The sequence below is a fragment of the Ruegeria sp. AL7 genome, from assembly GCF_056536105.1.
This window is the reverse complement of the sequence record NZ_JBQFJF010000001.1, coordinates 1,872,646-2,092,183: the sequence shown is the minus strand read 5'-3', so window position 1 is coordinate 2,092,183 and position 219,538 is coordinate 1,872,646. Positions and strand designations below refer to the sequence as shown.

General features: G+C 57.9%; 238 protein-coding genes, 2 tRNA genes and 6 pseudogenes (2 of these 246 running past the window's edge). 127 read left to right on the top strand and 119 right to left on the bottom strand.

Features of this window, described 5'->3' with window-relative positions; genetic code table 11:
• The 7 genes from ACR3E2_RS10520 to ACR3E2_RS10490 all read left to right on the top strand — a co-directional run.
• On the top strand, positions 1-436 hold the final stretch of the coding sequence (locus ACR3E2_RS10520; RefSeq protein WP_209505873.1) for an RluA family pseudouridine synthase. The gene continues 608 nt to the left of window position 1, outside the view; the window shows 436 of its 1,044 coding nt (coding positions 609-1,044); its start codon lies off the left edge, out of view; its stop codon occupies positions 434-436.
• A complete protein-coding gene (locus tag ACR3E2_RS10515) occupies positions 433-1,104 on the top strand; it encodes an HAD-IA family hydrolase (RefSeq protein WP_480484765.1) in 672 nt (223 codons plus the stop codon). Before ACR3E2_RS10520 ends, ACR3E2_RS10515 begins: the two co-directional genes overlap by 4 nt.
• A gap of 3 nt (positions 1,105-1,107) precedes the next feature.
• Positions 1,108-1,815, top strand: a complete 708-nt coding sequence (locus tag ACR3E2_RS10510; protein ID WP_480484764.1) for an ATP12 family chaperone protein — start codon at positions 1,108-1,110, stop codon at positions 1,813-1,815.
• A 205-nt stretch (positions 1,816-2,020) separates the two neighbouring features.
• Positions 2,021-3,037: an amino acid ABC transporter substrate-binding protein gene (locus ACR3E2_RS10505; RefSeq protein WP_480474036.1), complete on the top strand. Its 1,017-nt coding sequence runs from the start codon at positions 2,021-2,023 to the stop codon at positions 3,035-3,037.
• 128 nt (positions 3,038-3,165) lie between these two features.
• On the top strand, positions 3,166-4,434 hold the full coding sequence (locus tag ACR3E2_RS10500; RefSeq protein WP_480474035.1) for an amino acid ABC transporter permease: 1,269 nt from the start codon (positions 3,166-3,168) through the stop codon (positions 4,432-4,434).
• A gap of 1 nt (position 4,435) precedes the next feature.
• Positions 4,436-5,740 (top strand): amino acid ABC transporter permease, encoded by a 1,305-nt coding sequence (locus tag ACR3E2_RS10495; RefSeq protein WP_480484763.1) that lies wholly within the window; start codon positions 4,436-4,438, stop codon positions 5,738-5,740.
• 12 nt (positions 5,741-5,752) lie between these two features.
• Positions 5,753-6,544 (top strand): amino acid ABC transporter ATP-binding protein, encoded by a 792-nt coding sequence (locus ACR3E2_RS10490; RefSeq protein ID WP_480484762.1) that lies wholly within the window; start codon positions 5,753-5,755, stop codon positions 6,542-6,544.
• Positions 6,545-6,588: 44 nt separating this feature from the next.
• Here ACR3E2_RS10490 and ACR3E2_RS10485 read toward each other — a convergent pair whose 3' ends face one another.
• The 8 genes from ACR3E2_RS10485 to ttcA all read right to left on the bottom strand — a co-directional run bounded on the left by ACR3E2_RS10485 (position 6,589) and on the right by ttcA (position 14,553).
• Positions 6,589-7,089, bottom strand: a complete 501-nt coding sequence (locus ACR3E2_RS10485) for a SixA phosphatase family protein (RefSeq protein ID WP_480484761.1) — start codon at positions 7,087-7,089, stop codon at positions 6,589-6,591.
• Positions 7,086-7,772: a ferredoxin gene (locus ACR3E2_RS10480; RefSeq protein ID WP_480484760.1), complete on the bottom strand. Its 687-nt coding sequence runs from the start codon at positions 7,770-7,772 to the stop codon at positions 7,086-7,088. Before ACR3E2_RS10480 ends, ACR3E2_RS10485 begins: the two co-directional genes overlap by 4 nt.
• A 22-nt stretch (positions 7,773-7,794) precedes the next feature.
• Entirely contained in the window at positions 7,795-8,658 is an 864-nt protein-coding gene (gene argB / locus ACR3E2_RS10475; RefSeq protein ID WP_209505885.1) for an acetylglutamate kinase, read from the bottom strand.
• A 60-nt stretch (positions 8,659-8,718) separates the two neighbouring features.
• Positions 8,719-9,372, bottom strand: coding sequence for a ribosome biogenesis GTP-binding protein YihA/YsxC (gene yihA, locus ACR3E2_RS10470; protein WP_480484759.1), 654 nt, complete (start codon positions 9,370-9,372; stop codon positions 8,719-8,721).
• Positions 9,369-10,106 (bottom strand): MOSC domain-containing protein, encoded by a 738-nt coding sequence (locus ACR3E2_RS10465; protein ID WP_480484758.1) that lies wholly within the window; start codon positions 10,104-10,106, stop codon positions 9,369-9,371. Before ACR3E2_RS10465 ends, yihA begins: the two co-directional genes overlap by 4 nt.
• Positions 10,103-11,932: a membrane protein insertase YidC gene (gene yidC / locus ACR3E2_RS10460; RefSeq protein WP_480484757.1), complete on the bottom strand. Its 1,830-nt coding sequence runs from the start codon at positions 11,930-11,932 to the stop codon at positions 10,103-10,105. Before yidC ends, ACR3E2_RS10465 begins: the two co-directional genes overlap by 4 nt.
• Before the next feature lie 126 nt (positions 11,933-12,058).
• Positions 12,059-13,615, bottom strand: a complete 1,557-nt coding sequence (locus tag ACR3E2_RS10455) for a putative bifunctional diguanylate cyclase/phosphodiesterase (RefSeq protein WP_480484756.1) — start codon at positions 13,613-13,615, stop codon at positions 12,059-12,061.
• A 44-nt stretch (positions 13,616-13,659) separates the two neighbouring features.
• Positions 13,660-14,553: a tRNA 2-thiocytidine(32) synthetase TtcA gene (gene ttcA, locus ACR3E2_RS10450; protein WP_480484755.1), complete on the bottom strand. Its 894-nt coding sequence runs from the start codon at positions 14,551-14,553 to the stop codon at positions 13,660-13,662.
• A 114-nt stretch (positions 14,554-14,667) separates the two neighbouring features.
• Here ttcA and ACR3E2_RS10445 point away from each other — a divergent pair, with 114 nt between their 5' ends.
• Positions 14,668-15,603: an alpha/beta fold hydrolase gene (locus ACR3E2_RS10445; RefSeq protein WP_480484754.1), complete on the top strand. Its 936-nt coding sequence runs from the start codon at positions 14,668-14,670 to the stop codon at positions 15,601-15,603.
• On the opposite strand, the gene yidD is transcribed toward ACR3E2_RS10445, so the two are convergent.
• The 3 genes from yidD to rpmH are packed head-to-tail and all read right to left on the bottom strand — an operon-like array spanning position 15,600 to position 16,416.
• Positions 15,600-15,833, bottom strand: a complete 234-nt coding sequence (gene yidD, locus ACR3E2_RS10440) for a membrane protein insertion efficiency factor YidD (protein WP_480484753.1) — start codon at positions 15,831-15,833, stop codon at positions 15,600-15,602. The genes ACR3E2_RS10445 and yidD overlap by 4 nt on opposite strands.
• A complete protein-coding gene (gene rnpA / locus ACR3E2_RS10435; protein ID WP_267366122.1) occupies positions 15,830-16,255 on the bottom strand; it encodes a ribonuclease P protein component in 426 nt (141 codons plus the stop codon). Before rnpA ends, yidD begins: the two co-directional genes overlap by 4 nt.
• A gap of 26 nt (positions 16,256-16,281) precedes the next feature.
• Positions 16,282-16,416 carry a 50S ribosomal protein L34 gene (gene rpmH, locus ACR3E2_RS10430; protein WP_005980833.1) on the bottom strand — a complete coding sequence of 45 codons (135 nt, stop codon included), beginning with the start codon at positions 16,414-16,416 and terminating at the stop codon, positions 16,282-16,284.
• Between the two features lie 269 nt (positions 16,417-16,685).
• On the opposite strand from rpmH, the gene ACR3E2_RS10425 reads away from it, so the two are divergent.
• From ACR3E2_RS10425 to ACR3E2_RS10405, 5 genes are all read left to right on the top strand, one after another.
• Positions 16,686-17,444: a TVP38/TMEM64 family protein gene (locus ACR3E2_RS10425; protein ID WP_267366121.1), complete on the top strand. Its 759-nt coding sequence runs from the start codon at positions 16,686-16,688 to the stop codon at positions 17,442-17,444.
• Between the two features lie 3 nt (positions 17,445-17,447).
• Complete coding sequence (locus tag ACR3E2_RS10420; RefSeq protein ID WP_480484752.1) at positions 17,448-18,866, top strand: dihydrolipoyl dehydrogenase family protein; 1,419 nt, start codon at positions 17,448-17,450, stop codon at positions 18,864-18,866.
• 18 nt (positions 18,867-18,884) lie between these two features.
• Positions 18,885-20,267 (top strand): ATP-binding protein, encoded by a 1,383-nt coding sequence (locus ACR3E2_RS10415; protein WP_480484751.1) that lies wholly within the window; start codon positions 18,885-18,887, stop codon positions 20,265-20,267.
• Positions 20,268-20,331: 64 nt separating this feature from the next.
• Positions 20,332-20,408, top strand: a tRNA-Arg gene (locus ACR3E2_RS10410).
• Between the two features lie 710 nt (positions 20,409-21,118).
• Positions 21,119-21,700 (top strand): DUF4062 domain-containing protein, encoded by a 582-nt coding sequence (locus ACR3E2_RS10405; protein ID WP_480492727.1) that lies wholly within the window; start codon positions 21,119-21,121, stop codon positions 21,698-21,700.
• Here ACR3E2_RS10405 and ACR3E2_RS10400 read toward each other — a convergent pair.
• Positions 21,645-22,989: pseudogene (locus tag ACR3E2_RS10400) on the bottom strand (IS3 family transposase). The gene ACR3E2_RS10405 and the pseudogene ACR3E2_RS10400 overlap by 56 nt on opposite strands.
• A 65-nt stretch (positions 22,990-23,054) precedes the next feature.
• Here ACR3E2_RS10400 and ACR3E2_RS10395 point away from each other — a divergent pair.
• Positions 23,055-24,074 (top strand): hypothetical protein, encoded by a 1,020-nt coding sequence (locus ACR3E2_RS10395; RefSeq protein ID WP_480492725.1) that lies wholly within the window; start codon positions 23,055-23,057, stop codon positions 24,072-24,074.
• Positions 24,075-24,514: 440 nt separating this feature from the next.
• On the opposite strand, the pseudogene ACR3E2_RS10390 reads toward ACR3E2_RS10395, so the two are convergent.
• Both ACR3E2_RS10390 and ACR3E2_RS10385 read right to left on the bottom strand, forming a co-directional pair.
• Positions 24,515-24,658, bottom strand: a pseudogene (locus ACR3E2_RS10390) (IS5/IS1182 family transposase); the annotation flags it as partial.
• Positions 24,659-24,791: 133 nt separating this feature from the next.
• Positions 24,792-24,902, bottom strand: a pseudogene (locus ACR3E2_RS10385) (tripartite tricarboxylate transporter permease); the annotation flags it as partial.
• On the opposite strand from ACR3E2_RS10385, the pseudogene ACR3E2_RS10380 reads away from it, so the two are divergent.
• Positions 24,896-24,979: pseudogene (locus ACR3E2_RS10380) on the top strand (transposase); the annotation flags it as partial. The pseudogenes ACR3E2_RS10385 and ACR3E2_RS10380 sit on opposite strands and share 7 nt — an antisense overlap.
• Positions 24,980-25,018: 39 nt before the next feature.
• Here ACR3E2_RS10380 and ACR3E2_RS10375 read toward each other — a convergent pair.
• Together ACR3E2_RS10375 and ACR3E2_RS10370 are read right to left on the bottom strand one after the other, a co-directional pair.
• Entirely contained in the window at positions 25,019-26,257 is a 1,239-nt protein-coding gene (locus ACR3E2_RS10375; protein ID WP_480484924.1) for an NAD(P)/FAD-dependent oxidoreductase, read from the bottom strand.
• A gap of 76 nt (positions 26,258-26,333) precedes the next feature.
• The gene (locus tag ACR3E2_RS10370) at positions 26,334-27,095 is read right to left on the bottom strand and encodes a DeoR/GlpR family DNA-binding transcription regulator (protein WP_480484923.1); all 762 of its coding nucleotides are present in this window, start codon (positions 27,093-27,095) and stop codon (positions 26,334-26,336) included.
• Between the two features lie 147 nt (positions 27,096-27,242).
• Between ACR3E2_RS10370 and ACR3E2_RS10365 the strand changes: the two genes are divergently transcribed.
• From ACR3E2_RS10365 to ACR3E2_RS10355, 3 genes are read left to right on the top strand one after another with little or no spacing between them, the layout of a single operon-like run.
• The gene (locus ACR3E2_RS10365; protein ID WP_480484922.1) at positions 27,243-28,670 is read left to right on the top strand and encodes an FAD-dependent oxidoreductase; all 1,428 of its coding nucleotides are present in this window, start codon (positions 27,243-27,245) and stop codon (positions 28,668-28,670) included.
• A complete protein-coding gene (locus ACR3E2_RS10360) occupies positions 28,660-29,910 on the top strand; it encodes an NAD(P)/FAD-dependent oxidoreductase (RefSeq protein ID WP_480484921.1) in 1,251 nt (416 codons plus the stop codon). The genes ACR3E2_RS10365 and ACR3E2_RS10360 overlap by 11 nt, the downstream gene beginning before the upstream one ends.
• Positions 29,907-31,328 carry an FGGY family carbohydrate kinase gene (locus tag ACR3E2_RS10355; protein WP_480484920.1) on the top strand — a complete coding sequence of 474 codons (1,422 nt, stop codon included), beginning with the start codon at positions 29,907-29,909 and terminating at the stop codon, positions 31,326-31,328. Before ACR3E2_RS10360 ends, ACR3E2_RS10355 begins: the two co-directional genes overlap by 4 nt.
• 29 nt (positions 31,329-31,357) lie before the next feature.
• Here the strand turns inward: ACR3E2_RS10355 and ACR3E2_RS10350 are convergent, their stop codons facing one another.
• Complete coding sequence (locus ACR3E2_RS10350) at positions 31,358-32,317, bottom strand: IS481 family transposase (protein WP_480484919.1); 960 nt, start codon at positions 32,315-32,317, stop codon at positions 31,358-31,360.
• Positions 32,318-32,684: 367 nt separating this feature from the next.
• Between ACR3E2_RS10350 and ACR3E2_RS10345 the strand changes: the two are divergent.
• The 4 genes and pseudogenes from ACR3E2_RS10345 (at position 32,685) to ACR3E2_RS10330 (ending at position 36,816) form a co-directional block, all read left to right on the top strand.
• Positions 32,685-34,026: pseudogene (locus ACR3E2_RS10345) on the top strand (IS3 family transposase).
• Positions 34,027-34,833: 807 nt separating this feature from the next.
• A complete protein-coding gene (locus ACR3E2_RS10340; protein ID WP_480484942.1) occupies positions 34,834-35,538 on the top strand; it encodes a hypothetical protein in 705 nt (234 codons plus the stop codon).
• 266 nt (positions 35,539-35,804) lie between these two features.
• The gene (locus tag ACR3E2_RS10335; protein WP_480484943.1) at positions 35,805-36,494 is read left to right on the top strand and encodes a hypothetical protein; all 690 of its coding nucleotides are present in this window, start codon (positions 35,805-35,807) and stop codon (positions 36,492-36,494) included.
• Positions 36,495-36,567: 73 nt separating this feature from the next.
• Entirely contained in the window at positions 36,568-36,816 is a 249-nt protein-coding gene (locus ACR3E2_RS10330) for a ParB N-terminal domain-containing protein (RefSeq protein ID WP_480484944.1), read from the top strand.
• Here the strand turns inward: ACR3E2_RS10330 and ACR3E2_RS10325 are convergent.
• The 3 genes from ACR3E2_RS10325 to ACR3E2_RS10315 form a co-directional block, all read right to left on the bottom strand.
• Complete coding sequence (locus tag ACR3E2_RS10325) at positions 36,808-37,821, bottom strand: fatty acid desaturase (protein WP_480484945.1); 1,014 nt, start codon at positions 37,819-37,821, stop codon at positions 36,808-36,810. The genes ACR3E2_RS10330 and ACR3E2_RS10325 overlap by 9 nt on opposite strands.
• A 72-nt stretch (positions 37,822-37,893) precedes the next feature.
• Positions 37,894-38,100, bottom strand: a complete 207-nt coding sequence (locus tag ACR3E2_RS10320) for a cold-shock protein (RefSeq protein ID WP_170430361.1) — start codon at positions 38,098-38,100, stop codon at positions 37,894-37,896.
• Between the two features lie 503 nt (positions 38,101-38,603).
• Entirely contained in the window at positions 38,604-38,993 is a 390-nt protein-coding gene (locus ACR3E2_RS10315; RefSeq protein WP_480484946.1) for a MerR family transcriptional regulator, read from the bottom strand.
• A gap of 98 nt (positions 38,994-39,091) precedes the next feature.
• On the opposite strand from ACR3E2_RS10315, the gene ACR3E2_RS10310 reads away from it, so the two are divergent.
• The 3 genes and pseudogenes from ACR3E2_RS10310 to ACR3E2_RS10300 all read left to right on the top strand — a co-directional run bounded on the left by ACR3E2_RS10310 (position 39,092) and on the right by ACR3E2_RS10300 (position 41,382).
• Positions 39,092-39,415, top strand: a complete 324-nt coding sequence (locus ACR3E2_RS10310) for a hypothetical protein (protein WP_170499188.1) — start codon at positions 39,092-39,094, stop codon at positions 39,413-39,415.
• Between the two features lie 4 nt (positions 39,416-39,419).
• Entirely contained in the window at positions 39,420-39,638 is a 219-nt protein-coding gene (locus ACR3E2_RS10305) for a GDCCVxC domain-containing (seleno)protein (protein ID WP_237217120.1), read from the top strand.
• A gap of 356 nt (positions 39,639-39,994) precedes the next feature.
• Positions 39,995-41,382: pseudogene (locus tag ACR3E2_RS10300) on the top strand (IS3 family transposase).
• Positions 41,383-41,639: 257 nt separating this feature from the next.
• On the opposite strand, the gene ACR3E2_RS10295 reads toward ACR3E2_RS10300, so the two are convergent.
• The gene (locus ACR3E2_RS10295) at positions 41,640-42,860 is read right to left on the bottom strand and encodes a flavin-containing monooxygenase (RefSeq protein ID WP_480483854.1); all 1,221 of its coding nucleotides are present in this window, start codon (positions 42,858-42,860) and stop codon (positions 41,640-41,642) included.
• A gap of 24 nt (positions 42,861-42,884) precedes the next feature.
• Positions 42,885-43,964: a class I SAM-dependent methyltransferase gene (locus tag ACR3E2_RS10290; RefSeq protein WP_480483853.1), complete on the bottom strand. Its 1,080-nt coding sequence runs from the start codon at positions 43,962-43,964 to the stop codon at positions 42,885-42,887.
• Between the two features lie 117 nt (positions 43,965-44,081).
• On the opposite strand from ACR3E2_RS10290, the gene ACR3E2_RS10285 reads away from it, so the two are divergent.
• Positions 44,082-45,098 (top strand): GlxA family transcriptional regulator, encoded by a 1,017-nt coding sequence (locus ACR3E2_RS10285; RefSeq protein ID WP_480474842.1) that lies wholly within the window; start codon positions 44,082-44,084, stop codon positions 45,096-45,098.
• Positions 45,099-45,369: 271 nt separating this feature from the next.
• Here the strand turns inward: ACR3E2_RS10285 and trpS are convergent, their stop codons facing one another.
• The 6 genes from trpS to ACR3E2_RS10255 all read right to left on the bottom strand — a co-directional run bounded on the left by trpS (position 45,370) and on the right by ACR3E2_RS10255 (position 51,745).
• Positions 45,370-46,371 (bottom strand): tryptophan--tRNA ligase, encoded by a 1,002-nt coding sequence (gene trpS / locus ACR3E2_RS10280; protein ID WP_480483852.1) that lies wholly within the window; start codon positions 46,369-46,371, stop codon positions 45,370-45,372.
• A gap of 288 nt (positions 46,372-46,659) precedes the next feature.
• On the bottom strand, positions 46,660-47,292 hold the full coding sequence (locus tag ACR3E2_RS10275) for a tyrosine-type recombinase/integrase (RefSeq protein WP_480483851.1): 633 nt from the start codon (positions 47,290-47,292) through the stop codon (positions 46,660-46,662).
• 333 nt (positions 47,293-47,625) lie between these two features.
• Positions 47,626-48,405, bottom strand: a complete 780-nt coding sequence (locus ACR3E2_RS10270; RefSeq protein WP_480483850.1) for an IclR family transcriptional regulator — start codon at positions 48,403-48,405, stop codon at positions 47,626-47,628.
• A gap of 11 nt (positions 48,406-48,416) precedes the next feature.
• On the bottom strand, positions 48,417-49,775 hold the full coding sequence (locus tag ACR3E2_RS10265; RefSeq protein ID WP_480483849.1) for a TRAP transporter large permease: 1,359 nt from the start codon (positions 49,773-49,775) through the stop codon (positions 48,417-48,419).
• Entirely contained in the window at positions 49,775-50,440 is a 666-nt protein-coding gene (locus tag ACR3E2_RS10260; protein ID WP_480483848.1) for a TRAP transporter small permease, read from the bottom strand. Before ACR3E2_RS10260 ends, ACR3E2_RS10265 begins: the two co-directional genes overlap by 1 nt.
• Positions 50,441-50,506: 66 nt before the next feature.
• Positions 50,507-51,745: a TRAP transporter substrate-binding protein gene (locus ACR3E2_RS10255; RefSeq protein ID WP_480483847.1), complete on the bottom strand. Its 1,239-nt coding sequence runs from the start codon at positions 51,743-51,745 to the stop codon at positions 50,507-50,509.
• Between the two features lie 109 nt (positions 51,746-51,854).
• Here ACR3E2_RS10255 and ACR3E2_RS10250 point away from each other — a divergent pair, with 109 nt between their 5' ends.
• Together ACR3E2_RS10250 and ACR3E2_RS10245 are read left to right on the top strand one after the other, a co-directional pair.
• On the top strand, positions 51,855-53,450 hold the full coding sequence (locus ACR3E2_RS10250; protein ID WP_480483846.1) for a GMC family oxidoreductase: 1,596 nt from the start codon (positions 51,855-51,857) through the stop codon (positions 53,448-53,450).
• A gap of 1,295 nt (positions 53,451-54,745) precedes the next feature.
• A complete protein-coding gene (locus ACR3E2_RS10245; protein WP_480483845.1) occupies positions 54,746-55,078 on the top strand; it encodes a GlcG/HbpS family heme-binding protein in 333 nt (110 codons plus the stop codon).
• Positions 55,079-55,412: 334 nt separating this feature from the next.
• Here ACR3E2_RS10245 and ACR3E2_RS10240 read toward each other — a convergent pair whose 3' ends face one another.
• Positions 55,413-55,988, bottom strand: a complete 576-nt coding sequence (locus tag ACR3E2_RS10240; RefSeq protein ID WP_480483844.1) for a hypothetical protein — start codon at positions 55,986-55,988, stop codon at positions 55,413-55,415.
• Between the two features lie 90 nt (positions 55,989-56,078).
• On the opposite strand from ACR3E2_RS10240, the gene ACR3E2_RS10235 reads away from it, so the two are divergent.
• Positions 56,079-56,555, top strand: coding sequence for a cupin domain-containing protein (locus ACR3E2_RS10235; protein ID WP_480483843.1), 477 nt, complete (start codon positions 56,079-56,081; stop codon positions 56,553-56,555).
• A 105-nt stretch (positions 56,556-56,660) separates the two neighbouring features.
• Positions 56,661-57,062: a VOC family protein gene (locus ACR3E2_RS10230; RefSeq protein WP_480492723.1), complete on the top strand. Its 402-nt coding sequence runs from the start codon at positions 56,661-56,663 to the stop codon at positions 57,060-57,062.
• Between the two features lie 83 nt (positions 57,063-57,145).
• Here ACR3E2_RS10230 and ACR3E2_RS10225 read toward each other — a convergent pair whose 3' ends face one another.
• A complete protein-coding gene (locus tag ACR3E2_RS10225) occupies positions 57,146-58,504 on the bottom strand; it encodes an aminotransferase-like domain-containing protein (protein WP_480492812.1) in 1,359 nt (452 codons plus the stop codon).
• A gap of 146 nt (positions 58,505-58,650) precedes the next feature.
• Between ACR3E2_RS10225 and ACR3E2_RS10220 the strand changes: the two genes are divergently transcribed.
• Both ACR3E2_RS10220 and ACR3E2_RS10215 read left to right on the top strand, forming a co-directional pair.
• The gene (locus ACR3E2_RS10220; RefSeq protein ID WP_480483840.1) at positions 58,651-59,511 is read left to right on the top strand and encodes a DMT family transporter; all 861 of its coding nucleotides are present in this window, start codon (positions 58,651-58,653) and stop codon (positions 59,509-59,511) included.
• Positions 59,508-60,065, top strand: coding sequence for a DUF3604 domain-containing protein (locus ACR3E2_RS10215; protein WP_480483839.1), 558 nt, complete (start codon positions 59,508-59,510; stop codon positions 60,063-60,065). The genes ACR3E2_RS10220 and ACR3E2_RS10215 overlap by 4 nt, the downstream gene beginning before the upstream one ends.
• 366 nt (positions 60,066-60,431) lie before the next feature.
• Here ACR3E2_RS10215 and ACR3E2_RS10210 read toward each other — a convergent pair whose 3' ends face one another.
• The 3 genes from ACR3E2_RS10210 to ACR3E2_RS10200 are packed head-to-tail and all read right to left on the bottom strand — an operon-like array spanning position 60,432 to position 64,181.
• Entirely contained in the window at positions 60,432-61,964 is a 1,533-nt protein-coding gene (locus ACR3E2_RS10210; protein WP_480483838.1) for a sensor histidine kinase, read from the bottom strand.
• Positions 61,949-62,641, bottom strand: a complete 693-nt coding sequence (locus ACR3E2_RS10205) for a response regulator transcription factor (RefSeq protein ID WP_209505965.1) — start codon at positions 62,639-62,641, stop codon at positions 61,949-61,951. Before ACR3E2_RS10205 ends, ACR3E2_RS10210 begins: the two co-directional genes overlap by 16 nt.
• A 13-nt stretch (positions 62,642-62,654) precedes the next feature.
• Positions 62,655-64,181 carry a DUF4153 domain-containing protein gene (locus ACR3E2_RS10200; protein WP_480483837.1) on the bottom strand — a complete coding sequence of 509 codons (1,527 nt, stop codon included), beginning with the start codon at positions 64,179-64,181 and terminating at the stop codon, positions 62,655-62,657.
• 280 nt (positions 64,182-64,461) lie between these two features.
• On the opposite strand from ACR3E2_RS10200, the gene ACR3E2_RS10195 reads away from it, so the two are divergent.
• Complete coding sequence (locus ACR3E2_RS10195; RefSeq protein ID WP_480483836.1) at positions 64,462-65,988, top strand: malonate--CoA ligase; 1,527 nt, start codon at positions 64,462-64,464, stop codon at positions 65,986-65,988.
• Positions 65,989-66,053: 65 nt separating this feature from the next.
• Positions 66,054-67,739, top strand: coding sequence for a tryptophan halogenase family protein (locus ACR3E2_RS10190; protein WP_267365576.1), 1,686 nt, complete (start codon positions 66,054-66,056; stop codon positions 67,737-67,739).
• Positions 67,740-67,812: 73 nt separating this feature from the next.
• On the opposite strand, the gene ACR3E2_RS10185 is transcribed toward ACR3E2_RS10190, so the two are convergent.
• From ACR3E2_RS10185 to ugpB, 5 genes are all read right to left on the bottom strand, one after another.
• On the bottom strand, positions 67,813-68,748 hold the full coding sequence (locus ACR3E2_RS10185; RefSeq protein WP_480483835.1) for a glycerophosphodiester phosphodiesterase family protein: 936 nt from the start codon (positions 68,746-68,748) through the stop codon (positions 67,813-67,815).
• Complete coding sequence (gene ugpC / locus ACR3E2_RS10180) at positions 68,748-69,803, bottom strand: sn-glycerol-3-phosphate ABC transporter ATP-binding protein UgpC (RefSeq protein WP_480483834.1); 1,056 nt, start codon at positions 69,801-69,803, stop codon at positions 68,748-68,750. The genes ACR3E2_RS10185 and ugpC overlap by 1 nt, the downstream gene beginning before the upstream one ends.
• Before the next feature lie 3 nt (positions 69,804-69,806).
• Positions 69,807-70,643, bottom strand: coding sequence for a sn-glycerol-3-phosphate ABC transporter permease UgpE (gene ugpE, locus ACR3E2_RS10175; protein ID WP_267365578.1), 837 nt, complete (start codon positions 70,641-70,643; stop codon positions 69,807-69,809).
• Positions 70,644-70,663: 20 nt separating this feature from the next.
• Positions 70,664-71,545 carry a sn-glycerol-3-phosphate ABC transporter permease UgpA gene (ugpA, locus tag ACR3E2_RS10170; RefSeq protein WP_209505975.1) on the bottom strand — a complete coding sequence of 294 codons (882 nt, stop codon included), beginning with the start codon at positions 71,543-71,545 and terminating at the stop codon, positions 70,664-70,666.
• Positions 71,546-71,608: 63 nt separating this feature from the next.
• The gene (gene ugpB, locus ACR3E2_RS10165) at positions 71,609-72,919 is read right to left on the bottom strand and encodes a sn-glycerol-3-phosphate ABC transporter substrate-binding protein UgpB (protein WP_480483833.1); all 1,311 of its coding nucleotides are present in this window, start codon (positions 72,917-72,919) and stop codon (positions 71,609-71,611) included.
• Positions 72,920-73,097: 178 nt separating this feature from the next.
• Between ugpB and ACR3E2_RS10160 the strand changes: the two genes are divergently transcribed.
• Positions 73,098-74,003 carry a LysR substrate-binding domain-containing protein gene (locus ACR3E2_RS10160; RefSeq protein WP_209598847.1) on the top strand — a complete coding sequence of 302 codons (906 nt, stop codon included), beginning with the start codon at positions 73,098-73,100 and terminating at the stop codon, positions 74,001-74,003.
• A 99-nt stretch (positions 74,004-74,102) separates the two neighbouring features.
• Here ACR3E2_RS10160 and ACR3E2_RS10155 read toward each other — a convergent pair whose 3' ends face one another.
• A complete protein-coding gene (locus tag ACR3E2_RS10155) occupies positions 74,103-76,325 on the bottom strand; it encodes a HEAT repeat domain-containing protein (protein WP_480483832.1) in 2,223 nt (740 codons plus the stop codon).
• Between the two features lie 227 nt (positions 76,326-76,552).
• Here ACR3E2_RS10155 and ACR3E2_RS10150 point away from each other — a divergent pair, with 227 nt between their 5' ends.
• The 6 genes from ACR3E2_RS10150 to ACR3E2_RS10125 all read left to right on the top strand — a co-directional run bounded on the left by ACR3E2_RS10150 (position 76,553) and on the right by ACR3E2_RS10125 (position 79,880).
• Complete coding sequence (locus ACR3E2_RS10150) at positions 76,553-76,924, top strand: YciI family protein (RefSeq protein ID WP_480483831.1); 372 nt, start codon at positions 76,553-76,555, stop codon at positions 76,922-76,924.
• Positions 76,925-76,927: 3 nt separating this feature from the next.
• Positions 76,928-78,163: an RNA polymerase sigma factor gene (locus ACR3E2_RS10145; protein ID WP_480483830.1), complete on the top strand. Its 1,236-nt coding sequence runs from the start codon at positions 76,928-76,930 to the stop codon at positions 78,161-78,163.
• A gap of 68 nt (positions 78,164-78,231) precedes the next feature.
• Positions 78,232-78,618 carry a VOC family protein gene (locus ACR3E2_RS10140; RefSeq protein WP_480483829.1) on the top strand — a complete coding sequence of 129 codons (387 nt, stop codon included), beginning with the start codon at positions 78,232-78,234 and terminating at the stop codon, positions 78,616-78,618.
• A 24-nt stretch (positions 78,619-78,642) separates the two neighbouring features.
• Positions 78,643-78,864, top strand: coding sequence for an MAPEG family protein (locus tag ACR3E2_RS10135; protein ID WP_480483828.1), 222 nt, complete (start codon positions 78,643-78,645; stop codon positions 78,862-78,864).
• Entirely contained in the window at positions 78,864-79,208 is a 345-nt protein-coding gene (locus ACR3E2_RS10130; RefSeq protein WP_480483827.1) for a TfoX/Sxy family protein, read from the top strand. The genes ACR3E2_RS10135 and ACR3E2_RS10130 overlap by 1 nt, the downstream gene beginning before the upstream one ends.
• Before the next feature lie 12 nt (positions 79,209-79,220).
• The gene (locus tag ACR3E2_RS10125; protein WP_480483826.1) at positions 79,221-79,880 is read left to right on the top strand and encodes a DUF2461 domain-containing protein; all 660 of its coding nucleotides are present in this window, start codon (positions 79,221-79,223) and stop codon (positions 79,878-79,880) included.
• A gap of 338 nt (positions 79,881-80,218) precedes the next feature.
• On the opposite strand, the gene ACR3E2_RS10120 is transcribed toward ACR3E2_RS10125, so the two are convergent.
• The 7 genes from ACR3E2_RS10120 to ACR3E2_RS10090 form a co-directional block, all read right to left on the bottom strand.
• Positions 80,219-80,653 carry a c-type cytochrome gene (locus ACR3E2_RS10120; RefSeq protein WP_480483825.1) on the bottom strand — a complete coding sequence of 145 codons (435 nt, stop codon included), beginning with the start codon at positions 80,651-80,653 and terminating at the stop codon, positions 80,219-80,221.
• 11 nt (positions 80,654-80,664) lie between these two features.
• Entirely contained in the window at positions 80,665-81,531 is an 867-nt protein-coding gene (locus tag ACR3E2_RS10115) for a copper resistance D family protein (protein ID WP_480483824.1), read from the bottom strand.
• A 2-nt stretch (positions 81,532-81,533) separates the two neighbouring features.
• Entirely contained in the window at positions 81,534-81,875 is a 342-nt protein-coding gene (locus ACR3E2_RS10110; protein ID WP_480483823.1) for a copper resistance CopC family protein, read from the bottom strand.
• Positions 81,876-81,885: 10 nt separating this feature from the next.
• On the bottom strand, positions 81,886-82,317 hold the full coding sequence (locus ACR3E2_RS10105) for a c-type cytochrome (protein ID WP_480483822.1): 432 nt from the start codon (positions 82,315-82,317) through the stop codon (positions 81,886-81,888).
• A 95-nt stretch (positions 82,318-82,412) separates the two neighbouring features.
• Positions 82,413-82,754, bottom strand: coding sequence for a hypothetical protein (locus tag ACR3E2_RS10100; RefSeq protein ID WP_480487238.1), 342 nt, complete (start codon positions 82,752-82,754; stop codon positions 82,413-82,415).
• A gap of 784 nt (positions 82,755-83,538) precedes the next feature.
• Positions 83,539-83,614: transfer RNA gene (locus ACR3E2_RS10095), tRNA-Ala, on the bottom strand.
• A gap of 143 nt (positions 83,615-83,757) precedes the next feature.
• Positions 83,758-84,084, bottom strand: coding sequence for a TIGR02300 family protein (locus tag ACR3E2_RS10090; RefSeq protein ID WP_267366159.1), 327 nt, complete (start codon positions 84,082-84,084; stop codon positions 83,758-83,760).
• 100 nt (positions 84,085-84,184) lie between these two features.
• Here ACR3E2_RS10090 and ACR3E2_RS10085 point away from each other — a divergent pair, with 100 nt between their 5' ends.
• From ACR3E2_RS10085 to ACR3E2_RS10075, 3 genes are all read left to right on the top strand, one after another.
• Positions 84,185-84,880, top strand: a complete 696-nt coding sequence (locus ACR3E2_RS10085) for a M48 family metallopeptidase (RefSeq protein WP_480483820.1) — start codon at positions 84,185-84,187, stop codon at positions 84,878-84,880.
• A gap of 30 nt (positions 84,881-84,910) precedes the next feature.
• Positions 84,911-85,558 (top strand): GntR family transcriptional regulator, encoded by a 648-nt coding sequence (locus ACR3E2_RS10080; protein WP_480483819.1) that lies wholly within the window; start codon positions 84,911-84,913, stop codon positions 85,556-85,558.
• Between the two features lie 113 nt (positions 85,559-85,671).
• Complete coding sequence (locus ACR3E2_RS10075; protein ID WP_480483818.1) at positions 85,672-86,802, top strand: lytic murein transglycosylase; 1,131 nt, start codon at positions 85,672-85,674, stop codon at positions 86,800-86,802.
• 3 nt (positions 86,803-86,805) lie between these two features.
• Here ACR3E2_RS10075 and ACR3E2_RS10070 read toward each other — a convergent pair whose 3' ends face one another.
• Both ACR3E2_RS10070 and ACR3E2_RS10065 read right to left on the bottom strand, forming a co-directional pair.
• Positions 86,806-87,768 (bottom strand): acetyl-CoA carboxylase carboxyltransferase subunit alpha, encoded by a 963-nt coding sequence (locus ACR3E2_RS10070; protein ID WP_480483817.1) that lies wholly within the window; start codon positions 87,766-87,768, stop codon positions 86,806-86,808.
• 194 nt (positions 87,769-87,962) lie between these two features.
• Positions 87,963-88,550, bottom strand: coding sequence for a LysE family translocator (locus ACR3E2_RS10065; protein WP_480483816.1), 588 nt, complete (start codon positions 88,548-88,550; stop codon positions 87,963-87,965).
• Positions 88,551-88,623: 73 nt separating this feature from the next.
• Between ACR3E2_RS10065 and ACR3E2_RS10060 the strand changes: the two genes are divergently transcribed.
• Both ACR3E2_RS10060 and ACR3E2_RS10055 read left to right on the top strand, forming a co-directional pair.
• A complete protein-coding gene (locus ACR3E2_RS10060) occupies positions 88,624-89,076 on the top strand; it encodes an Lrp/AsnC family transcriptional regulator (RefSeq protein ID WP_480483815.1) in 453 nt (150 codons plus the stop codon).
• A gap of 119 nt (positions 89,077-89,195) precedes the next feature.
• Positions 89,196-89,774, top strand: a complete 579-nt coding sequence (locus ACR3E2_RS10055; protein WP_480483814.1) for a PA14 domain-containing protein — start codon at positions 89,196-89,198, stop codon at positions 89,772-89,774.
• Positions 89,775-89,825: 51 nt separating this feature from the next.
• On the opposite strand, the gene ACR3E2_RS10050 is transcribed toward ACR3E2_RS10055, so the two are convergent.
• Positions 89,826-90,788, bottom strand: coding sequence for an L-malyl-CoA/beta-methylmalyl-CoA lyase (locus ACR3E2_RS10050; protein ID WP_480483813.1), 963 nt, complete (start codon positions 90,786-90,788; stop codon positions 89,826-89,828).
• Between the two features lie 295 nt (positions 90,789-91,083).
• Between ACR3E2_RS10050 and dgcN the strand changes: the two genes are divergently transcribed.
• The 3 genes from dgcN to ACR3E2_RS10035 all read left to right on the top strand — a co-directional run bounded on the left by dgcN (position 91,084) and on the right by ACR3E2_RS10035 (position 93,997).
• A complete protein-coding gene (dgcN, locus tag ACR3E2_RS10045) occupies positions 91,084-92,085 on the top strand; it encodes an N-acetyltransferase DgcN (protein ID WP_267365121.1) in 1,002 nt (333 codons plus the stop codon).
• Between the two features lie 75 nt (positions 92,086-92,160).
• Positions 92,161-93,126, top strand: a complete 966-nt coding sequence (gene dgcA, locus ACR3E2_RS10040) for an N-acetyl-D-Glu racemase DgcA (protein ID WP_480483812.1) — start codon at positions 92,161-92,163, stop codon at positions 93,124-93,126.
• A gap of 10 nt (positions 93,127-93,136) precedes the next feature.
• Positions 93,137-93,997: a D-amino-acid transaminase gene (locus ACR3E2_RS10035; RefSeq protein ID WP_480483811.1), complete on the top strand. Its 861-nt coding sequence runs from the start codon at positions 93,137-93,139 to the stop codon at positions 93,995-93,997.
• Positions 93,998-94,037: 40 nt separating this feature from the next.
• Here ACR3E2_RS10035 and ACR3E2_RS10030 read toward each other — a convergent pair whose 3' ends face one another.
• From ACR3E2_RS10030 to ACR3E2_RS10020, 3 genes are all read right to left on the bottom strand, one after another.
• Positions 94,038-94,352 carry a DUF1244 domain-containing protein gene (locus tag ACR3E2_RS10030; RefSeq protein WP_480483810.1) on the bottom strand — a complete coding sequence of 105 codons (315 nt, stop codon included), beginning with the start codon at positions 94,350-94,352 and terminating at the stop codon, positions 94,038-94,040.
• Between the two features lie 88 nt (positions 94,353-94,440).
• Positions 94,441-94,680, bottom strand: coding sequence for a DUF6868 family protein (locus ACR3E2_RS10025; protein WP_480483809.1), 240 nt, complete (start codon positions 94,678-94,680; stop codon positions 94,441-94,443).
• Between the two features lie 86 nt (positions 94,681-94,766).
• Positions 94,767-95,504, bottom strand: coding sequence for an N-formylglutamate amidohydrolase (locus tag ACR3E2_RS10020; RefSeq protein WP_480483808.1), 738 nt, complete (start codon positions 95,502-95,504; stop codon positions 94,767-94,769).
• A 143-nt stretch (positions 95,505-95,647) separates the two neighbouring features.
• Here ACR3E2_RS10020 and pyk point away from each other — a divergent pair, with 143 nt between their 5' ends.
• Positions 95,648-97,093, top strand: coding sequence for a pyruvate kinase (pyk, locus tag ACR3E2_RS10015; protein ID WP_480483807.1), 1,446 nt, complete (start codon positions 95,648-95,650; stop codon positions 97,091-97,093).
• A gap of 32 nt (positions 97,094-97,125) precedes the next feature.
• On the opposite strand, the gene ACR3E2_RS10010 is transcribed toward pyk, so the two are convergent.
• Entirely contained in the window at positions 97,126-97,560 is a 435-nt protein-coding gene (locus ACR3E2_RS10010; RefSeq protein WP_480483856.1) for an Lrp/AsnC ligand binding domain-containing protein, read from the bottom strand.
• A gap of 208 nt (positions 97,561-97,768) precedes the next feature.
• On the opposite strand from ACR3E2_RS10010, the gene ACR3E2_RS10005 reads away from it, so the two are divergent.
• From ACR3E2_RS10005 to ACR3E2_RS09980, 6 genes are all read left to right on the top strand, one after another.
• Positions 97,769-98,206, top strand: a complete 438-nt coding sequence (locus ACR3E2_RS10005) for a universal stress protein (protein WP_209506060.1) — start codon at positions 97,769-97,771, stop codon at positions 98,204-98,206.
• Positions 98,207-98,219: 13 nt separating this feature from the next.
• A complete protein-coding gene (locus tag ACR3E2_RS10000) occupies positions 98,220-99,770 on the top strand; it encodes an alanine/glycine:cation symporter family protein (RefSeq protein WP_480483806.1) in 1,551 nt (516 codons plus the stop codon).
• A 183-nt stretch (positions 99,771-99,953) separates the two neighbouring features.
• Entirely contained in the window at positions 99,954-100,154 is a 201-nt protein-coding gene (gene rpmI, locus ACR3E2_RS09995; RefSeq protein WP_010443552.1) for a 50S ribosomal protein L35, read from the top strand.
• Between the two features lie 15 nt (positions 100,155-100,169).
• Positions 100,170-100,535: a 50S ribosomal protein L20 gene (gene rplT / locus ACR3E2_RS09990; protein WP_039523695.1), complete on the top strand. Its 366-nt coding sequence runs from the start codon at positions 100,170-100,172 to the stop codon at positions 100,533-100,535.
• Positions 100,536-100,759: 224 nt separating this feature from the next.
• Positions 100,760-101,308 carry a YeeE/YedE thiosulfate transporter family protein gene (locus ACR3E2_RS09985; protein WP_209506064.1) on the top strand — a complete coding sequence of 183 codons (549 nt, stop codon included), beginning with the start codon at positions 100,760-100,762 and terminating at the stop codon, positions 101,306-101,308.
• 4 nt (positions 101,309-101,312) lie between these two features.
• Positions 101,313-101,903, top strand: a complete 591-nt coding sequence (locus ACR3E2_RS09980) for a YeeE/YedE thiosulfate transporter family protein (protein ID WP_480483805.1) — start codon at positions 101,313-101,315, stop codon at positions 101,901-101,903.
• 92 nt (positions 101,904-101,995) lie between these two features.
• Here ACR3E2_RS09980 and ACR3E2_RS09975 read toward each other — a convergent pair whose 3' ends face one another.
• Positions 101,996-103,387, bottom strand: a complete 1,392-nt coding sequence (locus ACR3E2_RS09975; RefSeq protein ID WP_209506068.1) for an aminotransferase family protein — start codon at positions 103,385-103,387, stop codon at positions 101,996-101,998.
• Between the two features lie 221 nt (positions 103,388-103,608).
• On the opposite strand from ACR3E2_RS09975, the gene ACR3E2_RS09970 reads away from it, so the two are divergent.
• The gene (locus tag ACR3E2_RS09970; protein ID WP_480483804.1) at positions 103,609-105,237 is read left to right on the top strand and encodes an acyl-CoA synthetase; all 1,629 of its coding nucleotides are present in this window, start codon (positions 103,609-103,611) and stop codon (positions 105,235-105,237) included.
• Here ACR3E2_RS09970 and ACR3E2_RS09965 read toward each other — a convergent pair.
• The 8 genes from ACR3E2_RS09965 to hmgA all read right to left on the bottom strand — a co-directional run bounded on the left by ACR3E2_RS09965 (position 105,234) and on the right by hmgA (position 112,119).
• Positions 105,234-105,569, bottom strand: a complete 336-nt coding sequence (locus tag ACR3E2_RS09965; RefSeq protein WP_480483803.1) for a DOPA 4,5-dioxygenase family protein — start codon at positions 105,567-105,569, stop codon at positions 105,234-105,236. The two genes, ACR3E2_RS09970 and ACR3E2_RS09965, sit on opposite strands and share 4 nt — an antisense overlap.
• An 86-nt stretch (positions 105,570-105,655) precedes the next feature.
• Complete coding sequence (maiA, locus tag ACR3E2_RS09960; RefSeq protein ID WP_480483802.1) at positions 105,656-106,294, bottom strand: maleylacetoacetate isomerase; 639 nt, start codon at positions 106,292-106,294, stop codon at positions 105,656-105,658.
• 11 nt (positions 106,295-106,305) lie between these two features.
• Positions 106,306-106,503: a DUF2783 domain-containing protein gene (locus ACR3E2_RS09955; RefSeq protein WP_209506076.1), complete on the bottom strand. Its 198-nt coding sequence runs from the start codon at positions 106,501-106,503 to the stop codon at positions 106,306-106,308.
• 5 nt (positions 106,504-106,508) lie between these two features.
• Complete coding sequence (locus ACR3E2_RS09950; protein ID WP_480483801.1) at positions 106,509-108,119, bottom strand: FAD-dependent oxidoreductase; 1,611 nt, start codon at positions 108,117-108,119, stop codon at positions 106,509-106,511.
• A gap of 134 nt (positions 108,120-108,253) precedes the next feature.
• Positions 108,254-109,204, bottom strand: a complete 951-nt coding sequence (locus ACR3E2_RS09945; protein WP_480483800.1) for an MBL fold metallo-hydrolase — start codon at positions 109,202-109,204, stop codon at positions 108,254-108,256.
• A gap of 87 nt (positions 109,205-109,291) precedes the next feature.
• The gene (gene fahA / locus ACR3E2_RS09940) at positions 109,292-110,548 is read right to left on the bottom strand and encodes a fumarylacetoacetase (RefSeq protein WP_480483799.1); all 1,257 of its coding nucleotides are present in this window, start codon (positions 110,546-110,548) and stop codon (positions 109,292-109,294) included.
• 44 nt (positions 110,549-110,592) lie between these two features.
• Positions 110,593-110,721, bottom strand: coding sequence for a hypothetical protein (locus ACR3E2_RS09935; protein ID WP_480492720.1), 129 nt, complete (start codon positions 110,719-110,721; stop codon positions 110,593-110,595).
• Between the two features lie 42 nt (positions 110,722-110,763).
• The gene (gene hmgA / locus ACR3E2_RS09930) at positions 110,764-112,119 is read right to left on the bottom strand and encodes a homogentisate 1,2-dioxygenase (protein ID WP_267365046.1); all 1,356 of its coding nucleotides are present in this window, start codon (positions 112,117-112,119) and stop codon (positions 110,764-110,766) included.
• Between the two features lie 57 nt (positions 112,120-112,176).
• Between hmgA and ACR3E2_RS09925 the strand changes: the two genes are divergently transcribed.
• The 3 genes from ACR3E2_RS09925 (at position 112,177) to ACR3E2_RS09915 (ending at position 114,783) form a co-directional block, all read left to right on the top strand.
• Positions 112,177-112,629 (top strand): MarR family winged helix-turn-helix transcriptional regulator, encoded by a 453-nt coding sequence (locus ACR3E2_RS09925; protein WP_480483798.1) that lies wholly within the window; start codon positions 112,177-112,179, stop codon positions 112,627-112,629.
• Positions 112,630-112,668: 39 nt separating this feature from the next.
• Positions 112,669-113,940, top strand: coding sequence for an adenylate/guanylate cyclase domain-containing protein (locus ACR3E2_RS09920; RefSeq protein ID WP_480483797.1), 1,272 nt, complete (start codon positions 112,669-112,671; stop codon positions 113,938-113,940).
• Positions 113,941-114,177: 237 nt separating this feature from the next.
• Positions 114,178-114,783, top strand: a complete 606-nt coding sequence (locus ACR3E2_RS09915; RefSeq protein WP_480483796.1) for a PIN domain-containing protein — start codon at positions 114,178-114,180, stop codon at positions 114,781-114,783.
• A gap of 73 nt (positions 114,784-114,856) precedes the next feature.
• On the opposite strand, the gene ACR3E2_RS09910 is transcribed toward ACR3E2_RS09915, so the two are convergent.
• Entirely contained in the window at positions 114,857-115,666 is an 810-nt protein-coding gene (locus ACR3E2_RS09910; protein ID WP_480483795.1) for a division plane positioning ATPase MipZ, read from the bottom strand.
• A gap of 486 nt (positions 115,667-116,152) precedes the next feature.
• Between ACR3E2_RS09910 and ACR3E2_RS09905 the strand changes: the two genes are divergently transcribed.
• The gene (locus ACR3E2_RS09905; RefSeq protein ID WP_480483794.1) at positions 116,153-117,763 is read left to right on the top strand and encodes an MFS transporter; all 1,611 of its coding nucleotides are present in this window, start codon (positions 116,153-116,155) and stop codon (positions 117,761-117,763) included.
• A gap of 54 nt (positions 117,764-117,817) precedes the next feature.
• On the opposite strand, the gene rpmE is transcribed toward ACR3E2_RS09905, so the two are convergent.
• Both rpmE and rplS read right to left on the bottom strand, forming a co-directional pair.
• Positions 117,818-118,039, bottom strand: coding sequence for a 50S ribosomal protein L31 (rpmE, locus tag ACR3E2_RS09900; protein ID WP_267366773.1), 222 nt, complete (start codon positions 118,037-118,039; stop codon positions 117,818-117,820).
• Between the two features lie 11 nt (positions 118,040-118,050).
• Positions 118,051-118,434, bottom strand: coding sequence for a 50S ribosomal protein L19 (gene rplS, locus ACR3E2_RS09895; RefSeq protein ID WP_267366771.1), 384 nt, complete (start codon positions 118,432-118,434; stop codon positions 118,051-118,053).
• A gap of 379 nt (positions 118,435-118,813) precedes the next feature.
• Between rplS and ACR3E2_RS09890 the strand changes: the two genes are divergently transcribed.
• Positions 118,814-119,614, top strand: coding sequence for a glycoside hydrolase family 25 protein (locus tag ACR3E2_RS09890; protein WP_480483855.1), 801 nt, complete (start codon positions 118,814-118,816; stop codon positions 119,612-119,614).
• Positions 119,615-119,739: 125 nt separating this feature from the next.
• Here ACR3E2_RS09890 and trmD read toward each other — a convergent pair whose 3' ends face one another.
• From trmD to ffh, 10 genes are all read right to left on the bottom strand, one after another.
• A complete protein-coding gene (gene trmD / locus ACR3E2_RS09885; protein WP_480483793.1) occupies positions 119,740-120,549 on the bottom strand; it encodes a tRNA (guanosine(37)-N1)-methyltransferase TrmD in 810 nt (269 codons plus the stop codon).
• Positions 120,546-121,361, bottom strand: coding sequence for a hypothetical protein (locus ACR3E2_RS09880; RefSeq protein ID WP_480483792.1), 816 nt, complete (start codon positions 121,359-121,361; stop codon positions 120,546-120,548). The genes trmD and ACR3E2_RS09880 overlap by 4 nt, the downstream gene beginning before the upstream one ends.
• Entirely contained in the window at positions 121,361-121,864 is a 504-nt protein-coding gene (gene rimM / locus ACR3E2_RS09875) for a ribosome maturation factor RimM (RefSeq protein WP_480483791.1), read from the bottom strand. Before rimM ends, ACR3E2_RS09880 begins: the two co-directional genes overlap by 1 nt.
• The gene (locus tag ACR3E2_RS09870) at positions 121,857-122,006 is read right to left on the bottom strand and encodes a hypothetical protein (RefSeq protein WP_209506115.1); all 150 of its coding nucleotides are present in this window, start codon (positions 122,004-122,006) and stop codon (positions 121,857-121,859) included. Before ACR3E2_RS09870 ends, rimM begins: the two co-directional genes overlap by 8 nt.
• 6 nt (positions 122,007-122,012) lie before the next feature.
• Positions 122,013-122,648 (bottom strand): 5,6-dimethylbenzimidazole synthase, encoded by a 636-nt coding sequence (bluB, locus tag ACR3E2_RS09865; protein WP_480483790.1) that lies wholly within the window; start codon positions 122,646-122,648, stop codon positions 122,013-122,015.
• 12 nt (positions 122,649-122,660) lie between these two features.
• Positions 122,661-123,050: a 30S ribosomal protein S16 gene (rpsP, locus tag ACR3E2_RS09860; RefSeq protein ID WP_209506119.1), complete on the bottom strand. Its 390-nt coding sequence runs from the start codon at positions 123,048-123,050 to the stop codon at positions 122,661-122,663.
• 122 nt (positions 123,051-123,172) lie between these two features.
• Positions 123,173-123,469, bottom strand: coding sequence for a chorismate mutase (locus ACR3E2_RS09855; RefSeq protein ID WP_209506121.1), 297 nt, complete (start codon positions 123,467-123,469; stop codon positions 123,173-123,175).
• On the bottom strand, positions 123,466-124,008 hold the full coding sequence (locus tag ACR3E2_RS09850) for a GNAT family N-acetyltransferase (RefSeq protein ID WP_480473928.1): 543 nt from the start codon (positions 124,006-124,008) through the stop codon (positions 123,466-123,468). Before ACR3E2_RS09850 ends, ACR3E2_RS09855 begins: the two co-directional genes overlap by 4 nt.
• A complete protein-coding gene (locus ACR3E2_RS09845; protein ID WP_267365320.1) occupies positions 124,005-124,559 on the bottom strand; it encodes a GNAT family N-acetyltransferase in 555 nt (184 codons plus the stop codon). Before ACR3E2_RS09845 ends, ACR3E2_RS09850 begins: the two co-directional genes overlap by 4 nt.
• Positions 124,559-126,067 carry a signal recognition particle protein gene (gene ffh, locus ACR3E2_RS09840; RefSeq protein ID WP_209506127.1) on the bottom strand — a complete coding sequence of 503 codons (1,509 nt, stop codon included), beginning with the start codon at positions 126,065-126,067 and terminating at the stop codon, positions 124,559-124,561. Before ffh ends, ACR3E2_RS09845 begins: the two co-directional genes overlap by 1 nt.
• Positions 126,068-126,325: 258 nt before the next feature.
• On the opposite strand from ffh, the gene ACR3E2_RS09835 reads away from it, so the two are divergent.
• Complete coding sequence (locus ACR3E2_RS09835; RefSeq protein ID WP_480483789.1) at positions 126,326-127,213, top strand: sulfotransferase domain-containing protein; 888 nt, start codon at positions 126,326-126,328, stop codon at positions 127,211-127,213.
• A 3-nt stretch (positions 127,214-127,216) separates the two neighbouring features.
• On the opposite strand, the gene ACR3E2_RS09830 is transcribed toward ACR3E2_RS09835, so the two are convergent.
• Positions 127,217-127,732, bottom strand: a complete 516-nt coding sequence (locus tag ACR3E2_RS09830; RefSeq protein ID WP_480483788.1) for a hypothetical protein — start codon at positions 127,730-127,732, stop codon at positions 127,217-127,219.
• Between the two features lie 87 nt (positions 127,733-127,819).
• On the opposite strand from ACR3E2_RS09830, the gene ACR3E2_RS09825 reads away from it, so the two are divergent.
• Complete coding sequence (locus ACR3E2_RS09825) at positions 127,820-128,350, top strand: prolyl-tRNA synthetase associated domain-containing protein (protein WP_480483787.1); 531 nt, start codon at positions 127,820-127,822, stop codon at positions 128,348-128,350.
• Here the strand turns inward: ACR3E2_RS09825 and ACR3E2_RS09820 are convergent, their stop codons facing one another.
• Together ACR3E2_RS09820 and ACR3E2_RS09815 are read right to left on the bottom strand one after the other, a co-directional pair.
• Positions 128,351-129,088, bottom strand: a complete 738-nt coding sequence (locus ACR3E2_RS09820; RefSeq protein ID WP_480483786.1) for an aspartate/glutamate racemase family protein — start codon at positions 129,086-129,088, stop codon at positions 128,351-128,353.
• Positions 129,089-129,160: 72 nt separating this feature from the next.
• Positions 129,161-129,742, bottom strand: coding sequence for an FMN-dependent NADH-azoreductase (locus ACR3E2_RS09815; protein WP_480483785.1), 582 nt, complete (start codon positions 129,740-129,742; stop codon positions 129,161-129,163).
• A 119-nt stretch (positions 129,743-129,861) separates the two neighbouring features.
• Here ACR3E2_RS09815 and ACR3E2_RS09810 point away from each other — a divergent pair, with 119 nt between their 5' ends.
• The 3 genes from ACR3E2_RS09810 to ACR3E2_RS09800 all read left to right on the top strand — a co-directional run bounded on the left by ACR3E2_RS09810 (position 129,862) and on the right by ACR3E2_RS09800 (position 132,190).
• On the top strand, positions 129,862-130,740 hold the full coding sequence (locus ACR3E2_RS09810) for a LysR family transcriptional regulator (protein ID WP_209506137.1): 879 nt from the start codon (positions 129,862-129,864) through the stop codon (positions 130,738-130,740).
• Positions 130,737-131,651: a DMT family transporter gene (locus ACR3E2_RS09805; RefSeq protein ID WP_480483784.1), complete on the top strand. Its 915-nt coding sequence runs from the start codon at positions 130,737-130,739 to the stop codon at positions 131,649-131,651. The genes ACR3E2_RS09810 and ACR3E2_RS09805 overlap by 4 nt, the downstream gene beginning before the upstream one ends.
• A gap of 125 nt (positions 131,652-131,776) precedes the next feature.
• Positions 131,777-132,190 carry a universal stress protein gene (locus tag ACR3E2_RS09800; RefSeq protein WP_480483783.1) on the top strand — a complete coding sequence of 138 codons (414 nt, stop codon included), beginning with the start codon at positions 131,777-131,779 and terminating at the stop codon, positions 132,188-132,190.
• On the opposite strand, the gene ACR3E2_RS09795 is transcribed toward ACR3E2_RS09800, so the two are convergent.
• Complete coding sequence (locus tag ACR3E2_RS09795) at positions 132,187-132,522, bottom strand: ArsR/SmtB family transcription factor (RefSeq protein WP_480483782.1); 336 nt, start codon at positions 132,520-132,522, stop codon at positions 132,187-132,189. The two genes, ACR3E2_RS09800 and ACR3E2_RS09795, sit on opposite strands and share 4 nt — an antisense overlap.
• A gap of 84 nt (positions 132,523-132,606) precedes the next feature.
• On the opposite strand from ACR3E2_RS09795, the gene ACR3E2_RS09790 reads away from it, so the two are divergent.
• The 7 genes from ACR3E2_RS09790 (at position 132,607) to ACR3E2_RS09760 (ending at position 137,335) form a co-directional block, all read left to right on the top strand.
• Entirely contained in the window at positions 132,607-133,518 is a 912-nt protein-coding gene (locus tag ACR3E2_RS09790) for a DMT family transporter (RefSeq protein WP_480483781.1), read from the top strand.
• A gap of 184 nt (positions 133,519-133,702) precedes the next feature.
• Positions 133,703-134,035, top strand: a complete 333-nt coding sequence (locus ACR3E2_RS09785) for an AtpZ/AtpI family protein (RefSeq protein WP_480483780.1) — start codon at positions 133,703-133,705, stop codon at positions 134,033-134,035.
• A gap of 2 nt (positions 134,036-134,037) precedes the next feature.
• Entirely contained in the window at positions 134,038-134,823 is a 786-nt protein-coding gene (locus tag ACR3E2_RS09780) for a F0F1 ATP synthase subunit A (protein WP_267366759.1), read from the top strand.
• Positions 134,824-134,871: 48 nt separating this feature from the next.
• On the top strand, positions 134,872-135,096 hold the full coding sequence (locus ACR3E2_RS09775) for a F0F1 ATP synthase subunit C (RefSeq protein ID WP_005981269.1): 225 nt from the start codon (positions 134,872-134,874) through the stop codon (positions 135,094-135,096).
• 86 nt (positions 135,097-135,182) lie between these two features.
• Positions 135,183-135,734, top strand: a complete 552-nt coding sequence (locus ACR3E2_RS09770) for a F0F1 ATP synthase subunit B' (RefSeq protein ID WP_209506152.1) — start codon at positions 135,183-135,185, stop codon at positions 135,732-135,734.
• Positions 135,735-135,739: 5 nt separating this feature from the next.
• On the top strand, positions 135,740-136,300 hold the full coding sequence (locus ACR3E2_RS09765; RefSeq protein WP_480483779.1) for a F0F1 ATP synthase subunit B: 561 nt from the start codon (positions 135,740-135,742) through the stop codon (positions 136,298-136,300).
• A 180-nt stretch (positions 136,301-136,480) separates the two neighbouring features.
• Entirely contained in the window at positions 136,481-137,335 is an 855-nt protein-coding gene (locus ACR3E2_RS09760) for a hypothetical protein (RefSeq protein ID WP_480483778.1), read from the top strand.
• Positions 137,336-137,358: 23 nt separating this feature from the next.
• On the opposite strand, the gene ACR3E2_RS09755 is transcribed toward ACR3E2_RS09760, so the two are convergent.
• Positions 137,359-138,129, bottom strand: coding sequence for an FCD domain-containing protein (locus tag ACR3E2_RS09755; RefSeq protein ID WP_267365974.1), 771 nt, complete (start codon positions 138,127-138,129; stop codon positions 137,359-137,361).
• A 150-nt stretch (positions 138,130-138,279) separates the two neighbouring features.
• On the opposite strand from ACR3E2_RS09755, the gene ACR3E2_RS09750 reads away from it, so the two are divergent.
• The 5 genes from ACR3E2_RS09750 to ACR3E2_RS09730 all read left to right on the top strand — a co-directional run bounded on the left by ACR3E2_RS09750 (position 138,280) and on the right by ACR3E2_RS09730 (position 144,994).
• A complete protein-coding gene (locus tag ACR3E2_RS09750; RefSeq protein ID WP_480483777.1) occupies positions 138,280-139,473 on the top strand; it encodes an aminotransferase-like domain-containing protein in 1,194 nt (397 codons plus the stop codon).
• Positions 139,474-139,517: 44 nt separating this feature from the next.
• The gene (locus ACR3E2_RS09745; protein ID WP_480483776.1) at positions 139,518-139,925 is read left to right on the top strand and encodes a hypothetical protein; all 408 of its coding nucleotides are present in this window, start codon (positions 139,518-139,520) and stop codon (positions 139,923-139,925) included.
• A gap of 140 nt (positions 139,926-140,065) precedes the next feature.
• Positions 140,066-143,521 carry a chromosome segregation SMC family protein gene (locus ACR3E2_RS09740; RefSeq protein WP_480483775.1) on the top strand — a complete coding sequence of 1,152 codons (3,456 nt, stop codon included), beginning with the start codon at positions 140,066-140,068 and terminating at the stop codon, positions 143,519-143,521.
• Between the two features lie 53 nt (positions 143,522-143,574).
• Positions 143,575-143,925 carry a hypothetical protein gene (locus ACR3E2_RS09735; protein ID WP_480483774.1) on the top strand — a complete coding sequence of 117 codons (351 nt, stop codon included), beginning with the start codon at positions 143,575-143,577 and terminating at the stop codon, positions 143,923-143,925.
• Between the two features lie 373 nt (positions 143,926-144,298).
• The gene (locus tag ACR3E2_RS09730) at positions 144,299-144,994 is read left to right on the top strand and encodes a hypothetical protein (protein ID WP_480492719.1); all 696 of its coding nucleotides are present in this window, start codon (positions 144,299-144,301) and stop codon (positions 144,992-144,994) included.
• A gap of 75 nt (positions 144,995-145,069) precedes the next feature.
• On the opposite strand, the gene ACR3E2_RS09725 is transcribed toward ACR3E2_RS09730, so the two are convergent.
• The 3 genes from ACR3E2_RS09725 to cobD are packed head-to-tail and all read right to left on the bottom strand — an operon-like array spanning position 145,070 to position 148,127.
• Positions 145,070-146,233: a lytic murein transglycosylase gene (locus ACR3E2_RS09725; protein WP_480483772.1), complete on the bottom strand. Its 1,164-nt coding sequence runs from the start codon at positions 146,231-146,233 to the stop codon at positions 145,070-145,072.
• An 11-nt stretch (positions 146,234-146,244) separates the two neighbouring features.
• Positions 146,245-147,165 (bottom strand): adenosylcobinamide-phosphate synthase CbiB, encoded by a 921-nt coding sequence (gene cbiB, locus ACR3E2_RS09720; RefSeq protein ID WP_480483771.1) that lies wholly within the window; start codon positions 147,163-147,165, stop codon positions 146,245-146,247.
• Positions 147,162-148,127, bottom strand: coding sequence for a threonine-phosphate decarboxylase CobD (gene cobD / locus ACR3E2_RS09715; RefSeq protein ID WP_480483770.1), 966 nt, complete (start codon positions 148,125-148,127; stop codon positions 147,162-147,164). The genes cbiB and cobD overlap by 4 nt, the downstream gene beginning before the upstream one ends.
• 185 nt (positions 148,128-148,312) lie before the next feature.
• Here cobD and ACR3E2_RS09710 point away from each other — a divergent pair, with 185 nt between their 5' ends.
• Positions 148,313-148,675 carry a response regulator transcription factor gene (locus ACR3E2_RS09710; RefSeq protein ID WP_209506176.1) on the top strand — a complete coding sequence of 121 codons (363 nt, stop codon included), beginning with the start codon at positions 148,313-148,315 and terminating at the stop codon, positions 148,673-148,675.
• On the opposite strand, the gene ACR3E2_RS09705 is transcribed toward ACR3E2_RS09710, so the two are convergent.
• Positions 148,657-149,646 (bottom strand): glutathione S-transferase family protein, encoded by a 990-nt coding sequence (locus ACR3E2_RS09705; RefSeq protein ID WP_480483769.1) that lies wholly within the window; start codon positions 149,644-149,646, stop codon positions 148,657-148,659. The genes ACR3E2_RS09710 and ACR3E2_RS09705 overlap by 19 nt on opposite strands.
• Positions 149,647-149,858: 212 nt before the next feature.
• On the opposite strand from ACR3E2_RS09705, the gene ACR3E2_RS09700 reads away from it, so the two are divergent.
• Entirely contained in the window at positions 149,859-150,212 is a 354-nt protein-coding gene (locus ACR3E2_RS09700; protein ID WP_209506181.1) for a hypothetical protein, read from the top strand.
• Positions 150,213-150,363: 151 nt separating this feature from the next.
• Here the strand turns inward: ACR3E2_RS09700 and ACR3E2_RS09695 are convergent, their stop codons facing one another.
• On the bottom strand, positions 150,364-151,536 hold the full coding sequence (locus ACR3E2_RS09695) for a MalY/PatB family protein (RefSeq protein ID WP_480483768.1): 1,173 nt from the start codon (positions 151,534-151,536) through the stop codon (positions 150,364-150,366).
• Positions 151,537-151,630: 94 nt separating this feature from the next.
• Here ACR3E2_RS09695 and def (ACR3E2_RS09690) point away from each other — a divergent pair, with 94 nt between their 5' ends.
• Genes def (ACR3E2_RS09690) through ACR3E2_RS09670 form a run of 5 tightly spaced genes read left to right on the top strand, consistent with a single transcriptional unit; the run spans position 151,631 to position 154,069 of the window.
• The gene (def, locus tag ACR3E2_RS09690) at positions 151,631-152,149 is read left to right on the top strand and encodes a peptide deformylase (RefSeq protein ID WP_209506185.1); all 519 of its coding nucleotides are present in this window, start codon (positions 151,631-151,633) and stop codon (positions 152,147-152,149) included.
• On the top strand, positions 152,146-152,640 hold the full coding sequence (gene def, locus ACR3E2_RS09685; protein WP_209506187.1) for a peptide deformylase: 495 nt from the start codon (positions 152,146-152,148) through the stop codon (positions 152,638-152,640). The genes def (ACR3E2_RS09690) and def (ACR3E2_RS09685) overlap by 4 nt, the downstream gene beginning before the upstream one ends.
• 53 nt (positions 152,641-152,693) lie before the next feature.
• Positions 152,694-153,602, top strand: a complete 909-nt coding sequence (gene fmt, locus ACR3E2_RS09680; protein ID WP_480483767.1) for a methionyl-tRNA formyltransferase — start codon at positions 152,694-152,696, stop codon at positions 153,600-153,602.
• Between the two features lie 10 nt (positions 153,603-153,612).
• Positions 153,613-153,849 carry a hypothetical protein gene (locus ACR3E2_RS09675; protein WP_209506192.1) on the top strand — a complete coding sequence of 79 codons (237 nt, stop codon included), beginning with the start codon at positions 153,613-153,615 and terminating at the stop codon, positions 153,847-153,849.
• A 1-nt stretch (position 153,850) separates the two neighbouring features.
• Entirely contained in the window at positions 153,851-154,069 is a 219-nt protein-coding gene (locus ACR3E2_RS09670) for a GlsB/YeaQ/YmgE family stress response membrane protein (RefSeq protein WP_480483766.1), read from the top strand.
• A 60-nt stretch (positions 154,070-154,129) separates the two neighbouring features.
• Here the strand turns inward: ACR3E2_RS09670 and ACR3E2_RS09665 are convergent, their stop codons facing one another.
• The 7 genes from ACR3E2_RS09665 to ACR3E2_RS09635 all read right to left on the bottom strand — a co-directional run bounded on the left by ACR3E2_RS09665 (position 154,130) and on the right by ACR3E2_RS09635 (position 158,625).
• Entirely contained in the window at positions 154,130-154,732 is a 603-nt protein-coding gene (locus ACR3E2_RS09665) for a COG3904 family protein (protein ID WP_209598782.1), read from the bottom strand.
• A 64-nt stretch (positions 154,733-154,796) separates the two neighbouring features.
• Positions 154,797-155,420: a trimeric intracellular cation channel family protein gene (locus ACR3E2_RS09660; RefSeq protein WP_209506199.1), complete on the bottom strand. Its 624-nt coding sequence runs from the start codon at positions 155,418-155,420 to the stop codon at positions 154,797-154,799.
• Positions 155,417-155,884, bottom strand: coding sequence for a ribonuclease HI (gene rnhA / locus ACR3E2_RS09655; protein ID WP_209506201.1), 468 nt, complete (start codon positions 155,882-155,884; stop codon positions 155,417-155,419). Before rnhA ends, ACR3E2_RS09660 begins: the two co-directional genes overlap by 4 nt.
• Positions 155,877-156,464 carry a class I SAM-dependent methyltransferase gene (locus tag ACR3E2_RS09650; RefSeq protein ID WP_209506203.1) on the bottom strand — a complete coding sequence of 196 codons (588 nt, stop codon included), beginning with the start codon at positions 156,462-156,464 and terminating at the stop codon, positions 155,877-155,879. The genes rnhA and ACR3E2_RS09650 overlap by 8 nt, the downstream gene beginning before the upstream one ends.
• Positions 156,461-156,913, bottom strand: a complete 453-nt coding sequence (locus ACR3E2_RS09645) for a DUF3429 domain-containing protein (RefSeq protein WP_480483765.1) — start codon at positions 156,911-156,913, stop codon at positions 156,461-156,463. The genes ACR3E2_RS09650 and ACR3E2_RS09645 overlap by 4 nt, the downstream gene beginning before the upstream one ends.
• Complete coding sequence (ispH, locus tag ACR3E2_RS09640) at positions 156,910-157,860, bottom strand: 4-hydroxy-3-methylbut-2-enyl diphosphate reductase (protein WP_480483764.1); 951 nt, start codon at positions 157,858-157,860, stop codon at positions 156,910-156,912. Before ispH ends, ACR3E2_RS09645 begins: the two co-directional genes overlap by 4 nt.
• A 189-nt stretch (positions 157,861-158,049) precedes the next feature.
• Positions 158,050-158,625, bottom strand: a complete 576-nt coding sequence (locus ACR3E2_RS09635) for a LabA-like NYN domain-containing protein (RefSeq protein ID WP_209506211.1) — start codon at positions 158,623-158,625, stop codon at positions 158,050-158,052.
• 145 nt (positions 158,626-158,770) lie between these two features.
• Here ACR3E2_RS09635 and folK point away from each other — a divergent pair, with 145 nt between their 5' ends.
• From folK to ACR3E2_RS09600, 7 genes are all read left to right on the top strand, one after another.
• Positions 158,771-159,340, top strand: coding sequence for a 2-amino-4-hydroxy-6-hydroxymethyldihydropteridine diphosphokinase (gene folK, locus ACR3E2_RS09630; protein WP_480483763.1), 570 nt, complete (start codon positions 158,771-158,773; stop codon positions 159,338-159,340).
• Positions 159,341-159,434: 94 nt separating this feature from the next.
• A complete protein-coding gene (rpoZ, locus tag ACR3E2_RS09625; protein WP_209506215.1) occupies positions 159,435-159,788 on the top strand; it encodes a DNA-directed RNA polymerase subunit omega in 354 nt (117 codons plus the stop codon).
• Positions 159,789-159,814: 26 nt separating this feature from the next.
• Positions 159,815-161,947 carry a RelA/SpoT family protein gene (locus ACR3E2_RS09620; RefSeq protein WP_480473878.1) on the top strand — a complete coding sequence of 711 codons (2,133 nt, stop codon included), beginning with the start codon at positions 159,815-159,817 and terminating at the stop codon, positions 161,945-161,947.
• Positions 161,948-161,963: 16 nt separating this feature from the next.
• A complete protein-coding gene (locus tag ACR3E2_RS09615) occupies positions 161,964-162,656 on the top strand; it encodes a DUF2062 domain-containing protein (protein WP_480483762.1) in 693 nt (230 codons plus the stop codon).
• Complete coding sequence (locus ACR3E2_RS09610; protein ID WP_480483761.1) at positions 162,656-163,402, top strand: pyridoxine 5'-phosphate synthase; 747 nt, start codon at positions 162,656-162,658, stop codon at positions 163,400-163,402. The genes ACR3E2_RS09615 and ACR3E2_RS09610 overlap by 1 nt, the downstream gene beginning before the upstream one ends.
• The gene (locus ACR3E2_RS09605; protein WP_209598778.1) at positions 163,399-164,025 is read left to right on the top strand and encodes a LysE family translocator; all 627 of its coding nucleotides are present in this window, start codon (positions 163,399-163,401) and stop codon (positions 164,023-164,025) included. The genes ACR3E2_RS09610 and ACR3E2_RS09605 overlap by 4 nt, the downstream gene beginning before the upstream one ends.
• Complete coding sequence (locus ACR3E2_RS09600) at positions 164,022-164,495, top strand: hypothetical protein (protein WP_480483760.1); 474 nt, start codon at positions 164,022-164,024, stop codon at positions 164,493-164,495. Before ACR3E2_RS09605 ends, ACR3E2_RS09600 begins: the two co-directional genes overlap by 4 nt.
• A 75-nt stretch (positions 164,496-164,570) precedes the next feature.
• Here the strand turns inward: ACR3E2_RS09600 and ACR3E2_RS09595 are convergent, their stop codons facing one another.
• Positions 164,571-165,419, bottom strand: a complete 849-nt coding sequence (locus tag ACR3E2_RS09595) for a CE1 family esterase (RefSeq protein ID WP_480483759.1) — start codon at positions 165,417-165,419, stop codon at positions 164,571-164,573.
• Positions 165,420-165,545: 126 nt separating this feature from the next.
• On the opposite strand from ACR3E2_RS09595, the gene acpS reads away from it, so the two are divergent.
• The 4 genes from acpS to ACR3E2_RS09575 all read left to right on the top strand — a co-directional run bounded on the left by acpS (position 165,546) and on the right by ACR3E2_RS09575 (position 168,172).
• On the top strand, positions 165,546-165,965 hold the full coding sequence (gene acpS / locus ACR3E2_RS09590; RefSeq protein WP_209506227.1) for a holo-ACP synthase: 420 nt from the start codon (positions 165,546-165,548) through the stop codon (positions 165,963-165,965).
• Between the two features lie 62 nt (positions 165,966-166,027).
• Positions 166,028-166,867: a signal peptidase I gene (gene lepB, locus ACR3E2_RS09585; protein ID WP_480473873.1), complete on the top strand. Its 840-nt coding sequence runs from the start codon at positions 166,028-166,030 to the stop codon at positions 166,865-166,867.
• On the top strand, positions 166,864-167,541 hold the full coding sequence (gene rnc, locus ACR3E2_RS09580; protein ID WP_480483758.1) for a ribonuclease III: 678 nt from the start codon (positions 166,864-166,866) through the stop codon (positions 167,539-167,541). Before lepB ends, rnc begins: the two co-directional genes overlap by 4 nt.
• Positions 167,542-167,695: 154 nt before the next feature.
• A complete protein-coding gene (locus ACR3E2_RS09575; RefSeq protein ID WP_480483757.1) occupies positions 167,696-168,172 on the top strand; it encodes a hypothetical protein in 477 nt (158 codons plus the stop codon).
• Positions 168,173-168,223: 51 nt separating this feature from the next.
• Here the strand turns inward: ACR3E2_RS09575 and ACR3E2_RS09570 are convergent, their stop codons facing one another.
• Positions 168,224-169,606, bottom strand: a complete 1,383-nt coding sequence (locus tag ACR3E2_RS09570) for a multicopper oxidase family protein (protein WP_480483756.1) — start codon at positions 169,604-169,606, stop codon at positions 168,224-168,226.
• Between ACR3E2_RS09570 and ACR3E2_RS09565 the strand changes: the two genes are divergently transcribed.
• The 3 genes from ACR3E2_RS09565 to ACR3E2_RS09555 are packed head-to-tail and all read left to right on the top strand — an operon-like array spanning position 169,605 to position 171,001.
• The gene (locus tag ACR3E2_RS09565) at positions 169,605-169,733 is read left to right on the top strand and encodes a hypothetical protein (protein ID WP_280922678.1); all 129 of its coding nucleotides are present in this window, start codon (positions 169,605-169,607) and stop codon (positions 169,731-169,733) included. The two genes, ACR3E2_RS09570 and ACR3E2_RS09565, sit on opposite strands and share 2 nt — an antisense overlap.
• Before the next feature lie 33 nt (positions 169,734-169,766).
• Positions 169,767-170,675, top strand: a complete 909-nt coding sequence (era, locus tag ACR3E2_RS09560) for a GTPase Era (protein ID WP_209506233.1) — start codon at positions 169,767-169,769, stop codon at positions 170,673-170,675.
• Positions 170,672-171,001 carry a DUF1491 family protein gene (locus ACR3E2_RS09555; RefSeq protein WP_209598772.1) on the top strand — a complete coding sequence of 110 codons (330 nt, stop codon included), beginning with the start codon at positions 170,672-170,674 and terminating at the stop codon, positions 170,999-171,001. Before era ends, ACR3E2_RS09555 begins: the two co-directional genes overlap by 4 nt.
• 48 nt (positions 171,002-171,049) lie before the next feature.
• On the opposite strand, the gene ACR3E2_RS09550 is transcribed toward ACR3E2_RS09555, so the two are convergent.
• Complete coding sequence (locus ACR3E2_RS09550) at positions 171,050-171,565, bottom strand: GNAT family N-acetyltransferase (protein ID WP_480473656.1); 516 nt, start codon at positions 171,563-171,565, stop codon at positions 171,050-171,052.
• Between the two features lie 341 nt (positions 171,566-171,906).
• Here ACR3E2_RS09550 and recO point away from each other — a divergent pair, with 341 nt between their 5' ends.
• Positions 171,907-172,632 carry a DNA repair protein RecO gene (recO, locus tag ACR3E2_RS09545; protein WP_480483755.1) on the top strand — a complete coding sequence of 242 codons (726 nt, stop codon included), beginning with the start codon at positions 171,907-171,909 and terminating at the stop codon, positions 172,630-172,632.
• Here recO and ACR3E2_RS09540 read toward each other — a convergent pair.
• The 3 genes from ACR3E2_RS09540 to ACR3E2_RS09530 all read right to left on the bottom strand — a co-directional run bounded on the left by ACR3E2_RS09540 (position 172,616) and on the right by ACR3E2_RS09530 (position 175,547).
• Positions 172,616-173,008 carry an META domain-containing protein gene (locus ACR3E2_RS09540; protein WP_480483754.1) on the bottom strand — a complete coding sequence of 131 codons (393 nt, stop codon included), beginning with the start codon at positions 173,006-173,008 and terminating at the stop codon, positions 172,616-172,618. The genes recO and ACR3E2_RS09540 overlap by 17 nt on opposite strands.
• Before the next feature lie 40 nt (positions 173,009-173,048).
• Positions 173,049-173,603, bottom strand: a complete 555-nt coding sequence (locus ACR3E2_RS09535; protein WP_480483753.1) for a hypothetical protein — start codon at positions 173,601-173,603, stop codon at positions 173,049-173,051.
• A 252-nt stretch (positions 173,604-173,855) separates the two neighbouring features.
• Positions 173,856-175,547, bottom strand: a complete 1,692-nt coding sequence (locus tag ACR3E2_RS09530) for an acyl-CoA dehydrogenase family protein (RefSeq protein WP_480483752.1) — start codon at positions 175,545-175,547, stop codon at positions 173,856-173,858.
• Between the two features lie 144 nt (positions 175,548-175,691).
• On the opposite strand from ACR3E2_RS09530, the gene ACR3E2_RS09525 reads away from it, so the two are divergent.
• Positions 175,692-176,456, top strand: coding sequence for a sulfite exporter TauE/SafE family protein (locus ACR3E2_RS09525; protein WP_480483751.1), 765 nt, complete (start codon positions 175,692-175,694; stop codon positions 176,454-176,456).
• A gap of 4 nt (positions 176,457-176,460) precedes the next feature.
• Here ACR3E2_RS09525 and ACR3E2_RS09520 read toward each other — a convergent pair whose 3' ends face one another.
• The 3 genes from ACR3E2_RS09520 to ACR3E2_RS09510 all read right to left on the bottom strand — a co-directional run bounded on the left by ACR3E2_RS09520 (position 176,461) and on the right by ACR3E2_RS09510 (position 179,305).
• Complete coding sequence (locus ACR3E2_RS09520; protein ID WP_267364195.1) at positions 176,461-177,006, bottom strand: hypothetical protein; 546 nt, start codon at positions 177,004-177,006, stop codon at positions 176,461-176,463.
• Positions 177,007-177,039: 33 nt separating this feature from the next.
• Complete coding sequence (locus tag ACR3E2_RS09515; protein ID WP_480483750.1) at positions 177,040-177,426, bottom strand: hypothetical protein; 387 nt, start codon at positions 177,424-177,426, stop codon at positions 177,040-177,042.
• 280 nt (positions 177,427-177,706) lie between these two features.
• The gene (locus ACR3E2_RS09510; protein WP_480483749.1) at positions 177,707-179,305 is read right to left on the bottom strand and encodes a phosphoenolpyruvate carboxykinase; all 1,599 of its coding nucleotides are present in this window, start codon (positions 179,303-179,305) and stop codon (positions 177,707-177,709) included.
• A gap of 345 nt (positions 179,306-179,650) precedes the next feature.
• Between ACR3E2_RS09510 and ACR3E2_RS09505 the strand changes: the two genes are divergently transcribed.
• The 7 genes from ACR3E2_RS09505 to ACR3E2_RS09475 are packed head-to-tail and all read left to right on the top strand — an operon-like array spanning position 179,651 to position 185,072.
• Entirely contained in the window at positions 179,651-180,355 is a 705-nt protein-coding gene (locus tag ACR3E2_RS09505) for a response regulator transcription factor (protein WP_267364197.1), read from the top strand.
• Between the two features lie 31 nt (positions 180,356-180,386).
• A complete protein-coding gene (locus ACR3E2_RS09500) occupies positions 180,387-182,105 on the top strand; it encodes an ATP-binding protein (protein ID WP_480483748.1) in 1,719 nt (572 codons plus the stop codon).
• 3 nt (positions 182,106-182,108) lie between these two features.
• Complete coding sequence (locus tag ACR3E2_RS09495; RefSeq protein ID WP_480483747.1) at positions 182,109-182,579, top strand: HPr kinase/phosphorylase; 471 nt, start codon at positions 182,109-182,111, stop codon at positions 182,577-182,579.
• Positions 182,564-183,457: an RNase adapter RapZ gene (gene rapZ, locus ACR3E2_RS09490; protein ID WP_480492718.1), complete on the top strand. Its 894-nt coding sequence runs from the start codon at positions 182,564-182,566 to the stop codon at positions 183,455-183,457. Before ACR3E2_RS09495 ends, rapZ begins: the two co-directional genes overlap by 16 nt.
• A complete protein-coding gene (locus tag ACR3E2_RS09485) occupies positions 183,454-183,846 on the top strand; it encodes a PTS sugar transporter subunit IIA (protein ID WP_267364203.1) in 393 nt (130 codons plus the stop codon). Before rapZ ends, ACR3E2_RS09485 begins: the two co-directional genes overlap by 4 nt.
• A gap of 16 nt (positions 183,847-183,862) precedes the next feature.
• Entirely contained in the window at positions 183,863-184,132 is a 270-nt protein-coding gene (locus tag ACR3E2_RS09480) for an HPr family phosphocarrier protein (protein ID WP_209506323.1), read from the top strand.
• Between the two features lie 40 nt (positions 184,133-184,172).
• Positions 184,173-185,072, top strand: a complete 900-nt coding sequence (locus ACR3E2_RS09475) for a lysophospholipid acyltransferase family protein (protein ID WP_480483745.1) — start codon at positions 184,173-184,175, stop codon at positions 185,070-185,072.
• Between the two features lie 47 nt (positions 185,073-185,119).
• Here ACR3E2_RS09475 and ACR3E2_RS09470 read toward each other — a convergent pair whose 3' ends face one another.
• Positions 185,120-185,995: a 3-hydroxybutyryl-CoA dehydrogenase gene (locus ACR3E2_RS09470; RefSeq protein WP_209506328.1), complete on the bottom strand. Its 876-nt coding sequence runs from the start codon at positions 185,993-185,995 to the stop codon at positions 185,120-185,122.
• Between the two features lie 165 nt (positions 185,996-186,160).
• On the opposite strand from ACR3E2_RS09470, the gene ACR3E2_RS09465 reads away from it, so the two are divergent.
• Positions 186,161-186,964, top strand: coding sequence for a DUF6473 family protein (locus tag ACR3E2_RS09465; protein ID WP_480483744.1), 804 nt, complete (start codon positions 186,161-186,163; stop codon positions 186,962-186,964).
• A gap of 59 nt (positions 186,965-187,023) precedes the next feature.
• Here the strand turns inward: ACR3E2_RS09465 and ACR3E2_RS09460 are convergent, their stop codons facing one another.
• The 6 genes from ACR3E2_RS09460 to ACR3E2_RS09435 form a co-directional block, all read right to left on the bottom strand.
• On the bottom strand, positions 187,024-187,953 hold the full coding sequence (locus tag ACR3E2_RS09460) for an electron transfer flavoprotein subunit alpha/FixB family protein (RefSeq protein ID WP_480483743.1): 930 nt from the start codon (positions 187,951-187,953) through the stop codon (positions 187,024-187,026).
• Entirely contained in the window at positions 187,953-188,711 is a 759-nt protein-coding gene (locus ACR3E2_RS09455; protein ID WP_209506332.1) for an electron transfer flavoprotein subunit beta/FixA family protein, read from the bottom strand. The genes ACR3E2_RS09460 and ACR3E2_RS09455 overlap by 1 nt, the downstream gene beginning before the upstream one ends.
• Positions 188,712-188,910: 199 nt before the next feature.
• Positions 188,911-189,483 carry a cob(I)yrinic acid a,c-diamide adenosyltransferase gene (locus ACR3E2_RS09450; protein ID WP_480483742.1) on the bottom strand — a complete coding sequence of 191 codons (573 nt, stop codon included), beginning with the start codon at positions 189,481-189,483 and terminating at the stop codon, positions 188,911-188,913.
• Positions 189,483-189,686: a twin transmembrane helix small protein gene (locus tag ACR3E2_RS09445; RefSeq protein ID WP_480473850.1), complete on the bottom strand. Its 204-nt coding sequence runs from the start codon at positions 189,684-189,686 to the stop codon at positions 189,483-189,485. Before ACR3E2_RS09445 ends, ACR3E2_RS09450 begins: the two co-directional genes overlap by 1 nt.
• A gap of 76 nt (positions 189,687-189,762) precedes the next feature.
• Positions 189,763-190,590 carry an SDR family NAD(P)-dependent oxidoreductase gene (locus ACR3E2_RS09440; protein ID WP_480483741.1) on the bottom strand — a complete coding sequence of 276 codons (828 nt, stop codon included), beginning with the start codon at positions 190,588-190,590 and terminating at the stop codon, positions 189,763-189,765.
• A 69-nt stretch (positions 190,591-190,659) separates the two neighbouring features.
• Positions 190,660-191,289, bottom strand: coding sequence for an SH3 domain-containing protein (locus ACR3E2_RS09435; RefSeq protein WP_480483740.1), 630 nt, complete (start codon positions 191,287-191,289; stop codon positions 190,660-190,662).
• Between the two features lie 201 nt (positions 191,290-191,490).
• On the opposite strand from ACR3E2_RS09435, the gene ACR3E2_RS09430 reads away from it, so the two are divergent.
• The 3 genes from ACR3E2_RS09430 to tuf all read left to right on the top strand — a co-directional run bounded on the left by ACR3E2_RS09430 (position 191,491) and on the right by tuf (position 195,813).
• Positions 191,491-193,839: a DNA topoisomerase IV subunit A gene (locus ACR3E2_RS09430; RefSeq protein ID WP_480483739.1), complete on the top strand. Its 2,349-nt coding sequence runs from the start codon at positions 191,491-191,493 to the stop codon at positions 193,837-193,839.
• A 96-nt stretch (positions 193,840-193,935) separates the two neighbouring features.
• On the top strand, positions 193,936-194,505 hold the full coding sequence (locus ACR3E2_RS09425) for a hypothetical protein (RefSeq protein WP_480483738.1): 570 nt from the start codon (positions 193,936-193,938) through the stop codon (positions 194,503-194,505).
• A 132-nt stretch (positions 194,506-194,637) separates the two neighbouring features.
• Positions 194,638-195,813 (top strand): elongation factor Tu, encoded by a 1,176-nt coding sequence (tuf, locus tag ACR3E2_RS09420; RefSeq protein ID WP_480492715.1) that lies wholly within the window; start codon positions 194,638-194,640, stop codon positions 195,811-195,813.
• A 250-nt stretch (positions 195,814-196,063) separates the two neighbouring features.
• Here the strand turns inward: tuf and rpe are convergent, their stop codons facing one another.
• Complete coding sequence (rpe, locus tag ACR3E2_RS09415) at positions 196,064-196,753, bottom strand: ribulose-phosphate 3-epimerase (RefSeq protein ID WP_209598264.1); 690 nt, start codon at positions 196,751-196,753, stop codon at positions 196,064-196,066.
• 163 nt (positions 196,754-196,916) lie between these two features.
• Between rpe and phnC the strand changes: the two genes are divergently transcribed.
• The 4 genes from phnC to phnE (ACR3E2_RS09395) all read left to right on the top strand — a co-directional run bounded on the left by phnC (position 196,917) and on the right by phnE (ACR3E2_RS09395) (position 201,020).
• Positions 196,917-197,738 carry a phosphonate ABC transporter ATP-binding protein gene (gene phnC, locus ACR3E2_RS09410; protein ID WP_267365713.1) on the top strand — a complete coding sequence of 274 codons (822 nt, stop codon included), beginning with the start codon at positions 196,917-196,919 and terminating at the stop codon, positions 197,736-197,738.
• Positions 197,739-197,805: 67 nt separating this feature from the next.
• Positions 197,806-198,708 carry a phosphonate ABC transporter substrate-binding protein gene (gene phnD, locus ACR3E2_RS09405; protein WP_480484070.1) on the top strand — a complete coding sequence of 301 codons (903 nt, stop codon included), beginning with the start codon at positions 197,806-197,808 and terminating at the stop codon, positions 198,706-198,708.
• Between the two features lie 66 nt (positions 198,709-198,774).
• A complete protein-coding gene (phnE, locus tag ACR3E2_RS09400; RefSeq protein ID WP_480484069.1) occupies positions 198,775-199,656 on the top strand; it encodes a phosphonate ABC transporter, permease protein PhnE in 882 nt (293 codons plus the stop codon).
• Complete coding sequence (phnE, locus tag ACR3E2_RS09395; RefSeq protein WP_480484068.1) at positions 199,653-201,020, top strand: phosphonate ABC transporter, permease protein PhnE; 1,368 nt, start codon at positions 199,653-199,655, stop codon at positions 201,018-201,020. Before phnE (ACR3E2_RS09400) ends, phnE (ACR3E2_RS09395) begins: the two co-directional genes overlap by 4 nt.
• 199 nt (positions 201,021-201,219) lie before the next feature.
• On the opposite strand, the gene phnF is transcribed toward phnE (ACR3E2_RS09395), so the two are convergent.
• Positions 201,220-201,930 (bottom strand): phosphonate metabolism transcriptional regulator PhnF, encoded by a 711-nt coding sequence (gene phnF, locus ACR3E2_RS09390; RefSeq protein WP_480484067.1) that lies wholly within the window; start codon positions 201,928-201,930, stop codon positions 201,220-201,222.
• Between the two features lie 103 nt (positions 201,931-202,033).
• On the opposite strand from phnF, the gene phnG reads away from it, so the two are divergent.
• Genes phnG through phnN form a run of 8 tightly spaced genes read left to right on the top strand, consistent with a single transcriptional unit; the run spans position 202,034 to position 207,630 of the window.
• Positions 202,034-202,492 (top strand): phosphonate C-P lyase system protein PhnG, encoded by a 459-nt coding sequence (gene phnG / locus ACR3E2_RS09385; RefSeq protein ID WP_480484066.1) that lies wholly within the window; start codon positions 202,034-202,036, stop codon positions 202,490-202,492.
• Complete coding sequence (gene phnH, locus ACR3E2_RS09380; protein ID WP_480484065.1) at positions 202,492-203,067, top strand: phosphonate C-P lyase system protein PhnH; 576 nt, start codon at positions 202,492-202,494, stop codon at positions 203,065-203,067. The genes phnG and phnH overlap by 1 nt, the downstream gene beginning before the upstream one ends.
• Before the next feature lie 3 nt (positions 203,068-203,070).
• Positions 203,071-204,162 (top strand): carbon-phosphorus lyase complex subunit, encoded by a 1,092-nt coding sequence (locus ACR3E2_RS09375; RefSeq protein ID WP_480484064.1) that lies wholly within the window; start codon positions 203,071-203,073, stop codon positions 204,160-204,162.
• Complete coding sequence (locus ACR3E2_RS09370) at positions 204,159-204,755, top strand: HAD family hydrolase (RefSeq protein WP_480484063.1); 597 nt, start codon at positions 204,159-204,161, stop codon at positions 204,753-204,755. The genes ACR3E2_RS09375 and ACR3E2_RS09370 overlap by 4 nt, the downstream gene beginning before the upstream one ends.
• Positions 204,752-205,612 (top strand): alpha-D-ribose 1-methylphosphonate 5-phosphate C-P-lyase PhnJ, encoded by an 861-nt coding sequence (locus ACR3E2_RS09365; RefSeq protein WP_480484062.1) that lies wholly within the window; start codon positions 204,752-204,754, stop codon positions 205,610-205,612. The genes ACR3E2_RS09370 and ACR3E2_RS09365 overlap by 4 nt, the downstream gene beginning before the upstream one ends.
• Positions 205,609-206,379 (top strand): phosphonate C-P lyase system protein PhnK, encoded by a 771-nt coding sequence (gene phnK, locus ACR3E2_RS09360; RefSeq protein ID WP_480484061.1) that lies wholly within the window; start codon positions 205,609-205,611, stop codon positions 206,377-206,379. Before ACR3E2_RS09365 ends, phnK begins: the two co-directional genes overlap by 4 nt.
• A 22-nt stretch (positions 206,380-206,401) precedes the next feature.
• Complete coding sequence (gene phnL / locus ACR3E2_RS09355) at positions 206,402-207,085, top strand: phosphonate C-P lyase system protein PhnL (RefSeq protein WP_480484060.1); 684 nt, start codon at positions 206,402-206,404, stop codon at positions 207,083-207,085.
• Positions 207,082-207,630, top strand: coding sequence for a phosphonate metabolism protein/1,5-bisphosphokinase (PRPP-forming) PhnN (gene phnN / locus ACR3E2_RS09350; protein WP_480484059.1), 549 nt, complete (start codon positions 207,082-207,084; stop codon positions 207,628-207,630). The genes phnL and phnN overlap by 4 nt, the downstream gene beginning before the upstream one ends.
• Here the strand turns inward: phnN and ACR3E2_RS09345 are convergent.
• Positions 207,612-208,295 carry a DUF1045 domain-containing protein gene (locus ACR3E2_RS09345; RefSeq protein WP_209598252.1) on the bottom strand — a complete coding sequence of 228 codons (684 nt, stop codon included), beginning with the start codon at positions 208,293-208,295 and terminating at the stop codon, positions 207,612-207,614. The two genes, phnN and ACR3E2_RS09345, sit on opposite strands and share 19 nt — an antisense overlap.
• A 52-nt stretch (positions 208,296-208,347) precedes the next feature.
• On the opposite strand from ACR3E2_RS09345, the gene ACR3E2_RS09340 reads away from it, so the two are divergent.
• Entirely contained in the window at positions 208,348-209,490 is a 1,143-nt protein-coding gene (locus ACR3E2_RS09340) for an alpha-D-ribose 1-methylphosphonate 5-triphosphate diphosphatase (RefSeq protein WP_480484058.1), read from the top strand.
• Here the strand turns inward: ACR3E2_RS09340 and ACR3E2_RS09335 are convergent, their stop codons facing one another.
• Genes ACR3E2_RS09335 through ACR3E2_RS09305 form a run of 7 tightly spaced genes read right to left on the bottom strand, consistent with a single transcriptional unit; the run spans position 209,491 to position 215,984 of the window.
• Positions 209,491-209,967, bottom strand: coding sequence for a class I SAM-dependent methyltransferase (locus tag ACR3E2_RS09335; RefSeq protein WP_480484057.1), 477 nt, complete (start codon positions 209,965-209,967; stop codon positions 209,491-209,493).
• Positions 209,968-209,977: 10 nt separating this feature from the next.
• Positions 209,978-210,733: a polysaccharide deacetylase family protein gene (locus ACR3E2_RS09330; protein WP_480484056.1), complete on the bottom strand. Its 756-nt coding sequence runs from the start codon at positions 210,731-210,733 to the stop codon at positions 209,978-209,980.
• Positions 210,730-211,872 carry a glycosyltransferase family protein gene (locus tag ACR3E2_RS09325; protein WP_480484055.1) on the bottom strand — a complete coding sequence of 381 codons (1,143 nt, stop codon included), beginning with the start codon at positions 211,870-211,872 and terminating at the stop codon, positions 210,730-210,732. The genes ACR3E2_RS09330 and ACR3E2_RS09325 overlap by 4 nt, the downstream gene beginning before the upstream one ends.
• Positions 211,869-212,453, bottom strand: a complete 585-nt coding sequence (locus ACR3E2_RS09320) for a histidine phosphatase family protein (RefSeq protein ID WP_480484054.1) — start codon at positions 212,451-212,453, stop codon at positions 211,869-211,871. The genes ACR3E2_RS09325 and ACR3E2_RS09320 overlap by 4 nt, the downstream gene beginning before the upstream one ends.
• Positions 212,450-213,526 (bottom strand): glycosyltransferase family 4 protein, encoded by a 1,077-nt coding sequence (locus ACR3E2_RS09315; protein WP_480484053.1) that lies wholly within the window; start codon positions 213,524-213,526, stop codon positions 212,450-212,452. The genes ACR3E2_RS09320 and ACR3E2_RS09315 overlap by 4 nt, the downstream gene beginning before the upstream one ends.
• Complete coding sequence (locus ACR3E2_RS09310) at positions 213,526-214,773, bottom strand: glycosyltransferase family 4 protein (RefSeq protein ID WP_480484052.1); 1,248 nt, start codon at positions 214,771-214,773, stop codon at positions 213,526-213,528. Before ACR3E2_RS09310 ends, ACR3E2_RS09315 begins: the two co-directional genes overlap by 1 nt.
• Positions 214,770-215,984 carry a glycosyltransferase family protein gene (locus ACR3E2_RS09305; RefSeq protein ID WP_480484051.1) on the bottom strand — a complete coding sequence of 405 codons (1,215 nt, stop codon included), beginning with the start codon at positions 215,982-215,984 and terminating at the stop codon, positions 214,770-214,772. The genes ACR3E2_RS09310 and ACR3E2_RS09305 overlap by 4 nt, the downstream gene beginning before the upstream one ends.
• Before the next feature lie 390 nt (positions 215,985-216,374).
• On the opposite strand from ACR3E2_RS09305, the gene ACR3E2_RS09300 reads away from it, so the two are divergent.
• Positions 216,375-218,756 (top strand): mechanosensitive ion channel domain-containing protein, encoded by a 2,382-nt coding sequence (locus ACR3E2_RS09300; protein ID WP_480484077.1) that lies wholly within the window; start codon positions 216,375-216,377, stop codon positions 218,754-218,756.
• Positions 218,757-218,814: 58 nt separating this feature from the next.
• On the opposite strand, the gene ACR3E2_RS09295 is transcribed toward ACR3E2_RS09300, so the two are convergent.
• Positions 218,815-219,538 carry the 3' portion of a CoA transferase gene (locus tag ACR3E2_RS09295; RefSeq protein WP_480484050.1) on the bottom strand. Its footprint extends 632 nt past the window's final position, so 724 of the gene's 1,356 nt are visible here — the last part of the coding sequence; its start codon lies off the right edge, out of view; it ends in the stop codon at positions 218,815-218,817.

The window sequence follows — 219,538 nt, the reverse complement described above, 5'->3', positions numbered from 1 at the left end:
CGGCGAGGGTGAAAAGATGATCCCCGTCCATATGAACGAGATCGACAGCACCCCCGGTGCGAAACGGGCACATACACATTATGCGACCCTCTACCGGGTGGCCGGGCGCGCCGCTTGGGTGGCGATGGAGCCAATCACGGGCCGCACCCACCAACTGCGCGCGCATATGGCAGCGATCGGTCATCCGATCATCGGCGACGGCAAATATGGTGGCTCGGGGCAGGAAAACCTGGGTGATGGCTGGGGCGCGCAACTGGGTGGGATCATCAGCAAAAAGCTGCATCTGCACGCGCGGCGACTGTCATTCCTGCATCCGATAACGCGCAAACCGGTAACGGTGACTGCGCCCTTGCCGGAACATATGAAACACAGCTGGGACACCTTCGGCTGGACCGAGGATCTGGCCGCCGACGACCCGTTTGAGGCGCTGCAATGAGCGCACCGCTGCGGCTGGTTTTGTTTGATGTCGATGGCACTCTGGTCGACAGTCAGGGCAGTATCGTTCACGCCATGACCACCAGCTTTCAGGCCGCTTCGGTCCCTGTACCGACGCGAGAGGTGATCCTGTCCATTGTCGGGCTGTCCCTGCCACATGCAATCGCACGGTTGGTGCCGGACCAACCTTCCTCGGTCCAGAACGATCTAGTTGAAGGGTACAAGGAAGCTTATCATGCGCATGGCTTGGATTTGGGCGCGGCCAGCTCTCCGCTCTATCCCGGTGCGAGAGAGGCGATTGAAGCTTTGCACGCCGTGCCCGAAGTGCTTCTTGGGGTGGCAACCGGCAAATCCCAGCGCGGACTTGATGCGTTGATCGAAGTGCATGGGCTTGAGCGCTACTTCGTCACCCGGCAGGTCGCCGACCACCATCCGTCGAAACCGCATCCTTCCATGGTGCAGGCCGCGTTGGCCGAGACCGGTGTCGAATCCGACTGCGCGGTGATGGTCGGCGATACAAGCTATGACATGGACATGGCTGCCGCTGCCGGGGTGCGCGGCATCGGCGTGGCATGGGGGTACCATGATCGGTCTGCTTTGACCTCGGCCTTCTGCGTGATTGAGACCTTTGACCAGTTGCCCACTGCGCTGGCCGGGATATGGAACTGAAACATGAGTGACTGGAAACCGAAACGCTTCTGGAAAGAAAGCCGGATTACCGAGGTCGACGGCGGGTTTACGGTTGAACTGGATGGCCGCCGCGTCAAGACCCCTGCCAAAGCGGCGTTGATCCTGCCGACCCGCGCCATGGCCGAAGCGGTTGCGTCAGAATGGGATGCCCAGCAGAAAGAGGTAGATCCGTCGACGATGCCATGCACCCGTTCGGCGAATGCGGCAATCGACAAGGTTCGGTCCCAGCACGGGGAAGTTGCCGATATGCTTGCGGATTACGGCGATTCTGATCTGCTGTGCTATCGAGCGACACATCCAACAGAGTTGCAGGAACGTCAAAGCGCCGAATGGGATCCGGCACTGGACTGGGCCGAGGCTGCGCTGTCTGCTCGCTTGCAGCCGGTTATAGGTGTGTTGCACAAGCCGCAATCTGCCGCTGCCCTGTCGGCGCTGCGTGCTCGCGTCCATGCGCTGGATGCGTTTCAACTGGCGGCGTTCCACGATCTGGTCAGCTTGTCAGGGTCATTGATTCTCGGGTTTGCGGCGGCCATGGATTGGCGCGAACCGGCCGAAATATGGCGCATTTCGAGGCTGGACGAAACCTGGCAGATCGAACAATGGGGTCACGATGACGAGGCCCATGCGGTTGCCGAAACGAAGAAAGCCGCATTTCTGCATGCTAAACGCTTCTTTGATATGTCGGTTTGATCCTTATTTTCCGATTTTTGGCCAAATGTTCAAATTGGTTGGGGTCTGATCCATCGTTTTCGATGATCCGACCCTTGACGTTTGTTTATGAATACGCCCAAACTCAGTGCCACTAAAGGGGAGACACCTTTGGAGTAACCTATCCGGCATCCACTTGCCGGGCAGAGCCGCCTCTGATGGGGCGGGAAATCAGGAAGAGGTAAAAATGAAAAAATCCGTAATCTTGGGCGCGGCAACGATTGCCGGTCTTGCTGCTGGCGCAGCCGTGGCAGGGACCGTTGACGACGTTAAAGCGCGCGGCAAGCTGAACTGTGGTGTGACCACCGGTCTGGTTGGCTTTGCTGCTCCTGACGCCAATGGCGAATGGCAGGGCTTTGACGTATCTCTGTGCCGTGCCGTTGCTGCTGCTGTTCTGGGCGATGCAAGCGCGGTAGAATTCGTTCCGACCACCGGTAAGACACGTTTTACCGCTCTGGCCTCGGGCGAGATCGACATGCTGGCGCGGAACACCACCTGGACCTTCAGCCGCGACGTCGACCTGAAGTTCGAATTCACCGGTGTGAACTACTATGACGGTCAGGGCTTTATGGTTCCCAAGGCACTGGGCGTAAGCTCGGCCAAGGAACTGGACGGCGCAACCGTTTGTATCCAGACCGGCACCACAACCGAGCTGAACCTGGCGGACTTCTTCCGTTCGAACAACATCAGCTACGAACCGGTTCCGATCGAAACCAACGCCGAAGCACAGCAGCAGTACCTGGCTGGCGCATGTGACGTTTACACCACCGACGCTTCGGGTCTGGCGGCAACCCGCGCCACATTCGAAAACCCCGGTGATCACATCCTGCTGCCTGAAATCATCTCGAAAGAGCCGCTGGGCCCGCTGGTCCGTCACGGCGACCACGAGTGGGGCGACGTTGTGCGCTGGACTCTGAACGCGCTGATCTCGGCTGAAGAACTGGGCGTAACCTCGGCCAATATCGATGAACTGGCCGCTGGCACCGAAAACCCCGAAATCAACCGCCTGCTGGGTACCGAAGGCACCCTGGGCGAGATGCTGGGTCTGAACGCTGACTGGGCAGCCAAGGCGATCAAAGCCGGCGGCAACTATGGCGAAGTGTTTGCCAAGAACATCGGTGAAGAAACCCCGATTGGTCTGGCACGCGGCCTGAACGCACAGTGGACCGAAGGCGGCCTGCTGTACTCGCCGCCGTTCCGCTAATATCGACGGAGAAGGGCGCAGGGCAACCTGCGCCCTTTTTCCATCCATAAGAATCACGCCCGTACGGTTTTGAGCAGGGATCAACTCTGCCGACATATTTACGGGATGCACGGGGATATACATAGGTCATGACGACTCTCACTGACCCGCCGAAGGAGCAGTTCCGGCTGTCCATGCTCCTTTATGATACGCGGTACCGATCTGCGACCATCCAGGTCATTGCAATGATTGGTTTTATGCTTCTGGCAGCCTGGATCATCTCCAATACCATCCAAAACCTCGAAGCGCTTGGAAAACCGGTTGAGTTCGGCTTTTTCGCAGAACCGGCCAGTTACGATATCAACCAGCGCTTGCTTGAATACGATTCGCGCGACAGTCACTTGCGCGCGGCCTTTATCGGCTTGCTGAACACGCTGGTTGTGGCGGTTCTTGGTTGTATCACAGCAACGATAGTCGGTGTTTTGGTTGGTGTTCTGCGCCTGTCCAACAACTGGCTGGTTGCGCGGATCATGACCGTCTATGTCGAGATGTTCCGCAACGTACCTGTGCTGCTGTGGATCGTTCTGGCCATGGCCATTCTGATCGAAAGCCTGCCAGCACCAAGGGCGTTCCGCGGAGAAAACCCAGAAGCCACGATGAATCTGTTCGATTCTGTCGCGGTGACCAATCGCGGGGTCTATATCCCGGAGTTCCTGTTCTCGCGCAGCCTGGGTGATATACACATCTTCGGTGCGTCGAGCCTGCGGTTCGATATCTCGCTGGACCTGATCGCCATTCTGATCGTGCTTGGTGGCAGCATCTTTGCGATGCGCAAGGTGTCCGCCTGGGCACAAGCCAAGCAAGAGGCATCCGGTGATCGTCCGACTATCTGGCACATCCAACTGGGTATTCTGTTTGTGCCGATGATTGTCCTTCTCACCATCCTGGGGTTTCACCTTGGTTTCCCTGAGCTGAAAGGCTTCAACTTTACCGGCGGCACACATTTGCGTAACTCGTTGATCGCGCTGTGGCTGGCCTTGTCGCTTTACACGGCGGCCTTCATCGCCGAGATCGTTCGTGCGGGTATCCTGGCCATCTCAAAAGGCCAAACCGAAGCCGCATCGGCGCTGGGTCTGCGCCCGGGCCGGACCATGCGCCTTGTGATCCTGCCGCAGGCATTGCGGGTGATCATTCCGCCCATGATCTCGAACTACCTGAACCTGACCAAGAACTCGTCACTGGCGATCGCGGTCGGATATATGGACATCACGGGGACCCTTGGCGGCATCACCATGAACCAGACCGGTCGCGAGCTGGAATGTGTTCTGCTGTTGATGCTGGTCTATCTGTCCATCTCGCTGAGCATCTCAGGGGTGATGAACTGGTACAACAACCGTGTAAAACTGGTGGAGCGGTAATATGAGTGATGTTTCATTTGTCCGCACGGAAATGCTGCCCGAGCAGGCACCGCCTGCTTCCGAGGTCGGTGCGCTGGGATGGGTCAAGCACAACCTGTTCTCAAGTTGGTTTAACACGATCCTGACGGTGGTTTCGCTTTATGCGATCTACTACGTGCTGTCAGGTGTTCTGCCATGGATTTTCCAGTCCGTGTGGAATGCCGACTCTCTCAACGAGTGCCGCGAGATCATGATGGCCACCTGGGGGTCGACCCATGGGCACGCCTGCTGGGCGGTTATCAATGACCGATGGTTACAGTTGCTGTTCGGCTTCTATCCAAGCCATCTGTACTGGAGACCGATCCTTGCGCTGGTTCTGTTGCTGGTCGCATTGGCGCCGGTTCTGTATTCGGACCGCGTCCCAACCAAGATGCTGATCTTCACGGCAATCTACCCGTTCCTGATGCCGTTCCTGATGTGGGGCGGAACCATCTGGGGGCCAATCTCGGCCGCGCTTGGGTTTGTCGTCGGTTGGTTCGTGTATTCGGTCCTCAGCAAGCAGGTGAGTGAACTGGTGGGTATGATCGGTGCGGTCGTTGCCGCAGTGATCTGGTGGCTGGTGCTGTCCAGCTATTTCACGGGCGCGTTGGACTCGGTTCTGCCGATTGGCATCGAAGCTGTTGAAAGCCGTCAGTTCGGTGGTTTCATGCTGGCGATCCTGCTGGGCGTTGTGGCCATTGGTGTCTCACTTCCGATCGGTATCGTTCTGGCGCTGGGGCGTCAGTCGGACCTGCTAATCGTCAAATACCTGTGCGTGGGCTTTATCGAGTTCATTCGCGGTGTGCCGCTGATCACCTTGTTGTTCGTGGCGTCGCTGCTTCTGAACCTGTTCCTGCCGCCAGGCACCAACTTTGACATCATCTTGCGGGTGATGATCATGATGACCCTGTTCTCGGCGGCCTACATGGCCGAGGTGATCCGGGGTGGTCTGGCTGCCCTGCCACGAGGACAGTACGAAGGCGCCGACAGTCTGGGCCTGAACTACTGGCAGGCGCAGAGGCTGATCATCATGCCGCAAGCCCTGAAAATCTCAATTCCGGGCATCGTGAGCACATTCATCGGGATCTTCAAGGATACGACGCTGGTGTCGATTATCGGGTTGTTCGACGTGATCGGATTGGCATCTGCTATCCGCGCCGACACAGCCTGGAACGGCATCTATTGGGAACTGTTCGCGTTCATCGCGTTCCTGTTCTTCATCGTCTGCTTCTCTATGTCCCGTTATTCCATGTATCTGGAGCGCAAGCTTCAGACTGGCCACCGTTAAGGAGTTCAACACATGTCTGAACTTGCAATTGACCGCGAAATCGACCGTTCCAAAATGCAGGTGAGCGACGAGGTCGCCATCGAAATCACCAACATGAACAAGTGGTACGGTTCCTTTCACGTGCTGCGCGACATCAATCTGACCGTCAATCAGGGCGAGCGGATTGTTATTGCGGGTCCGTCCGGGTCAGGGAAATCTACCCTGATCCGCTGCCTGAACGCGCTGGAGGAACACCAGCAGGGCACGATCATCGTGGATGGGACCGAGCTGTCGAATGACCTCAAGAACATCGACAAGATCCGGTCCGAGGTTGGCATGGTGTTCCAGCACTTCAACCTGTTCCCGCACCTGACCATTTTGGAGAACTGCACGCTGGCCCCGATCTGGGTGCGCAAGACGCCTAAGAAAGAGGCCGAAGAGCGCGCGATGCATTTCCTTGAAAAGGTGAAAATCCCCGAGCAGGCCGACAAGTATCCTGGTCAGCTTTCGGGTGGTCAGCAGCAGCGTGTGGCGATCGCCCGCTCGCTGTGCATGATGCCGCGGATCATGTTGTTCGATGAACCGACATCAGCGTTGGACCCCGAGATGATCAAAGAGGTGCTCGACACCATGATCGAACTGGCCGAAGAAGGCATGACCATGCTCTGTGTGACCCACGAGATGGGCTTTGCCCGTCAGGTCGCCAACCGCGTGATCTTTATGGATGCCGGTCAGATCGTGGAACAGAACGAACCTGAAGAGTTCTTCAACAACCCGCAAAGCGAGCGGACCAAGCTGTTCCTCAGCCAGATTCTGGGACACTGAACGTTTCAAGATAGTGGAAAGGCGGGGTTTTGCCCCGCCTTTTTCTATTCCAGCAACTCACGCGCAGTGGTGAAGCCCAGCACCGCGCCCATATGCCAGCGCACGTCTGACCAGCTGTCGGCGTCGAATTTCATCACAGTGGTTGCACAAGTCGGATAGTCGAAAAAGCGCATGTGATCCGGCGGCCGTTGCACAAGGCGGTTGGCGAATTCGGCGATTCCGGGGTTATGGCCCAGCATCAACACAGTCGGTTCCGTGGCACCTGCTAACTCGCGCAACATGTCTTCGGCATCGGCGTCGTGGTAGAGCGATTTGTGAAAGCGGACCTTATCGGCCTTTAACCCCATCCGGGCCCATGTCTCGCGGGTGCGGGTTGACGTCGAGCTTAGCACTTCTTCCGGCAGCCAGCCGTTATCGCGCAGCCATGCACCAATGGCGGGGGCAGACCTGCGCCCACGCTTGTTCAGGGGGCGTTCATGATCGCCAAGTCCTGGGTTATCCCAGCTGGATTTGGCGTGACGTGTCAGGATCAGAGTGCGGGTCATGACGGGTGAAAAGCCCTCATATGATGGGCTGATTGTTCGGGGTCGCGCCCTGCGCCCGCGCTGAGCGGGCAGGCGAGGCGGGCCAGACAGCCGCCTGTCATGCAGGTTTGACCCTCAGCGGTATCAAGATGGTCGTGGCAGGCTGCAAGGTCATAGAAGTTTTGCGCGTTCAGCGCGCCGACAGGGCAGGCCGTCGTGCACGGGGCGGCACAGGTGTCACAGGGGGAAACGCCAGACGCCTCAGGGATGGCAAACTCATGGGCGAAATGCAGTGCGCCGCGATATGAGATCATCATGCCGACCGTGTCATGTACCAAAGCCCCCACCGGGCTGCTGAAGGTGCGTCCCGATTTCAGGGCCCAGTCGATGAAAGGCGCATAGGGTGGACCACCAAAGGGGAAATAGGCCTGTGCACCGAACGCACGTGCCATCTGGCCGACGATTCTGGTTGACCAGCGGTCTACTGGATCAGGCCCCCGCCATTCAGGCGAGGCTTTCAGAGCAGACCAGAAATCAGGACCCGCGCCCAGCAAGATCAACGTGCCAGTGTCAAGTTGCCGGGCCGCCACGCGATGAGGATGCAGCGCGCCCATGACAATCAACCCCGCCTGACGCGCCGCATGTTCTACGCGGCCATAGATTTCCGCATCTGGAACAGAGGAAGGTTGCGCAAGGTCTGTCATCTTCCCTCGGCTTTTGCTGCGATCAGTCTGGCCGTATCAGCGACCCGGCGCCATGTTCCGTGAACAGTTCAAGCAAAACCGCATTGGGCGCGCGCCCGTCAAGTATCACGACGGCCCGAACGCCGCTGTGCAGGGCATCGAGGGCAGTTTCGGTCTTGGGGATCATGCCACCTGCGATGGTGCCTTCGCGGGTCATCTCGCGAATCTGGCCGGCTTTCAGCTCAGTCACCACATCGCCTGCCGCGTTCTTGACGCCCGAGACATCTGTCAGCAGCAGAAGGCGGTCTGCTTTTAGTGCCGAGGCTATCGCCCCGGCCGCCGTATCGCCGTTCACGTTGAACGTTTCGCCCTCACGGCCCGCGCCCAGAGGGGCGATAACCGGGATCACATCATGTGAGAACAGATCATGCAGGATTTTCGGGTTCATCTCGGAAGGGGTGCCGACATAACCCAGCGACGCATCCGTCTGGTCACAGATCATCAGGTTTGCATCTTTGCCCGACAAACCCACGGCCGAACCACCCTGACCATTGATTGCCTGAACGATGCGCTTGTTCACCAAGCCAGACAGAACCATCTCGACCACCTCGACGGTTGCCGTGTCGGTCACGCGCTTGCCGTTCACAAAGTCGGACTTGATATCCAGCTTGTCCAGCATTGCGTTGATCATTGGACCACCACCATGCACAACAACCGGGTTCACGCCCACCTGACGCATCAAGACGACATCGCGCGCAAAGCTCTCCATAGCCTCGTCACTGCCCATGGCATGCCCGCCCAGCTTGATGACGACGATGGCCCCATCATAGCGTTGTAGATAGGGCAATGCGCTGTTCAGGGTTGCTGCGGTGGCGATCCAGTCCCGGTTCATGTCACGTGTCTTCATTGCTAAGGTCCCTCTGACCGTCCGTGTTAGGGCCTTTGCACCGCGCTGCCAAGGGCGAAGCTATTCCAGATGTGCAATGATCGAGCGCAGGGTCGGAATCCCGTCGCCTTTTTCGGACGAAGTCAGGACGATTTCCGGGAATGCGGCAGGATGTTTGGACAAAGCCGCACGGGTTTGTTCCAGAACCCTCTCGCGCTCGTTGGCCTTGACCTTGTCGGCCTTGGTGAGAACGCATTGAAAGGTCACGGCACTGGTATCCAGCAACTTCATGATTTCAGTGTCGACCGGTTTTACCCCGTGGCGCGCATCGATCAGGACAAAGGCACGGCGCAGTGTCTGACGGCCGCTCAGGTATTGCTTGAGAAGCTTCTGCCATTTTTCAACCACGTTAACCGGTGCATTGGCATACCCATAGCCCGGCAGGTCCACCAGATAGAGGTCCGGGCCTTGCGTGAAAAAGTTGATTTCTTGCGTGCGGCCAGGTGTGTTCGAGGCACGCGCCAGACCCTTTGTTCCGGTTAGCGCATTGATCAGGCTGGATTTGCCGACATTCGAGCGACCGGCAAAGCAAACCTCCAGCCGGTCAGGAGCGGGCAGGCCCGTCATGGCGACTACGCCTTTGACAAATTCAGACGGGCCGGCAAACAGTTTGCGACCGCGTTCTTTTGCGAAGTCATCCGGCTCTTCGGCCAGCGGAAACGGAAGCGTGGTCATAACACCTCCAGGGTATCATTCAGGCGGATTTCACCACCCTGAACAACCTCGGCATAGACGCCGAAATCCTGATGATCCCAGCTGTTCAGCGCGCCCAGAGTATCCGCGTCGCGTTCGCCGGTTTCCGGATTTGCGGTGGTGGCCAGACAGCGGACTATACGCTCGCGAACCCGGAGCACGGTTTCGCCAATGCGAAGGTCTCGGCCCAGCCAGTCGAATTCATCCCACTCAGGCAGACCTTCGAACCAGATGTTCCCGCGCCATCGCGCCGCAGACAAAGACTGGCCCAGCTTTTGTTCAACAGCGCGATGAGACGCCATGTTGCACAGGCTGATTGACGGGAAATCGGTATCGGTCATGCCGCGCCCGGGCACCCGGACAATTCGGGCGGACGCAGCGCGATCCGTGGGCATAAGCGGTTTTACCCAGTCCAGGAAAACCGATTCTTCTGTGTCAGGATGAAAGCTCAGATTCGGGCGGTCCGGGTGGTGCAACGTGACCTGCTCGCCGTCCAGTTTCGCCCAAATCGCCATAAGCTTGGGGGCTTTTGAACCGCGACTGAAATTCACACACGGGGCCCATTCCGTTCCGTCGGTCTTGGCCGCTTCATGGGCAACGGCCCAAACGCGATCCCCGGGCATGGTCTGCCCGGGGTTGAGGGTAATCTGGCTCAGGGCTTCACGCCCATGGCTTTTGATCGGGTGACGCCAAAGGCCTGAAACTGTTCCGCTCATTTCTTGTCCGTGTTCGGCAATCGCTTAAATCCGGATTTGATGTTTCCGAACACGTCCGGCGTATAGCCCTGACTGCGCATGATCAGATATTGCTGCGTAAATGTGATCGTGTTGTTCGCAATCCAGTACACGACCAGACCGCTGGCAAAGCCGCCCAGCATGAACATGAAGACCCACGGCATCCACGCGAAGATCATCGCTTGTGTGGCATCGGTTGGTGCCGGGTTCAGTTTCTGTTGCAGCCACATCGAGATCCCCAGCAGCAGCGGCAGAATACCGATAAAGATCAGCGCCATCAGGGTGTCCGGCTGCGGGCCAGCCCAGGGCAGCAAGCCAAAGAGGTTCATGATCGAGGTCGGGTCAGGTGCGCTCAGGTCCTGGAAGGGGCCGAACCACGGTGCCTGACGCAGTTCGATCGTGACGAAGATCACCTTGTACAGTGAAAAGAAGATCGGGATCTGTAACAGGATCGGCAAACAACCGGCAGCGGGGTTCACCTTTTCCTTCTTGTACAGCTCCATCATGCCCTGCTGCATCTTCTGACGATCGTCGCCCGCGGCTTCCTTCAGGGCTTCCATCTGCGGCTGCAGTTCCTTCATCTTCGCCATCGAGACGTAGGATTTGAAGGCCAGCGGGAACAGGATTGCCTTGATGATCAGCGTCAGGCCGATAATGGACCAACCCATATTGCCGATCAGTGCATGAATGTTGTGCAGCAGCCAGAAAATCGGCTTGGTCAGGAAGAAGAACCAGCCCCAGTCGATGCTGTCGATGAATTTCTGCACACCGTCAGCCTGGTATTCGCGGATGGTCTCCCACTCTTTTGCACCCGCAAACAGCTGGGTTGTCACCTGCTCGGTCGCACCCGGTGCCACGGTCAGCGTCGGAAGTACCGTTTCTGTCTGGTAAATCTTGCGACGCGAGTCGTATTTGGCAGCCGCCTTGAACGCAGAACCGGGTTCCGGGATCAGCGTGGTCATCCAGAAGTGATCAGTGAACCCGATCCAGCCGTTTTCCTTGACCTGAAACACCTCGGCCTGAGCGCGCTCGTCCGGGTCGATATCGAAATCACGAACGTCGCCATAGTCCACTTCGGTCAGAGTGCCGTCGGCCATACCGATCACACCCTCATGCAGAATGAAGAAGTTCTTCAGGTCCGGCAGGTCCCCGTCTTCGCCAATGCCGTGGCGCGCAAGAATGCCATAAGGTGCCAATCCAATTTCAACCCCGGTGGCGTTTTCGACAGATTGCGTGACCGTGAACATGTAGTTCTCGTCAACCGCGATGGTGCGGCGGAACGTCAGTCCATTGCCGTTTTCCCAGGCCAGCGTCACAGGTGTGTCAACACCCAGGGTTTCGCCCTGCTCAAGCGTCCAGATGGTATTTGGTCCGGGAACATCTGCACCGGTCAGGCCCGCGCCAGGAGCCCAGCCATAGAGGGCGTAATAGGCGGATTGCGATCCGACTGGCGACAACAACTCGACAATCGGAGAATCCTCGGCCAGCGAGACCTTGTAGTCTTTCAATGACAGCTCGTCGATCCGACCGCCAGCAAGCGACAGGCTACCGGTCAGGCGGGGCGTGTCGATATTGATGCGGGGCGCTTCGGCCTCGGGTTCAGCTTCGGCAGCTGCCGCAGTTGCCTCTCCGACAGTACTGGTGTCGGCCGCACTGGGCGTCTGAACCTCACTGCCTTCGACGCTGGTTACTTCAGCCTGATCCGGGGTTGTCGTCTGTTCCGGAGGGGGGAACAGCACGAACCAGACCAGGATCACGATAAAGCTGAGCGCGGTTGCGAGGATAAGGTTCTTGTTCTGATCGTCCATCGGGGACAGCCACCTTGAGCAGTGAAAGACACCCGCAGGGTTCAACAGAGTGCAGACCCAAAGGTCAAGCGGAATCGCCCGTCATTTCGTCACGGAGGGGTCTTCTTTACCGCGATTTACGGTTCCCTACCGCGTTTTCCGCCCGATTTTGGGAACACCGTCGACCTTGTTGCGGTAAGACGTGATCCAATCCTTGGTTTTTTCGAATGGCATGGGCTTGCCGATGCCAAATCCCTGAACATGATCGCAACCCAGTTGGGCCATCAAAGCGTGCTCACCCGGCGTTTCGACACCTTCGGCCAGAGTTTCCAGATGCAAACGTTCTGCCATCATCAGAATGGCGCTGGCAAGCTGTTGCTGGCTTGGGTCCAGATCCGCTTTGGCAACAAAAGACCTGTCGATCTTGATGCGCGATACGTTGAACCGTTTGATAGAACCGATCGAGGCATGTCCTGTCCCGAAATCGTCCAGATCAATACAGCACCCCATTGCGGCAAGCCCGGTGACGTTGCGGGTTATGACATCGTCGGGCCGTCTGGAGAACACGGTCTCCAACACCTCGACCGCCAACCTGTCAGGGGTCAGATCGAATTGATCCAGTTCCCATTTCAGACGGTCGATCAGGCCCGGATTGCGCAGTTCGTCAGATGAAAAGTTGATCCCGATGCGCGGCACCGACAGCATGGACCGATCCCAGTCGCGCATTGCGGAAAAGGAATGATGCCGCATGGCCTGACCCAACCGGTCCATCAGTTCGGCCTGTTCGGCAAAGGGCAGGAACACATTGGGGGCAAGAACCCCTTTTTTCGGATGTTCCCAGCGGGCCAGAGCTTCAAACCCGCTGATACGCCCGGTATCGGTTGAGATCTGGGGTTGAAACCATGGACGGATCTCACCGCTGTCCAGCGCCGCTTCGAATTCTTTGCGCAAGTTGATCCTGACCTGTGCCCGTCTGCGCGTCTGAGAGGAAAAAGCGCGAATCGTGGATGGCCCGTTTTGTTGTGCCTCCAAAAGGGCGTTATTTGCGGCCTCCTGCCAATCGATTGCAGAGCCGTCAGTGATATTGCTGCTCAGGCAAAAGCCGATGGAACAGGACATATACACGCCGGTACCATTCAGCATGATGGGATCTTCTACGGCGTTTTGCATACGGCCCGACATCTGAATACAAGCTTCCAAATCCAGTTGCCGTGCCGGGTGCAGAACAACCATCATCCTGTTTCCACCCATCCGGGTTGCGCAATCATTTGAGCGGATCATGGACAAAACGCGCGAGCAGAATTGCTGTGCAACGTGGTTTGCCGCCGCCTGTCCGTGCAGATCAAGCAATTGCGTAAAGTCATCCAGAACCACCGCGAAACAGGCCGAGTTTTCCCCCTTCAGGCGGGCGTCGGCAAATACCTTCTCCAAAACTGTTTCAAACTGGTCCTTTGACAGCAGACCGCCTGGACGCCAAAGCCCCTTACGCGACGGATTGGCTGCGAACGCATTGATGCCTGCGACGATCAGAGGCAAAATCAGGGCCAGTGCAACCAGGGCCTGTTCACCCCCAATCCAGAATGCACTCAGACAAAGCGCCGGAACAAAGGCCAGCGCGGCTGGGCCGCCCAGAACGGTTTTCAACGAATGGACAAAACGGTCGGTAAGGGGATGGTTCCGCATCAGCTTTCTGGCCTTGGGCATGATCTGCACAAGGCAAAGCCTATGAAACCAGTCTGAGTCAGTCGTTAACGCAGAAGCGGAATCTCTTCCAAATTCCCGGAATTTTCGTTGGAATTTAGCGAAAGGTTAATGAAATCAAATAGCTTTCCATCCAGAAGGTGCGATGGCCGCGCATTTGTTAACGCTCGGAACATAACCTGTCGCCGACCCGGGCTGTTCTTTTCCCATTGATCCAGAATCTGTTTGACCTGCTGGCGCTGCAACCCATCCTGACTGCCGCACAGGTCACAGGGAATGATCGGGTATTGCATCGCCTTTGCAAATTTCTCGCAATCGGCTTCGGCGACATGGGCGAGCGGGCGGAATACAAAAAGATCGCCTTCTTCGTTCACCAGTTTCGGCGGCATCGTGGCAAGACGACCGCCGTGGAACAGGTTCATAAAAAACGTCTCAAGGATATCGTCGCGGTGGTGCCCCAGAACGACCGCCGAGCATCCCTCCTCGCGCGCGATGCGATAGAGGTTGCCACGGCGCAAACGGGAACACAGGGCGCAAAAGGTCCGGCCCTGCGGGACCTTGTCCATCACAACGGAATATGTGTCCTGATATTCGACCCGATGCGGTACGTCCATTCGACCCAGAAACTCGGGCAGGACCGTGGCCGGAAAGCCCGGCTGGCCCTGATCCAGATTGCAGGCCAGCAGATCGACAGGCAACAGGCCCCGCCATTTGAGCTCGTAGAGAACGGCCAGCAATGTATAGCTGTCCTTGCCACCCGAAAGACAGACCAGCCAGCGGGGTGGCTTGCCATCCTTGTCGTGGGCGGACGGATCCACCATCCCGTATTGCTCGATCGCTTCACGGGTCTGGCGCACAATACGTTTGCGCAGCTTCTTGAACTCGGTTGTCGAGGGCGCGCCGGCAAACAGGGGGTGGATATCGTCTGCATCATCAAACATGCGCCGTGGTTACAGTGGACCGAAGGCCCGGGCAAGGCGTAGAAGCAGGATCAACCGCGTTTGGAGCGTAGTTGCACCCGTGTTACCCTGCGCGTATTTTTCAGGAGGTATATTATGGACTACTTCTTTTCGGTCCGCGCCCGCAGCGGCGATCACTATTCAAACAAGATGGGTGCCGCGCGATATCTGGCTATTCCGGGAAATGTCGGGCAACCGGCACGGCAGCATGAAATACCGCAGTCTCAATGGATAAGCCGGATTCAGGCCGAAGCCGGGGCGACGGCTACCGAGAATGGGCATATTGTCGTCTTCGTGCACGGGTTCAATACCGAGCAATATCAGATGCTGGAACGTCACCGCAAAATACGCACCGGTCTCGAGGCGCATGGCTTTAACGGTGTGGTCATCAGCTATGATTGGCCAAGCGATGGATCGGTTCTGGGCTATAACGTTGACCGGGCTGACGCGCGGCGTGCGGCAGAAAAATTGTTCAGTCACGGGATCACGCGGCTGTCCAGGATGCAGACCGCGGATTGCCGGTATAACGTCCATGTTCTGGCGCATTCCATGGGCACGTTCTTGGTGCGCGAAGCCATGGATTATGCCGATGACGACCATGAAACCGCGCAACACAGCTGGATGACCAGTCAGATCGCGTTTGTCGCGGCGGATGTATCCGCGAAATCGTTCCGTGACGGCAGTTCCAAGACGTCCTCTCTGATGCGACGTTGTACCAGGCTGACATGCTATTACAGCCCCTTTGACGAGGTTTTGTCGATTTCAGAGGTCAAGCGTGTCGGAGTATCGCGCCGACTGGGCCGTGTCGGAATGCCAAACGACCGGCCTGAGAAAGCGGTCAATCTGTATTGCGGGTCCCATTTCAAGAATACCCGCGATGAATACGGGGATGGGCCTTCGGCGACACACAATTGGTATTTTGATTCGCCTCGGTTTTTCGAAGACTTGCACCATACGTTGATGGGGAAACTGGACCGAGAGGTCATTCCGACCCGCAGCTTCACCGACCGCGGCAACCTGGCGTTGATTTAAGGGTCGGAATTGTCGGGCACCGGATCGTAACCGTCACCGCCCCAGGGGTGGCATCGGCATATCCGGTGTGCAGCCAGCCACGATCCCCGGATCGCGCCATGTTTTTCCAATGCTTCCAGTGCATAGGCCGAGCATGTGGGCTGATAGCGGCAGTTGAAACCAACCCAGGGGCTGAAAATCAGCCGGTACGCGCGAACGGGCAGGGCGACGATATGGGACAGAAAGGTCATTTGCGATCCGCATGCACTTTGCGAAGCGCATACCGCAAGTCGCTCAGCAGGACGTCATAAGGAAGATCGGCGGTTACATCAGCCCGCCCGATCAGCACATAGTCCCAACCTTCAAGACCAGACACAGGCAAGACGGCCCGTGCGACTTCTCTCAGGCGGCGCTTGGCACGATTGCGGGCCACGGCGTTGCCGACTTTCTTTGAGCAGGTAAAGCCAACGCGCAGCCCCACCGCTTCATCCGGAGCGCGTCTGCGGGCCTGCACCATCATCGAAGACGTTCCCTGCCTGCGCGCGCGGGCGGCTTTCAGGAAATCGGCTCTTTTTTTCAGGATCGTCAGGGATGTGGGTAGACAAACAGAAGCCGCCGGGGGCGTATTCCCGGGGTGGTTCTTACCATCCTCAGGGGCCTCCGGCGGCGTCATGTTCATACCCTGATCGGTGGGCGGTTTTACGCGCTCAGCGATTTGCGGCCGCGGGCGCGGCGTGCGTTCAGGATCTTGCGGCCGGCTTTGGTGGCCATGCGCGCGCGGAAACCGTGGCGGCGTTTGCGAACCAGGTTCGAAGGCTGATAGGTGCGTTTCATCGCTCCGTCTCCAATCTATAGCGGTCGGGTGCGGCGCGGATTCGCCTGGCCCTAGTGTTCGAAGCCCGTCCTCTACTGCCAAGCGAAGTGTAAGTCAAACCCCAACGGTCCGGTTTTCGCGGCTTTTGCAACAATTCTGTAAACCGGATGCAGAAAAGATTTCAAATCGGTCGATTATCGTCTGAAACTGTCACGTTCGCGGCCACATAGATCAAGGCCCCGTGAACCCCCTGTTGCCAAAAGCGCAAGCAGCGCATGTTGGGCGTAAGATGAAGCAAGAAGAACCGGAAGGCCAGATGTCCGAAACAAGCCACGCTCCACGAAACGGGTTGGCGCGTCATATCCCCTTGCTGGTGATTCTCGGTGTCGCCGCGGTGGGGTTTTTCACGCTGGGTGATTACCTGACTTTCGAAACCCTGCGCGACAACCGCGAAGCGTTGCTGGCGTGGCGGGACGCAAACTATTGGGCCATGGTGGCCGGGTTCGTTGCCGTCTATATCGTAATCGTCGCGTTTTCGCTGCCCGGGGCTGCTGTCGCCTCGATGACAGGTGGGTTCCTGTTTGGACTGTTTGCCGGAACGGTGTTCAATGTATTTTCGGCCACTATTGGCGCATCGGCCATCTTTTTGGCTGCCCGCTGGGGGTTGGGCAATGCTTTGACGGCCCGGCTGGATGCTTCAAAGGGGACGATTGGGAAGCTGAAAGACAGGTTGCGCGAGAACGAAATCTCGGTGCTGTTCCTGCTGCGGCTTGTCCCGGTTGTGCCGTTCTTTGTGGCCAATCTGGTGCCTGCGCTGGTGGGCGTCAAATTTCGCAATTTTCTGATCACGACGGCGCTGGGCATTATTCCGGGGGGTATCGTTTACACCTGGATCGGCGTTGGGCTGGGCGGTGTGTTCGACCGTGGCGAAACACCGGACGTATCTTTGTTGTGGGAACCCTTCGTCATTGGCCCCATTGTCGGCTTGTGTGTGCTGGCTGCTTTGCCGATTGTCATCAAGTCCCTGCGTGGCGGAAAGGACGCCTGACCCATGCAACACCTCAAGACAGATATCCTGGTCATTGGGGCCGGGTCCGGTGGGTTATCGGTTGCGGCCGGTGCCAGCCAGATGGGTGCGAAGGTGATCCTTCTGGAAGGGCACAAGATGGGCGGCGACTGCCTGAACTTCGGCTGCGTCCCGTCGAAAGCGCTGATCGCAAGCGGCAAAGCGGCCTTTGGTCAGGCGCATTCCGCCGCGTTTGGCGTGGCCGATGTAAACCCTCAGATCGACTATGCGGCGGCGAAGGATCATGTGCGGGATGTGATTGCCCAGATCGAACCGATGGACAGCCAGGAACGCTTTGAAGGTTTGGGTGTCCAGGTGATCCGCGAATATGGCAGCTTTATCTCCCCGACCAAAGTGCAGGCCGGAGATCATGTCATCACCGCGCGCCGGATCGTGATTGCGACCGGGTCGTCGCCAATGGTTCCGCCAATCCCTGGTCTGGACACTGTATCTTATCAAACAAACGAAACCATCTTCGACCTGCGCGAGCGTCCGGAACACCTGCTGATCATTGGCGGTGGTCCTGTGGGTATGGAAATGGCGCAGGCTCATGTCCGTTTGGGCTGTAAAGTAACAGTCGTTGAAGGGCAAAAGGCGTTGGGCAAAGACGACCCCGAGGCCGCGTCCGTTGTGCTGGAGGCTTTGCGCAGTGAAGGTGTCGTGATCCACGAAAACGCCGTGGTGGCCCAGATTCGCGGAAAGGATGGCGTTGTGGAGGTCGTGACCGAGAACGGCGATATTCACCGGGGCTCTCACCTTTTGATCGCCGCAGGGCGCAAAGCCAATATCGAGCGTCTGAAACTGACTGCGGCGGGAATTGACCGCACCAGAAACGGAATCAAGACGGATGGCAGCTTGCGGACGTCAAACCGCCGGGTCTATGCGATTGGCGATGTCGTGGGGGGGCTGCAATTCACCCATGTTGCCGGGTATCATGCGGGTATCATCATTCGATCCGCCTTGTTCGGCCTGCCCACCAGGGCGAAAACGGCGCATATCCCATGGGCAACGTTCACCGATCCTGAACTGGCACAGGTAGGTCTGACCGAAGCTCAGGCCCGCGACCGGCATGGCGACAGGCTGGAGGTTGCGCGCTTTGATTTTCACCACAATGACCGCGCTTTGGCCGAGCGCAAAACCAAAGGGTTCATAAAGGTCATGGTGGTGAAGGGCAGGCCCGTCGGCGCCACGATTGTGGGCCATCAGGCGGGCGAGTTGATAAACATGTGGTCGCTGGCTTTGGCCAATAATCTGAAGATGGGACAGATCGCTGCTATGGTTTCACCCTATCCGACAATCGGAGAGCTTAACAAACGCGTTGCTGGCGCTTATTTCTCTCCAAGGCTGTTTGAGAATCAGACAGTTAAACGTGTGGTCAGGTTTGTTCAGCGTTGGATTCCCTGACCTGTAAAGGAGCGTAAATTGAACTCGCTGTCGGGCCGATTTCTGATCCTGACGACGGTCTTCGTTATGTTGGCCGAAATCCTGATCTTTGTCCCGTCGATAGCCCGGTTCCGCGAGGATTTCCTACTGAACCGTCTGGAACGCGCTCAGATCGCATCGCTGGCTTTGTTGGCAGATGATATGCTGGCCGAAGATCTTGAGGCGGAATTGCTGGCGAATGCCGGTGTCTACAACGTTGTGTTGCGTCGGGATGAAGTCCGCCAACTCATGCTGTCGTCTCCGATTCCAGAGGCAATCACCAAAACATTTGATCTACGGGATGCCGGTCCATGGATTTTGATCCGGGATGCGGTGAGCCGGATATTCATACCTGAAAATGAAGTCATTCGTATCATTGGCGAGCCGGTCAAGGGCGCGGGACTGCTGATCGAGGTCACCATCGACAGCGCTCCCCTCCGTATGGCGATGGTTGATTACGGCCTGCGCATTCTGGGGCTGTCCTTTGTCATCTCGATCATCACGGCGTCCTTACTGTTCCTTGCGGTGCGCGTGGTTCTTGTCCGGCCCATCAAAAGCGTGGTTGGATATATGCAGCGCTATGCCAGCGCACCCGAAGATGCGCGCGGCATCATCTCTCCGAATTCCAGAGTGACAGAATTGCGCGAGGCGGAAGAAGCGCTGAAGATGCTGCAAACGGAACTGACGCAGGCTCTCAAACAGCGCGAGCGGTTGGCGCAACTGGGTGGGGCGGTTGCAAAGGTCAGCCATGACCTGCGCAACATTCTGACATCGGCGCAGCTGTTCACGGACAGGATCGAATCCAGTGATGACCCGCTGGTCCGGCGAATGGCTCCGAAGTTGGTGAATTCGATCACCCGTGCTGTATCGCTGTGTGAAAGCACATTGGCATTCGGCCGTGCAGAAGAACCTGCGCCCACCTTGACGATGGTGCCCCTGCGGACAATTGCGGCTGATGTCGCCACCAGCGAACAGCTGGCGGTCGCAGGGGGCTGCGTCGAGATCGTGAACGAAGTGCCGGAAGATCTGATCGCCCGCGCCGACCCCGAGCAGTTGTTTCGTGTCATCATGAACCTCGTGCGTAACGCAAGACAGGCGTTGGAAGCCTCGGGTAAGCCGGGTCACATCACCATCGTCGGGTGTGAATATCAGGATGCCTGGTGTCTTGAAATTCGCGACACCGGGCCGGGTCTTCCGCCAAAAGCACGTGAAAACCTGTTCACACCGTTTCAGGGTGGGGTCCGCAAAGGAGGCTCTGGCCTGGGCCTTGCAATCTCACAGGAACTGGTGCGCGGGCATGGCGGTAACCTGACACTGAAGGAGACCGGACCCGATGGAACGATCTTTGAAATCAGGCTTCCGCGTGGAGACATGACTTTTTGATTTTTTTTTGAAGAATCGGCTTGCACGTCTTTGACCACAGGTCTAAACAGCGCCTCACCAACGCGGACCGATAGCTCAGCTGGATAGAGTACTTGACTACGAATCAAGGGGTCGGGGGTTCGAATCCTCCTCGGTCCGCCACTGGTTTCCTGTTGAACGTCACATGAACCTGACCCAACCTTCATAGTTGGACCAGAAAAGCAGCGAACGTTCGACATCAGAAGGCGCCCCCAATGTTGGACATCAGTTGAATTTGACCTTTGTGTCATCAGCTAACACGCCGCCGCCATTTCGTATTCCCGCAGATAGTGTGGTTTGATCTGACTTCCCTTTCGGAAAATCAGAGCTGATTTGTAGGTCAGACAGCGAAGCTGCCTGTTCCTGCTAATCTGCCACGTGGCGAACGCGGGAGGGGGCGAGGCAATGCTATTCGACAGGGGTGGTGCGGCCCGCAGGCACAGCCGAGGACACGGCCCTGTCTAATGGGGTTGCCCGAGGGGGAGGGCTGCGCCCTCACCCTGACGGCCAGGGCGTTTGGCTTGTCCAAATCCCGCTGGCCCACGAAAAGAAAGTGGTGAGGTAGAGGGCCTGCCGCCATTTGCGATTGAGCCCTTCTGTCAAAATTCAAAAAGTAATAGACGGCCACACATCTGCCGTTCGCTGCCCTTGCAACATCGAGCCTGACCAAAGGCAGCTTTGCGCAGAGACCAGACTTTTCAAAGGTGCGCCAATGGTGGAAAAGCCGTCAAAAAGTCTAAAACCGATCTTTGCAAACATCGCTTGGCGCCTTAACCTTTGGAAACGCATAATATTCTTGGCGATAGCCCAAATCTCAGAGCAAAGTTGACGTGTTGAACGGTAATATCCAACTAATCTCAGTTTTCATCGGTTCCCCAAGTGGGCTTGAAACGGAACGCTCAACATTTCGCGATGTTGTTGACGAGTTAAATAGAGATCATTCCCGCCACTGGGGGTGCATGATAGATCCAGTCGGCTGGGAAGAAACATTGCCTGGGCGCGGTCGTCCGCAAGCTCTAATCAACCAAGAGTTGGATCGATGTGAATATTTCATTGGTGTAATGTTCGATCATTGGGGCTCGCCAACAGCAACTGGAAACTCTCGCTTCAGTTCAGGATTTGAAGAAGAATTTGAGCGTGCCAAAGAGCATGTCAAGTCCGGAAAAATGCAAGATATAACAGTGTACTTCAAAGCGATACCACCTGAGAGGCAGCGCGATCCAGGCGCGTCGTTACAGCGTGTCTTAGAGTTCAAGGAGGATTGCTTCTCAAAAAAAGATGCACTGTGTCCGTCATCGAATGATTTGGAACACGAGCGTTTGATTGGCTTAGGAGGATCAGGCTCGCCGCAGTTTCAATCTACGCCGCGTTCTGATGATGCAGCAAGCGGCGTTTCTGGATTGTCTGGTGTTTGATTTCCTTTCTGCGTCTGAGGATTGTTTCGGCTCGACCGAAATAGACATCGGCGGGTGTCAGATTGCTGATGCTCTCGTGGTATCGGTTGTGGTTGTAGTGATTGATGAAGTCGCCGTTGGCCTGTTCGAGCGCTCCTGGCAGATAGTAGTTTTCCAGCAGGACACGGTTCTTCATCGTCTGATGCCATCGCTCAATCTTGCCTGGTCTGCGGATGGTTGGGCGCTCCCGAACATGATCCATACCCTGCTCATCCAGCCATTTCGCCAACTCGCCAGAGATGTAACTGCTGCCGTTGTCGCTGAGCAGCCGGGGCTTGTGGGCAACGGTGACACTGTCACAACCTGATGCAGCCAAAGCGTCTTCCAGCGTTCCTGTGACATCGTCAGCTTTCATCGTGGTGCAAAGGCGCCAAGAGACAACGTAACGGCTGTAATCATCCAGGATCGTAGACAGGTAGAACCAGCCCCAACCGATGACTTTGAGATAGGTGAAGTCGGTCTGCCAAAGCTGGTTCGGCCGCACAGTCTTCTCATGGAATTCATCCGCCGCTTTGATGGTGATGCAGGCTGGGCTAGTGATCAGATCTTGTGCCTTCAGAAGCCTGTAAACACTGGCCTCAGAAACGAAGTAGCGCCTGGTGTCGGTGAACCGCACCGCAAGCTCGCGGGGCGATAACTCGGGTTCTTCCAGAGCCAGTTCCACGATCTGCTTGCGCACCTTGTCGGGGATGCGGTTCCAAACCCTACCGGCCGGGAATGGCGATCCTCAAGCCCGGCCTCGCCGAAAGACAGATACCTGTCGTACCAGCGGTAGAAGGTCGTTCTGGGAATGCCGAGCTTTTCCAGTGTGCGTTTGATCGGCAGGTGCGAACCGTCAACCAGCCGGATGATCTCAAGCTTTTCGGATGCGGGATATCTCATTCGTCGTCTCCCCATCCTCGAACATGCTTTTTGAGCAGCCGGTTCTCAAGGGTCAGGTCGGCGACTACCTCTTTCAGCGCCGACGATTCCGCTCTCAAATCCTTCACCTCAGAGCTGGTAGCCTGGCGTGCGGTATCGCCAGCCAACCGCTTCTTACCGGCCTCAAGGAACTCTTTCGACCAGCTGTAATACAGGCTCGTAGCTATTCCTTCACGGCGACACAGCTCCGCTATGCTGTCTTCACCACGAAGCCCATCCAACACAATACGGATCTTCTCCTCTGCCGAATGCTGGCGCCGTGTCTTCCTGCGGATGTCTTTGACAACTCTCTCTGCTGACGCTTTCTGTTTCCCGGATTTCATTCTCATCTCCACTCTCTGATGGTTACGATGAGCCTGAAATCCTCCGCTACGCAATCAACCTAGTCTGTTCCATGGGTGCTGATGGCGGACATACGGTCAGGTACTACGCAGCACTTGCACTGCATGATGCAGGCTTTCCCTTGGAAGACAATTTGGCAAAGAAGGCTCTCGCAATAACCAAAAAGAAACAAGGGTTTGGATCGATCTTCGTAAACACAGAAACGGACAATGAGCATCTGGATCGGTACAAACTAGCTATTCTAGCAACCAAGGACTTCCGAGAACTTCGGAAGAATTACGACGAAGGCGGAATATACGACGATGAAGCCGCCTTGGTTCTGTTTCGCGAACACACAACCAAGATGAAACAAGCTATGCGCCGGGAGCTGCAAGATGGGTTTGAGCAGTACTTTGATACGCGCCTAAGCAAGCTTGAAGATATTCTTGGCAGCGAAAATGAAACTTTTAAAGGATCAAAAAAACTTATTCCGTTCCTTCGTAAGCGCCTTGTGACAGCTGCGCTGGAGGCTCTGTGCGGCATTAAGCAAAAGCAAGACCTAGAGCTAGTTCGGCGTGTTTTGGACGATCACGAAATAAATATGTCGGAGTCCGCAATAGAGTTCTTAGGTAAATTCGGCGACTGGTCTGACCTGGCCCGCATTAAGGCAATTACTGACTATCGACCGCCAACACTCAGCCTTCTCAACATTGGTTCCCCTAAAGCACTCCCGCTTAAAGCAGCTGCGATGCTTTCGATTGGAAAGGATCGCATTGCGGACCTTTTAGCGGAGGATATGGAGCTGTTGTTACGTCGAGAGTTGTTGAAGCAATTAAAGAAGAAAGACATTGCCTCAATGAATGATGAGATTCTGCTTCAAATGCTTGACCACGATGACGATGAATGTCGTGCCGTTGTGGCGCTAAAGTGCACGCAATCCCTTTCAAAGACACGTCTCAAATCTCTCCTCAAATCCTACACCGAGCATGATGGTTATCGATACTACAATAGTATTCATTGGCTGGACTTGGGCGTAAGCATGCCTCGCGATACAGCCAAGTCTATTGCGTCTCAGGAGTTAGGTCGCCGCTAACCGAGGTACGCATTTCAAGTGTTTCGCGCAAGATAACCGCGATCATTGAATCTCCGTGCGAACGTCCGGTTCGCACTTTTCGCGGCCTGCCGCAAGAGCGAGATAGGCGACATGATTAACGGCGGCTATGGGCTCTGACCGCCATTCGGTGCGAACCGCAGAGAATGGCGGCGGCGAGCCCAAGCCGTAAGTTCGTTTTCTGTGCTGCGTGCGCTCGCAGAACGAAAATTACTGCAGACGCATTATCTTCAGCGCCTCAATTCAGCATCGAAAGCTGCCGTTCGAGCCAAGCGTGGCGAGGCTTCTTTGGACGAGAAACAGGTCGCGGGAAAATCGGTCTTTCACCCGTTTCGCAGGCGGTTCGAGAGCGCGAATAAATGGTTACCTCAAGGTCTGCTCCGTTTTTTGACTTGCCTGGTTGCATCAATCCGAGGCATCCCTTGCCGCCCACGCTTCCCGGTCGGCGGAGGCTTCCACACCATTTCAGGATCGAACCAGATAGTCAGCGATCCTCGTCGCTTCAGCGTTTCATTGTAAGCCGACCAGTTCGTGGTCTTGTACTTCGTAGGGGCCCAACTGCTCATGCCCTCACGCTATCATGCTGGATTTACACAGTGAATCCCTTACGCGATTTACGCAACGAGGCCCCTTCAGAAGACAAGCCTTGTTCACAAATGTTCCAAAATCTGTCCGATTTTACAGCTTCAGGCCAGTTAGGCCCATAATGACGGCGGCCACGGAGTTTCCCGGGACCCCTAAAGTCAGGGTTGGGATCAATGTCGCCGCGACGTCAGCATTATTGGCAGATTCCGCCGCCGCGATACCTTCCCCTATACTCACCAGACCTCAACCCAATCGAACAAAAATGGGCAAAGGTAAAAGCCTTAAGACGGAAAACAGGACAATCACCAGAACAACTCTTCAAGCACAAAATTTGAATCAATTTATGTCGGGTTAGCTATATCGGCGCGGGTTTTTGAGGCTCGGGCAGCGGCGCAGCGCAATTGAAAGGCTTCCTCAAAAGGGTTTACCTTACCAAATCGATCCGTGCGGAAAGGGTCGATATCAAAAGCGGGTTGTTGCCCTAAGATCAAATCGCTGATCGCGTCGCCTATTCCGGCGGAAAGCGTGATGCCGTGACCGCAAGCGCCCGCCGCGGCATAAAGGCCAGAGATCTCTGGAACAGGTCCAAGCAGCATTTTTCCATCCGGTGTATATGAAGATAGTCCGGCCATGTAATGGGAAAATTCGGCATGTTCGATTGCTGGGAAGAATTGCGCAAGGCCCTGATAGGCATCTGCAAGGACATCCCAATGCTCTTCGCCTTTTGTGGGCGAAAATGTGGCAGGGTCGTCTGGCAGCGCGCGAGCGTCAAATGTTGCGGAACGGGTTTCTTGCACGCCAAGGACCAATCCCCCAACTTCGGGGCGTGTATAGGCGCCAATATCGGCAAGGATCGTTATCGGGTGTTCTAGGCCATAGATATCCGAGGGTTCGGTCATCCAATAATGGCTGCGTACCGGGGCCATGGGCAAGGGAAAACCCGCGTGTTGCGAAAATACGGCCGCCCAAGCGCCACAGGCATCAATAACGGTGCGACAGGCAATCCTATCGGTATCGGTCAAGACACCCACAACCCTTCCTTTGTCGCGCAGAACATCTTTCACATTGGTGCGCGGCCGGATCACGACCCCACGCGCTCGCGCGGCCCGAATATAGAACATCGTCAGAAGATAAGGATCAATATAGCCATCGGTAGGCATAAAGGCCGCCTTTAGGATGGTATCGGTATTCAACCACGGCACCATTTCGCCAATTTCGGCAATGCTGGGCCATTGCACCGGAATATCCCATTTCAGCGCATCCCTGGCCGTGGTCTGCAACTCCGCCACACGCGCTTGTGACACGGCAATACGCAACGAGCCGACCTGATGAAAATCCGCGTTTTCGCCCAGCTCGTCTTCAAGTTTACGTATGGTTTCAATGGTTTGCTTTGCCATTGGTGTATTTGCCGGCTTGGTTGATGCTTGCAAAAGCAATCCTGCCGCCCGGCTTGATGCTGCGCTTGCAAGCTCATTGCGCTCTAGCAACAGGATTTTTCCAGCGCCTTTGCAGGCCAAGTGATAGGCGATTGACGCGCCAATCACACCGCCGCCAACAATGATATGATCAAAAACGTCCATTAGAACCTCGAAAGGGGAGAGAATAGGTCTGTGCGGGGATGAAGCAGCGGTGCAAGAAGGCGTTCGGGCGCGCCGGTCATAGCACCTGAACCCTGGCTTGTGACAGCGCATCACGCATTTTTGCACTTGGCAGAGCATTGGATATAAGAATGTCGATTTCCGCCAAGGCACATACCGGATAGGCGGCACGCCGCCCGAGCTTTGACGCATCGGCCAATATGACGGTTCGATTTGCCTTGCGTGTCATCGCCCGTGCAATTTCGGCTTCGTCAAAACTAAAATCGCAAACCCCACTTTTTGGACAGATGGTTCCGGCCGTGATGATCGCGTAATCGGCGTTGAAACGGTTGATTTCCGTGACCGTCGCGCTGCCAATGGTTTCGCTATTATCGCCTTCAACCCAGCCTCCAAGCATGAAAACCTTGGGCCCGTCAGGTTTTGCGGCCAGAAGCCCGGCAATCTTCAGGGAATTCGTGACGATTTTTAACGAGTTTTTCCTGACCAACGCTTCGGCGGCAATAAGTGTTGTCGAGCCCGTGTCCAAAAAGACCATCTGATCGCCCTGCAACCATGCGGAAAGCTTATCGGCGATGGCCCGCTTTTCCGCCAAATTGGCCTTCATGCGCGCGTAGAACGGGCCTTCATCATTCTGGGGGACTTGTTTTGCGCCCCCATGGATTTTCAAAAGCTTTCCGGCATCTTCCAGCACCGATAGATCGCGGCGTATAGTCTCGGGCGAGGCACCGAGCTCATGGGCCAATGTCTCTACGCTGACCTCTCCCAATGTGGCCACCATGGCGGATATGTGTTTCCGCCGCTCGGTTGCGCGTGCGGTCAAATTCCTGTCCGAACAGATATCAAAAACACGCTCGCCCCCTTCTGCAAAACGGTAGTAAGTTGACCGAATACGTGTTATTGACTCGAAATATACCGAAAAATATGACCGAAACAAGTAATTTCTGGGTTCACCGCAACGGTAGTGCGAATGCTTAAGCGTGAAGAAATGCCCGAGGACTGTTTTGATATTGCCATCATAGGGGCGGGCATTATCGGGGCGGCGATTGCCCGTGGCTTGGCTTTGGAAGGGGCGCGCGTGGCTGTCCTTGAAAAAGCTATGGACCCTTTGGACGGGGCCTCGAAGGGCAATAGCGCCATTTTGCATACGGGTTTTGACGCGCCGGTTGGATCGCTCGAACAGCAATGTGTTGCCCGGGGGCGCGAGATTTATCTGACGATACGTGAAGATCTTGGCCTTCCCCTGCATGAAACCGGCGCGATGGTTTTGGCCTGGAGCGATCAAGAGGCCGAAAAATTATCTGGTCTTTTGCAACAAGCCCATGAAAACGGTGTCGATGATGCAGCATGGATCGATCGCAACGATATTTTGGCGCGCGAACCGGCCTTATCCGATCGGGTCATCGCCGGGTTCGAGGTACCTGGCGAGCATATAATAGACCCTTGGACAACCCCTTATGCTTATCTGACGCAAGCCTTGGCCCATGGTGCATCATTTATTCCAGGCGCCGAAATCATGTCGGCAAGGCGCGACAATGACATATGGTCGCTGAATACCTTGCGCGGGTGCATCAAGGCGAAAGCGGTGGTGAATGCCGCCGGTTTATATGGCGATATCGTCGAAGAAAGGATTTTGGGCACGGCGACGTTCAAGATCAAACCCCGCAAAGGCCAGTTTGTCATTTTCGACAAGGCTGCCGCGCGTCATTTGCGCTCGATCATTCTTCAGGTGCCGAATGACCGGACCAAGGGGGTTGTTCTGTGCCGCACGATTTTTGGCAATATCCTTGTGGGGCCAACAGCCGAAGAACAAGACAGCCGCGAGGATGCCTCGGTCGAACGAGAGACGCTTCTTAGCTTGCGGGCGCAGGCGATTGATATCCTGCCAGCTTTGGCCGATAGCGAAGTGACAAGTGTCTATGCGGGCATCCGTCCCGCGACGGAACGTAAGGAATATCGTATCATCGCGCGGCCTGATATGGGCTATGTCAATATTGGCGGCATCCGCTCGACCGGTCTGAGTGCGGCACTGGGGCTGGCGGAACATATTATCAAAACCCATGGTGACGCTTTGGGCGCACAACATTTTGCAAACCCACCGGTTTCTATGCCTGAAAAAATCGCCTTGCAACATTTGTCCGATTATCATCAGCGGGATTGGCAACGGCCCGGTAATGGCGGGATCATTTGCCATTGCGAAAAAGTAACCCATCGCGATATCCAAAACGCCCTTGCTGGCCCTTTGGCCCCTCGCAGCTTTGCCGGATTGAAGCGCCGGACCCGTGTATGCATGGGAACTTGCCAAGGCTTCTATTGCATGGCCGCAGTTGCGGCGGCCACAGGTGATGTGCTTGATGTTCCTATATGCGTAGAAGGCCAAAATCCCCATGACCGTTGAGCGTAAAGAGCTGTGTGATGTTGCAATCGTGGGGGGCGGCCCCGCCGGTTTGACACTGGCGGCTGAATTGCGGCATCTTGGTGTCGAGCGGGTGATCGTCCTTGAACGCGAGGCCGAGGCCGGGGGTATTCCCCGCCATTGTGGCCATTATCCGTTCGGGATCACCGAATATAACCGCCTTCTGAAGGGCCCTGATTATGCGCGGTGCAAAGTCGAAGATGCCGAACGTAAAGGGGTCGATCTGCGCACCGGCACAACCGTGACCGCGCTTCACCCGGGCGGCACGCTCGAGCTAAGCAGCCATGCAGGAACCGCAACGATCACAGCGCGGCGCGTTGTTCTGTGTACGGGCGCGCGTGAAGCAAGCCGCCCTCAGCGGTTCATTTCAGGAAGCCGCCCCCAAGGGGTTATCACCACCGGCGCGCTTCAGGCTTTCAGCTATATTGAAGGTCTTGTCCCCTTCAAAAAACCCGCGATTCTGGGGACCGAGCTTGTGTCTTTTTCTGCATTGCTGACCTGCCGACATGCGGGCATTCAGCCCGTCGCGATGATCGAGGAAAACCCGCGAATCACAGCGCGGGCATTCAGCCGCCTTTTGCCTGCTGTCTTGGGTGTTCCCATTCTGTCCCAGACCAAATTGACGCGGATTTTGGGCAAAAACCGTGTCGAGGGCATAGAAATCGAGCGCGCCGATGGCCGTAAAAAGGTTTTGGATGCCGATGGTGTCATTTGCACAGGCCGGTTCCGCCCCGAAGCAAGCTTGATGCGCAATGGCCATCTTGCGATTGACCCGAAAACGGGCGGGCCCTTGATCGATCAATTCATGACGACCTCTGATCCCAGCTATTTATGTGCGGGCAATCTGCTTAGACCCATTGAAACCCATGGATGGTGCGCTGAAGAGGGACGGCAAGCCGCGCGGATTATTGTTCAGGCGCTTGGGCAACCGGACAGGGCCGAGCCCCGGCGCCAAACGCCAATTCGGATCACGAGCCCGGCAATACGCTATGTTCTGCCTCAGCACCTGTCCACAGCTTGTCTCGGGGCGCATATGCCCAATCTACAACTTCGCCTGAACCGCCCCGCGCGTGGGCGGCTTGTGATTTCGGCGGATGGCAAAACCATCTGGTCGCGATCCATAAATTCCGTGCCCGAGCGCCGGATTCTCGTGCCGATTGCCCCCCTTCTGGCGCATGGCGCGACCACAAGCATCACTATCGGGCTGGAGGAACAGGATTGAGAATAGGCGCGATTGATCAGGGCACTACAAGCACCCGCATTCTGGTTCACGACAGCACAGGAAAAACCCATATTGCCAAGGCGATTGGGCATCGTCAGATATTGCCAAAACCTGGCTGGGTTGAACATGATCCGGAAGAGTTGATCCGGAATATTCAAGCTTGTCTTGACGCGGCCGGGCCACTGGACGCGGTCGGGATCGACAATCAGGGGGAAAGCTGCCTTGCTTGGGATGCCATCACCAAAGAGGCCCTAAGCCCCGTCATTGTCTGGCAGGATGAACGGACGAATGATGTGGTGGCCCGGCTGAAGGCCGACGGCGCCCAAGACCTTACACTTTCCAGATCCGGATTGCCGCTTGATAGTTATTTCTCGGCAAGCAAACTGGGCTGGATCCTTGAAAACGAACCAAAGGCGCAAAAGGCCCATAGGCGTGGTAGCTTGCGGTTGGGAACGAGTGATGCATTTTTCGTTGATCGTCTGGCCGGGCGTTGCATCACCGATGTTTCGACGGCCTCCCGCACCGCATTGATGAATCTTGAGACCTGCGATTGGGATCCGGATCTTTGCGCGCTTTTTGGCGTCCCGATCGATACTTTGCCCAAGATTGTTTCGAATACCGGTGATTTTGGACAGATCCAAGGCAGCGAAACCACGACCCCTCTGACCGCGTTGATCGTGGATCAACAGGCGGCGCTTTACGGCGCTGGCTGTCGCCTGCCGGGCAAAGGAAAAGTGACTTTTGGCACCGGTGCTTTTGCGCTGATGTTAACCGGCGACACAATCTGTCGGGAACACAGCAAAGGCCTATTGCCGACCATTGCCTGGCGCAAACAAGGGCAAGCGGTAAATTATGCCGTTGATGGCGGCGTCTTTGCGGCTGGAGCCGCCGTTAATTGGGCCCGCGGATTGGGATTGTTCAACCAATTCGACGAAATCAACGCCTTCGATAAACCAAGTGCCATTTCCCGTGGCCTTGCCTTTGTTCCGGCACTTGCCGGGCTTGGCTGCCCCCATTGGAACAGGCGTGCACGTGGAACATGGCTTGGGCTTGGGCTTGACGATGGGCCCAAGGATTTGATGCAAGCCTTGCTGGAAGGAATCGCCTTTCGCGCCGCTGAGGTGATGCGCGCAATGACAGAAACCACGGCTGCCCGCAGCATGTTTTCAATCGATGGGGGTTTGACGGCCAATCCCTATTTTTGTCACGTTTTGGTAAATGCATTCCAGCAATCCCTGCGCCTTCAGAAGAATGCCGAAGTGACCGCGCTGGGCACCGCATGTCTTGCCGGTGAGGTCATCGGCATACAAAACGTCCCGGCGCAACTAAACCGCCAAATCAACCCCGACAGAACTCAAAACCACCAAAATACCTTCGCCAAAGCGATTGCCCTCGCGCAGGAATGGGGAAGGGAGTGATTTGGCAAAGAACGTATTTCAACTTCATGCTAGGTGTTCAGTCCCGGCATCTGGTGGATCGGATTTAGAATGAAACGAACTGGTTTTGATGTCCAGATTTTGCAGATGCATTCGTAGGGAGTGAGACCGCTCAGAGTTTTGAGCCGACGCGCGAAGTTGTAGGCTTGCAGGAAGTCGCTGAGATGGCTGCGCAGTTGGTCGTGGCTATCGTAGTGATACCGCTTTACGGTCGCGTCTTTGATGGTGCGGTTCATGCGCTCCACCTGTCCATTGGTCCAAGGATGGTTCGGTTTGGTCAGACGATGTTCGATGTCGTTGGCCTCGCAAATTAGGTCAAAACGCATCTTGCGGAATGTGACGCTGTCGCGGTTCCGGGGCTGCTCTGCGAACTGGATGCCATTGTCTGTCAGGATCGTGTGAATTTTGTACGGCACGGCTTCAAGAAGGTGCTCCAGAAACTCCCAGGCTGTCTGGCGATTGGCCTTTTCGAAAAGCTGCGCGACTGCGAACTTGCTGGTCCGGTCAATGGCTACAAAGAGATAGAGCTTGCCCTCCTCGGTTCTGACTTCAGCGATATCGATGTGGAAATAGCCGATGGGATATCTCTTGAACTTCTGCCGTTTGGGCTTGTCTCCACTCATGTCTGGAAGGCGTGATATCCCGTGACGTTGCAAACAGCGATGCAGAGAAGACCGTGTGAGGTGTGGAATTGACGACTGCAAAGCATGGAGACAGTCATCCAGAGGCAACAGAGTATGCCGCCGGAACGTAACAACCATGGCTTCCTCTTCTTCGCTGAGAACGGTCGAGCGTGGTTCCTTCGGCCCGGTCTTCTGATCCTCAACCGTTTTGCGCTTCCGCCATTTGGCTACGGTCTTGGGATTGATCCCCAGTTCCCGGCTCAGCTCCGTGATCGAAGCTTGCGATCGCTGTATGTGAGCTCTGATGGCGTGCGTGGTCGAGGCGCTGCCATGACGAATTTGTCCCATAGTGCTTCCTTCCATTCAAACGAAAGGATCACACCATCAAACCGTGGGATCAAACACCTAGTTGTCAAGCTGACAGCTGCGCTGTCCAAAGTTTTGCCGGAGCCATGATGTCATGTGTCGAACAAGCACTTCCATGCGCGGCATCCGAGACAACCACTGTTTTTAGCAAGCGAGACCGTAAAAATCATCGCAATCATGCCCGTACCCTACCAGCCCTTAGGCAGTTCAGCGAATGCTCGGGGATGAATATTGGGCCTTTCATTTGTCTTGGCACAGCCGCGTTGTCCGCCATCAGCACCCATGGAACAGACTAGGTTGATTGCGTAGCGGAGGATTTCAGGCTCATCGTAACCATCAGAGAGTGGAGATGAGAATGAAATCCGGGAAACAGAAAGCGTCAGCAGAGAGAGTTGTCAAAGACATCCGCAGGAAGACACGGCGCCAGCATTCGGCAGAGGAGAAGATCCGTATTGTGTTGGATGGGCTTCGTGGTGAAGACAGCATAGCGGAGCTGTGTCGCCGTGAAGGAATAGCTACGAGCCTGTATTACAGCTGGTCGAAAGAGTTCCTTGAGGCCGGTAAGAAGCGGTTGGCTGGCGATACCGCACGCCAGGCTACCAGCTCTGAGGTGAAGGATTTGAGAGCGGAATCGTCGGCGCTGAGGTAGTCGCCGACCTGACCCTTGAGAACCGGCTGCTCAAAAAGCATGTTCGAGGATGGGGAGACGACGAATGAGATATCCCGCATCCGAAAGCTTGAGATCATCCGGCTGGTTGACGGTTCGCACCTGCCGATCAAACGCACACTGGAAAGCTCGGCATTCCCAGAACGACCTTCTACCGCTGGTACGACAGGTATCTGTCTTTCGGCGAGGCCGGGCTTGAGGATCGCCATTCCCGGCCAGGTAGGGTTTGGAACCGCATCCCCGACAAGGTGCGCAAGCAGATCGTGGAACTGGCTCTGGAAGAACCCGAGTTATCGCCCCGCGAGCTTGCGGTGCGGTTCACCGACACCAGGCGCTACTTCGTTTCTGAGGCCAGTGTTTACAGGCTTCTGAAGGCACAAGATCTGATCACTAGCCCAGCCTGCATCACCATCAAAGCGGCGGATGAATTCCATGAGAAGACTGTGCGGCCGAACCAGCTTTGGCAGACCGACTTCACCTATCTCAAAGTCATCGGTTGGGGCTGGTTCTACCTGTCTACGATCCTGGATGATTACAGCCGTTACGTTGTCTCTTGGCGCCTTTGCACCACGATGAAAGCTGACGATGTCACAGGAACGCTGGAAGACGCTTTGGCTGCATCAGGTTGTGACAGTGTCACCGTTGCCCACAAGCCCCGGCTGCTCAGCGACAACGGCAGCAGTTACATCTCTGGCGAGTTGGCGAAATGGCTGGATGAGCAGGGTATGGATCATGTTCGGGAGCGCCCAACCATCCGCAGACCCAGGGCAAGATTGAGCGATGGCATCAGACGATGAAGAACCGTGTCCTGCTGGAAAACTACTATCTGCCAGGAGCGCTCGAACAGGCCATCGGCGACTTCATCAATCACTACAACCACAACCGATACCACGAGAGCATCAGCAATCTGACACCCGCCGATGTCTATTTCGGTCGAGCCGAAACAATCCTCAGACGCAGAAAGGAAATCAAACACCAGACAATCCAGAAACGCCGCTTGCTGCATCATCAGAACGCGGCGTAGATTGAAACTGCGGCGAGCCTGATCCTCCTAAGCCAATCAAACGCTCGTGTTCCAAATCATTCGATGACGGACACACCGTGCGATACCTGGGCGTTGAATTGGAAGACGCGCTAAGAATTGCAGAGCGTATAGATATCTGAAACAGTTTGGCGAGCGGCGCTGTCGGTCGCCAATCCATAGCAGTTCTAGTTCTTTTACGCAGGAGTGGGACGTAGCGTGCCCTGAGCGGAAGTGTCAAAATCTTGTTGCGTACGCTCGCAGCACAGTTTTCTCGGCTCAGGCGCAATTTACAGGGTGCGGGACCGAGCGGCCATTTGATCACGCCGCGAGCACTTGTGCAGAAGCGGCGCGAAAATCGCTGCGTTGCAGCCAATGTCATCAGGCCAGTCATTCCTAGTTACGGGGAAGCCTTGATCACATACTCCTCTTTCGCCGCACTCAGGCCAGACAATTTCTTTCGGTAGTTCACCAAGGATCTTGGTCACCGGCAGTTTCAAAAACTACCTGCCCTGGCGGTACTTGCATTGCGACAAGGGAAACTTCCTTGACTCTATTCTGGCTAAGGACCACAAAAGTGCATTGGTGAAAGTTACTCGTCGCCGCGATGCTGCCGGCTTCGATGATCCAATGGCCTTCAGAATAACTGTAGCATATGCCCCAGCATAGGAACGGGTTTCGCTGGGGTCTTCGCTATGAGCTCGTTCCTCACATGCATTCGCAACTGTCACCTGACATGCGCCAGCCATCGCGTGACCCATGAAAGAAAGCGCCGTATGAACAACACATGGCTCATAAATTGCGTGCTTGATGGCCGATAGATCAGGTCTCAGGCTCCGCTTCAATCAGTCATTCATCGTGTTTACGCGCTGCATTCTTTGTTTGATCCCAGCACTTTTGGTGTCGCTCTCAGGAACAAAGCTTCCTGCCCAAGTCGCAGGCAATGCCGATGGATCAGTTTGTGACGAAGGTTTCGAAAACAAGAATGGATCGTGCCAAAGAACAGACTTACCAGAAAACGCATATTTGACAGGTAGCTCCTATGGCAGTGGCTGGGAATGCAATCACGGTTTTCAGAATGTCGGAGATCTCTGTGAGGAAATAAGAGTTCCTGAAAATGCCTATCTTGCGTCAACCGGAGATCAGTGGGAGTGCAATCGGCTGTTCCAGCGTGTCGAAGAAAAATGCGAAGAACTGATCGCACCTCAAAATGGATACGTCGAAACCAGGTTTGGCGCACAGGAAATACACTGCAACTGGGGATTTCGTAAGGAGAACCAGGATTGTGTTGCAATAGAAGTCCCAAAAAACGGTCGTCTGAGCGATAAAAAAGCTCGGATGGGTGGGTATGCCTCAGAGGTTACAACGCAGCGGAGAGCGGCTGTGAGCCTGTGGCTGTTCCACAGCATGCGTATCTTGAACCAGATTCCTACTCTGGATGGAAATGCGAACGTGGTTTTCGCGCAAACCGGGACAGGTGCGATGCGATCCTTGTTCCTTCAAACGCTCATTTGAATCGAAGAGGTGATGGTTGGGAATGCAATCGGCCGTTCACACGACAGAACGATAAGTGCGCCGAAAATATTCCACGAAAATAGGTTCGTGGAAATCAATATCGCCTGACAAATCCGGAAGGACCAAGCCGTGAACCATAACTCGATTGACGAAAATCTTGGCAAAAGGATCAAAGCCGAAAAGGCGCGTCGCCGGTCCCACGGGATTAAGATATCTATGGCGTTAGCAGTGTTTGTTGCAGCGGTAATTGTAGTGGTGTTTCTTTGATGCGTAAAAATGCCCCTCAAGTGACCCTTTCTGACTCAAAGATGTCAGTGCGTGGTCTGGAACAAAGAGCATTTCAGGACCGCAGTGTTCGCAAGACGCGGAACGCCGACGTATCAGAAGTGATCGAAGTAGAATTTGGAAAGTACTTGATTAAGGCTGGCATTCTGAGCGGTAACAGCGTTGCGCGCGCATTCCCCAAGCCACCAGCGAAAACGCAAGGTTTGATTGCTGATGCAGTTGGCGAAACACCGTCATTGGCCATTGAAGCCTTAAAAGAAATTCTCGAAGAACGAGACAGGAAACGCAGCGCTCGACGTCGTTTGGAGGCGAACTCCGGCAACTTCATTCCCAGTGAAGGAGAATATGTCGAAGCATTGCGTCAGATCAGGCTCTCCACTGCGCAGGTCACCATGCTCAAAGCACTTACAATCGCAGGCAAGGAAGGACTGAGCATTGGTCAGTTAACCAAGGCAGCTGGTTACAAATCGCGCGAGGCGTCCGTCAAGGTCTTCAAGAAAATCGGGCTATCGATTGCAGAATATCTGGAACTCGAGCTTCCCGAAGCCGGATCGGCACAGAATGATGGCGCCGCTCAGGTATTGGCGTTTTCTCACGTCAAAAGTGACGATGAACCAGCGACTTGGATCATGCATCAGGAGCTGCGCGATGCTGTTCGTTCGGTTCTATGACGCACGTTCCAGCGCCTGCCTTTGAAGCGAACTTCGAACCGGAATAAACGCAAGAAAGGCGCACACGTAGCTTATGTTGGAGAAAAAACCATATCCGCTCGACCTGATCTATGTACCTGTGAAACGGGCCAAAACACTTGATCAACAAAAGGTTCTGGCACTGGCCGAAGATATCCTGAAGAATGGCCAGAAGACGCCGATCCAGATACGTGCGGACAACAAGCGGTTCGTGCTGATTGAAGGCCTTCACCGACTAGAGGCCATTCGCGCCCTCGGCGGTGATACTGTCGAAGCCTTTTTGGTGCGCGCCCGATTACACTAGACTCTTGTTGGGATTGGCGTTCGACAAAGCCTGAGAAAACGTCAGCAGGCGCTGACTTTCTTCATCCCAAAGATGCAATCGTGCGCAATGAAGGCTCTCATATAGAGTAATACGCTGGCAATTTTCCAACTCGGAATGGTCACGCAAAACCTCGTTTAGCCGATAAAACGGTATGCGGCTGGCAAGGTGGTGAACATGGTGTACACCGATATTGGCAGAGAACCACCGCAGGATGCCTGGCAGGGCATAGTGAGAACTTCCATAGAATGCGGCGTTCTGAAGGTTCCACCCCTCTTCCCGTTCCCAGGTCGTGTGTTCAAACTGGTGTTGAATATAGAAAAGCCAAATACCAATCGATGATGCGACAATCATGGTTGGTAGGAAAACATACGCTAAAACCTCAATGCCTCCGGCCCAAAAAACTAGGGCCAATACCCCTGCAATTGCAGCGTTTGTTCCCATCGCACTTGCCCAATACAGCCAGCCTGACCGCATGAAACCAAAGGGCAAGCGATTTTGAAAAAAGAACGTGTACACCGGTACGATACAGAACAGGAAGAAGGGGTTCCGGATTAACCTGTAAGCGGCACGCCCGAACCAATTCCGTTTCAGGTATTCCTCAATGGTCAATGTAGGAATGTCACCCATACCACGCCGATCAAGGTTACCGGTTGAAGCGTGGTGAATCGCATGGCTTTGCCGCCAGACGTCATAGGGTGTCAGGGCAAGAACACCCAGAACCCGGCCGGTCCAATTGCAAACAGTGCGACTTCTAAAGAAAGATCCATGACCGCAATCATGCATAATGATGAAGATACGGACCAGAAATGCGGCATTCAGGACGGCCAGTAGAACAGCGATCCAGACACTAAAATATAAAGCCATCCACGCTAGAGCCCATAGCGCGAATAAGGGGACAACGGTGATCGCAATTTCATAAATACTGCGCTTTGCATCGGCAACACGGTATTGCGCGAGCACCCGCGTCCAGTCTTTAGGTTGCAACTGACTTTTTCTCCAAGGGCTTTTAGCAGCCCATTGTGCAAACGGGCACCCCATAAGGGTGCCCGTAAAAGGTCAGGCCAGTGCCAGATTGGCGGCGCTGTCGCGTCCGTCACGGCCAGCTTCGACGTCAAAAGTGACCTTCTGGCCGTCTTTCAATTCGCTGATGCCGGAACGTTCAAGTGCTGAGATATGCACGAACACATCGCGCTTGCCATCTTCAGGCTCGATAAAGCCAAAACCTTTGGTCGAGTTGAACCATTTTACTGTGCCATTTGCCATGGTGGAAGTCTCCTAATACTTGCCGCCCGCATTATTGCGGCGACTCGGCGTGGTCGGTCTGAATCGAAAGACTGAGCGCCGAATTTGGGAGACAGCAGGTCGAAAAAGAAAAACGTTAGCCTTGTGTATATGGACTTCGAGTACGCACGATACAAGCCTTGATACAATAGAAAGCAACAGAAGATCTGAGTCTGCCTAGCCCAATTTAGGACAAGGATAAGCAGAACCATTGCTCTGCGATTCGGAAATCAGAGGTCGGCTTCTGATAAAACCTGCCGAGTGCGTATGCAGCAAATTGATTGCTCAGGCACGGTAGGTAGGGCTCACTGTCCGAAATCGCAGTGTGCTTCAAGAACACCGCGGCGAGGCAAAAATGTTCATTGATTGATGGAAACATTGCTAAATCAACGAGTTGACTTCTCTAACGAACGGTAGATTCTGCGCGGCCCGAATCTTGGGTCATGCTGCGTTGGCATAGGGCGACTGCGAGCCTCAAAGTGCCATTAGTAGGTCCGTATCTGCGCAATCATCGGGCAAAAAACGTTCCCGATGTTACAGTTGGCCGTAAGTTCATTCAGGGCGGCCTCCAATCGCTTAAGTTCGATTATCTTCATACGCACATTGGAGATATGAAGCTCGGCCAGTTCCTTAACGGATTGGCAATCCTCGCTATCACCTTCGGACAGGTTGAGAAGCACCATTGCATCGGCAAGCGAAAAACCCAAGTCTCGGCACTTCCTTAGAAAACGAAGCCGTCCCACATCGTGCGCAGAGTACATGCGTCGATTATTCGATGCCCTTTCTGGTTTCGGCACGATCCCTTCGCGTTCGTAGTAGCGGATAGTTTCAATTCCGACACCGCTTTGCCGGGATGCCTCCCCAATCGCAAACATGTGAGATTTCCTGTCTTGATCCTGTAGTGGCTACAGAAGTTATACGAGAGGTTGTTGTCTCTACAACTCCGCGCGACGTAGTCCATCAGGGAAACAGAATGCAGAAGTACCTTAGCCTCAGCTATTTGGGATCGCTATCAGCGCTTGGCGTCGCGACTTGCTGCGTTTTGCCCATGATGATGATGTTACTGGGGCTGGGCGGCAGTTGGTTGGCAATCTTTGGGAAGGTTGCGGCAGCGAGTTACTATGTGCTGACGATTTCAACGGCACTCGTCGCGATATCGTGGCTGGTATCTTATCGGCGCGGTTCCTTACCGACGTTGAAATGGCGGCTTGCAGGAACAACTCTAATCACCGGCGTGGCTTGGGTCGTTGTGTTTAACGAGGCACGGATTAACGATTACCTGATCATGCAGATGTGAGACTATGACAAAACAAACTGTAGTCCTAGAAAGCACCCTGATTTGCCCGAAGTGCGGCCACAGTGAAACCGAGCAAATGCCAACGGATGCTTGCCAGTGGTTCTATGAATGCAAGTCGTGCAAAACAGTTTTGAAGCCGTTGGAAGGCGACTGTTGTGTTTACTGTTCATATGCGACGGTCCCGTGTCCACCAATTCAGCTAGGCGATAGCTGTTGCGGATGAAGTGAAGGACGGCTTTGTTGAGCAAACTGTGAACTGCCGCCGCGAGCATCGCTGCAATTTGCATGAGTGACCGGTTTTTCCGCTGCTTGGCGGCACTAGATATTCGGCAATCGCAGCGTTTTGCTGCTGCAAGCGCATGCAGCAATAAAACCCAGGGTACAGGTTGGGCTCGTAGTCGACCTCCGCTACCTCCCGTGTCTACGACTGAAGGCAGCCCAAAGCGGGCACTCGAACGGTGCTACATCAGACGGTGCTGGAACCTAGTATCAGGTGTCCGCCATCAGCACCCATGGAACAGACTAGGTTGATTGCGTAGCGGAGGATTTCAGGCTCATCGTAACCATCAGAGAGTGGAGATGAGAATGAAATCCGGGAAACAGAAAGCGTCAGCAGAGAGAGTTGTCAAAGACATCCGCAGGAAGACACGGCGCCAGCATTCGGCAGAGGAGAAGATCCGTATTGTGTTGGATGGGCTTCGTGGTGAAGACAGCATAGCGGAGCTGTGTCGCCGTGAAGGAATAGCTACGAGCCTGTATTACAGCTGGTCGAAAGAGTTCCTTGAGGCCGGTAAGAAGCGGTTGGCTGGCGATACCGCACGCCAGGCTACCAGCTCTGAGGTGAAGGATTTGAGAGCGGAATCGTCGGCGCTGAAAGAGGTAGTCGCCGACCTGACCCTTGAGAACCGGCTGCTCAAAAAAAGCATGTTCGAGGATGGGGGAGACGACGAATGAGATATCTGTCACCCAACAGTCGCTGCTTGCAGCGATGAGAGGGCAACATCCGAAAAGCTTGAGATCATCCGGCTGGTTGACGGTTCGCACCTGCCGATCAAACGCACACTGGAAAAGCTCGGCATTCCCAGAACGACCTTCTACCGCTGGTACGACAGGTATCTGTCTTTCGGCGAGGCCGGGCTTGAGGATCGCCATTCCCGGCCAGGTAGGGTTTGGAACCGCATCCCCGACAAGGTGCGCAAGCAGATCGTGGAACTGGCTCTGGAAGAACCCGAGTTATCGCCCCGCGAGCTTGCGGTGCGGTTCACCGACACCAGGCGCTACTTCGTTTCTGAGGCCAGTGTTTACAGGCTTCTGAAGGCACAAGATCTGATCACTAGCCCAGCCTGCATCACCATCAAAGCGGCGGATGAATTCCATGAGAAGACTGTGCGGCCGAACCAGCTTTGGCAGACCGACTTCACCTATCTCAAAGTCATCGGTTGGGGCTGGTTCTACCTGTCTACGATCCTGGATGATTACAGCCGTTACGTTGTCTCTTGGCGCCTTTGCACCACGATGAAAGCTGACGATGTCACAGGAACGCTGGAAGACGCTTTGGCTGCATCAGGTTGTGACAGTGTCACCGTTGCCCACAAGCCCCGGCTGCTCAGCGACAACGGCAGCAGTTACATCTCTGGCGAGTTGGCGAAATGGCTGGATGAGCAGGGTATGGATCATGTTCGGGAGCGCCCAACCATCCGCAGACCCAGGGCAAGATTGAGCGATGGCATCAGACGATGAAGAACCGTGTCCTGCTGGAAAACTACTATCTGCCAGGAGCGCTCGAACAGGCCATCGGCGACTTCATCAATCACTACAACCACAACCGATACCACGAGAGCATCAGCAATCTGACACCCGCCGATGTCTATTTCGGTCGAGCCGAAACAATCCTCAGACGCAGAAAGGAAATCAAACACCAGACAATCCAGAAACGCCGCTTGCTGCATCATCAGAACGCGGCGTAGATTGAAACTGCGGCGAGCCTGATCCTCCTAAGCCAATCAAACGCTCGTGTTCCAAATCATTCGATGACGGACAGTATCAGGTTTCACATCAATGAGGCGCTCAAGACCTACGTCCCGCAACAGATGGCTAGGCAATTCATCCATGCAGCAATACTTCCGTTTCCGGCGCAGTAAGTGTCTGAAGAGTCGGTAAGCGTTCGTGATATGCAGCCGCCAACCCCTTGGCGGCGACAACATCAGTGCGGAGTTTGAAAAGTTCATCGCACCGCTCCTTCCAAAGACTGAACGCCTTGATTTGCTCCTTGTGACAGATACCCTGATGATTGAGCTTGGGACGACGCATTGGCACACGCTTCGATTTGGTTTGCAATACGACTTGCGCTTATGCCTGCTGCGTGGAAAAATCCCTGAAACAACAATCCGTACCCAGTGAACCAAAGACCGGGATTTTGAGGATCTTCCTGACCCATTGGATGTAGTGGATAACCCTTGTTGTCCAACGCACCCATGTGCCCGAAGAGTTCATCCAGATCTGCTCCATATCCAGTGGCGCAGATCACCACGTCGGGGTGGAGCTTTCGACCGCTGGCCAGTTCAACGGCGTGGGGCGAAAAGCCGACGGTTTCGCTGACGGCCGTAAACTGACCAGATTTCAGCGCAGAAACGAATCCATCATCCAGAGCGAAGGTAACTCCGTCTTTCAGCATCCGGGAACCACCGCCCATGACATGGCGGCGCAGGCCATAACGGCGCAAGTTTCCAAAGAAGGCACGCTGCATGATCGAAAAGATCGGATCGAGTGACCATTTGGGGAATAGCGTGAACAGGTTGGCCAGCCGCTGTAACGAAAAGCCGAAGACGCGCGATGGCAGGATCGATGGCCCATGCCTGACCGATACCCAGACCTGGGCCGGATTGCTGCGCGACAAATGATTCAACACATCTGTGCCTGAGTTGCCGGCCCCGATGACAAGGACTTTCTTCCCGTCGTATTCACTGGGGTCACCAAAGTCGGCGGCGTGAACGATTTGACCGCCAAACTCCTCCATGCCCGGCCAAACGGGCATATCAGGCACTTTCTCCCGCCCCGTTGCGACAATCAGGTGGGCGCTGAAATAGGTGCCCCTGTTGGTTTCGATCTGCCAGATGTCGTCTTCACGGCGGATTGACAGGACACGGGTCTCGAAATGGATATCGGAAGCAAACTGACGCGCATACTCGCTCAGGTAGTCGACAACAGCATCTCGGGGCAAAAAGGTGTCCGCTTTACGAGGTGCGTGATGTCCGGGGAGGCTGGCGAAATGGCGATGAATGTTCAGTCGCAACTTCGGATGCCGTGCGCGCCACGGGTCGGCCACCCTGTCGGACGCTTCCAGAATGGTGAACGGGATATTCCGGGCGCGCAGCTCAAAGGCCGCAGCCAGCCCGGAAAGACCGGCTCCGATAATGATGGCGGTTGTTGAATGAGGAACTTTCATTTGAGAACTCCAAAAACAGTGCGCTTAACGGCGCGCGAAAAAGTATGCGTTGAGTTGATCATGAGGCAGGTGATGGGTCTTGACCTGACCGAAGCCTGCATTGGCGAGATATTCCTGTGCTGTCTCAATGCCCCACATTGCACCGAGGCCTGGCCCGCCTTGTCCAATCGACACTGGGGTACAGTGCATCAGCGACAGGGAGTAAAGCAGGGGCGCAAACGGATTTTGGATATTGGTTTCCAGGTTCCGGGACCCGCCTATATCTTGCATCAGGAACAATCCGTCCTCGGCGAGCGAGCGGTAGACAAGGTCCAATAGTCCCTGCGGGTCTTTCTGGTCGTGGACCGCATCAAACGCTGTGATCAGATCGAAACTTCCCAGAGAATTGATTTTGGAAAGGTCCTGCGCACGAAACGTTAGGTTCTTCAGACCCATGCGTGCCGCTGAGACTTGCGTTTCAGTAAAGGCGTCCTCACATAGATCGATCCCGACAAAGCGGCTTGCGGGGAAGGCCTGTGCCAGTTCCATCATCGCGCGGCCCGCACCGCAACCTACATCCAGAACATCGATGCCGCGCTCAAGACGTTCGATCAGGCCAGGTTCCACAGGAAGGATGTGCTCGATCAGGGCTGATACCACCAGCTGGGCGCTGTCTTCTGCCATCACTTCGTGAAATCGGCAGTAGTCATGGTAATGGGTGCCCGCACCATCTCGAAACCGCGCGACCATATCTTCCTCGACCGAAGCCATGACACCAATGAACTGGCAGGTTACAGCCATGTTGTCGGGTTTTGCCGCATGGGTAAGCAACGGCGCGTGTTCAGGGGGAAGAGTGTAGGTTCCAGCTCCGGGGGCGTATTCGACCACGCCCGATGTCACCATCACGGCCAACCATTCGCGTACGTAGCGCTCGGCCAAGCCAGCCTTCTCGGCCAGAGTTGAGGAGGTGGCGTTAGGTAAATCGGCGAGCGCGTCAAATAGATGGGTACGGTGACCAATCGACGTCATCAGCGCGAGCGCGGCACTATTTAATGTGCCGACCATCTGCTCACCAAAGCGCTCTGCCTTGGCCTCATCAAAAGTGACTGCTGCTTGTTCGTTCATGTGGTTTCTCCGGTACTATTAGGGTTCATCTCGTCTGTTTCTGCGTCGGTATTGCCGCAAGCTTGCGAGTCGTGATATGCCTGCAAATGACCAAATCGGTGAATATCGGACATATCGATGCCAGCATTCAAAGCTCCCTGCCGTACAGTGGTTGTGACTTTGCCCTGCGTCGGAACCTCGACGGCTTACAGTATTCTCGATGCGCTCGCTTCGGTCGGCCGGGATTGGGAAATGCTGCATGGGGCCCGTCCCAAGGCGAAGGTTTTTGACGCCCAGATGTTGTCGGTAGATGGAGCACCCTATGTCGACATCAACGGACGACGTATCACGCCGGACGGATCACTGGCCGAATTTGGTCAGCCTGACTTGGTAATCGTTCCTGACCTGCATCTTGCGCCTGACGCACCGTTGCCAGATGAATTCGCGGTTGTGGTCCCGTGGCTTATCAAGGCGCATGCTGACGGCGCGATCATAACTTCTGTTTGTTCTGGTGCGCTCTTACTCGCGGCGGCAGGATTGCTGGATGGGCTTGATGCCACCAGCCATTGGAGTTTCTGTGATGTCATTGCCCGGAAATTCCCGGATGTCCGCGTGCGCCGTGAACGGATTCTGATACCTGCGGGTGACGGGCACCGGATCGTGACGGCAGGCGGAGCGTCTGCGTGGGGTGATCTGGTTCTGTATCTGGTCGGCCGAGTTGCTGGCCAGGATGAGGCCCGACGCCTCGCCAAGATTTATCTGCTCCAGCCTCACACTGAAGGACAGTTGCACTACGCTTCTTTGACTGCGGGAGCACAGCACGAGGATGCTCTGGTTGCAGATGCTCAGGTTTGGGCCGCGGATAACTATGCCCTGCCAACCCCGGTTACCGCCATGGCCGCCCGAAGCGGTTTGACGGAGCGTAGTCTGTTGCGGCGGTTTCGCAAAGCCACGGGGCAGACGCCAGTCGAGTACATTCAGACTCTCAGGGTAGAGGAAGCCAAGCAAATGCTTGAGACGACCGATTTGCCCATCGATGAAATAGCTGCTGAAGTTGGATATACCGAGCCATCAAGCTTCCGAAATGCCTTTCGAAGATATGTGGGTATGCCGGCTTCAGCATACCGCAAGAAACGCTTGCCATCCCATCAGTGATCAAGGGCAACCCAAACCGGACCTTCAAAATCGTGCTTTGCAAACTCCGAGTTGCGGATGGAGCCGACTTTTGCTCACGCCGCTTTTGCTGACGCAGAAACCCCTCGCAGGCGCGACACGCCATTTGTTGCATCGCAGAGGATTTCTCGTTTGCGGTCATTCATCGGCGCAAAATTCGGCCTAATCCAAATCTCTCTTTCGCCGCAGCTTTGGTCGACACACGAGGAGCGGACGAAACGGACCTTCATCCGGATCGCCCGCCACTGCCCGCCTACAACTGGAACAGACCCAAGGCACTAACCACATCGCGCTTTGTCGCCTCGGTGCGCTCTCGCGCCCGTTCCGTGCCCTCTTTGATCACGTCAATAACGTATCTCCGGTCCTCAGAGAGCTGTGCCCTGCGCTCGCGAATTGGTGCAACGAGGTCCTGAAGGATAGCTTCCAGACGCGCCTTGATCTTGCCATCGCCAAGCCCGCCGCGCTGATATTGTGCCTTGAGCTCGGCAAGCCCGTCCTGGTCCTGATCGAAGGCGTCGAGATAGGTAAAGACAACATTGCCCTCGATGCAGCCCGGGTCTTCGAGACGCAGGTGGTTCGGATCGGTGAACATCGCCCTGACAGCATTTCGGATCTCCTCGGACGACGCGGACAGCGCAATGGCGTTGCCACCGGATTTCGACATCTTGGTCTTGCCGTCGATACCGGGCAACCGGCCCGCCCTGGGGATGATCGCCCGCGCCTCGGGCAACACGGCGCGGCCTGAGGTTGCGTTGATGCGCCGCACGATCTCATTCGTTTGTTCGATCAGCGGGGCCTGATCCTCGCCGACCGGCACGACCGTCGCCTTGAAGGCTGTGATGTCCGCCGCCTGTGCCGCCGGATAACACAGAAATCCGGCGGGAATATCCCGTCCGAACCCGCGCACGCGAATTTCGTCCTTGATCGTCGGGTTCCGTTCCAGCCGCGCGACCGTGACGAAGTTCAGGTAGAGCATCGACAACTCGGCCAACGCCGGAAGATGCGATTGCAGGCAGATGGTGGTGCGACAGGGATCAATGCCCACGGCCAAATAGTCCAGCGCGACCTCCATCACGCTGCGCCGCACCTTCTCCGGGTCATGGGCGTTGTCGGTCAGGGCTTGGGTATCCGCCAGCAGCAGGAATTGTTCATGGCTGTCCTGATAGCGCAGTCGGTTTGCAAGCGAGCCTGCATAGTGCCCGATGTGAAGCGGCCCCGTCGTGCGGTCGCCTGTCAGAATGGTTGGTCTGTTCATTTGCGTCTTCCCATGAAACGAGAGAGGCAGCGCATCGGGAAGCTCGGAAAACAAAAGGCCGCCCATGCGGCGGCCTCGGAATACGTTTGGTCATCCGGCCACCTTGTTAGGAGGCCAGCCACCAAGTCGTTGCGATTATCGTAGTGTTTTCCATAGAACTCTGCCTATCGTCGGCTAGATCACGCGTCAATCAAATGGTAGACAGGGGCTCGATCCGAACCGCTGCTGCGGCGCGAACGCAGGTCCGGTTCGGATTGGCGAACGGCAAGTGCCGCCCGCCAACGTGGTTCAAATGTCGATTTGCTCGGCGATACTCAACGCATCTTCCAGCTCAACGCCAAGGTAGCGCACGGTGCTGTCCACTTTGGTGTGACCAAGTAGCAGCTGAACTGCGCGAAGATTGCCGGTCTTTCGGTAAATTTCGGCCGCCTTTGTCCTGCGAAGCGAATGGGTGCCGTACCCGCTCGGTTCTAAACCAATCGCCGTCACCCAGTCGCGGACGAGCCGACCGTACTGGCGCGTCGAGATGTGCGGGCGGTCATGGAACCGACTCGGGAACATGCACCGGCACGCAAACATCTCGGGCGACTTGACCCAAGCCAGGACAGTTTCGCGCGTGTTTCCCGTCAGTTCGAATTGAACGGGCCGCTTGGTTTTACTCTGGATCACAGAAACTCGCTCCCGCACGCGGTCATCCTTGACCAGATCAGCAACCGCCAGTTTCACCAGATCGCATCCTCGTAGTTTGCTGTCGATAGCCACGTTGAAAAGCGCAAGATCGCGCAGGTTGCCCGACAGTTCGAGCCGCGCGCGGATCGCCCAGACCTGTTTCGGCAACAGTGGTCGTTTCTGGCCGATGATCCGGCCCTTGTTCCAGGCTCTTCGTTTCGGGGTGACAGCAGGAAGTTGGACTCTTGGCATAGTGCGCCCTCCAATCCTCCCGCCAAACCCAGACATCAGCACCGTGCTGACGCCTCAATTTACTTGTGATTTGAATGGCCGTTGTCGGTTGCGCGTTCTTTGGGAAACGCTGCGGATGCATTGGGCCGTTCGGAGCCCAGAGCGGCAGATGCTGCACCAGCCAGGAATGGCAGCAGTGCGCAAAATGTTGACTCTACAACGCTGAACGAACGGCGCACACTGGACTTTGATCACACTCTCACTCACTGAGGTGCAGAATTCTCCAAACCGGTCGATTGCCGAATTCGCAGTTGGTAAAATAGTTTACGTTTTGACTGTCATCTCCGGTACTAGTCACTCGGTCAAAAGAGCCGAAAGCTCATCCGCCCCTTTTTGCAGTATTCCCAGAAACGACATCAGACTGTTGACGTCATGACGTTGTGTCGGCGCATGAACCGAAAGCGTGCCTACCAATCGGCCTTGCCCATCCTGAACGGGTACAGCTAAGGCAGTCATTCCGGTCATGAATTCCTCGTCATCGGTGGAATAACTATTCTCAGAGATACGTTGGATCTCCGCTCGCAGCGACTTGGGATCAGTCAGCGAGCGCTCCGTCTGTGGTTGTAGATTTCCCGCTGAAAGAAAACCGTCCAGCGTTTTTTGCCGCAGTGTGGACAGGTACATCTTGCCGCTGGCCGTACAATGGAAGGGTACCTGAGTACCAACCGGAAGCTGAATCCGCAGTGGCCACTTCGTTTCCACCCGGTCCAGATAGATCATCCCCTCGCGGTCTGGAATGGCGAGATTGCAGGTTTCACCAACCTGCTCGGCGACGCTGCGCAAGATCGCCAGACGCGCCGTACGCAGGTGCTCGGAAGACATCGTATTAACTGAAAGCAATCGCAGTCGGTGTCCAGGGCCGTATGAACGCCCATCCAGATCGCGCTGCAGGAAGCCCTCGGCTTCTGCGGTTTGCAACAGGCGGTGGATGGTTGGCTTGGCCAGGCCCAGTGACTCGATCAGGTCTGACGGTTTGACGGCGACCCCGCGTCGCGCCACCTCCTCAAGGATGAGAAGAAGGCGCAAGTTGGTCGGTATCTGAGTTTCTTTGTCTTTTGTTTCCGTCGCGGCCATTCCGTAACAGTCTAGTTATTTGGCAGCAGGATCAAGGCCAGATCGGGTACTAGCGACACCAAAACCCACACTGACAGCAATGCGACCAGATAGGGCACAGTGTACCGCAGCAGCCGGAAATAGGGCACGCCGGTCACGCCTGAAGCCACATAAAGGTTTAAGCCATATGGCGGAGTGATGAACCCGATAGATGCCCCAACAAGGAAGATCACCGAGAAATGGATCGGATCAATTCCGACTGACGCCGCTATCGGGGCAAGGATCGGGGCCAGGATGATCGTCACAGGCAGGCTTTCCAGCACCATGCCCGAGAAGAAGACGATCACCATCGAGGTGAACAGCACCGCATGGTACCCACCCATTGAGGTCACGAAATCCCCAATGGTCTGCTGTGCGCCAAGCAATGACAGGATCTGCTGCATCACCACCGAAATCGCGATCAGCGGTGCAAGAATTCCGGTGATCTGGGCCGAACGGATAACGATCGATGGGATCTCAGGGATCGTAAACCCTTCGACTACGAACATCTCGGCATAGCTCTTCTCGGTTGGCGATATATCATTCCGCGCGCCCATGATCCGGTTGATCGGATAGCTGACCAATCCTGCGATCACGCAGAAGCCAACTGTCACGCCCGCTGCTTCGGTCGGAGAGAATTTGCCCGTGTAGATGCCCCAAAGCACCAGTCCGATGGCGAAGAACCCAAGCCATGCGCCAAAGGCGGTTTTCAACACTCGGTTCAGCTGTAGCGGGATCAGATGCCCCCAACCATTAAGGCGGCAAATGATCCAGCACGCGAACTGCATGCCAAAGACCATCAGTGCGCCAGGAAGGATGCCCGCAACGAACAGTTCGGAAATCGGCAGGTTCATAAGAAACCCGTAGACGATAAAGATGATCGACGGAGGAATGATGATGCCCACCGTGCCGCCCGCCGCCGCTGTGGCCGCGCTGAATCGTTCGTCATAGCCGCCTTTCACCATCTCAGGATGTAACATCGAACCAATTGTGGCTGTCGTCGCCGAGTTGGATCCCGAGATTGCTGCGAATAACCCGCAGGCGCCAAGCGAGGCCATCGCCAACCCGCCGCGTATCCAGCCCAGACAGGCATAGGCAAAATCGCTTAGACGCCGCGCAATGCCCGATTTGTTGATAAGGTCTCCGGTCAGGATGAACAGGGGCATTGCCAGTAGGGCAAAACCCTTGTTGAACACGTTCAGCAACTCGGCGCCCATGTTGTCCAGCGTCAGACCAAGGACAAATGAACAGCCTATGACCCAATAGCCGATCACCAACAGGACCGGCACGCCCAACATGAACAGAAAAGTGACCCCAAGCGAGATCAGTGTGACCATGGTTCCATCTGTCATCAGTCTGCTCCGATCACTGCCTGCTTGATCAGCGGCTCACCTGTTTTCCAGTTGTGCAGATCGTCGGCGAGGTTTTGAAACACCCGCCCGACCATCAGAAAGAACGACAGTGGTGCGGCCAGAAGGAACCACCACTGCATGATGTTGTCGGTCCCCAGAACGATCTGAAAGTTCGATGCCGATAGGGCGACCAGCCTGGACGTGGTCACGATGACGATCACTGCGAATATGAACCACAGCACGGCGTCAAGGATCAGGCAGGCCAATTGCCCGCCGCGCGGCATGGCAGAGCGGAATTCGCTAAAGCTCAGATGTGTGCGTAGACGGACGTTGTACGAGGCCCCGAACCACGCCATCACCATGAACAGCAGCGGTGGAATAGTAGTCGACCAGGGCTCTTGATCGTTGAATACGAACCGGTCGATCACGCCCCAAAAGATGATCAAGGCAATGGCAAGGTAGGAGTACACCATCACCGATCGTTCCAGATGCCGTTCGATGAAGGGCACGGCCCGATAGATCAGCATGATGACGAACCCGCCCAGGGCCGAGACAATCGCGCCTAACACCCAGGTTGCGTTGGATTCCAGTGCGGATTGAATCTCGAACGAATCCTGGCTGAGAAAGGCGCTGAAAATTGCGCCTATGTCTGCCCAAAACGACATGTACCCCGTCCTCCCAGTCGGTAATTGGATGAACCGGCCCGCCTGGGGCCGGTTCGTGTAAGTTTATCAGGCTTCGCCCTTCCACCAACGGCGCGGCTCGACATTTTCCGGTAGTGTATCGGCTGGAATCTCACGCGCGATGTCATAGATTTCCTGATAGGTATCGATGCCACCTGCCCATTTGTTCAGGCGTTCACGCCATTGCGCCCAGGGCTCGGGGTTGTAGTTTGGGGCGCACATTTCCTCGGCCAGTTTGATCTGATCATCCGCCAGAAATGCCGGGCGCACGCCGTTTTCGGCAAAGATCGTGTCAGGCAGTTGCGGGTCCGAGAAGCCCACGGTGTTCAACAGCGCCGCCTCATTCGCGCCCTGAATCAGCGCCTGCGTAAAGTACGAAGATTCCATCACAGCATCCTGTAACTCGCCGCTCAGCCCATCAAACACCTTTGCTGACATTGAGGTATGTTCGGTTCCGCAGAAGAATTTCAGGTTCACTGACTGCGAGACCACCGGCGCCATGTTGGCATAGGCAACGGCCGAGGCCCATGTTTCGGCCCCGTCGATCAGACCAGTCTTGAGCGCGTCCAGAGTCTCTTCCCATGCCACCGGCACCGGGTTCAGGTTCAATAACTGCATCGCAATCCGGCCCAACTGCGTGCCGGTCACGCGGTTTTTGGTGCCAAACAGTTCTTCCAGTTTGGTGACGGTCGGTTTGTCTGAAAAGGTCGATCCCATTTGCAGACCGCGCAATTCGCAATGAGTGAACAGGAACTTCAGCCCATGCCGTTTCTCCAGCGGATCACGCAGGATGCGCTGGCTCGCCGGGCTGTAGAAGAAATGATACTGTGCCGCGCGACTGGGGAACATATACGCGTAATCCAGCACGTTCAGATAGGGCGCACCGCCGGCAGAGTTCTGGGTCGATGCCGCATAGATGTCGACGATACCCTGCTGTGTCTTCTCAACACAGCTCAACTGTCCGCAGATCTGATTGTCACCGATGAATTCAATCCGAATCTCGCCATCCGTTCGCTCTTCCAGATCCCGTGCGAACTCGATTGCGCCTGCGCGTTCAATCAGCAGGTTGCGGGTGTTGAAGCCCGACGCGCCGAATTTCAGCGTGTGCTTCGGTTCTTTCGAAAAGCGTTTCTCGTAAGTTGATTCGGCAGCCTGTGCCAGATTCGCCAGGCTCATTGCGCCACCGAACCCGCCTGCTGCCAATAAGGTCGAGCTCATGCCGTAACGGCCCGCAACTCGGAAGAAATTCCGACGCGAAATACCACTTAGTTTCCGACCAATCTCCATTGCTTACCTCCCTGATCACAATTATTGAGACGTTTTGTATCAAAAAAGGCTAGTATAATTCGATCAACTTGCATAGAGTTTTTTTCAGCAACTTTCGGAGGAGGCAGTCATGGAGGTGGATTATGCGGTTGTTGGCGCGGGGTCTTCGGGCTGTGTCATTGCCAATCGGCTAAGCGCTGATCCCAATACGACGGTTGCGCTGCTTGAGGCTGGTGGCCGCGATACGAACCCGTGGATTCACATCCCTGTTGGCTATTTCAAAACAATGCACAATCCATCGGTCGACTGGTGTTATCGGACCGAACCCGATCCCGGCCTGAACGGTCGATCCATCGATTGGCCACGCGGTAAGGTGCTGGGTGGGTCATCCTCTTTGAATGGGTTGCTATATGTGCGCGGCCAGAAAGAGGATTACGACCGTTGGCGTCAGATGGGCAACGAAGGTTGGGGCTGGGAGGACGTGTTGCCACTGTTCAAACGCTGCGAGGATCAAGAGCGCGGCGAGGATGAATTCCACGGTGTCGGTGGACCTTTGTCTGTGTCCAACATGCGCATCCAACGTCCCATCTGCGACGCATGGGTCGCTGCAGCGCAGGCCGCAGGTTATCCGTTCAATCCAGACTACAACGGGGCCGAACAAGAGGGCGTCGGGTACTTTCAGTTGACCACCCGCAATGGTCGACGCTGCAGCGCAGCCGTGGCGTATCTAAAACCTATCCGGGGTCGTCAGAACCTCAACATCATTACCAATGCCTTGGTAGCGCGGGTGGTTTTAGAAGGGAAAAAGGCAACCGGACTGGTTTATCGGGATCGTTCGGGTGCTGAACAAACTCTAAAAGTCCGGCGCGAGATCATTCTGTCCGGTGGGGCGATCAATTCCCCCCAAATTCTGATGTTGTCGGGAATCGGAGACCCAGATCATCTAAAGGAAAACGGTATCGAACCGCTGCACGCCCTGCCGGGTGTCGGCAAGGGTTTGCAGGATCACTTACAGGCGCGGCTTGTGTTTAAATGTAACGAGCCGACTTTGAATGACGAAGTCCGCAGCCTGTTCAATCAGGCGCGAATTGCCCTGAAATACGCGCTGTTCCGCGCAGGCCCGATGACCATGGCCGCCAGCCTTGCCACCGGTTTCATGAAAACCCGCCCCGAGGTTGAAACCCCCGACATTCAGTTTCACGTCCAACCCTGGTCCGCTGACAGTCCTGGCGAGGGAGTGCATCCGTTTTCAGCGTTCACGATGTCGGTGTGCCAACTGCGCCCGGAAAGCCGCGGAGAATTGCGGTTGAACGGTCCCGATCCGTCTAAACACGTCAAAATCGTCCCTAACTACCTGTCCACGGAAACGGATTGCAAAACGATCGTCGATGGCGTGAATATCGCACGTGGGATTGCCAAACTGGCCCCTCTGGCTTCAAAAATTTCCGAGGAATTTCGACCGACGGCAGAGCTGAGTTGCGACGATTACGAAGGCACGCTAGATTGGGCCAGATCCAACACCGCATCAATCTATCACCCAACCGGAACTTGCGCGATGGGAAGCAATGGCATGTCCGTTGTCGACGCAAAACTAAATGTGCATGGAATAAAGAACCTAAGGGTAGCTGATTGCTCCATTATGCCGGATATCGTCAGTGGCAACACTAATGCGCCAGCAATTATGATAGGCGAAAAGGCAAGCGACTTGATAAGTGCAGATGCCTGACAGTCCCTCCGTCTTGTCCGCATGCCATGCAAAATGCCCAAAACACTCGCAACCGATGGATCAGTGCGCCATTCGCGCAAGCTCAAGCTGTTTGGTCGGTGGAGTCTGGTCGCAACTTGCGCTTTGCCTAACTCATGACTCATGAGTCATGACTGACAGTGATCTGGGAGCGACCATTGGTCAATGATCTGTGGAGCATCTAGCGCAGGGACTTAACACCACACCAACCTCGCGAAGCATGCATAAGCGGACGCAGACACTTTCCTAAAGTTCAACTCTTAACGTCCGCTTTCCTATTTTTAGGCGTACAAGTACTGCACTTGCTGAGATAGACATACACAGCCCTGGGTCGCGAACTTGAATGTTCCCTAATTGTCTGGGTGCCGACACTGCGTCGGTGAACGCTATTGGCTGCTAAGTCCGCGACTTGTAAATTCCCACCTCAATAAATGCTGCGCGATGCGCGAATGGCCGAGATCGCCGCCGCGTGGCGGCGCGGACTTTTTCGCCTGCGCAGAAAATTCGCTACACTATGCACACGCAGCGTAAATTTGAGAGGGCCGCTCAGGGCTCTATTGAGACCTTAGCCGCAGCGTTGATGAAGGACCGCTATTCAGATTGGGTCAGAAATGCTTGACGTTTGGGTCAGAATTGAATGACGCGATTTGCAGAATTGTTGAGGTTTTGGCTGTCGATTGAGTCAAATATCAGTGACGTTCCACATTTCCCTAAAAGGCGACATTAGTTCTGCACCAGCGACAGGACCTTGCCATTTTCGCCTCACTTCCTTCAGCCAGCACTTAGACCGATTTCATTGATCCTGACTTCCTATTGGGAAAATCAGGACTGATTTGCAGATAAGGCGCCGAAAGCGCCTGTTCCTGCTGATCTGCCACATGGCGACGCGGATGGGGGCGAGGCAATGCTATTCGACAATAGTGGTGCGGCCCGCAGGCACAGCCGAGGACACGGTTTTGTCTAATAGGTTGCCCGAGGGGGAAGGCAGCGTCTTACCCCTGATGGGCAGGGGCGTTTGGCTTGCCCAAATCCCACTGGCCCACAAGGGGACAGTAACGCGCGTCATGACGGTACAAGGATTGCACAGATGCTTGCCTTTGGAGCGGATGGCATGATCGAAAACAGCAGGTCAAAGGTGTCAAGGAATTTGATTTGTCCCTGTCTGGACAGCAACATGATGCGACGGCGGCTAAAGCCGATGGATTGATTTTCGAGGAAAACTGCGCGGCGTGTCGCGGCGGTGACGGCCGCGGGGGTATGAAATCGGCGCGCCAGATTTGGGTGATGAAAGTTGGATCTTTGGGGGCGACCGGGATGACATCTATCACAGCATCTATTTTGGCCAGCTACATCGGGTTCAAGACATGGCACCTGTCCATGGTATTCGAGGTCTGGGAAAAACCACGCGGGCGTTTGCTGAACGCATGTCCTCGCATCCGAATTTGGAGATGGGTCTGCTGAACCGTCCGGGCCTGTGTGCTTGGGATGGCGGAGTTCCCATTTTTGAAGACGGTGTATTGATCGGTGCTATGGGTGTGTCCGGCGCAGCCGGTCCTGATGATATTCAGTGCGTTCTGGCTGGTTTGGTGGCTATTGGTCTGGGCGATTGAATCGAGTTTTACCGCCACGGCATGCGGAGCTGTTTGCAGCGCAATGGGCCGCGGTTGTGCGTCAATCAAAAGGCGTTTGCCCTGGGCGACATTATTCAAGAAGTGGATATTTGTGCACTGCGCAACACCATCACTCGCGGCCCCCAACAGACACTCAGCGCTCTGGTCTGACGCTGCGACCGCAGCCAGTCTCGCAGACCTTGGCTGTGCGCTCAGTACTTCGTTGAACACCGCGCAGCTTGTGCGGAAGATGGTCAATTTGGTTTGGCGTTGATGTCTTGCCTGGCGCGCAGTCTTTAGCTCGACCACGTTTGGCGGTCGGAAGCGGCGCACTTCATTCGGTGACTCCGAACTTGTCTAGGAGCGCCTCGGCGACATCGCGGATTGCAGCGCGCGCCGCTTTTGGGTCGGTTTTGGCAATATCATACAAAGCTATCATGGCCTCCGAACCTGATGCTGCTGTCAGCCCGTTCACCAAACGGGTCTTCTCAGTGGGTGAAAGATTTGCCGAGCAAAGGGCGTTTCTGAACATTTCGACACGCCGCGCGCCGCGCCTGTCGCCGGGACCATGCACGAGCCAGGCATCCAAGCTACGCGCAAGGAACTGACGGAAGGCCGCTTCATTTTCGACTGAGAGGTCGAAAATATACAGAGCGACCGCAATCGTTTTTTTCCGTGCGCCCTCATGTCCTGCGACCACCTCTTCGTAAGGACGCACAGCCACGGCAAGTCCTGCTTCGTTGGCCAAAATCTGCGGGTCCGAAAAATACCGGTACGCAGTCGCGCGCGAAATTCCTTTCTCTGCCGCTGCGGCCGCAACAGTTACGGTTTCGCCACGCAACATCAGACTTCGCGCGCCCTCAAGAATCGCTTCGCGGGTTCTGGATCGTTTGCTGAGACTTGGCGCCATCAAGCACTCCAAAATAAGACACTTGCCTCATAATGAGACATATGTATCATAATTGCGTAAATGCGAACTAGAATCAACAAGGAGAAGCCAATGAACGTCCAACGTCACCGCACCTACGATGTCTTGGGAAATGTCGTTAAATTTCTGGCGTATCCTGACGAAACCGACGGCAAGTACTGCGTCATAGAGTGCATTGTTCCAAAGGGCGCAGGTGCCCCACCAAATATGCACGCCGGCGAAATGGAAGCATTCTACGTACTGGATGGTGAAGTTGCTTTTCACGTCGATGGAGAAGACATCGTTGCGAAGAAAGGCATGTTTCTAACAGTCCCTGATGGAGCGATACACGCCTTTTCCGGTGTCTCAGAGGAAGCGAAACTACTGATAGTGAACGCCCCCGGCGTGATGCACGAGCGGTTCTTTACGTCCGTCGGATCCGAATTGCCCGAGGGCGCAACGCGGCCTTTGCCGCCGAGCGGTCCTCCAGATATCCCGGCCCTGGTTGCAAAAGCATCTTCGTTGGGCATGACGATACTCGCGCCGGAGGTTGCAGATCACCGCGCCTAAAGAGCGATGAATCGACGGCTATCAGCGGCTGCTTATGGTCAATGCTTCGTTTTTTTGAATGTCACAATGGCATCGCGTGTGCGCCCGCAAGAGAGGACCACTACCATGTTTCGCATCGCAGAAATCGCCATTCGTGTTGAATACTTGGACCGGGCAATTGCGTTCTATCAAAATTTTCTGGGCTTCAAATTCCATCACCGCGAAGCCGGTGTGGTTTTTCTGGAAGTCGGCGCACTGAATTCGCCGCTGGGCAAAGTCGGGCACCCGCAACTTCTCGCTCTATTCGAGAGAGGACACTCCATCGATGCTTCGCTTTCAACGCTCGACCACATCGCCTTTGAGGTTCCCGACGCCCAATACGATCTGGAGCGGTCCCGTTTCGAAGGCCTGAAAATGATCATTCGCGAACGCTCATGGCCCGACAGTCTGCCCTGGAATGGTCGGTCGTTCTTTGCTCAGGATCCGGACGGTAATGTAATAGAAGTCATTGCTGCCAATACCGATTAACCCAAGGCCGAACTCCTTGCGGCCCTAACCGGACATTTACCTAGAGGGGCAAAGTCTTTGACCGTTCCTTGAAGCAGACGTTCTTATTGAGCGTCACTCATCAGATCACGAAGTACTTGCGATAGTGTTTTTCCGGCCATCTGGCTTACGTTAAAACGTAGAAACGAGTTCTTTGATTGAGTTGGGCTAAAGACATTTCCGGGTGCCAAAACAACATTTTTCTTAAGAGCTTTTCGCGCCATCGCAGCAGCATCCTGCCCGTTGGGCAGTTCGCACCATAGATAAAATCCACCTCTGGGCTTCACGAAAGGCCTTATGTCCAGCGTATTTAATTCTTCGATTGAACGCGCGCGGACGCGATCCAATTTGTCCCTAAGCGCCTCCATGTGTTTGCGATAGCTGCCATCAGTGAGCGCTGAATGTAGCAATTCTGTCACCATTGGGCTGGGGCCTCCGAAGCTGATCGCAACCTGAAGCTCAGTCAGAGACGCAATCCAGTCAGGGCGCGCTGCTATGTATCCACATCGCAACGATGCAGAAAGGGTTTTGGAGAAGCTCCCAATCGTGAGAACCCTATTCAGCCCATCCAGTGAAGCCAGCCTTGGCGAAAGATCAGGTTCGAACTCAGAGAAAATAGCATCTTCCACGATCTGCAAATCATAGGTTTCGGCCAAAGACAGCACACGGTGTGCAGTCGCTGCAGTGAGTGTCGCGCCCGTTGGGTTGTGCAATGCCGAGTTGGTCAGGTAGAGCCGTGGGCGCTCTCTCAAAAGCACGTTTTCAAATGCGGCAAGGTCGGGGCCGATAGGCGTGTAGGGCACACTGACAATGGAAATCTGGTGCGCTCTTAGAAGGGCCTGAAAGTTGAAATAACAAGGATCATCTACCAAAACGGTATCACCGGGCTTGAGAAGCAATCTACAAATCAAGTCCAGCGCCAGCGATCCGGAATTGGTGAGCAAAACAGTATCGGGATCTACCTCTATGTTCTGGTCGCACAGCATTCGTGCCACATGCTGGCGCAGACCAGAATGGCCCTGTGCACAGCTGTAATCTGTAAGCATATTGTCGTTGCCACGTGCCACTCGGCGCATCGCTCGCCGGAGCGACTCGACAGGCATCCAATCGGCAGGCATCCAGCCACATCCAGGCTTTGCCATGCCCTCGCTGGCGTCAATCGATTGTCGCGCAACCCAGAGCGGATCAATCTCGCGCTCAAGCAGCGGCCCGGTCTGTGAAACCTCGAACGGCTGTACGCGGTCTGACACATAGAAACCTGAGCCGCGTCGAGCAAAAATAGCTCCTTTTGCAGCCAAGACATCATAGGCCTCAACCACTGTCGAAGGTGACACGCCCAAGCGCGTTGCGAGGCCCCGGACCGAGGGAAGTTTTTCACCCGCACCCAGTGCCCGCGATCGGATGAGACGCGTTATGTGTTCCATCACAAGAGCTCTACGGGTTGCAACGGCCATATAAGATTGCCTTTGTATGGGACTGATGAACAGTACAGTTTACGTGAATTGTATCGCTTTGTATCTGCATTTTTCCCACCACTCCAGCTACAAGGTCCCAAAAGGGATCTTTCTTTATGAACTCCTCGTTTTCTGGCTGGGGCAGCGGACTACTCGGTGTGTTGATCTTCAGCGGATCACTACCCGCCACGCGGGTGGCTGTAAGTAGCCTAGACCCGCTCTTCCTGACATCAGCCCGTGCGGTTCTGGCGGCGGTTCTTGCAATTTTCTTGTTGGCCCTTTTCAGAGAGAAGCGACCCTTGCGCACGGATCTGATTTCTCTTGTTGTAGTTGCCTTCGGTGTGGTGATCGGCTTTCCGCTTTTGACGGCACTGGCACTGCAACACATCACAGCTGCGCATTCGATCGTCTTTATCGGCTTATTGCCCTTGAGCACCGCTGCTTTTGGCGTGCTGCGTGGTGGTGAGCGTCCGACCGCGTTGTTCTGGGTATTCTCAATCCTTGGCAGCTCCGCCGTCGTTGGTTTCGCGCTCTCCCAAGGCGCTGGCGGTTCGCTCATTGGCGGTTTCTTTATGGTAGCGGCGATCGTGGCATGCGGGTTGGGCTATGCTGAGGGAGCGCAGTTGTCGCGCCGATTGGGCGGATGGCAGGTGATTTCCTGGGCGCTGGTTCTATCCTTACCTATTATGGCTGCTTTCGCGATTCTGACATGGCCTCCCACGTTAAACGAGCTGACCTTGCCGGTCTGGTTCAGTCTAGGCTACGTCTCGATCTTTTCGATGCTAATCGGTTTCATATTCTGGTATCGTGGCCTTGCACTTGGCGGCACAGCAGGCGTTGGACAGCTTCAGCTTCTTCAGCCGTTCTTCGGTTTGACTCTTGCGGCTCTTTTGCTCGCCGAGCCCGTTGCGCCATCCATGATCAGTGTCACGATCTTTGTGGTGATTTGCGTTGCGGGGGCAAAGCGTTTCGCGTGACGGCCCACTCCTGCCATCCACTGCCCAAGTCGGAAGCCGCGGTCGCAGCCCGCATTCCGGCGACGGTTGGATATGCAAAAGGCGTACCGATGGGTGCCGACCTTAGGGCCCCCTCCGAAGGTGCACAGGCACCAAGGTTCATGGTGGCAGCCCTTCGTGATCCAATTGGCGCTAACCTCGACCGCGTGCAAATCGTGAAAGGTTGGCTCAATGAGGACGGGACGACCGATGAGAAAGTCTTTGACGTCGCCTGGTCAGACGAACGCGAAACTGGCAGCGACGGAAAGGTTCCGCCCGTTGGTGATACTGTGGATGTTGCTTCCGCAACCTGGACCAACACCATTGGTGCCGCGGAACTTGCGACAATCTGGATTGATCCTGAATTCGACCCGGCGCGCCCGGCTTTCTATTACGCGCGTGTGCTCGAGATTCCGACACCACCCTGGTACGTCTACGACGCATACCGCTACGGTATCGACATCCCTGAAGGCGCTCCTACTTCGCAGCAGGAGCGTGCCTACACGTCTCCAATCTGGTACACGCCGCAAGGCTGACTGATTGCCAAGTTTGGGTTGAAAATAACGCGATCGACTGTTCGATGGTGCGGTTGAGAGTGGTACCGCCTCTCGTGCGAAAACAGGTCTCGGTGGAAAGACACGACACAACCTGAACAATATGCTGGCGGCGGCGTTCGGAAAGAGCCATTTGGAAAGCGTCGGACCTGTCTCACTTTTGGTGATCAACCCGAACTAATCCTTAGCAAAGTTGACGCCACTCGGACATTGATGTGCCAAAACGCGCAGCGGTGTCAGAGCGAATGGCGGCTAAGCGCAAAGTCTGCGACTGCGGTTCGATAGACAGAACCTCCGAGCTTCTGAACAGCGAATGTTGCCCCTTTTACAGGCGGCTTGCGCGCCCGATTAATTAAAAATCAGAAGAAAACAAGCGCCTTGGTTGCTTGGCACAACACTGAGTTGCCCACCAATTGCTTCCATGGTCGCTTTGACAATATTCAGGCCCATACCTGTGCCACCGGCCTCTCTTTTTGTCGTAAAGAAGGGCTGCAAAACCTTGTCCTTGTTCCCTTCACTGATACCGGCGCCATTATCTGCGATTTTTAGGCAGATGACACCGTCGACCTGATAGGCTGTCAGCACGGCATTCTGCGCGCCGTGTTGCTGAGCGTTCTCAAGCATATGTGTCAGCATGATGTGCAGGGTGGGTGCCGCGACGGGCAAGGGCAGGTGATCGTTCTCAGTCTTGATCGCAAGCGCGGGGAAAGTCTGGACGACCTGATCAGTGATGTCGTTCAGACAGCATGTACCGTTAATGGCGCTCTGATCGGCCAGGCTGAAGGCGCGCATGTTGGCCAGCAGATCCTCCATCCGCTTTCCGCCCTTGTCCACAGTGTCCAGCAGGCGGTGTTTCTGCGCTGGTGACAAATCATCGTCGCGCAGCAGCTCTGCCGCGCCTTTCAAGGCGGTGAGGGGTGACTTCAGCTCGTGGGTGACATGGGCGGTGTACGTTTTCAATCCGTCCTGCTTGTCCTGCAAGCGTTCCGTCAGCGATTGAAAACTCTGGCTCAGATCCGCAATTTCCCGCGTGCCAAGCTGGTCTGGTGGTTCCCATGCCTGACCACCGTGGCCCGCCATCTGGCTGCGCTGGATCAACAGGTGGATCGGCCGGGTGATGAACCGCCAGAACACGTACCCGATTAGCGCCGTGGACAAAGCAACAAATGCCGCGGCTTTGGCAAGGTTGAAACGTTCGCCGTACAGAAAGCGGAAAATATGGTTCGGGGTACGGCTTAGGTAAACCGCCCCGATAAGGGTCTGATCCACGAACACTGGCATCGCCACGAAAACGCGCACGCGGGCACCGCGGCTGAGGGTATAAAGCGCAGGCGTTGCATCCTCTCGCACGCGGGTGCGCGCGACCGAGACGGTTTTCCCTGAAAGGGCCTCGCGAACCTCGTCAACATGGCCCAGCTTTTGGCCGATTTCCGCAGTACCGGCAAACACGTTCCCATCGACGTCCAGCATCCGGTAACCCGCAAGGGTTTGCGCCTGGGCAGCGTTGGCGATGCGGCTAAGTGGGGCGGCGATGGCCTGATAAACCGAACCGGGTCGAACGGTTGCCGGTCGCGCGTCCGGGCGCGGCGGCAGAACCGTTTCGCGATTGACCGACAGCGATGGAAACACCGCGTGCTCGGTTGAGATTGCACTCGGGCGGGGCGGCTTGATCCCGGCTGCATCTGCATAAAGCTCGGCATACGCCGCTGACATGACCGCAGCCTGTGTCAGCAGGCTTTCTTCGGTCTGTTGCACCAGTTGACTGTCGTAAAAACGGAACAGGATCAGCCCGGCAAAGGGCAGGCACAGGACAATGCCCAGCACCAGCAGAACGATGGTCCACAATCTGGGGCGCCATTTGCGGTTCAGCCGGGCGTGCATGCACCCATCCTGAGGCCGACACCGTGAATGGTCACGATCCCTTCGGCACAGCCGGCCTGGGCCAGCTTGGCACGGACATTGCGTATATGGCTGTCAATGGTGCGGTCCGAGACGTGGATGTTGTAGCCGTAAAGCGCATCGATCAGCTGCGCCCTTGACAGAACACGGTCGGGACGGGCCATCAGAGTTGCCAGCAGCCGAAATTCCGAACCGGTCAGCGTCACGGGCGTTGAAGCGAACCTGCACAGGTGACGCTCTGCATCCAGGTGCAGGCTGCCTTGCGACAACACTGGATCGGGCTGGGCAGGTGTCGGAGCGCTGCGTTTCAGAATGGCCTTGATCCGGGCCACCAATTCGCGTGGGGAAAAGGGTTTCGTCAGATAATCATCGGCGCCCAGCTCCAGCCCGACGATACGGTCGACCTCGTCATCGCGGGCGGTCAGGAACAGGATCGGCACGTCCGAGGATTTGCGGATTTCCCTGCATACTTCCAGACCATCCTTTTCGGGCAGCCCGATATCCAGCACGATCAGATCGGGGCTTTCCTGGCGGTTTGTATCAAGCGCGGTCAGGCCGTCGCTGGCCAGAAGTGGCGCATAGCCTGCCTTTTCAATCGCGAACCTTGTTACCTCAAGGATATCCGGATCATCGTCGACAACAAGAATGCGTGCAGGCATCAAATGGGGTCCTTCAACTCTGCTGCCGATAATAGGCTTGTATCCGCCATCTCCGAAAGCCCCATTCGCGCCAGTTGGTGATTGCATCCTTTTTCAGATCATATCGCATCCACGCGTCACAGACTTGCTGTCCGGTTCTGGTTTCATGATCACGGATTGCTGGGTAAGCATCAGCACCAAGGCTGCATATGTAACCAGTGTCCTGTTGCATCAGAGCGCTGCCGTGGCTCAGATTATAGCTGGCAATGACTGATGCGAAATTCACAAAGTTGCAAGTATACAAGACTACCAGAAGCGCTGCAAAACAACGCCGCAGAAGCCAGATTGTATCGAAGCCGCGATGGATTTGCACCACGGTCAGCAGCAATCCGGTGAGAACCAGTGCCATCCAGATAAAGGCGGCCACCCGCAAATAGGTTAGCGCATAGGCGTCGACGTAATGATGCAGCCTGATAGCAGCTGTCATCACCAGGAACACGTTCTGCGCCAACCACGTGTAGATCAGAATGCGCAACGTCCGGTCCGCACCGATCATGCTGTGAGTGACCAGAGTGAATACGCCCGCCAACAGGGCCGTAACCACCAGCGGATAAGCGCCCCGATGGGCATAAGCGGCATAGCTCATCCCTTGAGGCAGGGATACACCCCCGGTCAGGATACCAAGGTCCATCACGGTTTGTACAAGGAACATCAGGTTGAACAGTAACAGCGAATTGCGCACCGAGATTGGATTGATCAGAAATGCGGCCCGGCTTGGGCCTGTCTTTGGCATGGTGGCGGGGCGGGCAATGCCGCCCAGCCATAGTTCGCTGAGGTTTAGGAACGGCCACAGCAGCGAGGCCATCACGCTCCAGAACAGAAGTCGCAGCCAGAAGTACCCTTCGAACAGGAGACTTGGGTCCAGCTCGGCCAGAAGGTCTTCCAGCACCGGATTGGCGGCGGCCAGCAACGCAAGGAAGACCGTACCCAATAGCAGGGGCAAGGCCAGCGATGCTGCGTGGCGGCGGCTGTCGGACCCAAGATCGGCGGCCACCGCGGTGCGACATGTATCGCGCAGCAAAAGCGTCGCACCGATGGAAGGCAGTCGCAGGGCGGTTCGCAGCAGCAGACGTTCGTTTACAGCCTGACCGAATAACGCCCAGGTGGCCAGACTGACCAAACCAGCGAGGCTGAACAATAACGATAGAAGCTGCAAATCGATGGCCACCGGCAGGTTGGTGATCAAGGCAAATGCGGCGGCTACGAGCCACTCCTTTGCAGTCGCACGCCGGGGTTTCATCGCTACGATAGCGGCGGACAAGACCAGCGCGAAGACTGAGACAGAAATGCCTAGAGGCTGTTCCCAAAACAACCAATCAGCAAGCGCTACCAGCGATGCAAGAAGCGGGATTGCATGGCGCATTTTCAGAGTAGACATCAGAGAACCACTCTGCTGTCGTCTGTTGCCTCTCCATCGGGGGACTTCGTCCATCTTTCCCAGCCACCACGCGTCCAGCACGATGCTGTCCGGCACGCCGCGAATTGTCAGTTCCTGCCTCATGTCCCGTCTCCTGCTTGCAGGTTTGTGTTCCCGGCAGAATGCCTGCGGCGATTGCATCTTTGGCGCGACGTATCCGCAGCCTTCATGGGGCTTTCGTGCAGAAAATGTGCAGAGGCGGTGAAAGGCATTACCAACCACGATTTCCGAGCTGCAACTCGCGCCGCGCAATAAATGCGACGTGTCCAGACATTGAACTGCAAGCAAAAGCGCAGTGTGACACAGTTGAACCTTCCCCTGAGAAGCGGTTCGCCGTTATGGCTGGGGAAACGGAGGATCGAACATGGCTAACCCTCTCTATGATGATCTGTTTGGCATTCACGCCGACAAAGATACGGCTTTCCTGCACCTGACAGACGGGACGACCGTCACCTATCAAAACTTTCTGAGCACAGCCGCCCGGATCGCCCATGTGGCCACGCAACTGGGCCTAAAACCCGGGGACCGGGTTGCGGCTCAGGTCGATAAATCGCCTGAGGCGCTGGCGCTATACGCAGCATGCGCGCAGGCCGGTCTGGTTTTCCTGCCGCTGAACACCGCCTATACCGTGGACGAGCTGACGTATTTCATCGAAAACAGCGGCGCGTCACTTGTTGTCTGCGATGGCCGAAGCAAAGACCAACTGACCCTGATTGCCGTGCGTTTTGGGGGCAGGGTGGAAACGCTGAATGCGGATGGCTCGGGCTCGCTGATGGATCTGGCGGTTGCAATGCCAGACAGCTTTGCGACCGTGGATCGGGACGGTGAGGATCTGGCGGCGTTTCTTTACACGTCGGGCACCACCGGACGTTCAAAAGGCGCGATGCTGACCCAGAACAACCTGTTGTCCAATGCGCGGACACTGGTCAAAGAGTGGCGGTTCACGTCGGAAGACGTTCTGTTGCACGCGCTGCCGATCTTTCACACGCATGGGCTGTTTGTGGCCACCAATATCATTTTGGCTGTCGGCGGAAGCATGATCTGGCTGCCAAAATTCGACCCGGATCAGATCATTAACAGAATGCCCGGAGCCACGTCGATGATGGGCGTTCCGACCTTCTATACGCGCCTGCTGGCAGACGCGCGTTTTACCAGCGAGCTGACCAAACATATGCGCTTGTTCGTATCGGGTTCGGCCCCATTGCTGGCGGATACCCATGCACAATTCCAGGAGCGTACCGGGCATCGTATCCTAGAACGCTATGGCATGACTGAAACCAATATGAACACCTCAAACCCCTATGACGGCGAACGTCGCGCGGGCACGGTCGGGTTTCCCTTGCCGGGGGTCGAACTGAAGATATGCGATGCAGTCGGCGACCCCTTGCCGAAGGGTGAAATCGGTGAGATCGAAGTGCGTGGCCCAAACGTGTTCAAGGGATATTGGCAGATGCCGGAAAAGACGGCTGCCGAGCTGCGCGAAAACGGGTTTTTCATCACCGGTGATCTGGGACGGGTCGACGAAGATGGGTATGTCCATATCGTCGGGCGCAACAAGGACCTGATCATCTCGGGTGGCTACAATATCTACCCCAAGGAAATTGAGCTGGTTCTGGACAGCCACCCCGGTGTTCTGGAGAGCGCAGTGATCGGCGTGCCGCATCCCGACTTCGGTGAAACCGTGCTGGGCCTGATTGTAGCGGAACCCGGGCAGTCTCCGGATCTCGACGCGGTCATGGTTGCAGTGCGCGACAGCCTGGCGCGGTTCAAACATCCCCGCACGCTTATTCAACTGGGTGAATTGCCCCGCAATACAATGGGAAAAGTCCAAAAGAACATCTTGCGTGACCAGTTTAGGGACATGTTCAAAGCCGGGTCACAAGGCACATAATGGCAGAGCCTAGATAAGCGTCGGAAACTTGATATAGTCCTCAAAACCAATGGGGACAGAAGAATATGAACAATCGTTTGCGCAAAATCACCATCGTAGGTGGCGGCACGGCAGGCTGGATGACCGCGTTGATCCTGGACATGGTGTTTTCACGCACTTCAGCAACAAAAGACCGACCACATATCTGCCTGATCGAAAGCCCCAATATCTCGACCGTGGGTGTTGGTGAGGCTACGGTGCCGCGCATGCCGGTCACGCTGCGTCAGGCGGGCATTTCCGAACGGGATTTTTTCCGCGAGACAAACGCGTCCTTCAAGCTGGGTGTGAAGTTCTGCAACTGGAACAAAGACCCCAAAGGAAAACGCATCGATTACGTGAACCCCTTTGCCCATGGCCAGATGCTGGAAGGGTTGGACGCCGCCGAGTATTTCCTGCGCTTTGGCAACGGAGAGCGGGACTTTACACAGTCCATCTCGCCTCACGATCATCTGGGACGTCTGTGCAAAGGCGCGCGGCAGCTGGGTCAGCCCGAGTTTGAACAGCGTTTTGGCTATGCCTATCATCTGGATGCGGTGAAGTTTGCGGGTATGCTTACCACGGTCTGCACAAAGCGCGGCGTCGAGCATATCCAGGACGAGGTACAGAAGGTCGAGCTGGATGAACAAGGCAACGTCAGCCATCTGATGCTGGAGCGGGCAGGACGTCATGACATCGAAATGGTCATCGATTGCACCGGGTTCCGCGGCCTGATCATCAATCAGGCACTGGGCGAGCCGTTTTTGGATTATTCGGACTATCTGCCCAATGACCGCGCCATGGCGTTGCAGGTTGAACACCGCAATCCCAATAAAATCGAAAGCCTCACGCGGTCGACCGCGCTGGGCGCGGGGTGGACGTGGCGGGTGCCGCTCTACAATCGTGTGGGTACAGGCTATGTGTTCTCCTCGGCGCATCGAACGGATGATCAGGCGGCCGACGAATATCTTGAATGGCTGGGTGACAGCGGCAAGGGTTTGACACCGCGGATCATCCCGATGCGCGTCGGGCGCGTGCGCAATGCCTGGGTCAAGAATTGTGTGGCAATTGGTCTGTCCGGCGGGTTTATCGAGCCGTTGGAAAGTACCGCGATCCACATGATTGACCACGCAGTGCGCTGGTTTGCAGAACACTTGCCGACGCGCGACGTCGCACCGTCACTGCGGGCAAGATACAACCGGCAGATGGACAAGCTTTATAACGAGGTTCTGGAATTCATCTGCCTGCACTACCGATTGGGCAACCGAAAGGATGATCCCTATTGGATCGACGCGCGGACAGAGATGAAGATACCGGATCGGCTGGCCGAGAATCTGGAGCTGTGGCAGCACCGTCTGCCGATGGATCACGATGTGGAATTTGCCACGCTGTTTGACCATCGTGTTTATCAAACGGTTCTGTTGGGTAAACAGGTCTATGATACGGGTTACGGTACCGGCATCCGAGATCGTTTGCGACCGTTGAAGAAAGTGATCTGGTTCCAGGGCATGCAGCGTGCGAAAGAGGATCTTGCGCAGATAGTCAAAGTGATGCCGGATCATAAAACGCTGCTGCGCGATATCCGGGGTGAGCTGGAAAAACCGGTCTTTGGGATGGCGAACGTGGCGAAACCGACGGTTGCGATGCCGGGCACGAAACCCGCACCTGTTACGATCCAGAACATGCCGAACTTTGCTGAAATCCAAAGCGGCGCGAAGGATTTGCAACTGTTCTAGCGGTTCTCTGCCCTTACGAAGGAAATTTAAGAAACTGAAGGACGAGGCATTCAGCCCCGGCCTTCAGGGCGGTTTAGCGCCAGTTTTTACCCCGGTCAGACAAGTGCCTTTGAACCCGACCCGGATAATCAGAAACAATGGCATCCACACGCAGGTCGATCATCCTGGCAATATCTTCAGGGTCATTGACCGTCCAGACCGCAACGCAAAGGCCCAAATCTTTGGCCAGTTCGACGTTTTCAGCAGTTACATCCGCATAATACGGGCACCACAGTGAGCCACCCGCTTGCTTAACCAATCGCGGAATATCGCCTTCGCGGCCGCGAAAATCCGGGCAGACTGCTTTGGACGAATCCTCCCCTAAATCCTCGGCGTTTTCGGGAAGTTGGGTCAGATAAGAAGATGGTATATCCGGCGCTTGCCGCTGACATTCTTCTAACAGATTCCAGTCGAAACTGTGCAGCACCACACGCGACGACACGGCCTTGGAACGAACCTCTTGCAGGACAAGACTGACAAACTTCTCTCTGTAGCGCGCGTCATGGGCCAAATCGGAGTCCGATTTCAGCTCGAGCATCAGACAGGCATCGCTATGTTGGGGGTCACTCACTAGATCCAGCAGGTCAAGCAGTCTTGGAACGCGAACGCCATCCATTAGCGCCTGATCTGGAAATCGCCGACCATAGGCAGAATTCCCATCCAACCGCCCGATATCGAACTTCTGAATCTGCTCAAACGTCAGAGTTGAAACCTTCGGCTCTTCCCCGGTCAAAAACTGACCGTCAGCATCGCGAAAACTGGGGGCGTGCAGCCGGTGATTATGGGTTATGGCGGGGATGTCGTCAGCCGTGAGGACAACATCAAACTCCAGAAGCGGCACGCCAATGGACAGCGAAAAGTCGAAGCCAATCATGCTGTTTTCAGGCAACACACCTCGCGCACCCCGGTGGCCTACGATGCGGATCAGGTTGTCGCCCCCCCGGAAAGCCTCGACCTGAGGGAATGCCATCAGCCTTCCAGCCTTTCACCGGTGGATCGGTCAAACATATGCATATGGTCTGAGGACACAGAAAACCGCATGTTCGGATGTCGGCCTTCGATCGGGTGCACACCCGGAAGGCTGATCGTGATCGGATCGCCCGAGCCGGTCAGTTGACCGTGCAACAGCGTGTTTGCCCCCAGTGGTTCAGCCATCTGAATCATGGCGTCAATCGGGCCATTGTCATCCAGCAATAGATGCTCGGGTCGTACCCCCAGTTTGAAGGCAGTATCAGGGCCCTGCGACGAACCAACCGCGACCCCACCAATCATGACGGTTCCGTTTTCGCGTCGGGCCTCAAAGACATTCATCGCGGGGCTGCCGATGAACTGCGCCGCAAACAGGGTTCTTGGTGTTTCGTATACCTCTAGCGGTGTGCCTACCTGTTCGGCGATACCGCCGTTCATGACGATCATCCTGTCGGCCATTGTCATGGCTTCAACCTGATCGTGGGTTACATAAAGCGACGTGATCCCCAGTTTTTCCTGAAGCTCACGAATCTCAAGCCGCATCTGCACGCGAAGCTTGGCATCCAGGTTCGAAAGAGGCTCGTCAAACAGGAACACAGCAGGTTCGCGGACAATCGCGCGACCCATAGCCACTCTCTGTCGTTGGCCGCCTGACAGTTGCCTGGGTTTGCGATCCAGCAATGGTTCAAGCTGCAATAGCCTGGCCGCCTCGGTCACTTTTTGATCGATCTGAGCCTTGGGCAACCCTGCGATCTTAAGGCCATAACCCATGTTCTGCCGGACCGACATATGCGGGTAGAGCGCATAGTTCTGGAACACCATGGCAATGTCGCGATCCATCGGCTCTTTTTCGTTGGCCCGTTCCGCACCAATCCGGATTTCACCCGCGGTCACGGTCTCAAGCCCTGCCACCATCCGCAACAGCGTGGATTTTCCGCAGCCCGAAGGGCCAACGATGACAATGAACTCGCCATCTTCGATGTGGATGTCGATGCCATGTATGACATCTGTCGGGCCAAAGCTCTTTTTGACATTCTCCAGGGTTACTGTTGCCATTTTCTATTTCTCGCTATCGACAAGGCCGCGGACAAAAAGCTTTTGCATCGACACCACCACGATGACCGGCGGGATCATCGCCAGAATGGAGGTTGCCATGATGACCGGCCAATCAGCTACATCATCGCCAGACGGGAACATCTGCTTGATGCCCATCACAATGGTGTTCATTTCAGGGTCGGTGGTGATAAGCAGCGGCCACAGATACTGGTTCCACCCATAGATAAACAGGATGACGAACAGTGCCGCGATGTTTGTCCGGCTCATCGGTACGACGATATCGATGAAAAACCGCATAGGCCGGGCACCATCCACACGCGCAGCTTCGGCCAGCTCGTCCGGGATTGTCAGAAAGAACTGACGGAACAGGAAGGTCGCCGTGGCCGAGGCGATCAGCGGAAAGATCAGCCCGTAATAGCTGTTGAGCATGCCGAACCCGGCCACGACCTCAAATGTCGGAACGATGCGCACTTCGACCGGCAACATAAGGGTCAGGAAGATCAGCCAAAAGAACGTTGTTCGACCGGGAAAGCGGAAATAGACGATTGCAAATGCCGACAGCAGTGAAATGACGATCTTGCCCACTGCGATCCCGATGGCCATCACAAGGCTGTTGAACAGCATCGTTGCGACGGGGACATTCACGCCGGAAAACAAGGCTGCCTTGTAGTTCTCCCAGAACTGATCACCCGGCAAAAGCGGCATGGGTGGTGATACAACTTCCGGCTGGGTAACGGTTGAGGCGACAAATGCCAGCCAAATCGGAAAGAAGATGACCAGGACGCCAAGGATCATCAGGGCATGTGTCAGCCAGATACCCGCTCCGCGCTTTTCGACCATTCCGTGCTGTTGGGCTGCCATCAGTAATGCACCCTCTTTTCCACGTACTTGAACTGAATGACGGTCAGAAGGCCGACGACAATCAGCAAAATGACCGATTGCGCCGAAGACGAGCCCAGATCCTGACCGACGAACCCGTCTGAAAAGACTTTGTAAACCAGAATGGTCGTGGCCTGCTGCGGACCGCCACCGGTGATTGTGTGGATTACGCCGAAAGTTTCAAAGAACGCATAGACCACATTCACTACAAGCAGGAAAAACGCTGTCGGTGACAGCAACGGCAGGACAATCGTGAAAAACCTGCGCCAGAACCGTGCGCCATCGATCGCTGCGGCCTCGATGACCGACCGCGGAACCGACTGGAGTGCGGCGAAGAAGAACAAAAAGTTATAACTGATGCGCCCCCAGGCCGAAGCGACGACCACAAGCCCCATCGCCTCGGTGCCATTCAAGACGTGGTTCCAGTCATAGCCCAGCTGTCCAAGATACCACGACACGACACCGACGCGCGTGTTGAACATGAACAGCCATAGCACACCCGCAACCGCCGGTGCGACTGCATAAGGCCAAATCAGCAGCGTCCGATAAGCTCCGGATCCTTTGATCAGCCGATCTGCAATGACTGCCAGAAACAGGGCCGGGATCATGGAGCAGAGCGTAACAAGCGTCGAAAACACGGCCGTGGTTACAAAGGATGCGCGATAAAACTTGTCGCTTAGCAGAAATTCAAAATTGCCCAGACCGACGAACTTGGACGACAACCCGAACGGATCTGGGATGAACAGCGACTGCCACACAGCTTGTGCAGCGGGATAAAAGAAGAATACGGCAGAAATGACGACCTGTGGGGCGATCAGCGCCAATGGCAACAGCCAGCCGCGGAATGTGACGCGTTTTTCCATCCTGATGACCCGCCGGGAAAAGTGGATGCGGGCTCTGCCGAGCCCGCACCGGATTTCAGAGGTTTATTGATTCGCCGATTCGAACCTGCGCAGAAGCGCGTCACCGCGTTCTTTTGCGCTGTCCATGGCTTCCTGGGCAGTTTTCTCACCGGCCCAGATGGCCTCAAGTTCCTCATCGATTATACCGCGAATTTGATCGAACGATCCCAGACGCAGACCTTTCGAATTTGCTGTCGGCTCTTTCGCGGTCATCTGGATCACAGCGATATCGGTGCCCGGGTTTTCATCATAGAAACCGGCCGCACGAGTCGCTTCACCGGCTTCTGCGGTAATCGGAAGATAGCCGGTATTCTGGTGCCATGCCGCCTGAACGTCGGACGAGGACAAGAAGCTAAGGAACTCGCCAACGCCTTTGTATTCTTCGGGATCATGACCTTCCATCACCCATAGGGATGCACCGCCGATGATGGTGTTTTGAGGCTCGCTTGTGACCGCTTCCCAATACGGCAGCGGGCGCACATCAAAGTCGAACTCGGCCTCGGCTTTGATCCCGGCATACCCGGCCGAGCTTTCGGTGAACAAGGCACATTCTCCGGCCCTGAAGTTTGCGCCGCCTTCATTTCTGCGACCGGTATAGATGAATTTCCCATCCTTGGCCCAGTCACCCATGGCGCTCAGGTGCGCGACCTGTACCGGGCCGTTCAGCATCAGTTCTGTGTCCAGACCGGCAAAACCATTGTCCTGCGATGCAAACGGAACGTTGTGATAGGCTGACAGGTTTTCCAGGTGAATCCAGCTTTGCCATGCCGTCACCAGCGGGCAGTCCTCGCCTCCGGCTTTGAGTTGCTCCAGCACATCGCCGACTTTTTCCCAAGTTGACAGGTCAGTATCAGGATCAACACCTGCCGCCTGCATGGCGTCGCGGTTGACCCACAAGACCGGCGTGGACGAGTTGAACGGCAGCGACAACATATCACCGTCGGTGGTGGTGTAGTAACCCTTCACCGCGCCGATATAGGCATCGGGATCAAAAGACGCGCCACTTTCAGCCATGACTTCGTAGACCGGCTTGATCGCGCCTTTTGCTGACATCATCGTTGCGGTGCCAACCTCGAAAACCATCAGGATGTGTGGCTGTTCGCCAGCACGGAAAGCGGCAATGCCAGCGTTCAGGGTTTCTGAATAGTTGCCCTTGTGGCTTTCGACCACGACAAACTCATCCTGACCGGCGTTGAATTCTTCAACCTGCGCTTTGACAAGTTCGCCAAGGCGGCCGGTAAAGGCATGCCAGAATTGAACTTCGGTTTGTGCCATTGCCGCCAAGGGGGACAAGGCAGTTGTAACGGCAAGAGCGCCAAGCAAATTCTTTTTCATGATTCCTCCCATGCATCAGGTTTGATGCTTCGTTGAGTACCGACTGCAACGCGTATTCGACACACATGACGATTTCACGACGTTACCGTTACAGAAATATAATTCAAGCCCTACTTATTGGCAAAAAACATAATACAATGTTATACAGTGTGAATAAAAAAGCGGAACTGGGTCTGCAATGAGACAAACTTTGAGAATTCGGCAATTGGAAGCACTCATGGCGGTGACCACCAATGGTTCGGTCACAGCAGCGGCCGCCGATTTGGGGGTGAGCCAACCAGCTGTCAGCAGGTTGCTGTCGGATCTTGAAAAATCGTTTGGTTTTCAACTTTTTGATCGCCGCAAAGGGCGATTGGTGCCAACCCAGGAAGTTCGCTATCTGCAACCCAGCGTGGACCGTGTCCTGGAATTGATGAAGCAGATATCGGACGCGAGTCAGAATATCACACAGCGTAAAGCCGGGCATATCCGCGTCGCCTGCCTGCCCGGTTTCGCCACCAGCCATCTGCCGGATGTTGTGGCAAGTTTTCTGAAAGACCGGCCAGGTGTCACCATGACGATCGAACCGGACAGGCCGGAACGGATATTGGAATGGATGGTTGGCGAACAATATGACTTTGGAATCACCGATGGCTTTAACGGTCATCCGGGGGTCGAAAGCAGAAATGTAGATGTGCGCACGGTTTGCGTATTCCCGAAAAATCACGCGCTTGAGAACCTCTCGGAGGTGACGCCATCCGATCTTGCAGATGAGAACATCATACATACGCGGCGCGACAGCGACTTTTTCGGACGGCTTTCGAAGGCATTTCAGCAGGCCAATGTTACACTCAACTCTCATATCGAAGTCCGGCAATTCACGGCGGCATGTGAATTGGCCATAAAAGGCGTTGGTGTCTCAATCGTCAGCGAACTGGACGCTGTCCATTACACAGACCGGGGGCTAAGCTACAGGCCATTCAAGCCGTTTTTGCCGCATACACTTTCGCTGGTACGCCCGGTTCTGAAGCAGCCGTCTTTGATAACACTGGAGTTCATCGAGCATTTCAGCGAAAGTCTGAATGCGTTCAGAACACTTGCGTGAGGCTGCGGTCACCGGGACGAAGGATACCTGCCCGCGTTTCCAGCCAACACTCTCCAGAAAAAGCAGGAGCCAAGGGATCGAATACGCCCAAAGTCGTCGTTATTGTGAGGCTCCGCGTATCTGTTCAATGGCTCGGGCGGCAAATCTACCCGACAAAGACCCGTCTGCGGCTGCTTCCAATGCAGGCAAAGCGGGGGATGCTTTCCCGCCGATTTCACCCAATGCGTTGGCGGCTTCTTTTCTGACAAAAACCGAAGGGCTGCCCAACAGCATGATCAGTTCCGGAACGGCTGGGGCTGCGTCAGCTCCAAAGAGCGCCAAAGACTGAGCCGCGTCACGTTGTTCCTTGGCATCTCCGCGCATCAGATCAGCTTTGAGGCTCGCAACTGTCGTGCTCGGCGGAAGCGCGGCCAATTGAAGGCCGTTTTTCAAGCGATTGTTCAAATGCTGATGCTCGCCGATCCATCGCACGATAAAGAAATAATCGCGCACCGCTTCGCCCAGAACCTTCTCGTTTTTTCCATTCTGCCATTGTTCGATCATTGCACGCGCGCTGCTTCGATCGCCATTCAAGGCCAGAACCGACGCTGAAAATGGCATCAACTCAACTGCCTGCGGGTTTCGGTCCAGCTCAGACCTAATAACGGCCTCTGCACCTTTCAGATCATTCATCGCAAACAGCGCAGCACCTTGAAATAGCGCGTAGTGGCTGGGGTATTCCGGGTCGAGGCGCATTGCAGCCTGTACAAATGCCAGCCCTTCTTCTGGCTCGCCACCCGCGATCAAGGCCCATCCCATTGTCACATGCGCTTCAGGGTCGCTTGGTTGCAGGGCAATGGCTTTCGCGGCTTCTTGTCTCGCTTCTTCTGTTCCCCGACTTACACCCTCGGCGCTGTCCCAGTCCGGAAGGTTGAGAGCGACTATTGCCCTGATGACGTGGATAAGCGAGGTGTCCTGATGCGTCAGTTCACGGTAGTATTTATAGAACAGCCCGATATGCATCTGCTCTTCAGCATTCGCAAAGCCTGACCAGTGGTGGAAGATGTGCGGTCGCAAATGTACCATAGCTAACATCGCCCAGGCGCGCGCATAATTCGGGTCCAACTCGACAGCCCGCTCAAAATGCGGAATTGCGGCCAGATTGTCCTGTTCATTGAAGCGTGAATAAAGCGCCCACCCGCGCTGGAACGCTTCGCGCGCCTCGATCTTTTCAGTCTCTATGTTTTCGATAGCAATCCGGCTTTGCGTGTCGAGCGGGACATCCAACTCGCGCGCAATCGCCAGTACAATGTTGTTTTGCAGGTCGAAGATCTCATCGATTTCACCGTCGAAACGTTCCGCCCAGATCAATCTGCCGTTCAACGTGTCCGTCAGGCGGATGTTGACCCGAAAACCTTCTCCGCTACGTCTAAGGCTTCCATCAACGACATAGCGAACGCCCAGTTTCTCGGCAAAACCTGCCACATCAATGTCGCGGTCCTGAAATGCAAAGGATGTGTTTCCGGCGATGACAAATAACCCTGATATGCGGGACAAGTCCGTTATCAGATCCTCGGAAACGCCATCTATCAACATCTTGTTGGACGCGTCGCTGGTGAAATTCGTCAAGGGAAGCACGGCGATCGAGGGCAGGTCCGGCAGAGGGTAAGCCATCTGTGCTTCAGAAGCGCGCAACTGACCCTTTTCCCATGTCTTTGTCCCGATATACCCGGTCGCGCCCAACACGATCAGGATTGCAGCTAGCTTCATTAAACGCGGCGCTTTCTTCGTTTTTTGCTTTACCGCCGGGGTCAACGCATCTGTTTCGACGCGGAACGCCTCAATGGGGTCCGCGATATTCTTGACGGATTGCGGGCCAATTGGCGTAAAGGCGAAGGGCACCTTGTTGCGCGCGTATCCGACAATCGCCTGCGAGGCGATAATCCCCCCAGGTTCTGCCAGCGCCTCAAGCCGTGCGGCAACGTTGACACCATCACCCAGGATGTCATCGGCGTTCGAGACGACATCGCCGACATTCAAACCGATCCGAAAAACGATTGCGCGATCAGGTTCGGTATCCGAGTTTCTTTTCGACAGTTCGGCCTGTATCTCGACTGCAGCGCGAACCGCATCGACTGCGCTGGGGAATTCGATCAGAAAACTATCACCGGCTGTGTTCGCAATGCGCCCTGAATACCCGGCGATCAAGGGCTCGATAACTTCAGCGCGGATCCGGCGCAGCTTGTCGATGGTGCCTTCTTCATCCAAGCCAACCAATCTTGAATAGCCTGCGATATCGGCGGCTAAGATGGCTGCTAATCGACGATTTGGCCGGCTTTCCATAGTCTCGCAGCCTACCATTTAGCCATTTTTCTGGGAACCGGTTTTCAAGGTACCGGTTTTGCTCCGGTTTTTGAAATCCCCCGACCTGTTATCTGGATGGCAATGGAAGCCCGGACTGCTGGGTTTTCAGACAAAAGCGGTCTGGGCAATCTGTCGGCTCTGCGTGTTGTCGGATTTGCATGGCGTCGCGCGTCCTTGCACAATGCGACCAACGCATGGAGGCGAAAATGATCTACGCAATCACAATTTATGGGGAACCGGGCGTGTTCGAGGCATTGCCGAAAGATCGCCAGGACGAAGTGATGTCAGGCCATCGCGCCCTGCAAGCGGTTTTGTCGGAACGCGGAGAGTTTGTGTCGATAAAACTGATGCCGCCAACGTCAGCGGTAATGGTCGAACCGGCGGCGTCCGAAGGTGCTGCCCCCCTGATCACCGATGGCCCGTTCTCCGAGACCAAGGAAAACTTTCTTGGGTTTTACGCCGCTGATTTCAAAGATCTTGAGGAAGCGTTGGAACATGCAAAACTGATCTCTTCACCGGTCGCGCGGCTGGAAGTTCGGCCTGTGGCCTGGGCCGGGGGAGCCATATCGTCGGAATAGATCATGTCAGTCTGGCTGGAGGCCACATTTGCTGAACAACGCCCGCGCGCCATTGCTGCCCTGACGCGGGCTTTTCGGGATCTGGACACCGCAGAGGAGGCCTTTGCCGACGCCTGCCTGAAAGCCTTGGCGGTTTGGCCCCAGGACGGGGCGCCTCGGGATCCATTGGCATGGCTTCTGGCCACGGCCCGGAATGCGGGTCTGGACGATATACGCAAATCCCGGCGGCGCGCGGCAATCCTGTCGCGCCACGCAGAGGAGTTTCAACCGATGCCGGCGGAAACACCCGACCCTGACGAGATGCGGGATGATGTCCTGCGCTTGCTGTTCATCTGTTGTCACCCGGAACTGGATCGGCGGGATCAGATCGCCATCGCCTTGCGGGTGGTCGCGGGACTGAGCGTCGATGAGATCGCCAGCGGATTTCTGGTCAAGTCCAAGACCATGGAACAGCGCATTACCCGCGCCAAAAAGAAAATAGCAAATAACCCGGTCGCCTTTGAAACGCCAAGCCCGGCTGAAAGGCAAGCCCGGTTGGGCGAAGTCTCGACAATGGTTTACCTGATGTTCAGCGAAGGGTGGTCGACCTCGACCGGGCCGCAGCAAATCAAGCTCACGCTGTGTAAAGAAGCCATCCGGCTTGCCCGCCTTCTTGTCGCATTGTTCCCTGCAATGGGCGAGCAGGCCGCATTGCTGGCGCTGTTGTTGTTTCAACACGCCCGGCGCCGGGCCCGGATTGACGTGGAAGGCAAGCTTGTCGCACTCGACGATCAGAACCGCGATCTTTGGGATCGCTCGAATATCGCTGAGGCTACATCCCTGTTGCAAAAAGCCCAGCGGATTGGCCACCGCGGGGTCTATGTCATCCAGGCTGCAATCGCCCAGGCACATGCCTGTTCGACCTCGTCCGAAGAAACCAACTGGGCGTTAATCGAAAGCCACTACGCCGCCCTTTACGCATTGCAGCCGACACCTGTGATCCGGCTCAACCAGATTGCCGCACAGGCCAAGCTACACGGCCCACAATATGCTTTGAAGGCAATGGATCCTCTGTCACAGGAGCTGTCCAACTATCGTTGGTTTCACGCGATGCGAGGTGGCCTTTTGCAAGAAGCGGGGGATCATAAAGACGCCATTTCCGCGTTTGAAACCGTGTTGGCGCTTTCTCCCACCGCGTTGGAATGCGACGTGATCAACGAAAAAATCAAAATTAGCAAAGAAGAATTGGAGGGCCTGTAGGAAAACACACTCCTCATACGTCCTTGGGTCAGACCCGTATGTGGCGGGCGTAACCAACGGAGGTACACATGAGTATACTTGAGATGACGGCTGTCGGAAATTCAGGATGGATCGGGCATTCCGGGCCGGATCAGAGCAAGGCCAAATCCTTTTATCAGGATGTGCTGGGCTGGACGATCAGCGATATGCCGATGCAGGATGGGTCAAGTTATTCGGCCGCAGTTGTGGGCGAGACCGCTATCGGAGGCTTTTCACCAATGCCGGAAGAGCGTGGAAGCTGGACGATCTTCTTCACAGTGGCCGACGTGGATGCGAGTGTTGCAAAGGCCGAAGCCAAAGGCGCCACAGTTCTTCAACCCGCGATGGATATGCCGGGTGTCGGGCGCATGGCCACGCTGAACGACCCGCAAGGTGCCCGCTTTGCATTGATCACTTATGAAAGCATGAGACCCTGAGAACTGCCTGAAAGGAGGGCGCAGATGGAACAATATTCGCACATCGTGCAGGTTATTGCGGCGGTATTGGTCTGGGTAACCGTTCCACTGGCGACTGCTTTTGGCCTGCGTCGGTCCAGGGCGGGTATCCATCCGTTATGGGATGGGGGCAACAGGCTCTTGCGCGTAATGCGGTCACATGGAAACTTCGTCGAATATGTTTCGTTCACGCCGTCGATCCACCGGCAGCCTGAGGCATCCAGCTGATGCCGGTGGATGAAACCCTCAACGCACGCATTCGTGACGCTTTGGCCGCGCATGTGGGCATTTCAGAAAAGCGCATGATGGGTGGCAATTGCTTTTTCTTGAACGGCAAAATGCTGTGCGGGGCGCGGCGGCATAACGACGGGCTGGGCCGTTTCATGTTCCGGGTGGGCAAGGACAACGAAAGCATTGCGCTGGCGGACCCTGAGGCTCAGGAAGTGATTCACGGCGCACGCAAACTGGGTGGTTTTATCCGCGTGGATGAGAGTGATTGCGATGACGCCGCTTTGCTGCGCTGGTTACACCTTTGTCTCGAACACGCCGCAGCCCTTCCCGCGAAAGACTGAACGGAGAAATCAATGGCCAAATTTGAAAGTTTCTCACCCGCAGCGCTTGGTTTTCTAAGGGACTTGCGGGCCAATAACACGAAGGAATGGTTTGCAGCCAACAAGGCAGTTTACGAGACCCATTTGAAGGAGGCCAGCAGGCACTTCGCGGATAACATGGCGGATGCCTTGCGTGATCTGACTGGCCAGACCCACAGCAGCAAGATTTTTCGTGTTCATCGGGATGTCCGATTTTCCAAGGACAAAACACCTTACAACGCACACCTGCATATTGCGTTTATCCCTGACGGGAATGCGGATCAGCCACCGATGTGGTTCTTTGGGCTCTCACCTGACGATCTGGCGCTTGGCTGCGGGGTGTTTCAGTACGAAAAGGAAGCGTTGGATGCCTTTCGAACAGAGATGGCAGGCCCCAAGGGGGCAGTGGTGATACAGCTTGCCGCTGAGATGCGAAAGCGTGGATTCCGGGTCGGGGATCCTGAATTGAAACGTGTTCCCTCAGCTTTTGACAAAGATCATCCAAATGAAGAAGCATTGCGCCGCAAAGGCTTTACCGTCTGGACGGATCTGGGAAATCCCGCCTTTGCAATCGAACCAAACCTCATTGAAAGAACTATAGAATTGTTCGACGACCTCTTACCTGTTTTTCTGCTGCTTTCTCGGGTCGAGTAACCCCATCTTTCCATATGCGGGGAACATAGGCTCGATGGATATCGCCAAGGTGCCGACCTCAATCGTTCAACGCTGTGTCTGAAAAGTGAGAGATAAGTATGCAGCTTCATTTTGGGTCGCACCTGTGTGCCACGCCGCTCCAGTGTTTGCCCTCTGTTTTTTCTGTTTGGATATGGTGGAGCCTGCGGGAAACGCCGCCGAACGCCTGATACACTGATCGTAAATACTATTGTAGATTTCTTGTTTGCACTGTGGCTTCTCTTGAAGTCACACTTGAAGTTGCACAACCTGCTACGGTGTACTGTGTACGTCCAAACCTTTACGAGGCCAGCTGTCTTTTACTGGTGGGGAAGGTTGCGGCTGGCCTGCATTTGCTGAACATCGTCGGGCCATGTGGAGCGTATGTAACCCAGCACGTCCAAAATATCTTCGTTAGTCAGCGTGCCCTCGAAACCCGGCATACCACTGTTGAAGTCTTTAATGCCGCGTGCTGCCAATGCGTCTGCCCCACCTAGTCTGGTGTACTCGAACAGTAGCTGGTTGTCGTGGTGCCAAGTGTGCCCTGTCACGTCATGTGGTGGCGCGGGCAACACCCCGTCATCGTTGGGTGTTTGCCAGTCAGGTTGTCCTTCCAGATTCACTCCATGGCATGAGGCACAGTGCACTGCGTAGAGTTCCTGCCCATTCGCTAGGTCTCTATCTATCAACTCATGATCTGCAGCAAGGCTCGTACCAATGCTGCATATAGCCAGTGCGCAAAGGTGATTGTTCATCTCTACCTACCTTAACTCGGAAGCGTTAGTACGCTCGTGAGTGTCGCCGTTGTCGCCAGCACCACTAATACGATTATTGCCTCAACCTCGATGGATCGGGCGAGGCGTTGCGCTGCTATTGCCTCTCCACTTTGCATGGCCGGAACAAATCGGAGCTTGTTGGCAGCGGCGAGGATCAACAGCAGTGCCACAAGAAACACCTTGATCAAAAGCGTCTGCCCGTAGCCGGTGAACAAGAGCCCTTGGAGATTGCCGACAAGCAACCAAGCCATCCACAGACCCGCCGTGACTAGCGTTGGCACAATAAGTGCAGCAGCCTGTCCAAACCTGTGCCCTAACACTGCTGCATCTGTCAGGTGTTCAGGCATGAGAGCCATACTCCGCAGCGGGCCAAATATACCCACCCAAAAGGCCACACACAGCAGGTGCAACAGCAGCAACAATTGGACGCCAACACTCTCCAGTTCCGGTACATGTCCGATCTGTGCAAAGGACCACATGGCCAATGTGCCACCCAACAGCGCGATCCATAGACCAAAGCGAGGAACAGACAGTCCCACAAGGATCAAAACTGCGCCTGAAAGGCGATAAGCAAGTACGTCGCCTACGGAGGTCTGCCAAAGCAAGCCAAGCATCTCTGGATCGACCATGCCGTCAACTCCGCCCGTTAAGGCGGCTCCTCGGAGCATGAAACCAAATACCGTTGCTGCGAGGGAAAGCCACGCCAAGACCAAGGCTTGGCGTTTCATCGCAAGGCTTACCGGCGCGACTAGTTCGGAAAAAAGGCACTTAACGGCGACAAGCCCGGTGGACCCAGCAAAGCCGATGTAGAGCACCAGCTTTGCGAGGATTGCGACAACTCCCCAAATGTCTGGCATGCTCATTCCACGGAAAAGGAAAACTCGCCCTGCATCGCATGGCCGTCTTTACCTAAACCACGCCACTCGATGACATAGGTGCCGGTTCCATTGCCCGGCAGTGGGATCGTGAACTCCTGACTAAAACTTGTCTGGTCCCCCAAATCTAGGCTTACTGCCGAGTGTTCTTCATGGGCCATCTCTATCCGCGTCAGCCGGATGTCCTTGGTGAAGCTGAGGCCAATTTCAGCGGGCACAGAGGTTACAGTCGCCCCATTGGCAGGTGTCGTTTCTTCGGCCTTGGAATGCGCCAGTACCCCGCTGGGAATAGCAGCCATGATTGCGAGAGTTACGATCTTTTTCATGGTCCTGTCCTCAATTTATTCCGTTGGCACGTTGAATTTCACGAATGTACGCGATCACCATGGCAACGTCACCTCGCGTCAATCCCTCGACCGGCGGCATGTCACCAAACTGCCAATGATGGCTTCTTACACCTTGTGAAACCGCCCTCTGAAAGGCTTCGTCAGCGTGGTGGCTGGGCTCGTATATCTTGTGGATCAGAGGCGGTCCCGCGCCTTCTACACCGACCGCATTGACGCCGTGGCAAGCAGCGCAAGAGACATCAAAGACACGCTGACCGATTACTGCGTTGCCCTCGATTGGCGGCATCTGAATTGCGACTATGGCGCCGCCTGTGCCTGTCTCTGGCGATGTGGCCTCTTCGATTGGGCCGGGCCGAAGGGTTATGAAAGCGGCGACGGCTGCGACGGTGCCTGCGCCGATGAATAAGAGACTTTTTCTCATGAGTTGATCCTGACTTTTGGAAGCTGGTAGTGCTGCGATTCACTGCGAACAGCGGCACGCGCAGGTCGCAGAATTTCGCAAGGATTTACGCTGCTTCAAAAGTCAGGGGGCTTGTAAGGGTTATCCGGCTCAATCGGCTTGGCTTGGGCTCCAACCTGGAACTCGGGTGCAATTTCACGTTGACTCTTCGCGGCTTCCCCGATTTGGGCGAGCAAAACAACTGCTTGGCAGATAGTGGGATTACACTCGCCGGTTCCTGAATTGTCCGGGTCGTGGTGGCTGTGTAGGGTCGATTTGGCGATGCTGTTATTCGCCACGAAAATGTGTTCTGCCGATTGCATGTGGCTTTCACAGCCAAGACCGATGCAGCCATCCGATCGCGCGTGAGCAACGCCAACAAGCCCGGTCAGGATGACCAGAATGCCAGCGAGTACCAATAGTGAGTATCGTCGGATGACCATGGTTCAGGACGCTACTGCAGTAGACCAAGCATGACAACGCCAGCCCTTTGGTTTTTCGGATCACGACCAGTTTTTTGTTCGGACAATTGATTGAAGCTTCCCCTTTTCCTAGACAGCAACACGAGAAGGACCGTCTTAATACCCCCCTAACTGCAGTGATTTGGGCGACGCTGTGGTTGAGTGTTGACATGTGTCAAAGCGTAGTTTGCCAAGTTGTTGGCAAGGTGCTTCGCAAATGGGTCAGAGCATCAGCATAAAAGCAACCCGGGGAACGGTGGCGTTTTTGGCTATACTCATAGCTATGGCCGCATGCACGGACAGGCATCACCACGGTGACTGGCACAGCCATGGTGCAGAGGGTTGCTATGGACCTCACCATGACGCTATCGGCGAAGCTCGTTGTGGGGCGTTTGAGTAAGCTACTTAGCAAAGGCGCACTCGCAAACAACCAGTTTAGCCAGTTTATGTTTGGTGATCACGAGGCCGCTGTTGATAGTGAACAGCCTCATCTGACTGGTCCAGTTTGATTGTTAGTGCATCGTCGGCCTCTGATCCGTTGGAATGATGTTTTCCGGGGCTGGTGGGCGACAGATCAATGCACTGCCCGACGTTTGGTGCTTGGTCTTGTGTCGGGCAAGGGCCAACGGAAGTAGTAGATGCCGTGTCGGGACAGAGAGAGATATGCATACAGCTTCATTTTGTGTCACACCTGTGTGTCACACCGCTCTAATGCTTGCTATCTGGTTGTATTGTTAGGTTTTGGTGGAGCCTAGGGGAGTCGAACCCCTGACCTCTTGCATGCCATGCAAGCGCTCTCCCAACTGAGCTAAGGCCCCATCATTGTACCATCGGTACGGTGGACGGACGTTTAGGAGACAGCGGCAGCGAGTGCAAGTCCAAAGTTTGAATCGGGCGCGAATTTTCACCCGGGCTGCTCCTCAGGTGAAAAAGGCGACCCTGGGGATCGCCTTTTACTTGGTCAGTTGTCGTCGTCTGATGACATGTCGGTGATGTCGTCCAGAGAAACATCATCATTGTCGTCATCATCATCGTCCAGCAGATCGTCATCCAAATCCACGTCGACGTTGTCATCATCGTCCAGAACCAGATCGTCATCCGCCGTGTTTTCACGTGCTTTGACCGAAGCTGCGTCTTCTGCATCCGCCGAGATCATACGGCTTTTGGATGTTTCAAGCTCCACGATCTCGCCAGTGTAGGGGCTGATGATCGGGTCCTTGTTCAGGTCGTAAAACCGCTTACCGGTTGTCGGGCAAACACGCTTTACGCCCCATTCTTCCTTGGGCATGTCAAATCCCCTTGATATCAGGTGAGTCGTCTAAATGATTCAGCTCACCTGCCACAGGCAGAGGGCACTGTCAAAGTCTTTGCGCAAGAGAGGTCGCGATATGGGAGAGCACGCATTGCCAGGGACACCGCCGGTGCCACTGAGATTGCGCAAATCGGCTCGGGCGCGGCGTATCAGCCTGCGAATCTCCCAGCTGGATGGGCGCGTCACGTTGACTTACCCGAATGGCGTGCCGGAATCTGAGGCCTTGAGTTTTGCGCGCACCAAAGAAGGGTGGATCCGGCAGCATCTTCAGGGTCGGCCCGATATGACCACCGTGCAGTTTGGGCAAGTGATCCCGATCGAAGGGAAAGCGCGCCGAATCGTTCCTGCAACCGGGCGGCGGGTTCTGCTGAATGCAGATGAGGTTGCCGTGCCCACAGGAGCCGAGGCCCGCAGGTTGGGCCGGTTCCTGAAGGAACTGGCGCGGGACCGGTTGACCGGAGCCTGTGATGATTATGCAGCCATGCTGGGGCGTTCGTACACGACACTCAGCCTGCGTGACACGCGGTCGCGTTGGGGGTCGTGCAGCTCGCATGGCGGATTGATGTTTTCGTGGCGCCTTATTCTGGCGCCTCCTGATGTGTTGCACTATGTTGCGGCGCATGAGGTGGCACATCTTGCCGAGATGAACCACTCACCTGCCTTCTGGGCGCAGGTCGAAAAGATATTTGGCCCGTATAAGCCGCCCCGCCGCTGGTTGCGCGACAACGGGGCCGAGTTGCATCGCTACAGATTTGATACCGAGCCGAGTTGACGTGGCGCCTTTTTGTGATCACATGAGCATATGTTGACCGCGCGCCCTTCCGAAACCCAGACCGCAACACATGACCGGGTGTACCGGGCGCTGCGATCCCGGATCATGCATGGTGAGATGGCACCGGGGCAGGCCCTGACCCTGCGGGGCATCGGCAAGGAATTCGGTGTTTCAATGACCCCGGCGAGAGAGGCGGTGCGCCGCCTGGCCGCAGAAGGGGCATTGTTCTTGTCCACATCGGGCCGGGTTTCAACCCCGGAGTTGACGAATGACCGGATTGAGGAACTGGCTGCCTTGCGCGCATTGCTTGAGGTCGAACTGGCAAGCCGGGCCTTGCCCAGGGCACACATGGCCCTGATAGACCGGTTGCAGAGCATCAACATGACGGTTGCCGAGATGGTGACCAAACGGGATGCGGTTGGCTATATCCGCTCGAACCTGGAATTTCACCGAACCCTGTATCTGCGCGCTCAGGCCCCTGCGATGCTGGCCATTGCTGAAACCGTCTGGCTGCAACTTGGGCCGACGATGCGGGCGCTTTATGGGCGTCTCAGACGCGCAGAGCCGCCACATAATCACAAGCTGATCATCGCCGCGCTCAAGGCAGGCGACGAGCCAGGCTTGCGGCTGGCAGTGCGTTCGGATGTGACGCAAGGGCTGCGTTTGCTGGTCAGCTGAGCGGCTTCCTGCCGACATCGACACAGCGCCCTTCCAAGGTGTCACGGTTCTGGCCTGCGCAACCCGGCTGGGTTATTCTTGCGGCAAATCACAAACAAGAGCAGACCCAAACCATGATTACTCGCCGGACCTTTTCCATTTGCCTCGGATCAACGCTTTTGGCCGCCTGCACGGGTGGCGCCACTCCGTCCAGCACGCCTGCATCCCGGATGCGGGCAGTCCCCAATGCCGGGTGGGATGCCTGGGTTGCCGGTTTCAAGGGCAGGGCAGTGTCGCAGGGGATTTCCCGGACGACCGTTGACCGCGCCTTTCAGGGGGCCGGGTATTTGCCCGACGTAATCGAACGCGATCGAAATCAGGTCGAATTCAAGCGCAGCCTCGAAGATTACTTAGCCATCGCGGCGTCGGACGAGCGGATCAGCACCGGCCAGCAGATGCTGCGGCAACATAACGGCACTCTGTCACGGATCGAGGCGCAATATGGCGTGGATAAGGAAATCGTCGTGGCCGTCTGGGGGCTGGAAAGCCGCTATGGCGCGCGCCGCGGTGATGTGCCTGTTGTATCGGCGTTGTCGACGCTGGCTTATGATGGCCGGCGCGGGCAGTTCTTTGAAAGCCAGCTGATCGCGGCGATGAAAATCCTCCAGAACGGCGATACCACGCCCGCTAACATGACTGGCAGTTGGGCCGGGGCGATGGGGCACACGCAGTTCATTCCGACCTCGTATCTTGCCTATGCCGTGGATTTCACCGGCGACGGGCGGCGCGACATCTGGTCAGACGACCCGACAGATTCGCTGGCTTCGACCGCTGCTTATCTGGCGCGTGCAGGTTGGGTGCGGGGCCAACCCTGGGGCGGAGAGGCCGGAACCGTTTCCGGTACTCCGGTGGCCGTATTGCAGCCGCAAAAACCTGGCCCCCGCATCGCCGTGTTCCGCAATTTCCAGGTGATCAAACGCTACAACAACTCGGACAGCTACGCGATTGGTGTCGGTCATCTGGCGGACAGGATCGCGGGCGGCGCGCCGTTTCAGGCCTCGTTCGGGCCGGATGCAAACGGGCTGACACTGGACGACCGCAAGGAATTGCAGCGCCGCCTGACATCTGCGGGGTATGACACGCAAGGTGCAGATGGCGTGATCGGAAACAACACCACCACAGCCATCAGCGCGTATCAGAGCGCCAATGGTCTGCCCGTGACAGGTGAGCCTTCGGTTGCGTTGTTGCGCAGGTTGGGTGGCTGACGGTTACGCCGCCAGCCCTTTAGATCCGATATCAAGGAATTTCTGACGGCGGTCCTTTATCAGGGCCGCCCCATCCTTGCCGTCCAGTTCAGTCAACATGGCGGTGATGGCCTTGCGCACCGCCTCAACCGTTGCCGGACGATCGCGATGTGCACCACCCTTGGGTTCCGGGATGATCCGATCACATACGCCCAGCTTGTGCAAATCCTGTGCCGTCAAACGCAGTGCCTCGGCCGCTTCACGCATTTTTTCGGCATCTTTCCACAGGATCGATGCGCAGCCTTCCGGCGAGATCACCGAATAGACCGAATGCTCCAGCATCGCCACGCGGTTGGCGGTCGCAAACGCCACAGCGCCGCCCGAGCCGCCTTCGCCGATGATGACCGAAACCAGCGGCACGCCGATTTTCAGGCACATCTCAGTCGACCGGGCAATCGCCTCGGATTGGCCGCGTTCCTCGGCCCCTTTGCCGGGATAGGCGCCAGCGGTGTCGATCAGGGTAATGACAGGCAGTCCAAAACGCCCCGCCATCTCCATAAGACGCACGGCCTTGCGATAGCCCTCGGGGCGGGCCATCCCGAAATTACGTTCGATACGCGACTTGGTATCGCTGCCTTTCTCGTGGCCGATCACCATCACCGGCTGATCGTTAAAGCGCGCAAGACCACCGATAACGGCCAAATCATCGGCAAAATTGCGATCTCCGGCCAGAGGAGTGAATTCGGTGAACAGTGCGTCCACGTAATCCTTGCAATGCGGGCGTTCCGGGTGACGCGCCACCTGGCACTTCCGCCAGGGTGTCAGGTCGCGATAGAGTTCATCCAGCAGCTTGGAGGCTTTGGCATCCAGCGCGGCGGCTTCTTCGGCCACATCCATTTCTTCGTTGGCACGAGCCAGCGCGCGCAGCTCTTCAGCTTTGCCTTCGATCTCGGCCAGCGGTTTTTCGAAATCCAGATACTGGGTCATGACGCCTCATCTGCGTAAAATTTCCTAGCTATATGCCGCTGGCTGGCCTCAGATGCAACTAGATGACACTGAAGCGGCGTCGTTCATGTCAAAAGCCGTTGATCAGATTGAGAGATTCATTTGCTTGCCAGCACATTCCCGACATGCCCAGCAAAACAATCGCTGATATCGACCTTTGAGGAAATTCACCCCTGCTAAAGCACGGGATAGAGCGAAACCACAAGCAGCACAGCCATTGTCCAGTTGAATATGACCAATCTGCGCGGGTTCGTCAGCATTCGTGCCATCTGCTGTCCTAAAACGGTCCATGTGCTGACCGATGGTAAGTTGACGGCTCCGAAGACAAACGCAACGATGGCAATCGCATACATCGTTCGATCTGGCGTATAGGCCGTGGTGGCGGTCAGGGCCATGGCCCAGGCTTTTGGATTTACCCATTGAAACGCTGCGGCTTGCAGGAATGTCATCGGCACGCCGGTCGCCTCGGCGCTGTTTGCCGGCGCGGCATGTGCAATCTTCCAGGCCAGATAGAGCAGATAGATCACCGACAGGATTTTCAGCACTGTATAGCTGACGGGATACCGGTCGAAGACCTGCACCAGACCGGCGCCGACAAGCAATACCATGAAGGTAAAGCCAAGCCCAATGCCCAACATATGCGGGATCGAGCGTCGAAAGCCGAAATTCGCCCCCGAAGCCATCAGCATCAGGTTGTTCGGCCCCGGTGTGATCGAGGTTACGAAGGCAAAGGCGATCAGGGCCATCAGGATGTCATAAGTCATGGGGCGAAGTATTGTCCGCGCTGCGGCAAATGAAATTGCTTTTTTGTGCGTGTTTCCTGTAGCTGTGCAATCAATGATGAAAAATGACCGGATAAACCGCCAGATATTGCAAGAGCTATCTCGCGACGGACGGATCAGCAATCTGGATCTGGCCGAGCGTGTGGGCCTTTCCCCTTCGGCCTGCCTGCGCCGCGTGCAAGAACTTGAGCGGGCCGGGGTGATCACGGGGTATCGCGCGGTGCTGGACCCGGCGGCGATGGGTATCGGCTTTGTCGCCTACATCGGTGTAGGGCTGGGCGAGCATACGAAGGCCGCGCAGGAGGGGTTTGAACGCGCGCTCCAACAAGCGCCGGAAGTTGTCGAGTGCCACAACATAACAGGAACAATCGAATACTTGCTGCGGGTCGAATGTGCAGACCTGCCGTCTTACAAGACCTTCCATACCGAGGTGTTGGGAACGCTGCCGCATGTCACCTCGATCACATCCTATGTGGTTATGGGTTCGCCCAAGAATTTACGGGCGTGACGTCTTGAATTGTGAAGGCACACTCACTTGCAGGGCGAAAACTCACGGCCTAATGTCGTGGAAATGACGTTGCCAGGGGATATGCACAGCCATAACGGCACGCAAACAGGGAGATTACGATGAAACGCGTTCGAACAGTGGCGGCCGCAATTGCCTTGTCAGTGGTTGCCGGGGCTGCCTTGTCTGCCCCGCTGAAACTGCAACCTGCCAACCCGCAGCCTTCTCCGAAGGCAGGGCTGAATGTGAAATACATTGGCACGGGCAATCAACACAAGAAGATCCGCGATCTGAGTCAGGCAAAAAGCATGCTGTCCAAAGCACAGCCTGGGCAACCGCTGCAGGGATTGGATTACAGGGACACCAATCAGGGTGACAATGTCATGACATTTGACGGAGCTTACAATGTTGCCGCCGAGATTACGGGATATATGCGGTTCGACTCGCCTGGGGTTTACGAGTTGGAAACCTGGTCGAATGACGGGATAGAAGCATTCGTCGGAGGCCAGAATATCGGCTATGTCACGGGTATTCAGGGCTGCGAGGCCAACCAGCGGACCGAAGTCGAAGTGCCCAAGGCCGGGTGGTACCCGCTCAAGATTATCTATTTCCAGAAGCTTGGAACATCCTGCCTGATGATGAAGTCGGGTAAAAAAGGCGAAAGGTTCACCTGGACGCCGAATGCTGTCTTTGGGCGGTGACGCCAGAAAACACCTGAAAAAGGCGCCAGGGCAGGCGCCTTTTTTTGTTTCTCAGCCGTTGGCCGCGATCAGTTCGGCCTGTGCCACGATCACTTCGGCCTGCTTGATCGACGCGATGTCGACCAGACGTCCTTTGTAAACTGTCGCACCTTCGCCATTGGCTTTGGCCTGTTCCATCGCGGCGAGAATTTCTCGGGCCTCTGACACGGCTTCTTCTGATGGGGTGAACACCTGATTGGCCAGCGCGATCTGCTTGGGGTGGATCGCCCATTTACCGACCATGCCCAGCGTGGCCGAGCGTTTGGCCTGCGCAATGTACCCCTCGTCATCGCTGAAATCACCGAAGGGCCCGTCGACTGGCAGCACGCCATGGGTGCGGCACGCGGCAACGATGGCGGCCTGTGCCCAATGCCATGGGTCGGACCAGTGTTTCGCACCCTCGTGCAGCATGTAATAATTTTCCTGCGTGCCGCCGATGCCGGTTGTCTGCATCCCCATCGAGGCAGCAAAATCCGCAGCTCCCAGGCTCATAGCCTGCAAACGGGGCGAGGAGGCCGCGATTTCTTCGGCATGGGCGATGCCAGCTGCGGATTCGATGATAACCTCGAAGCTGATCGGTTTGGCACGACCTTTGGCGCGTTCAATGGCAGTGACCAGTGCGTCTACCGCATAGACATCCGCCGCGCAGCCGACTTTGGGGATCATGATCTGATCCAGACGGTCGCCCGCCTGTTCCAGTACATCGACAACGTCGCGATACCAGTACGGGGTGTCCAATCCGTTGATGCGAACGGACATGTATTTGTTGCCCCAATCCACGGTGTTCAGTGCTTCGATGACATTGGCGCGGGCCGCATCCTTGTCCGAAGGTGCAACCGAGTCTTCAAGATCGAGGTTGATCACATCTGCGGCGGATGCTGCCATCTTCGGGAACAGTTTGGTGTTCGACCCCGGGCCAAACAGCTGACAGCGATTGGGGCGCGCCGGTGCGGCAGGTTGGATGCGAAAGCTCATCTGGACCTCGTCTGAGTAATGAAATTACGATTTTTCTGCTCAATGAGGTATTAAATTGCGTGGTACGGCGCAAGAGCGATTGTGCATCTGCGGCAATGCGGTTGCAGAAAGCGGCTTCAAAACTGCCCGGCTGGGGCGATTAAAGTTTAATCATTTTGAAAACTTCGAAGATTTTTGCACACATTGCGAATATTGCACAAGAAACTCGCGCATAGCTCGTGGTTGACGGGCCAAAACGCGAAGCGCTCGTTTTGCCGCTTCTCTAGCCTGCCCCGGAATCAAAGGAGTGACCGCAATGATCGAGACACCGTACCTGCTGTTCCTGGGCGATGCGCCCGACCAATTGGCGGCCAAAGTGGCTGTTGGGATCAAGGACTGGCGTCCGGAAAACGCCGTGGGCCAGTATCGAATGGATGGCTGCAAGGCCGATCTGGGCCTGACTGACATGACCCTGACCGAAGCGAAAGAAGCCGGAGCCAAGACGCTGGTGATCGGCGTGGCAAACCGCGGCGGTGTGATCAGCCAGGACTGGAAAAAGGTTCTGGTTATGGCGCTTGAGGAAGGGTTCGACCTAGCCTCGGGGTTGCATAACCTGCTGCGGGATGAGCCCGACCTGGTAGCGGTTGCCGAAGCAACCGGGCGAAAACTGCATGATGTACGGGTGCCCGAGATCGATTATCCGATCGCAAACGGGATCAAGCGCAAGGGCAAGCGGTGTCTGGCCGTCGGAACAGACTGTTCGGTTGGCAAGATGTACACCGCGCTGGCGATGGACGCCGAGATGCGTGAGCGCGGGATGAAATCGACCTTCCGCGCGACCGGCCAGACCGGCATCCTGATCACCGGTGACGGTGTGCCGCTGGACGCAGTCATTGCCGATTTCATGGCTGGTTCGGTCGAATGGCTGACACCGGACAATGACGAGGATCACTGGGATCTGATCGAAGGGCAGGGATCATTGTTCCACGTATCCTATTCCGGCGTGACCATGGCACTGATCCATGGCGGCCAGCCGGACGCCCTGATCCTGAGCCATGAACCGACCCGTGCGCATATGCGCGGCTTGCCAACCTATCAACTGCCGACATTGGAGGCCCTGCGCGACACCGCGCTGGCACTGGCCAAAGTGGCAAACCCGGATTGTCAGGTTGTTGGCGTTTCGGTCAACACGCAGCACATGTCCGAGGCTGACGCGACCGCCTACCTGGCCAAGATCGAAGCGGATATGGGCCTGCCTGCGACCGACCCGTTCCGCTTTGGTTCGGGCAAGCTGGTGGACGCGCTGGCCGCAATGTGATCTGAACAATGCGCCGGAGGCGGGGCTGTTTCGCCTCCGGCGTGAGTATTTGGGAAAAGATGAAGGAACGGGTGCGTGCAGATTGAGGTTTCTCGCGATGTGTTCCGGCTGGCGCAGGTCTTCACCATCTCGCGCGGGTCGCGGACCGAAGCAAAGGTGCTGACGGTTCGGGTGTCGGACGGAACTCATCAGGGCTGGGGCGAATGCGTTCCTTATGCGCGTTATGACGAAACGCTGGAGTCCGTAGAGGCCGAGATTGCCGGTCTGCCCGCGGATGTCAACCGCCGGTCGCTGATGGGTCTGCTGCCAGCAGGTGCCGCGCGAAACGCCGTGGATTGCGCCTTGTGGGATCTGGAGTGCAAACGAACCGGCAAACGCGCCTGGGACCTGGCAGGTCTGCCCAAGCCCGGCCCCGAGATCACCGCCTATACATTGTCGCTGGACACCCCCGAGGCAATGCAGGCGCAGGCCGCCGGGAACGCGCATCGCCCGCTTCTGAAGATCAAGCTGGGCACGCCCGATGATATGCCCCGACTTGAGGCAGTGCGAGCAGGGGCGCCGAACTCCAAGATCATTGTGGATGCAAACGAAGGCTGGTCGGCCGAGGTTTACGCCGACCTCGCCCCGCATCTGGTGCGGCTGGGCGTGGCGTTGGTGGAACAGCCCTTGCCCGCAGGAGATGACGACGCATTGATCGGGATGAAGCGCCCGGTGCCAGTCTGTGCTGACGAGTCCTGCCATGACCGCGCCAGCCTGCCCAAGTTGAAGGGCAAATATGATGTCATCAACATCAAGCTCGACAAGACCGGGGGCCTGACCGAGGCGCTGGAGTTGCGCAAAGCGGCGATTGCCGAAGGCTATGACATTATGGTGGGATGCATGGTCGGCAGCTCGCTAGCCATGGCACCTGCGACATTGCTGGCACAGGGTGCGATGGTAACGGACCTTGACGGCCCGCTTCTGTTGGCCGAAGACCGCGACACCCCGCTGGATTTTGACGACGCCGGAGTGCACCCGCCTGCGGCCGCACTTTGGGGTTGAGGAGACGAACATGACCCGCACCGTTTACGTAAATGGCGAATATCTGCCGGAGACCGAGGCCAAGGTTTCCATTTTTGACCGTGGCTTCCTGTTTGCGGACGCGGTCTACGAAGTCACCAGTGTGCTGGACGGCAAGCTGATCGACTTCGAAGGTCACTCAGTCCGTCTGAAGCGCTCGCTGGACGAGCTGGAGATGGCCGAGCCCTGCACCAAGGATGAACTGTTGGAAATCCACCGTAAGCTGATTGAGCTGAACGGTATCGAGGAAGGTTTGGTCTATCTGCAGGTTTCGCGCGGCAGCGATGGCGACCGGGATTTTGTGTTTCCGTCGGCAGATACCCAGCCCAGCCTCGTTCTGTTCACGCAGAACAAGCCGGGGCTGGCTGACAGCCCGGCGGCAAGGAAAGGCGCCAAGATCATCTCGATCGAAGACATCCGCTGGGGCCGCCGCGACATCAAAACGGTGCAATTGCTCTACCCGTCGATGGGCAAGATGATGGCCAAGAAAGCGGGGTGCGACGACGCATGGCTGGTCGAGGACGGCTTTGTGACCGAGGGCACCAGCAACAACGCCTATTTCGTCAAAAACGGCAAGATTGTCACCCGCCCGCTGTCCAACGACATCCTGCACGGCATCACCCGAAAGGCCGTGCTGCGCATGGCGGCTGAGGCGCAGATGGAAATCGAAGAGCGTCTGTTCACCATCGACGAAGCCAAAGAGGCGGACGAAGCATTCACCACCTCGGCCAGTGCCTTTGTGATGCCGGTGGTTGAAATCGACGGAGTTGCGCTGGGTGACGGTACGCCGGGGCCGATTGCAAAACGCTTGCGCGAGATTTATCTGGACGAAAGCCGCAAGGCGGCGATCTGAAGAAAAAGGCCCGCTGCAGCGGCGGGCCTTTTCTAAGGCGTCAGCCTTTTTTGGTGACATTTTCTTCGAAGGCAACCTTGAAGGCGTCTTGTTTCTCGGGGCCGGCTTCGGTCTGGTAGTTGGTCTTCCACTCATCCATGGTCATGCCGTAAAAAACCTCGCGGGCTTCTTCCTTGCCCATCTCGATGCCTTTTTCATTGGCCGCTTCCTGATACCACCGTGACAGGCAGTTTCGGCAGAACCCGGCCAGATTCATCATGTCGATGTTCTGCACATCGGTGCGGTCTTCCATCAGGTGCTTTTGCAGCCGACGAAAGGCGGCAGCCTGAAGTTCGATTTCGGTTTGCTTGTCCATCATGTGGCTCCGGAAGGCAGTGTGTGTTGCGTTTGACCTAACAATCCTGCCGTGTCGTTACAACAACGGCGCTCGTGGTCAGCGCTACCTACATCAGTTTCAAGGCTAGCCAGGGCACGATGCAAAAGATCAGTGTCAGGATCTTGTAGTTGGCAAGGTATCTGAAATAGGCACGTTTCACGTCGGCGCGATCCATCTGAAACATCCTGCCGTGAATGCCAGCGATCCAGTCCTGCAAAAGCAGAATCATGACGGTGGTGAACAGCAAAACCGCGATATTAAGCGCGGCCACCCAACCGAAAAACGTTGTCAGAAACTCATGTGTCATGACGATCCCCTTTCCCGCAATATATGGGGATCAGAGGCATTGCTCACAATGGCGTGAGGGGTGGAACGTCCCTGCAAACCTTGCGGTCAAAGGTCGCTGGCGTCCAACGCTTCTTGCAGGATTATCGCCAGCCGCTCGGCCCAATGCCGTTGTCCGGCATGATCGGCGATCAGATCATTGCGTAGCTCGATCAATGCATTGGGACGGCCAAAAGCGGTGCAGTGCTTGTCAATCGCATCACCTGGCAAAACGCCGGTATAGGGTTCATTGACACCAACGCACAGGTCATCTTCCTGTTGCAGCCGGTCGATCAAAGGGCGCGAAAACCGCTCGTCCGGGGTGTGCAATACGCCAATGTGCCATGGTCGGGGGTCACGTCCACGCAACTGGCGCGTGAAGGAATGCATCGACACAATTACCGCATGTGGCAGTGCCGCCAACTCGGCCAACGCTGTGTGGTAGGGGCGATAGCACATGTTCAGGCGGCGTTCGCGTTCGGCGGCATCGGCATTGCGGTTGCCGGGAATGATCGACCCGTCATACAGTTTCATCAACAGCGTGGGGTCATCTTCCCCTCGGTTCGGGTCGATTACGAGGCGCGAGAAATTGGCGGCAATCACCGGCGCGTTCAGAATCTCGCCCAGATGTTTTGATACCTCATACGCGCCGACATCATAGGCGATATGGCGCTCCATATCCTCGCGCGGCAGGCCAAGGTCTCCGTCATTGACCTCGGGGGGGACGATGTTGGTTGCGTGGTCGCATGTGATCAGCCATCGGGACGGGCGATCCGCGCCGTGAACAAAAAACGGGGTGTAAGTCATAAGCCTGTCATCTAGTTTGTCGCAGGTGTAGGGCAGTTGCTTTAAAAAGGGAATTGCGCAATAAGCGCCACAGCAGTGTTTGCGGTAACATTTTGCAAAAGCTGATCTGCGCAATCTGAACCGGCATGAGGAGGTCAAGACCAATGCGACGCCTGAGAAATGTAAAAATCGTGGCGACGCTGGGACCGGCGTCCAGTGACTATGACACCATTCGCGCCCTGCACGAGGCCGGGGCGGATGTGTTCCGTCTGAACATGAGCCACGGCAGCCATGATGAGATTCGCGAACGCCACAGGATCATTCGGCAGGTTGAAAAGGATCTGGACAGCCCGATTGCCATTCTGGCTGATCTTCAGGGCCCCAAGCTGCGGGTTGGTGTTTTTGCAAATGATGCTGAGGAACTGGAAGAGGGCGCGGCGTTCCGTCTGGACCTTGATCCAGCCCCCGGCGACACCACCCGCGTGTGCCTGCCGCACCCCGAGATTTTCGCGGCCCTTGAACCGGGCGCGCGCCTTCTGGTCAATGACGGCAAGATCCGTCTGATCGTTGAGGATTGTGGTCAGGACTTTGCCAATTGCACAGTTGAGGTCGGCGGTACGATCTCGAACCGCAAAGGTGTGAACGTCCCGGATGTGGTGCTGCCGCTGGCGGCCTTGTCGGAAAAGGACCGTGGTGATCTGGAGTTTGTCTGCCAGTTGGGCGTTGACTGGCTGGCGCTGAGTTTCGTGCAACGCGCCAAGGATGTGTTCGAGGCCCGCGCGCTGGCTGATGGACGCGCCGCGATTCTGTCGAAGATCGAAAAGCCGGCGGCGGTCGAGGCGTTCGACGACATCCTCGATGCCTCGGACGGTATCATGGTGGCGCGGGGCGATCTGGGAGTGGAGCTGCCGGTATCAGCGGTGCCGCCCATTCAGAAGAGGCTGGTCCGCAAGTGCCGTAGTGCCGCCAAGCCGGTCATAGTCGCCACCCAGATGCTGGAAAGCATGATCGAAAGCCCGATGCCCACCCGCGCCGAAGTGTCGGATGTGGCCACCGCGATCTATGAGGGCACTGACGCCATTATGCTCAGCGCGGAATCGGCGGCAGGTGCTTATCCGGTTGAGGCCGTGCAGACCATGAATAAGGTAGCCATCGAGGTCGAGGCCGACCCGACCTATTCCCAGATCATCGCCGCGTCCCGGACGGCAAAAGGAAGCACTGTGGCCGATGCCATCGTCGCGGCCGCCCGAGAGATTGCGGAAAAGACCGATATCAAAGCCATCTGTTGCTTTACGCAAAGCGGAACGACCGCCTCATTGACAGCCCGCGAACGTCCCGGTGTTCCGATCATCGCGATGACATCGTTGATGGGGACCGCGCGCAGGCTTTGCCTGAGCTGGGGATGCAATTGCGTCATGACGCCCGAACTCCAGCGGTTCAAAAGCGCCGTTGTCAACGCAGCCCGCGCGGCGCGGGCAGGGGGGTTTGCAACCGAAACCGATCAGATCGTGGTTACGGCCGGTGTCCCCTTCAACGTACCGGGCACGACTAACATTCTGCGCGTGGCCCCGTGTGATGAACGGCTGATCTACAGCACGGATCCGGAATAACGGAAGGCCGACACTCGGGCCCGAGTGTCGTGTCAGCCAACCGGCTCTTTTACAATCTCCATAACTGTAAAAGAGCTGGTCTGGTGTATCCCCGGCAGCTTGTTGATCTTCTCGCCCAGCACCAGCCGGAAATGCGCAATATCGCGCGTTCGAACGGTCAGAAGATAATCAAACGAGCCCGCCACCATCAGGCAGCTTTCGATTTCCTGAACACTCCGAACGGCTTCATTGAATTTCACAAGGGATTGTTCCGCAGTTGCGACCAGGGATACCTGCACCACGGTCAGCAGTGCCAGCCCCATTCTTTCCTTGTCGACAACGGCTCTGTACCCTTTGATATAGCCATTCTTCTCAAGTCGTTTTACACGCTCGGAACAGGGTGTATTGGTCAGGTTCACGCGCGCCGCCAACTCAACTATCGAGAGCCGTCCATTGGCCTCCAGCTCGTGCAGGATGCGTTGATCGATATTGTCTAAATCTCTGCTAATCAGTAAAATTCCCTGTATTTTTGGCGTAATACGATAAATTACACTGAAATTGGCCCAAAAAAATCTCCAATTCCTAGTGAAATTTCCTAATACTTACCAAAGGGCGGTCTTGTTGAAAAGTTCCAAGTTCCGGCCGCCCTGCCGGGGGCGTGGGCCCCGGCCTTAACAACAAAAACGGAGGAACGAAATGACAACAAAGATTGTCATAGGACTCGACGGGACTGAAACCGGCGAGCGTGCGATTGCCTTTGCCAAGGATTTGGCAAAGCTGATCGGAACGTGCGATTTGCTGGTCGCTTATGTGATCGAATGGTCACCTTACACATTCCAGACACCTGAAGAAAACGCCCAGCGCCACAAGCGCCGCGAAGAAGAGGTTGATCTGGCAATGTCGCGTGTCGTGACACCTGCTGTTGAGGCCCTCAGGGCTGCGGGATTCGAAGCGCAGGGCATTGTGCGCCATGGCGATGTTGCGGAAACGCTGAACGCCATCACGGTCGAAAACGGAGGCTCGCAAATCGTCGTGGGTCGGGCATCTGCGGACGGGATCAAGAAACGCCTGTTCGGCAGTTCGACGCAATATCTGGTAATGCATGCCGACGTTCCGGTTACGGTCGTGAACTGAGGGGAGGGCTAAAATGAGAACGCTAAAAACACTTGGCGCCGTAACGGCCGCCACCATTGCCGCCAGCCCTGCCCTTGCACAAGAGGCGCCGGGACTGGATGAAAAAATCAATCAGGCCTTTGCAAACCTGACCGGACCGTTTGTCAGCTTCATCTTTGCACCGCTGCCCGGAACCAGCTTTCCGTGGATCGTCATGTGGCTGGTGATTGCTGCATCGGTTTTCACACTGTATTTCGCGCTTGTGCAGTTGCGGTTCTTTGGTCACGCGATCAGCCTTGTCAAAGGTGACTATTCCGATCCCAACGACGCGGGCGAGGTCAGCCACTTTCAGGCATTGGCCACGGCGCTGTCCGGCACTGTGGGCTTGGGGAATATCGCAGGTGTGGCCGTTGCCATTGGCATCGGTGGGCCGGGTGCAACCTTCTGGATGATCCTTGCGGGCCTTCTGGGTATGGCATCAAAGTTCACCGAATGTACGCTGGGCGTGAAATACCGCAACGAATACGAAGATGGCACCGTTTCAGGTGGCCCGATGTATTACATGTCCAAGGGCTTTGACGAGCTGGGCCTGCCGGGCGGTAAGATCCTGGCGGTGCTGTTCTCGATCTTCTGTATTCTGGGCGCATTGGGCGGCGGGAACATGTTCCAGGCCAACCAGGCACATCAGCAGATCGCGGGTATCGTTGGCGACTATCCGGGCTGGATTACTGGCATTGTTTTTGCTGCGGTCGTGTTCATGGTCATTGTTGGCGGTCTGAAATCCATCGCTCGGGTGACTGAAAAAGTCGTGCCGTTCATGGGTGTGCTGTATGTCGCAACCGCACTGGTCATCATCGCGATGAATGCGGACATGATCGGCTGGGCCTTTGGTCAGATCTTTGCCGGTGCCTTCACGGGGCTGGGCGTTGCAGGGGGCATGGTCGGTGCGCTGATCCAAGGCTTCAAGCGCGCGGCATTCTCGAACGAGGCGGGCGTGGGCTCTGCAGCTATCGCGCACTCGGCGGTTCGGACCAAGGAGCCGATCACCGAGGGTTTTGTATCGCTGCTTGAACCCTTCATCGATACCGTCGTGATCTGTACCATGACGGCGCTGGTGATCATCATTACGCAACAGCTGATCATCGATCCCGAAACCGGAAACTACATGCTGAACGAGGCGGGTTCCGCCATCGCAACGGTGGATGGCAATTCCGGCGTCAGCCTGACCTCTGCCGCCTTTGCCAGCGCGTTCAGCTGGTTCCCGTACATCCTTGCGATCGCGGTGATCCTGTTTGCCTTCTCGACCATGATCAGCTGGTCCTACTATGGCCTCAAGGCCTGGACCTACCTGTTCGGAGAAGGACACACAAAAGAGCTGATCTTCAAGGTCATCTTCTGCGTCTTCGTGGTGATCGGCGCTGCGGCCAACCTCGGCCCGGTTATCGACTTCTCGGATGCGGCGATCTTTGCGATGGCGGTTGTGAACGTCTTTGCCCTCTACTTCCTGATGAAAGTGGTGCGGCAGGAACTGGCGTCCTACTCCGCAAGGCTGAAAAGCGGTGAAATCCGCAAATTCGAACACTAAATCCAATCACCGGGGCGGCTTGTGTCGCCCCGGTGCCTGACCAGGCTGCAAAAAGCACAGATTCTGGTCCAAACCCCCTTGCCAGTATGACCGAACTTGCGTAAACGGCGCTTCTGATCGCGTGACCGGCCGAGATGGCATGCCGAGTCGCGTCTGAAACCGAACCCGAAAAAGGAGACGGAAATGCCTAAGATGAAGACCAAATCAAGCGCCAAGAAGCGCTTCAAGGTGACTGCGACCGGTAAGGTCCTTGCTGGCCAGGCCGGCAAACGGCACGGCATGATCAAGCGGACCAAGAAATTCATCCGCGACGCCCGTGGCAACACCACCCTGTCCGCCCCCGACGCAAAGATCGTCAAGGGCTACATGCCCTACGACCGCTAAGAGGAGATGTAAGAGATGTCCCGCGTTAAAGGTGGAACCGTAACTCACGCCCGTCACAAGAAGATCATCAAGGCCGCAAAAGGCTATTATGGTCGTCGCAAGAGCAACTTCAAAGTCGCAACTCAGGCCGTCGACAAGGCCAACCAGTACGCGACCCGTGACCGCAAGAACCGCAAGCGCAACTTCCGCGCGCTGTGGATCCAGCGGATCAACGCTGCTGTGCGCAGCCATGACGAGGCTCTGACATATTCCCGCTTCATCAACGGTCTGAACCTGGCCGGTATCGAAGTGGACCGCAAAGTTCTGGCCGACCTGGCCGTGCACGAACCGGAAGCGTTCGGCGCGATCGTCGCCAAAGCTCAGGCTGCTCTGGCTGCCTGAACCTCTGAAAAGAGACAGTGAAAGAAAGGCCGTCCCTTTGGGGCGGTCTTTTTTGTTGCAACATGCGGTGCATTCCAAGCGCTTCTTGGATCAGGGCATCCATCCCTTCTGCATTGGGATGACGCCAACCAGTTTCAGGCATGACCGGTTTGATCTAGATCATGTAACAGCCCTCGGATCATATTATATATGATTTTATGAATATAAATGAAAAGGGTGAAATCATGACACTAAACTGGAAAGTTGGAGGTGTTCTGCTAGGGCTCGTGTTCTTCGGGGCAGTTCTTCTGGTGAAGCCGATCGGTGTTTCGACCCAATTCGTCATCCTTGACGGAATTATCGCGGACACCGTCAATTCGGAATTCGTGACGCAGACGGATGACGGTTACAGTTCATCCAACGCATACATGGCGAAATCCAATGGCAAATACGCCAAGTACGTATCCAATCCGTTGAATTACAGCTTTGTTTTCGTTTTGGCTATGGCCGCGGGGGCGTTCTTGTCGGTCAAGGCGCGCGGTGGTCTGGAACGCGGAGAGGGCAAGCTGCCCATGATCTGGCGCGAAAACTACGGCGATACGCCCTGGGCTCGAAACCTGGTTGCGCTATTGGGCGGCTTTGTCGTCCTCTATGGGGCCAGGTTGGCGGGTGGGTGCACATCCGGTCACATGATGTCCGGTATGATGCAGACAGCCCTGTCAGGCTATATCTTTGCAGCCGGGGCATTTGCAGCGGCAATTCCTACGGCAATGCTGATCTACCGGAAAGGATAAGGCGATGGAAATCATTCTTGCGATCATCATTGGCGCCGCTTTCGGAGCCGTACTTGACCGGATTGGCGCAGCGAATCCAAATTGGATTGTGGGCATGCTGACACTGCGTCGACTCCAGCTGATGAAAACGATCCTTCTGGCAATCGGAACCGGTTCGATCCTCATGTTCGGCGGGCAGATGCTGGGGTTTGTGGATGTCGGCCATATGTCGGTGAAATCGGCCTATGTCGGTGTCTTCATTGGCGGATTGTTACTGGGTGCGGGCTGGGCTGCATCGGGCTACTGTCCGGGAACAGGGGTCTGCGCCGCTGCGTCCGGTCGCCGTGACGCCTTGTTCTTCATCGTCGGTGGTTTGTTGGGTGCTGCGGCCTATATGGCGACATATCCGGCCTGGAAGGCCACGGGTCTGCTCGATGGAATTGCTGGCGGCAAAGTCACCCTGGGTACAGTTCCGGGATCCGCTTACGAGGGTGTTTTGTTAATGTCCGGCGATATTCTCGGTATCGCACTGGGTGCCGTCTTTGTTCTGGTTGCTTTCGTTCTTCCGGACAGCCTGATCGCAACCGGTGAAAAGGTTGGTGTTGCGGCCGAATAATCACGGCTGAACGTACACATTCACGACCAGCATCCCGACAAAAAAACCGGCGCAACACGCGCCGGTTTCTTTTTTTAGGGATATCGGTGATCTTACCCGAACACACGCCCCAGCGCGCCGTCAACCGCGTCGGTGATCTGGTCGATGTCATCGGCCGTAGCAATCAGCGCAGGCGAGAAGCACAGCGTGTTGTTGCGACCGGGGATCGAGCGGTTGGTGACGCCGATGATCACGCCCTGTGCCATACAGTCGGCAGTAACGGCCTGCGCCAGTTTCTCGTCCACCGGCTCTTTGGTGCCGCGATCCACAACCAGTTCGGCCCCCAGGAACAAGCCCTTGCCGCGCACATCGCCGATGACCTTGTGCTTGTCCATCAGCGCCAGAAGGTTGTTCGTCATACGCGCGCCCATATCCGTGCAGTTCTGCAACAGGTTTTCATCCTGAATGATGCGCATGTTCTCGATGGCCGCTGCCGGACCAGCGGTGCACCCACCAAAGGTCGAGATATCGCGGAAATAGTTCATCGGGTCCGCGGCATCGTCTTTGAACAAGTCAAAGACTTCCTCGGTGGTAACCATGCAGGCAATCGCGGCATAACCCGATGCAACGCCCTTGGCCATGGTCACGAAATCGGGTTTGATACCGTATTGCTGGTACCCGAACCATGTGCCGGTGCGGCCCACGCCACAGACAACCTCGTCGATATGCAGCAGCACATCGTATTTCTTGCAGATCTCCTGCACGCGCTGCCAGTATCCTTCAGGCGCTTCGATTACACCACCACCCGCTGTTACAGGCTCAAGGCACAGCGCACCTACGGTATCGGGGCCTTCGCGCAGGATGACGGCTTCAATCTGATCTGCGGCCCATTCGCCGAAATTCTCTTCGGGTGCGCCGTCCAGCTCGTGCTTGCGATATTCCATGCAATGCGGCACGCGCACGAAATCAGGTGCGAAGGGACCGTACTGCGCTGTGCGCTCGTCCTGACCGCCTGCCGACATGGTCGCCAGCGTCGAGCCGTGATAGTCCCGATCACGGTAAAGGATCTTGGTTTTTTTGCCGCCGTATTTTTTGTGCGCGATCTGGCGCACCATCTTGAACGCCTTCTCGTTCGCCTCGGATCCCGAGTTGGTGTAATAGACGCGGCTCATGCCCGGCATCTTGTCGATCAGTTGCTCGGCAAACAGCGCACCCGGGATCGAACCGGCCGAATTGGCGAAATAGCACAGCTTCATCAGCTGGTCGTAAACCGCCTTGCAGATCGATTCGCGGCCATAGCCGACGTTGACGGTCCAGACGCCGCCGGAAACCGCATCCAGATGCTCTTTGCCTTTCTGGTCCCAGACACGCATGCCCTTGCCCTCGACAATGATGCGTGGGTCATTGGTTTCAAAGGGTTTATGCTGGATCAGATGGTGCCAGATATGGGCGCGGTCGGCCTCGACCACGCGGGAAAGATCGTTTTCGTTGAACGTGCCGTCCATGACATGTCCTTTCAGTGAGGAAGCGGTGCACGGGATATGGAAATGCCTCATCCCGGCATGTGTTTAAGATGCTTCAGATCACCGCGAAAGCCCGGATGTAGATAGGGCCAGATCGTATCATCCCGTATCGCCAGTCAGTTTTGCCGCCGTATTTCTACGGGTTTGTCAGAACGCGAACTTTGTGCTCAATTCGCCCAAACTGCGTTTCGGGAGGACAGCGGATGGCAGCGACACATATCTACGAGCGTCATTTGGACAAATGCCGGGCAAATTACACACCCCTGTCGCCCCTTACGTTCATTGAACGGACGGCGCAGGTCTACCCGGATTATCCATCCGTGGTTTATGGGGATCGCCGGTATTCCTGGGCTGAAACCTATGCCCGTTGCCGGCGTCTGGCGAGTGCGTTGACAGCGCGTGGGATTGGACGGGGCGATACCGTTTCGATAATCGCGGCCAACATCCCGGAAATGTACGAGGCGCATTTTGGCGTGCCCATGACGGGCGCTGTTCTGAACGCAATCAACACACGGCTGGATGCGCCGATTGTCGCATTCATCCTGAGCCATGCCGAAGCCAAGGCGCTGCTGGTCGACCCCGAGTTTTCGGATGTGGTGAAAGATGCGCTGCAACAGGTCGATCATGACATTCTGGTCATCGATATCGAAGACCCCACCTTCGACGGCGGTGAAAAGCTGGGCCGCCTGACCTATGATGCCCTGCTGGCCGAAGGCGACCCCGCGTTTGACTGGTCACTGCCAGCGGACGAATGGGACGCGATCACCCTGAATTATACCTCGGGCACCACGGGCAACCCCAAGGGCGTGGTTTACCACCATCGCGGCGCGACCCTGAATGCGCAGTCCGATTTGCTGGACTGGGATATGCCCAAGCATTCGGTCTATTTGTGGACCCTGCCGATGTTCCACTGCAACGGCTGGTGCTTCCCGTGGGCCATGGCAGCCAATGCAGGTGTTTCCGTTTGCTTGCGCGCGGTGCGGGCCGAACCGATCTATGCTGCTTTCCGGGACGAGAAAGTGACCCATTTCTGCGGTGCGCCGATCGTTCTGAACATGCTGGCCCACGCTCCGGATGAGTTGAAGGACTTTGACCACCAGATCAAGGTGATGACGGCAGGTGCCCCGCCGCCTGCGGCCGTGATCGAAGCGATGGAGGCGATGGGTGTCGAGGTCACGCATGTCTATGGCCTGACCGAAACCTATGGGCCTTCGGTTGTCTGCGCATGGAAAGACGAATGGAACAGCAAAGGGCCTGAAGATCGCGCGGCCCTCAAGGTGCGGCAAGGGGTGCGCTATACAGCGTTGTCCGGACTGATGGTGGCCGACCCGGAAACGCTGGAACCGGTTCCGGCTGATGGCGAAACCATGGGTGAGATATTCATGCAGGGCAACGTGGTGATGAAAGGATACCTCAAGAATCCCGACGCTACCGACAAGGCCTTTCACGGTGGCTGGTTCGCGTCCGGTGATCTGGGCGTCATGCACCCCGATGGCTATATCGCGCTCAAGGACCGTTCAAAGGACATCATCATCTCGGGCGGCGAGAATATCTCATCTGTCGAGGTCGAAGGTATCCTCTACAAGCATCCGGCGGTGATGGAGGCTGCAGTGGTGGCCCGTCCCGATGAGAAATGGGGCGAAACGCCCTGCGCCTTTGTCGAGTTGAAACCCGGCGCAGCCGCAACCGAGGCAGAGCTTATCGCCTTCTGTCGCGACCGGATGGCCCATTTCAAGGCACCCAAAACGGTTGTGTTCGGCACCCTGCCCAAGACATCAACCGGCAAGGTGCAGAAATTCGTTCTGCGGGATCAGGCACGGGCGCTGGGTTAAAGATTGTCGAAGATCGACAGGTCCAACGCCAGCATCTCACCCATCCAGATCGCGCGGTCGCGGTGATCCTCCAGATGTTCACCGGTTTCCGGGTGCGTGAAGACCGTCAGGCCCTGCCGGTTCAGCATCAGCCATGGGATGACTTGGTCGAATGCGCTGGCAGCAAAGCCCAGCTGGCAGCTCCAGCGCGAATGGGGGCCGACGTTTCGGGCGTGCATCCGGCCCATTTGAACAGGGAACAGGCGGGCCGCCTCATCACAGACCTGTCGCGCGGTGTCCTGCGTGTCGGCATCGAAATAGATATGGGCGTGATAGCCGGTGATCTCGGGCATAGAAACCTCATCTGCTTTGTTGGCTCAAAGCTAAGGCTCAAAACGATAAAAACCTAGCTGCACATGCAAACAGGGTCTGTGCAGGTTTAGTGCGGCGCATGTGCGTCGGGATGCGCCGCGACAAAGGCGGGGTGATCGGCGCAGGCCTCTTCAACCCGCAGCAGGCGGGGCATATCCGACAGATCAACCTGCCACCGGCGTGCGTTATAAATCTGCGGGATCAGGCAGAGGTCGGCGAGACCGGGCTTTGACCCAACACAATAGGGGGTCTGTTCGAAATCCCCCAACATGGTTTCGAACGCCTGCAACCCGGGTTTGATGAAATGCAGCATCCAGTCGCCGGGCATGTCGGGGGCGTTATGGCTCAGGGTGGTGGCATAGCGCGCAACGGAAAGGTTGCAGACCGGATGGATGTCGACCGCAATCGCATAAGCCAGCGCCTGAACACGCGCGCGTTCCGCCGGATCATCAGGCAGAAGGTTCAACTGCCGGGTCCGGTCCAGATAGTCGAGGATGGCAAGCGATTGCGTCAGCCGTAGCCCGTCAATATCCAGAACCGGCACAAAGCCCTGTGGGTTTCGCGCGATATGTTCATCGCCCTTTTGTGCGCCGCCCACCAGATCGACAACAACCGGGCGATACGCGATCCCGGCCAGATTCAGGGCGATCCGCACCCGGTAACTGGCCGAGGACCGCCAATAGTCATAAAGGACGACGTCGCTCACGCCCGGGCCTGTCAACTGTCAGTCAAAGCGGCAGCGCGAAGGGCGTCCGTCAGAACCGTACTGTCACCGATGTGGTTGGCCAGCACCAGCACCAGCCGCGCATTCAGCGCGTCGCTGTCTGCTTTTTCCAGGCCTTCATGCGCGGCCAGAAGTTCGGCATAGAAGTCATCGGCGTTTTTGATGTTCGGGGTTAGGATCAGGTCTGACATGGGGCTTACTCCTTACCGCAGGCTCTGCGGATCGCGTGCCGGAAGGTGTTTTCTTCGTAACTGTCACGCCGGGCCGCCACATGCTGGTCCGGGCGGATCAGGTAGACCGCGCTGGTCGCGTCACCCAGATAGCGGCGTTTGAGGGCCAGCGTCATATCATCCTTGACCGACAGCGCCAGTCGCGTGACCTCGATCCCATCTTCTTCCAGGGTATCAGGGGCGTCTGCATCAATGGTCAAAAGCGTGAACTTGCCTGCAAGCTTGGGCAGCAGAAATTCGTCACCAAGCGGAGCGTCGGGGCAGGCCGAACCCGGTCGCGTTCCGGCGGGGCCGTTCAGCGCGTCCGCAGAATTCAGCGAAGATCCGTCATAGGTGCAGGGCTGACTCAGGCGGCCCGAATTCACCAGCGGGCGGGCGAAGTCGTAATGTTCGCTCAGGTCCAGTACCGCATCGCGCAGGATCCGCGACATCTCGGATTTCGGGGTGATGAAATCGGTCGACCGGCTGGAATTCAGGATGTTCTCGTCCGCCCCGTACACGCGTTCGGCGTTGTAGCTGTCCAGCAGAGTTTCAGGTGCTTTCCCGTCCAGAACCAGCTTCAGTTTCCAACACAGGTTGTCGGTGTCCTGAAGGCCGGAATTGGCCCCACGCGCGCCAAAGGGGCTGACCTGATGCGCGCTGTCGCCCGCAAACAGGACACGTCCCTTGCGGAAGCTTTCCATGCGGCGGCACTGGAACGTATAGATCGAGACCCATTCCAGCTGAAACTCGACATCATCGCCCAGCATCGCCTTGAGGCGGGGAATCACGTTCTCCGGGCGCTTTTCGCGTTCCTTGTCGATATCCCAACCCAGTTGCAGGTCGATGCGCCACACATTGTCGGGCTGTTTGTGCAGCAAGGCGGATTGCCCGCGATTGAACGGCGGATCGAACCAGAACCAGCGTTCAGACGGAAAATCCGCATCCATGATCACGTCTGCAATCAGGAAGTTGTCTTCAAATATCCGTCCTTCGAAATCAATGCCCAACATCCGCCGGGCGGGCGATGTCGCGCCATCACAGGCAATCAGCCAATCGGCTTCGATTGTGTAAGGTCCTTCTGGTGTCTCGACCTCCAGCCGCACGTGATCGTCATGCGTGCCAATCGCCTCGACCTTGTTGCGTCCGCGTATCTCAATCGGTGCGCCTTCTGCCTGCAACTCGCGGACCCGTTCAACGAAATAGTTCTCAAAATGGTATTGCTGAAGGTTGATGAAGGCAGGGTTGGCATAACCTTCATCCGGTTGCAGGTTGAAGTCATAGACCTGCCGATCATCGAAGAAGACCTTGCCCCGATCCCACAGGACGCCCTTGTCGACCAGTCGGCGCCCGCATCCCAGCCGGTCGGCAATTTCCAGCGTGCGTTGCGAGAAACAGATGGCGCGGCTGCCGAAACTGACCTTGTCATTCTCGTCCAGAACCACGACGTCAACCCCTTGCTGCGCCAGATCAATCGCGGCGGCCAGACCAACCGGGCCCGCGCCGATCACGATAACCTTGCGCCGAACTGGCGTCGGGCTGTCCTGATCCGGACTGCGTTCATAGCCGTAAAGCGGAGTTTCAAAGATCTTGTTCATGGGCTTCCCCCCAAGCAGATGCGCCAAAGTGCTGCATGTCCTGTGCCCCGGCAACATGTGCCGAAGCCTTTGGCATATGGTTTCATTGAATCCCGCCGCCTAAAACGATCTGGATCAAACTGGGTCGTTTTTCCTTACCCCTGCAGGGCCTCCCACATCTCAAGATCGCGCTGTGCGGTCCAGATGCGGGGTGTGTCGATGCCACGGGCTTCGTCGTAGGCGCGGGCGACGTTGAACGGCAGGCAGTGTTCGTAGATCGCGTAACTGGCGAATTTCGGGTCACATTCGGCGCGGACTGCATCCCATGCCTCTTTCAGGCTGCCACCGCGCGCCGCAACCCTGGCCGCCGGGCGGTAGGTGCTTTCGACGAAATCGCGAGTGTTTTCGATGGCGGCATTGACCATGTCCTTGCCAACCAGCGCATCGCCGCGACCCGGTGCGATGGCGTCGACATCGAACCACTTGATCTCGTCCAGCGTGTCTCCCCAGTCGTTGAAATGCCCGTCACCGCAATAGCAGGCCGAGTGATATTCGACGATGTCGCCGGTGAACATCACGTTCTGGTCTGGCACGTGGATGACGATATCACCGGCGGTATGGGCGCGCCCCAGATGCATCAGGTCGATCCGGCGATTGCCCAGATAAACGGTCATCGTGTCGCTGAAGGTGGTGGTGGGCAAGGTCAGGCCGGGGATGCTTTCATGCCCTTCGAACAGGCGCGGGAAGCGCTGGAATTCGCTGTCCCAGTCTTCCTGACCGCGTTCCACCACCATGGCACGGGCCATGTCGGACATCAGAATCTGTTGCGCGCCAAAAGCGCTGGCACCCAAGACCCGCACAGCGTGGTAATGGGTCAGCGCCACATGGGTGATCGGCTTGTCGGTCACAGACCGCACGCATTCGATCACCTTGTTGGCCAGGCGCGGGGTCGCCTGCGCCTCGACGATCATCACGCTGTCATCGCCAATGATCACACCCGAGTTCGGGTCGCCCTCGGCGGTAAAGGCATAAAGCCCTTCGCCCACTTCAGTGAACGAGATTTTCTTTTCCGACATGTCCCCCTGGGACGCGAATGCTTTGGCCATCTTGGTTTTGTCCTTTTGCGGTTGCGCGGAAGGCAGGGGTTGGATGCCTCCGGCGGGAGTATTTGGAAAAAGATGAAGCTCAGTGCGTCATCGTTCGAATGGGGAGTTGAGTGCAGGCAGAACGGTGCCGGTACAGTCGCCGAACCCGATAGTATAGCCGTCGCCCCTGGCAGCGCCGGTCAGGGTCATCGTGTCGCCGTCTTCGATGAAGCTTCGGGTTTCACCTGTGTCCAGCGTCAGTGGCTCTTTCCCGCCCCAGCTGAGTTCCAGAAGTGATCCGCGTTCGGGCTTGGTTGGGCCGGATATGGTGCCTGACCCCAGCAGGTCGCCCGTGTTCATCGGGCATCCCGATGTGGTGTGGTGGGCCAGTTGTTGCGCGGCGGAATAGTACATCTGGTTGTAGTTGGTTCGCGCGATGGTCGTGGCGTCTTGGCCTTCGGGTGCCATGGAGACGGCCAAATCGATGTCATACAGCATCGGGCCGCAATCCTTGAGGTGGTCCAGCAGCGCGAACTCGCGGGCTGGCGTGTCACAGCGGAACGGCTCGAGTGCAGCCTTGGTCACGATCCAGGGGCTGATCGAGGTTGCGGTTGCCTTGGCCTGAAACGGGCCCAGCGGCTGGTATTCCCAGGCTTGTATATCACGTGCCGACCAGTCGTTCAGCAGAACGTAGCCGAAGATATGGTCGTCAGCTTCCTGCACGGTTATCGGGCCATCCGAGGGCGTGCCCACGATGGCGCCCATCTCCAACTCGATATCAAAGCGGCGGCAGGGCAGGAAGGCGGGCAGGTCCTGATCGGGGGATTTCAGCTGTCCCCACGGGCGGCGGATATCCGTGCCGGACACCACGACCGAGGACGCCCGTCCGTTATAGCCAATCGGAATGTGCAACCAGTTCGGCGGCAGCGCGTTTTCCGGGCCACGGAACATGGTGCCCACGTTGAAGGCATGGTTTCGCCCGGCGTAGAAATCGGTGTATTCGCTGACCGCGAAGGGCAAGTGCATCTGGGCTTCGGCCTGCGGTACAAGCAGCGGTTCGATCTTGCTTTGCTCGTCCGAGCCCTCGGCCAGAATGCTGATCAGCCGCTCACGCAGGGCCGCCCAGACGGCGGGGCCTTCCTCCATCAAAGGGTTCCAGAACGGCAGATCGAACAGCGGCTCATCGCTTAGGGTGATTAACCCCTCGGCTTCGGCGGCGGTAACGTCGAGGATCATGTCACCGATGGCCACGCCGCAGCGCGGATCATTGCCTTCGGTCGAGAAGACACCGTAAGGCAGGTTGTTCAGTGGAAACGGATGCGCCGCGTCATTGGCCGAGGCCACCCAGGACTTCATCAAAGGCATATTTTGCCCCTATTTTGCTATATTTGGTACGTGGTTCGAAACGATCATAACCCCGAATAGACAGGCGCCAAAGCCCACAGCGGGCGCAGTTGCAGCATGTCGACTGCCAGGGTCCCGTCTTTGTTTTCCGGTTGCGGCGACAAGACGTCTGCAACCGGAATGGGTATGTTCATCGCCGTCAGGACGGGTGCCGTCTGGCGAACCCGGTCTGAGGGTCATTTCTTGCCCGGTGTGCCGTCGAACTTCTTCTCAAGCGATGTCCAGCAGTCGATATAGTCGTCCTGCAGCGGTGCCTCATTGGCGGCAAACGGTGTCAGGTGCTGGGGGAACCGGGTTTCGAACATGAACGACATCGTCTGGTCCAGCTTTTCCGGCCCCAGATTGGAATAGGACGCCTTGTCAAAGGCTTCCCTGTCGGGGCCATGCGGGATCATCATGTTGTGCAGGCTGGTGCCACCGGGAACGAAGCCCTGCGGTTTCGCATCGTATTGACCGTAGATGTTGCCCATCAGCTCGGACATGATGTTCTTGTGATACCAGGGCGGGCGGAACGTATCCTCCATCACCATCCAGCGTTCGCGGAACAGGACAAAGTCGATATTTGCGGTGCCGGGCTGGCCAGAGGGTGCCGTCAGAACGGTAAAGATCGACGGGTCGGGATGGTCAAACAGGATCGCGCCAACCGGGCAATAGTTGCGCAGATCGTATTTGTAGGGTGCATAATTGCCGTGCCACGCCACCACATCCAACGGGCTGTGTCCGATTTTAGTGGTATGAAACTGGCCACACCATTTGATCGTCACGGTCGACGGGGTTTCACGATCCTCATAGGCAGCGACCGGAGCTTTGAAATCACGCGGGTTGGCCATGCAGTTGGCCCCGATCGGACCGCGACCCGGCAGTTCAAACTTCTGGCCGTAATTCTCGCAGACAAAGCCGCGTGCCGGGCCTTCCAGGACTTCAACCCGGTAGAGCAGTCCACGCGGGATGATCGCGATTTCCTTGGGCTCAAGGTCAATGATTCCCAGTTCAGTCGCAAAGCGCAGGCGTCCTTCCTGTGGCACCACCAGCAACTCGGAATCGGCCGAGAAGAAATAGTCGTCGACCATGGATTCGGTGACCAGATAGATATGGCAGGCCATGCCAACCTGGGTGTTCACGTCCCCCGCCGTCGTCATGGTCCGCATCCCGGTCATCCAGTTCAGACCTTCGTCGGAATGCGGCACCGGATCCCAACGATACTGGCCCAGGCTGATCACATCCGGGTCGATGCAGGGGGCCGATTTCCAATAGGGCAAGTCGATTTTTTCGTAACGGTGCGAATGCTTTACCGACGGGCGAATACGATAGCACCAGGTGCGTTCAGGCGGGTTGGCGGTAAAGGCCGTGCCGCTCAGCTGTTCACCGTAAAGCCCGTAGTTGCACCTTTGCGGGCTGTTCATCCCCTGCGGCAGCGCATCGGGCAGCGCCTCGGTTTCAAAGTCGTTGCCAAAGCCGGGCATGTAACCGGCGTGGGTACCAACAGGCGTTGCTGCTTGCGTCAATGAATGCGGATCCGTCGGACGGTTCATTACGTATTCCTCCGTTTGCTGCTTGTCGGTTAATAGTTGATTTTGTAACTAACAAGCATGACACATGACGAATCTGAAAAAAATGATGACTTTTTCCTGCAGAATTTTCTGCCGTTCCTGCTGAACCAGGCGGCCGAGCGCGCCTCGTTGGAATTTCAGGCTGTCTACAAGGGGCGGTACGGAATGCTCAGAACCGAATGGCGAGTGCTGTTCCATCTGGGGCTGTTTGGCGAAATGACCGCCAAGGAAATTGGTGAACGGGCCAGAATGCACAAGACCAAGATCAGCCGTGCAGTTGCCAAGCTCGAGGAGCGCCGATACCTGAAACGCACACGGGACGAGGCTGATCGTCGGGCGGAATGGCTGACACTGACACCCGCCGGGCAAGCCGTGTATCGCGACTTGTACGGGGTGGCCGCAAGCTATGACGCCAGGCTGTCGGGCCTGTTCAGCGAAAAAGAGGCCGCCTTGCTGCGCCAGATGTTGCGACGGTTGGCTGGCGTGGATTGACCACTGGTAATTGGCGCCCGCCGTCCCCAGATGTGTGTCATGCTTGATACGGAATTTGAAATGACGTCTTTCGAACCTGCCAAGGTATCCACACACACCCTGATCGACTGGTTGGTCCAAAAGGGGCTTGAGGGTGCCGGGCAGGAAGAGTTGCTGGAAGGGTTCTGCACCAGTCTGATCGATATGGGCATTCCGCTGATGCGGTTTCATGCGGCGCAGTCGACCTTGCACCCGGTTTATGGCGGAACCGGATATAGCTGGTACAAAAGCACCGGCGGTGAATCCGAGAAGTTCGAAAACACGGATACGCCCAGCGAAATGTGGCAACAAAGCCCGCTTTATGCGCTGCTGAACGAGGATCTGGGTGAAATCCGGGTCAAACTGGTCGACCATAATGAACCCAGCCGATTTCCGTTGTTGAACGACCTGAGAGAGGTTGGGGCGACCGATTATTATGCCACCGGCATCTCGTATGAGGGGTCGGGGAAGATGCGCCCCGACGGTACCAAAAAAGTCAGTGATGGCGTCCTTATGTCCTGGGCCAGCGATGCGCCGTCCGGGTTTGATGACAGCGATCTCAGGCACATTCATGCGGTATTGCCGCATTTGGGGCTGGCGCTTAAATCCGCCAAGAACCAGAACCTGACCGAAGACCTGATGCGGGTCTATCTGGGTCGTGATGCCGGGCGCCGCGTCCTGTCGGGTGAGATTCGTCGCGGATCATTGCAGCAGATCGATGCGGTGATCTGGAATTTCGATCTGGAAGGGTTCACCAACCTGTCTGAAGATCTGCCGGGTCACGAGATCATCGACATGCTCAATGATTACCTGGCCGTGGCCGTGGGCGTTGTGCACGACAAGGGTGGGAATATCCTGAAATTCATGGGCGATGGGCTGATGGCCATGTTCGATGTCGGCGAAATCGACGAGGACGCCCGTGCCGCGCTCAGCGCGGTGCCCTTGCTGCAAGCCCGTATGGATGAATTGAACGCCAGACGTCAGGCGCAGGGGCTGCCGGTTGCGAATTTCACGCTGGCCCTGCATTCCGGCGAAATCCTGTATGGCAATATCGGCTCCGAAACACGGCTGGATTTCACAGTGATCGGCCCCGCCGTCAATCAGGCCGCCCGGATTTCGGGAATGCACCGGTCGCTGGGTCAGCGAATCCTGATCTCGGACGACGTCGCGGTCGCGGCACGCCCCTGCGCACAAGACCTCATCTCGGTCGGGCGCTACATGCTGCGCGGGGTGAACGAACCCAAAGAGCTGTTCACGGTATACAGTCCCGGCGGGCCATCAGATTCCAAGTGAAACCGAGGCTATTCCTTCAGCGATTCCGAAACTGAAAGTCGTGAAGGAACACCTTTGTTTAGCTGGGTACGAGCGGCGGGTTGGAGCGAATGTTCGAGAATGGTGAGGATTTGTACGAATGGCGGGTTTGAGGCCATTGCCGACAATGCGGTTTTAAGCAGGGTAATCAGGGAAACCTTCATATTGACCTGATCCGGCGTCCTGTATTTGCATTGAGCTCGAATTGGAGTGCGGCCTTTGAAAAACAACTACATACTAATCGACTTTGAAAATGTTCAACCCAAGAACCTCGAACTCCTTCGGGGACATGTTTGCACCTTGATTGTTTTCGTAGGAGCCAATCAAAAAAGCATACCCTATGACTTTGCACAAGCACTGCAAAGCTTGGGAGAAAATGCTGTTTATCAGAAGATAGCAGGGAATGGCTCGAACGCCTTGGACTTTCATATTGCGTTCTACTTAGGAGAACTCTCTACCAAAGACGCCAATGCGTGTTTTCATGTTATTTCTCGTGACAAAGGCTTCGACCCATTGATTGCACATCTGCGACAAAGGAAGCTCCCCGCTTTCCGTCATGCAGACCTATCCGAGATCCCATTCGTCAAAATCTCGAATGCAAGCTCGCTGGATCAAAAAATTGATGCGATTGTTGACAGCTTGAAGTCTAGAGGAACTTCGCGTCCTAGGAAGATCAAAACCCTTAAGGGAACGATGAACGCCCTTTTTTTAAAGACCTTGGAGCAGGAAGAGCTGGAAAGGCTGGTTGATGAGTTGAAAAGACGTGGTCACGTAGTCTTTTCGGACCAATCAGTCAGTTATGGCCCCGACATTACCCAGCACTGACTGGCTTAGGGGCTGAGAGTTTCGCGTTTTGAATTGCCCGTTTTCCCCTCAGACCTGCCTCCAATACAACTGATCAGAAATCGACTTCGACACCCGGCAGGTTCAGCTCTCGCATCATGTCGCGCAGTTCCTGCCGTGCTGCGATGTTCGAGATGTTCAGCTGTTTGACGCCAATATCCTTGAGGTCCAGCAGGGTCAGGCCGCGCGGAAACAGTTCGCGAAAGATCACCCGTTCGGAAAAGCCCGAAGCGACGCGGAAGCCGATGCGCTGCGACAGCATTTCGATCGCGCGCTGCATCTTTTCCTTGTTGACCATGCGCTGGGTACCGACGCGGTTGCGCACAACGACCCAGTCGATGGGCTTCAGCCCGGCCTGCGCCCGCAATTGCCGGGCGTTCCAGACCATCTCGGAATAGACGGACGGGCCAAGGATTTTCTCACCCTTTGAATCAATCCGCGCCAGCAGGTCAAAATCGATGAAACTGTCGTTCAAAGGGGTGATCAGCGTGTCGGCCAGCGAATGGGCCACCTGACTCAGCCGGGTATGAGAGCCGGGGCAGTCGATCAGGATAAAGTCACTGTCGCTTTCCAGTTGCGACACGGCAGCAGACAGGCGGTGGTCATAGATATTCTCGCCCGGCTTCAGCGTGCTGGCATCGATCTCGGGCAGGTCGTGATGGCGGGGGCCGGGCAGCGTCAGGCCCGCGCTTTTCAGAAAGTTGTTCCGGTTCTCGAAATACCGTCCAAGGCTGCGCTGCCGCAGGTCCAGATCCAGCGTGCTGACCTTGTGCCCCAGTCGGGCCAGTGCGGTTGCCACATGCATCGACACGGTCGATTTTCCAGCGCCGCCTTTTTCGTTACCGACCACAATGATATGTGCCATGCTTGTATTCCCAAGTCTTGCCGTGTTTGACTACACGTTGTTGGCACCCACTATATGTTGTGTCGCCTGCGATGAAAAGAACCTCAAGCGGCGCTTTTAGGCATTATCGGACTCTATTTTGGAAAACACAGCGCCGTGCGCGGGTTACACGAAGGCGCCTGTCGAGTGATCTGCCTTGATCGGCTAGCCGATCGCGGTTTTGGCGGCGAAATCGCCGCGTCAGTGCCTGTTTCCGAACGCATACACCAACCGCTGCCTGCAACGATCCGCGTCGGAATCAATCGCGCCTTTTGCCTGATTCATACACGCACAGATCGCCCGCCCAATGGGTCCTTTCGCGGTGGCGCCGGTTGGGCCGGATCGTGAAAACTATGCGGGGGACGGAAAATTTGATTAAATACCAAACAGATTTACATCGAATAACCTCGCAGGCTTTGCGCAGGTCCTCTTTGGTTCATCTTCAAAGCAGGTGAAAGGGGCATAGGCATGCCGGACACTGCTGCGGACAGTTCAGGCGGTTCACGCGTTGTTCTTGCAATGACGGCCATTTGCATGATGGTCGTTGGCTTCAACACAACTGCTGTTGCGACCATCCTTCCATATCTGAAGGCCGAGTTCGATCTGACGCCCTCGGGTCTGCAATGGGTGATGGCGATCTATACGGTGGCCAGTGCGACCCTTGTGACGATTGTAAGCCGGCTTGGGGATATCACGGGCAAGATGGGTGTCTTTTTCTTTGGCATGATCGTATTTGCCTGTGGCTCTGCTTCTGTGCTGTTTTCACAGAACGCGGCGATGCTGCTGATTGGGCGTGGCGCGCAGGGGGCAGGGGCGGCGGCCCTGTTCGGCACCTCATTGTCCCTGCTGACCGCCGCAACGCCCGAGGAACAACGGGCCAGCGTGACCGGTGTTTGGGGCGCAATCGTGGGCCTTGCGATAGGCGTCGGGCCCATAATCGGAGGAAGCTTTGCCAACTTCCTGAGCTGGCGCGGTGTATTCGCCACGGACCTTGTGTTGCTTGCCATTGCGTTTGTGATCGGCCTGCAGGTCAGCAGGAAAAACTATGTCCCGGATACGCGCCTTCAGGGTGCGAAATTCGATACCGCAGGGGCGATAGCCATTGTCTTGCTTCTGGGTCCATTGTCATTCGCACTCAGCAACGGTGAAGCACGCGGATGGGACAATGCCCTGACCATTGTTCCTTTGGGGGTCGCCGCTTTGGCGGCTGTCGGTCTGGTTTATACCTCGCGGCGCAGCGACGATCCGCTGGTCGAGTTCCGATATTTCCGGCACCCGCGCTACCTTATGGCGGCAACGGGGATGTTCTTTGTGGGATTTGCGTTGTTTTGTTTCTTTATCTATTTCAACGTGTTCGTCCAATCCCCGGACGCGTTCGGCTATTCACCGGTTGAGGCAGGCGTCGCGATACTGCCGCTAAGCCTGAGCATGTTTGTCATTTCCGTCACCGCTCCGCGCCTGCTTGCGCCATACAGTTTTCAATGGCCGGTGACCGTCGCAATGGGATTGATGGCCTGCGGCTTCCTGCTTTTGACAACAACCTCGAACATCGACAGCTATGCTGAAATCTGGTGGAAGCTGATCATTGTGGGGGTTGGCATCGGCATTTGTTTTTCGTTGCTGCCCCGTCTCGGGCTTCGGTTGCTGCCCGACGAACATGTCGGACAGGGGTCCGGGGTGATCAACACATTCCTGTATTTCGGGGCCACGATGGGATCGGTTGTTGGCGGTCTGGCCGCATCCCTGACCATCCGCTCCGGCCTGTCCGAAGTCATCGCGGCGCTACCCGACGGGTCGGCACAGCGCGGCGACCTTGCGCGCGCCCTGACGCATGGCACGGCAACACAGGTGGAACAGTTGATTGCCGGGCTTGACCCGTCAACAGGTTCAACACTGGCCAAAGCATTGCGTGACCTGCGGGATAATGCGTTTGATGCGGCGATGCTCATGGCTGCTATCGCGGCCTGTATCGGGCTGGTGATCGCGCTGCTGTTGCTGCGCGGTCCGGTTCCGCCATTGCACGACGCGGCCGAACTCACGAAACCCAAGGATCAGAAACCGGGGAAAGCAGGGGCCTGAAACGAAAGAAGGCCGCCCGCTGGCGACCTTCCTTTGAAAGACTGTGGCAAAGGTTCAGAAACCCAGGCCTTCGTATTTCTTCTTGAACTTCGACACGCGGCCGCCAGCGTCCAACAGGCGCGACGAACCACCGGTCCATGCAGGATGTACCGAAGGGTCGATTTCCAGTGCCAGCTGGTCGCCTTCGCTGCCCCAGGTGGATTTCATCTGAACGACGGTGCCATCGGTCATCTTGACGTCGATGACGTGATAATCGGGATGGATGTCTTTTTTCATCTTTCCGCTCCTTACGCTTCGGCGCCAGCTTTGGGCTTGTAGTTGGTGACCTCTGCGATACGTGCGGATTTACCGCGACGCGAGCGCAGATAGTACAGTTTGGCGCGGCGAACGCGACCACGGCGGACAACGGTGATGCTGTCGATATTGGTCGAATACAGCGGGAACACACGCTCCACGCCTTCGCCAAACGAGATTTTGCGAACGGTGAACGAACCGGCAATGCCGCTGCCGTTGTTGCGCGCGATGCAGACGCCTTCGTAGTTCTGCACACGGGTGCGCGACCCTTCGGTCACCTTATAGCCGACACGGATAGTGTCACCGGCTTTGAAATCGGGGATGTCTTTCCCCAGGGCGGCAATCTGTTCCGCCTCAAGCTGTGCGATCAGGTCCATCGCAGTTTCTCCTATCTGCTCGTGGTTGGTCCACGAAGTTGGGCACGGCCTGAGAGCTCTTGGTCTTCACCGGGTCCTGCGTACAGCCCGCCAGAGGTCAGATCGAATGTTCCTTTGGTCTGGCCTGACCCGACGCATCCCTGCCGAAGAAAACGGGACGTCACGCCATGGTGCAAACCAAAACACCGGAGTCGCAGAACGCGGCACCGGATTGCGGTCGTTTAAGGGTATTGCCGGCAGGGATCAAGGGAAAAACGCCCTGTCTTGCCCAAGGCGCCGGTAGGAATCCGCCAGCCTGAAAGTAAGGCGTTGCCAAGCGGCCCAGATCAGGCATTCTGAGGCAAATAATATGAGCAGATATTTCAGACAGGACCCTATGATGCGATTGGCATTCATGCTGGCCATAACGGCCGTCGCGCTGATGTCTTGCGGGCGGGGCGGCCCGAAACCTCAGGCCGTCGAACCCGTTCCGGGCGTGGACAGGACAGCACCGCTTGTGATCTACCCCGATTTCGGCGACGCGGATCCCCATGACTGGGAAGGGCGTCACCCCGGACAATACCCGATCCATGGCCTTGACGTTTCACGCTGGCAGGGGCCGATTGACTGGCGCACGGCCCGGGCATCAGGCGTCAGCTTTGTGTTTCTGAAAGCGACCGAAGGCGGCGACGTGGCCGATCCCCTGTTCGATGATCACCGCCGCGGCGCACAGTCGGCTGGTGTGCCCTGGGGCGCCTATCACTATTACTATTTCTGCCGTTCGGCCCGGGAACAGGCCCGCTGGTTCATCCAGAACGTGCCCAAAGGGGCAGACCTGCCGCATGTGCTGGATATGGAATGGACACCGCATTCCAAGACCTGCACGCTGCGCCCCGATGGCAGAACCGTCCGCGCCGAGGCGCAGCGTTTTCTGGACATTCTCGAACGACATTATGGCCGCCGCCCGATCGTCTATTCCACGGTGGATTTCTATGAAGACACCGATATCGGGCGCCTGCCCAAGACCGAGTTCTGGCTGAGATCTGTTGCAGGCCACCCCCGCACTGTCTATCCCCGCGCGGTCTGGCGGTTCTGGCAATATACCGGCACCGGTCTGGTTCCGGGCGTTCAGGGCCGGGTGGACATCAACACCTTCAACGGCACGCCAGACGTCTGGGCCAGATGGAAGGCCGGAGGTTAGGTCTTTGGTGCGCCGTAGGTTTCAATGGTGATGCCGCCAACCAGATGGTCCAACCGGCGCTCCCGCTCTTCCCCAAAGGCGTTGCGCACACTAGACCTGCGGCAAGTGCGCAACAATCCGGCCTATCACTCAGACGAATCCGACCAGGATTTTTCATAGTCGGCCCAGATATCCGGGCGCCGCTCGCGGGTAACGTCCTCAGCCATCTTGTGACGCCATTCGGCGATGCGGCCGTGGTGGCCCGACATCAGAACCTCGGGTATCGGGCGGCCTTTCCAATCCGCAGGACGGGTGTACTGCGGATGCTCCAGCAGGCCCGAGGAAAAGCTTTCCTCTTCGGTCGAGGCCTGATTGCCCAGAACGCCGGGGATCAGGCGCACCGTGGCATCAATCAGGGCCTGTGCTGCAATCTCACCGCCGGTCATCACGAAATCCCCCAACGAGACCTCCTGCACACCGTAATGCTCCAGCACGCGCTCATCCACGCCTTCGAACCGGCCACACAGCAGGGTCATGCCATCGCAGCGTGCAAGGGTCTGCATCATGCGCTGGTCCATGCGCCGCCCGCGCGGGCTGAGGTAAATCAGTGGCCAGTTGCCCTGAATGCCCGCCATGGTGTGCTCGATGGCTTCGCCCAACACATCGGGCCGCAAAACCATACCCGCGCCGCCCCCGGCGGGCGTGTCGTCCACGTTGCGATGCCTGCCGACGCCGAATTGCCGCAAATCCACGGTTTCCAGCTGCCACAACCCCTCCTGCAGGGCCTTGCCGGTCAGGCTTTCTCCCAGAACGCCCGGAAAAGCGGTTGGAAACAGGGTGATGATCTTCGCCTTCCAGACGCCGTGCAGGTCCGGGGTGGGTGTCATCAGCTCACGCGGTTTCAGCGTGGGCCGGATCGCTTTGCGACCATGGGATTTGCCGGGTTTGTCAGTCATTTCTGGCGGGCCAGTTCATGTTGGGCGGTTCGAATCAGGGCCTTTTTCTGAGTGATCAATGCCGCTTCGTCCAGCGATGATCGGTTCAGGGCCAGCATTTCCCTCAGAACGTCGTCGGACAGCTGAGGGCTTTTATGCGCGTGCTTCACAAGCCGTGCAGATTTCCCGGGTGGCAGGTCGAGAAATTCGGCAAATGGTGCGCCCAATCCAAGGTGGTGGCCTTTCAGCGCTTCCATCCACGCGGTCCGTACCGTGACAGTTGGCAACCGGTCCCTGATCCGGTCTGCCGTGTCCTGTAGCGATGGCAGATGCGCAAGATCGGCGGAAAAGCCGTCCAGGTCCTGAACCATGCGCGACAGGTGCAGATCGTGGGCCCAAAGGCTGCGCAACCACACATCGCGATTGCGTAACGACAGGTAGACGGTGATGTCGGTTTCGTCGCCCACCAGACGGCGGCGCAGCACGCTGACAACCGTTTCCGCCAGTTCGGGTGCCGCCCCGTATCCTTCGATTTTGTTCCTGCTGGGGCGCAGGCCCAGAAAATTCTCTTCGCTCAGGATCAATCCCCGGCGTGTTCCGAAATCAAGACCATCGAAAAAACTGTGCAGCTGACCGCCAAAACCCGCCAGCGTGTCATCCAGTCGATAGATCGAATGGCGCGTGGCCGCTTCGTTCAACCCGGCCTTGCGGGTCTTATACGGAAGAACCAGAGCGAAATGCGGCCAGATCAGCTCGCGGTTTTCGTGCAGAAAGGACTGTGCTGCCGTCATGCCGGTCTTGTGAAAACCCAGATGCAGCAGAACACGTCGCATCAGATCAGGCCTTCGGGCGGGTCGGCCACGATGCGGCCCTGTTCCAGATCGACGGTTGGCACCACCTGCATCGTGAACGGCAGCAGAACCGTCGCCTTCAGGCCCGGCCCGTGTAGTTCCAGCAGGTCCGTGGCCCCGTGGTTCTGCACGGATTTGACCTTGCCGAGAAGGGTGCCGCCGGTGTCATAGACCTCAAGCCCAATCAGGTCTGTGTGGTAGAACTCGTCATCGGGCAACGAGGGCAACTGATCGCGCCGCGCAAACAGGCGCAAACCGTTCAGGGCATCCGCCTGTTCCTTGGTTTCAATCCCGCCAAGACGGGCGGCAAAACCGTTCTTGATCGTACGCGTCAGAACCACCGGATAACGTTCCTTGCCGGTTTCATCCGTCAGTGGCGAATACGTCTCAATATCTTCGGGAACGGCGCAGAAGCTTTTCAGGCGCACTTCACCGCGTACACCATAAGACCCCGCGACGCTGCCGACGCAGATCAGATCATTCATTGGCAGCCCCCGTCGTCAAACAGATCCCGTTTCTCCACTCGCCAAGCCCTTCGCAGGCTTCGCGCTGATTGTTGCGCTCAAAGAACACGCCCACAATAAAGGCGATCAGCAGCAGAATGGGAAGGCGTATCAATCCGAACATGCGGCCCTACCTTGTTTCGATCTTCAGGCTGTCGGCCCGGTTTTCCCAGCCAACCTGCTCAAGTTCGGGGGTGTCAGAGATCTGTTCCGGCCATCCGACACAGAAATACCCGATCAGACGCCAGTTGCCCGGCACATCCAGATCGCGCGCCATCTGTTCGGGGTCCAGAATGGATACCCAGCCCAGCCCCAGCCCCTCGGCCCGCAGGGCCAGCCAGAACAGGGTGATCGCAGAGACCACGGAATAGCGCCGCATCTCGGGCATCGAGCCCGCGCCAAGACCCAATCCCTTGTCGGTGCTGTCGTCGCAGAAGATGGCCAGTTGCACCGGCGCTTCCTGCATTCCCGACAGTTTCAGGCGGCTGTAAAGCTGCGCCCTGTCGCCGGAATAGCCCGCCAGGGCGTCATCATTGGCGGTTTGGAAATTCCTTAGCGCCGCAGCCCGGGCCGCCGCGCTTTCGACGCGGATCACGCGCCACGGCTCGCTTAGCCCCACGGAGGGGGCCAGCCGAAACGCGTCGAGGCAGCGCGCAAGCACTGCCTCGTCTACCGCGTCGCCGCGGAACCGTCGCACATCGCGCCGGAGCCGCAACAACAGATCGAACTGCGTGCGAAATGCGTCAGTAAAGGTCTGATCCCGCACGCTTCGGCCTGCTTATTCTTCTGCGGCCGCTTCTTCAGCCGGTGCAGCAGCCGCTTCGGCAGCTTCCGCAGCCTTTGCAGCTTTCTCTTCCGCGCGTTCCTGAGCTTTCTTGCCCGGGGTACCCTTGTTGGGGTTGTTGCGCTCGGCCTTGTCACGGGTGCCGGCTGCTTCCAGCATACGCGCGATACGATCGGTGGGCTGAGCGCCCTGATCCAGCCAGTGCTGAACGCGTTCCATGTCCATTTTCACACGCTCTTCGCTGTCTTTCGGCAGCAGCGGGTTGTAGGTGCCTAGTTTCTCGATGAAACGGCCGTCGCGCGGCATCCGGCTGTCAGCCGCTACGATGCGGTAAAACGGACGTTTTTTCGAGCCTGCGCGGGCGAGACGAATTTTCATTGCCATGGTGGTATCTCCTTTGAATGGCATCACGCCGGAGGCGTGTATTTGATTGGCCGGTGTCTATTCCGGTTAATTCTGGTGTTTTTTGAACCTCTGGTTCACTTTCAACTTGCTGAACCTCTGGTTCACCCTTGGTGTTTCCTGTGGTGTCGGATGACTTCCTGAATGATGAAATTCAGAAAAGCTTTGGCGAAATCGGGGTCCAGATCGGCCTCTTTCGCCAGGTCTTCAAGCCGTGCGATCTGCGTGGCCTCACGCGAGGGATCGGACGGGGGAAGGTTGTGTTCGGCCTTGAGCTTGCCAACGGCCTGTGTGTGTTTGAACCGCTCGCCCAGCGTATAGACAAGGATCGCGTCCAGCCGGTCGATGCTTTCGCGATGCTCTTTCAGCAATGCAGCCGCGCGTGTCACGGGGTTGTTCATTGGCCGGTCCTTTCGGGTGTCGAAACGTCAATCTTGGGGTGCCGCCACACCTGGCAGGGCTGGCCCAGCAGTTCGGCATTGTCGCGCTCCAGCGTTGCACCCAACCGTTCGGCCAAAGCGCGCGAGCGGTCGTTTTCGTGGGCGATATACGAAATCACCCCGTTCAGGCCCTGATGCCGCGCCGCATAGGACCGGGCGGCAAGCGCCGCCTCGTAGGCAAAGCCTTTGCCTTCGAAATCTTCCATCACGGTCCAGCCCAGTTCAGGCTCGTCCCAGCCGGGGGCGTCAATCAGGCCGACGCCGCCTGCGAACCGACCGCTGGATTTCTCGGTCAGGTGCCAAAGGCCAAATCCTTTCAACGCCCAGTGCCCAAGGCGTCTGGCCAACATGCCCCAGCTTTCCAGCGCGTCCCGGGGTCCGCCCACCAAATGGCTGCGCTCGGTTGCAAAGAATGCGGTCAGCGCAGGCAGATCATCCAGATGCGGGGCACGCAGGATCAGACGTTCGGTTTCAACGGTGGGGATGGTGAACGCGGTCATGCGTAGGCCTCCATCCCACCATTCACCAGATCGGCAGGCGCGGGGTGCCGCCAAATCTCGGACCTGCCGAATTTGGGGTGGTCATAGTGATACTCGAACTGCGCGCCCAGCCGTTTCGCCACCGCCTTGCTGGCATGATTGTCCAGATCAATCAGCGAGATCGCCGTCTCCCACCCCAGAACATCATACGCATAAGACCGCGCGGCCAGTGCCGCCTCGGTCGCGTAACCCTTGCCGGTGGCATTGTTCATCAGCGTCCAGCCGATTTCGGGTTCTGGCCAGCCTTCGGGGCACCAAAGCCCGATCCGCCCGACATAAGTGCCCGAGGCTTTTTCTTCGGCGCTCCAGAACCCGTAACCGCGCAGGGACCAGTGGCCCAGCAGCGAAGCGATCAGTCGCCAGACCTCATCCCGGCGCAGTGGCCCGCCGACGAATTTCGCCGCATCGCTGGCGAAAAACGCGGTATCGGCGTCCAGATCAGCCTCGGACGGCGCGCGCAGGATCAAGCGCTCGGTTTCAAGCCGGGGGATATGTTGGGCGATGGCGTTCATTACTTCTTCTTGCCAAACCCGCTCAGGCCCTGAGGCAGCCCCATGCCGCCGCCCAGGCCGGGCAGACCGCCGGGCATTTTGCCGCCCATCGCCTTGGCCGCCTGTTCCAGTGCCTTGGGGTCCATGCCGGCTGCCATGTCTTCGGGGCTGGGGCCGCCTTTGCCGAACATGCCCTTCATGGCCTGTTTCAGCATCTTGCCTTTGCCCATCTTGCCCATCTTTTTCATCATGTCCGACATCTGCCGGTGCATCTTGAGCAGCTTGTTGAGGTCGCTGACTTCCATCCCCGAACCGGCTGCAATCCGTTTCTTGCGGCTGGCTTGCAGCAGCTGTGGGTTGGCGCGTTCGCGTTTGGTCATGGACTGGATCAAGGCGATCTGCTGGCGCAGGATCTTGTCGTCCAGACCCGCCTGATCCATCTGCTTGGCCATTTTACCCATGCCCGGCATCATGCCCATCATGCCCTGCATGCCACCCATCTGGATCATCTGTTCCAGCTGCATCTTCAGGTCGTTCATATTGAACTGACCTTTGACCATGCGCTTCATCATGCGCTCGGTCTGTTCCATCTCCATCGTTTCCTGGGCCTTTTCGACCAGGGCAACGATGTCGCCCATGCCCAGAATACGTCCGGCGATCCGGTCCGGCTCGAAGGTCTCCAGCGCGTCCATCTTCTCGCCCAGACCGACAAAGCGAATGGGCTTGCCAGTCACTGCGCGCATCGACAGCGCCGCACCACCGCGCCCGTCCCCGTCCATCCGGGTCAGGACCACGCCCGAGATGCCGACCTTGGCGTCGAATTCTTCGGCCACTTCAACGGCGACCTGACCGGTCAGGCCGTCAACCACCAGCAGGGTCTCGCGCGGGTCAACCGCATTGCGGACCTGCTCGACCTCGTCCATCAGCACTTCGTCGATATGCAGGCGACCGGCGGTATCCAGCATATAGACGTCATAGCCGCCCAAAGTGGCTTGCTGCTTGGCGCGCTTGGCGATGTCGACGGGTTTCTGGCCCGGTACAATCGGCAGCGTATCAACGCCGACCTGCGCGCCCAGAACCGCCAGCTGGTCCATCGCCGCCGGGCGATAAACGTCGAGCGAGGCCATCAGGACCTTCTTGCCCTCTTTCTCTTTCAGGCGTTTGGCAAGCTTACCAGTGGTGGTGGTCTTACCCGAACCCTGCAAACCGACCATCAGGATCGGGGCAGGCGGGTTGTCGATCTTCAGCTTGCCGGGGTCTTCCTCGCCACGCAGGGTATCGACCAGCGCGTCATGCACGATCTTGACGACCTGCTGGCCGGGGGTGATCGACTTGGTCACCGCCTGACCGGTTGCCTGGTCCTGCACCTTCTTGACGAATTCACGCGCCACCGGCAGCGAGACGTCGGCCTCAAGCAGGGCAACACGGACCTCGCGCAGGGCGGTCTTGACGTCTTCTTCAGACAGGGCACCCTGTTTGGTCAGCCGGTCAAAGACGCCGGAAAGGCGTTCGGATAGATTTTCAAACATGCCTTCGGCCTCCTTAGCCGGTTATCTGATGGCGCGTCCTAGATAGGATGCGTCGGTTAAATGCACAAACGCCCCCACGGGCGAAACTCGCTGGTGGGGGGCGATCCCTGAACGACTCAAGGGACCGGAAGATCAAGACGCTTCCGGATGTTTGGCGGTCATCTACGCCTCTGGGCTCTGCGAGTCAAGGCAAACGCTTTGAGCATCTGGCCACTTGGTGTAGCGTCCAAAGGTCGGGGTCAGTTTTGGAGTTTGGTCATGAGTCAACCATTGCCGCAGCGCACCAAGGATTATGTCGGTGAAGTCACGAATACCGATATCTGGTCCGACTTCGTAATCCGTCCCGACGACATCTTTGTCTGCACGCCTCCCAAATGCGGCACCACGTGGACACAGACGCTGGTACGAATGCTGATCACCAAAACCGCGGATCCAGTCGTGTACAACAACGCGGTCTCACCCTGGCTCGATTGCGGGTTCAGAGATCGTGAGGAGCAGGACAGAATACTTGCCGCACAGACGCACAGACGGTGCATCAAGACCCACACGCCATTGGACGGGATCACTTATTCCCCGGATGCGACCTATCTGGTGGTGCATCGCCATCCGGTTGACGTGCATTTCTCGCTGCGCCGCCATGTGGAAAACATGAAAGACGACTGGCTGGACTACCTGTTTCCCGATGATCTTTCCGAAGCCTTCGCGATGTTTCTGGACCGGCCCGCCTCGTCAAAGGGCACTGACGATCTGACGCTGGCCTCATACGTCCACCATTACCGTTCATTCCGCGCGTTCCGGCATCTGCCAAACATCCATTTCCTGCATTACGCCGAACTCAGCCGCGATTTGCCGGGGCAGGTGGCGCGGATCGCAAACATCTTGGGGACCGAGATCGCACCAGAAATGATCGACGATATCGCTGAGGCCGCAAGCTTTGGTTCAATGAAGGAAAACGCCCGGCGCGCTTCGCAGCAGCCCGGTTTCAAAAGCGCGTTTCAGGATTACGCGCAGTTCTTCTCGTCCGGGACCAGCAATAAATGGGAGGGCAAGCTGACCGCCGATGACATGGCCCGATACGACGCGCGCCTGTCCGAAATGGTGACACCGGCCGATCGGGCTTGGCTGGAGCACGGACAAGTCCTGTAATCGTCAGGCCTGTTCCTTCGTGTCTTCCTGCTGCGCGGGCAGCCATGCATTGACCGCGTCAACCAGTTTATGCGCGCCGCGCCCGTTCGAGAACGCATCGACAATCGGATGACGCCCTTCGCTCATTCCCTTGTCCAGCACCAGAACCGGGCGATACAGCGTCGAACTGCTGCTGTCGCTGCGGAAAGTCGAGCTTTCAACTTCGGCATGGGACAGGCTGGACAGCTGATGCTCGACCGCTTCATAGCCAAAGACAGACTGCCTGCGGATCAGAATGCGGTTCTTTGTGCGGTCCAGAATGACCTGAACCCGCCGCACGAAAACGCAGAACGCCCCGACACCTAGCCCGCCGCCGATTAGAGCAAAGAACAGCCCGAACCAGATATTCTCGCCGCCGTCACTGACCATGACCAGCCCTGCGCCGACAAAGGTCAATATGAAAAAGACCAGCATGATTCCAATGAACCAGGGCGTGTCGGCAAGGATCAGTTGGGTCGGAGTGTTTCGTGTGACTTTCATGGCGGCACGCTAACACCGTTTTCTGCTCTGCCCCAGCTTGAATTCGCCGCCATGTTGCGCGATGAGCGCTACAAACAGGAGGGCCCCATGGACGCATCATCCACATTTCAGGATACATTGCCGCTCAGTTCTGACGCGCTGTTGGCGCAGCTGGATGACTGGGGGCTGCCCTACCGCCTGCATACCCATGTTCCCTTGCGCACGGTCGAGGACTCCAAGGCCGTGGAAGGCCAGTTCATGGTGCCGGGCGAGAACGCGTTGCGGGTCAAGAACCTGTACCTGCGCGACAAGAAAAAGCGCAACTACCTGGTGACGCTGGAACAAAGCCGCGAGATTGACCTAAAGGCGCTGGGCGCAGAACTGGGTGTCGGCGCCCTGTCCTTTGGGTCGGCAGACCGGCTGTTGCAGAACCTTGGTATTCGCCCCGGTGCGGTCAGCCCGCTGGCGATGATCAACGGTGTGCAGAACAATGTGCAATTCTTCATGGACGCCGCCGCCCAAGGGGCCGAGGTGATTTATATGCACCCGTTGGTCAATGACCGTACCGTTGTGATGAAACAATCCGACGTGATGGCGTTCTTCGATCGCATCGGTTGCACCATTACGTGGCTGCCCTGATCACTCAAGCGCCAGTTTCAGCGCGGCGGCGACATGCGCGGCGGACGGGTTGATGAACAGGTGCCCATCGGCCTCGAATACCGGGTCATCCAGATGGTTTGGAAAGGCAAGCGGCAACTCGGTACAGGCCAGCAGAATGGCGGTTCCGGGACGGGCATGTTTGTTGCAAAAGGCCAGCAGTCTTGCGCGGGCCGCATCAGAGGCACCACCGTAGAAATCACTGTCGATCATCGCCTGCATCTCGGAAATCTCGGAGTCGGGCAGCCGCGCATTCGCAGTGATGCCCTCGGCCGCCAGACGATCCGCATAGTTGGTGGCCTGCATTGTCACGGTTGTTCCCAGCACCAATGCGTTTGACACGCCTGTGCTGGCCGTGGCCTCTGCCGTTGCATCGAAAATGCTGAGGACGGGCATGGAAACACCCTGTCTGATCGCGTGCAGCCGCGCGTGCGGGGTGTTGGACGCTATGATGCCAAAATCGCATCCCGCGCGCTCCAGCGTCAGCAGCGCGTCGCGAAACACCGCATCAAACGCCGCCCAGCTGGCTTCGTCCCCGGCGACACCCCGCAAGGCGCGGGTCTTGGCCTGTGTGACAGACTCGATGGTCATGGCAGGGATCGGCAGGGGCGCGCCGTGGCCGCGCGCCGCAAAGTGACGCCCGGCACCCTCGGCAATGGCACGGTAATAGTCCACGGTCGAGGCCCAGCCCACACCGCCCAGAATTCCGATCTTTTTCATGCGCGCCATCCAGTCCGCCAGTTCCATCTGACCAGCAGACTGGACGTTTCAGGGCTCAATGACCAGAGGCGATCAGGCCGCCAGTTCTGTCACCGCCTTTTTGGCGCTTTCCAGCGCGGCTTCGGGGTTCACCGCCATCTGATCCGCGGCGATGACCGCCACATCATGGATGCCGATAAAGCCCAGAACGTGACGCACATAGTTGGTGGCAAAGTCGATCTCGGATCCGACGGCAGTACCGCCCGACGCGATTGCCAGAATGGCGCGTTTCCCCTCCAGCAACCCTTTTGGGCCGTTCTCCGAATAGGAAAAGGTCAGGCCCGCGCGGGCGACCAGGTCGATCCAGGCCTTGAATGCAGCGGGGACCGAGAAGTTGTAGATCGGCAGGCCGATAACGATGGTATCGGCCTCTTGCAATTCGGTCACCAGCGCGTCCGAAAGGGCCAGCCGGTCGCGCTGCAGGTCGTCGCGCTGCTCGGCAGGGGTAAAGTTGGCGGCGATCCAGTCTTCGGTCAGCAGGGGCAGGGGGGTAGCCAGGTCGCGGCGGATGATGCGGTCCGCACCCAACTGCCGGACGATGCTGTCAGACAGGTCGCGGGTGGTTGAACCCACGCGGCGGGCAGAGGCGTCGATATGCAGGATGGTTTTAGCCATTTTCTGGGTCCTTAAGGTCAGGGTAATCTTGTTCTGATCCCAATATGGCTGTTGCGTTTGCGAACAAAACTCGGATACATCAACAGTTATTGTTGGAAATTGCACAGAACGGTGTGACGATGGACAATTGGGATGAGGTGAGGACCGCCTATCAGGTGGCACGCATGGGAACCGTCAGCGGTGCGGCCGAGGTTCTGGGCGTGCACCACGCCACGGTGATCCGCCACATCGACGCGATCGAGGCCCGGTTGGGTGTCAAACTGTTCCAGCGCCACGCGCGGGGATACACCCCGACCGAAGCGGGCGACGATTTGCTGCGCGTGGCGCAGGCTACCGAAGACCAGTTCAACCAGCTTGTCGGCCGGATGAAGGGGCGCGGTGACGATGTATCGGGCGAACTGGTGGTGACGTCGCTGGGCTCCATCGCGCCATTGGTGGTGCCGACGCTGACCGAATTTCAAAAGATGCACCCCGAGCTGATCGTGCGCTACCTGACCGGAGACCGCCTGTTCCGGCTGGAATATGGCGAGGCGCATGTTGCAATCCGTGCGGGATCGGCCCCGGATCAGCCCGACAACGTTGTGCAACCTTTCCGGCAGGAAGAAGTCGGCCTCTATGCCAGTACTTCGTATATCGAACGGCACGGCAAACCTTCGGGCATCGAGGATTTCGGAAACCACCACTTCGTCAGCTCTGACGATGAAAGCAGCCGTGCGCCGTTCACCCGGTGGCTGCGCAACACGGTATCCGCCGACCGCATCACCTTTCGCTGCACCAACAATTTCTGTATGCGCGAGGCCGTTCTGGCCGGGGCCGGTATCGGCTTTATGGCCCGTTGGGAGGCCGCCCGTCATGACACTCTGGTCGAAGTGATCGACCCGCTTCCGGAATGGTTCGGCAACCTGTGGCTGGTGACCCATGTGGACCTGCACCGAACCACCAAGGTGCAAGCGTTCCTGAGTTTTCTGAAAGAAGCCTCCAAAGGCTGGTGTCCATGAACCCGCAGATGCGTGGCCATCTGGCCATGCTGACTTTTTCGGCCCTTGTTGCAGGCAGTTTCTCGCTTGGGTCGATGATTGCCAACGAAATTGCCCCTGCTGCCTTGAACGCGGTGCGCTTTGCCATCGCGGCTGTGGTGATTGGTGTGGCGGCATTGGCGACAACCGGTCTGCCCCGCAGTGCCGCGCAGGCGCCCTGGCGGTTTCTGGTGCTGGGCGGGTTGTTCGCCACCTACTTTGTCCTGATGTTTTACGGGTTGCAAACCGCCCCGCCGGTCAGCGCTGCCGCGGTTTTCACCCTGACCCCCGTTGTCTCGGCCATTGCGGGCTGGGTCCTGCTGCGCCAGATCACCACGCCGCGCATGGCAATGGCCCTGACCATCGGTGCGATTGGGGCGCTATGGGTGATCTTTCGGGCCGACTGGCAGATGTTCCGCGCCTTCCAGATCGGCGGGGGCGAGATCATCTATTTCTGGGGATGTGTCGCGCACGCGATTTACACCCCCATGATCCGCAGGCTGAACAGCGGAGAACCTGCCGTCGTGTTCACGTTCGGAACGCTGGTTGCCGGGTGCCTGTTATTGGTCCTGTTCGGCTGGTCCGACCTGAAGGCGACCGATTGGGCAGCTCTTCCCGCCATCGTCTGGATCGGGTTGTTCTATATCTCATTCTTCGCAACAGCGGCCAGTTTCGTTCTGGTGCAATTCTCCTCGCTTCGGCTGCCGTCGGCCAAGGTCATGGCCTATACCTATCTGGTGCCAAGCTGGGTGATCCTGTGGGAAATCGCGCTGGGCAAACCTGTCCCGACGGGATTGATCCTGGGCGGTGTGGCGCTGACGGTCATTGCCCTGCTGATGCTGCTGAAAGAAGAGGCCCCGCGCCCCAGCCCTCAACGCCGGGCAGCTGAATAAGGCCGCTTCCGGTCTGAAACCGGAACGGATTGCCCACGAATTCCAAAGGCAAAATCTGTTGAGCCAGATCAAGGCAGGCCCTTGGTCTCAGGACTACCTTGGAAGGCGGACAAAAGGAGGAGATTATGTTCAAACATATCATGCTGCCGATTGACCGCCACCTGCCGCCCGAGGTTCGCAAGGCCGCAGATGTCGCCGCGCAGGTGGCAAAATGGCAGGGCGCCAAGATCACTCTGGTCAGTGTCAGCGGGGCCCATATGGGTGCATCCTCGGAAACCGAGGCCGAGATCGACAAGCAACTGGCCGACTTCACCGAACAGCTTGCATCAAAAGGCGCGGCCGAAGTTGCGGTGCGCAAGATACACTCGGTCGATGTTGCTGCCGAAGTGGACAGCGATCTGACCCGCGCGGCAGAAGAGATCGGTGCAGACCTGATCATCGTGGGCACCCATGCGCCCCGGATCACCGATTACATCTTTTCCAGCCACGCCGGATATCTGGCCAAACATGCCAGCATGTCGGTCTTTGTGGTGCGCTAGGCCTCGTCCGAGGTCGGAAGCTCGACTTCCAGAAACCGTTCGAACGCATCCAGGTTGATGGGTTCGAACTGACCGAACCCCTGCATCCAGACCGAAGCGGTGCGCAGCGCGTCGGGTTCCAGCTTGCACCATTTCACCCGGCCGCGCTTTTCCTGTGATATCAGCCCGGCCTTGGTCAGGATGACCAGATGTTTCGAGATCGCCGCCAGCGACATCTCGAACGGCTCGGCCACATCCGTCACGGCCATATCGTCCTCCAGCAGCATCGCCAGAATGGTGCGGCGGGTGGGGTCGGCAAGGGCCGCAAACACGGTGTCGAGATCGTTGGACATGGGTCTTTCCTAATGGGCGAGAACCCGTTTGACAATTTCCCCCATCACGTCACTGTGCAGCGGTGATGCGCAAGGGGGGCGGCTATGGCGCTGAAATACTGGCTGGTGATCTGCGTCCTTGGCATCGGGTGGGGCATGTCTTTCATGTTCAACGCCATATTGCTGCGCGAACTTGGGCCGCTATCCGTGTCATTGGGGCGTGTTGCATTTGGGGCGCTGGGCTGTTGGATCTATGTGATTGCTGCCCGTATGCCGGTTCACCTGACACTCGGGCGCGCCATCGGTCTGCTGGGGTTCGGGGCGCTCAGCTATGCCGCACCATTTGCGTTCTATGCGCTTGGGCAGCAGCATATCGCGTCCGGCGTGGCGGGGATCGTGAATGCGACAACACCGGCCTTTGCCGTCATCGTTTCGCATTTCTGGCCGGGAAGCGAGCGTGCGACGCTGTTGAAATCCCTTGGCGTGTTGTGCGGCTTCATCGGGATTGTCGTGTTGTCCGTCCCGATTTTGCACAATGGCGAAACCTCTCAGTTCTGGGCGGTTCTGCTGACCCTGTGCGCGCCGATCTGTTACGCGTTTTCCGTCAACATTGCGCGGGCCTTCCGTGACATGCAGCCGGTGGTGCTGGTCGCCCTTGCCCTGACAGGAGCGACATTGGCGATTTTACCCCTGGCGCTTTGGCGTGAAGGCCTGCCGGTGATCGAGCACACTGAAACATGGCTTTCGTTGCTGATGATCGGTTTTGTGCTGACCTCGGCCGCTTTCATTGCCTTCTACTGGTTGCTGCCCAGAGTCGGGCCAACCAACATTTCGACCGTCACGCTGATCGCGCCGGTTTCCGCCCTGATACTTGGAACCTGGGTTCTGGGGGAAACTCTGCAACCCGAACATTTGATGGGCATGGCGGCGATTTTTGCCGGGCTCTTGCTGATCGACGGACGCCTTGTTCGACACCTGTGGCCTCAGCGCACGCACAAAGATCAACCAAAAGGTTGAATATGGGTTTTTGGGAGATTGTTGCCGTTCAGGGCATGGGCAAGCAATTTGGCTGGACGAGTTAACCAGTAATAACAGTTTAAAAACAACACACTAACCTGCGTCATTTCACGCCATCAACGCCGTTGACTCTGGGCCTTTCGCGCCTTAGCACCATGCGCAAGACAGCGCGAGGATTCCGTCCGTGACCGATGACGACCAAAAGCAGCGTATGGCGCAGCTTGAGGCCAAGATCGACGCGGCGAAAAAGGCCAGACAACCGGCTGCCCGCGCTGACAGTGACATATCCGGGGGCGAGCTTGCCTGGAGGATGGTCATCGAAATGGTTTCCGGTCTGGGGATCGGATTTGGCATCGGATACGGGCTGGACAGCCTGCTCGGGACAATCCCGATCTTTCTGGTGCTGTTCACATTGCTGGGCCTTGTCGCGGGCGTGAAGGTTATGCTCCGCAGCGCGAAAGAGGTTCAAGATAAACAAGCGGCCCATATGCAGGCCGAAAAGGACGAGAGGGACTGAACGTGGCAAGCGAGACCACCGCAGCACACGGCGCCGAAGGCGCAGACCACGCAGCAGAAGCCAGCAGCCTGGTGTTTCACCCGATGGACCAGTTCATCGTCAAGCCGCTGTTCGGTGGCGAGATTGCCTGGTACACCCCCACCAACGTGACCCTGTGGCTGTTCCTGGCCATCGTGGCGATCTTTGGCCTGCTGGTTCTCAGCACATCAAAGCGCGCCATCGTCCCTACCCGGATGCAGTCGATTGCGGAACTGGCCTATGGTTTCATCTACAAGATGCTGGAAGACATCTGCGGCAAGGACGGCGTCAAGTTCTTCCCCTATGTCATGACCCTGTTCATGTTCATTGTGACCGCGAACTTCCTGGGCCTGATCCCGACCTCGTTCACCACCACGTCGCATTTCGCCGTGACCATCCCGCTGGCGCTGGCCGTGTTCCTGACCGTGACCATTCTGGGTTTCGTCAAGAACGGTGCCGCGTTCCTGGGCCTGTTCTGGGTCTCCAGCGCGCCGCTGGCGCTGCGCCCGATCCTGGCGATCATCGAGCTGATCTCGTACTTCGTACGCCCGGTCAGCCACTCCATTCGTCTTGCCGGTAACGTCATGGCTGGCCACGCGGTGATCAAGGTGTTTGCAGGCTTTGCCGCAATTTCCCTGATTTCGCCCGTGTCGGTTCTGGCGATCACCGCAATGTATGGTCTCGAGGTCCTTGTGGCCTTCATTCAGGCCTACGTATTCACCATTCTGACCTGTGTTTATCTGAAAGATGCGCTGCATCCTTCGCACTAAGGTCCGATAACCCAACATCGAAACTTCCAATTCGTAAGGAGATACATCATGGAAGGCGATCTCGCACACATCGGCGCAGGCCTGGCAGCAATCGGTTCCGGCGCAGCCGCAATCGGGGTGGGCAACGTTGCAGGCAACTTCCTGGCCGGCGCCCTGCGCAACCCTTCGGCGGCTGCTTCGCAGACCGCAACCCTGTTCATCGGTATCGCATTCGCAGAAGCCCTGGGGATCTTCGCATTCCTGGTCTCGCTGCTGCTGATGTTCGCCGTCTAATCTGCGGAACCTGATCCTTACGCGCAGGTGGGTCCAAGCCATAGCGGCCCACCTGTTGTAAAGACAACGTTCCGACGGAGGACATCATGGCGACTGAACCCATTAGCGAAGAAGTAGTTGGCGCGTGCGTTGACTCGCATGGCTCTGCCATCGGGATGCCGCAGCTCTGCTTCGATTGGTTCCCCAACCAGATTTTCTGGCTGGTCATTACGCTGGTCGTCATCTTTCTGGTCCTGTCTCGCGTGGCTCTGCCCCGCATCGCGGCAATCCTGGCCGAGCGCCGGGGGACCATTACAAATGACCTGGCTGCGGCCGAAGATCTGAAGGCCAAAGCGGTCGAGGCCGAAGAGGCCTATAACAAGGCGCTGGCCGATGCCCGTGCCGAAGCGCAGCGTATCGCGGCAGAAGCACGCGCAGAAATCCAGGCTGGTCTGGATGATGCGATTGCCAGAGCGGACGCGGAAATCGCTGCAAAGGCGGCTGAATCGGAAAAGGCAATTGCCGAAATCCGTGCCGGTGCGCTGGAAAGCATTCAAGTGGTCGCCAAGGATACGGCGGCTGAACTGGTCACCGCGCTGGGCGGCGAGGCGGATGCCAAAGCCATCGACAGTGCCATTGACGCGCAGATGAAAGGATAAGTGACATGCGGAACACTCTTGCCCTTATCCTGACCGTTGGTGCCGCCAGCCCCGCGCTGGCTGCAAGCGGCCCGTTCTTCTCGCTTGGCAACACCGACTTTGTCGTCCTTCTGGGCTTCATCGTTTTCATCGCGGTCCTGTTCTACTTCAAGGTGCCGGGCATGATCGGCGGTGCGTTGGACAACCGTGCCGAAGGCATCAAGGCCGAGTTGGACGAAGCCCGCGCCCTGCATGAAGAAGCACGCAGCCTGCTGGCCTCGTACGAGCGCAAGCAGCGTGAAGTGCAGGCACAGGCCGATGCGATTGTCGAAGCGGCCAAACAGGACGCGGCTCTGGCTGCGGACCAGGCGAAGGTCGATCTCGAAAAGTCGATCGAACGCCGTCTGGCTGCTGCGCAGGACCAGATTGCCTCGGCCGAAGCCTCGGCTGTGAAAGACGTGCGCGATCAGGCCGTTTCGGTTGCGATTGCCGCTGCCGGCTCGGTTCTGGCCAAGCAGATGACAGCCGCGCAGGCGAACAAGCTGATCGAGGTCTCGATCGCAGATGTGGGCGCCAAGCTGCACTGACGGGGACACCGACAGGTAAAAAACGCAGATGACCCGAGAGCATTGCGCTGTCGGGTCTTTTGTTTTGGGGGCGGGGCTGATTGTATTGACCGGAACATCACCCGGATTCTGTACCCGTCTTTGGGTCGGAATGTCCCGCTCGGGGCCGACGGGTGCAAAAAGAACAGGGAAAGACGGGCCGTGGCAGGCGAAAACGTTTCGATGAATATTGTTGGGGTGGTCAGAAACGGCGGGGCCGCGCTGATCGAAAGCATCAACAGGATCGAAGACCTGACCACCCGCTTGTACCGCTATTCCGTGACCATTGCGACAAACGACAACACCGATCGTACGGATCGGGTTCTGTCCGAATTCGCGCGCCGCGACCCGAATGTGGACCTTGTCCGCATGGATGGTCTGGCCTCCAGACTGCCGGGCCGGGTCGAGCGGATCACGGCGGCCAGAAACGCTGTCCTCAACAGGCTGGAAGAACGCGACAGCGGTCACGACCTGACATTGGTGCTTGATCTGAACGGGCCGAATGTCTGTCTGGACGCTCAGACGGTTCTGACGGCCGCACAACGTTCCGTACCACGCTGGGAAGGTGTCTTCGCCAATTCCAAACCGGCCTATTACGATATCTATGCCCTGCGCTGCGCAGGCTGGTGCGACGAAGACGTCTGGCAAAGAATTCGGACAACGCGCAAACCGCTGTTCGGGCGCCGAAAGTGGCGGAAAGTTCTTCTGAAATCAGCGGTTTTCGACCGGCAGTACCACATTCCGTCCGATATGCCCCTGATACCGGTCGACAGCGCCTTTGGCGGTGCAGGATTGTACAAGACCCGCGCCTTGCGTGGCCTGCGCTATTCCTGCCGGGATGAAAAAGGCGACCTCGTGTGCGAACATGTGATGCTGCACAAACACCTCAGGGACCGGGGCGCGCGGCTGTTCATCGACCCGGCCCTGACAACCATCGCCCCGAATGACGATCTGGGCGAAGGCAGCGGCGCACCTTTCCCGTCACACCTGATCCAGCCCGAGACCGGGGCCGCCTGATCCCTGAGGGCACTTGGAAAGCGCTAGGCCTGACGGGTTTCGTGCTGCAACCTTTGCTGCGCAACAGCCTCGTTCCGCTCGGCCTTCTGCTGATCGATCATGCAGCGTTCGACAAAGCTCAGATGCGTTTCGACGGCCTGACGTGCGGCTGCCGGATCGCGGGCCTGAAGGGCTGCGTTGATAGTGCTGTGCTGGTCCAGAATGGCCTCGCGGGTCGCGCGCTGCCGGAACATTGTCCGCCGGTTATAGAACACACCCTGCACCAGCAGGTCATACATTGACCGCATCATATGCAGCATCACCACATTGTGGCTGGCTTCGATGATGGCCATATGAAACTCGGCATCCAGCTGCGCCTCTTGGTCCGCAGCGTTCCGGTCATGGGCCGCCCGCATCTTGTCATAGATCGCCTGAACAACCTTCAGGTCGCTTTCTGATCCCAGCCGCGCGGCCCGTTCCGCCGCCAGCCCCTCCATGTCGCGGCGAAAGGACAGGTAATCGAATACGGCCTCGTCATGGCTGCTGAACAACCGGATCAGCGCCGGCGAAAAGGCCGAGCCCAAAACCTCGGCCACATAGATCCCGGAGCCGGCTTTTGTTGTCAGCAACCCCTGTTCCTGAAGCTCGGACACCGCATCGCGCAGGGACGGGCGCGACACACCCATCCGTTCGGCCAACTCACGCTCGGGCGGCAGGCGCTCCCCGGGGCGCAGGATGCCGCGCAGGATCAACAGCTCGATCTGGCGAACGACCGCAAGTGACAGTTTTTCCGTCTGAACTTTCTGAAATGGCATGGTCCGTTCCGAAATTGGTCAACTCATTTGACCATGGACAGGGGGGCTGTTCAAGAATACCCGGTCACATCCGCTGAAATATTAGGTCAGAAGTGTTGACTTTAATTTGAGAAAGCATAGGCTGCGCCGAAATGAGATCGGAGGAGCCTCATGTCCCATCACCCTTTGTTTGCCACCCGGGCTTCCCGGATGAAGGCGTCAGAAATCCGCGAGCTGCTGAAACTGCTCGATCAGCCCGGCATCATTTCCTTTGCCGGGGGCATTCCGGACCCCGCGCTTTTTCCCGCCGAGGCTTTCGCGCAAGCGTTTCAGCAGGCATTGGGGCCGGACATGCAGGCGCAGGCGCTGCAATATTCGGTCAGCGAAGGCTATGCCCCCCTGCGCCGGTGGCTGGTGCAGCACATGCGCGAGATCGGAGTGGAATGTGACATGGACAACGTCCTGATCACCTCGGGCTCGCAGCAGGCGCTGGATTATCTGGGCAAGCTGTTCCTGTCCCCCGGCGACACGGCCTTGGTCGGGTGGCCCACTTATCTGGGTGCTCTTGCCGCGTTCAACGCGTATGAGCCGCGCTTTGACCGGCTTAATGGCAACAAGGGGGCCGATGAATTCAGAGCTGCGGCAGGGGATGGCGCCGTGAAATTCGCCTATCTGTCGCCCGATTTTGCCAACCCGACAGGCGAAACCCTGACCCGCCCGGGTCGTGAGGCCTTGCTGGAACTGACCGACGAACTGGACTGCGCGTTGATCGAAGACGGCGCCTATCAGGCACTGCGCTATGACGGTGATCCGATCCCGCCGATCCTGGCTTTGGAACAGGCACGAAAGGGGTCGATCGAAAACTGCCGGACGATCTATTGTGGCAGCTTCTCGAAAACCCTGTCACCGGGTCTGCGCATGGGGTGGGTGGTTGCGGCCAAGCCGATCATCTCGCAGATGGTTCTGCTGAAACAGGCGGCGGATCTGCATTCGGCGACCATCAACCAGATGGCCGTGCATCAGGTGGCGGAAGCGTGCTTTGACACCCATATCCCGAAAGTGCGCGACACTTACCGCGCGCGCCGTGATGCGATGCTGGATGCGCTGCAACAGCACATGCCTGACGGGGTGGCGTGGACGCGCCCCGAAGGCGGCATGTTCGTCTGGGTGACACTCCCCGCCGGGATCAGTGGGTCTGACCTGCTGGCGCATGCGCTGGATACGGTGAAAGTGGCTTTTGTGCCGGGGCAGGCGTTTTTCCCAGACGGCAGCGGGGCAAACACGATCCGGCTCAGCTTCTCGAACTCGGACGAGGCGACGATCCGCGAAGGTATCCGCCGGTTAGGCGAAGTTCTGCGCGCCTGACGTCCAGAAAGGTTCTGTTAACCAAATTGCTGCAACTCTGCGGCATGATCCGGTTTCTCGCTCCGCTCCTGCTGGCCGCCTGCGCCGCCGGGACCCCGCATTTCCGCGACGTTCCGGCCACCCGCGTGGCGGTGAACGGTAGTGTGTTCGACGTGCGCGTGCGCGGCGATCTGGCCGAGGCGGTGCGGATCAACGCGCAATACGCCCCGCGGCTTGGCCCTGTTCGGGATCGCGCCGCGCTGGCCATGGCGCAGGTTTCAGGCTGCCCGATCCTCGACGTGCTGGGTGACGCGGCTGTCACGGTTGGTGTACTGGGGTGTGACCGCGAGGCGGGGGAACGGCTGTTGCTGACCGCTGTCTCGACGCCCCGGTATGAATGTATCGACTATGGTATCTATGAAAATGTCGGGGGCGACAGCGGCTATCAGGTCTTCGAATGCAGCCCATACTGACATACGCGTGTTCCTGCGCATTTCGGCAAGATGTTGTGGATAACTTGCACTGATCTCCCATATCCTGCGCAACTGCGTTGACTCGGACCCCATCCCTTGCGCAGACTTTCAATTCATAGGAATCACGGGACACGCGGCCATTGCGTTTCAGCAAGCTCAAACTGACCGGCTTCAAAAGCTTTGTTGATCCGACCGATCTGATCATCGCGGACGGGTTGACCGGTGTGGTGGGTCCGAACGGCTGTGGCAAGTCCAACCTTCTGGAAGCCTTGCGCTGGGTGATGGGTGAAAACCGCCCCAAATCCATGCGCGGCGGCGCGATGGAGGATGTGATCTTTGCCGGTGCCGCCACACGGCCCGCCCGCAATTTCGCCGAAGTTGTCTTGACCATGGACAATTCCGAACGTCTGGCGCCTGCGGGGTTCAACGACACCGACCAGCTTGAAATCGTGCGCCGGATCACCCGCGATGTCGGCAGCGCCTACAAGACCAACGGCAAGGATGTGCGCGCGCGCGATGTGCAGATGCTGTTCGCGGATGCCTCGACCGGTGCCCATTCCCCGGCGCTTGTAGGGCAGAACCGCATCGCCGAGCTGATCAGCGCCAAACCCCGCGCCCGCCGCCGCATTCTGGAAGAGGCCGCCGGGATTTCGGGGCTGTACCAACGCCGGCATGAGGCCGAGCTGAAGCTGAAAGCGACCGAGTCCAACCTGACCCGCGTCGATGACGTGCTCGAGCAGTTGGGCGGGCAGCTTGCGCAACTGGCCCGTCAGGCCCGTCAGGCCGCACGCTATCGCGAAATCGGCGAACAGCTGCGTCAGGCCGAGGGGATGCTGCTCTATCGCCGCTGGAAAGAGGCCGACATGGCCCGCCAGCAGGCCGAAGACAAGCTGAGGGACCGGATTTCCGAGGCCTCCCGCGCCGAGGCCGAAGCCCGCGCCGCCGCAGCAAAAAGGGCCGGGATCGAAGAAACCCTGCCCCCCCTGCGCGAGGAAGAGGCCATCGCCGCCGCTGTCCTGCAACGCCAGCAGGTGCAGCGCGATCAACTGACCGATCAGGAAACCCGCGCGCGCCAGACCATTGAGACGCTGACCAGCCGCATCCATCAGCTCGGCAAGGATATCGAACGGGAAACCGGCCTGAACCGCGATGCGGGCCAGATGATCGAACGGCTGGAATGGGAAGCCCGCGAACTGGCCAAGGCTGCAGAAGGGCATGACGCGAAGGTGGCGGAAGCCGCAGAAATTGCCCGCGAAGCGGCTTCGATCCTTCAGGACCGCGAAGACCACCTGTCGCAGCAGACCGAAGATATGGCGCGTCTTGTCGCCCGTCACCAGTCGGCGCAGCGTCTGGTCGAAGACAGCCGCAAGACACTGGCGCGCTCTGAGGGGGAAGAGGAAAAAGCCCGGCTGGCCGTGGATGAGGCCAAAACAGCCCTGACCCGCGCCAGCGAGGCGTTTGAAACCGCGCAGGAGGGTGAGGAAGAAGCCCGCGAAGCCGCCGAGGCCGCCGAAGAGGCGCTGGCCGCCGCAGATGAGCTGCGCAATGAAACGCAGGCCCGCGAAGCCGAGGCACGCGCGCAACGGTCCGAGGCCGAAGGTGAATTGGGTGCAATCCGCGCCGAAACCACCGCGCTTGCCAAGCTGGTGGAACGCGACACGGCCGAAGGCGGGCAGGTGATGGACCTGCTGCGCGTGAAACCGGGTTTTGAGAAGGCTCTGGGTGCTGCGCTTGCCGATGACCTCCGTGCACCGCTGGTCGAAGGTGACGGCCCGTCCGGCTGGGTTCAGGTGGCAGGGTATGACAGCGATCAACCCTTGCCCGATGGGGTCGACCCGCTGGCGCTGCACGTGTCGGGGCCGGACAGGCTCAGCCGTCGCATCGCGCAGATCGGGCTGGTCGATGCGGATCAGGGCGCGCGGCTGCAGGCGTCGTTGAAGCCGGGCCAGCGTCTTGTGTCCCGCTCGGGCGACCTGTGGCGCTGGGACGGGTTCCGCGCCTGGGCCGAGGATGCGCCAAGTGCGGCGGCGCTGCGGCTGGAGCAGCTCAATAAACTTGAGGCGCTGAAACAGGAACTGGCCCGCACCGAGGCGCAGGCCGATGGCGCCCGCGCCGCGCATGAAACCCTGTCGCAGCAACTGGCGGACGTGACCGAGGCCGACCGCCGCGCGCGCGAAGCCCGCCGCGCCGCTGATCAGCGCATGGCCGAAACCGCACGCCAGCTCAGCCGCGCCGAGGCGGATCGCAACCTCGCGCAGGGCAAGCTGGAAACCCTGACCCTTGCCGTGGACCGTCACAAGGAAGACGCCATGTCCGCCCGCGTGCAGCTGCGCGAGGCCGAGGCGGCGCTGAACGATCTGGGTGACCTCGACAGCGCCCGCGCTGAGGTTGAGGACATCAAACAGACAGTCGAGGCGGCGCGGATCACCATGCTGACCCACCGCTCGACCCATGATGAGCTGCGCCGTGAAGGCGACGCCCGCACCCGCCGCACGCAGGAGGTCACCAAGGATCTCAGCGGCTGGCGGCACCGTCTGGAAACGGCCGAGAAACGGATTTCGGAACTGGCCGAGCGCAAGGAAAGCTCGGAAGAGGAACTGACCGAGGCCATGGCCGCCCCCGGCGAAATCGCCGAGGCACGGGAAGAGCTCAACGAGTTGATCGAAGCCGCCGAAGCCCGGCGGGCCGATGCCGCCGACAAGCTGGCCGAAGCAGAAACACAGTTGCGCGAAGTGGTGATGGCCGAGCGTGAGGCGGAACGCCTGGCCTCGGAAGCTCGCGAAAACCGCGCCGCAGCCGAGGCGCGTAGTGACGCGGCAAAGGAAAGCGTGCTTGCGGCAGCAGAACGAATTGCCGAAGACCAGCAACTGACCCCGAACCAGCTGCTGAACCAGCTGGACGTAAACCCCGACCAGATGCCCGCCGCGGATGCGCTGGAGGCCGAAGTGAACCGCCACAAGCGCCAGCGTGACGCCATGGGCGCAGTGAACCTGCGGGCCGAGGAAGACAGTAAGGACGTTCAGGAAGAATTCGACACGCTCAGCAGTGAAAAGGCCGATCTGGAAGAGGCGATCAAAGCCTTGCGCAGCGGCATCTCCAGCCTCAACCGCGAAGGCCGCGAACGTCTGCTGACCGCGTTTGAACAGGTGAACTCGAATTTCGCGATGTTGTTCAAGCACCTGTTCGGCGGTGGCGAGGCCAATCTCGTCATGGTCGAAAGCGACGACCCGCTGGATGCGGGGCTGGAAATCATGTGCCAGCCGCCGGGCAAGAAACTGTCGACCCTCAGCCTGCTGTCGGGCGGCGAACAGACCCTGACAGCGACCGCGCTGATCTTCGGCGTTTTCCTGGCCAACCCGGCCCCGATCTGTGTGTTGGACGAGGTTGACGCGCCGCTGGACGATGCCAATGTCACCCGTTTCTGTGACCTGCTGGACGAGATGTGCCGCCAGACCGACACCCGTTTCCTGATCATCACCCACCACGCGGTGACCATGGCGCGCATGGATCGTCTGTTCGGCGTCACCATGCAGGAACAGGGCGTCAGCCAGCTGGTCTCGGTTGACCTGAAGAAGGCCGAGCAGATGGTGGCCTGACCGCTCACTGCAACGTTATGATGATTGCAGGCATAACGCGCTACCTTGGCCTCATGACGCGTTTCCTGATCCCCGCCCTCATCGCCGCCACTCCGGTTGTCGCCGCCGACTGGCCCGTCAAACCCGGCGATGTCCCGCTGACAGTGGCCGAGCTTGACGCCCTCGCGGGTCAGACGCTGACCTTCTACGATGATGGTCAGGCCAAGTTTTCGGCGGGGGGCGCCTATTCCTATACCTACGCGGGCGGGGGGTCTGCATTCGGAACCTACTCCATCGTCGATGACGGTTCCGTCTGCATCGCGTATCGCAACGGGTTCAGCCGCTGCGACCTGTATGTCCACAGTGGCGAGCGGCTGATCCTGATTGATCAGAAAGGGGATAGGTACCCGGTGCGGCCCAAATAAAGAAGTCACAATTTGGGCCAGCCATGTTGGCAATGGACCAACCCGCGCAGCAATCTGAACCCGCGGCAGACGTCAACGGCCATGCCGGGAACAACGCAAATATACGCGCCCAATGAGGGGCCAGAACCAAACTGTGGGCACCTCGACACAACGCGCTGGCGCAAGGCAGGGTAAGTCGCGCCAAAACAGCAGCCGCGGTTGACGAGCCACACACCGCTTCGTTAGTGCAGCAGCGACCCCGTTTCGGCTTTGGGCAAGAGGTGCTGTTTTGGATTTTCAAGTTGCAAGTTTCTGGTTTGGCTCGCCGTTATCTTGCGTTGAAAGAGTATGCATTCAGTCCTTTCTGGATCATGGCTATGTCTTCCACCTGTACGTGCTGGATATGAACATAGATGTTCCCGACGGCGTCGTTGTTCATGATGCCCGCGAAATCTATGCGGATGAAACCACCGAAAACCTGACCGGTGGCCGACGACGGATGGCGGTCTATTCAGACATCTTCCGGATCCACATGTTGCAAAAAACCGACTATGTGTGGGTTGATCTGGATATCTACTGCGTCCGGCCGCTGGATGTTCCACCGGACTATCTGTTTGGTGTCGTCTGGCGCAACAAGGCGATGAACAATTGCGTCTTGCGCCTTCCCAAGACATCTCTGGCCTTGAAGCTGATCCTGAATTTCCTTGAGTCAGAAGTCCCGATCCCGTTTTGGTTGGGCAGTGATCACATCGAAAAACTGGTCAAACGCTATGAGGCGGGCGAGACAATCACGCTCTACGATCTTCCGTGGACGACAACCGGCCCAAGTGTGACCCGCTGGGCGCTGGGGGTCACCGGTGAAATCGACCGAGGCCAGCATTGGCATTTGTATTGGCCGCGTCGCGGGTTTCTGGACCCGGTCGAGAACATTGAAGACTACGAACCCGATTGGGCCCGGTTTCACCACTTCCAGGGCGAAACCCGCAGTGGTATTCGCAGCAAGTTCGGCGGTATTCCTCCAAAGGGAAGTTACATTGATATTGTTTGTCAAAGACATGGAATTGATCCCGAGAAATATCCGGTCACATAATCAGCGGCGTCGGTGCCGATATCGTCGAATAATCTTGGGGTTTTGCGCCATACCGCAGCAGTGCGGGCCGCTGGATCAGAGTTTTCCCAGCAACTCCATCGTTGGCCATGCGTCCGCAGGCAGGCCCAGACGTTTCTGCTCCGCCTGCGTCGCAGCTCGCGTCCCTGACCCCAGGATCCCGTCGATCTTGCCCACATCATATCCTTTGGCCTGAAGCTTGGTCTGCAACTGTTTCATCTGTGCGCCATTCAGGCCCTGCGCGGGATTGCCCGCGTCATAGATCTGGCCGCCCTCAAGCCGTGTTCCGAAATAAGCGGCGGTCAGAACATAGACAAAGCTCTGGTTCCATTCGAAATAGACATCGAAATTCGGGTAGGCCAGAAAGGCAGGCCCGTTGCGCCCCTGTGGCAGGATCAGCGAGGCGGGCAGGTTGGCCAAGGACCCGCCGCGCGCCTGAACGCCCATCGCCTGCCATTCCGCCACCGAACGCGGTTTGCCGGGGCCGGACAGGGACCAGTCCATCTGCGCGGGCACGGTGACCTCCTGCAACCACGGCTCACCCGCGCGCCATCCCAGATGAGACAGCATTCTGGCCCCCGACATCAGCGCATCAGGGGCCGAGCTTTTCAGGCGGACATGCCCGTCACCGTCACCATCGACGCCGTTTTCCAGTATGTCACGCGGCAGCATCTGCACCATGCCGATCTCTCCGGCCCATGCGCCGGTGGTGCGGGCCGGGTCGAAATCACCGTTCTGATACAGCTCGATGGCGGCGAAGATCTGTGGCCGGAACAGTTCCGGGCGGCGGCAATCATGGGCCAGCGTCACCAAGGCGTTGCGGGTGTTGAAGTCGCCCTGAAACGATCCGTAATCGGTTTCAAATGCCCAGAAGGCCAGCAGCACCCCGCGGGAAATGCCATACTCGCGCTCAATCCGATCAAAGACCGCATCGTACTTACGCGACATCGCTTGCCCGCGCTCGATCCGGTTCTGCGAAATCAGACGACGGGAAAATTCAACAAAGGGCTTCTGAAAAACGCCCTGCGCCCGGTCGGCCTTCAGCACGGCGCTGTCTTGCTGCACCCCGTCAAAAAACCCGTTCACTGCTGATTTGTCCAAACCCTGCTGCACGGCTTCGGACTTCAGCCCTTTGACAAAGGAATTAAAACCACCGCCACATTGCGCCAGCGCAGGTGAGGTGAACAGGGCAGCAGCGATCAGGCCAGAGAGTATACGCATGAAAAGGTCCGTCAGAATATCAGTTCGGCCCCAACCCACACTGACACGAGCCCAAGCGCAAGCCCCCAAACCCGCCAGAGCATGTCACATGCGCGAAAAACTTCTGATGCGCCGATCTCGCGCGGGGCGTCTCCATTGACCCAGGCCAGGTCGCGCACCTGCCCATCATAGCTGCGCGGCCCCGCCAGCGCGACATTCAGGGCGCGGGCCATGGCGGCTTCGGGCCAGCCAGCATTGGGCGAAATATGGCGTTGCGCATCCCGCACCATCTCAAACCAGCGCGACCATTGGCCGGACAGTGCCACGATCATCACGCAGGTCAGGCGGGCAGGGATCAGGTTCAGCAGGTCGTCGAACCGGGCCGCGGCCCAGCCAAAATCGCAGTACGTTTCGGTGCGATAGCCGATCATGCTGTCGGCGGTGTTCACCGCCTTGTACACCAGCAACCCCGGAAGCCCGGCGACCAGAAACCAGAATGCAGGGGCAATGACCCCGTCGCTCAGGTTTTCAGCCGCGCTTTCTATGGCGGAACGCGCCACCTGTGCTTCGGTCATATCCTGCGTGTCGCGCGAGACGATCATAGCCACCTGCGCCCGCCCGTCTTCCAGCGAGGTTTGCAACCCGTCACCAACCGCGCGGACATGGGCAACCAGCGACTTCTGCGCCAGCAGGATCGCACAGCCGAGGATTTCAACCACCGGCCCCAGCTGGGACAGACCCCACCCAAGGCCCGATGCGCCGCAGATCAGAAGGGCAAGCACCGCCACCCCTTTCAGTCGCCGACCGCGCCCGTGGTTCAGGCGTTTGTCCAGCCAGCCGATCAGGTTGCCGATCACCACCGCCGGGTGTTTGACGCGGGACCAGAGCCAGTCGGGCTCTCCCAGTGCCGCGTCCAGACACAGGGCGCAGACCAGCATCAGGGCAGGGCTCACAGTGCGGCCTCCAGCCTGTCCCACCCCTTTTCTGGTGGCAGACCCAGACGCAGAAAACTTTCCGAATAGGGAAAGATCCGGCTCCAGATATTGGCGCGGGCCAGCCGGTCCTGCCACCCCGAGGCGTCATCGACCCGATAAAGACGAAACAGGCTGGTGCCACCGACAATATCCGCGCCCCTGGTCAGCATCAGCGCATCCAGCCGGGCCGCCTCATCCGCCAGTCGCGCGCGTGTGGCATCAGCCCAGTCATCGTCCGACAGGGCCTGTGTCCCAACCCGCAGGGCCGGGCCGGACACCGACCAGGGTCCGGTCAGGTCGTTCAGGCGGTTGATCAACTCAGGCCGCCCGATGGCAAACCCAAGCCGCATCCCGGCCAGCCCCCAGAACTTGCCAAAGCTCTTCAGCACGATCACGCCGGGACGTTCCGCCATATGGATCAACGATGCCTCTGGCGTGACATCGCAAAAGCTCTCGTCGATCACGGTCAGTGGGGCCGAGACATCGCTTTCCTGCCAGATGCGTCCGTCCGGGTTATTGGGATGCACGATCACGCGGGCGTCAGTCGCGCTCTCAGGCTGAACACGCCACCCCTGCGCCGAAAAGGCGGCGGCGTGTTCGTTGTAGGTGGGCGGCGTGATCTGGACACGCCCTGGCGCGGCCAGCGCCGGAATACGAGAGATGACAGCCGATGCACCGGGTGCCGGCAGGATTGCAGCCCCCTGCGGCACGTTCCAGAACCTGCGGGCCGCATCACTCAGCCGTTCAAAGGCACCGTGATCCGGCAATTCGGCCCAATCCCCGGCGGTCAGGCCCGCAACGGCGTAAGGATGCGGATTGATTCCGGTCGACAGATCGATCCAATCTGCACGCGCTCCGCCATACCTGACAATCGCCCTGTCCAGCCCCCCGCCGTGGTCGCGAACTGCGCGGGGGTCCAAGCCGTGATCAAGTGTACTCATCTGCTCTCTCTGCGGGGATTGACCGGTTTCGGGGTGCTTCAAGCGGATTTTTGCCATTTACACAAGCAAATCCGCCCGAACACGCAAGCGTGCGGCTGCTGTTAACACTTTGTTAAGGAAATAACGAGATCACGGACCACGGGGGTCGGCACCACTCACCATACCAAGTGCCGAGGTTGTTGCAAATGAAAGTTCTGATTGTTGAGAGTAACCCCGACCTTGGTCGGGTCTGGAAAAGACATCTGGAGCGGCAAGACGCTGAAGTCACGCTGGTTGACGCTCAGGAGGCCGCCATTCTGGCGCTCTATGGCACGGATTTTGATATCATCGTGCTGGATCTGGTTCTGGAAACCGGAAGCGCATTGGCTGTGGCCGATTTTGCCAGCTATCGCCGCCCCGAGGCGCGGGTGATTTTTGTCACCAACACCACCTTCTTTTCCGACGGGTCGATTTTTGCGCACAGTCCCAATGCCTGTGCCTATGTTCAAAGCGAAACGCCGCCAGAGGATCTGGCGGCGATGGTCGAACATTACGCTGCCGGGCGCTGATCGCGTCCATGCGGCTCCAAGTAATCCAGCACCGGGTTCACCGGAATGATGCGGTGCGGATTGATGCTGTCATGGCTGTAGTGATAGTGGCGCACGATGTGATCCATGTTCACGGTCTCGGCGACACCGGGCCATTGATACAGCTCACGCGTATAGGCCCATAAGTTTGGATAATCGATCAGGCGCTGCCTGTTGCACTTGAAATGCAGATGATAGACCGGGTCGAAGCGGATCAGGGTTGTGAACAACCGCCAATCGGCCTCGGTGATCCGGTCCCCCATCAGATACCGGTTCCGCGCCAAACGCCCTTCCAGCCAGTCCAGCGTGTCGAACAACGGGCCCACGGCGGCGTCGTAGGCCGCTTGGGAGGTGGCAAAGCCCGACTTGTAGACGCCGTTGTTGACATCTGAATAGATGCGCGCATTGACCTCCTCGATCTCGTCCCGCATCGCCTCGGGCCAGTAATCGTCCGTATTGCCAGTGATGTCGTTGAAGGCCGAATTGAACATGCGGATGATTTCCGAACTTTCGTTCGAAACGATGGTCTCTTGCGCCTTGTCCCACAGGATCGGCACTGTGACGCGACCGGAATAGGACGGATCCGCTTTGGTATAGATCTGATGTGCATAGCTCAGCCCGTAAAGACGGTCACCCGTGGCACCGTGATCATCCGCCTCAAAGGTCCAGCCGTGATCCAGCATGTCGGGATGTACGACCGAAACCGGAACCAGATCGCTCAGCCCCTTCAACGCGCGAAAGATCAGGGTGCGATGCGCCCAGGGGCAGGCGTGGCTGACATACAGGTGATACCGCCCGGCTTCGGCCCGGAACCCGCTTTTGCCCGACGGTCCCGCGCGGCCATCGGCGGTCAGCCAGTTGCGAAACTGCGCCGCGCTGCGTTTGAATGCGCCACCCGTGGATTTGGTGTCATACCAGGTGTCTTGCCATTTTCCATCGACCAGCAGGCCCATATCTCATCCTCCGCATAGGCGTTTGGCCAAAGATAGGTCCAAGCCCCGCCTGTTCCTATGCATTTGCCCGCGCACAAGACCTGCATGCGCGCACAGGCAATGATGGGATTTCTGTGCAACAAACCGCAGGCACAGCCTGTTGCGTGAACGCGTTCACTGGATTTTTACAACAGTTCCCGCACAATAGAGGTCATTAGCGGGGGAATGATTTAATGAGTACTTATGTTTCAAAGGAAATACGCGCCGAGTTGGACGCCGCTCGAATCGCCACATTGAAAAAGGCCAGTCGCCTTCGTGTCCAGATGGGCGACAATACCTATAAAATTCTCAAATTGTGGAAGGATGGTTTCACGGTTGAGGCGGAAACAACACCGCGCCTGCGCGGGTTGGTCGATATCTATGATGGGGCCAACCTTCTGTATCAATGCCTGATCATTGCCGATCAGGATGAAGGCGGCGAGATGCGGTATGAATTCAAACGCAGCACCGCCGCCCATGACAAGGCACCGCTGGATTTCTACCGCGCCCCGGATGCGCCCATCGCGTTGCTGGGCTACGAAGACTAGGATCGGAGTTCTATCGTAGTACCGGGTTAGGTCAGGGTAACGCCCAACAGGCCGTTAGGCTGGCTATCGCTATGGATTTCGCCATTCAGGTCCGCGCCCGGCCAACAGGCGCGGTCCATTGTGAGGCCAGCCAACCCAGCCACCGCTTGGATTATTGCAGGTCACCAAAGGCCCGTTTCAGCCGCGCGCAAGCTTCCTCGACCCGCGCCCGTTGCGTGGCCAGGTTGAACCGTTCGAAGGTCTCTCCGCCAGTGCCAAAGCCCGGCCCGGACGAGGTTGCAATCCGCGCATCCTCGCGCAATCGGCGGACAAATTCAGCGTGATCCATGCCGGTGCCGGAAAAGTCGACCCAGGCCAGATAAGTCGCCTGCAAGGGCATCGACCACAGGCCCGGAATTTCGGCGATGGTCTGATCGAACAGACGCCGGTTTCCTTGCAGATGCGCGATCTGCGCATCCACCCAATCCGCGCCGGCCGGGCTGTAGGCGGCGGTGATCATCGCCACACCCAACGCGCTGGGGCCATAATCCAGCGTTGCCAGCCGATGCTTCATCGCCTCGCGCAGTTTGGGGTCGGGAATGATCATGTTGCCGGTCCGCTGCCCGGCGATGTTGAAGGTCTTCGATGCCGCAGTCAGCGTCACTGTCCACGGGCGTGCATCCGGGGCTGCCACATCCATCGGCACAAATTTGGCGCCGGGATAGACCAGATCGTGGTGAATCTCGTCTGACACAAGGATCAGCCCGTTGCTCTCGGCAAATGCGGCCACAGCGCGCAGTTCCTCCGGCGTCCAGACGCGGCCCGACGGGTTCTGCGGCGAACACCACAGCAACATCTTCTCGGACCCGTCCAGCCGCGACTGGGCGTCGTCCAGGTCAAGGCCATAACTTTCCCCGTCCCGCACCAAAGGGCATTCCACGACCCGGCGGCCCGATTTGTTCACCTTGTGGGCAAACTCATGGTAAACGGGGGTAAAGATCACGATGCCATCACCGTGATCGGTCCAGACATCCAGCGACAGGGCGATTGCATTGCCCAAGCCCTGAGTGGTCAGAACCCAGTCCGTGTCAATCTCCCAGTCGTGGCGGGTTTTCATCCACCACTGGACCGAGGCCAGATACTCCGGGTGCGCCCAGGAATACCCGAACACGCCGTGATCCGCGGCCTTGCGCACCGCGTCGATCACGCAGGGGGCTGTCGGGTAATCGGAATCGGCCGTCCACATGGCCAGCCCGTCCTCGGGCGAGACACCGTACAGCATCTCCATCTTGTCCCATTTGGTACTGTTGGTGCCCCGGCGGTCGATCTGGTCGTTGAAAGTCATGTCTGCTCCATTTTCTCGACCGAAAGCTAACCGCAATTCAGGCAGGTGCAAGGGGGGCGTTGCGGCGCGGGGCGGGATGGCCTAAATCAGCCTCATGAAACGTAACATCCTGATCTATCCCGACCCCCGTCTCAAGAAGGTCTGCGCCCCCGTGGCCGACCTCACGGACGACCTGCGCGCGCTGGCCGATGACATGCTGGAAACGATGTATGACGCCCCCGGTGTTGGCCTTGCCGCGCCACAGATCGGCGTGCTGGATCGCTTGATCGTGCTGGATTGCGTCAAGGAAGAAGGCGAGGCTCCGCGCCCCCTGATCATGTTCAACCCGCAGGTCATCGCGGCCTCGGAAGAAACCAATGTCTACGAGGAAGGCTGCCTGTCGATCCCCGATCAATACGCCGAGGTGACGCGCCCCAAAGTGGTCGATGTGACTTGGATGGACCGCGACGGAAACCTGCAACAGGAAACCTTTGACGGGCTTTGGGCCACCTGCGTTCAGCACGAGATCGATCATTTGGACGGCAAGCTGTTCATCGACTATCTCAAGCCGCTGAAACGGCAGATGATCACCCGCAAGATGCAAAAGCTCAAACGCGAACGGGCCCGTGCATGACCGTTCGTACCTGCCTGCCATGGCCTGACAAACGCCTGCGCACCAAGGCGGATGAGGTGCCCGAAATCACTGATGAGGTCCGCGCCATCTGGGACGACATGATCGACACGATGGAGGCGATGCCCGGCGTCGGTCTTGCCGCGCCACAGATCGGGGTGATGCTGCGGCTGGCCGTTGTTGACGGTTCTGCCGAACGGGGCCGGGCCGTGCGTCTGGCAAACCCGGAAATCCTGCACAGTTCGATCGAGCTGCGCGAACATGAAGAGGCCAGCCCGAACCTGCCCGGCGTCTCGGCCACAATCAAACGCCCGCGCGCGGTGACCGTGAAGTTCCTGAACGAACATGGCATGCTGGACCGCCGCGATTTCGTCGGGATCGACGCGACCAGCGTGCAGCATCAGATCGACCACCTGAACGGGCGGATGTATTTCGACCGGCTCAGCAAGGTCAAGCGTGACATGCTGCTGCGCAAGGCACGCAAACAAACCTGACGTCTGTAGGCCGGGCTTCAGCCCGGCACCCGTCCCAACTGCCGGAGCCAACGATGCGCATCATCTTCATGGGAACCCCTGATTTTTCGGTCCCGGTGCTGGACGCACTCGTCAGGGCCGGGCACGACATCGCCGCCGTCTACTGTCAGCCCCCGCGCCCCGCCGGACGCGGCAAGAAAGACCGCCCGACGCCGGTTCACGCCCGGGCCGAGGCGCTGGGCCTGCCCGTTCGCCACCCGGTCTCTCTGAAATCCGCTGACGAACAGACCGCATTTGCCGCGCTGAACGCCGATATCGCCGTCGTCGTCGCTTATGGCCTGATCCTGCCGCAACCCATTCTGGACGCGCCGCGACACGGCTGCCTGAACATCCACGCCAGCCTGCTGCCGCGCTGGCGCGGTGCCGCCCCGATCCACCGGGCGATCATGTCCGGCGATGCCGAAACCGGGATCTGCATCATGCAGATGGAGGCCGGTCTGGACACCGGCCCGGTCCTGTTGCGACAGGCAACCGCGATTGAGGCTGAAGAAACCACCGCGCACCTGCATGACCGGCTCTCGGCCATGGGGGCCGCGCTGATCGTCGAGGCTCTGGCCAAGCTGCCGGACCTGATACCGGAACCGCAGCCCGAGGATGGCGTGACCTATGCCGCCAAGATCGACAAGTCCGAGGCCCGCATCGACTGGGCACGCCCGGCGGTCGAGGTCGACAGGCAAATCCGCGGGCTGTCACCCTTTCCCGGCGCATGGACCGAAATGAATGGCGAGCGCATCAAGCTGCTGGCATCGCGGCTGGCAGACGGGCAGGGCGCAGCGGGTGAGGTTCTGAACGACGACCTGCACGTGGCCTGTGGTCAGGGCGCGGTCGAACTGCTGCGCTTGCAACGGGCGGGCAAAGGCGCGCAGGATAGGGAAACCTTCCTGCGGGGCTGGCCCATTCCCACCGGCACCCGCCTGACCTAGGAGAAGCCCGATGTTCATGGTGATGATGGGGACCGTCGTGATTGCCGGGATCGTCGGATATCTGTCCGAACAGACCGGGTTCACTCATAACGGCTATCTTCAGTCGATCATCATCTGCGTGGGCGGGGCGTTCCTGTTCTACTTCATCCGCATCATGTTCGGGATCAGCTTTGGCCCTCCCGGTCTGGATGCGGTGATCTCGTCTGTCGGCGCCCTGATCATCGTGCCGACGCATTGGAGGAAGTGACATGCCCATCGTCGCTCTGATCATCATCCAAGCTGCGCTTGAAGTTTTGCTCGCCAGGTTGCTCCCGGCGACGATGCTGATCGGTATTGTTGGGGCTATGATCGGTGGGCCCTTTCTGTGGTCTCTGATACCCGACGCTGGCTGGATGTCGGGCTTTGTGGGCGCGGTTCTGGGCGCATTGCTGGTGATCTGGATCTGGCAGACCTACCTGCGCCGTTAGCATATTCCTTGGCTGCGCATTCCGTCCCGCAAACCTTCACTCGACAGATAGCGCAGCAGATCAGCGCTCGTCGCACTCCAGCGCTGAACCAAGCGCCGGGGCGGCTTTCGTCGTCATATCGAACCGGTTCGCCTCGGCGGCAGTCATCCAGTGGATGCTGTCGGCCGGGGCCGCATACAGCGTGTACCAGTAAAACGACTCATCGACGCCAATGTCCCTGAAATAATCCAGATAGCGGTCATGTTCCGGGTCATCCTCGGGCAGCTCCGTTGCCACCAGCCCCGACCCGGCCCAGCTGTGAACACCGACACAGGCCCCCGGCTGCAAAACACGGCGATGTCCGGCCAGAAACAGATCGGTGCCGCCGCTGGCAACCAGACCGTCCGAGGGCACGATGGTATCGAACCCGGCCTTGCGCACCTCGCGGCTGAAGATGACATTGGCGTCGTCATCCACCGATCCCTCGATATATTGCAGCACCAGCGTGCGCGCTTCGGGATTTTCGGCGGTGACGTCTTCAAAAGCGGACAGCGTCGTTTCGTCAATCGTGCCCGAGGCGATGATCCGGTCACCCTCGGCAACAAAGTGGACAGGCGCATAATATGCGCCGCAGGAGGCCAGCAAAGCCAGTGAGACCGCGATCGATGTAAGTCTGAACGGCATTTGGCCTCCGGGCTGCGCGTTCCAAACAGCTATCAGCCCGCCCCGGTCGCGTCCACCGACAGGTTCAGTTGCGGGGCGGGCGGCTTTTGTAGACGGGCAACTGCCAGCCAAACACCAGCGACCCGGCCCGCAAGGCCCAGCACACAAGGGCGCACAGGCCCAGCACAAAGGCGGGCTCCAGCCCCAGCCTGACCGCAAGTACCGCTGTCAACGCCCCCAAAAACGCGCACGAGACGTAAAGTTCGCCCTGTTTCAGGACCAGCGGCACCTCGTTGCAGACCACGTCGCGCATCAGCCCGCCCAGACACCCGGTCGTCACACCCATCAGCACGACGATGATACCGGGCTGATCCAGTGACAGCGCGGCACCGGTTCCGGCGGCAACGGCGACCGACAGTGCGAAACTGTCCAGCCAGACCAGCCAGTTATAGCGACTTTCCACCAGATGCGCGGTAAAGAACACAAACACCGCCGCCGCGACGGCGATCAGGATGTAATCCGGCTGGCCGACCCAGAAGATCGGGTGACGGTCCAGCAGCAGGTCGCGTACCGTGCCGCCGCCAACTGCGGTCAGGCAGGCCATGAAGGCAAAGCCCACCAGATCCAGCTGCGCCCGGCTGGCCACCAGCGCCCCGGTCAGCGCAAAGATCAGAACCGAGGCATAATCCAGCAGCGTCAGCGCGCTCACGCCGGTGCCTTTTTCGGCTTGAAGGGCGCCATGCCTGCGCGGGCCAGTTCATCGGCCTTTTCGTTTTCGGGATGGCCCGCATGGCCCTTGACCCATTCCCATGTCACATCATGTCGTTCCTGCGCCTCGTCCAGTCGCTGCCACAGATCGACATTCTTGACCGGCTTCTTGTTCGAGGTTTTCCAGCCATTCCGCTTCCAGCCGAATATCCAGCCGGTGACGCCGTTCTTCACATAGGCGCTGTCGGTGACAATGGTGATCTTCGACGGGCGCTCCAGCGTCTCAAGCGCGCTGATGGCAGCCAGCAACTCCATTCGGTTGTTGGTCGTCTCGGCCTCGCCGCCGTTCAGTTCCCGCTCTTTCAATACCCTGTCCCCGTTCTTCGCACGCAGCAGCACGCCCCAGCCTCCGGGGCCGGGATTGCCGGAACAGGCGCCATCTGTATAGGCAAACAACTCAGGCATGGGCGAACACCAGAATAAACCCGTCGTAAGACCCGGCCAGACCCTTGCCCACCCCTTCGACCGTGCGGTCAACCGTGAACCCGGCCTGGGTCAGCGCCTCTCGGATCTCGGCTTCCGAGTAATAGGTGTAATAGCGGTCCAGATCGTCACGATGCTCGCCCGTGCCCAGCTTCATGCCCAGAAACAGCTGGCCGCCGGGCTTCAGGGCCGTGTGGATCGCTTTCAGGTGACGCGTAAAATCCGCTCGCGGCGCGTGCAGCAGGGAAAAACTGGCGTAGACACCGTCATACTCGGCGGTTTCGGTAACATCGTCGAACGTGCCCAGATGCGCGTCCACCCCGTTCTGGCGGGCATGTTCGACAAAGGCGGGGGTGGCATCCAGCGCCCGCACCTTCAGCCCCTGACGCATCAGGAAACCGCTGTCCGATCCGGGGCCTGACCCCAGATCCAGCACATAGCCGCCCGCACCGACCGCATCGGCAAAATCCTGACGGGTCTTGAGCTGTTCGGCTGGCAGAGGAATGGCCAGATATTCGTTTACTCTGTTCGTATAGGCATCAATCGTGCGTTTGTCGCTCACAGGTACACTCCTACGGCTAGGCTGGCCAGAACGATTGCGGTCAGCAGGATACGCAGCTGCATCCACCAGACCGGCGTCAGCCGCCAGTATGAAAACAGGGCGTCCAGCAGCAGCAAGCCGGTGAACCCGTAGATCAGATTGGTGCCTGCAGTGACCGGCCCGCCGCCTGTCATGGCAAAGGCCCACAGCGCAGGCAGGACCGACAGCCCATAACACAGCGCCGCCTTGCTGCCCGAGGTCTTGGTGGCAAACCCCCACAGAACACCGGACATAAAGCTCAGGATGACCGAGCCATAGAACAGCTGCACATAAGGGCCAACAAAGCGTGGGCCAAAGCTGCGCGCGCCCCAGGCGTTCAGATCACCGTTCAGATAGGTCAGCGCGCCCCAGACAAACGGGACCAGTCCCGCCAGCCCCAGATAGAGCGGCGCCTTCGGCACGCCGGTCACGCCGGTTGCCTCAACACGCGCGGTACTTTGAACTCGACGTTTTCGGTTGCGGTCTCGACCGGCTCGACAGTGACATCATAGTGATCGCGGAAGGCGTCGATCACCTCGTTCACCAGCAATTCCGGGGCCGATGCGCCAGCGGTCACCGCAACGCTTTTGATGCCCTGCAAAGCGCGCCAGTCGATTTCGGTCGCGCGCTGGACCAGTTGCGCGTATTTGCACCCCTCGCGCGATGCAACCTCGACCAGACGGCGGGAATTGGACGAGTTCGGAGCCCCCACAACCAGCAGCGCATCGGCCTTGGGGGCCACGGCCTTCACGGCCTCCTGCCGGTTGGTCGTGGCATAGCAAATGTCTTCCTTATGCGGGCCGACAATGGCCGGGAACCGGGCCTGAAGGGCTGCGATGATGTCCTTGGTATCATCCACCGACAGGGTGGTCTGGGTGACAAAGGCCAGCGCGTCGGGGTCGCGCACCTGCACGGCGGCCACATCCTCGACCGTTTCGACCAGCAGCACATCACCCTCGGGCAGCTGTCCCATGGTGCCAACGGTTTCGGGATGGCCCTTGTGGCCGATCATGATCATCTGCAATCCCGCATCCGCATGGCGCTGCGCCTCGACATGAACCTTCGACACTAGCGGACAGGTGGCATCCACATAGATCATCTCACGCTGCGCGGCTTCGGCTGGTACCGATTTAGGAACACCATGGGCGGAAAAGATCACCGGGCGGTCATCGGGGCATTCATGCAGTTCTTCGACAAACACAGCACCTTGGGCCCGCAACCCGTCGACCACGAATTTGTTATGCACGATCTCGTGGCGCACATAGACCGGTGCCCCCCATTTCTGCAGGGCCATTTCAACGATCTTGATGGCGCGGTCCACACCGGCGCAGAACCCGCGGGGGGCGGCCAGATAAAGTGTCAGTGGCGGCTTGGTCATTCGGCTGTCTCCTTAGGGCACAGGTAAGTCTTTTCCCGGCCTTGGTCCAGACAGGACATTGTCATTCATCTGACACGAATCGTTGTTAGTCAGAGGATGTTTCAGCACCAATCCTTAGTTAAAGAAGCGCGGCCAGGACCCCGGTCCTGACCGCGCGAATTTTTCCCATCAACAGGCAGTGGTGCCGGATCAGCTGCCGCCTGCAACCGCGACGCTGCGATGCTCTGCCGGCATTTCACGCGGCGGGCGACCGATCACGTCACGCAGATCTTCCAGCTCGATGAAGTTGTCGGCCTGACGGCGCAGCTCGTCCGAAATCATTGGCGGCTGGCTGCGTATCGTTGACACGACCGACACGCGAACGCCCTGACGTTGCAGGCTGGCGATCAGCGGGCGGAAATCCCCGTCACCCGAGAACAGCACGATATGATCCACACGCGGTGCCAGTTCCATGGCATCGACCGTCAGCTCGATATCCATGTTTCCTTTGACTTTCCGACGCCCCATGCTGTCGGTGTATTCCTTGGCCGGTTTTGTGACCATGGTGAAGCCGTTGTAATGAAGCCAGTCAACCAATGGGCGGATCGGTGAATACTCGTCGTTTTCAAGCAGCGCTGTATAGTAGAAAGCCCGAAGCAACTTGCCACGGCGCATGAATTCCTGCCGCAGAAGTTTGTAGTCTATGTCGAAACCGAGTGCTTTTGCCGCGGCATAAAGGTTCGAGCCGTCGATGAACAGCGCTAGCCGTTCGTCCTTATAAAACATAAATAGGTCCTTCCGGTACAATCCAGACTGCGCCGCGTTACGTGAGTGAGTGGGTGTTTTATAAATTGACGCAATCTGGTGGGCTTATAGTTAGAACTTTTGGCCGTTATCGCAAGTATGCATTGTGTCGAATATAGGGTAGCATATGTACAATTCTTTGCCAAATGCGGTTGTGGCATTGGGCGCAAATCTCGATCTGAGAGGAAATGGGCCCGCTGTAACGCTACAGCGCGCAATTGACGCACTTTCGCAGCAGGGCGTAGTGATTCGCTCTGTCAGCCGGTTTTTTGCGACACCCTGCTTCCCCGCTGGCGCTGGCCCGGATTACGTGAATGCGGCAGCGCTGATCGAAACCGACAAATCCCCGTCCGAGCTTTTGCGCGCGCTGCACGAGGTTGAACACCAGTTCGGTCGTGAACGGGTGCAGCGCTGGGGAATGCGGACGCTGGATCTGGATCTTGTGTGCTATGGCGATCAGATACTGCCCGACCGCGCCCTGTTCGACCGCTGGCTGACCCTGCCGCCCGAGGCGCAACGGCAAGAGGCACCGGATCAGCTGATCCTGCCGCATCCGCGCCTTCAGGACCGCGCTTTTGTGCTTGTGCCGATGGCGGATATTGTGCCCGACTGGCGTCACCCCGTGCTTGATCGCACGGTTTCCCAGATGGTTGCCGACCTGCCCCCATCCGAGGTTGCAGCGGTTACGCCGCTGTGATCCCTGCAGATGCAGCATTTCCTGCTTGTCAAGGCGCGGAATCGCGCTTAGATAAACCTCTTCCTGACATGGACTCAGAAACGGAGAGCGCCCAATGGCCCGCGTGACGGTTGAAGATTGCGTAGACAAGGTTCCAAACCGGTTCGAACTGGTGATGCTGGCCGCCCATCGGGCGCGCGAGATTTCTGCCGGTGCCGCGATTACCGTTGACCGCGACAACGACAAGAACCCTGTCGTGTCCCTGCGCGAAATCGCCGACGAGACCCAAGGCGCGGACGCCCTGCGCGAACGCCTGATCGAGGCCAACCAGACCCAGATCGAGGTTGATGAGCCGGAAGAAGATCAGATGGCGCTGCTGATGGGTGCCGAGTCGGACAAGCCTGCGATGGACGACATGTCCGAAGAAAAGCTCCTGCGCGCTCTGATGGAGGCTCAAGGGCAGGGGTAAGCTCCAAAGACGAAGGTGCGGGCCGGATGATTTCTGCTGACGATCTGATTGCGCTGGTCCGCAACTACAATCCCAAGACGAATGCTGAACGTCTCGCGCTGGCCTATGAGTTTGGCCAGCAGATGCACGCAGGGCAATTCCGCCACTCAGGCGAGCCCTACTTTACCCACCCTGTTGCCGTTGCCGCCATCCTGACCGAACAGCGTCTGGATGATGCGACGATCATCACCGCATTGCTGCATGACACGATCGAAGACACCAAGGCCAATTACGGCAAGGTGTCCGATCTGTTCGGGGATGAGGTCGCCAAGCTGGTCGACGGCGTCACCAAGCTGACCAACCTGCAACTGTCCAGCCGCGAAACCAAGCAGGCCGAGAATTTCCGCAAGCTGTTCATGGCCATGTCCAAGGACCTGCGGGTCATTCTGGTCAAGCTGGCCGACCGTCTGCACAACATGCGCACCATCAAGGCGATGCGGCCCGAAAAGCAGGTTCAAAAAGCGCGCGAGACGATGGATATCTACGCGCCGCTTGCGGGCCGCATGGGGATGCAATGGATGCGCGAGGAACTGGAAGACCTCGCGTTCCGCGTCCTGAACCCCGAAGGCCGCCAGTCGATCATCCGTCGCTTTATCACGCTGCAACGTGAAACCGGCGATGTGATCCACCGCATCACCGGCGACATGCGCCACGAGCTGGAAAAGGCAGGCATCGAGGCCGAAGTCTTTGGCCGCGCCAAGAAACCCTATTCGATCTGGCGCAAGATGCAGGAAAAGGATCAGGGCTTCTCGCGCCTCTCGGATATCTACGGGTTCCGCATCATCACCCAGACGGAAGAAGACTGCTATCGCACGCTTGGGGCCATCCATCAGCGCTGGCGCGCGGTGCCGGGTCGGTTCAAGGACTATATCAGCCAGCCGAAATCGAATGGCTACCGCTCGATTCACACCACCGTTTCGGGCCGCGATGGCAAACGGGTCGAGGTTCAGATCCGTACCCGCCAGATGCACGACGTGGCCGAAACCGGCGTTGCGGCGCACTGGTCCTACCGGGACGGGGTGCGCACGGAAAACCCCTTTGCCGTCGATCCGGCGAAATGGATATCCAACCTGACCGAGCAATTCGACAACGAGGATGATCACGAAGATTTCCTCGAAGCCGTCAAGCTCGAGATGTATTCGGACCAGGTCTTCTGCTTCACCCCCAAGGGCGACGTGGTGAAACTGCCGCGGGGCGCGACCCCGATCGATTTCGCCTATGCCATCCACACCCGGATCGGCCATGCCTGCGTGGGGGCCAAGGTCGATGGCATTCGCGTGCCGCTCTGGACGCGGATGAAGAACGGCCAGTCGGTGGATATCATCACCGCTGACGGGCAGACACCGCAGGTCACATGGCTTGAGATCGCCGTCACCGGCAAGGCTCGCACCGCCATCCGCCGCGCCCTGCGCGAGGTGGATCGCGAACGGTTCATCAAGCTGGGCAAGGAACTGGCGCGCTCGGGTTTTGACCATGTGGGGCGCAAGGCCACCGACAAGGCGCTTGATACTGCCGCCAAGCACCTGCGCCTGAAAGACCGGCATGAATTGCTGGCCCGTCTGGGCAGCGCCGAACTGACCGCTCATGAGGTGGTTCAGGCCGTCTATCCCGAACTGGCTCAGGATGACGGCGACGCCATCCCGCTGCGGCGCGCCGTGATCGGTCTTGAACCCGGCCAGAAATTCGACCGCGCGCCCTGCTGCCAGCCGCTGCCGGGCGAACGGATCGTCGGCATCACCTACCGGGGCAAGGGTGTTGTGGTGCACGCGATCGACTGCGACAAGCTCAGCCAATATGAAAGCGAACCGGAGCGCTGGGTCGATCTGCACTGGCATTCTGGCACGCACCCGGCCGTCTATGGGGCGACACTGGATCTGACCATCGGCAACGATGCCGGGGTTCTGGGGCGCATTTGCACATTGATCGGCGAGAAAAAGGCCAATATCTCGAACCTGGAATTTGTGGACCGCAAACCGGATTTTTACCGCCTGCTGATCAATGTCGAACTGCGCGACCTTGAACAGTTGCATTCGCTGATGCTGATGCTTGAGGCTGAAAGCGACGTTGCAGCGGTCGAGCGTTATCGGGACCGGACCAAAACCGCGACCGCGGCTGGCTGAGAAGGGGTGATCACGGGTGGTATTCAAGCGCCGAGACCGACGCTCTCCTGTTCAGGTCGCTTCGGAACTCGTCTATCCGCGTGGCGGATGGACCCGCGCCTTCCACTATGTCAAACACCGTGTCCGCCGCCTGCCGGATTCCCCTGACCGGATTGCTCGCGGCATCGGGGCGGGCGTTTTCGCATCCTTCACGCCGTTTTATGGGCTGCACTTTCTGGTCGCTGCAATTGGTGCGCGGCTGATCAAGGGAAATATTCTGGCCGCGCTCAGCGGTACGTTCTTCGGCAACCCCCTGACCTATGTCCCGATTGGGGTGATCTGCCTGCAAACCGGGCATTTCCTGCTGGGCACCGAATATGAAGAAGGCGACACGCAGGGGCTGATGGGCAAGTTCGCCGACGCCATCGGTGACCTCAAGGACAACCTTCTTGCGCTCTTCACTGATCGCGTGGCCGACTGGCACGGGCTGGGGCAGTTCTATCACGACGTTTTCTATCCCTACATGATCGGCGGCATCATCCCCGGTATCGTGGCGGGCATCATCTGCTACTACCTCAGCCTGCCGCTGATCCTGACCTACCAGCAGCGCCGCCGCGCGAAGATCAAGGCAAAGTTTGAAGAAATCAAACGTCTGGCCGGAGAAACAACTGCCAGTCCCGCGCCAAGATCGCTAAGGTCGGGGCGAAAATCTGCAAAAGGAACCAAATGATGTCCGAAAGCCGTCTGCGTCTGGGTGTGAATATCGATCATGTCGCCACCGTGCGCAACGCGCGCGGCGGGGCCTATCCTGACCCGCTGCGCGCCGCCAAGCTGGCAGAAGAGGCCGGCGCCGACGGCATCACCGCGCACCTGCGCGAAGACCGCCGCCATATCTCGGACGCCGATATCGACGGCCTGATGGAGGTTCTGTCGGTGCCTCTGAACTTTGAGATGGCCGCCACCGAAGAAATGCAGAAAATCGCCCTGCGCCACAAACCGCACGCCGTCTGTATCGTTCCCGAAAAGCGCGAGGAACGCACAACCGAAGGCGGGCTCGAAGTCGCGCGCGAGGAAAACAAGCTGGCCCATTTCATCGCCCCCCTGCGCGAGGCCGGGTGCCGCGTGTCGATCTTCATCGCCGCGGATCAGCGCCAGATCGAGGCCGCGCACCGCATCGGTGCCGAGGTGATCGAGTTGCACACCGGCGCCTATTGCGATGCCCATGCCGAAGGCCGCATGGACGCCGCCGCGCGCGAGCTTGAATCGCTGCGCCAGATGTCCACCTTTGCCCATTCGCTGGGGCTCGAGGTCCATGCAGGCCATGGCCTGACATACGACTCCGTAAAGCCGGTTGCCGCCTTCCCCGAGGTCATGGAACTGAACATCGGGCATTTCCTGATTGGCGAGGCGATCTTTCTGGGTCTCACCCCCGCCATTCGGGAAATGCGCCGCCTGATGGACGAGGCGCGCGCGTGATCACGCCCGGCTTTATCGCCATCTGGTTCGCCTGGCTGATGGCGGGGGGCTCGCCGGGCCCGGCCACCATGGGCATTGCAGGAACCGCCATGAACGAAGGCCGCACCGCGGGGCTGGCCTTTGCCCTTGGCATCTGCGCCGGATCGGCCGCCTGGGGCATTGCCGCGGCGCTGGGCCTGTCGGCGGTCATGCTGGCCAATGTCTGGCTGTTCGAGGTGATCCGCTATGTCGGCGTGGCCTATCTGGGCTGGCTGGCGCTGAAGGCCCTGAAACGCGCGATGACCTCGGATGATGAGGTCGCCCTGGGCAAACCGGTCACCGGCACGCTGCCCACAATCTTTGCCAAAGGTGCGGCGATCCACCTGACCAACCCCAAGGCAATCCTCAGCTGGGGGTCGATCTATGCCATCGTCGCGCCAAGCGATGCCAGCCTGCCGATGCTGCTGGGCTATTTCGCCATGCTGTACGCGGGATCACTGATGATCTTCATCGGCTATGCGTTTCTATTCTCATCCGCCCGCATGGTCCGTACCTACCGCCGCGCCCGCCGCTGGTTCGATTTCGCCTTCGCCGGGTTTTTCGGGGTGGCGAGTTACAAGATCCTGACGGTGCGGTTGTCTTGATCAACCTTTGGACATCCGAGCAAAAAACCTTGTTGTTTAACCGGGTTTGGTACGTGGTTTGTTTCGTTGTTAGTATGATGCTGTCGGTTTCGTCGGGCTTTGCCCGGGAAAAACTGGGCCTCGAAGGTGTGTTTTTCTTTCCGGTCGATTTCCTTATGACCCCCAGCATTATGGCAGCAGTGGTTCTCACACATCCATGGTCAAAGAGGTTTTCTGAAACAACCGCAAACGCCACGTTGTGGTACAATGCAGCCTACATGGTTGGTCTTTCAGTGGCGGTGTTGTGGGCTATGCAACTCGCAGCATTGTTTTACCACTTCAGGTATTGGCACCAATTTGATTTTTCGGCTTTCGCTTTTAGAAACGGTGCTCTGCTGTTTTGGGCAGCGGTTTCTGTAGGCATCTGCCGAGCCGTGCTATCGCAATCGATACAGGCAAAACGAACGCTTTTTGGCGGTGAAAGAAGCTGACACAACTGATCCTCGGTTTCGGTACAGACCTGGCAAACGCACGCAAATAGATCCCGGCAAAAGCCGGTGGAAGCGCTAGGGCGCGTTCGAGATTTCCAGAAACCAATCCGCCACGGCACCGGCCCAACCGGGCTGCCTGCCGTGGCCATGTGGCCCAAGCGCCAGGGTGACAGAGCCGTCCTGACACTTGCTCCACTTCTTTCGCCAGGATGCGCCCTCTGTTGCAACGCTGTTTGCCATCTGCCCGCATCCATTGGTTCTGGTCAGAATTTCAATGGATTTCAAAACGCTGCCCTGTTCGAAATCATAGTCCCCAAAGGTCACAAAACGCCCCTCCAGCGGGACGGTCCGGTCTGCAAATCCGTGGGAATGATGCATGTGAACCGGGCCGCTGCACCGCCGCCACATTGGCTCCCAAAAGGCCCCTGATGCCGAGGCATAGGCAAAGGCAAAGGAATGGTCCGTGCAGGCCTTGTCCCAAACCAGTGATCCGCCGCGTGAATACCCCGCCAGCAAAATGCGATCTGCGTTCAGGTCGAAACGGGCAATGGCGTCTTCCTTGATCTGCTCCAGCGCGGCCAGGTCATCCCGCGGCCAGCGATAGCCATCATGCACCCCCCAGTCCAACACCTTGGGGTTGCCAATGTCGACCTGACCGTTCGGCGCGATAAAGGCGATGCCGCGGTCGGTAAAGGCCGCCGCGAGGCCGGAAAGATTCACGGCTGAATTCGCCGTTGCCCCATAGCCATGCAGATAGATAACAGCTGGCGGCTCGGGCGCGGCCTCGGGCAGAACCACCCGATAGGACAACTCTCCTACCTGACAGGGGGTATCCTCGGTTCCGCAATCCTGTGCAAAAGCGGGGAAAACGGTGCTTGCGACAATGCCAGCCACCGCGATTGCCATGAACGGAATTTTCGACATTGCGTCCCCCGAACCAACGTAAAAATTGAACATTCCGGTAAAGTATATCACGGAATGCGGCAACCAACCGCTTGCGTGTGGTCATCAATTGCCGTTGATTGGCCCGACCAGAGAAATGAGAGCCACATGATCCTCGGCATCGGCACAGACCTTGCAAATATCGACCGCATTCAGGGCACGCTCGACCGGTTCGGCGACCGGTTCCGCAACCGTGTCTTTACTGACACCGAACAGCGCAAGGCCGAACGCCGCGCGGATACCGCAGGCACTTATGCCAAACGCTGGGCCGCGAAAGAGGCATGTTCCAAGGCGCTCGGCACCGGCCTGCGCATGGGCATTTCGTGGAAAGACATGGCCGTCACCAACCTGCGCACCGGGCAGCCGGTGATGCATGTCACCGGCTGGGCCGCCGAACGCCTGAACGAACTGACCCCCGCAGGTCACGAGGCGATCATCCACGTCACCCTGACCGATGACCACCCCTGGGCACAGGCCTTTGTCGTGATCGAGGCGCGCCCCCTGCAAGATCACGTCACACAGCCTTGACTTGACCCCATCCCCCCCGCATGTAGCAGCGAAGCCAAGCACAGAGAACTGGAGAGAGCAGTATGGCCGAGGAAGCCAAAACCGGAAGCGGCGTCTGGGAAACGATCAAGACCATCGTCTATGCCCTGCTGATCGCGGGCGTGTTCCGGACCCTCTTCTTTCAACCGTTCTGGATTCCGTCCGGTTCGATGAAGCAGACGCTGCTGATCGGCGATTTCCTCTTCGTCAACAAGATGGCCTACGGCTATTCCTACGCCTCATGTCCCAGCCTGATCATCCCCAGTGTCGGCCTGAATATCGACGCCGAAGATCTCTGTGGCTGGATGCAGGGCGACGACGGAAGCCGCATCTGGGGCGGCGATCCCGTGCGCGGCGACGTCATTGTCTTCCGCCACCCGGTCAGCGGGCGCGATTATATCAAGCGCCTGATCGGCCTGCCGGGCGACCGCATTCAGGTCCGTGAGGGGCAGATCATCCTCAACGGCACACCGGTTCCGCAACAGCCTGACGGCATATTCACCGAAATCGCCGAACCACAGGGCCCGCAACGCCTGCGCCCCCGCTGTGAAAACGGCCCCGTCGGTGTTGGCGGCGCCTGTGAAAAGTCGCGCCTGATCGAAACCCTGCCCAACGGCGTCACCTATGACGTGCTGAATATCGGCAATCAGGGCTCGGACAATACCGGCATCTATACCGTGCCCGAGGGCCATTATTTCTTCATGGGCGACAACCGCGACAACTCGGCTGACAGCCGCCTGCCGCAATCCGCTGGCGGGGTTGGCTATGTGCCCTACGAAAACCTGATCGGTCGCGCCGACCGGATCATGTTCTCGTCTGCCGGGCGGTCCATGCTGTTCTTCTGGACCTGGCGTGGGGATCGCTTCTTCAAGGCGGTCAATTGAAGCTCTCAGCCGAGATAAAGGCTTTCCAGCAGCGTTTGGGGTATGAATTTGCCAACCCCGAGCTGCTGGTGCGTGCGCTGACCCACGGCTCGGTCTCATCGTCGACACGCCCGGACAATCAGCGGCTTGAATTTCTGGGCGACCGGGTGCTGGGCCTTGTCATGGCCACCGCGCTGCTTGAGGCCGACAAGAAAGCCTCCGAAGGCCAGCTTGCGCCCCGGTTCAACGCGCTGGTCCGCAAAGAAGCCTGCGCAGATGTGGCCCGCCAGATCGATCTGGGCGCGGTCTTGAAACTCGGCCGGTCCGAGATGCTCTCGGGGGGGCGCCGCAAACAGGCGTTGCTGGGCGACGCGATGGAGGCGGTGATTGCCGCCATCTACCGCGACGCCGGGTTCGAAGCCGCCCGCGATGTCATCCTCGCCCTCTGGGGCGACCGCATCCACAAGGTCGAGGCCGACGCCCGCGACGCCAAAACAGCGCTTCAGGAATGGGCACAGGCGCGCGGCCAGAAACCACCCAGCTATGTCGAGGTTAAACGCAGCGGCCCCGATCACGCCCCCGTCTTCACAATCGCCGCCCGCCTTCAGGACGGAACCGAGGCACAGGCCACCGCAGGCTCCAAGCGCCAGGCCGAACAGGCGGCGGCCAAGGCGTTGCTGGAGCGGGTCGGCTGATCCCTGTTGAAGCTCGGCCTGTCACAAACTTCAATCTAACTTGAAGCCTATAGAAGCCACGACAGACGACCTGTATCTGGGTATCAGTCGTTTTGGCACCCGTCAGACTGCGGCAGGTCAAAGCACTCGGGAAACAACGTATAAGGGCAATCCAATGCAACGTGCAAAACTCTCGCTCGTCAATATCGGCTTCCTGTTCATTGCCGGGTTTGTGGCAACCATGGCCTTCGATTTCTGGGGGCAAGTTGTCAGTCCGGGGATCGGCTGGGCCAACCTGTCACCCGAAGGTCTGGCGCAGAGTTTGCTGTCCAGTCTGGGTTTGCCCAGCAACGCTTTTCTGGGCTTCTTCGTGCATTTCTACATTGTCGGCCTGATTGCCTATCCTTTGGGTTGGTTCCTTATTTTCCAGCCAATCTGGGTCAAGGTACTGGGTCCGGTCCACATGTTGGCGGCCTCGGCAATCTATGGATTCGGTCTGTGGGTGTTTGCAATCGGAGGTGTCACGACCTTTGCCGGTCTGCCGCCGTTCCTGAACTTCGTCGGGATCACATGGGTCGCGCTGATCGGCCACGTTTTGTACGGCATCGTGTTTGTTGCCGTGCTGAACCCCATCCTGCGCCGTCACCCGTGATCTGATCCGTTCTATCCGTCGGTCCGGTGTCGGGCCGACGGCTTTCATTTATCACTCCACCCGGATGAACCCGGTCAGCCCGGTTTTCTGATGTTCGATCACATGGCAGTGAAACGCCCAGTCGCCAGGGTTGTCCGCCACCAGTGCGATATCCGCCACCTCATCCTTCAACAGCAGCATCGTGTCGGTCATCAGCGGTGGCAGGGTGCGCAGGTTGGATCGCAGCGGCACGAAGGCCAGCCCGTGCAGGTGGATCGGATGCAGGTTGGGCGACTCGTTGCGCAATCGCAGGACATAACTATTGCCCTGTTCCAGAACCGCCAGCGGCCCGGTGCCCTGCGCTGCATCACCCGGCCAGGGTTTGCGGTTGATCGACCAGAAACTATACCCCAGCGTGCCGCAGAACCCGTCATTCGGGGCACCGCCTTCGGGGGTCCAGCCAAAGACGAACTCATGCAATTCCGCACGGTCCGGATCGGGGCGCGCAACGGGATTTGCACGCAACGGGCGCAGCTCTCTCAGATCACGCGCCGCTGATGTGCCAGTCGCCCGCAAGCGCGCCATGGCGCGGTGCGGCTGGCCGGGAAACTTGGCCATCAGCTCCGCCGACTGCCCTTCGCCCTCGGGCATCCGGACGGCAATATCCACCCGTTGACCGGGGCCCAGCAACAGCGGTTCGTCCGCCGTTGGCACCGGCAGGTCGATCTCGACCGGATGCCCGTCCCAGGCGATGATCCGGGTCTCGGCCCCCTCGGGATGCAGCTTATAGATGCGGGTCGTGTCCGTGTTGACCACCCGCAGCCGCACCAGACTGCCTGCCGCGTGCTCATAGACCGCCGTGCTCTGCCAGTTGGCGGTCTGCACCGTGCCAAACGTGCCCGCCCGCGCCGCACCCCGCGCCGTATAGGCAGGCAGGAACGCGTCATCCTCGTCCAGACGGAAATCCCGCAGATTGATCACCTGTTCGCTGTCGAACCCCGGCTCTTCCGGCTCGGCAATCACCATCACGCCGGTCAGCCCGCGCGCCATCTGCTCCATCGTCATGCAATGGGGGTGATACCAGTAGGTCCCCGCATCCGGTGGCGTGAACTCATAGGCGAAACTTTCGCCCTCGCCGATGGGCATCTGGGTTAGGTAGGGCACCCCGTCCATCTCGTTTCGAATACGCAACCCGTGCCAGTGCATCGAAGTGTAATCCGGCAAGGTGTTGCGCACGCTCAGCCGCATAGGCTCGCCCTGCCGCCCATACAGAACCGGCGGTGGCGCATCGGGCGACAGGCTGACCATCCCTGTGGTCAGCCCTTCGCGCAGCCGGTAACTGGCGGGTTGCAGCACCAGTTCCTGTGCTGCATCACCTGCTGCCAGCGACCATCCGCCCAACCCAAACGCGCCAGCGGCGGCACCGCTTCCAAGAAGAAACTCGCGACGTTTCATGAAAACCTCACTGAAAGGATTTGCTGCCGGGCTGGAACTGGCTGGGCATCTATGCCTGTCCTGCCACCGCAAACGCAGGGCCGCAATGCGACAAATCCCTCTGGCCCGCCGGACCTTTCTGCTATAGGGGGGCGCAGTTGCAGACAGGATTGCCAGACACATGACCACACGCGCCGGATTTATCGCCCTGATCGGAGAGCCCAACGCAGGCAAATCCACCCTCCTGAACCGCATGGTCGGGGCAAAGGTCTCGATCGTGACCCATAAGGTGCAGACCACCCGCGCCCGTATCCGGGGCGTTGCGATGGAAGGCGATGCGCAACTGGTCTTTGTGGACACGCCGGGTCTGTTCAAACCGCGTCGCCGTCTGGACCGTGCCATGGTCGCCGCCGCCTGGGGCGGGGCCGCCGATGCCGATATCGTCGTGCTGATGGTCGAGGCCCATCGCGGCATCACCGAAGGGGTTGAACGCATCCTCGAAGGGCTGGCCGAGATCGGGCAGGGCCGCACCATCGCGCTCGCCATCAACAAGATCGACAAGGTGCCGTCCGAGAAACTGCTGGCCCTGACCAGCGACCTGAACGCGCGCTACCCCTTTGCCGAAACCTTCATGATCTCGGCCGAAAAAGGCCACGGCGTCGATGACCTGCGCAAATGGCTGGCGGGCGAATTGCCCGAAGGCCCGTGGCTTTATCCCGAAGATCAGATCGCCGATCTGCCCCTGCGCATGATCGCCGCTGAAATGACGCGCGAGAAGCTGACCCTGCGCCTGCATCAGGAACTGCCCTATCAGCTGACGGTCGAGACCGAGACCTGGGAAGAACGCAAGGACGGCTCGGCCAGAATCGATCAGGTCATCTATGTCATGCGCGACGGCCACAAGGGCATCGTTCTGGGCAAGAAGGGCGAGACGATCAAGGCCGTCAGTCAGGCCGCGCGGGCGGAACTGGAAGAGTTCCTCGACCGCAAGATCCACCTGTTCCTGCAAGTGAAAGTCCGGCCCAACTGGCTTGAGGAATCCGAGCGCTATTCGGAAATGGGTCTGGATTTCAAAGACGGCAACGCATGACCCGCCTGACTGCCGATTTCTGGGTTCACGCCTATCTGGCGCGGCTCCGGTTTCAGGAAATCCCCGCCTTTGTCGTGGCCCATGGCGATGACACCGCGGGCGCGGTTCTGGTCAAGCTCAACACGCTCGACGGGCAGGCCACCGCCTTTCAGCGCAGCTTTGATCTGATGAGCGGTGAACGCACATGGGTCGAACTTTCCTCTGGCCCCGAGGGCGACGTGGATCACGCCATCCAGCGCCAGCGCAGCTTTGACCCCGACCTCTGGGTGATTGAGGTCGAAGACCGGCAAGGCCGACATCTGCTGGGCGAAGAGGGGCTGGAGTAGCGGGCCAGACGCATGTCGGCTTTGAGCCCGAAGCGGGCAGAGCAGAACTTAATAAAAGTCGAATTGCATATAATCAAAGTAGTCAGTTAGCTCGATGGGATCGGAACACTCCGGGTATCTTTCGATGAATCTAAAGCCGATGCGCTCATAGATGCGGAGCATATCTTGATTGCCTTTTACAGTATTCACCAAAAGGGTGCGCCAACCCATCTCCCGAGCGGCCTCCATCCGTGCATCGACCAAAGCTCGGCCAAGGCGGTTTCCACTTGCTTCCGGTCGAACAAAAAGACGCTTTAGCTCTCCGGCATCTGGTCGGGCCTGTTGCAGCGTACCACACCCCACAAGGCGGTTTTGTTCACCATATGCCAGAACGAGGCGGCCGGTTGGCGGCAAGAACGTCTGAATATTTGCCAGAACGGATGATGCCATATCTTTTGGTTCTTTTCTCGCAGACCCGCCTGCCAAGGCCAGTTTATGAAAGACGACGGCGTAATACTCGGTCAGAAGTTCTTCGAATGCGGGTTTGTCGTCTACTTCGGTAACCGAAGCTATCCGATATTCCATACCGACCTCTTTTCATGCCCAATAAAGATCGGCAGCTTACTCCGCTTTTCCGCGCCGACATAGTAAAATCATCGAGGGCATCAGCCAACGGCACAGCCTGGAAAGGAATGATGCGTCTAGTGTCGGCGATGCCAGCTTCGTCCGCAAAGCTGACAACCACCGAGACGATTGGCGCCGCCACGCAGCGAACGGCAGCATCGTCCGCATAGATGCCCAGTCCCCTGCCGTCGGACCAAGCGATTGACGTATCTTTCCGCGTTTGATGTGCAAAACCATTGCAGAACGGAACCCTTCACGATTTTCTGGGAACACCACAACTTAATCACCGACAGGACCCCGAATTGGACTGGCGCGATCACGGCATCCTACTGACCTCTCGCCGCCACGGCGAAACCTCGGCGATTATCGAGGTCTTTACCGAATCCCACGGGCGTCATGCCGGTGTGGTGCGGGGCGGGACCAGCCGCAAGATCGCACCCGTCCTGCAACCCGGCGCGCAGCTGGATGTGCTGTGGCGCGCGCGGCTGGAGGAACATATCGGCACCTTTCAGGTCGAACCCCTGCGCTCGCGCGCGGCGGCGGCGTTTTCCGGGCGGCTGGCCCTGTCCGGGCTGAACGCCGTCGTGTCGCTTTTGTCCTTCTGCCTGCCCGAACGGGAGGCGCACCCGGCGCTCTATACCCGGACCGAGCGGTTGATGGACCTGTTGGGACAGGATGAGATCTGGCCGCTGGCCTACCTGCGATGGGAACTGGCGCTGCTGGACGAGCTTGGCTTTGGCCTTGATCTGACCGCCTGCGCCGCGACCGGCACGACCGAGGGGCTGGTCTATGTGTCGCCCAAGACCGGGCGCGCTGTCAGTGTCAAAGGAGCGGGGGAATGGGCAGACAAGCTGTTGCCGCTGCCGCCCTGCCTGCGGGGCGAAGGCACCGCGCCGGATGCCGAGATTGCCGAGGCTTTGCGCACAACCGGATATTTCCTGAACCATCGCGTCGCCCCCGCGCTGGGGCATAACCCACTGCCCGAGGCGCGCGCGCGGTTTGTGGATCAGGTCACTCGGCGGCTGTGAACACCATCTCGTGCCCGTCCTCATTGCGCAGGATCAGCACATCGCCCGACACTTCGGATTGGGTCATGGCCAAAAGGGCGGCGAAATAGACCCCTTCGGCCTCAAGCCCGGCGCAGGCGGCCCGCGTTGCTCTCAGGTCCTGAATTTCGAACCACGGGTAGGGCGCGTTCAGCGTGCCGTCATAGCTGTTGCAGGGGGCATTTCCGGCGATCCTGCCCTCTTCGGGGAACCGCAGCAGGGCGCTGGCGGCAAAGGGCTGTCCGTCGATCTCCTGCAGCGCCCATGTCCGGTCTGCTGCGCCATAGGCGGCAACGGATTCATCCCTGTCGCATTGAAACAGGGCCATCAAAGGCAGGGTCAGGATCAGGCGTGTCATGGCAGGGTTCTAGCGTATCAGCCGTATCTGCGGAACCGGGTCAGTAGGGCAAAGACCCGTTCAGAAGCCGCTCGCGCACTTCCAGCCGGGGTGCCCAGTTGTATCGCGTATCCTCGCGCACCGGCGCCCAGAACAAGACACCGCTGTTGCGCCAGGGGTCCAGGATAATGCCATCATACATCGTGTCCCCCTTGGCGCTGATCGATGCCGAATGGTGGATGATGCGAAACGGGGTCGGCGGCGACGTGGCCCAGTTCAGGTCCAGCGTCCGGAAATTTTCCTGCCGCAAGCGTTTGGTCATCGCTTCGGCCCAGTCATTGCACAGACCCTTTTCGCGGAACCCGTTGATGATCTTGGCGTTGTGGATGATCGCCGGGTCGGTGACATTCCAGTCCTGCTTCAGCTGCTGTGAATAGGCATAGGCAATCGTGGCCGCTTGTTGTGCCTCGGCCGGATCGACATCCGCCCCAAGCCCCCGGATCGATTGCGCCAGCGCGTCCACATCACTCCGGCTCACCGTCGGCTGCGAGGTGGTGCAAGCCGCCAGAGCAAGAGCCGCAAGAACGGCCCAAATGGCAAGGAAAGGTCGGGTCATGCTGTATTCCAAAAGTTAATTTCGACGCCTCGTGTCCGGTTGATGCTCTACCGGTGAAAAGGGCGGGATCAAAGGGGGAAGTTTTGAAACACGCAGGTCAGATATGACCGTTACGCGGGCCGCGAGGGGCGATGGTGTGTTTTGTACAAAACGTACTCTGCACGGTTCGGACCGCGTACAGATTGTACAAATCAGGAAAAAGACCCGGCGCAAGCGCCGGGCCAGTCGGGGAAACAGGACTGCCGGAATGGGTCACCCGAGCAGACGTCGTGCGATGACCTGTGCCTGAATTTCGGCCGCCCCTTCGAAAATGTTAAGAATACGCGCGTCACACAGAACGCGGCTGATCTTGTATTCCAGCGCGAAGCCGTTGCCGCCATGAATCTGCAACCCGTTATCCGCCGCAGCCCAGGCCACACGCGCACCAAGCAGCTTGGCCATACCGGCCTCAAGGTCACAGCGCTGGCCGTGATCTTTTTCCCATGCGCTGAAATAGGTCAGCTGACGCGCGATCATGATTTCGACCGCCATCATCGCCAGTTTGCCGGACACGCGCGGGAAGTTGATCAGGGATTTTCCGAACTGCTTGCGGTCGATCGCATATTGCATGGCGATGTCCAGCGCACACTGTGCCACGCCGATGGCGCGGGCGGCGGTCTGGATGCGCGCACTTTCGAAGGTTTCCATCAACTGTTTGAAACCTTTGCCTTCTTCTCCGCCCAGCAGGTTCTCACCCTTGACGTGGAAGCCGTCAAAACCCAGCTCGTATTCCTTCATGCCGCGATAGCCCAGAACCTCGATCTCGCCACCGGTCATGCCGGGGGTCGGGAAGGGGTTCTCGTCAGTGCCCGGTGTCTTTTCCGCCAGGAACATGGACAGGCCGCGGTGGTCGGTGCTGTCGGGGTTGGTCCGCGCCAGCAGGGTCATCACATGGGTTCGCGCGGCGTGGGTGATCCAGGTCTTGTTGCCGGTGATCTTGTAATCGCCATTCTCATCCTTGACCGCGCGCGTGCGCAGGCTGCCAAGGTCTGAACCGGTGTTAGGTTCCGTGAAAACGGCGGTCGGCAGGATCTCGGCACTGGCGATCTTTGGCAACCACTGTGCCTTTTGCGCGTCGGTGCCGCCCGCGATGATCAACTCGGCCGCAATCTCGGATCGGGTACCCAGCGAACCCACGCCGATATAGCCACGCGACAGTTCCTCGGACACCACGCACATCGACGCTTTGGACAGGCCAAACCCACCGAACTCCTCGGGGATGGTCAGACCAAAAACGCCCATTTCCGCCAGTTCTTCAATGATTTCCAGCGGAATCAGTTCATCCTTCAGGTGCCAGTCATGCGCGTTTGGTTCGACCTTTTCCTGCGCGTAGCGGCGGAACTGGTCCCGGATCATCTCAAGCTCTTCATCCAGACCGGACGCGCCGAACATCGTAGCTCCGGCCTGATCCTGCATCAGCGCAACCAGACGGCTACGTGCGGCCTGAGAATTGGCCCGTGCCATCAGGGTCTGTACTTCGGTCGATTGAAAGCCCGACAGCGCGTCCCAGCCAAGACCCATATCCTGAAGACGCACCACCTCGCCCTGGTTCATCGGAATACCGCCCGCGACCTGATGCAGATATTCGCCAAAGGCTATCTGGTGCAGCAACTGCTCGATCTCGCCAAATTTACCATCGGCTTGCAGCGCTTCTGCCCAGCGCTGCATCTGTTGCAGCGACTGCGAATATGTCGCCAGCCAGGCCAGACCATGCGCGGCGGTCTGATTTGCTTCGATCAATGCGCCAGAAACCCGGCCCTCAGCAGTCACCATGCCACGCACGGATGCGCGGGCTTTTTCAAAAACGGCGTCCACAGCAGGCACGGCGGCCCGCGTTAAATCCAGAAGATCGGGCAAAACTGCATCAGTTGTCATTTGGGTCATATCCTGTCCGTCATGGGCCATGAATCGCGTCCTTTCCTCGGTCGTCTGGTCATATCATGCTGCACGTGCAGCGCAACAAAAATACTCAATTTGCTGCTAGAAAGTTCAAAAATTACCTTATCATTTTTGCAATGCAGAAGAAAATCCAGATGATATCTAGAAGGCATGGACCTGTTTTCCCTTCTGTCGCCGCAAGAGCTGTTACTTGCCATCGCCGTCGCCTTTGCCGCCGGATGGGTCAAGGGCATGGTTGGATTTGCCATGCCCATGGTGTTTGTATCTGGCCTGAATTCGTTTCTGCCACCGGATCTGACCCTGGCAGGGCTTATTCTGCCGACCCTTGTCACCAACGGCGTTCAGGCTTTTCGCGGGGGCGCCAGCGCCGCACTCAGCTCTATTCGACGATTTCGGGTGTTCCTGGTCGTTGGCGGTATTTTTCTGGTGCTGAGCGCACAGCTGGTTACGCTGGTGCCCGGCTCGGTCTTCCTGCTGCTGATCGGTGCATTCGTGTCCTTCTTCGCCCTTGTGCAGGTTCTGGGCGTCAGGCTGGTGCTACATCATCCATCAACCGGTGTTGAGGCTATTGTTGGCGGCGTCGCCGGGTTCGTGGGTGGCATGTCGGGCATCTGGGGTCCTCCCACAGTTGCTTATCTGACGGCTTTGAATACCCCGAAGGCCGAGCAGATCCGAATTCAGGGCGTCATCTATGGATTGGGGGCGGTCATGTTACTGGCCGCGCATGTCTGGTCCGGTTTTCTGCGGGTGCAAACGGTTCCGTTTTCAGTAATACTGATCTTTCCCGCCATGCTTGGCATGTGGGTTGGTTTGAAACTGCAGGATCGCATCGATCAGGCCAGCTTTCGCAAGGCCACGCTGTTCGTTTTACTGGTGGCGGGATTGAACCTGCTGCGGCGTGGCCTGATGGGCTAAGGCGCTAGCCCGGTCGCCTGTCTGCAAATCGGAACGCGAAATACAGACCCAGCATCAGAAAGAACAGGCCCGAGATGTCGCCGATCAGGAAGGCGATGTACTCAACCGTTGCACTGCCAAAGACCAGATTGGTCAGGCCAGAGACCAGAATGGATGTGGCTATGCCCACGCCCATAACGCAAATCCAGCAGGGTTTGCGGTTCGGGTTGGGGAACAGGTCCCATCCGACAGCCTTGAGCAGATAGAAAACCGCAGGAACTGTCAGAACCGCGACAGCAATTGCCAGCAGGCGGGTGGGCAGGAAAACATCCGTTCCCGCCAGATAAGCAAAGACGATGAACACACCCGGCAGCAACGCAAATACCGCGCGCCACCCCAGCAGCCAGGCCGACAGAACCCGCACGCCATGTGGCAAAAACAGCAGGCTCGCCCGGCTTGGGTATTCCGGAAAAAACACGTTCTGCATTGGCATAAGCACGGCGAAGGTCAGTATCGACGCCAGCACATAAGCCAGTGAAGCCGCAAGGGTGTCAGTCGCCCAGCCGCGCATTGCGATCACATCACCGTGCGCGCACGGGGCGCGTCATCTGGGGGCATGAACGATGTACCGCCCGCGATTGGCGCTGCCGCTTTGCGAAAGATAGCCTTTTTCGACCAGCGATTTCAGCGCGCGGAAAAAAGTTGGGCGTGAAATGCTTTGGACCAAAGTATGCTCGATCAAACCGAACGTACGCACTTCCTGAGTGGATTTTGAAAGCTCTTCCGCGGCGTAATAGATGTCGCGCTCAACCGGAGATAGTTTTTCCAGCCCAAGCGTCCGCTCCATGCTTTGCATCAATTTGCGTAGTTCGGTGAGTTTCGAGATTTCCGTCATGGTGTTACCTGTAGTTTTCTGTGCCAACCGCCGCATGTCCGCGACCATTTGAACCACACTGATAGCAATACCAACCAGCCAGTCCCATGTTGACACTCATCCCCGTTTACTTAGACTAGAAGCCTGATTAGGTTGCTCAATCCAGCGTTGTGAGTGTGCGCATATGAGCTTCCATAAAGTCCTTTCAGTCAGTGCCCGGCGCGAATGTGCCGGGCTTTTTCGTCTCAACAGTAAATATGCCTAGCGCAGATCGCACTTTGAAACAACGCACTTGTATGTGCTTTTAACGACATACAACTATAAGATGAGTATTCGGCGGACAGCAAAAAAGCTACGGATCGGCAAAAAGAAAGGGGCCTGACGGCCCCTTTTTCGTTTATCCGATTGCGACGGCTTTGATGTCGTCGTCAATGAACGGCAGATACTGCTCAAAGTTCTCGGCAAACATCTGCACCAGTTTCTCGGCCTGCTTGTCGAATGCGGCCTGATCATCCCAGGTCCGACGCGGGTCAAGCAGAACTTCGGGGACGCCCGGGACAGAGACGGGAACGTCAAAGCCGAAATTGGCGTCCTTGCGGAACTCGGCGTCGCGCAGTGAACCATCCAGCGCTGCGGTCAGCAGGGCGCGGGTGGCCTTGATCGGCATCCGGCTGCCGACACCATAGGCGCCACCGGTCCAGCCTGTATTGACCAGCCAGCAGGTCGCGCCGTGCTGGGCGATCTTGTCGCGCAGCAGGTTTCCGTAGACTTCCGGGCGACGCGGCATGAACGGCGCACCAAAGCAGGTCGAGAAGGTGGGTTGCGGTTCTGTAACGCCACGCTCGGTCCCCGCCACCTTTGACGTGAAGCCCGACAGGAAGTGATACATTGCCTGTGCAGGCGTCAGCCGCGCGATCGGAGGCAGTACACCAAAGGCATCGCAGGTCAGCATGATGATGTTCTTCGGATGACCACCCAGCGCGCTTTTGGAGGCGTTCGAGATATACTCAAGCGGATAGGCGCAACGCATGTTCGCTGTCAGCGAGTCGTCGTCGAAATCCAGTTTCTTGGTCTCGGGGTCAAAGACCATGTTTTCGATCACTGTGCCGAATTTCGAGGTGGTCGCATAAATTTCCGGCTCGGCTTCGGCGTTCAGGTTGATGGTCTTGGCATAGCAGCCGCCTTCGAAGTTGAAGGTGCCCCGATCTGACCAGCCGTGCTCGTCATCTCCGATCAGCGTGCGCGAAGGATCAGCGGACAGGGTTGTCTTGCCGGTGCCGGACAGACCAAAGAACACGGCGGTATCGACCGCGTTTCCGACAGCATGGTTGGCCGAGCAGTGCATCGGCATCACGCCTTTTTCCGGCAGCATGTAGTTCAGCAGGGTAAAGACGGATTTCTTGTTCTCACCCGCGTATTCGGTGCCGCCGATCAGAATCAGCTTGCGGTCGAAGTTCAGCGCAATAACCGTCTCGCTACGGCAGTTATGTTTGGCCGGGTCAGCCTGAAAGCTGGGGCAGTTGATGATGGTGAAGTCCGCGGTGAACTCGTCCAGATCCTCGCGATCCGGGCGACGCAGCAGGTGACGGATGAACAGGTTGTGCCAGGCAAGCTCGGTCACCATGCGCACGTTGATCGCGTAGGTCGGATCGGCACCACCGACGAGATCCTGCACGAAATAGTCGCGGCCTTTCATATGGGCCAGCATGTCTTGGTAGAGGGCGTCAAATCCCTCTGGGGTCATCTCGGCATTGTTTTCCCACCAGATAGTGTCAGCCACGCTGCTGGTTTTGACGACGTGCTTGTCCTTGGGCGAGCGACCGGTGAACTTGCCAGTGGTGACCAGAAAGGCACCGCCATTCCCAAGTGTACCTTCGCCGCGCTTCAGCGCTTCTTCGATCAGCGCCGGTTCCATGAAGTTATAATAGACATTGCCCAGACCCTCGATGCCCTGATCCTCGAGGCGGAATTGCGGGTTAACCCGTCCAGATGTCATGTGTATCTTCTCCTGTGGCGGCGCGGGGGCTTTGGGCCCTGAGGCGCCTTTGGGGCAGTGTACCGGGAAAACCGGCGGTTGGGCGCGTCTTACCACGGTCGTTCAGGACATGAACAGGCGGGTTTGACGCAGTTAGCGCAACCAAGTTCGGGTTTAGCGCCATCACAAATTCAATGACCGAGAACCGGGCATATTTTTGCGGGCATAAAGGCAAATTTGCCGCAGACCTGCCGCAACAAAGGCACGATTCGCAGTTACGGATTGATTCGGCGTCTTAAAACCGCCAACAATGCCTTACAAATAAGCGAATTATTGCGCGAGTGAGCAGGAATAGGGGTGAGCCCGATGTCAAAGATTGCACTTGTGGATGACGATAGAAACATTCTGACGTCTGTATCCATGACACTCGAAGCCGAAGGTTTCGAGGTTGAAACTTATAATGATGGCCAGGCCGCGTTGGATGCGTTCAACAAAAAGCTGCCTGATATGGCCGTACTCGATATAAAGATGCCGCGAATGGATGGCATGGATCTGCTGCAACGGCTGCGTCAGAAAACGCAGATGCCGGTGATTTTTCTGACCTCGAAAGATGATGAAATCGACGAGGTTCTGGGTCTGCGCATGGGCGCGGATGACTATGTGAAAAAGCCCTTCTCGCAACGGTTGCTGGTTGAGCGCATCCGCGCTCTGCTGCGTCGGCAAGAAGCAACAAGCGGCGACGCGATTGCGGCCAATAGCAACGACACAAAGGTTATGGAACGCGGCGACTTGCGGATGGACCCGCTGCGCCATGCGGTCAGCTGGAAAGGGAATGATGTATCCCTGACCGTGACCGAATTCCTGCTTCTTCAGGCACTTGCCCAGCGTCCGGGTTTCGTCAAAAGCCGCGACCAGCTGATGGATGTGGCCTATGATGATCAGGTTTATGTGGATGACCGGACGATCGACAGCCACATCAAGCGTCTGCGCAAGAAGATGCGCGCGGCTGATCCCGAGTTTTCGGCGATCGAAACCCTTTATGGTATCGGTTATCGGTACAACGAAGAATAGGCGCCACGCCAGCAAGGGGTAATGGGCTCTCGTGCGCGACACCGAAGCAGCCAGCGAACTACGTGACGGTGACGTCGTACTCGGGGATGACTGGGTCATTCCCGACGATACCGAGTCAGCGGAACTGAGGGAAAAGCGGTCCCAGAGAAACCTGTTTTCTCTGCGAGGCTCGCCTTTGGCGCGCAAGATCATCACCTTCAACCTGATCGCGCTGGTGATCCTGGTTACAGGATTGCTGTATCTGGACGATTCGCGGAAAGAGACGGTTCAGCAGACGGCGCGCAATCTGCTTGGCGATGCGCAGCTGGTCAGCAACGTCTTTGAAACCCAGCTGCGCCAGGGTGCGCAGCACACCGCGCAGGATGCTGGCAACCTCGACGTCAGAGATACGCTGTCAGGTTTGACACTTCCTGAAGGCGGGGAAGTCTTTGTCTATGACGCCAGTGGCACCCTGATTGGCTGGACACGCGGTGCCCCGCAAGTGTCGGCCATGCCGGTTCTTCTGCAAACCAATTCCGAGCTGCAAACCGGCAGCACGGTGATCAGCGACACGTTGAACGCGGTCTGGATCGGTGTGTCGAACCTTCTCAACTGGTCGACCGAGGTCGAGGCACCGACTCTGGCACAGCGGGTGCAGGGAATTATCCCACAGGCGCTGGCAGGTCAAAGGCAGGTTCAGGCAGTTCAGGACGCCGCAGGTGAGACCGTGATCGTAGCCGCTGCTCCGATTCTTTACGAGGATACCCCTGCCGGAGCAGTTGCCATCACAGGCCCCGCCGGTGAGATCGACGCACTGGCCCGCCGTGAGCAGGAGCGCATTCTGCAAATGTTCGTGGTGGCTTTGCTGGTTTCGGTGGGCCTGAGCCTTGTGCTGGCTTCGACCATCGCCAACCCGTTGGCAGACCTGGCCGCAGCGGCGGAAATGGGTAAGGATCGGGGCACAGGGGTCAATCCGGGGCGCATTCGCATACCTGATCTTAGCGCCCGTCCGGATGAAATCGGTCGCCTCAGCCGCGCTCTGCGGGGCATGGTGACTGCTCTGTATAATCGGATCGACGCAAACGAACAGTTCGCCGCTGATGTCGCCCATGAAATCAAGAACCCCTTGGCCAGCCTGCAATCCGCTGTTGGCACGCTTCGCATGGTCAAGCGCGAAGATCAGCGCGACAAGCTGCTGGGTGTAATCGAACATGACGTTCGGCGCCTGGACCGGCTGGTCAGCGACATCTCGAACGCGTCACGTCTTGATGCGGAACTGGTTAAGGAAGAAGAACAACCCTTTGATCTGCTCAAGCTGATTGGCAATATCGGTCAATATCTGGGTGAAGACGCGCGGTCCAAGGGGATCGACTATATCACCGATCTGCCATCCGAACCGATTGTCATCAACGGGCTTGAGGCACGGCTGGCGCAGGTGTTCGTCAATCTGATCACCAATGCCATTTCCTTCTGTGAAGAAAGTGATGCCATCCGCGTCTGGGTACGTCAGCGAGACAACCGTGTTCTTGTCGTGGTCGAAGACACCGGGCCGGGTATTCCGGAACAGGCCTTGACCAAAGTGTTCAAGCGTTTCTATTCGCAACGCCCGGCAGAGCACTTCGGTAACAATTCGGGGCTTGGTCTGGCCATCTCGAAACAGATTGTCGAAGCCCATGGCGGCGTAATCTGGGCTGAGAATATCCGCCCGACCGAAGCGGATATTACATCAGACCCGCTAGGGGCACGCTTTGTAGTGGGGTTACCTGTATAACTCATGCAAGCAGGTTCTCTGTCAGACGCCAAAGACCGGGACAGCGCTTGTGTGCACGCTTCATGCGTAACAGTGGCCGGGCGCGGGCTGTTGATTGTCGGTGCTTCGGGCGCGGGAAAATCGGCTCTAGCATTGCAGATGATGGCCTATGGGGCGGGTCTGGTCGCGGATGATCGGGTCGACCTGTCAAGGCAGGACCATCAGGTCATTGCCGCCGCCGTGCCGCAGATACAGGGTTTGATCGAGGCCCGTCACATTGGTTTGATCAAAGCGGATGTATTCGGACCGGTCCCCTTGGACTATGTTGTGGATCTGGATCAAAACGAGCCACAAAGGTTACCTGCCGAGGCGACAATCGTGCTGCTGGGGCAAACTGTTCCCTTGCTTCGCGGGGCGGGCGTGCCCAACTTGGCCGCAGCGTTGATGCAGCTTCTGAAGAATGGGCGTGTACACCCGGAATGGCCGAACAAATGATAGAGCAACGGCGGATCGTGCTGGTAACAGGCCCATCAGGGGCCGGAAGATCCACAGCCATTCATGTACTGGAAGACCTGGGTTTTGAGGCCATCGACAATCTGCCGATGGGCCTGCTGCTGCGCCTGCTGGACAGCGCGGACAGCGACCGCCCAATGGCGCTTGGCATTGACGCCCGAAATCGCGATTTCTCGACAATCGGGTTTATCGAACTGGCCGAAAGCCTGGGCCGCATGGCGCGGGTGGATTTGACCGTTCTGTATCTGGATTGCAGTGATGACGTATTGGTGCGCCGGTTTTCGGAAACCCGCAGGCGGCATCCCGTCGCCAAAGATGCCAGCCCTGAGACCGGTGTTCAGCGCGAAAAAGAGCTGCTGGCCCCCATACGCGAGATTGCAGATACCCTGATCGATACAAGCCAACTGAACGTGCACCAGTTACGGGAAGAAGTTGAAAACTGGTTTGCGCCCCAGGGGGGGCGACATCTGGCAGTTTCAATCGAGTCGTTTTCGTACAAGCGGGGCCTTCCGCGTGGGCTGGACATGGTCTTTGATTGCCGGTTTCTGGCGAACCCCTATTGGCGCCCCGAGTTGCGGGCGGCGGATGGGCGACACTCGGACGTTGCGCGCTATGTCCAATCGGATAAGAATTACGAACCCTTTCTTGGACGGGTGATGGATTTGCTAACCTTGTTGCTGCCGGCCTTTCGGGCCGAAGGAAAAGCACATCTGTCGGTGGCTTTCGGATGCACGGGTGGGCAACACAGATCCGTCGCAATGGCAGAAGCCGTTGCAAAGGCCCTTGCAGAGGATGGGCAGCAGGTGGCAATTAGGCATCGCGAGATGGAACGTCGGTCGTTGAATGTGAGGTCGGATTGATCGGAATTGTGATCGTTGCGCATGGCGGTTTGGCCCAGGAATACCTGGCCGCCACACAGCATGTGGTCGGGCCGCAGCCCGGCCTTGTGGCCATTGCGATCGAACCTGACCACGACAGGGATGAAAAACAGGCGGAAATCTGTCGTGCGGCTGACGCAGTGGATATGGGCGACGGTGTTGTCGTTGTAACCGACCTGTTCGGCGGCAGCCCTTCAAATCTCAGCCTGCGGGCCTGCGCCCCTCAGGATCGGCGGATATTGTATGGGGCAAACCTGCCAATGCTCATTAAATTGGCCAAAAGCCGCCACTTACCCGTTGGTGATGCTGTCCGTCAGGCAATGGAAGCTGGACGGAAATACATCAATGCGCAAAATGTGACATTGGACTAAAATCGGATTGATGAATATGACCACTCGAAGCCTGAAAATTATCAATGAAAAAGGTCTGCATGCCCGTGCTTCGGCGAAACTGGTTGAGGTTGTGGAAGGTTTCGATGCGCATGCCGAGGTGTCGAAGGACGGGATTTCTGCGTCAGGCGACAGTATTATGGGCCTTTTGATGTTGGCAGCATCACGCGGAACAACTATTGACGTCGAGACCTCCGGACCGGATGCTGAAGCATTGGCAGAAGCTCTGGAAGCGCTTGTGAACGACAAGTTCGGAGAGGGGTTCTAAGCTGCCCTCGCCAGGACAGAAAGAACGGGAAGGCCAGGAATTGGCGGAAACGACGCACGAGACCAAGACAAGCCCGGTGGTGGATGGGACTGAAGATCAGGGCGAGATCTACGATCGTAGAACTCTGACCTATGCGAACTCTTTCGACGATGCCTGGACTTCGACGGCCATTCGCGCCATCGAATGGTGCACGGGCAAGCTGACCATTCTGCGGATGGTCAACAAATTCGAGAAAAAGAACGAATTTTATCGTGGGCAGCGGTTCTGGGGCGGCGCGCTTGAGGTGATGGGGATTGACCTGACCACACCGCAAGAACAGATTGCCCGTATTCCAAAATCCGGCCCCGTCGTTGTCGTTGCCAACCACCCTCACGGAATGGTGGACGGTATGATTCTGGCCGAGTTGATAGGGCGGATCCGCAGTGATTATCGCATTCTGACCCGCTCGGTCCTGACGGGTCTTGATGAGGCCGCGACGTCTTTCATGATCCCGGTTCCGTTTCCGCATGACCCCGAAGCGCAGGCCAAGATGCTGGAAATGCGTGGCAAGGCGATGGACCATCTGAAAGACGGCGGTGTCGTGGCGCTGTTCCCGTCCGGTGTCGTCATGTCTTCGGATGACTGGTTTGGCCCCGCGGTCGAGCGCGAGTGGAATGTGTTCACCGCAAAAATGATCCGCCGTTCAGGCGCGCGTGTGGTGCCGATTTTCTTTCCCGGCAGCAACTCGCGCTGGTACCAGATCGCCAACAAACTGTCGCCGATCCTGCGGCAAGGCTTGTTGCTGCATGAAATCGTCCGCTCGTGCAAAAAACCGCAATCGCCGGTCATTGGCGATCCGATCTCGGATCAGGACATGGAACAGTTGGAGAGAGACCCGCGTGGTTTCATGACCTGGCTCAGAAACCATACACTGTCGCTGGGCAAGTCAGGCAAGTCCTGACCCGTGTTTTCATCTGACCGGTACCGTACCGGGCACGGGCGGTTTACTTAACGTGTCGGAACCGGCACCTCGCCGCGATAGTCATAGAAACCGCGTTGCGTCTTGCGCCCCAGCCATCCGGCCTCGACATATTTGGTCAATAGCGGGCAGGGGCGATACTTTGTATCAGCCAGACCATCATGCAAGACGTTCATGATGGCAAGACATGTGTCCAGCCCGATGAAATCCGCCAGTTCCAACGGCCCCATGGGGTGATTCGCACCCAGTTTCATCGATTGGTCGATGGATTGGACGCTTCCGACACCTTCATACAGCGTATAAACGGCTTCGTTGATCATCGGCATCAGGATGCGGTTAACGATGAAAGCCGGGAAATCTTCGGCGCTGGCAGCTGTTTTGCCCAACCGGTCCACGACCGCCTTGCAGGCTTTGAAGGTTTCCTCATCTGTTGCGATACCGCGGATTAGTTCCACCAATTGCATGATCGGAACCGGGTTCATGAAGTGGAAACCCATGAAACGTTCGGGCCGGTCGGTACGGCTGGCCAGACGCGTGATGGAAATGGACGACGTATTCGACGTCAGGATCGTATGCGGCAGGAGGTGCGGTTGCAGATCTTCGAAAATGGCCTGTTTGACCGTTTCCCGCTCGGTCGCGGCTTCGATCACCAGATCGGTCTGTCCCAGCTGCGGCAATTCAAGGGTGGTCGTAATACGCTTCAGGGCCGCCTGCATCGCATCGTCAGTGATCTTGCCACGTGATGCCTGACGCGCCATGTTGCCTTCGATCGTGGCCATTGCGCTGTTCAACGCATCCTGACTGACATCATTCAGCAAGACATCGTATTCCGCCAAAGCCAGAACATGGGCAATGCCGTTGCCCATCTGACCCGCGCCAATCACCCCGACCGATTTAACTTCCATGTTCAGCTGCCTTTGCCCTGGAGGATACCGGGACAGTATCGGCAGACCGGGGCGGGCGGCAAGGGGATCGAACCGGTCAATTTTGCTTCAAATGCGCGCATTAGGAGATTCTCAATACCTAAGGCCGCAAATTGGCAATTGGGTGAAAAATTTGGGGGGCTTGGTATGAGCTTTCATCGGGTAAACGTCGGCACAGAGGCCGCGTGCCAATATGCAGGATCAAACCTTTGGTTTCGGGCGCCGCACGGAAATCTTGAGACGCCTTATGTGGCCTGTCTGGGTGGAGAAGAGACGTTTGGCCGGTTCGTGGAATATCCGTACCCGGCATTGCTTGCCAAAAGATTGCCGCAACCTTGTATCAATTTTGGCAGTCTTTTTTGTGGGGCTGATGCGTTGCTTGCTGATCCGGGGGTCTTAAATCTTGTCAACGGATCAGACCTTTGTGTGCTGCAAGTGCTGGACGTGCCGTACCAGTCGAACAGGTTTTATCGCGTGCATTCGCGTCGGAATGATCGGTTTCTTGAACCCTCGTGCGACTTGCAGGGCCTTTATCCTGAGGTCGATTTCACGGAAATCCACTTTGTCAGGCATTTGCTGGAAAGGTTGCGGGCCATAAAGGACGCGCGTTTTGAGGTTGTGGCGCAGGAGTTGCGAGAGACTTGGTTGCGCAACACATCCGAGCTGGTGCGACGGATCAAGCCACGGGTTGTTCTTCTCTGGCTGCACATACAGCGACAGGAGGATCGGCATCGCGACCTTGTCTTGCCCGATGCTGACATGATCGAACAGGTTCGACCGTTGTGTGCCGATGTCGTGGAATGCACGGTCAGTGTGTCCTCCTTGTCAGACGAGATCGAGGACGTGTTGTTCGGGACGCTGCAACAGCCTGTGGCCGAGCATATGCTCGGCCCCTCCGCGCACAGGGAGATTGCTTTGAAGCTTGAGGCGGCTTTGAGAGAATTGAATTAAAAAAGGCCCGCCGGTTGGCGAGCCTTTGGTGATTGTGGGGCTAAGGCCCCGGGCTGCGTTCAGCCGAGCTTTTCGGTCAGTTCCGGGACCGCCTGGAACAGGTCGGCGACCAGTCCGAAGTCGGCGACCTGGAAGATCGGCGCTTCTTCGTCCTTGTTGATCGCAACGATGACCTTTGAATCCTTCATGCCCGCAAGGTGCTGGATTGCGCCCGAGATTCCGACCGCGACATACAGATCAGGCGCAACAACCTTGCCGGTCTGACCCACCTGCCAGTCGTTCGGGGCATAGCCCGAGTCCACAGCGGCGCGCGATGCGCCAACCGCTGCACCCAGCTTGTCAGCCAGAGCTTCGATCAGCTTGAAGTCGTCTTGCGAGCCGACACCACGGCCGCCCGAGACAACAACGCCTGCCGAGGTCAGTTCCGGACGGTCGCTTGCAGCCACCTTGTCTTCGACCCACGACGACAGGCCGGGATTGTCGCCGACCGAGATGGTCTCGACCGCAGCCGAGCCGCCGGTCCCCGCCGCATCGAAGGACGCTGTGCGGATGGTGACGACCTTCTTGGCGTCGTTCGACTTCACGGTCTGGATCGCGTTGCCCGCATAGATCGGGCGCTCAAACGTCGAGCCATCGACCACGCCCGAGGCATCCGAGATCACCATCACGTCCAGCAGGGCTGCGACGCGCGGCATCACGTTCTTGGCGTCGGTGGTCGCGGGGGCCACGATATGCTCGTACCCATCGGCCAGACCCACGATCAGCGCGGCGGTCGATTCCGCCAGGCGATGACCCAGCGATGCGTCTTCGGCAACCAGCACCTTGGACACGCCGTCGATCTTAGCGGCAGCCTCGCCGGCAGCGGCGGCCGAGCCACCTGCGGCCAGAACGGTCACGTCACCCAGCACCTTGGCAGCGTTTACTGCCTTGGCAGTGGCGTCCAGCGCCAGTTCGCCATTGTTGACTTCGGCAAGCAGAAGTACAGCCATTACACAGCCCCCACTTCTTTGAGTTTCGAAACCAGCTCATCCACCGAGCCAACGATGATACCTGCGGCACGTGCCGGCGGTTCTTCGGTCTTGACGATTTCCAGGCGCGGCGTGACGTCGACGCCGTAATCGGCGGCGGTTTTCTCATCCAGCGGCTTTTTCTTCGCCTTCATGATGTTGGGCAGCGACGCATAGCGCGGCTCGTTCAGGCGCAGGTCAACGGTCACGATGGTCGGCATCTTGACGCTGATGGTCTGCAACCCGCCATCCACCTCGCGGGTGATCTTGGCACTGTCGCCTTCGATATCCAGTTCCGAGGCAAAGGTGCCCTGCGACCAGCCCAACAGGGCCGACAGCATCTGACCGGTGGCGTTCATGTCGTTGTCGATCGCCTGCTTGCCCGCCAGAACGATGCCGGGCTGCTCTTCCTCGACCACCTTGGCCAGGATCTTGGCAACTGCCAGCGGCTCGATATCGGTGTGCACATCATCCGTCGCAACAACAAGGATCGCCCGATCAGCCCCCATGGCCAGAGCGGTCCGCAGCGTCTCTTGCGCCTGCTTCACACCAATCGAAACGGCAACAACTTCGTCTGCCTTACCAGCCTCTTTCAGGCGAATGGCCTCTTCAACCGCAATCTCGTCGAACGGGTTCATCGACATTTTGACATTGGCGAGATCAACACCGCTACCGTCCGCTTTCACGCGGACCTTCACATTGTAGTCAATCACGCGTTTGACAGGTACCAGTACCTTCATTGTAGCGCTTTCTCCTCAAAAAACGGCAAGCCGCGAAGGCGACTCCACCAATGCTCTCGTCGGACTTGATAACGTCTGCTGCACCCGCAAAACAGAGCAAAATCGTCACGTCGTCGCGTCGGGACGTCGCGTTTTGCAGTTTTTTACCTTGAGGCACGCAAGATTGTTGCCCGCATTGCGCTTATTTTCAGGGAAATATTCAGCGGTTTGCGCCGGGAACCCACAGCACGTCGTCCTTGCCATCGTTATTTGCGCACCGGGCCGCGACGAAAAACCAGTCACTTAGCCGGTTGAGATATTTGACGGCCACATCGTTAACCGGTTCCATATTCGTCAACTCGACCGCCAACCGCTCGGCGCGACGCGATACGGTGCGGCACACGTGCAAATGCGCGGCCAGCCGCGAACCGCCCGGCAGGATGAAGCTGCGCAGCGGTTCCAGTGTTTCGTTCATGATGTCAATTTCGGCTTCCAGCCGGTCGATCTGAGCGGATACGATTCGCAGCGGTGGATAGTCCGCTTCGGCATCCTTCTCCATTTCAGGGCGGCAGAAATCCGCGCCAAGATCAAACAGGTCGTTCTGAATCCGCGACAAGGCGGCATCGACTTTGCCTTCGGCCTCGGTACGGGCCACGCCAACAAAAGAATTCAGCTCGTCCACTGTTCCGTAGGCGGCAACGCGGCCCGAATACTTTGCCACACGCTCGCCATTGCCCAGAGCGGTTTTGCCATCGTCGCCGGTGCGCGTGTAGATTTTGTTGAGCACAACCATTACTGTACCCCTTGCCCGCGTAGATAGACGTATAGCACGATCAAAATAACGGCGATGAACTGAAAGAGGATACGCAGGCGCATCATCTTGTTGCTTTTCTTAGCTGCTTCCATGCCGCCTTTGCCGAAATTCGCGATGCCCAGGGCTAACACAACGACAACTGCCGCCATGGCCAGAAGCAGAATGACCATTAAAGGGTCCATTTAAAGTCACCGTCCGGTTTTTTCGATTATCCCCATCTAGCGTCAAGGTGACGAAAAGCGAACGGGAAATAACGTCTCAGATATCCGAAAGGATGCGATCCGTGGCTTTTGTGGGCAGAATCCGGCGCAGAACCCCTGCGACATATGTCGGGGTGGTCACATAGTAGCGTGGTTTGGGGCGGCGCGCCTCGACCGCATGGGCCAGCTTGTCGGTGACGGCAGAGGCGGGCAGTTCGAACCAGTCGGGCGCACTGTTTTCGTATAGTCGCTTCAGCAGCGAACCTTCGTATTTTTCCCGCAGGGCCGAGTTCTCCCAGTCGATGTATTTTTCGAACACCGGGATTGCCTTTTCCCTGAGCTTTGAGGTGATCGGGCCCGGCTCGATCAAAACGACCTGAATGTCTGTATCCCGCAGCTCCAGCCGCAAGGTGTCGGTCAGTCCTTCGATGGCGTATTTGGTGGCGACATATGCGCCGCGCCAGGGGAAGGCAACAAGACCAAGTACCGAGGAACATTGCACGATCCGGCCGTGACCCTGTTCCCGCATGACGGGAATAACCTGTCGGGTCAGTTCGTGCCATCCAAAGACATTGGTTTCAAAGATATGACGCAGAGCGTCTGTCGGGACGTCTTCAACCGCACCGGGCAGCCCGTGCGCGCCGTTGTTGAACAGCGCGTCCAGTGTTCCGCCCGTTGCCTCAAGTACATATGACAATCCCGAGGAAATGCTGTCGGGTTCGGTATAGTCGATTCTGGGGCTTTCAAACCCTTGCGCGCGCAGGCGATCACAGTCGCGCTGCTGTCGGCAGGATGCAAACACACGCCAGCCTCGCGCACGCATTCCGTGTGCTGCGTCCAGCCCAATGCCCGACGAGCATCCCGTAATAAGAATCGATTTCTGCATGTGCCTTCCGAAGCTGAACCCCGCCAAAAGCTAGGGCGGGGTTTGCGGCAGGGCAATGACGTCCGGGCGTCAGTTTGATGTTTTCCGGACAAGTGATGCTGAAATCCACCCGACCTGTTGCGCGGGCAACACGCGCAGGCGCAGCCAGCCGGTGCCGGAATCGCTCAGGACCTCGACCCTTTGGCCAAGCGCGGCCTTGCCGATGATGGGATAGATCGTGCCGGGGCCATCGCGCAGATTGACCCGGGTGCCCGAAATCTCGCGGATGTCGGTCTGGGCCTCGGCAGGCGTGGGCAGTTCGACTGTGGGCAACTCGGCGTCGGTGACCACCTGCTCCAGTGCGGTCACACCCTGTTCCAGTGATGCCAGGGTCAGGGTCACGCTTTCGTCTTGAAACAGCGAGGGATTGGCTTTCAGGCCAGCCGCGACCTGCGAGAGGAGGGCCTTTGTTTCGGTCTCACCCAATTGGGTTACCGCCTCGGCAACAGGTGGAACCACCAGAGCGGGTTTGACTGCGGCACGGGTGACCAAATCTTCGACAGGTGCAGGCTCAACGACCGGGGCAACCGGTTCTGCCACTACGGCCACGCGTCCCGGTTTGGCAGGGCGCACGCCGCGCGGTTCAAAATCAGGGCCACCGCTCATCACGTAAAAGGTCCAGCCGAGCGCGGCAAAGGTAACAAGTATCAGGCGCGTCATGGCGCATCCCCCAAAGCAATCGTAACATCAACAAATGGCAGCAAATCAATTGATGAGATCTTAGCATATTTCGGGGGACGAGTCGAAAAATGGGGGAAAACAACACGGTGTCTCCCCCTGTTGCAAAAAGCACGACTTTTCCCCAGCAATTTATGTGCTGCTCGCTTTACCAAGGCGCACTTGCGTCGTATCACATCATATATGAACGATACGATCGATGACCCCAACATGCAGGCCCCCACAGGTGGGGGCGAGGTGGCGGAACCGCTGCGCCGTGCGATTGGTGAGCGGTATCTGACCTATGCGCTGTCCACCATCATGCACCGGGCGCTGCCCGATGCGCGGGACGGGTTGAAGCCGGTTCACCGCCGAATCCTCTATGCGATGAGAGAGTTGCGACTCAGTGCAACCGGAGGTTTCCGGAAGTCTGCCAAGATTTCCGGCGACGTGATGGGCAACTATCACCCGCATGGCGACGCCGCGATTTACGACGCGATGGCGCGTCTGGCACAGGATTTCAACGTCCGCTATCCGCTGGTCGACGGGCAGGGCAATTTCGGCAATATCGACGGCGATAACCCGGCGGCCTCGCGCTATACCGAAGCGCGGATGACCATCGTGGCCGAGGCGCTGCTGGAAGGGTTGAACGAAGACGCCGTTGATTTTCGCGACAACTATGATGGCACGCTGACCGAACCGGTCGTGCTGCCCGCACAGTTCCCGAACCTGCTGGCCAATGGCGCAAGTGGTATCGCGGTGGGGATGGCGACGAATATCCCGCCGCACAACATCTCGGAACTCTGCGACGCTTGTCTGCATCTGATCAAGACGCCGGACGCGCGCGACGACACCCTGTTGAACTACGTGCCCGGCCCTGACTTCCCAACCGGTGGCGTGATTGTCGAGCCGCCCGAGAACATCGCGCAAGCCTATCGAACTGGCCGAGGCTCGTTCCGGCTGCGCTGCAAGTACGAGGTTGAGGATCTGGGGCGCGGCCAATGGCAGATCATCGTCACCGAGATTCCCTATCAGGTTCAGAAGTCCAAGCTGATCGAGAAGATCGCCGAACTGATCCAGACCAAGAAAATCCCGATCCTTGCCGATGTGCGCGACGAATCCGCCGATGACATCCGTCTGATCCTCGAGCCGCGCTCCAAGAATGTGGACCCTGAGGTGCTGATGGGCATGCTGTATCGCAACTCGGACCTCGAGGTGCGGTTCAGCCTGAACATGAACGTGCTGATCGACGGGGTGACGCCCAAGGTCTGCTCGATGAAGGAAGTGCTGCGCGCTTTCCTTGATCACCGGCAAGAGGTGCTGATCCGCCGCTCGCGCCACCGCATGGCCAAGATCGACCACAGGCTGGAAGTGTTGGAGGGCTTTATCGTTGCCTTCCTGAACCTCGACCGTGTGATCGACATCATCCGCTATGACGACGACCCCAAAGCCGCGCTGATGCGCGAGGATTGGGGGATTGACCATATCCGCGCCACCAGCGAGGCCGACTATGTCTCACCCAGACCGGGTGAAGGCGAGTTGTCTGAGGTTCAGGTTGACGCGATCCTCAACATGCGCCTGCGCAGTCTGCGTCGTCTGGAAGAGATGGAGCTGGTCCGCGAACGCGATGAGTTGATGCTGGAACGTGCCAACCTCGAAGACCTGCTGGCCGACGAAGGCCTGCAATGGGCCAGGATTGCCGAGCAGTTGAAAGAGACGAAAAAGACCTTCGGCAAAGATTACGAAGGCGGCGCACGCCGCACGCGGTTCGCCGAAGCGGGCGAGGTCGAAGAAGTGCCGCTTGAGGCGATGATCGACCGCGAACCGATCACGGTCGTCTGCTCTCAGATGGGTTGGATTCGCGCCATGACCGGTCATATCGACCTGACCCGTGAATTGAAGTTCAAGGATGGCGACGGGCCGCGCTTTATTTTCCATGCGGAAACGACCGACCGGTTGCTGGTCTTCGCTTCGAACGGGCGGTTCTATACAGTCAGCGCGGCCAACCTGCCCGGCGGGCGGGGTATGGGCGAACCCCTGCGCCTGATGGTCGACTTGCCGAACGAGGCTCGGATCATCGATATCCTGATTCACAAGCCGGGGCGCAAGCTGCTGGTGGCTTCGGATGCGGGCAACGGGTTTATGGTGCCCGAAGATGACGTGCTGGCCCAGACGCGAAACGGCAAGCAGGTGCTGAACGTCAAGGACGACGAAACAGCAGTGATCTGCAAACCGGTCGAGGGCGACCACGTTGCAATCGTGTCGCAGAACGGCAAGTTCCTTGTCTTCCCGACCGAGGAATTGCCCGAAATGACCCGCGGCAAGGGTGTGCGCCTGCAAAAATACAATATGGCACGCGGGCGACAGGGAACGCTGGAGCTTGATGGCGGTCTGTCTGACATCACAACCTTCAACTGGGAGGAAGGCCTGAAATGGTCCATGGGGGGCGACAAGACCCGGCATGAGGCAGATATGTCCCAATGGCTGTCCAAGCGCGCCAGCGTAGGGAAAAAAGCGCCCTATGGTTTCCCGCGGGACTATAAGTTTTCGTGATCCGGCCCCGGTTGCGGTAGAAATCCACCGATACGGCTTGGCACAACCCGTATCGGTGCGCTAGACCAAAGAAAAACAGGCCTATCGAGACGAGATATGTTGCGCATTCTGACCCTGATCACCGGATTGGCCCTGATGGGCGCTTGCACCCAGACACAGGTTTATGAACCGCCCGAGTCACTGGGGGAATTTCGCCTCGTGAAGATAGTTTCGTTTGCAGACAACGCTAAACAGGGGCCGATTTCCAGGGATGCTACTCCGCAAGAATGGACAGACGCTTTGGAGCAAGCCATCGACATTCGATTAGGGCGGTATGAGGGCTCACAGCGTTACATTATTGGTATAAGCCTTGAAGGCTATATGTTGGGGCCGCCGGGTATCGTTGTTTACAATCCAAGAAGTGCAGCGATCGTACTCGTTAATGTTTATGACTACGACACGAAGAAATTCTTGGCTAAGCAAAAACAGTTCACTGTTCTTGAAGATACTACGAAAGAAACAGCCCTTATTGGTTCAGGGCGGGTCAGAACCAAGGAAGAGCAGTTGAGCGGACTATCGTTGAAAGTCGCTGACGAAATCGAAGAATGGCTGGCTGAGGAACACAAAGAGAATGGCTGGTTCGACAAGCGGCCTGACCTGATCGAACTGCCGGATTCCGATAGCTGACGCAAAATCCGGCGGGATAAGCGCATTTCCCTCAGGATGTGCTTGATTTTCCCCTTTGAACCAAATATCTCGCGCGCGCAGATAGTAACCTGGGACCAAGGGTCCCCCAAATCGCAAAAGGGCGCCTGAGGAATGGCAAAGGAAAAGTTTGAGCGTAATAAGCCGCACGTCAACATCGGCACGATTGGGCATGTTGACCACGGCAAGACGACGCTGACCGCAGCAATCACCAAGTATTTTGGTGACTTCAAGGCGTATGACCAGATTGACGGCGCGCCGGAAGAGAAAGCCCGCGGCATCACCATCTCGACCGCGCACGTGGAATACGAGACCGACGCGCGCCACTATGCGCATGTCGACTGCCCCGGCCACGCCGACTATGTCAAGAACATGATCACCGGTGCCGCTCAGATGGACGGCGCGATCCTGGTTGTGAACGCTGCAGACGGCCCGATGCCGCAGACCCGCGAGCACATCCTGCTGGGCCGCCAGGTTGGCATCCCGAAGATGGTCGTGTTCATGAACAAAGTTGACCAGGTTGACGACGAAGAGCTGCTGGAACTGGTGGAAATGGAAATCCGCGAGCTGCTGTCTTCGTATGAATACCCCGGCGACGATATTCCGATCATCGCAGGTTCGGCTCTGGCCGCGATGGAAGGCCGTGACCCTGAAATCGGCGAGAACAAGATCCGCGAGCTGATGGCGGCTGTTGATGACTACATCGACACCCCTGAGCGTGCTGTTGACCAGCCGTTCCTGATGCCGATCGAAGACGTGTTCTCGATCTCGGGCCGTGGTACCGTTGTGACCGGCCGTGTCGAGCGTGGCGTGATCAACGTTGGCGACGAGATCGAAATCGTCGGCATCCGTGACACCGCGAAAACCACCTGCACCGGCGTTGAAATGTTCCGCAAGCTGCTGGACCGCGGTGAAGCGGGCGACAACATCGGCGCCCTGCTGCGTGGTGTGGACCGTGACGGCGTTGAGCGTGGCCAGGTTCTGTGTAAGCCGGGTTCGGTGACACCGCACACCAAGTTCGAAGCCGAAGCCTACATCCTGACCAAGGAAGAAGGCGGCCGTCACACGCCGTTCTTCGCGAACTACCGTCCTCAGTTCTACTTCCGGACCACTGACGTGACCGGCACCGTGACCCTGGCGGAAGGCACCGAGATGGTCATGCCCGGCGACAACGTGTCGTTCGGCGTTGAGCTGATCGCCCCGATCGCGATGGAAAACGGCCTGCGTTTCGCCATCCGCGAAGGCGGCCGCACCGTCGGCGCCGGCGTCGTGTCGAAGATCGTAGAATAATCCGTAGGCCAGGCTTCAGCCCGGCACATCGGTGAACAAACGAAGGCCGCTCCATAAAGGGGCGGCCTTTTTTGTAAGTTATTGTATCGAAGGCCTTCGACCGACTCGTAGGCCGGGCTTCAGCCCGGCGCGTCTGTGACCCTAATGAAGGCCGCAACAAGAACATCAAGGCGGGGTGTGTCCCGCCCGATGAGTTCAACGAAATTCAGTTTTGCGGATAAAGCCAACTATGCAGTCGCGAGTTGGCAGATCAGCCCAACCCGCCTTCAGCTGCGGCCCGTACGGCCCGAATATTCTCGCCGTAAACCTCGGGCCGATCAACTGATCCGCCTTTGAACACGGCAGACCCGGCCACCAGCACATCAGCCCCCGCTGCGGCAACAAGGGGCGCTGTCTGGGGATCAACACCGCCGTCGATCTCGATATGCACGGGGCGGTCACCAATCATCTGGCGCAATTTGCGGATCTTGCCAGTCATGTCGATGAACTTCTGGCCGCCAAAGCCGGGGTTCACGGTCATGACGCAGACCAGATCGGTGAGGTCCAGCAGATGTTCGACCGCCTCAGCCGGGGTGCCCGGGTTCAGGGCCACGCCTGCCTTCATGCCCGCGGCGCGGATCGCCTGCAGCGTGCGGTGGGTGTGGGCCCCTGCCTCGACATGCGCGGTCAGAATGTCGGCGCCTGCATCAGCGTAGGCCTGGATGTATGGATCGACCGGCGTGATCATCAGGTGCACGTCCATGACCGTCTTTACATGCGGGCGGAACGCTTTGACGGCTGGCGGGCCAAAGGTCAGGTTCGGGACGAAATGGCCATCCATTACGTCAACATGGACCCAATCCGCGCCCTGCGCTTCGATGGCCTGAATTTCTTGCCCGAAATTGGCAAAGTCGGCGGACAGAATGGACGGCGCGATCTTGATGGTGCGGTCAAAGCTCATATTGGCCTCGTATCAGCTGAAGAGTCGCGGATGCGTATACCCGTGAGGCGGGGCGATGGATACCCCCCGCACGTGTCGTGCCGTTACAAAACTTTCACTACGCTGACACATATCCGTTGAACGGCATCTGTAGCAGTCCGCCAACATGAATTGGGGGTGGCACGTGCTGCGTATCAAGAAACTGACCAAACGCTTTGGTGACAATGTTGCCGTGAATGCCGCGACGCTGGATGTGGACAAGCCATGCATGATCGGGATCATCGGACGGTCGGGCGCGGGCAAGTCCACCCTGCTGCGGATGATTAACCGCCTGACGGATGCCAGCGAAGGTGAAATCCTGTTTGAAGGCCGGGACATCACCCAACTGAAAGGCCGTGACAAACGCGCCTGGCAGGCCGATTGTGCGATGATTTTCCAACAGTTCAACCTGGTGCCGCGTATGGATGTGGTTTCGAACGTGCTGCATGGCACGCTCAACCGTCATTCGACGCTGGCCGCTATGTTCAACCTGTTCCCGATGGATGAAATTCACCGTGCCATCGACATCCTGGACCGGTTGGGGATTGCGGAACACGCTCCGAAACGGGCCGAGGCCTTGTCGGGCGGCCAGCAACAGCGCGTGGCGATTGCGCGGGCTCTGATGCAGGACCCGAGGATTATTCTGGCGGATGAACCAATTGCCTCGCTGGACCCGATGAACGCACAGGTGGTGATGCAGGCGCTGCGCCGCATCCACGAAGAAGATGGCCGCACTGTCATCGCCAACCTGCACACACTGGACACTGCACGTCGCTATTGCGACCGCGTGGTTGGTATGCGCGACGGGCGCATCGTGTTCGATGGGCTGCCCGAGCAACTGACCACGGGCGTTGCTCGCGAGATCTATGGTGCCGATGCCAGCTTTTCGGAAGAAGCGACATCAACGGAAATCGAAACGCTCGACGCCACGCGAAAGGCGCTGATGGAAGCAGAAGCAACCATTTGAGCCGTCCCAACCCCTTTCATCGCCCGGCCCGATGAGAGGCCGGGGTTATCAAACTGGAGAGAGACAGATGAAAAAACTGATTGCTGCCTTGGTCGCAACCACAACACTGGCCGCACCGGTCATGGCTGAAGAAATCAGCGAGTTTCGTATCGGCATTCTGGGTGGCGAGAACGCTCAGGACCGGATGAGCAAAAACGAGTGTCTGCGCGAATACACCGAAGAACTTTTGGGCGTTCCGACCAAATTGTTTGCCCCTGCCGACTATAACGGAGTGATACAGGGGCTGCTGGGCGGCACGATTGATGTCGCCTGGCTGGGTGCGTCGGGCTATGCCAAAACCTATCTGAGCGACCCCGAAGCGGTTGAGCCGGTACTGGTCAAGGTGAACACCGATGGCGGTTACGGCTATTACTCGGTTGGTTTTGCACGCAAGGACAGCGGCATCACCTCGCTTGAGGACATGAAGGGCAAGGTTTTTGGCTTTGGTGACCCGAATTCGACCTCGGGTTATCTGATCCCGTCGATCGAGATTCCCCAGGCCACCGGAGCAACCATGGAATCGGGTGACTATTTTGCTGAGGTGAAATTCACCGGCGGTCACGAGCAGACAATTGTCGCGGTGAACAACGGTGACGTTGATGGCGGTGTGACCTGGGCTGATGGTCTTGGCGAGTGGGAAGACGGCTATCAGTCGGGCGCGCTGCGCCGTGCTGTGGATGCTGGTCTGGTCGACATGAACGATCTGGTCGAGATCTGGAAATCGGCACCGATCCCGGAAGGTCCGGTTGTACTGCGCAAGGCTCTGCCCGAGGATGTCAAGGCTCAGGTTACCGAATTGTGGAACACGCTGGATGAAAAAGACCGCGAATGTTTCTATGGTGTGGCTGCGGGTGAAGCCAAGAGCTTTGATCCTATCAAGCATGAGGCCTACGAGGTCATCATCGAAGCGCGCAAGCTGAAGTCCAACTAAAACTGCATATCCAATGATCGGGGTCTGGTGATGTACCGGACCCCGTTTTCCCTTCAGGAGCATTCCATGACAGACCTTACCGCAGGGTCCTTATCCGTCGATCAGATCCGCAACGACTATACAGCGATGACACGACGCAAGCGGGTCTATGGCGGCATTCTCCTGATCCTGTTCCTGTCGTTGATGGCAGCAGGGTTTCGCACAGCCGACAACCGGAATGCCGGCAGCTTTGTCGATGGCTGGCACCGTATTCTTGACTACCCCACAGAGGTTCTGTCCGAGGCGGGGGAAAAGATTGCCGAAATGCCAGCCAATCTGGTCTCGTTCTTCCCGGCTCTGGTCGAGACAATCAACATCGCGGCGGCAGCGACGCTTGTCGGCACAATTGTCGGGACGATTTTCGCCCTGATGTCGACACGCGGCATGGCGCTGTGGCCGTCAATGATCCCGCTGTTTCGCCGAATATCAGACATCTGCCGCGCCATTCCCGAGATTGTAATTGCTTTGGTTCTGATCTTCATTCTGGGCGGTGGCCCGGTTCCCGCGATGATCGCCATCGCGATTCACACTGCTGGCGCATTGGGCAAACTGTTTTCGGAGGTGAACGAGAACGCCTCGCTGAAACCGGTGGACGGGCTGCATTCCGTCGGTGCCAACTGGTCACAGCGGATGTATCTGGGGGTGATCCCGCAGGTCGGGCCAAACTATGTCAGCTACGCGCTGCTGCGGTTCGAAATCAACATCCGTGCCTCGGCCATTCTTGGATTTGTTGGGGCGGGCGGTTTGGGTTACGAGCTGCGCAATGCCATGTCCTGGGGGCAGGGGCGTTATGACGAAGCCGCAGCCATCTTCATTCTTCTGTTCGTTACAATCGTGGTCGTCGACCAGCTGTCAGGCTACCTGCGCGACCGCCTGACCCACGGCTCGGAAAAAGGAGCTTTGGCATGAGCACCTTCGCAACCAATCTGACTGTTGATGACCTCAAAGCCGAAACAGATCGCTTGTTCAACCGCAAGAGGTTGGTGAACTTCGGGTTGCCTGCTCTGGTTTTCGTCTATCTGGTCTATGTCTTCTTTGCTTTTGACGTGTCGGGCCTTGTGGGGCGCGCAAACTGGGCAAATGGCAAGACGCTGGTGGCTGACAGCTATAGCTACAAAACGCATATCGCCCGGGATAATCGCACCGGTGAAGTCTCTGCCGCCATCGAGGGTGAGCGCAAGGGGGCATATCCTGAAGGGCAGGCCCCCGAGTGGGTGGCACTGGGCGAGACAACTGTGATCGACCTTGAAAAGGGCCATGTCGTGCGTTTCGGTGCGCAGACGGTGGAATATGACATTCCCGGCTATGGCACCATTCGCGCAACACCCACGCGTTCGGCCGGTGTACAGGCGGAGTTGCCGGAGGGTGAGGTTCCGGAGTGGATCAACGTTTCTAAAAACCGGCTGTCTGTGACCACGGACGCAGGTCGTTTGACTGTCACCCGCAACCGGTCCGAGGTGTTTCGCTATTTCACAGGTTGGGAATTGTTCTGGTTCACGCTGGACAGCCCTTATTTCGGCAAGTCCTTCCCGGAACTGGCCGGACTGGCGGCGTCGGGCGAGGCGGGTGCGATCTTTAATGATTTCTGGACCAACAAGATGTGGCGCCATCAGGATGTGGCGTGGGCCATCTTCGAGACGATGCTGATGGCATTTCTGGGCACGTTTGGCGCGGCGATTGTGGCCCTGCCATTGGCCTTCCTTGCGACGCGCAATTTCAACCGGATGACATCCATCCGCTTTGCGATACGGCGTGTATTCGATTTTGTGCGCGGCGTAGACGCGTTGATCTGGACTGTGGTTCTGGCCCGCGCCTTTGGCCCCGGCCCGTTGACCGGTGGGCTTGCCATTCTGGTGACGGACACCGGGACATTCGGCAAGATATTCTCGGAAGCGTTGGAAAACGTGGATCAGAAGCAGATCGAAGGTGTGCAGTCCACGGGTGCGAACGCCCCGCAACGGTATCGGTTCGGCGTTATCCCTCAGGTCACGCCTGTTTTGCTGAGCCAGCTTTTGTACTTTCTCGAATCCAACACCCGCAGTGCGACGGTGATCGGTGCAATCACGGGGGGCGGTATTGGCTTGCTGCTGACGCAAGCAATCATCACGCAGAAAGACTGGGAAGAGGTCGCCTACTACATCATCCTGATCATTCTGATGGTGATGCTGATGGATTGGTTTTCGGGCTGGCTGCGCCGCCGTCTGATCCAGGGCGAGTCGGGTAAAAAGCGCAGGCCGCGCACACCCGATCCCAAACCGTTCCTGTTGCCCTGAACCGGGATTGGAAGGACAAGAAAACAGCGCGGTTCAGTGCGGCGCAACCGTTTGAAAAAGTGTCACAGAGCTTTTGCACGACCGTTCATCCGATTGCCGGATAACGTCGGCCCAAAGGCAGTTTATCCGGATTTCGCGCCACGCCCAACGGGATGAGACCTCCGGCAGGAGGTCGAGATCGAGCGGCAGGGATAGTGGTTTACTCTTCGTTCAGCGTCAGCGTGACACGCTCACCAGCAAAGACGGTTCGGCCATATTCGACGGGTGCGCCGTCCGGGTCCGCGTTGACACCGACCGAAAACAGCACCGGAGCACCTTCGGTCAGTTGCAGATGAAGGGCTTGCGTTGCTGTCGCGCCGCGCGCGGTCAATCGGGTCGAGATGCGGGTGTAATCCGCGATGCCGCAACGTTGCAGGGCTTTTGTTACTGACTGGGTCTCGGTCAGCGCCTGTAACAGGTTTGGAAAGCGTTCTGCCGGGAAGACACTTTGAAAAACGGCTATGGGCTGCCCATCCGCCAGCGATAACCCGTCATAGACATGCACCGGGTTCCCTTTGCTCAGACCCAGTGCTTCGGCCTCGGCTTCATCTGCCGCCCGTGTGGTCAGGGCCAGGATTTTCTTTCCCGGTATCTTGCCGCTGGCTGAGACGTTCTTGTGATATCGAACCCTTTTGCCAATCGGATAGTCGGTTGGCCGCGCCGCCACAAAAACGCCCGCACCGCGCCGGGCATGAACCAGACCTTGTTCCGACATGTCAGCCAACGCGCGCCGCACCGTGTGGCGGTTGACACCGTATTTGGCGGCCAGCTGAGCTTCGGTCGGCAGGCGGTCACTGGTTTGATACCGCCCTTCGGCAATGTCCGAGGTCAGGCGCAGGGCAATGCTTTTCCAGATCGGCGTTTTGCTCATGTCACCAAATCTTCACACAGTTGGAGATTGCGTGTTGCGCACACGCGGGTTAATATTTGTCTAGTTGTATAGTTTAGATAGACAACCCGGCCAAGAGGCTTTGATGACAGATCAGACAGAATTCGCGATCGGGGCGCGCAGGGATTGGATGGGTTTGCTGGCCCGTGCACCTGACGACACCCTGATGACCTTGTGGGACGGGATTGAGACCCGCCCGAGCTTTGACTGGCTGCGCCGCCCCGAGGTCGGGAGCGTGATGGTGCGTGGTCGCACCGGCGGCACCGGAGCACCGTTCAATCTGGGCGAAATGACGGTCACGCGCTGTTCTGTGGTGTTGCAGGATGGAACGGTTGGTCACGGTTATGTTCAGGGTAGATCGAAACCCAAGGCCGAAGCCGCAGCATTGATTGATGCGATGATGCAGACCGGGGCAGCGGATGAGGTGCAGGCGCGGCTGCTCGACCCGCTTCAGCAGCAAATGCAGGCGGTCAAAAGCACTCGCGCGGCCAAGGCAGCGGCCACCAAGGTTGAGTTTTTCACGCTTGTTCGGGGGGAAGATTGATGGCCGCGCAAACACAGTTTTCCGGGGGCTTTGAAAACGCACCTGTCGATGCTGCACATGCGTTCCGCGCTGCGATGACCGTCATGGCATGCCCGGGCGACATACGTGTGCTATCGGGCGGCGAACCTCCAGCGCCCCTGTCCGTGGCGGCCGGTACACTGCTGCTGACGCTGTGCGACCCCGAGACCAGGGTTCACCTGGCCGGAGGCACCGATACCGAAGCAGTCCGCAATTGGCTGACTTTCCACACGGGCGCCCCGCTCGTATCCGCAGCAAAGGCTGATTTTGCCGTTGGCACATGGGACGCATTGGGGCCGCTTAACGCCTATCGCATCGGAACGCCGGAATACCCGGATCGTTCGGCTACCCTGATAGTGGAATGCGATCGGCTGGAGCAGAGCGGTACCGTTCTGAGCGGCCCCGGCATCAAAAAGACCGCGCGCCTGTCTCTGCCGGATATTCCGGCGCTTCAGGGGAATGCGATGCTCTATCCTCTGGGGTGCGATTTCTTTTTTACCTGCGGCGACAGGGTTGCGGCCCTGCCACGCAGCACGCAGATCACCTCGGAGACCTAAGCGATGTATGTTGCTGTCAAAGGGGGCGAAAAAGCCATCGAGAACGCCCATGCCTGGCTGGCCGAAGAACGCCGGGGCGCGACCGATGTGGCGGAGCTGAGCCTTGCGCAGATCCGCGAACAGCTGAGCCTTGCAGTGAACCGGGTCATGGCGGAAGGCTCGCTATATGACCTCGACCTGGCTGCGCTGGCGATAAAGCAGGCGCGGGGCGATCTGATTGAGGCGATCTTTCTGATCCGCGCCTATCGCACCACGCTGCCGCGTTTTGGCCATTCCAATCCGGTCGAAACAGGTGAGATGGCCTGCGACCGTCGGATTTCGGCCACGTTCAAAGATGCACCCGGTGGGCAGGTTCTGGGGCCGACGTTCGACTATACCCATCGTTTGCTGGATTTCAAACTGGCCGCGGATGGTGATGTCCCGAAAGTTCCGGAAGGTTCAGCGCGGCAGGAACCGACGCCGCATATCACTGAATTCCTGAAAGACGAGGGCCTCATTCAGGACGAGCCGGCAAGTGATGACACCCCCGGCGACCTGACGCGCGAACCGATGGAATTCCCCGCCAATCGCCCGTTGCGCCTGCAATCGCTGACACGCGGGGATGAGGGTTTCGTGCTGGGCATGGCTTATTCCACCCAGCGCGGTTACGCACGCAACCACGCGTTTGTGGGTGAATTGCGGATCGGCAAGGTTGCTGTTGAAATGGACATCCCCGAGTTGGGTTTTGCCATAGATATCGGCGAGGTCGAACTGACCGAGTGTGAGACGGTGAACCAGTTCAAGGGTTCAAAAACCGAGCCGCCTCAGTTCACGCGCGGTTATGGTCTGGTCTTTGGTCAATCCGAACGAAAAGCCATCGCGATGGCCTTGGTTGATCGCGCGCTGCGGTGGAAGGAACTGGGCGAAGACAATCTGGGCGCGCCTGCGCAGGATGAAGAATTTGTTCTGAGCCACGCGGACAACATTCAGGCGACCGGTTTTCTCGAACACATCAAGCTGCCGCATTACGTGGATTTCCAGTCCGAGCTTGAACTGGTCCGCAAACTGCGCCGCGAGGCTGACGCGCGGATCACGTCAAAGGAGGCTGCGGAATGAAGGCTGTCGTTTTTGATATCGGCAACGTTTTGATCCAGTGGGATCCGCATTTGGCATGGCTGGATGAGATGGGTAGCCGCGAGGCGGTGGCAGAGTTTCTCACTCGTATCGATTTCCCCGAACGTAATCTGCGGGCCGATGGCGGTGAGGATTTCGCTGATCTGGCTGCTGAACTGGAAGATGCTGACGACCAGCGACGTCTGAGTTCTTATGTTGAGCGCTATGCCATGACCGTCCCACACAAGATCGAGGGAACTTGGCGATTGCTCCATCGTTTGAAAGAACAGGGCACCCCGGTTCATGCGATCACCAACTGGTCAGCGGAAACATGGCCCGTTGGTGTTGGTGTGCATCCTGAACTGGGCGAGGTCTTTGGCGTGACCGTAGTGTCAGGTCAGGAAAAGCTTTTGAAACCGCAGCCCGAGATTTTCCGTCGGATGTGCGACCGGGCCGATCTTTCCCCTCAGAACTGTATCTTTGTCGATGATAGCCCAAGAAACGTGGATGGAGCCCGCGCCGTTGGCATGGACGCCATACATTTTACCAGCCCTCAGGCCTTTGAAGTAGCCTTAACTGCGCGGGGACTGCTATGAGCGCGTACAACTTTGCATATTTGGACGAACAAACCAAACGGATGATCCGCAGGGCCATCCTGAAGGGCCTGGCTATTCCAGGGTATCAGGTGCCCTTTGCCAGCCGTGAAATGCCGATGCCTTATGGCTGGGGCACCGGAGGGGTGCAGGTCTCGGCCGCGACGCTGACGCCTGAGGATACGCTCAAGGTCATCGATCAGGGTGCGGATGACACGACCAACGCAGTGTCGATCCGCAAGTTCTTTGAAAAGACCGCAGGTGTGGAGACGACCGAGGAAACCGAGAAGGCGACGGTGATCCAGACCCGCCACCGCATCCCCGAGGCGAAGCTGCGCGAAGATCAGATTATCGTTTATCAGGTGCCGATTCCGGAACCTCTGCGCTTCCTCGAGCCGCGTGAGACCGAGACACGCAAGATGCACAGCCTTGAAGAATATGGGCTGATGCATGTGAAGCTATATGAGGATATCAGCCAGCACGGGGCGATCTCGACCGCTTACGCCTATCCGGTGAAAGTGTCTGGCCGCTATGTGATGGACCCGTCCCCGATCCCGAAATTCGACAACCCGAAGCTTGAAATGGATGCAATCCAGCTGTTCGGTGCCGGGCGCGAGCAGCGCATTTACGCGGTACCGCCACATACCCGGGTCGTGAGCCTTGATTTCGAGGATTACCCGTTCGAGGCCACCAAGGCCGATCATCCCTGTGACCTGTGCGGAGCCGAGGATAGCTATCTGGATGAAGTCATCATGGATGATGCGGGCAACCGAATGTTTGTCTGTTCGGATACCGATTATTGCCGGTCGCGCCGCGAAGCGGGCCATATGGGCCGACTGGCCGAGGAGAACGCGGCATGACCCCCCTGTTGCAAGTCAAGGGCATCGAAAAGCTCTATGGTGCGCGGATCGGATGCGCGGATGTGACTTTTGATCTCTACCCCGGTGAGGTGATGGGGATCGTGGGCGAAAGCGGGTCGGGCAAGTCGACCCTGCTGAATTGTCTGGCCGGTCATCTGGTGCCCGATGCAGGGCAGGTGATCTTTGACACGCGCGCGAACGGGCCGGTGGATACGGTGACCATGTCGGAGCCCGAACGCCGGATGTTGAGCCGTACCGACTGGGCCTTTGTGCATCAGCATGCACGTGACGGCCTGCGGATGTCAGTTAGTGCCGGAGGCAATATTGGTGAACGGCTGATGGCCGTGGGCGAGCGCCACTATGGTGACATCCGAGACAAGGCCATTGACTGGCTGGGTCGGGTCGAGATCGAGGCGGCCCGCGTTGATGACCGGCCCACCGCGTTTTCGGGCGGGATGCAGCAACGTTTGCAGATCGCCCGCAATCTGGTGACTGGCCCGCGACTGGTGTTCATGGACGAACCGACCGGGGGGCTGGATGTCTCGGTTCAGGCGCGATTACTGGACCTCTTGCGCGGCTTGGTGCGTGAAATGGGGCTGAGCGCGATCATCGTGACCCATGATCTTGCTGTGGTGCGCCTGTTGGCCGACCGGTTGATGGTGATGAAGGATGGTCATGTGGTTGAGGCCGGGCTGACCGATCAGGTGCTGGATGATCCCCAACACGCCTATACGCAACTGCTAGTGTCCAGCGTTCTGCAGGTTTGAGTATTTGGGAAAAGGTGAAGCAATGATTGAACTGATCAATGTGAGCAAAAGCTTTACCCTGCACAATCAGGGCGGTGCTGTTATCCCGGTGATGGAAGGCGCGTCGTTGAGGGTTGAACCGGGTGAGTGCGTTGCTTTGACCGGGGCGTCTGGTGCGGGCAAGTCCACGCTGATGCGCGTGATTTATGGCAACTACCTGGTGGCCTCTGGTCAGGTGCTGGTTGGAGGTCTGGACGTGGCAAAAGCCGAGCCGCGCCAGATCTTGACCCTCCGCCGGGAAACGCTGGGCTATGTCAGTCAATTCCTGCGGGTCGTGCCGCGGGTGCCGACACTGGACGTTGTGGCAGAGCCTTTGCTGGCCGTGGGTTGCGACAGAATTGAGGCGCTGGAGAAATCCGCCGAGTTACTGAAGCGGCTGAACATTCCTGAGCGCTTGTGGACCCTGAGCCCCACAACCTTTTCGGGCGGCGAACAGCAGCGGGTGAACATTGCGCGTGGCTTTGCGCATGACTACCCGGCGATGTTGCTGGACGAACCGACGGCAAGTCTGGATGTGCAGAACCGCGAAACCGTGTTGTCGCTGATTGAAGAGGCAAAAGGACGTGGCGCGGCGATTGTCGGGATATTCCACGACCTCGATGCCCGTGAGCGCGTCTGTGACCGCGAAGTCAATGTCGCTGACTTCACGCCGGGACTGGCGGCATGACACTTGCCCCTGTCATAGCGATTGTTGGCCCCTCGGGCGTTGGCAAAGACAGCGTCATGGAAGCGTTGGAGGCACAGGTGCCTGGCGTCCGGCGGGTGCGAAGGGTGATCACCCGCCCCGCAGGCGAAGAAGGCGAGGATTTTGACCGGGTTTCGGTTGCAGAATTCCAGCAGATGGAACAGGCAGGCGCTTTTGCCCTCAGCTGGCCTGCGCACGGACTGTTCTACGGTATCCCGGACGAGATTTTGCGACAGCGTCAGGGGGCGATTGCGGTTCTGGTCAATCTTTCCCGCGGGATTCTTTTGCAGGCGCAGAAGGTGTTTGGAGATCTGATTGTGATCTCTCTGACGGCAGATGTCGGAGTTTTGGCGCGGCGCCTGTCCGCTCGGGGACGGGAAAGCGCAGACGAGCAGGCGCGGCGGTTGTGTCGCGCCAAAGTGGCGTTGCCGGATGGTCTGAACCGGGTCATCCAAATTGACAATTCCGGCGCGCTGGAAGACACGGTTGCCGAAATCCTGCGCCGCCTTCAACCGGAAAGCGCGTAGCGATGGATCAGGTGAAACCGCCCTTCTTCCGCCTCGCCCATCAGGGCAAGATCAGTGATCTGGAAAGGTTGCGGCAGCAAGGGGCTCAGATGGGTGTGCAGTGCTTCTTGGGTTGCCCTGAGGGTTGGTTTGTCCAGTTTACCGCTGAGCGTGATGTGAAATCGAAACGCGTCCAGCACGTGGGGATAGCCCCATTGGGTCAGATTAGCGTCCTGCTCGGGGGTCAGTCCCGCGGCGCGGCGGCGCGTCAGTTCGGCCTGAGTGGCAGGTGCGCGAAACCGGTCGAGATCGCGAACACAGGCCGCGGCCAACGCATTCAGCGCCTGCGTTTCACCCAGCGGGCACAGGGCCAGAAAACGTCCAAGACGGGTAATTTCCAGACCGTCGAGTGTGATGGGCTGCCGAGTTGCAGCCAGCGCAATGCACGCCTGATGCAATGCGTCAAAGGTCAGGCCGTCGCGCAACCGGAACGGCGGTTTCAGGGTCGCGTGCAGCCCGTATTTGCGCGGCACCTCAGTGATGGTCGCTATGTCGATGCCACCCATGATCGGATGCGCGACCTGCGTTCCCTTTGCCATGTCCCAGCCCAGCCAGCTGGTTGCAAATTCCGTCCAGGCCACCCCGGCGGGTGGCGCAAAATAGATCGCGTATCGCGTGAATGTCACATTGGCCTCCTATTAAGTGGCCTTCCAATACCTCAGATTGCGTAAAGTTCAGATGACAGAAGACTTGATCCTTGCCAATGCCACGCTTGTGTTGCCGAATGAAACCGTGATCGGTTGTGTTCGAATAGCAGGTGACACTATCATCGAAATCGACACCGGGCGTGCAGTTCCCGCTGGTGCGATAGATTGCGAAGGCGACTATGTCAGCCCCGGTCTTGTCGAGTTGCACACGGATAATCTTGAACGCCATATTCAGCCGCGCCCCAACGTGCATTGGCCCCATGCTGCCGCCATTCTGGCCCATGACGCGGAACTGGCCAGCGTGGGGATCACAAGTGTGTTCGATGCGATGCGGGTAGGTTCAATCCCCTCCGGTGCAGGACGGTACGGAAAATATGCCCGCGGCCTGTCGCGGGAGTTGTGGGATCTGCGCGAGCAGGATGCGCTCAAGATCAGCCATTTCCTGCATTTGCGGGCAGAGGTGTGTTCCGAGACACTGATCGAAGAACTGGACGAGTTTGGACCCGAGGACAGGGTTGGCCTTGTGTCCATCATGGATCACACCCCCGGCCAGCGTCAGTTTCGCGACATGGGCAAGCTGGAATCCTTTCTGAAGGGCAAATATGCCATGGACGATGATACGTTCTTTCAGCATGTGGCTCAGCTGAAAAGCCTACGGGATCGCAACGGTGATGCGCACGAGGTCGAAACCGTCAAGGCCGCGCGCCGATTTGGGGCCGTGCTTGCCAGTCATGACGATACGACCGAAGATCAGGTGAAGATCTCGGCAGGTCACGGCATTCGGCTGGCTGAGTTCCCCACAACGGTGGAAGCTGCGCGAGCGTGTCATGATCACGGTATCAAGGTCATGATGGGCGCGCCAAACGTTGTTCGCGGAGGCTCTCATTCCGGTAATGTTGCGGCCAGCGAATTGGCCGAGCTTGGGCATCTGGACGTAATGTCCTCGGATTACGTGCCGTCGGCCTTGTTATTGTCTGCGGTCATGCTGGGTGAAATGTGGGGCGATATGGCGCGTGGAATGAAGACCGTCACATTAGCCCCGGCGCAGGCCGCCGGGCTTGAGGATCGTGGCGAGTTGCGCGCCAATGCCCGCGCCGATGTTATCCGTTTCCGGATGCGCGCAGGTGTGCCAGCCCTCAACTCGGTTTGGGCGCGAGGTCGCCGCGTGGCGTAATCAGGCCGTATAGAACAGGTAACGGTCCGGTGCGATCGTCTCGGGCCCTTTGATCTGGTTGAAGCCGACAAGGGGCTGGCCGGATATCAACAACCCTCCGGGCTGCATGACCTGCGCGATCAACGGGCTGAGGCGTGCGGCCTCGGCCACATCTTCGTGTTTGATGCCACGTCCGAAATCATAATGCGCCAACGCGATCTTGTGCCCCTCGGCCATCAGTTTCCGCAGCATGGGTTCAGCTTCGCCTTGCAGGAAATCTTCGGCTGGTGGGGTGCTGTCAGGATGGCATTGCAGCACACGATCCATCACCCAGATCCGTCGGTTCGGCAGGATCTCTCGCAGGTGGTCATAGGTGCGGCCATTGCCCAGCCCCATATCCAGCACATCGCCAGTTTGGTCACTGATCTGTTCGGCTGCCCAGTTCAGCCCGTCACGTTGGGCCGTCAGTCGGCGAAGCATGGAATCCAGTCGGCTCATGACGATGTCCTTATTCGTTCTTCGGTGCGACCCAGAGTGTGGCAGGACCGTCCAGCAGATGTTTCAACAACGCCTCGGTAAAGGCCCATATGTCCTGATCATGGACCAGGTGATGGGTCAATACTCCAAACGGCTCGGCGTTGTCTGCGCGGCCTTCGCGCCTGTCCCGCAGGAGGTTAACTGTCTGAGCGACCAGGCGGTCCGGAGAGATCAGACCGCGTGAACCCCGCCAGTCAATCGGGTCAAGATGTGTGTTGACCTGCTCAAGCCCCGCAGCCGCCATTTTCGTTCTGCGGGGCGTTGCCGTGGAAAGAATGCGGTATCCCAGCGATGGAAGATGTTCGATGACTTCTGGTGCAATGCGGTTCCACGGAGGGACAAACATCGGCCGCAGGGTGTTGCCGAACAAGGCGTCAAGGCGTGACAGTCCTGCCGCGGCATCGGCAACAACCTCGTCCAACGGACGGTTGAGGCGAAACTCGGCTTTCTTCTCACTGGCGGGCGCATGGTTCTTGTGGGACCACCCGTGAACCACAGGGATGAGAGTTTCGCCGCGCGCAACATAGTTAGCCAGCGCAGGGGTTGCCGCGTGGGGAATGACGGCCAGATGTACCGGCAGGCCCAACTGTGCGGCCAGATCGGACAGGTGGTCTAACTGCGATGTCGGAGCGATCGCGTCATCGTCTCGCCACCACAGCGGCAACGACAGGCTCGCTGCATGCCAATGGGTCAGTTCGACCTCAAGTGGGTACCAGTCCGGGTTCATGTACGCCGCTCCAGCAGGTTCTTGGCGATCTCTACGGTTTGGGCCGCGCCATCAAATCCGAAATCCTGCTGTGCTCGGGGTCCATCTGAAATGACGCGCTCTACGGCCTGCGCCAACGCCTGCCCGCTCAGGGTTCGGCTGAGAAGCACCTCGATGGCTGGCAAACTCGACAGGCTTTGCCCACGCAGCCCCTGTTCAACCTCTTTGCCATCATCGAATGGGACAAAAACAGCGGGTGTTCCGCTTTGCAGAATATCCATGGCGGTGTTGTAGCCGCACATGCTGACCGATGCCGCCGCATGGGGCAGCATCTGGCGAAAATCCGGGCGCACGGGTTCCAGAATTGCTGAGGTTCCTTCGACCAGTTGGGACAGCGCGGCTATTCTCGCCTTGGCATCCGTCCCGCCGACCAGCAGGCGCCAACGCCTGTTGGGCATCTGGCGGGCGGCCTCGATGGCCGCGCGAAAGATCGGTTGCCCCACAGAACCGCCGCCGGCACTGACAAGGATTTCGCCCTGCCCAACGGCATCAGGATGCGGTTGAGGCAACTCAGGCGCAACAAAGCCGGTATAATGCAACCGTTCCGCCAATCGGTCCGACACCGGCCAACTGACCGAAAGCGGTGTGACACTTTCGGTCGAGTGAACAAGAATGCCGTCATAAAAGCGGGTGACGATATCTTCTGTCCGCTGGGCCTTGGCAGGTTTGGAAGGAGGGGCCAGAATATCCCGGATCGATCCCAGGATGACCGGAGGCCGAGGCAGGGCCCGTGCCGCATTCAGGGCCGCGTCGAATTCCGCCGCCAGAGACCGGCGACCAAAGGGGTAAAGCTCGGTTATCAGGATTTGCGGCTGAAAGCTGTTTACCGCCTGCACCATGGCTGTCACACGCGCGCGCTGATAATCCGCGTCAGCCTCGACGCCGCTTTCAGTCAGAAGCCGGGTGAAATTGGTTCCATCTGATCTGAGCGGTGGCAAACCGAACAGGGTTACCCCGCTGCTGTCCAGTTGAGGCGCAGGCATCCCGCCCGAGACGACCATAACTTGGTGGCCGTCATCCCGGAACGCCCGGCCCAACGTCAGGGCCCGGCTCAGATGCCCTGTTCCCAAAAGGTGCGTGACAACGATCATCACCTTCATGGCATCGGCCCATGTTTGATCAGGCGAGCGGGGTCCGGGTCTGCGGTCATTGTGTCCATTTCAACGATATACAGCCGATTGCGCTTGATCTTGAAGGGGGCGGGACCATCAAAATCCCAACCCCACGCCTGGGCGAGAATGACCCGCATGATGCCAATATGGCAGACCGCGACCGTGTCCTGCCGCAACCCGGACATCCAGGGGCGCAACCTCGTCCAGACCTCGGCAGGGCTTTCACCATCAGGCGGGCGAAAATCCCAACTCCAGTCTTCAATATGGCGATACCCGCTGGTTTCATCGGCGATCAGGTCGATGCCTCGAAGTCCTTCCCAGTAGCCCCAATTCATTTCAATCAGCGCGTCCGAGGTTTTCGCGGTGCGCCCAGACACGATCCGCGCTGTTTCGCTGGCGCGCAGCAAGGGGCTGGACCAGATATCAGCGGCGGCCCATGGGTCAGGCAAGCGATACCCGGCCAGTTCAGACCGCGCGTCCTCATCCAGCGGAATATCACTGCGCCCCTGAATGCGCCCTGCGCGGTTCCAGTGGGTATGCCCGTGGCGAAGCAGTGCAAGACGGGTCATGATACATCCTTCAACAAGGGCCGAAGATGCGCCCACAACCGCTCGGTCGCCTGAGGCATAAGATGACGCCGGGCCACATAGCTGCGCGCATTCGCCCCAAGCGCGTGGCGCTGCGCAGTATCCTCCAACAGGTTTTGCATGTGATCGGCAAGCCCTCTGGCCCCAGCATCAACCGATGGGTAAACCGCAGGTGCCAGCACATCCCGAACGCCGGGGCGGTCCTGTGCGATCACGGGCAGGCCTGTCGCCTGCGCCTCGAGATAGACCATCCCATAGGCTTCGTTCACGCCGGGCCAGACAAGCAGGGATGCGTGTTGGTAGATTTTCTGTAAGTCCGCCCGGTCGAGCTGGCCCAGAAAGTGCACCCGGCTTCCGAACGGCACCATCAACGCTTCAACATCCGGCCGCGCCGGTCCGTCCCCCGCGATGTTCAGGTTCCAGTCACATGTCAGGTGCGAAAGGGCTTCGGCCAAAATCCGGTAGGACGCCAGCTTGTCCCCATGCCGCATCATTCCGACAGTAAGCATGGGGCCGTCCCCGGCCGTAGCCACAGGCAACACGGTTTCAAGCAGAAATGGCGGCAATTCAACCAGTGCCTGCTTGCCAAAACGGTCCCGTTCCAACGTAATCAGGTCATTGGCAGTGTGGTAGAAAATGATATCCGCTGCATCACACGCCTGATGCGCCGCTTGGGCGAAATCGGCCCACGGTCCGTTCAGCCTGCTTGATGCGCGCGTGCTTTCCAATTGCACATACGGAATGCCGCGCGCCTGGCAGATCTTGGGGCCCAGCAGGTCGGGTGCTTTGTAGTAATTGTGATAAGTCACCCAAAGATCAGTATCAAAGGGCAACTCGGCGTTCAGCCGCTGTGCTTCAATCTCAGCCGCGCGAACAAGGGTTCGCTGTAGGTCCCGGTCCCCGTTCTTGTCATAGATGCGTAGGTCCGAGGCCAGTTCGACCTTATCCCCTTGCGCCGCCAAGGCGAGCATCAGGTTTCGCGCCATTTCGCGGTCGCCTGAGGGTTTCTGGCTGCCGGGGGATTTCATTGGCGCATAAAACGCAACCCGCGCCATTACGCGTCTTCCATGCTCAGGGTTTTCAGCCGTGCCGACAGCCGTGCAATACCAGGGTCCATTCGAAAATCTGCAATCAGACGGTCATAGGCTGCACGCGCCATAGTTGCTGCCGTTTCCGGATCAGCGGCCAGAGCTGAAATGGCCGAAGCCAATGCAGCCGGGTCGTCATCAGACAATACGCCATGCGTTCCGGATTGGATGAATTCCGGGATGGCCGAAACCGGTGTCGACAGGATCGGCAATAGCTGGGACGCGGCTTCCATCAACACGTTCGGCAATCCGTCACGATCCCCGTCCGCAGCAATACGGCTGGGCAGGACAAACAGGTCGGCCCTGCGCATGGCTTCGAGCACCTCCGGCTGATCGCAGGCCCCCCTCCAGGTGATGCGGTTCGCGATACCAGCAGCGCGCGCCTGTGTGTGCAGAGTGTCCCCAAGACCCCCGCCGCCAATGTGGGTCCAATGCCAGTTCAGGTTTTCCGGCAGCAGCGTGAAGGCCGCAATAAGGCGGTCAAAGCCCTTCTTTTCAACCAGTCGCCCAACGGAAATCATGTGAAACGGGTCACCAGCGGCACGTGTCCCGCGCTTTGGCGGTTCGGGGAAACGCGACAGGTCCAGACCGTGATAGATGAGGTCCACCCGGTTGGGGTCATCAGCGAGACTGCGCAGATGTTCCGCGCCGATTGCCGTGCAGGTGGCACTGAAAGCAGCTCCGTACGTTGAGGCCTGCAACTTTTCACGCTTTTCCCAGACCGGCGAGGTCCAGATGTCCTTGGCATGGGCAGAAAAGCTCCATGGCAGACCGCGTATGATGGCCGCATATCGGGCGACCGACGAGGGGGTGTGCATGAAATGGGCATAGAGCCCCTGCGTCTGGGCGGGTAACTCGGCGGCCAGAACACATGCTTGCCCGAACCGGCGGATGCGGTTCGGCGTCGGGTCTCGGCGCAGGTCGTGCCGCCAGATCTTGTAGGCTTCGGCATAGCCGGACAGGACTTGGGCGGCAGCGCGGGCCGCCCACACCCGCTGTGGCTCCTCATGCAGGTATTCTGGCAGATAGCGAACCTGCCCCGAGAAACGGTCGTGCAAAGGGTGACGTTTGGTGTCGGTTGGATGGCGCAGAGACCAGATGTCAAATCGGTGTCCGGCTTCCTGCAAGGCAACAAGTTCCTGCGCGATAAATGTTTCGGACAGTCGCGGCCAGCCTTTGACCACAACCGCCAGATTGGGAGAGGCCGAGTTCATCCAGTGGCTCGTTTCTGTTCCCGTGTCAGCAGGCTGTCAATGCGGTCGGTGACATAGTCCAAACCATCCAGCAATCCGCTTTGGATGGCCTGCGACGGCACAGATTGGTGCGGCAGGTTGCGGATGGCACGGATCATTGCGTCGGGTGTCAGGCTGTCGCGTTGTTCGTCCAGCATCTTGACCAGCCCCAGCTCTTCTGCGCGTGAGGCCCGTATCCACTGTTCCAGACGGGGTGTGGTGCGTGGAACGATGACGGCCCGTTTGTCGAAGGACAGGACCTCGCAAAACGTGTTGTAGCCGCCCATGCAGACCACGCCTTCGGCCCCGGCAAACAGTGTTTCGATCTGCGATTCAAATCCAACCGCAGTTACACGACCATTCAATGCGGCAACCCGTGCTTCGAAATCGTTGCGCAATTCACCCGACAGGAACGGGCCATAGACCAGCACAGCGCGCGGCGACAGGTCTGGGTCTTTCTCGTAGGCAGATAGCACGAGGTTGACCAGCGCCTTGCCATCGCCCCCGCCGCCGGGTGTGATCAGGATATAAGGTTGCTGAGGCGGTTCACCGACCGGGCCGAGGTCGCGGCGCAGATATCCCGTCCAGTGAATGCGGGATCGCGCTGACGCGCTTAGCGGCAAGCCTTGCGTCGGGTCGTAGATCGATTGCGATCCGTAAACCCAGATCTCATGATAGAACCGCTCGGTCGCCTCGATGGCTTCTTTGCGCGCCCATTCGGCGGCCAGCACTTCGGGTTCGTCCAGCACATCACGCAGGCCCAAAACCAGTTTCGTTCCGCAATGGCGTTCGAGGTATTTCAGTGTCGGCAACAGCTCACCCCGGAACCCTGTCGGTTCCTTGTCGACGACCAACACATCGGGGTCGAATTGCTGAACCGCAGTCTGGATCAATCCCGCGCGCAATTCGGTTACTTCGTCGATCCCCATTCCGATTGTGCGCGCGGCATACGATCCGTCCGCGCGCTTGGTCACACCGGGCAGGCGCACATGGTCAACGCGGCGGGGAAAGGTAAAACGGCCTGCCACGGGCGAACCCGTCAGGATCAGCGCCGAGGCGCTTGGATCCGCCTGCGTGATTGCCGCAGCCAAGGCGCGGGACCGGCGCAAATGCCCCAGACCGAACGTGTCGTGGCTGTAAAACAGGATACGCGGCGCGCGGTCCGGTTTAGAATTGGTTGTGCCAAGGCTCATAGTGTTGCCCGTCTTCTTGATCCCAGAGCGAAATCCGCGCGTTCGCAAGCGTTACCGTATATTTCAGTGCCACGCTTGCCAAAGGCGGATTTGCGTACTTGCAAATGTTTCAAGCATTGCGATTTGGCAACAGCGTATTGACTGTTTCGCGACATATCGCGCCACCGCCAGGCAAGGTCGCCAAAAAAACCCGATGATGACAGTCGGGGCGAACCTGAAACTTTTGCTTGGTCATATTCAATTTTCGAAAGATTGAAAACACCTGCAGACATCAGAGTGCGCCAAGAACACGTCCTAACACGATATCGAGACGGTTTGATGCGAGTGTTTGAACTGCCTGAAATGCTTCTGTAATCTGACCAACATCAGGAAAACTGGATGCAAGACCCGATGAGAAATGATTTTCTGGCCGTATTGTTCTTTGCGTTGTGGGCCATTGTTCTGGGCGTTCCTAATGGTGCATTGGCGCAGTCATCCTTGATTCCCGGATATCCCTCAGGGTCGGGCAGTGTATCCGAGACTGCCAAGGAAAGTGATCTGGCTGCTGCTATCCGTGCCGCCAGCGACGCAGGTGCGAGTGTAATTGTCATCGACAGTGCCGGTAAAGTTGTGACAACGGCGGGTGGAAAGGATGCAGGTTCGGGGGGCGCGGACAGCGATTCGAGCAACCCGATGGGTGACGGTTCGCAGCTGATGAAGGCGCAAGAGCGGTTCTCGAAATTCCGCGAGTCGATGAATTCCCGTCTCGAGGCGCTGCCCTATTCTATTTTTGAAGTACAGTACATCCTGCGCCAGACCAGCCCAGATGGCCGTATCCAGACCTATGTCGAGGTGTTAGGCTGGAATATCCTGTTCCTGTTACTTGGGCGGTGGCTGTCGATCGAGATTTACGGGAAACGGTTCGCGCGCCGCTGGGTGGTGGCGCGGATCAAGGACGAACCACAGGGCTATCGGGAAAAGATGCCGTTCCTGCTGTTCCGGTTCCTGATGGGGATCGGTGCTACGGTCTTTGCAATGATCATGGCTTTGATCGTCGGGTATCTGATCTTTGGCGAGGCCGAGGATATCTCGGTCCAGTTCACGATCACCGCCATCTTTACGGCTTTTTTCCTGTCGCGCACGGTGTCGGACCTGTGGCGCATGGTCCTGTCGCCTTATCTGAGCCAATATCGATTACCGCCCTTTTCGGACAAGAATGCGCGCAGGCTGTATATTTGGGCGTCCGTGCTGGCGACCTATGACATTTCGGTCGTTCTGTTTTCTACCTGGGTCGCTGATTTTGGACTGAACTACAACGTCTACGCCATGGTGTATGGCGGTCTGACGATGCTGGGCGCGCTGGGCAATATTCTGATGATCCTGTTCAACGCCCGTGCCATCTCGAACGCGATCCGGGGTGGGCGGGCATCCGAACAGGTGTCTTGGCTGCTGCGGTTTGTGTCATTTGGCTGGGCGCCGGCATTGATCATCTATGTCGTGTTCAGCTGGTTCCGTCTGGCTGTTGATCTGGCGCTGGAGCATCCGACGCCGCTGCCGTTGATTGCAAGCAGCTATCTAATCTTCATGTCCGTGGTCATAGCCTATGGTGCAATGAACTATCTGCTGGAGCGATATTTCGACCGCTCGCGCATGATTAGCGAAATAAACGGGGAAGCCGCGGCAGCGGATGAAGGCGCCGGAGCGGCGGATATACCCGAGGCTGAACAGCCGAAGCAGCATCTTCTGACTTATGAAGACCTGGCCCGCCGGGTAGCCGGAATTCTGGCTTTCGTGCTCGGGGCTTATGCGCTTGTCGTGATATGGTACCCGAACGCGGACTGGAGCGAGGATCTGCCGGTAGAACGTGCGCTGGATGTGATGGTCGTCCTGTTTATCGGGTACATCCTGTTTCATTTCTTTCGGATCTGGATCGACAGCAAGATCGCTGAAGAATCCGACGATGGCACCGAGGTTGAACTGGGCGACGAAGGCGGGGAAGGCGGGCAAAGCCGTCTGGCAACGCTGTTGCCACTTTTCCGGGGCGCAATTCTGGCTGTTGTCGTGGTCACGATCGTACTAATTGTCCTGATGGAACTGGGTATCAATGTCAGCCCGTTGTTTGCGGGTGCCGGTGTGGTTGGTTTGGCGGTGGGGTTCGGGTCACAAACGCTGGTGCGCGACATTTTTTCCGGCGCATTCTTCCTGCTGGATGATGCGTTCCGGAAAGGGGAATATATCGACATTGGGGATGTGAAAGGGACGGTCGAGAAAATCTCGGTCAGGTCCATGCAACTGCGTCACCATCTGGGTGCGCTGAACACCATTCCCTTTGGCGAGATCAAAGTGCTGACCAACTACTCGCGCGATTGGGTGATCATGAAGCTGCCGCTGCGCGTGACCTATGACACCGATGTCGAGAAGGTTCGTAAATTGATCAAGAAACTGGGTCAGGAGTTGTTGGCCGATCCCGTAATCGGAGACAATTTCATCCAACCGCTGAAGTCACAGGGCGTGATCGAGATGCAGGATTCAGCGATGATCATCCGGGTCAAGTTCATGACGAAACCCGGCGACCAGTGGCTGGTTCGCAAAAAGGTCTATCAGGACATTCGCGAGCTGTTCGCGCGAGAGGGGATCAAGTTTGCGCATCGCGAGGTCACTGTAAGATTGGCAGATGGCAAAGAGGCGGAAGACCTGACGCAAAAACAGCGTGAGGCCGTGACAGGGGCTGTTCAGGCCGCAATTGACGAGGACTATCTGGACGATATCGGGCCGGATGGCGACGACCGGTAGAGAGTCCCGCCGCCGCCTTGTGTTGAGTCTCGGATGAGGTGCCCCCGAAAGCGTGAGGTCAGTTGGAAACGAAGGGCCAGACCGGGTCAGATGTGCCCAGTTTCGACGCCGGTAAATCCCATTGCAGCACAGTTTCACCGAGACTGAGGGCTGATCTGAGGCGGTGCCCTGGTCCCCAGCCCGAAACCTCTGTCGCAGGGGAGTAATCCGTGGGCGTCGGAATAATGGTCTCTGCCTCGACGTCGTCTTTGCCGAGAACCGCCAAAAGCTCGGCGGTGCGGGCAAGGGACAGATGCGCATGCATGATGGAATTGCCCGACGCGGCCTCGGCCAATGCGGAAAGGACGGCGGCTGCCATCAGGTAGCCGGTTGCGTGGTCCAAAGCCTGAACCGGCAATGGCGTCGGTTTGTCGGCGTCAGCCCACTCCATGCCCGCATGCGCGATTCCCGCGCTCATCTGGACAAGGCTGTCAAACCCGCGCCGGGTCGACCAGGGGCCTTGCCAGCCATAGGCATTCAGCGTCACCTCGACCCTGTTCGGTGCCAGTTCATCGCGCTTGGCGCGGGTCAGGCCAAGCGCGTCCAAAGCGCCGGGCCGGTACCCGTGCACGAATACATCCGCTTGGGGTAGAAGTTCTTGCAGCCTTTCCATGTCGTTGGTCGATTTCAGATCGAGATAAGCGCAGTGTTTGCCTAGTGAAATGTCAGGGATCACGCCGGGTTCGTCCCAACCGGGCGGATCGATCCGCAAAACCTCGGCCCCGAAACCGGCCAATGTGCGT

Excerpts from the sequence above, each read along its gene's own strand:
- ACR3E2_RS10455 (WP_480484756.1), bottom strand. The coding sequence starts at position 13,615 with ATGCCCAAGGCCAGAAAGCTGATGCGGAACCATCCCCTTACCGACCGT.
- ACR3E2_RS09950 (WP_480483801.1), bottom strand. The coding sequence starts at position 108,119 with ATGAACAAGATCTTTGAAACTCCGCTTTACGGCTATGAACGCAGTCCG.
- tuf (WP_480492715.1), top strand. The coding sequence starts at position 194,638 with ATGGCAAAGGAAAAGTTTGAGCGTAATAAGCCGCACGTCAACATCGGC.
- ACR3E2_RS10375 (WP_480484924.1), bottom strand. The coding sequence starts at position 26,257 with ATGGACGTTTTTGATCATATCATTGTTGGCGGCGGTGTGATTGGCGCG.
- ACR3E2_RS09765 (WP_480483779.1), top strand. The coding sequence starts at position 135,740 with ATGCGGAACACTCTTGCCCTTATCCTGACCGTTGGTGCCGCCAGCCCC.
- ACR3E2_RS09620 (WP_480473878.1), top strand. The coding sequence starts at position 159,815 with ATGATTTCTGCTGACGATCTGATTGCGCTGGTCCGCAACTACAATCCC.
- ACR3E2_RS10445 (WP_480484754.1), top strand. The coding sequence starts at position 14,668 with ATGGACTACTTCTTTTCGGTCCGCGCCCGCAGCGGCGATCACTATTCA.
- ACR3E2_RS09455 (WP_209506332.1), bottom strand. The coding sequence starts at position 188,711 with ATGAAGGTACTGGTACCTGTCAAACGCGTGATTGACTACAATGTGAAG.
- ACR3E2_RS09440 (WP_480483741.1), bottom strand. The coding sequence starts at position 190,590 with ATGCAGAAATCGATTCTTATTACGGGATGCTCGTCGGGCATTGGGCTG.
- argB (WP_209505885.1), bottom strand. The coding sequence starts at position 8,658 with ATGAAGACACGTGACATGAACCGGGACTGGATCGCCACCGCAGCAACC.
- ispH (WP_480483764.1), bottom strand. The coding sequence starts at position 157,860 with ATGACCAAGCCGCCACTGACACTTTATCTGGCCGCCCCCCGCGGGTTC.
- ACR3E2_RS10030 (WP_480483810.1), bottom strand. The coding sequence starts at position 94,352 with ATGGACAAGCAAACCGAAATCGAACTTCAGGCTGCCGCCTTTCGTCGG.
- ttcA (WP_480484755.1), bottom strand. The coding sequence starts at position 14,553 with ATGTTTGATGATGCAGACGATATCCACCCCCTGTTTGCCGGCGCGCCC.
- ACR3E2_RS09920 (WP_480483797.1), top strand. The coding sequence starts at position 112,669 with ATGCTTGATACGGAATTTGAAATGACGTCTTTCGAACCTGCCAAGGTA.
- ACR3E2_RS10070 (WP_480483817.1), bottom strand. The coding sequence starts at position 87,768 with ATGACCCAGTATCTGGATTTCGAAAAACCGCTGGCCGAGATCGAAGGC.
- ACR3E2_RS10510 (WP_480484764.1), top strand. The coding sequence starts at position 1,108 with ATGAGTGACTGGAAACCGAAACGCTTCTGGAAAGAAAGCCGGATTACC.
- ACR3E2_RS10305 (WP_237217120.1), top strand. The coding sequence starts at position 39,420 with ATGACAAAACAAACTGTAGTCCTAGAAAGCACCCTGATTTGCCCGAAG.
- ACR3E2_RS09375 (WP_480484064.1), top strand. The coding sequence starts at position 203,071 with ATGTATGTTGCTGTCAAAGGGGGCGAAAAAGCCATCGAGAACGCCCAT.
- dgcN (WP_267365121.1), top strand. The coding sequence starts at position 91,084 with ATGATCGAGACACCGTACCTGCTGTTCCTGGGCGATGCGCCCGACCAA.
- rpoZ (WP_209506215.1), top strand. The coding sequence starts at position 159,435 with ATGGCCCGCGTGACGGTTGAAGATTGCGTAGACAAGGTTCCAAACCGG.
- ACR3E2_RS10290 (WP_480483853.1), bottom strand. The coding sequence starts at position 43,964 with ATGAACGAACAAGCAGCAGTCACTTTTGATGAGGCCAAGGCAGAGCGC.
- ACR3E2_RS10485 (WP_480484761.1), bottom strand. The coding sequence starts at position 7,089 with ATGACCCGCACTCTGATCCTGACACGTCACGCCAAATCCAGCTGGGAT.
- acpS (WP_209506227.1), top strand. The coding sequence starts at position 165,546 with ATGATCCTCGGCATCGGCACAGACCTTGCAAATATCGACCGCATTCAG.
- ACR3E2_RS10270 (WP_480483850.1), bottom strand. The coding sequence starts at position 48,405 with ATGGCCGCGACGGAAACAAAAGACAAAGAAACTCAGATACCGACCAAC.
- trmD (WP_480483793.1), bottom strand. The coding sequence starts at position 120,549 with ATGACTGACAAACCCGGCAAATCCCATGGTCGCAAAGCGATCCGGCCC.
- ACR3E2_RS09890 (WP_480483855.1), top strand. The coding sequence starts at position 118,814 with ATGCGATTGGCATTCATGCTGGCCATAACGGCCGTCGCGCTGATGTCT.
- ACR3E2_RS09880 (WP_480483792.1), bottom strand. The coding sequence starts at position 121,361 with ATGCGACGTGTTCTGCTGCATCTGGGTTTTCACAAGACCGGCATGACG.
- ACR3E2_RS10205 (WP_209505965.1), bottom strand. The coding sequence starts at position 62,641 with ATGCCTGCACGCATTCTTGTTGTCGACGATGATCCGGATATCCTTGAG.
- ACR3E2_RS09495 (WP_480483747.1), top strand. The coding sequence starts at position 182,109 with ATGCAAGCAGGTTCTCTGTCAGACGCCAAAGACCGGGACAGCGCTTGT.
- ACR3E2_RS10360 (WP_480484921.1), top strand. The coding sequence starts at position 28,660 with ATGACCGTTGAGCGTAAAGAGCTGTGTGATGTTGCAATCGTGGGGGGC.
- ACR3E2_RS09845 (WP_267365320.1), bottom strand. The coding sequence starts at position 124,559 with ATGAACGCCATCGCCCAACATATCCCCCGGCTTGAAACCGAGCGCTTG.
- phnN (WP_480484059.1), top strand. The coding sequence starts at position 207,082 with ATGACACTTGCCCCTGTCATAGCGATTGTTGGCCCCTCGGGCGTTGGC.
- ugpC (WP_480483834.1), bottom strand. The coding sequence starts at position 69,803 with ATGGCAACAGTAACCCTGGAGAATGTCAAAAAGAGCTTTGGCCCGACA.
- ACR3E2_RS09595 (WP_480483759.1), bottom strand. The coding sequence starts at position 165,419 with ATGTCGAAAATTCCGTTCATGGCAATCGCGGTGGCTGGCATTGTCGCA.
- ACR3E2_RS10210 (WP_480483838.1), bottom strand. The coding sequence starts at position 61,964 with ATGCACGCCCGGCTGAACCGCAAATGGCGCCCCAGATTGTGGACCATC.
- ACR3E2_RS09365 (WP_480484062.1), top strand. The coding sequence starts at position 204,752 with ATGAGCGCGTACAACTTTGCATATTTGGACGAACAAACCAAACGGATG.
- ACR3E2_RS10225 (WP_480492812.1), bottom strand. The coding sequence starts at position 58,504 with ATGGAACACATAACGCGTCTCATCCGATCGCGGGCACTGGGTGCGGGT.
- ACR3E2_RS10255 (WP_480483847.1), bottom strand. The coding sequence starts at position 51,745 with ATGGAGATTGGTCGGAAACTAAGTGGTATTTCGCGTCGGAATTTCTTC.
- ACR3E2_RS09465 (WP_480483744.1), top strand. The coding sequence starts at position 186,161 with ATGAGCTTTCATCGGGTAAACGTCGGCACAGAGGCCGCGTGCCAATAT.
- ACR3E2_RS10145 (WP_480483830.1), top strand. The coding sequence starts at position 76,928 with ATGTCAGTCTGGCTGGAGGCCACATTTGCTGAACAACGCCCGCGCGCC.
- ACR3E2_RS09810 (WP_209506137.1), top strand. The coding sequence starts at position 129,862 with ATGGACAATTGGGATGAGGTGAGGACCGCCTATCAGGTGGCACGCATG.
- ACR3E2_RS10155 (WP_480483832.1), bottom strand. The coding sequence starts at position 76,325 with ATGGAAAGCCGGCCAAATCGTCGATTAGCAGCCATCTTAGCCGCCGAT.
- ACR3E2_RS10075 (WP_480483818.1), top strand. The coding sequence starts at position 85,672 with ATGATTACTCGCCGGACCTTTTCCATTTGCCTCGGATCAACGCTTTTG.
- ACR3E2_RS10495 (WP_480484763.1), top strand. The coding sequence starts at position 4,436 with ATGAGTGATGTTTCATTTGTCCGCACGGAAATGCTGCCCGAGCAGGCA.
- ACR3E2_RS10505 (WP_480474036.1), top strand. The coding sequence starts at position 2,021 with ATGAAAAAATCCGTAATCTTGGGCGCGGCAACGATTGCCGGTCTTGCT.
- def (WP_209506187.1), top strand. The coding sequence starts at position 152,146 with ATGACCGTTCGTACCTGCCTGCCATGGCCTGACAAACGCCTGCGCACC.
- ACR3E2_RS09955 (WP_209506076.1), bottom strand. The coding sequence starts at position 106,503 with ATGTCAGACCTGATCCTAACCCCGAACATCAAAAACGCCGATGACTTC.
- ACR3E2_RS10425 (WP_267366121.1), top strand. The coding sequence starts at position 16,686 with ATGAAGCAAGAAGAACCGGAAGGCCAGATGTCCGAAACAAGCCACGCT.
- ACR3E2_RS09775 (WP_005981269.1), top strand. The coding sequence starts at position 134,872 with ATGGAAGGCGATCTCGCACACATCGGCGCAGGCCTGGCAGCAATCGGT.
- ACR3E2_RS09505 (WP_267364197.1), top strand. The coding sequence starts at position 179,651 with ATGTCAAAGATTGCACTTGTGGATGACGATAGAAACATTCTGACGTCT.
- ugpB (WP_480483833.1), bottom strand. The coding sequence starts at position 72,919 with ATGAAAAAGAATTTGCTTGGCGCTCTTGCCGTTACAACTGCCTTGTCC.
- lepB (WP_480473873.1), top strand. The coding sequence starts at position 166,028 with ATGGCCGAGGAAGCCAAAACCGGAAGCGGCGTCTGGGAAACGATCAAG.
- ACR3E2_RS09460 (WP_480483743.1), bottom strand. The coding sequence starts at position 187,953 with ATGGCTGTACTTCTGCTTGCCGAAGTCAACAATGGCGAACTGGCGCTG.
- ACR3E2_RS10135 (WP_480483828.1), top strand. The coding sequence starts at position 78,643 with ATGGAACAATATTCGCACATCGTGCAGGTTATTGCGGCGGTATTGGTC.
- ACR3E2_RS09470 (WP_209506328.1), bottom strand. The coding sequence starts at position 185,995 with ATGGAAGTTAAATCGGTCGGGGTGATTGGCGCGGGTCAGATGGGCAAC.
- rapZ (WP_480492718.1), top strand. The coding sequence starts at position 182,564 with ATGGCCGAACAAATGATAGAGCAACGGCGGATCGTGCTGGTAACAGGC.
- ACR3E2_RS10140 (WP_480483829.1), top strand. The coding sequence starts at position 78,232 with ATGAGTATACTTGAGATGACGGCTGTCGGAAATTCAGGATGGATCGGG.
- ACR3E2_RS09320 (WP_480484054.1), bottom strand. The coding sequence starts at position 212,453 with ATGACCCGTCTTGCACTGCTTCGCCACGGGCATACCCACTGGAACCGC.
- ACR3E2_RS09565 (WP_280922678.1), top strand. The coding sequence starts at position 169,605 with ATGAAAACCTCACTGAAAGGATTTGCTGCCGGGCTGGAACTGGCTGGG.
- ACR3E2_RS09835 (WP_480483789.1), top strand. The coding sequence starts at position 126,326 with ATGAGTCAACCATTGCCGCAGCGCACCAAGGATTATGTCGGTGAAGTC.
- era (WP_209506233.1), top strand. The coding sequence starts at position 169,767 with ATGACCACACGCGCCGGATTTATCGCCCTGATCGGAGAGCCCAACGCA.
- rnhA (WP_209506201.1), bottom strand. The coding sequence starts at position 155,884 with ATGCCTGAGTTGTTTGCCTATACAGATGGCGCCTGTTCCGGCAATCCC.
- ACR3E2_RS09820 (WP_480483786.1), bottom strand. The coding sequence starts at position 129,088 with ATGAAAAAGATCGGAATTCTGGGCGGTGTGGGCTGGGCCTCGACCGTG.
- yidD (WP_480484753.1), bottom strand. The coding sequence starts at position 15,833 with ATGACCTTTCTGTCCCATATCGTCGCCCTGCCCGTTCGCGCGTACCGG.
- ACR3E2_RS10090 (WP_267366159.1), bottom strand. The coding sequence starts at position 84,084 with ATGCCCAAGGAAGAATGGGGCGTAAAGCGTGTTTGCCCGACAACCGGT.
- ACR3E2_RS09335 (WP_480484057.1), bottom strand. The coding sequence starts at position 209,967 with ATGAGCCGACTGGATTCCATGCTTCGCCGACTGACGGCCCAACGTGAC.
- ACR3E2_RS09770 (WP_209506152.1), top strand. The coding sequence starts at position 135,183 with ATGGCGACTGAACCCATTAGCGAAGAAGTAGTTGGCGCGTGCGTTGAC.
- ACR3E2_RS10395 (WP_480492725.1), top strand. The coding sequence starts at position 23,055 with ATGGGTGCTGATGGCGGACATACGGTCAGGTACTACGCAGCACTTGCA.
- ACR3E2_RS09310 (WP_480484052.1), bottom strand. The coding sequence starts at position 214,773 with ATGAACTCGGCCTCTCCCAATCTGGCGGTTGTGGTCAAAGGCTGGCCG.
- ACR3E2_RS09725 (WP_480483772.1), bottom strand. The coding sequence starts at position 146,233 with ATGCGTATACTCTCTGGCCTGATCGCTGCTGCCCTGTTCACCTCACCT.
- ACR3E2_RS09520 (WP_267364195.1), bottom strand. The coding sequence starts at position 177,006 with ATGCGCGGCTGGGCGACTGACACCCTTGCGGCTTCACTGGCTTATGTG.
- ACR3E2_RS09430 (WP_480483739.1), top strand. The coding sequence starts at position 191,491 with ATGAACGATACGATCGATGACCCCAACATGCAGGCCCCCACAGGTGGG.
- phnG (WP_480484066.1), top strand. The coding sequence starts at position 202,034 with ATGACAGATCAGACAGAATTCGCGATCGGGGCGCGCAGGGATTGGATG.
- ACR3E2_RS09555 (WP_209598772.1), top strand. The coding sequence starts at position 170,672 with ATGACCCGCCTGACTGCCGATTTCTGGGTTCACGCCTATCTGGCGCGG.
- ACR3E2_RS10050 (WP_480483813.1), bottom strand. The coding sequence starts at position 90,788 with ATGAGCTTTCGCATCCAACCTGCCGCACCGGCGCGCCCCAATCGCTGT.
- ACR3E2_RS10020 (WP_480483808.1), bottom strand. The coding sequence starts at position 95,504 with ATGACTTACACCCCGTTTTTTGTTCACGGCGCGGATCGCCCGTCCCGA.
- phnK (WP_480484061.1), top strand. The coding sequence starts at position 205,609 with ATGACCCCCCTGTTGCAAGTCAAGGGCATCGAAAAGCTCTATGGTGCG.
- ACR3E2_RS09665 (WP_209598782.1), bottom strand. The coding sequence starts at position 154,732 with ATGCCGTTCAGACTTACATCGATCGCGGTCTCACTGGCTTTGCTGGCC.
- ACR3E2_RS09525 (WP_480483751.1), top strand. The coding sequence starts at position 175,692 with ATGGACCTGTTTTCCCTTCTGTCGCCGCAAGAGCTGTTACTTGCCATC.
- ACR3E2_RS09550 (WP_480473656.1), bottom strand. The coding sequence starts at position 171,565 with ATGGAATATCGGATAGCTTCGGTTACCGAAGTAGACGACAAACCCGCA.
- ACR3E2_RS10150 (WP_480483831.1), top strand. The coding sequence starts at position 76,553 with ATGATCTACGCAATCACAATTTATGGGGAACCGGGCGTGTTCGAGGCA.
- ACR3E2_RS10465 (WP_480484758.1), bottom strand. The coding sequence starts at position 10,106 with ATGAGCGGAACAGTTTCAGGCCTTTGGCGTCACCCGATCAAAAGCCAT.
- ACR3E2_RS09745 (WP_480483776.1), top strand. The coding sequence starts at position 139,518 with ATGATCCGGTTTCTCGCTCCGCTCCTGCTGGCCGCCTGCGCCGCCGGG.
- rpsP (WP_209506119.1), bottom strand. The coding sequence starts at position 123,050 with ATGGCAATGAAAATTCGTCTCGCCCGCGCAGGCTCGAAAAAACGTCCG.
- ACR3E2_RS09535 (WP_480483753.1), bottom strand. The coding sequence starts at position 173,603 with ATGACCCGACCTTTCCTTGCCATTTGGGCCGTTCTTGCGGCTCTTGCT.
- ACR3E2_RS10365 (WP_480484922.1), top strand. The coding sequence starts at position 27,243 with ATGCTTAAGCGTGAAGAAATGCCCGAGGACTGTTTTGATATTGCCATC.
- ACR3E2_RS10120 (WP_480483825.1), bottom strand. The coding sequence starts at position 80,653 with ATGAACAATCACCTTTGCGCACTGGCTATATGCAGCATTGGTACGAGC.
- ACR3E2_RS10335 (WP_480484943.1), top strand. The coding sequence starts at position 35,805 with ATGCGTAAAAATGCCCCTCAAGTGACCCTTTCTGACTCAAAGATGTCA.
- ACR3E2_RS09710 (WP_209506176.1), top strand. The coding sequence starts at position 148,313 with ATGAAAGTTCTGATTGTTGAGAGTAACCCCGACCTTGGTCGGGTCTGG.
- ACR3E2_RS10160 (WP_209598847.1), top strand. The coding sequence starts at position 73,098 with ATGAGACAAACTTTGAGAATTCGGCAATTGGAAGCACTCATGGCGGTG.
- ACR3E2_RS09735 (WP_480483774.1), top strand. The coding sequence starts at position 143,575 with ATGACGCGTTTCCTGATCCCCGCCCTCATCGCCGCCACTCCGGTTGTC.
- ACR3E2_RS09850 (WP_480473928.1), bottom strand. The coding sequence starts at position 124,008 with ATGACCGCGTTCACCATCCCCACCGTTGAAACCGAACGTCTGATCCTG.
- rpmE (WP_267366773.1), bottom strand. The coding sequence starts at position 118,039 with ATGAAAAAAGACATCCATCCCGATTATCACGTCATCGACGTCAAGATG.
- ACR3E2_RS09670 (WP_480483766.1), top strand. The coding sequence starts at position 153,851 with ATGCCCATCGTCGCTCTGATCATCATCCAAGCTGCGCTTGAAGTTTTG.
- ffh (WP_209506127.1), bottom strand. The coding sequence starts at position 126,067 with ATGTTTGAAAATCTATCCGAACGCCTTTCCGGCGTCTTTGACCGGCTG.
- ACR3E2_RS09855 (WP_209506121.1), bottom strand. The coding sequence starts at position 123,469 with ATGAACAACCCCGTGACACGCGCGGCTGCATTGCTGAAAGAGCATCGC.
- ACR3E2_RS10125 (WP_480483826.1), top strand. The coding sequence starts at position 79,221 with ATGGCCAAATTTGAAAGTTTCTCACCCGCAGCGCTTGGTTTTCTAAGG.
- ACR3E2_RS09985 (WP_209506064.1), top strand. The coding sequence starts at position 100,760 with ATGACACTAAACTGGAAAGTTGGAGGTGTTCTGCTAGGGCTCGTGTTC.
- ACR3E2_RS10000 (WP_480483806.1), top strand. The coding sequence starts at position 98,220 with ATGAGAACGCTAAAAACACTTGGCGCCGTAACGGCCGCCACCATTGCC.
- phnH (WP_480484065.1), top strand. The coding sequence starts at position 202,492 with ATGGCCGCGCAAACACAGTTTTCCGGGGGCTTTGAAAACGCACCTGTC.
- rplT (WP_039523695.1), top strand. The coding sequence starts at position 100,170 with ATGTCCCGCGTTAAAGGTGGAACCGTAACTCACGCCCGTCACAAGAAG.
- ACR3E2_RS10295 (WP_480483854.1), bottom strand. The coding sequence starts at position 42,860 with ATGAAAGTTCCTCATTCAACAACCGCCATCATTATCGGAGCCGGTCTT.
- ACR3E2_RS09700 (WP_209506181.1), top strand. The coding sequence starts at position 149,859 with ATGAGTACTTATGTTTCAAAGGAAATACGCGCCGAGTTGGACGCCGCT.
- ACR3E2_RS10060 (WP_480483815.1), top strand. The coding sequence starts at position 88,624 with ATGATGAAAAATGACCGGATAAACCGCCAGATATTGCAAGAGCTATCT.
- ACR3E2_RS09795 (WP_480483782.1), bottom strand. The coding sequence starts at position 132,522 with ATGTCCAACGATCTCGACACCGTGTTTGCGGCCCTTGCCGACCCCACC.
- ACR3E2_RS10185 (WP_480483835.1), bottom strand. The coding sequence starts at position 68,748 with ATGGCATTCCCTCAGGTCGAGGCTTTCCGGGGGGGCGACAACCTGATC.
- ACR3E2_RS09575 (WP_480483757.1), top strand. The coding sequence starts at position 167,696 with ATGCAACGTGCAAAACTCTCGCTCGTCAATATCGGCTTCCTGTTCATT.
- ugpE (WP_267365578.1), bottom strand. The coding sequence starts at position 70,643 with ATGGTCGAAAAGCGCGGAGCGGGTATCTGGCTGACACATGCCCTGATG.
- ACR3E2_RS10420 (WP_480484752.1), top strand. The coding sequence starts at position 17,448 with ATGCAACACCTCAAGACAGATATCCTGGTCATTGGGGCCGGGTCCGGT.
- ACR3E2_RS10490 (WP_480484762.1), top strand. The coding sequence starts at position 5,753 with ATGTCTGAACTTGCAATTGACCGCGAAATCGACCGTTCCAAAATGCAG.
- ACR3E2_RS09510 (WP_480483749.1), bottom strand. The coding sequence starts at position 179,305 with ATGACATCTGGACGGGTTAACCCGCAATTCCGCCTCGAGGATCAGGGC.
- yihA (WP_480484759.1), bottom strand. The coding sequence starts at position 9,372 with ATGACCACGCTTCCGTTTCCGCTGGCCGAAGAGCCGGATGACTTCGCA.
- ACR3E2_RS10275 (WP_480483851.1), bottom strand. The coding sequence starts at position 47,292 with ATGCCAAGAGTCCAACTTCCTGCTGTCACCCCGAAACGAAGAGCCTGG.
- phnE (WP_480484068.1), top strand. The coding sequence starts at position 199,653 with ATGAGCACCTTCGCAACCAATCTGACTGTTGATGACCTCAAAGCCGAA.
- ACR3E2_RS10200 (WP_480483837.1), bottom strand. The coding sequence starts at position 64,181 with ATGAGGCAGGAACTGACAATTCGCGGCGTGCCGGACAGCATCGTGCTG.
- ACR3E2_RS10230 (WP_480492723.1), top strand. The coding sequence starts at position 56,661 with ATGTTTCGCATCGCAGAAATCGCCATTCGTGTTGAATACTTGGACCGG.
- ACR3E2_RS10315 (WP_480484946.1), bottom strand. The coding sequence starts at position 38,993 with ATGTTTGCGATTGGGGAGGCATCCCGGCAAAGCGGTGTCGGAATTGAA.
- ACR3E2_RS09805 (WP_480483784.1), top strand. The coding sequence starts at position 130,737 with ATGAACCCGCAGATGCGTGGCCATCTGGCCATGCTGACTTTTTCGGCC.
- ACR3E2_RS10260 (WP_480483848.1), bottom strand. The coding sequence starts at position 50,440 with ATGTCGTTTTGGGCAGACATAGGCGCAATTTTCAGCGCCTTTCTCAGC.
- ACR3E2_RS09800 (WP_480483783.1), top strand. The coding sequence starts at position 131,777 with ATGTTCAAACATATCATGCTGCCGATTGACCGCCACCTGCCGCCCGAG.
- phnD (WP_480484070.1), top strand. The coding sequence starts at position 197,806 with ATGAAAAAACTGATTGCTGCCTTGGTCGCAACCACAACACTGGCCGCA.
- cobD (WP_480483770.1), bottom strand. The coding sequence starts at position 148,127 with ATGAGTACACTTGATCACGGCTTGGACCCCCGCGCAGTTCGCGACCAC.
- ACR3E2_RS10350 (WP_480484919.1), bottom strand. The coding sequence starts at position 32,317 with ATGGGACAAATTCGTCATGGCAGCGCCTCGACCACGCACGCCATCAGA.
- ACR3E2_RS09315 (WP_480484053.1), bottom strand. The coding sequence starts at position 213,526 with ATGGCGCGGGTTGCGTTTTATGCGCCAATGAAATCCCCCGGCAGCCAG.
- ACR3E2_RS09975 (WP_209506068.1), bottom strand. The coding sequence starts at position 103,387 with ATGGACGGCACGTTCAACGAAAACGATCTTTCCCGCGTGGTCGAGGCC.
- phnL (WP_480484060.1), top strand. The coding sequence starts at position 206,402 with ATGATTGAACTGATCAATGTGAGCAAAAGCTTTACCCTGCACAATCAG.
- ACR3E2_RS09610 (WP_480483761.1), top strand. The coding sequence starts at position 162,656 with ATGTCCGAAAGCCGTCTGCGTCTGGGTGTGAATATCGATCATGTCGCC.
- ACR3E2_RS09790 (WP_480483781.1), top strand. The coding sequence starts at position 132,607 with ATGGCGCTGAAATACTGGCTGGTGATCTGCGTCCTTGGCATCGGGTGG.
- ACR3E2_RS10235 (WP_480483843.1), top strand. The coding sequence starts at position 56,079 with ATGAACGTCCAACGTCACCGCACCTACGATGTCTTGGGAAATGTCGTT.
- ACR3E2_RS10330 (WP_480484944.1), top strand. The coding sequence starts at position 36,568 with ATGTTGGAGAAAAAACCATATCCGCTCGACCTGATCTATGTACCTGTG.
- ACR3E2_RS09870 (WP_209506115.1), bottom strand. The coding sequence starts at position 122,006 with ATGTTCGGATTGATACGCCTTCCCATTCTGCTGCTGATCGCCTTTATT.
- ACR3E2_RS10515 (WP_480484765.1), top strand. The coding sequence starts at position 433 with ATGAGCGCACCGCTGCGGCTGGTTTTGTTTGATGTCGATGGCACTCTG.
- ACR3E2_RS09635 (WP_209506211.1), bottom strand. The coding sequence starts at position 158,625 with ATGTTTTATAAGGACGAACGGCTAGCGCTGTTCATCGACGGCTCGAAC.
- hmgA (WP_267365046.1), bottom strand. The coding sequence starts at position 112,119 with ATGAACCGTCCGACGGATCCGCATTCATTGACGCAAGCAGCAACGCCT.
- ACR3E2_RS09425 (WP_480483738.1), top strand. The coding sequence starts at position 193,936 with ATGTTGCGCATTCTGACCCTGATCACCGGATTGGCCCTGATGGGCGCT.
- ACR3E2_RS10055 (WP_480483814.1), top strand. The coding sequence starts at position 89,196 with ATGAAACGCGTTCGAACAGTGGCGGCCGCAATTGCCTTGTCAGTGGTT.
- ACR3E2_RS09370 (WP_480484063.1), top strand. The coding sequence starts at position 204,159 with ATGAAGGCTGTCGTTTTTGATATCGGCAACGTTTTGATCCAGTGGGAT.
- ACR3E2_RS10065 (WP_480483816.1), bottom strand. The coding sequence starts at position 88,550 with ATGACTTATGACATCCTGATGGCCCTGATCGCCTTTGCCTTCGTAACC.
- ACR3E2_RS09330 (WP_480484056.1), bottom strand. The coding sequence starts at position 210,733 with ATGAACCCGGACTGGTACCCACTTGAGGTCGAACTGACCCATTGGCAT.
- ACR3E2_RS10190 (WP_267365576.1), top strand. The coding sequence starts at position 66,054 with ATGAACAATCGTTTGCGCAAAATCACCATCGTAGGTGGCGGCACGGCA.
- ACR3E2_RS09340 (WP_480484058.1), top strand. The coding sequence starts at position 208,348 with ATGACAGAAGACTTGATCCTTGCCAATGCCACGCTTGTGTTGCCGAAT.
- pyk (WP_480483807.1), top strand. The coding sequence starts at position 95,648 with ATGCGACGCCTGAGAAATGTAAAAATCGTGGCGACGCTGGGACCGGCG.
- ACR3E2_RS10285 (WP_480474842.1), top strand. The coding sequence starts at position 44,082 with ATGCCAGCATTCAAAGCTCCCTGCCGTACAGTGGTTGTGACTTTGCCC.
- ACR3E2_RS10115 (WP_480483824.1), bottom strand. The coding sequence starts at position 81,531 with ATGCCAGACATTTGGGGAGTTGTCGCAATCCTCGCAAAGCTGGTGCTC.
- def (WP_209506185.1), top strand. The coding sequence starts at position 151,631 with ATGAAACGTAACATCCTGATCTATCCCGACCCCCGTCTCAAGAAGGTC.
- ACR3E2_RS10025 (WP_480483809.1), bottom strand. The coding sequence starts at position 94,680 with ATGACACATGAGTTTCTGACAACGTTTTTCGGTTGGGTGGCCGCGCTT.
- phnE (WP_480484069.1), top strand. The coding sequence starts at position 198,775 with ATGACAGACCTTACCGCAGGGTCCTTATCCGTCGATCAGATCCGCAAC.
- phnF (WP_480484067.1), bottom strand. The coding sequence starts at position 201,930 with ATGAGCAAAACGCCGATCTGGAAAAGCATTGCCCTGCGCCTGACCTCG.
- rpe (WP_209598264.1), bottom strand. The coding sequence starts at position 196,753 with ATGAGCTTTGACCGCACCATCAAGATCGCGCCGTCCATTCTGTCCGCC.
- ACR3E2_RS10130 (WP_480483827.1), top strand. The coding sequence starts at position 78,864 with ATGCCGGTGGATGAAACCCTCAACGCACGCATTCGTGACGCTTTGGCC.
- ACR3E2_RS09480 (WP_209506323.1), top strand. The coding sequence starts at position 183,863 with ATGACCACTCGAAGCCTGAAAATTATCAATGAAAAAGGTCTGCATGCC.
- ACR3E2_RS09450 (WP_480483742.1), bottom strand. The coding sequence starts at position 189,483 with ATGGTTGTGCTCAACAAAATCTACACGCGCACCGGCGACGATGGCAAA.
- fahA (WP_480483799.1), bottom strand. The coding sequence starts at position 110,548 with ATGCCTTTGATGAAGTCCTGGGTGGCCTCGGCCAATGACGCGGCGCAT.
- ACR3E2_RS09705 (WP_480483769.1), bottom strand. The coding sequence starts at position 149,646 with ATGGGCCTGCTGGTCGATGGAAAATGGCAAGACACCTGGTATGACACC.
- ACR3E2_RS10080 (WP_480483819.1), top strand. The coding sequence starts at position 84,911 with ATGTTGACCGCGCGCCCTTCCGAAACCCAGACCGCAACACATGACCGG.
- ACR3E2_RS09825 (WP_480483787.1), top strand. The coding sequence starts at position 127,820 with ATGGACGCATCATCCACATTTCAGGATACATTGCCGCTCAGTTCTGAC.
- ACR3E2_RS09695 (WP_480483768.1), bottom strand. The coding sequence starts at position 151,536 with ATGACTTTCAACGACCAGATCGACCGCCGGGGCACCAACAGTACCAAA.
- ACR3E2_RS10310 (WP_170499188.1), top strand. The coding sequence starts at position 39,092 with ATGCAGAAGTACCTTAGCCTCAGCTATTTGGGATCGCTATCAGCGCTT.
- ACR3E2_RS10195 (WP_480483836.1), top strand. The coding sequence starts at position 64,462 with ATGGCTAACCCTCTCTATGATGATCTGTTTGGCATTCACGCCGACAAA.
- ACR3E2_RS09945 (WP_480483800.1), bottom strand. The coding sequence starts at position 109,204 with ATGGCCAAAGCATTCGCGTCCCAGGGGGACATGTCGGAAAAGAAAATC.
- ACR3E2_RS10320 (WP_170430361.1), bottom strand. The coding sequence starts at position 38,100 with ATGGCAAATGGCACAGTAAAATGGTTCAACTCGACCAAAGGTTTTGGC.
- ACR3E2_RS09300 (WP_480484077.1), top strand. The coding sequence starts at position 216,375 with ATGAGAAATGATTTTCTGGCCGTATTGTTCTTTGCGTTGTGGGCCATT.
- ACR3E2_RS09445 (WP_480473850.1), bottom strand. The coding sequence starts at position 189,686 with ATGGACCCTTTAATGGTCATTCTGCTTCTGGCCATGGCGGCAGTTGTC.
- folK (WP_480483763.1), top strand. The coding sequence starts at position 158,771 with ATGTACAATTCTTTGCCAAATGCGGTTGTGGCATTGGGCGCAAATCTC.
- ACR3E2_RS09570 (WP_480483756.1), bottom strand. The coding sequence starts at position 169,606 with ATGAAACGTCGCGAGTTTCTTCTTGGAAGCGGTGCCGCCGCTGGCGCG.
- ACR3E2_RS09540 (WP_480483754.1), bottom strand. The coding sequence starts at position 173,008 with ATGACACGCCTGATCCTGACCCTGCCTTTGATGGCCCTGTTTCAATGC.
- ACR3E2_RS10480 (WP_480484760.1), bottom strand. The coding sequence starts at position 7,772 with ATGACAGACCTTGCGCAACCTTCCTCTGTTCCAGATGCGGAAATCTAT.
- ACR3E2_RS09910 (WP_480483795.1), bottom strand. The coding sequence starts at position 115,666 with ATGGCACATATCATTGTGGTCGGTAACGAAAAAGGCGGCGCTGGAAAA.
- ACR3E2_RS09750 (WP_480483777.1), top strand. The coding sequence starts at position 138,280 with ATGTCCCATCACCCTTTGTTTGCCACCCGGGCTTCCCGGATGAAGGCG.
- ACR3E2_RS09305 (WP_480484051.1), bottom strand. The coding sequence starts at position 215,984 with ATGAGCCTTGGCACAACCAATTCTAAACCGGACCGCGCGCCGCGTATC.
- ACR3E2_RS10250 (WP_480483846.1), top strand. The coding sequence starts at position 51,855 with ATGGAGGTGGATTATGCGGTTGTTGGCGCGGGGTCTTCGGGCTGTGTC.
- ACR3E2_RS10110 (WP_480483823.1), bottom strand. The coding sequence starts at position 81,875 with ATGAAAAAGATCGTAACTCTCGCAATCATGGCTGCTATTCCCAGCGGG.
- fmt (WP_480483767.1), top strand. The coding sequence starts at position 152,694 with ATGCGCATCATCTTCATGGGAACCCCTGATTTTTCGGTCCCGGTGCTG.
- ACR3E2_RS10340 (WP_480484942.1), top strand. The coding sequence starts at position 34,834 with ATGGCCGATAGATCAGGTCTCAGGCTCCGCTTCAATCAGTCATTCATC.
- ACR3E2_RS10240 (WP_480483844.1), bottom strand. The coding sequence starts at position 55,988 with ATGGCGCCAAGTCTCAGCAAACGATCCAGAACCCGCGAAGCGATTCTT.
- ACR3E2_RS09905 (WP_480483794.1), top strand. The coding sequence starts at position 116,153 with ATGCCGGACACTGCTGCGGACAGTTCAGGCGGTTCACGCGTTGTTCTT.
- ACR3E2_RS09435 (WP_480483740.1), bottom strand. The coding sequence starts at position 191,289 with ATGACGCGCCTGATACTTGTTACCTTTGCCGCGCTCGGCTGGACCTTT.
- ACR3E2_RS10085 (WP_480483820.1), top strand. The coding sequence starts at position 84,185 with ATGGGAGAGCACGCATTGCCAGGGACACCGCCGGTGCCACTGAGATTG.
- ACR3E2_RS10500 (WP_480474035.1), top strand. The coding sequence starts at position 3,166 with ATGACGACTCTCACTGACCCGCCGAAGGAGCAGTTCCGGCTGTCCATG.
- ACR3E2_RS09935 (WP_480492720.1), bottom strand. The coding sequence starts at position 110,721 with ATGAACATACCCATTCCGGTTGCAGACGTCTTGTCGCCGCAACCGGAA.
- ACR3E2_RS09755 (WP_267365974.1), bottom strand. The coding sequence starts at position 138,129 with ATGCCATTTCAGAAAGTTCAGACGGAAAAACTGTCACTTGCGGTCGTT.
- ugpA (WP_209505975.1), bottom strand. The coding sequence starts at position 71,545 with ATGGAAAAACGCGTCACATTCCGCGGCTGGCTGTTGCCATTGGCGCTG.
- ACR3E2_RS09325 (WP_480484055.1), bottom strand. The coding sequence starts at position 211,872 with ATGAAGGTGATGATCGTTGTCACGCACCTTTTGGGAACAGGGCATCTG.
- ACR3E2_RS09675 (WP_209506192.1), top strand. The coding sequence starts at position 153,613 with ATGTTCATGGTGATGATGGGGACCGTCGTGATTGCCGGGATCGTCGGA.
- ACR3E2_RS10220 (WP_480483840.1), top strand. The coding sequence starts at position 58,651 with ATGAACTCCTCGTTTTCTGGCTGGGGCAGCGGACTACTCGGTGTGTTG.
- trpS (WP_480483852.1), bottom strand. The coding sequence starts at position 46,371 with ATGAACAGACCAACCATTCTGACAGGCGACCGCACGACGGGGCCGCTT.
- ACR3E2_RS09830 (WP_480483788.1), bottom strand. The coding sequence starts at position 127,732 with ATGAAAGTCACACGAAACACTCCGACCCAACTGATCCTTGCCGACACG.
- ACR3E2_RS09965 (WP_480483803.1), bottom strand. The coding sequence starts at position 105,569 with ATGCCCGAGATCACCGGCTATCACGCCCATATCTATTTCGATGCCGAC.
- ACR3E2_RS09815 (WP_480483785.1), bottom strand. The coding sequence starts at position 129,742 with ATGGCTAAAACCATCCTGCATATCGACGCCTCTGCCCGCCGCGTGGGT.
- ACR3E2_RS09970 (WP_480483804.1), top strand. The coding sequence starts at position 103,609 with ATGGCAGCGACACATATCTACGAGCGTCATTTGGACAAATGCCGGGCA.
- rimM (WP_480483791.1), bottom strand. The coding sequence starts at position 121,864 with ATGAATGATCTGATCTGCGTCGGCAGCGTCGCGGGGTCTTATGGTGTA.
- ACR3E2_RS10035 (WP_480483811.1), top strand. The coding sequence starts at position 93,137 with ATGACCCGCACCGTTTACGTAAATGGCGAATATCTGCCGGAGACCGAG.
- ACR3E2_RS09925 (WP_480483798.1), top strand. The coding sequence starts at position 112,177 with ATGACACATGACGAATCTGAAAAAAATGATGACTTTTTCCTGCAGAAT.
- rpmI (WP_010443552.1), top strand. The coding sequence starts at position 99,954 with ATGCCTAAGATGAAGACCAAATCAAGCGCCAAGAAGCGCTTCAAGGTG.
- ACR3E2_RS09980 (WP_480483805.1), top strand. The coding sequence starts at position 101,313 with ATGGAAATCATTCTTGCGATCATCATTGGCGCCGCTTTCGGAGCCGTA.
- yidC (WP_480484757.1), bottom strand. The coding sequence starts at position 11,932 with ATGGACGATCAGAACAAGAACCTTATCCTCGCAACCGCGCTCAGCTTT.
- ACR3E2_RS10265 (WP_480483849.1), bottom strand. The coding sequence starts at position 49,775 with ATGACAGATGGAACCATGGTCACACTGATCTCGCTTGGGGTCACTTTT.
- ACR3E2_RS10005 (WP_209506060.1), top strand. The coding sequence starts at position 97,769 with ATGACAACAAAGATTGTCATAGGACTCGACGGGACTGAAACCGGCGAG.
- ACR3E2_RS10105 (WP_480483822.1), bottom strand. The coding sequence starts at position 82,317 with ATGAGAAAAAGTCTCTTATTCATCGGCGCAGGCACCGTCGCAGCCGTC.
- rpmH (WP_005980833.1), bottom strand. The coding sequence starts at position 16,416 with ATGAAACGCACCTATCAGCCTTCGAACCTGGTTCGCAAACGCCGCCAC.
- rnpA (WP_267366122.1), bottom strand. The coding sequence starts at position 16,255 with ATGACGCCGCCGGAGGCCCCTGAGGATGGTAAGAACCACCCCGGGAAT.
- ACR3E2_RS09530 (WP_480483752.1), bottom strand. The coding sequence starts at position 175,547 with ATGGCCCATGACGGACAGGATATGACCCAAATGACAACTGATGCAGTT.
- rplS (WP_267366771.1), bottom strand. The coding sequence starts at position 118,434 with ATGGACCTGATCGCACAGCTTGAGGCGGAACAGATTGCCGCCCTGGGG.